This window comes from Mycolicibacterium komossense (genome assembly GCF_025822605.1).
Lineage (GTDB): Bacteria > Actinomycetota > Actinomycetes > Mycobacteriales > Mycobacteriaceae > Mycobacterium > Mycobacterium komossense.
Map to the genome: position 1 here is coordinate 1 of NZ_JACKTY010000051.1, position 191,363 is coordinate 191,363.

Genomic DNA, 191,363 nt, shown 5'->3' on the forward strand with positions numbered 1-191,363 from the left:
AGATGGTCGAAGTGCTTGGCTGCCAACGGGATTGTCTTCTTCTCGCCGCTGCCGCCGATCATCAGCGGGATGTGGTCGCGGAAGCGGGGCTCGGCCATGGCTTCCTGGGTGCGGTAGTACTTTCCGGAGAATGTGGGCCGCTCGCCTTCGAGCATCGGCAGGATGATCTGCAGGGCTTCGCCGAGCTTGTTGAATCGGTCGGTGAACGTGCCGAACTCGTAGCCGAGGGAATCGTGCTCGAGCTCGAACCAACCGGTGCCGATGCCGAGGATGGCGCGGCCTTGGCTGATCACGTCCAGGGTGGTGATCGCCTTCGCCAGCAGTGTCGGGTTTCGGTAGGTGTTGCCGGTGACCAGGGTGCCGAGTTGGACGTTCTCGGTGACTGCGGCCAGGGCGCCGAGCGCGGTGTACGCCTCGAGCATCGGCTGGTCGGGAGTGCCGAGACCGGGCAGCTGATAGAAGTGGTCCATCACGAACGTTCTCGGTGACTGCGGCCAGGGCGCCGAGCGCGGTGTACGCCTCGAGCATCGGCTGGTCGGGAGTGCCGAGACCGGGCAGCTGATAGAAGTGGTCCATCACGAACACTGCGTCGTATCCGGCGGCGTCGGCCTCGCGAGCCTGGGCGACGACGGTCGGGAAGAGCTGCTCGACGCCTGTGCCGTAGGAGAAGTTCGGAATCTGATAGCCCAGTTTGAGAGTCACCCCTTCGAGCCTAGCCAGCAGATGCGACCGCCACCCGCCTCTTCCGCCTTGTATACAACCTTGCATGCAAGGCGTGTAAGCTCTCTTGGGTGGCGATGGAACAGGTGCCGGCGGCCGAGCGGGCTTATCAAGCGACGAAGGCCCGGATTCTTGCCGGCAAGATGCCCGGCGGTCAGCTGCTGAGCGAGATCGATGTGGCAACCGAGCTCGGTATCAGCCGCACTCCAGTGCACGAGGCTTTCCTGCGGCTCGCGGCAGAGGACTTCCTTGATCTGGTCCCGCGGCGAGGAGCTGTGGTCGCGCCGGTGCCCCCGCACGAAGCCATCGATCTGCTTGAGATGCGCCTCGCCATCGAAGGCGCCGCGGTGCGGAGGTTGTGCCGATCGCCGCAGGAGCTCGGGCCGCTGTGTGACGAGCTGACCTCGCTGACCGACCGCCAGCGCCGCGACGCGGCCGAGGGGGACACCTGCCAGTTCGCCGCTGCTGACGACGCCTTCCACCGGCGGATCGTGGACGCGGCGGCCAACGCCATCGGCCAGCGTTTCTATGCGTCGCTCGGAGACCGGCAGCGCCGGATGATGGCCGATGTGGTTCGCGGCGCGGGTATGCGTGTGGCGACGATCATCGACGAACACACTCAGATCGTGGCGGCCATTCGCCAGGCTGACACATCGGCCTTCGAAACGTTGCTCATCGCCCATCTCGAGGCGGCGTATCGGGTGGTGCTGAGATGAGCGGTCCAGCTCACGTCTTTGCGCCCACCGGGTTCAAGCCCTGGCGAGCCGTCGCGCTGGCGATGTTCTGCATCGGTTGGGGTGGAAACCAGTTCACGCCGTTGCTGATCGAATATGTTCAGCGGTCCGGCTATTCGCAGACCAACGTCGATGTGCTGTTGGGTGCCTACGTCCTGGGTCTGATACCGGGACTGCTCGTGGCCGCGGCACTGTCGGATCGCTACGGGCGCACCCGCGTGATGATCGTCGGGGTGCTCAGTTCGGCACTGGGCAGTGTGGCGCTGGCGGCCGGCGACTCGTACGGATTCTCGGTGCTCTTCGGGGGCCGGTTGTTGAGTGGGCTGGCGGTCGGTATCGCGATGGCGGTCGGCTCGGCGTGGATCACCGAACTCTCGGCGCCGCCGTTCGGCGACGCGGTGCCGGGCGCGGGCGCGCGGCGCGCCTCGGTGGGGCTGTCGCTGGGGTTCGGCGTCGGACCGCTGTGCGCCGGCCTGCTTGCGGCCTTCGCGCCGCTGCCGCTGGTGCTGACCTATCTGGTGCACGTGTTGCTCTGTGCTCCGGTGTTGTGGATCGTGGCGCGCAAGGCAGTCGAGACGCGCTCCGGTGCGCCGACGCGCAGCCTCTGGCGGTCGCTGAAAGTGCCATCGGCAGGTCATCGGAGGTTTGTTCGCGTCGTTGTTCCGATGGCGCCCTGGGTATTTGGATCGGCTGGCATCGCCTATGCGATTGTGCCGACGTTGGTCGCCGGAAAACTCGGGTCATGGGCGCTGCTGTACACCTGTGGGCTGACGGTGCTGACCTTGGCATGCGGGGTGCTCATCCAGCCCGTCGCGCGGCTGCTCGACGACCGTTCGACCGCGCGCGCAATCGTGGTGTCGATGGCGCTGATGGCGGTCGGTGTTTTCGGCGCTGTGACGGCGGCGGTCACCGGTTCGGCGATTGTCGGCGTGCTGGTGGCCATCGTGCTTGGCAGTGCCTACGGCATTGCGATCGTGTCGGGCCTACTGGAGATACAGCGCATCGCCGAACCTGACGAGCTTGCAGGCATGTCCGGCGTGTACTACGCGATTGCCTACTGCGGTTTCCTGCTACCGGCGGTCCTCGCGTCGTTGGCCCGCTACTTCAGCTATCCCGCGATGCTGACGGTGGTCGGAGTGCTCGCCGCCGGGTGTACCGCGGGATGCGCATCCGGGTGGTCGAAGCACCTGCAGCCGACTGGCTAGGTCGTCGGGGCGTCAGCACTCTTCTCGGAACTCGACATGACGTCGGATGCGATCAGGATCGTTACGCCGGTTCTTGTGGGTGAGCTGGGTATGGCCGGCGCCGGCGGTGGAACGCGGTCTGACGACGAGGCGAATCTCGTTGCTGGCCATCAGATTTCCACGCCGTTTCGGCGAAGGCGCGCAACCACGGTATCGAAGCTGTCGCGGTTGATGACCTTGATGCGTTTGGCACTGACCCGGCAGTGGGCTGACATGGACAGCCACCTTCCTTAATGAAAATGATTTTCGACAAGATCGATGCGGGACGGTATCGTGAACTCAAGTTAATGATAATCGTTTCCATTAAGGAGGATGATGCGGACACCAGTGCTGTTGGTGACCGGGCAGGGAAACAGCGACGCTGTCGCGGGCACGTTGATGGAGAAGCCCGGAACCCTGCTTGTGGCGCATCGCTTCGACGGGCAGGTGGTGCGGCGCACTGTAGGCCACCTGCGCGATGGCGAGCTGCACACCTCGGAGTTCCCCTTGGAGTTGGCTCACGGCTGCGTGTCCTGCACCATTCGCAACGATCTACTGGTGCTGTTGCGGCGGTTGCACCGGCGCGACGACGTGGATCGGCTGGTGGTGCACCTCGGGCCGTGGCTGGAACCGGAACCGGTCTGCTGGGCCATCAACCACGTCGCGGTGCGGGTCGGCCCGGGATACCTCGACGGTCCCGCCGCCCGCGATGTCGCCATCGAGGCCGTCCTCAACTGCGTCGATGCGACTGGGTGGGCGGCTAATGCCGTCGGGGACGCCGAGTTGCGCGACGGGCGAACCGTCGCGCAGGTTCTGGTCGGGCAGGCCGAATTCGCCGATGTCCAGGTGTTGACGGCACCCGAACCGACCACGCTGGCGGTGCTGCGCCGGCTGGCGCCTCGCGCCCGGATCACCGTCGGGCCCGAGCGCGTGGAAATGGCGCTGCGACACGTCGAGCCCGAGTCCCGGCGTGGCCGCGACGGCAATCCGCACGAGCCGCTCCTGGCCGGTGAGCCACCGCTGAGCGCGGACGGCGAGGTCTCGCTGGTGGAGTTCGCCGCCGACCGGCCCTTCCATCCCGCCCGGCTGCACACCGCGCTCGACCTTCTCTTGGACGGCGTCGTCAGGACTCGGGGCCGGGCGTGGCTGGCAAACCGGCCGACCGACATCATGTGGATCGAGTCCGCGGGTGGTGGACTCCGGGTCGGCAACGCCGGAACCTGGCTGGCTGCAATGGAATCCAGTCAAGTCGTCGGTGTCGATCCGCAACGGCAGGCCCTGGCCGCGCTGCGCTGGGACGACGAGTTCGGCGACCGGCACACGTCCATGACCGTCCTGGCGTGTGGCGCTGTGCCCGCCGACATCGTGGAGGCTCTGCCGGGCGCATTGCTCACTGACAGCGAATTGGCCGACCGCGCAACGTGGTCGCGCTATGCCGATCCGTTCGGCGACTGGCATGAAGACCCCTGCGACGAACTCACTGATCGCGTCGCCGACACGGCTGCGCCCGGTTACGGCGAAGGAGATGAGCGATGAAACCCGGAATCCGCCCCGGCTACCACCCGCTGGTGGTCGTCGAGGTCAGCGCGGATTCGCACCCGTCCTGGACCGGGGCCCACCGGTACATGGACACCGCCGGCGGGGTGCAGAAGTTCCGCCGCGGCGACGGGCAGCGCGGCCTCCGCAGCGAGGACGGTCGGTGACCCGAGCGCGTCCCGCCACCAGAAGTCCGTTCACCGTCGTCGTCTGCGGAGGCTGTGCCGGTGATTGCACGGCGGGTGTCATGGAGGAGTTGCGCGCGTCGATCCGTCGCTGTCCGCACGGCATACTCGTCAGGGCTGCGTGCCTGCGCGGTCCGCTCAGCTGCGCTGCCCACCCGCACCGCGCCGGTGTGATGATCGTGCTGCAGCCGTGCTGGGTAGACCGGAGCCCGAGCGCCCCTGCTTGTTGGGTCGGTCCGATCTGTGACCAGCGAGACGTCGGCGTCGTACGGGACTGGCTCGAAAGCGGCCGATGGGCTCAGGCTGACCTGCCAGACCGGCTCCGGGTCGCGTCGTCCGTAGGGAACCCCCGGTCAGTGGTGAATTGACGGCCGCTGGGCGTGGACTTTGAGATTCACGATTGGCGCGGATGGTCCGTTCTCGATTTCGCGGTGTCGTCGGTCGAGAAGCCGATCGGGCGCGGTAGCAGGCGCAGGCACAGCACGAAATACAAGAATCCGAGCGCCCAGCCGGCGATGACGTCGGAGGGATTGTGCACGTTGAGTGCGACACGGGCGACTCCCACCACGAGGATCAGCGCTCCGGCGCCCACCGCCACGGCGGCCTTTCGGCCGTTCGGTATCGACGGCCAGAAGACAGTCAGCAGGGCCAGTACCCCAACGGTGACGGTAACAGCGTGTCCTGACGGGAACGATGTTGATTCGCCGTGGACCAGCGCGCTGGTCGGCCGGGGGCGGTTACCGAGTTCCTTCGCGACAAGAGCGACCAAAGCAGATAACTCGATGCTGACGAAGAGGAATATAGCGGTGGGTTTGTCGCGGCGGACGAGTGCAAAACCGATTACGGGGAGAGCGATCACGCGAAATCCGATGGGGCCGAAGATTACGCAGAAAACCACCCAGAACGACACCCATCCCGGATGGGAGAGCCCGAAACCATGGAAGACCTGCAGCCACCAGCCGTCAATGGCTGACAGCCAAGCCCATTTCGCGACGAAGCCGACCCACATCGTGGCGTAGACGACGGCGGCGATCGCCCCCGCGGCCGGCAAATACCGCACGGGTGAAGCGCTTTCAGCGCTTTGGCTACTGGTCATCGGGGCTGGAGGCGTAGCAGGTCTCCTCATCAGGAGCCCCCCGTTGCAGAGGCGACCGCTCTCACTGACCGCAACTCGGCCACGCGTCCCGCCGGCCGCCACGTTGTGAGTACGCGCAGCTGTTCCACCGCTCCTTCACAAACTTCGATCAGGCTTGGCTTTCCCTCGCGTGCCTCATGGGCATTGCCCGTTGTTCACGCACCCGGCTTCCGGAGATGCTTTGAAAGTGGGGGCGGCCACCGACGTGGCCAGGGCCGTCGCCGGCGCTGCGGCCGTGACGGTCGCACCGGTGCTGAGATCGGTGGGATCGATTTGCATCGCGGGAACAGTCGGATAGACATAAGACGTGCCGGTGGCGGAAGCTCCGGAACCCCCGGCGACGTCGTGGGAGTCGCCGGCGTTCAGGACTGTCGTCGCGGCGGCCGCGATAACGGAGATCGAACCAAGCATCGCTGCGATACGTCTCGTAGTTCTCTGGCTCATCTGTGTGTGTTCTCCGTCAATCGGCCTAGGCCCGTCCGTGCGCCATCGCTATGGCTACGGGCGGGTCAGTATCGGTGGGCGCCTGGGGGACTTCACGACCTGCGGTGTGCCACCAAGCTACCCCCATCGATCAAATACTTCTACAAGTATCCATCAAAGATACAGCTGATTGACAGTCGTTGTCGAGGCAGAGGTGTTCCATCACTCTCTCGAAGACCGCTGGAAGAAAACAAATTTCAGCATTCTCGTGCGAGATATCATGCAACATCACAGCTCAAGTTCATCCAATCAACACATATCGCGCGCGACGATTGTCTGATGCAACTACCTCGAATTCGACCCGTTCGTGTCAGCTTGTTGGGCATCGGAACGACCGCTCTGGCGTTGACTAGCTCGATAGTAGGAAGTGCTGTTGCGCAGGCGGTTCCGAGCCCGCAGGTAGTAGGCCAGAAATACAGTGACGCCAGTACCGCGCTCTCCGGCGCTGGGTTTTCGGTGGTTGTTTCGAGCACGGAGGGTGACCAGCTGGCGTGGCCGAACTGCATCGTCACTCGCCAACAAGTCAGAACTGTTCCCGCACAGGAAAACACAGGTGGTTCGCCAACGAATCAGATGCTGGTGTCACTGAACTGCGACGCGGCGGTTGCGTCGGCTGTCTCTCCGGGCAACTCGCTGGCAAGCCCTGAGGGGCGAGCCGCAGCTGCTGCAGCTGCCGCGGCCGCTGCTTCGGCGACGCCGACGGCCTCTGCCACGCCTTCGGGGACGAGCTAGCCGCTGATTACCTGACTCTGTTGGCTGGCCCAGCTTCCGGATCGAGTCAACATCTGCAGTGTCAGCAGAGAACAGCGCATGATGTGTAGATGTTCGAGAATCTCGGGTGGGGGCATCTCTTGGTGCTCGGACTGGTCGGCTTGATCGTGCTGGGCCCGGAGCGACTGCCCGGTGCGATCCGATGGGCGTTCACCGCGACACGCCAAACCCGCGACTACATCAGTGGCGTCACGGGCCAACTGCGCGAGGATTTAGGCCCCGAGTTCGAGGACCTGACGCGACCGATCGGCGAGCTGCAGAAGCTCCGCAGCATGACGCCGCGTGAGCTGGTGACCCGACATCTCCTGGATGGCGATGACTACTGGTCCAAGAGCATTGACACAGAGCAGGTTTCACGCCAAGTCCAAGCTGGTGAGGTGCCCGTGCAAGCGAACGGGATCAGTGGCGATCTCTCGCCTGCCAGGGCCCAGCCGCGCAGTGGAGCCGCGCCCTTCGACTGGGACGCCACCTAGGGCGGCCCCGCACTCTCAGCGGGGAATCTGCCTGTTGATCAGCACTCCGGCGAGGACCGCCAGCGCTAGTGCCAGTGCGCCCAGACGCATCCAGCCCTGGCTGCCGTCGCCGCGGGTCGTTTCGAAGCCGATCTCCTGCTGCAGGGTGGCGTAGACGCGTTGCAGCTGAGCGAGAGTGCCCGCATGAAAGGCGTCCCCGCCGGTCAGGTTGGTGATGGTCTGCAGTGTTTGATCGTCGACGGGGACCGGTACCGTCACACCGTTGAGGTCGATGGTGCCTTGCGGCGTCCCGAACGAGATCGTGGAGATCTCCACGCCTTGGTCTTTGGCGGCTTGTGCTGCGGTGAAGGCACCCCTGGGTTCAGAGGGATTTGTCGGCACTGTTTCGGCACCGTCGGATTCCAGCACGATTCGAGCCGGTGCGGTGGTATCGCCCCCGCCCATGACTGCCTGAAGTGTCGAGATCGCCTGCAGCGCCGTGAAGATTCCTTCGCCAGTTGCAGTGCGTTCCTGCGGGCGGAGCGCGTCGATGCCCGCCTTCATCGTGTTGCGATCGGTGGTAGGCGACACCAAAACAGTTGCGGTTCCGCCAAAGGAGACCAGCCCGAGATTGATGCCGGGCGTCAGTTCGTCGGTGAACTGGCGGCCGGCCTCCTGCGCGGCCGCCAGGCGGTTCGGGGCGACGTCGGTGGCGACCATGGATTCCGACACGTCGATAACGAGCATCACCACCGCTCGGCTGCGGGGGATTCGAACGGCTTCGGTGGGTGCGGCCATGGCGGTGGTGAGGATGACCAGCGCGGCGACCGCCAGGATCGCCGGCAGGTGACGCCAACGATATCGACTGCGCTTAGGCGCAACCGCCTCCAGCAACTCCATGTTGGTAAACCGCAACACCCGTTTGCGCCGACCTCGTGAGACCACGACATACAGCACCGCGACCGCGACGGTGACGAGCAGGTACAAGAAGAACCAGGCGTGAGCGAACCCTGAGAACGGCAACGGACCCAAAAAGGGGATGCTCACCTCAGCGCCCGGGCCCGCTACGTCGAGGCCCTATCGAAAAACGTTGCACCCGTTCAGGATGGGAACGGGTCCCCTTGACAGAAGGCGGGCCGGTCACTTCTCCAGTACACAGAATCCGTGAGCTATAGTCAAACAATTGTATGAGTGTTCGGATATCTGCGACACATCGTCGACAGGTATGTCGGTGGTGACACTGCGTGCGCACATCCGTGAACGTCGGCGAGAGGTGAGTTAAGTGGCTGCAGGCGAGCTTCTGCCGGACGCGACGACGGGCGGCCTGCGGTCCCGAATGGCGCTGTGACACTGCCGGGCATCGGCCCCGTCACGCTGTCGGGTCTCGAGCACCCACAGATGTTGTTTTTGGGGGTGGTGCCCGCAGCCTTGCTGGTGCTCTACGTGGTGGTGCAGGTGCGTAACCGCCGGCGTGTGCGGAGATACGTCAATTCGGAACTGATGGATTCCGTTGCTTCCCAAGGGGCGTCCCCGTGGCGTCACGTGCCGGTCGGCGCGGCGCTCGTGGCATTGCTGTTCTTGACGGTGGCGCTGGCCGTGCCCAGCCAGAATGTGCGTATCCCCAGGAACCGCGCCGTGATCATGCTGGTCGTCGATGTGTCGCAGTCGATGCGCGCAACCGATGTCACGCCAAGTCGGCTGGCGGCGGCACGGGAGTCGGCGAAGATATTTGCCGCCCAGCTCACGCCGGGAGTCAATCTTGGCCTTATTTCGTTCGCGGGCCACGCCAACGTCTTGGTATCGCCCACACCTGAGCACGGGGCCACCATCAGTGCGCTGGACAATTTGCATCCTGACAACAGCACCGCCACCGGTGATGCGATTCTGGCTGCCTTGCAGTCGATCGCGACCGTGGCGGCAGTGCTGGGCGGCGGGGATACGGCGCCTCCGCCGGCACGCATCGTCCTGCTGTCCGACGGTAAGGAAAACGAACCGGAGAATCCGGATAACCCACATGGGGCGTACACCGCGGCGAGGGCAGCGAAGGATCAGGGCGTGCCGGTTTCCACTATCTCGTTCGGCACCGCAGGCGGAGTCGTCAGTCTCGACAACCGAACCGTCCCGGTCCCAGTCGATGCCGACATGATGAAGCAGATCGCCCAGCTGTCGGGTGGTCAGTTCTACACCGCCTCGAATATCGACGAGCTCAACCGTAGCTACGACGCGATCGAACAGCAGGTCGGTTACCAGACGGTTCCTGGGCCGGCCAGCGCCGGTTGGTTGCGGCTTGCGGTTCTCGTCGCGACTCTGGGTGCGCTGCTGGCGTTGGTGATCAACCGCCGACTGCCGACGTGAGGTACCTCGCGTCGGGCTCGGCCGTGGAGTCGATCCTCACGGTATGTCATGGACGTGTCGGACGTAGCGGCGTTTGACGCTGTATGCGAGCACGGCGTAGCCGCTCAACACGCCGATCAACCACAGCGCATAGCTCATCGGAAGTGGTTGTAGTCGAAGAAGATTCGCCAAGGGACTGATGGGCAGTGCGATCCCGACCGCAGCGGCCAGGCAGGCGGCGAGCACCATCACGGTAGCGGGCCTTGGCGATTTCCAGGGTGTCGCCTTTCCGCGTAGCACCATGACGATCAGCAGCTGCGACAGCAGACCTTCGAGGAACCAGCCGGTCTGGAAGATGACCGGCGCATGCGTAGCGTCGAACCACCACCACAGGGCAGCGAAGGTCGCCACGTCGAACAGCGAGCTCAGCGCTCCGAACGTCATCATGAATCGGGTCAGGCCGTCGGGTTGCCAGCGTCGTGGTGTGCTCAGATACCCGGGATCAACCCGATCCCACGGTAATGCCAATTGAGCGGCGTCGTAGAGCAGATTCTGGACCAGCAATTGGATCGGCAGGATCGGCAGGATCGGCAGGAGCAGCCCGGCGCAAAGCACCGACAGGGCATTGCCGAAATTGGAGCTCGCCGTGATCCGCACGTACTTCATCGTGTTGCCCAACGTGCGCCGTCCTTCGATCACACCTTCGGCGATGACCCGCAGATCGGGGTTCAGCATGATCAGATCTGCCGCCTGTTGGGTGGCGTCGGTGGCCGTGTCGGCGGCAATGCCGACATCTGATGTCCGCAGAGCTGCAATGTCATTGACCCCGTCGCCGACGAAGCCGACTGCCGTTCCCCCCACTCGTAGTGCGGCCACGATCCGCTCTTTCTGCGCAGGTGTGACCTCGGCGAACATCGATGCGCTGCGAGCGGCGATCCGCAGGTCGTTGTCATCGAGGTGGTCAAGATCGTCGCCCACCAGAGCGCCATCGGTGGCGATACCGACCTGGGCGGCGACGTGCGTGGCCACGGTGCGAGCGTCGCCGGTGATCATTTTCAGTGATATTCCAAGGGCAGCCAGCTCACCGACGACCTGCGACGCGTCAGCGCGGACCGGATCGACGAACGCCACGAATCCGGCCAGCATCAGGTTTCGTTCGTCGCTGGCGCTGTAGGGACCTAGCCGAGCCGGAAGATCTCCGACGGCGACGCACAGCACCTGCATGCCAGCGCTGCGGTAGTCGTCGATGAGGGCGCCGACCGCGGTGCGGCCCGGTTGATCCATTTCGACGGCAACGCCATTGACCCACATCGTGGTGCAACACGGCACCACGGTGTCCCCGTCACCCTGACAGATGAGGCGATGCTCTCCGGACGGACGAGAGACCACGACGCTCGCGCGTCGTCGGCGGTGGTCGAAGGGAATCTCGTCGATCAGCCTACGATGCGAATCCGGGTCGACGGCGGTCCGCTGTGCGACGAAAGCGATTGCGTCGTCGAAGCGACCGCCGGTTGGATCAGTGCATGCCGAGGCCACGACGGCGAGTTCGGCCGCAAGGTCGTCGTGGCGTCCGGCGGCGTCGATGGCGTGCGCATAGACCACGCGATCCTCGGTCAATGTCCCAGTCTTGTCGAAGCACAGCACCTCCATGGCGCCCAGATCCTGAATCGCGTCGAGCCGCTTGACGAGGACGTCTCGCGCGGCCAGTCGGACCGCGCCGCGGGCGAGGGTCGTGGTGACCACGACGGGCAGCATCTCCGGTGTGAGGCCCACGGCGACCGCTACCGCCAGAATCGCCGCATGTGTCCACTGCCCGTCGCACATGCCGCGAACAACGAACACCACGGGAGCCATCACCAGCATCAATCGAACAAGGGTCCAGCTGACGGCCCGCACACCACGATCGACGCTCGATTGATGTCCACGTCGAGAGGCGTTGCCGCGCAACGATCCCGAGTACGTGCGCGATCCTGTCCCGACGACGACTCCCGTCGCGCTTCCGGCGACCACGTTGGTGCCGGCGAAACACAGCCGAGGGCAGGCGACCACTGCGGGTGGAACGTCGCCGTCGTCGAGTCGGGCGGCCTTACCAACTGGCAGTGTCTGACCGGTGAGCATCGACTCGTCGATCGCCAGGCCGACCGAGGTGATGATGCGGACGTCAGCGGGAACGACGTCGCCGGCGACGAGATGAACCAGGTCACCGACCACCACCTCGACGACAGGGACTTCACGGGTGACGGCCACCGCTTCGTCGTGGCTGCGGCGGCGCACCGTGGCGGTCGCCGGCTCTCCGGTGCGCAGCGAGGCGACTGCGCGGGCGGCCCGGCCGTGCTGCCAAGCCCGCAGGAATACCGCCGACAACACCATGATCGCCACCGTGGCGGCACTGTGCGCGTCGCCGAGGAAAGCGAACACCACCCCCAGGGACCCCAGCAAAGCGACGAATGGGCTCCGCGCCGCTGCCAGAACTCGATGGGAAACCGCCGGGAGGGGGTCCTGTCGACTGACATTCTCACCACCCTCGGCGAGTCGCTGAGCGGCGTCGTGCTCCGTCAGGCCACGGGGTGAGCTGCGGGTGGACTGGTACAGCGTGAACTCGGTTGCTGTCGCAGCCTCTCGCAGGACATCACCGTCGGGGCCGCTGCCGATCGCGGGCGGTGCATCGATCGTCACGATAAGCTGCCAGCGTAACGATCGCACACTTGCACAATTGTCGATGACCGAGCAGGCTGGGCGTAGCCACGAAAGGACCCACGGTGCCTCCAGCGCGACATCGCGACGAACCGGCGCAGCCGCTCGGATCGGAGTTGTTGCAAGACGCCGCGGGCATGTTCGCGATGCTTGCTACGCCGGTGCGCGTTCATATTCTGTGGTTGCTGGCCCACGGCGGACAAGATGTCGGGACACTGGCCGAGAACACCGGGCAGAGCTTGGCGACCGTCAGCCACCATCTGGGCAAGCTGAAACTCGCGGGCCTGGTACGTGACCAGCGCGATGGCAAACGCCGGATCTACGTGGCTGCCGACCCGCACGTGCTCGATCTCGTCCTGGGCGTAATCGAGCGCAGGTTGGCGAACGACGATGTGACTGGTCGCCGCCGGCGGGCATGACCTGAGGACTTTTGCCGCAGGCCTTGTCACCCGTCCTCTTCGGTCCCGGCCACGTTGCAGTCCTGCGCAGTTCTCGGCTCCGGCCGACGTTCCGTACCACCGGGGTACACAGGCCGTCACGGTCGAGGTCAGCAATCTCTCGGGGCCCAGCGGCATGCCTACCGGATCCATCTGAGCGAGTATCCATTCGCATTCTGCGAATCTCCTGCGCATAGACCAAGAGTTGGCTTGCGAGCGTCAGTCAAGAGGCTTCTGTGGGCGCCGGTGTTGGGACTCAATACTTCTCAGCTATCGCACAGTACCCGGCGGCACAATCGCGTTTGGCGGGACAGCTGCGAAAGATGGGACAGCTGCGAAAGGACGGAAGGGTTGGTGGAGTGTCCGATCGGTGGTCACGATCATCGGCTGCCGTGACGTCGAAGGTGACGATCACTGACCCGGACGCGATGCCGTGACGACGTGGTTGGGCTACGACCTGGTGCTGTTGCGGGCCATTGTCGAAACCCTGCGGCACCGGGTCGCGGGGGTGTCATTGATGCACGGCTGGCTTCCCCCAACGGTGCAAGCGGCGGCGGTGGTATCGCTTGGCTGTGCTGTCGCCGGGCGGTCCGGCCGGTGGTGGATCCGACGATTGCCGCTGACGCTCGGGTTCGGGGCGGCTCTGGCGATGGCACTGCACTGGTACCTCGGCTCAACGGGACTGTCCGGTGGACCGGCACCGAATGCCCTGTGGCTCTGGCTTATTCTTGCCGGCACGGCCGCCGGCGTCATCCTGGTGGGCTTTCGCGGCACGCAATGGTGGCGGCGAGCCTCGGCCCTGGCCGGCGTGCCGCTGTGTCTGCTGAGCGCCGCGCTGGTCCTGAATGCCTGGGTCGGATACACCCCGACGGTGTACTCCGCCTGGAATCAGCTGACGGCTGGACCTCTCCCGGATCAGACCGACGTGGCGACTGTCACCGCGATGCAGCGTGCCCACGTCATACCGGTCAACGGCACTGTGGTCCAGGTGACCATCAGCGGGGTGGCGTCGAAGTTCCCTCATCGTGGTGAGCTGGTGTATCTGCCGCCGGCATGGTTCGCCAGCACCCCGCCGCCCCCTCTGCCGGTGGTGATGATGATCGGAGCCGAGTTCAACACGCCCGCAGACTGGTTGCGGATCGGGGGCGCGACCAGTGCCGCGGACGCTTTCGCTGCGGCACATGGTGGTAACGCTCCCGTGCTGGTGTTCGTCGACTCCGGCGGTGCTTTCGGCGTGGACACCGAATGTGTGAACGGCGCACGTGGAAACGCAGCGGATCATCTGACCAAGGACGTGGTCCCCTTCATGATCTCGAACTTCGGAGCGAGTTCCGACCCCGCCCGCTGGGGGGTCGCGGGATTCTCCACAGGGGGTACCTGCGCGCTCGATCTCACGGTGATTCACCCCGACCTGTTCCGTTCGTTCGTGGACATCGCCGGCGACGCCGGTCCGAATGCCGGCACCAAGGAACAGACTGTCGCCCGGTTGTTCGGCGGCGACGCCGCAGCGTGGGCGGCGTTCGATCCGGCCACCGTCATCGCCAAGCACGGCCCATATCGTGGCGTGTCCGGCTGGTTCGCAATCGCGCCGTCCGCGAACCACGGCGCTAACGCCGGCGGTCAGGATGTCGCTGCTCGTACATTGTGCAATCTGGCTGCGGGACAAGGTATCGACTGCGGAATAGTGACGCAACGCGGTAACCACGACTGGGTTTTTGCCGCGGCCGCGTTCGCTGCGGCGTTGCCCTGGCTGGCCGGGCAGCTGGGTACCTCCGGCGCGCCCCACATTGCGTTTCCGGCGAGCCCGGCACAAGTCGGCTCGACATCGACGACGGAGGCGGCCGGCCGATAACCGCACTGCGCGTGGGGTTTTCGTGCTGACGGGGCGCACATCGGTCCGAGGTTTGGCACCCGCAGGCCGGCGAGGTGTCGCGCGTAAACGTCTCGCCGTCAGGCGAATACATCGTTGAGCGTGACGGTCTGCAGTCCACGGCCGGTGATGATGTCGGCCAACTGGGGCAGAATATGGCTGATGGGAGGCAGATTGGCGTGCATCAGCACGACCTGCTGGGCGTTGAACGAACCGTTGGCATTGGCGATCATCGCCGCCTCGTCGATCGGCCTGGAGTCGCCGATATCGCCGCTCCACAATGCGATGGTGTGGTAGCCGTGGTCGGCGGCCACACGATCCGAGCTGGCATTGTGGCTGCCGTAGGGCGGCCGGAAATAAGGAGTTCCGTCGACGCCATAAGTATCCCGCAGGAAGTCGGCATTGCGACCGATCTGGTCGGACAACGAGGCCGTGCTGATCTTGGTGATGTCGGGGTGTGACCAGGTGTGGTTGCCGAGCTGAATCTGACCCGATTCAACCATCGGCCGCAGCACTGGAGCGTTGACAGTCCACGAGTGGTTTACTCCGTTGACGAAGAACGTCAAGCGCATTCCCGTCTCGGCGCAGAATCGACCCAGTGCGGCGACGTCGGCTGTACTACACCCGTCGTCGACGGTGAGGGCGATGTGATTTCCCTCGCCGGGCAGACGGGTGAGCACACCGACGGGTGCCGGTTCGCGGGCATTCGGTGCCTGCCACGGTGTTGCCTGGGCCGTGAAGGAGCGTGCTGTCGCCGCGACCGCGCCGAGCGCGCAAGCTCCTAAGATCGTCCGCCTGGTGAAATCAGCCATTTTGCAACAGCATTCAATCTGAAGAAGGAATGACAGCAGCGAAAGTGAACGCCGGCCACGGTACGGGCGGTGGTGCGGTCATCGCGTCTGCGCGCCAAGCTGGACAGCGGTCCGGGCTCATCGCCAACGATGTCTGGGAGTTCTGCTGTTCCCCAGCGAAGGGCCTGTGAAGGCACTGGGACCTCGGTCAGGTACCCGGCCGGCCTCCCGAACCGGCCGTCCGCATATCTGGATATCTGGTGGAGGCAAACAATGCGGAGCCCCCGGTCAGGATTGAACTGACGACCTTCCGCTTACAAGGCGGGTGCTCTACCACTGAGCTACGGAGGCGTGCGCCGAGCCGTACCCGAGCCCGGCGCGCAGACAGCTTATCGGGTCACTCGTCGTGGTCGCCGAGCCGCTGCGACGGAACCGTCCGGGTGAGAGGGCGCCGCACGGTCCGGCGCGGTAACGGAATGCGGTCGGCGATATTGCTCAGCGGGTTGACCACCTGGCTCAGGGTGGTCACGGCGTCGCGCAGCAGGTCGATCGTCGGGGCCAGCGCCTCCAGCCCTGGCGCCAACCGATTCAACGTGTCAGCCACATCGGCGAGCTGCTCCAGCGGGCCGTTGCGGGCCGTCAACTTCTCGACCAGGCCGCCCTCGGCCAGCAGCCGGTCAGCCAATCCGTCTTCGGCGAGTAGACGTTCGACCAGGCCGTCCTCGTCGAGCAGCTGATCGACGAGGCCGCCGGGGGCCAGGGCGCGCTCCAGACCGCCGCCCTCGGCGGTCAACCGGTCCAGCACACCCCCGGGTGCAGTGGCGCGGTCGATCAGGCCACCGGGCCGCATCAGCCGGTCGATCGGACCGTCGGGAGCCAGCGCCTTGCCCAGTGGGGCGTCGTCGTCGATGAGGCGGGCAATCCGATTGGCCCGCGCCACCGTGTCGTTGATGCCGAACATCTGCGACATGTGGCTCATCGGGTTGGTCGCCGCCGACGAACCGTCATCGCCAAGAGACCGCTTGACCAGGTCCAACGCCCCCTCGGCGACGTCGAGTCCGGCTTCGGTGGCAGCGAGCCCGATCCGAACCGGCGCAGTTGCCAGGCCGACGAGGCTTTTGCCGAGGTTCATCCCGACGAGTCTAGGTGGACGAATTTGCCGGGATCGCCGGTATCAGCCGGGGCTCTGGCGAACCCTGCGCGGAAGTCACCGGGAGAACCTGGGAAGTCACTGAAACCAATTCACAGGAAGTGCACAGCTACCACTCAGCGCTATGGCAAGCAATTCGGAGGATATTCACTAGCTATGGCAGCCCCAGTTACCAGCGAGACCAAGCCGGAAGCTCGCGTGCTTGTCGTAGACGACGAGACGAACATCGTCGAACTACTGTCCGTGAGCCTCAAGTTCCAGGGCTTCGAGGTACACACCGCCGCAAACGGCCCGGCCGCGCTGGACCGGGCCCGCGAGATCAAACCCGACGCCGTCATCCTCGACGTGATGATGCCCGGGATGGACGGATTCGGGGTGCTGCGCAGGCTTCGCGCCGACGGAATCGACGCCCCGGCGCTGTTCCTGACCGCCCGCGACACCCTGCAGGACAAGATCGCCGGCCTCACACTCGGGGGCGACGACTATGTCACCAAGCCGTTCAGCCTCGAAGAGGTCGTGGCTCGCCTTCGGGTGATCCTGCGGCGCACCGGCCGGGGTGTCGAGGAGCCGCGCACCGCGCGTCTGACCTTCGCCGACATCGAACTCGACGAAGACACCCACGAGGTCTGGAAGGCCGGCGAGCCGGTATCGCTGTCGCCGACCGAGTTCACGCTGCTGCGGTACTTCGTGATCAACGCGGGCACCGTGCTGAGCAAGCCGAAGATCCTCGACCACGTCTGGCGCTACGACTTCGGCGGAGACGTCAACGTCGTCGAGTCGTACGTCTCCTATCTGCGGCGCAAGATCGACACCGGCGACAAGCGGTTACTGCACACCCTGCGCGGTGTGGGTTATGTACTCCGCGAACCGCGCTGACGGCCTCTGCGAACCGCGCTGACGGCCTTCACGAACCTCGTTAACAGCCCAACCGACCACCGACTGGCGGACAATAAGAGCATGCCCGACCATCGGCGACGAGGTGTCCCTCTACGGGTCGGCCTCGTCGCGGCCACCCTCGTGCTCGTCGCCTTCGGCTTGCTGGCGTCGGGTATTGCCGTCACCACGATCCTCGACCACAGCCTGGTCGGCCGTGTGGACCAGACCCTGATCGACGCGTCGCGGGGCTGGGCTCAGGCGCCGCGCCGCATGCCGCCGCCGCCGAACGAAGGTCCCAACCCCGGTCGGCCGCCGTCGAACTTCTATGTTCGCGGCGTCGGTGACGACGGTCGGGTTTGGATGGCGGTCAACGACCGCGACGCCGACCCGCAACTGCCCGACGACAACGACGTCGGGCCGGTGCCCACCACCGTCGGCTCGATCGACGGCTCGCACGTCGAATGGCGTGCGGTTTCGGTACGCGGGCCCCACGGCGAACTGACGACCGTCGCGATCGACCTGTCCGACGTGCAGTCCACGGTCCGCTCGCTGATCTACGCGCAGGTCGGGATTGGCGTCGCGGTGCTGCTGGTGCTCGGCGTCGCCGGTTACGCGGTGGTCCACCGCAGCCTGCGACCACTGGCCGAAGTGGAACAGACTGCCGCCGCGATCGCCGCCGGAGAGCTCGATAGCCGTGTGCCGCAACGTGATCCGCGCACCGAAGTGGGTCGGCTGTCGCTGGCACTGAATGGCATGCTCGCGCAGATTCAGCGGGCGATGGCGTCCTCGGAATCCTCGGCCGAGAAGGCCCGTACTTCGGAGGAGAGGATGCGTCGCTTCATCACCGACGCGAGCCACGAACTGCGTACTCCGCTGACCACCATCCGCGGATTCGCCGAGCTGTACCGCCAGGGCGCCGCCCGCGATGTCGAGATGCTGATGTCGCGGATCGAGAGCGAGTCCCGCCGGATGGGGCTGCTCGTCGAGGACTTGCTGCTGCTGGCCCGGCTCGATGCGCAGCGTCCGCTCGAACAACGTCGAGTGGACCTGCTGACGCTGGCCACCGACGCGGTGCACGATGCCCAGTCGATCGCGCCGGCCCGCGTCATCGCGATGGACGTCTTCGACGGCCCCGGCACCCCCGAGGTGATCGGAGACGAGGCCCGGTTGCGACAGGTGCTGGGCAACCTCGTCGCCAACGCGCTGCAGCACACGCCCGAAACCGCGGGGATCACCGTACGCATCGGCACTCGCGGTGACTGCGCGATCCTCGAGGTCGCCGACGAAGGCCCCGGGATGACCCAGGACGACGCGCACCGGGTGTTCGAGCGCTTTTTCCGGACTGACTCGTCGCGGGCACGCTCCAGCGGCGGCACCGGCCTCGGACTGTCGATCGTGGATTCGCTGGTGTTTGCCCACGGCGGCACGGTGACGGTGACGACGGCACCGGGGCGCGGCTGCTGCTTCCGCGTCAGCCTGCCGCGCTACGCCGAGGTGCCCGCGCAGCCGGCTGAGTTCGACCGCGAGGCTAGGGCCCGCTCAGCGCGGCTTTGATCTTCGCCTGAGCCTCGTCGAGGGACTCCGGCGATGGGTTCGGGTCGGCGCCGCTGATATCGAAATCACCCAGCGTGTACGCGGGAAAAACATGCACGTGTAGGTGCGGAACTTCCAGCCCGGCGATCAGCAGACCGGCGCGGTCAGCGTTGAAGGCAGTGGTCACAGCGCCGCCGATGCGTTGCGCCAGTGCCATGATCCGGCCGAATACCCCCGGGTCGACGTCCTGCCACTGATCGATTTCGGCGCGGGGGACCACCAGCGTGTGGCCTTGTGTGACGGGTGCGATCGTCAGGAACGCGACGAACTCGTCGTCCTCGTAGACGAAACGTCCCGGTATCTCCCGGTTGATGATTTTCGTGAAGAGGGTGGCCATGACGACCAAGCATATGGGGGGCCGCCGGTGGACCTTCTCGGCCCTCTTTCAGCAACCTCCCAGGCTCGACGCAGTGCCGTGGCAGCTTGCCACGGGACCGTAATGGGCATGACCGAACTGGCGTTGCCATCGTCCGGCACCGAATCCAGCTCGGAATCCGTCGCCCAGATCGACACCAGGGATTACGTTCTGGACATCGTCATCCCGGTCTACAACGAGGAAGCAGACCTACCCGGCGCCGTTCGCCGGCTGCACCGCTTCCTGTTCGACGAGGTTCCCTACCGGTCGCGGATCACCGTCGCGGACAACGCCAGTACCGACACCACGCTCGAGGTGGCCCGGCAGCTGGCTCGCGAACTGCCCGATGTCGACGTCATGCACCTCGATGCCAAGGGGCGCGGCGGTGCCCTGATGGCGGCGTGGCTGAGCTCACCTGCGGACGTCGTGGCCTACATGGACGTCGACCTGTCCACTGATCTGGCGGCGTTGATGCCCCTGGTCGCCCCGTTGGTATCCGGGCACTCCGACATCGCCATCGGTTCCCGACTGGTGCCGTCGTCGCGGGTGGTGCGCGGTCCGAAACGCGAATTCGTCTCCCGCAGCTACAACCTGATCCTCCGCGGGGCGCTCGGTGCCCGATTCTCCGACGCGCAGTGCGGTTTCAAGGCGCTGCGCGCCGACGTGGCGCGTGAGCTCCTGCCGCTGGTCGCAGACACCGGATGGTTCTTCGACACCGAGCTCCTGGTGATCGCCGAACGTGCCGGCTTGCGTATCCACGAGGTCCCCGTCGACTGGATCGACGACCCCGAATCGCATGTCGACATCGTCGCGACCGCCGTCGAAGACCTCCGTGGGTGCTGGCGGATCGGTCGGGCTCTGGCTACCGGAGCGCTGCCAGTGCGAGAACTGCAGGCCAGCCTCGGCCGGGAACCGCTCGTTCCGGGTGTGCCGCGCGGAATGGTCGGCCAGCTGGTGCGCTTCGGCCTGATCGGCATCGCCAGCACGCTCGCCTACGCGCTGCTGTACCTCGTGCTGCACCCCGCGGTCGGCGCACAGGCCGCCAACCTGACCGCACTGTTGCTGACTGCGATCGGCAACACTGCGGCCAACCGCGCCTTCACGTTCGGGATTCGCGGTCGGGCCGACGCTGCGCGTCATCACATGCACGGTCTGTTGGTCTTCGCGTTCGGGCTCGCGGTCACCAGTGGATCGCTATTCGTCCTACACCGCTTCGATCCGACCGTCGGCAAGGTCGCCGAGCTGTCTGTCCTCGTCGTGGCCAACCTGGTGGCCACACTCGCGCGGTTCGTCGCGCTGCGCCGGGTCTTCGGCGCCCACGCCCGACTGACCTGATGTCCACCGCCATGAGCTCGTCGGCGGTGGACGCTGCGCCTGAAGTCGTTGCGCCGCAGATCAAAGGGCGGCTCACTCACCCGTGGGCGCTGGCGGGCCTGCTCGTCGGGACCGCTCTGCTCTACCTGTGGGACCTGTCGGTATCGGGCTGGGCGAACGCCTTCTATTCGGCTGCGGCGCAAGCGGGTGCGCAGTCCTGGAAAGCCTTCCTGTTCGGTTCCTCGGATGCCGCGAACTCGATCACCGTCGACAAGCCGCCGCTGTCGTTGTGGCCGATGGCTCTGTCGGCCCGGGTGTTCGGTGTGAACTCCTGGAGCATCCTCGTGCCGCAGGCGGTCATCGGGGTGGGCGCGGTGGCCCTGCTGTGGGATACCGTCCGGCGATCGTTCACTGAAATCGCCGCACTGGCAGCTGGTTTGGTCTTCGCGCTGACTCCGATCGCGGTGGCGATCTTCCGGTACAACAACCCCGACGCCCTGTTGGTGCTGCTGATGATCGCCGCGGTATGGGCGATGCTGCGCGCTGTGGACGACGGCCGAACCCGCTGGCTGTTGCTCGCCGGGCTCTGCGTCGGGTTGGGCTATCTGACCAAGCAGCTGCAGGTCACGCTCATCCTGCCGGCACTAGGTGTGACCTATCTGATTGCGGGCCCCCGCGGGCTGTGGACCCGGCTGTGGCAGGCGGCGGTGAGCCTGGGTGCGGCCGTGGCCGGCGCCGGCTGGTGGGTACTGCTGGTGCAACTGTGGCCCGCCAAAGACCGACCCTGGATCGGCGGCACCACGCACAACTCGATCGTGGAGCTGACACTCGGTTACAACGGGCTGGGGCGGCTCTCCGGTGACGAACCCGGCAGCACAGCGGGTTTGGCGCTGGGCCCGGCCAACGGCCCCAATCAGACCGCCGCGTCGCTACACCTGTGGGGGGTGCCGGGTGCCGGTCGGCTCTTTCAGCTGGCCCAGGCCGGCCAGATCGCCTGGCTGCTACCGACCGCTCTGCTGTTCGGAGTGGTGTTGCTGGTGTGGCGTGGGCGAGCCGCCCGCACCGACGCGCGACGGGCCCAGCTACTGGTCTGGATGCTGTGGTTGATCTGTACCGCAACGGTGTTCAGCTATATGCAGGGCATCTTCCATCCCTATTACACCGTCGCGCTGGCACCGGCGATCGGCGCGCTGGTCGGGATCGGCGCCGTGGTGTGTTGGGAGCACCGGCACCAGGTCTGGGCGCGAAGCACCCTGGCAGTCGCCGTCGTCACCGTCGCGGCCACTGCCTACTTCGCACTGAACTACTATCCGCTCTACAGCCCGTGGCTCAAGTGGCTGGTGTTGGGGGCCGCGGCGGTGGCGCTGCTCGGTCTGGCGTTGACCAGGCTCACCTGCGCCGGCCGCGGCCCGCTGCGGACGGCCGTCGTCGTCGCGATGGTGATGACGGCACTGCTTGCGCCAGTGGCATATTCGGTGACTACCGTCGTCCAGGGCAACTCCGGTGGGCTTCCCTCGGCCGGCCCATCGCTGCGCTCGCGCATCCGGGTGAACTCGAGCTCCAACCAGCCCGGCGTCGTGACCGCCCAGATCACCGAGGCCTCCGGGCCGGGGTTCCTGCGGCCGATCGGCGCTCCGGGCCGGCCTTCGCACGTCCCCGGCTGCAGCCTGCTCGAGGCGGGTACTCCGGCAGCCGATGTCATCGCGAAGCTGACCGAGAATGCCGACCGCTATCGGTGGGTCGCGGCGACCGTCGGCTCCATGTGCGCCGCCGGATATCAGCTCGCCAGCGGCTATCCCGTGATGCCGGTCGGCGGGTACAACACCACCGACCCCGCGCCCAGGCCGGATCAATTCCTGCGGCTGGCGCTGGGCAAGCACATCCACTACTTCATCATCACCAATCCGATCCAGCAGGATAAATGGGGTCACCTCAACGACGCCGCCCTGATCCAGCAGTGGGTGCAGCGCAACTTCACCCCGATCAGGGTTGATCGCGTACTGATGTACGACCTGTCGCAGTAGCGCTCAGTCATGATCGGCGGGTGAAGGGTTGGCCGGCGTCGGCCAACAGAAAAACCCCGCAGGTGCGTGATGCTCCTGCGGGGTTCGTCTGTCTGCGAATTCAGCGGTCGGCGTCGGTGAACCGGATGACACCGCGAATGTTGCGGCCCTCCAGCATGTCCGTGTAGCCGTCGTTGATCTGTTCCAGCTTGTACTGGCGGGTGATCATGTCGTCGAGGTTGAGCTTGCCCGCCTTGTACATCGACAGCAGCTGCGGGATGTCGAAGTGCGGGTTGCCACCACCGAAGATGGTGCCCTGCAGGTTCTTCTGCATCAGCGTGAGCATCGCCAGGTTCAGCGTGACGTTCTCGTCCAGCAGGCTGCCGATGGCGGTCAGCACGGTGGTACCACCCTTGGACGTCAGGTTCACGTAGGTGCCGACGTCCTTGCCTTCCAGCTCGCCGACGGTGACGATGACCTGCTTGGCCATCAGGCCCCAGGTGACTTCGGCGATACCGCCGAACGCAGTCTCGATATCCGGATAGGCATGTGTGGCACCGAACTTCAGTGCGGCGTCCCGCTTCCAATCGACCGGCTCGATGACGAAGATGTTGCGTGCACCCGCGTTGGCGGCACCCTGCACCGCGGACATGCCCACGCCACCGACACCGATCACGGCGACGTCGTCACCGGGGCGGATATTTCCTGCGCGGACGGCAGAGCCGTAGCCGGTGGTGACACCGCAGCCGACCAGGCAGGCGACCTCGAACGGAATCGACTTGTCGATCTTCACCACGGAGCTCTTGTGTACCACCATGTAGGGGCTGAACGTGCCCAGCAGGGTCATCGGGTAGACAGCCTGACCGTTGGCGGCGTGGATACGGTTCGTGCCGTCGGAGACGGCGAGTCCGCCGAGCAGACCCGCACCCAGGTCGCAGAGGTTACGCAGCCCGGCCTGACAGGACGGACATGCCCCGCACGACGGGATGAACGACAGGACGACGTGGTCGCCTGGCTCGAGATCCTCGACTCCTGGTCCGACCTCGGTCACGATGCCGGCGCCCTCGTGGCCACCCAGTACCGGGAACCCGGCCATCGGAATGCCACCTGTTACAAGATGGTGGTCGGAGTGGCACATGCCCGACGCTTCCATCTGGATTTTGACCTCGTCTTTGACGGGATCGCCGATCTCGATCTCCTCGATCGACCACGGCTGGTTGAACTCCCAGATAAGAGCACCCTTTGTCTTCATACCTACGTGCCTTCCGCTAGAGCCAGTGATTCCAGACTAGAGCCATTAGTTATCTCCGTCACAACCACCCCCAAGCAACTGCTCGGTGGGGAGCTCACCAGATCGGAACCGGACTCTCGCCGAGCGGGTAATAACCGGGGAGTTTCTCGCCGGCGACGCTGCGTTCGATGCGCTTCTGCATGGTCGGGGTGAGGTCGCCACTCTCGATGAGCTTGATGAACGCCTTCTGCACATGACCGAAGTCGAAGAAGTCGCGCTGCCACTCGATCTTCAGGGTCCCGTCTTCTTCGGTAAGACGGAACCAACTGCCGCCGATGCCGTAGATCTCGTCGCGGGTGCCGTCTTCCTTGTTGGCGACCTGTTTCCAGAAGCCGACGATCTCGTTCTGCTTCTCGTCGATGAGCACCTTCTGGTACTCGTAGTTCCAGTTCTCCAGGCCTTCCATCTCCAAGCCGAGGGCGACATCGCGGATCTCGTCCTTACCGATGCACATCACGTCTTCTTTGGGGCCGATGTTCCACCCGTAGGTGGCGTCGTCGGTGTAGAAGTCCGCCAGCAGCTTCCAGTCGCCGGCCGCCTCGCCGTCCTTGTTGGCCTGGAGCCAACGATCGACCCAGTTTTCGAGCTCTGCGCGACTCGCCTTTGAATCCGTCACAGTCAGTCCTTCTCTCTGAGTGAAATTGCTTGGGTGGGGCACATTTCGATCGCCCGCTCGACGTCCTGGCGGATGTCGTCGGGTGGTTCTGAATCGAGAATCTCGACGACGCCGCGCTTGGGCACCGAGAAGACATCGGGGGCCTCCAGTTCACACATGGCGTGGCCCTGGCACAGGTCCTCGTCGAGTTCCACGCGGTAGCAGCCCATGGTTATTCCTCTTGTCGCTCTAGCCGCGCTTGGCTCGTCTGCGGTAGCGCACCTTGGCCGGCTGGGCCAGCTGCACGACCATCTTCGAGTGATCGTTCTGGTAGCTCTCCGACGGCTGTGACATCTCGAATTCGTACTCGCGCAACAGCACCGAGAAGATTGCTTTGATCTGCATCTGTGCGAATGCCGCGCCGACACAGCGGTGCTTGCCCGCGCCGAACGGTATCCACGTCCAGCGGTTGATCAGGTCTTCCTGCCGCGGCTTCTCGTAGCGGTCGGGCTCGAAATCGTCCGGGTTGGGGAAGTCCTCGGGAATGCGGTTCGAGATTGCCGGGGATGCGGCCACCATCTGACCTTTGTGGATCGGGAACCCCGCCACTTCGAACTCGTCCTGCGCGACACGCATCAGGATGATCAGCGGCGGATGCAGGCGCAGTGTTTCCTTGAGCGAGTTGTCGAGCTTCGGGATCTGCCGCAGCGCATGGAAACTCACCTCCTGGCCGTCGGCGTAGAGGTCGTCGAGCTCCTGCTGGACCTGGGCGTACACCTCGGGGTGGCGCAGAAGTTCGATGAGCGTCCAGGACGAGGTGCCTGAGCTGGTGTGGTGACCGGCGAACATCAGTGAGATGAACATGCCGGTGACCTCGTTGGCGGTGAAGCGGGGGTTGCCCTGGTCGTCCTTGATCGAGACCAGCACGTCGAGCAGGTCGCGGTCTTCCTTGCCCTCGGGCGGGTTGGCGATGCGCCCGTCCATGATCTCCTGCACCAGCGCAACGAGTTTGACGCGGGATTCGTCGCGGATGCGGAAGCTCTCGATGTCCAGGTAGGGGTCGACGTAGCACAGTGGGTCGGTGCCGCGTTCGAGTTGGTGGTAGTACTGGGCGAACCGACTGTCGAGCTGCTCGCGGAATTTCAGCCCGATCAGGCAGGCCGTGGAGGTGTAGATCGTCAGCTCGGAGAAGAAGTCGAGCAGCTCGATCTCGCCTTCGTCGCCCCAGTCGGCGATGATCTTCTTGACCTCGTTCTCGATGGTGGCCGCGTGGCCCTTCATCTGCTCACCCCGTAATGCGGTGTTGTGCAACATCTCGGCCCGGCGCTCTGGGTCGGCGTCGAACACCACGCCTTCGCCGAAGATCGGCGTCATGAACGGGTAGGCCTCGGCCTGGTTGAGGTCGCTGTCGCTGGAGCGGAAGAAGAATTCGTTGGCCTCCGCCCCGGACAGCATCACTACCTGCTTGCCGGCGAGCTGGAACCACCCGACGTCACCGCATTCATCGCGGATGCGCTGCATCAGGCCGATGGGGTCGGTGCGGAACTCTGCGAGGTGGCCGTGTTCCTCTTCTTCGCCACCGGAAACTCGGGTGACCACCTTGGTGGCAGACGAATGAGTCATGAGTTCAGGTTCTCCTCGTTCAGAGCGAGCTTCTGGCGGTCTGTGGTGGTGGCCAGCGGAGCTTCGGGCTGCAACTCCATGTTCGCGATGAACCCGCCGCGCGGCGTCTCGGCGACGAACGTGATGGCGCGCGCCAGATCCGATGCGCGCAGAAAGTAGTCATGACGAGCCTGACCCCACTTGGCCCAATCCTCAAGAGCAGGACCGATGGACTCGGCGGGCAGACTCCATCCCATCGACGTCTTCGTCGGGCCCGGATGCACGATTGACGCTCGCACCCCGGTGCCCTCGAGTTCCATCTGATAGTTGGTCACCATCGCGACCAACGCCGCCTTGGCCGCGCCGTAGGCACCCATGTGGGGACGCTGCCGCAGCGCGACATCGGATCCGACGAAGATCAGGTCGCCGCGCTGGCGCTCGATCATGCCGGGCAGCACCGCGCCGGCCAGGCGGTTGGCGCCGACCAGATGGATCTGCAGCTGTGAGTTGAAGTCCTCGGTGGTGATGTCGGCCAACTTGCCGAAGTAGGTGTCACCCGCGCCGGCCACCAGGATCTCGATGTCGCCGAGCGCATCGACGGATTGCGCCACAAAGGTTTTCACCGAGTTGGGGTCGGTGACATCGAGATGGAATCCGACCGCCTCGCCGCCGTCGGCGTTGATCTTGCCGACCAGGTCGTCGAGCTTCTCGACGCGGCGGGCACCGAGTGCGACGGGGAACCCTCGCTTGGCGAGTTCGATGGCGGTGGCCTCCCCGATACCGGCTGAGGCACCAGCGACGATCGCGGGCCGGCGGTCAGGAAGTGGGGCGAAACGGGGCATGGTATCGGGCCTTCAGCGAGACTGGACGGTGATGGGCAGGTGGGCGAAGCCGCGGACATTGCTGGAGTGCACGCGAACCGAATTGGCCTCGTCCACTTCGTATCCGTGGATCCGCTTGAAGAACTCTTCGAGAGCGACTCTGGCCTCCATCCGCGCGAGGTGGGCACCGAGGCAGAAGTGGGCTCCGCTACCGAAGCTCATCAGCTTCGAGCCGATCTCCCGGCCGATGAGGTAGTCGTCGGGCCGGTCGAACACCCGCTCGTCTCGGTGTGCCGAACCGGGCAGCAGCAACAGCACGTCACCGTCGGGGATGGTGGTGTCGTAGAGCGTGAGTTCGCCGGCCACCGTGCGGGCCAGGATCTGGCTCGAGGTGTCATAGCGCAGGGTCTCTTCGACCCACAACGGGATTCGGGTCAGATCGGCGTAGATGGGTGCCAGTTGGTCCGGGTTCTTGTGTCCCCAGAACGCGGCGTTGGCCAGCAGCTTCGTGGTGGTCTCGTTGCCCGCGATGACCATCAGGAACATGAATCCGATGATCTCGTCCTCGGTGAGGCGGTCGCCGTCGATCTCGGCCTCCAGTAGCGCCGACGTGAGATCGTCGGTGAGCTGGTGGCGGCGTTCGCGCACCATCTCCTGGTAGTAGACAATCAAATTCAGCGATGCTTCGACAGCGGCCGCGGGGACATCGGTAACCCCCTCGTCGCGGTGCATCACGCCGTCGGCCCAGGCCCGCACCTGATCCCGGTCCGGCTGCGGTACTCCCATCAACTCGGAGATCACATCCATCGGAAGCTTGCCCGCGAACTCGTTGACGTAGTCGACCGGTTCCGCGCCGCCGGCCGCCTTGTCCATCATCACGTCGAGGTGCTGGATCGCGATCTCGGTGACGCGGGGTTCGAGTTCGCGAATCCGCCTCGGGGTGAATCCTTTTGACACCAGGGTCCGCAGACGCAGATGCGACGGATCGTCCATCGCCAGGAAAGACATCGTCTTGGCGGCGTGCGGCCCGCGCGATGCGGGATCGAGCGAGACGCCGAACTTGTTCGACAACGTGCTGCTGTTGCGGAAGCCCTGCAGCACATCGTGATGCCGCGACAGAGCCCAGAAGCCCAGTTCCTCGTTGCGGTACAGCGGGGCTTCGTCGCGGAGCCGTTGGTAGTACGGGTACGGGTCTTCGTGGAAGTCATAGTTGTACGGGTCGAGGAGGATTTCAGAGGGCATCTGACCGACAGTGGACGTCATGGAGCTTCTCCCAAGATGAGGCCGACGACATAGCTGAGCCGATCGGCGATCTGGTGATAGGTGAAGGCGCCGCTGCCCGCGTTGACAAGGGCGCCGAAGAAGGTCATCTCGAGGGCCGAGACGACCCGGGGGTCGGCGTCCGGTCCGACGGCCGAGCGGATGCGACGGTGAATCTCGCCGCCGATTCGCTCCCGCACCAGGGTGACCGCGGGGTCGGCACCGGTCAGCAGGGCGGTAGTACAGGCCGCGGCCACTTCGGGTTCGTCGGCCACCGCCAGCACCATGCTGCGCAGCGCTCGCTGGACGCGGCTGGGCATGGGTTCGTTGACATCGGTGAAGTACGGCACCTGCTTGAGGAGGTCCAGGTAGACCTCGGCGATCAGATGGTTCTTCGACGAGAAGTAGGTGTAGGCCGTGGCAGGCGCGACTTTGGCGCGGGCGGCGACGGCGCGGACCGTCAGGTCGCTGTATGAGGATTCGCGCAACATCTCGATACCCGCGGAGAGCACCTTGCGGAAGGTCTCTTCCTGCCTGCGGTTTCGCGGCATCTCCCCTGTGACGGCTACCACCGCGTCGCTGGACACATGTCCAAGTTATCGGACGACGGTAGGGCTAGGCAAGTGCGGCAGAAAGGATCGAGTGTGAAGTGCAGGTATAGCGGAAATCGGGGCGAAGGGGCCGTCGGCCCTTGCGACCGGCGCAGCGTGAAGGCTATGGTTCGACTGAATTCAGCCGGACAGTTGTCCAGAAAATAAGGGGAGATCCGATGGCCTTACTGGGCGATGGCGAGAGTCGACTTTTCATCGACGGCAGGCTGGTGGCCGGTGGCGGTGGCACCTTCACCACGGTCAACCCCGCGACCGAAGAAGTACTCGGCGTCGCCGCGGATGCCACCGTCGACGACATGAGCAGCGCCATCGGCGCCGCGCGCGCCGCGTTCGACGAGACGGACTGGGCCACCAACGTCGAGTTGCGGGTGCGTGGCATCCGCCAGCTGCAGCAGGCGATGCGTGACCACGCCGAAGAACTGCGTGAACTGGCCATCGCCGAGGTGGGCGCGCCTCGGATGCTGACATCGATGGCGCAGCTGGATGGCCCGGTCGAGGATCTCAGCTTCTGCGCTGACACCGCCGAGAGCTACCAGTGGACCACCGATCTCGGCATTGCCGCGCCCATGGGTATCAAGACCCGCCGAACCATCGCCAGGGAGGCGATCGGCGTCGTCGGCGCCATTACACCGTGGAACTTCCCGAATCAGATCAATCTCGCGAAGCTCGGCCCTGCGCTGGCGGCGGGCAACACCGTTGTACTCAAGCCGGCGCCCGACACCCCTTGGAGCGCAGCGGTTCTCGGCCAGCTGATTCTCGAATTCACGGACATCCCCGCCGGTGTCGTGAACATTGTCACCTCCAGCGATCACGGGGTGGGAGCCCAGCTGTCACAAGATCCGCGGGTGGACATGGTGTCGTTCACCGGATCGACGAACACGGGTCGCGCCGTGATGGCAGACGGGGCGGCGACGCTGAAGAAGGTCTTCCTCGAACTCGGGGGCAAGTCGGCCTTCCTGGTTCTCGACGATGCGGATCTGGCCGGGGCGTGCTCGATGTCGGCCTTCACCGCGTCGATGCATGCCGGTCAGGGCTGCGCCATCACCACCCGCCTGGTGGTGCCGCGTGCACGTTACGACGAGGCTGTCGAGGCAGCGGCGGCGACGATGGCGGGTTTGAAGCCGGGCGATCCGAACGATGCGGGCACCATCTGCGGACCGGTCATCTCGGCGCTGCAGCGCGACCGGATCCAGGGTTATCTCGATTCGGCGATCGCCGAGGGCGGTCGATTCGCTTGTGGTGGTGGACGTCCCGCTGATCGCGACACGGGCTTCTTCATCGAACCGACGGTGATCGCCGACCTCGACAACAATGCGAAGGTCGCCCGGGAGGAGATCTTCGGCCCGGTGCTGACCGTTATCGCCCATGATGGCGACGACGACGCCGTGCGGATCGCCAACGACTCGCCTTATGGGTTGTCTGGGACCGTCTTCTCCCCCGATGAGGAGCGCGCTGCGGGCGTGGCGGCGCGGATGCGGGTCGGCACCGTGAATATCAACGGCGGCGTCTGGTACTCGGCGGACGTGCCGTTCGGCGGCTACAAGCAATCCGGTATCGGCCGGGAAATGGGACTGGCCGGCTTCGAGGAATACCTCGAGCTCAAAGCGATTGCCACGGCGTCGAATTAACTGCGCCGATGAACTAGAAAGCCAAGGAGGGCTTCACGTGGGATTTTACGGAGATCAGTTCAAAGACAAGGTGGTCATCGTCACCGGATCGGGCGGCGGCATCGGGCAGGCATACGCCGAGGCTCTCGCGCGTGAAGGCGCCGCTGTGGTCGTGGCCGACATCAATATCGAGGGCGCCAAGAAAGTCGCCGACGGCATCAAGGGTGAGGGCGGCACGGCGCTGGCGGTGCCGGTCGACGTCTCCGACCCGGAGTCCGCGAAAGAGATGGCCGCCCAGACATTGTCGGAGTTCGGCGGCATCGACTACCTGGTCAACAACGCCGCCATCTTCGGCGGGATGAAGCTGGATTTCCTGATTACGGTCGACTGGGAGTACTACAAGAAGTTCATGAGCGTGAACCTCGACGGTGCGCTGGTGTGCACCCGCGCGGTCTATCGCAAGATGGCCAAACGCGGCGGCGGGGCGATCGTCAATCAATCGTCCACGGCTGCCTGGCTGTACTCGAATTTCTACGGTCTGGCCAAGGTCGGGATCAACGGGCTCACCCAGCAGCTGGCGACCGAATTGGGTGGGCAGAATATCCGGATCAACGCCATCGCGCCCGGCCCGATCGACACCGAGGCCAACCGGACGACCACGCCGCAGGAGATGGTCGCCGATATCGTCAAGGGAATCCCGTTGTCGCGCATGGGACAACCGGAGGACCTTGTCGGCATGTGTCTGTTCCTGCTGTCGGATCAGGCCAAGTGGATCACCGGCCAGATCTTTAACGTCGACGGCGGACAGATCATCCGCTGATGAGTACCGCTACCGGAGACGTGAAAGTCGGCTACATCGGACTGGGTAACCAGGGATTACCGATGGCCAAGCGGCTCGTCGACTGGCCTGGTGGATTGGTTGTCTTCGACGTGCGGACCGAAGCCATGACGCCGCTGGCCGAACTCGGCGCCGGATTGGCCGACAGCGTGGCCGATGTCGCGCAGGCCGATGTGATCAGCGTGACCGTGCTCACCGACGCACAGGTCCGTGACGTGGTGGGTCAACTGGGTGCACACGCCAAACCCGGCACAGTGATCGCGATCCACTCCACGATCGAGCCCGACACGGCCGCCGAGCTGGCTGAGCAGTTGCGGGTAGGCGGCATTCACATCGTCGATGCCCCGGTCAGCGGCGGTGCCGGTGCCGCGGACAAGGGCGAACTGGCCGTCATGGTGGGCGCGAGCGACGAGGCGTACGAACTGGTCAAGCCGGTGTTCAAACAGTGGGCCTCGATGGTGGTCCGTGCCGGTGAGCCGGGAGCGGGGACCCGGATGAAGCTGGCCCGCAACATGTTGACCTACATCGGTTTCGCCGCCGCCTTCGAGGCGGCGGCGCTGGCGGAGGCTGCCGGTATCGACCTGCAGAAGCTGGGCCGGGTGGTGCGGCATAGCGACGCTCAAAGTGGTGGGCCCGGTGCGATTCTGGTCCGCGACGACACCAAACCGCTGGAGCCGGACAACTTCCTGTACAACATGTTCGTGCACACCCGTGGACTGGCCGAGAAGGATCTCGGACTGGCGCTGGGACTGGGTAAGGCCACCGGCGTCGATCTGCCGCTGGCCGAGATTGCGTTGCGTGATCTGGCCGCCGGCCTCGGTGTGGCGCAGAGAACTTCGACAGGTGAGGGATGAGCCCGATGAGCACAGACGAACTGCGCCAAAAAGGTCTGGCGAAGATGAACGAGGTTTACGGCTGGGAGATGCCGGACTCGCCCGGTGACTACTTCGCGCTGACAGCCGACCATCTTTTCGGCACGATCTGGAGCCGTCCGGGGCTGTCCATGCGGGACAAGCGCATCATGACGCTGACGGTCGTGACGGCGCTGGGCATCTCGGATCTGGCCGAGATCCAGGCAAACGCCGCGCTGCACAACGAGGAGATCACCGCCGACGAGCTCAAGGAGATGGCGATCTTCCTCACCCACTACCTGGGCTTCCCGCTGGGCTCGAAGCTGGATGGGGCTGTCACCAAGGTGATCGCCAAGCGGAAGAAGGCGGCGGAGCGGGGCGAGGGCGAGGACAAGAAGGCCAACGTCGACGACGCCCTGCGGATGCACTCCGGCAAGGGCCGCGACGTCTAGCACCTCTGCGCGCCGTCATCATGTGATGACGCTTGGGGGAGCTACCCCTAGTCCGAAACGAAGATCACCGCAGGCGGTGTGACCGCCGCCCCCACCCACCGACGCAGGTAGGCCCGCAGCCGCTCGCCGGTGCGCGGGGGTCGGCCCGGGTCGATGACGAACGACTGGATGATGCGCAGCAGGTGCTCGGCGAGTTCATCCAGGTCGTCTTCGGAGTAGCCCAGCGCCGTCCAGTCCACGTCGAAGCGGCGCAGCATGGACTTCGCGAACTGCACGGCGACATCCGATGTCACTGATTCGGTGTGGGTATTGGCCTTGCCCGGCTCGATCAGCAGCCCGATGTGTTTGTCGGCGGGCAGCCACTCCAGTGCGGTCGCGATTCCTTCGGTGACCGCGTCGACGGGATCGGTCACACCACGTAGGTGCGCCGAGAGGCGGTCAAGGAAATCGCCGGTGGAGTGCACGGCAGCCGCCACCAGTAAGGCATCCGTACTGGGGAAATAGCGGTACACCGTCTGCCGGGTGACGCCCAGGGTGCGGGCCACGTCGGCGATGCTGATATCGGCGCCGCGCTCGTCGATCGCTTTACCCGCCGCGGTCAGGATGCGCGCAATGGCCTCGTCGTCGCTGGCCGGTGCCGAACCGGACCAGCCGTGCGTGCGCATAGCGAAATGATAGCCAGCAGAGGGCTCAACCCGAGTAGCTGACCTGCAGATCCTTGACCCCGTTGATCCAACCGGATCGAAGGCGCTGTGGCTCAGCGACTTTCGTGATATCCGGAAGCTGGTCGGCGAGCTCGTTGAAGATCAGCTTGATCTCCATCCTGGCCAGGTTGGCGCCGATGCAGAAGTGTGCACCGTTTCCGCCGAAGGCCAGATGCGGGTTGGGGTCGCGCAGGATATTGAATTGGAACGGCTTGTCGAACACGGTCTCGTCGTAGTTGGCCGAACTGTAGAACAGGCCGACGCGCTGCCCTTCGCGAATGGCCACCCCGCCGAGTTCGGTGTCGGCCAGCGCCGTGCGCTGGAAGCAGTGCACCGGCGAAGCCCAACGGACGATCTCGTCCACGGTGGACGCCGGTCGCTCGCGCTTGAAAAGCTCCCACTGGTCCGGGTTTTCGAGGAAGGCGTTCATCCCGTGCGTCATCGCATTGCGGGTGGTCTCGTTGCCTGCCACGGCCAGGAGAATGACGAAGAAGGCGAACTCGATATCACCCAGGACAGCTCCGGTTTCTCCGTCGGCCTGGATCAACCGTGTGACGATATCGTCGGCCGGGCAGCGCCTGCGCTCCTCGGCCATGGTGTAGGCGTAGCCCATCAGCTCGGCGTTGGCGACCGTCGGATCCGAATCGAAGTCCGGATCATCGGTGTTCATGATGCAGTTGGTCCAGTGAAACAGTTTGGCGCGGTCGGCTTCCGGTACACCAAGCAGGTCGGCGATGGCCAGCAGCGGCAGGCCGGTCGCGATGTCATCGACGAAATTTCCGCTGCCCTTCGACGCGGCGGCTGCGACGATCTCGCGGGCAGCGACTGCCAGCTTCTCCTCGAGCGCGGCCACCGAGCGCGGGGTGAACAGCCGCGAGACGATCTTGCGCAGCCGGGTGTGCTCAGGTGCGTCGTGGTTGATCAGCAGCGCCTTGGTCAGCTCCAGCTGTTCGCTGGTGACGCCGTCCGGCAATCGCATCACCGCACCCTTGCGGTTGGTCGACCACAGGTCGCTGTTGCGTGAGATGGCTTTGATGTCCTCGTGGCGGCTGATCACCCAGTAGCCGCCGTCGTCGAAGATCGATTCTTCCTGGGCGTTCCACCACACCGGAGCGGTCTTACGCAGCCGGGCGAACTCGGTGACGGGGATTCCCTGGAGCAGGACATCGGGGTCGGTGAAGTCATAGCCCTGGCCGAATGGACAGGCGTTTTCGATGGTGGTCAAGACGGATCGCCTCCTGGTGTGATGCGAGACACGTGATGTCACGACCATACACTGAAGAATCATGTGTATGGCCAAAGATTCGGAGAGCAGGTGCTCGATCGGGTGCGGCTGACGGACCGATAGGGTGAGAACTCGTGCGCGTCCTCGTGATCGGATCCGGTGCCCGTGAACATGCGCTGCTGCTTGCCCTGCGGCGCGATCCGCAGATCGAGGCGCTGGCGGTAGCCCCGGGCAATGCCGGCACCGCGTCACTCGCTGAGCAGTACGACGTCGACGTCTCTTCTGGCGACGCCGTGGTCGCACTGGCCCGCAAGGTGGCTGCCGATCTGGTGATCATCGGTCCCGAGGTGCCGCTGGTACTCGGCGTGGCCGATGCCGTGCGGGCGGCGGGTATCGCCTGTTTCGGCCCGTCGAAGGACGCCGCCCGCATCGAGGGTTCCAAAGCGTTCGCCAAAGATGTGATGACCGCCGCCGGGGTTCGCACAGCCACCAGCGAGATCGTCGACAACCCGGCACACCTGGACGCGGCCCTGGACCGGTTCGGTCCCGCCGCCGGCGATCAGGCCTGGGTGGTCAAGGATGACGGACTGGCCGCGGGCAAGGGCGTCGTCGTGACACCCGATCGGGACGCTGCCCGTGCCCACGCCGCAGCCTTGCTCGATGGCGGTCATCCGGTTCTGCTCGAATCGTTTCTGGACGGTCCGGAGGTCTCGCTGTTCTGTGTGGTAGACGGCGAGACGGTGGTGCCGCTACTGCCGGCGCAGGATTTCAAGCGGGTCGGCGACGGCGATACCGGACCCAACACCGGCGGAATGGGTGCCTACGCGCCGCTGCCCTGGCTACCGGATGAGATCACCGCGCAGATCGTCAGCGAGATCGTCGAGCCCGTCGCGGCCGAATTGGTCCGGCGGGGCAGTTCGTTCTCGGGTCTGCTCTACGCCGGTCTGGCGATCACGTCCAAGGGTCCCTCGGTCGTGGAATTCAACTGCCGCTTCGGTGATCCGGAAACGCAATCGGTGCTAGCCCTGCTGGATTCCCCGCTGGGGCAGCTGCTCAATGCCGCCGCTACCGGCGAGCTCGCCGCCTTCGAAGAGCTGCGCTGGCGTAACGGGTCGGCCGTCACCGTTGTGGTCGCCGCCGAGAACTACCCCGGCCGTCCTCGGGTTGACGATGTGATCACCGGGTCCGAAGCCGACGGGATCCTGCACGCCGGTACGACCCGCCGCGAGGACGGTGCCATCGTGTCCGCCGGCGGTCGCGTACTGGCCGTCGTCGGGACCGGCGCCGACCTGGCTGCCGCGCGGGCCGACGTGTACTCCAAAGTCGCGTCGATTCGCCTGCCGGGCAGCCATTTCCGCACCGATATCGGCCTCGCTGCCGTAGAGGGTCGCATCCACCTCTGATCGCGGAACGAAACCTTCTGTTCCACAATCAGTTCCGGTATCTGGGTAGTCGATTGCGCACCTCGCGCCGGTATCTGTGCTCCAGAGCTAAAAGACCGTCGCGCCGAGATCGACGGCAATCCGGGAGGCGGTGACCAGTCTCGACTCGTCGCTGGCCAACCAGCTCACTGCGTCGGAGATGTCTTCCGGCTCGGCGATGAAGTCGGGCAGGAACGGCGTGACCATCGTCATCAGGTTGGGGTTTGCCTCACTGGCCCGGGTCAGCGCGCCCATCATGTCGCCGGTGCCCATCGGAGTATTCACGGCACCGGGATGCAGGCTGTTGCATCGGATCTTGTGCTGGCCGAGTTCGGCGGCGAAGCCGCGTGCCATGCCGGTGACGGCGTGCTTGCTGGCGGTGTAGTGAATCATGAACGGCTGCATTTTCAGTCCGGCCGCCGAACTGACCAGGATGATCGACCCGCCGCGGCCACCGTCGATGATCTTCTGTGCGCCGGCCATCACTGCGTTCCACGTGCCGGTGACGTTGATGTCCATCACGTCTTTGAAGGACTCCGGGGTGATGTGGTTCCAGGCTTGGGGGGCGGTGATCCCGGCATTGGCGACGATGACATCGAGGCGACCGAACTCGGCCACCCCTTTGTCGACGGCGGCGGTGAGGGCGTCGAGGTCCCTGGTGTCGGCGACGGTGGCGAGTATGCGGCGACCGGTGGCCTCCACCAGGCGCACGGTCTCGGCCAGGTCCTCGGGCGTAGCCGAGTCGTAGGGAACACTCGGCGGGAGCGGGCCCGCGATGTCGACGGCGATGATGTCGGCGCCGTCGTTGGCCAACCGAACGGCATGCGCGCGGCCCTGCCCCCGCGCCGCACCGGTGATGAAAACCACTCTGCCGGAAAGTCTTCCGCTCACATGCGCTCCTTCACGTTGGTCACCCCAGGTCGGTGGATAGGCTGGTGTGCACGGCGCTCGGCACTCGTCATATCGAAATGCTCACTGTAATACTGAGGACAACTACCGGTCGCCGGAGAAGCATCCAGTCCCGAACTGGTTAGATGGCCTAGATATCGTGACAGTCGACGCGCAATTTGTAAAGTGTCACGCGAAGCGGGCCCTGACGCGAGGAGCATGCCACCATGACCGCCCCCAATGCGGCTGCCGCCGAGGTCGGAGACGAGGACTTCCGGGAGATCCTCGCCCAGACCCGACATTTCGTCCGGACCGCGGTGGTACCGCGGGAATCCGAGATCCTCGCCGATGACCGTGTTCCCGACGACATCAGGGACGACGCCAAGAAGATGGGGCTGTTCGGCTACGCCATCCCGCAGGCGTGGGGTGGACTCGGGCTGAACCTCGTCCAAGATGTCGAGATGGCAATGGAGTTCGGCTACACCTCATTGGCGTTGAGGTCGATGTTCGGCACCAACAACGGCATCGCAGGTCAGGTGCTGGTCGGCTTCGGTACCGACGAACAGAAGTCCCGCTGGCTCGAAGGCATCGCCTCGGGTGATGTCGTCGCGTCCTTCGCCCTGACCGAGCCGGGAGCCGGTTCCAACCCGGCGGGCTTGCGGAGCACCGCGGTCCGCGACGGCGACAGCTGGGTGCTCAACGGTCAGAAGCAGTACATCACCAACGCGCCGACGGCAGATCTGTTCATCGTCTTCGCCCGGACGCGGCCCGCCGACTCCGACGGCGCCGGGATCGCGGTGTTCCTGGTCCCCGCCGATGCCGAAGGCGTCGTGGTGGGACCCAAGGACGCGAAGATGGGCCAGGAGGGCGCCTGGACGGCGGACGTCAGCCTCACCGACGTGCGGGTGCCGGATAGTGCCCTGATCGGCGGGAGCGAAGACATCGGCTATCGGGCCGCGATGACCTCGCTGGCCCGCGGACGGGTGCACATCGCCGCACTGGCGGTGGGATCGGCGCAGCGCGCGCTCGACGAATCGGTCGCGTACGCGGCGACCGCCACCCAGGGCGGGACACCGATCGGGAACTTCCAATTGGTGCAGGCGATGATCGCCGACCAACAGACTCAAGTGATGGCGGGGCAGGCCCTGGTGCGGGAAGCCGCCCGGAAGTGGGTGACCGAAGAAGACCGACGCATCGCCCCCTCCGCCGCGAAGCTCTTCTGCACCGAGATGGTCGGGCAGGTCGCCGACCTGGCCGTGCAGATCCACGGCGGCGCCGGCTACATGCGGGGCGTCACCGTCGAGCGGATCTATCGCGAAGTGCGGCTGCTACGACTGTACGAGGGCACCAGTGAGATTCAGCGATTGATCATCGGAGGCGGCCTCGTCAAGGCGGCCCAGCGGGGAGGTAAATGATGCTGCTGCAAGGACAGACTGCGGTCGTGACAGGCGGTGCGCAGGGCTTGGGTCTTGCTATCGCGCAGCGTTTCATCGTCGAGGGCGCACGGGTGGTGCTCGGTGACCTGGACCTGGCGGCGACCGAAGCTGCTGCCACATCGCTCGGTGGCGACGACGTCGCCATCGCGGTGCGCTGCGACGTGACGTCCGGCGATGACGTGGAAGCACTTGTCAACACGGCGGTGCACCGCTTCGGCGGTCTGGATGTGATGGTCAACAACGCCGGCATCACGCGCGACGCGACGATGCGCAAGATGACCGAGGAACAGTTCGACCAGGTGATCGCCGTGCATCTGAAGGGCACCTGGAACGGGCTGCGCAAAGCCGCGGTGATCATGCGGGAGGCCAAGAGCGGCAAGATCATCAACATGTCGTCGCTGTCGGGCAAGGTCGGGCTGGTCGGTCAGACCAACTACTCGGCGGCGAAGGCGGGCATCGTCGGGATGACCAAAGCGGCCGCCAAGGAACTGGCCCACCTCGGGGTGCGGGTGAATGCGATCCAGCCCGGCTTGATCCGCTCGGCGATGACCGAGGCCATGCCGCAACGGATCTGGGACGAGAAGGTGGCCGAGGTGCCGATGGCCCGTGCCGGTGAGCCGAGCGAGGTGGCCGGCGTCGCGCTGTTTCTGGCCTCGGACCTGTCGTCCTACATGACGGGGACGGTGATGGAAGTGACCGGCGGGAGATTCATGTGAGCAGATCGGGCCCGTGTGAGTCGAGTGAGCGGAACGAGCGCCAGCGAGAGACGGGAACGAGATGAGCAGATCAGGCCTGCGTGAGTCGAGTGAGCGGAACGAGCGCCAGCGAGAGACGGGAACGAGATGAGCAGATCAGGCCTGCGTGAGGCGGTGATCTGTGAGCCGGTACGGACGCCTATCGGGCGCTACGGCGGCATGTTCACGTCGCTGACGGCCGTGGAACTCGGGGTGACGGCACTGAAGGGTCTACTCGAGCGCACAGCGCTCGACCCCGACGCGATCGACGACGTGATCCTCGGGCACTGCTACCCCAACAGCGAAGCGCCCGCGATCGGCCGGGTGGTGGCGTTGGACGCGGGTCTGCCGATCACCGTGCCGGGCATGCAGGTCGACCGTCGCTGCGGCTCAGGTCTGCAGGCCGTGATCCAGGCGGCGCTTCAGGTGGCCAGTGGGAGCAATGACCTGGTGATCGCCGGCGGTGCTGAAAGCATGAGCAACGTCGCGTTCTATTCAACCGATATGCGCTGGGGTGGAGCACGTTCCGGTGTCGCGGTGCATGACGGGCTGGCCCGCGGCCGCATCACCTCCGGCGGCAAGGACTATCCGGTGCCCGGCGGCATGCTGGAGACCGCCGAGAATCTGCGCCGCGAGTATGGCATTTCGCGGGTCGAGCAGGACCAGCTGGCCGTCACCTCGCACCAGCGGGCGGTGGCGGCGCAGAAAGACGGGATCCTGGCGCAGGAGATCATCCCGGTGACGGTACGCAGCCGATCAGGCGACGACGTGATCTCCCTCGACGAGCATCCCCGTGCCGATACCACGGTGGAATCCCTCGGCAAGCTCAAGCCCGTTCTTGGCAAAGGTGATCCAGAGGCCACGGTGACGGCGGGCAACGCCAGCGGGCAGAACGACGCCGCGTCGATGTGCATCGTCACCACCGCGGAGAAGGCGGCCGAACTCGGCCTGACCCCATTGGTCAAGCTGGTGTCGTGGGGCGTGGCCGGAGTGGCACCCGACATCATGGGGATCGGGCCGGTACCCGCCACCGATCTCGCGCTGGCCAAAGCCGGCCTGGCGCTCAGCGATATTGACCTGATCGAGCTGAACGAAGCCTTCGCCGCCCAAGCGCTGGCGGTGATGCGTGAATGGAAATTCGGTGCGGGTGATCGGGACCGGACCAATGTGCACGGCTCGGGTATCTCGCTGGGGCATCCAGTCGGAGCTACCGGCGGCCGGATGCTCGCCACCTTGGCTCGGGAGTTGCACCGTCGCGGAGGCCGCTACGGGCTGGAGACCATGTGCATCGGCGGCGGCCAAGGTCTGGCTGCTGTGTTCGAGCGAGTGGGTGGAGAATGACCAGATTGGCGCAGACTCTGGGTCTATCTGAGATTCAGACCGAAATCCTCTCGGCAGTAAGGCAATTCGTCGACAAGGAGGTGATCCCGCACGCGCAGGAGTTGGAGCATTCCGACACCTACCCGCAGGCCATCGTCGACGCGATGAAGGAGATGGGCCTCTTCGGGTTGATGATCCCCGAACAGTACGGCGGCCTCGGTGAGTCGCTGCTGACGTACGCGTTGTGCGTCGAGGAACTGGCCCGCGGCTGGATGAGTGTGTCCGGGGTGATCAACACGCACTTCATCGTCGCCTACATGATCCGTCAGCACGGCACCGATGCCCAGAAGCAGTACTACCTGCCGAAGATGGCCATCGGTGAGACGCGCGGCGCGTTCTCGATGTCCGAACCAGAACTGGGCTCTGACGTCGCGGCGATCCGAACCCGTGGTGTCCTCGGCGAAGACGGCAGCTACACCATCACCGGACAAAAGATGTGGCTGACCAACGGCGGCAGCTCGACATTGGTCGCCGCCTTGGTGCGCACCGACGAAGGGGCCGACACGCCGCATCGCAACTTGACTGCGTTCCTGATCGAGAAGCCGGCCGGTTTCGGGGAAGTTCTTCCCGGACTGGTCATTCCGGGCAGGCTCGACAAGATGGGATACAAGGGGATCGACACCACCGAGTTGATCTTCGACGGCTACCGGGCCAGCGCTGATGACGTGCTCGGTGGCGCGCCGGGGCAGGGTTTCTTTCAGATGATGGACGGTGTCGAGGTCGGCCGCGTGAACGTCTCGGCCCGCGCCTGCGGTGTGGGTATCCGGGCTTTCGAACTGGCTGCCCGCTACGCGCAGCAGCGGCGCACGTTCGGCAAGCCGATCGCCGAACATCAGGCCATCGCGTTCCAGCTCGCCGAGATGGCAACCAAAGTTGAGGCGGCGCACCTGATGATGGTCAACGCCGCCCGCCTCAAGGATTCCGGTGAGCGCAACGACGTCGCCGCCGGCATGGCCAAATACCTGTGCAGTGAGTTCTGCGCCGAAGTCACCCAGCAGAGCTTCCGCATCCACGGCGGGTACGGCTACTCAAAGGAGTACGAGATCGAGCGGCTGATGCGCGACGCGCCCTTCCTGCTCATCGGCGAGGGCACCAGCGAAATCCAGAAGAACATCATCAGCAAGCGGCTGCTCGCCGAGTACCGCATCTGAACCAAGAGATAGGCAGTTTTCCCAAACTGTTCACAGCTGCGTCGAAATCCTCTAATTTGACGCTTGTCAACAAAATCGAACTTGGGGGACTGCGTGGCGCACTTGTCAATGTGGATGGGAGCGGGCGTGCTGGCAGCAGGAGTCTCTGCCGCACTGATCGTCGGAGCCGATGTTGCGAGCGCTGACACGGGGGCGGACAGCTCGACGTCCGGTACCGGCGCGAGCTCATCGGATAAGGGTGACCGGCCTGGCCCCAAGCGGTCCACGCGCCGCGCCAGTGATTCGTCCGGTCAGAACAAAACCGCTGCCAAGCAGGCGCGCGACGGGCAGGTGGTGGCCCAGCAGAACATCACTGCACCGGCTGCTGCGGAGCCCGAGGCCGCTGCTCCGGAGCCGTTGTCCAGCACCGTGGTAGGCGGGTCTGTGGTCAGTAAAGCGTCCGCGCCGCGGGTAATGTCAGCGACCCTCCAGTCGGCGGCCGTGCCGGCCGCCGCTGCCCCAACGGTAACGCTGCAGCTGCCGCCGTTGCCGGACTTCGTCCAGTCGGTGGTCTTCGACTTCATCGGCGTGGTCGTCACGATTGCGTCCGGGGCACCTGCGGTACCTCCGGGCAGCAATGTCACCGTGAAGAGCTCGACCTTGGAGCTCGCCCAAGGCCACACCGTGCCCGCCGACTGGTACTACCCGGACACCGATGAGCCGCCGCAGCGAATGATCCTGCTGCAACATGGGTTCCTCGGGGTGGGTGCGATGTACAGCTGGACCGCGGCGTACCTGGCGCAGAGCACCAACAGTGTGGTCGTCGTTCCCACCCTCTCGTCGAATCGGTATGTCCAAGGCGGGTTCTGGCTGGGCGACGACCAGGTGTACCGGGCGACCGCCAACTTGTTCCTGGGTGACCGCGACGCGCTGACAGCCAGCGCGCTGGCCGCGGGCTATGCCAAGAAGTACGGCGCCGGGGTACCACTGCCGGACCAATTCGTTCTGGTCGGCCATTCGCTCGGCGGCGGTGTGGTCTCCGGTGCCGCCGGCTACTACGCCGAAGCGGTCGCCGCGAGTGGGGCCGAAAACCAGCTGGCCGGAGTCATTCTGCTCGACGCGGCGCCGCCGGGGAACGTGCTGCCCGACGCGCTGGACAAGCTGGACGGACTCGGTATCTACGTTCCGGTGCTGGAACTGGGTGCACCCAAGGCCGCCATCAGCAAGGTGGATGTGGCGTTGAACCAACACCGGCCGGGCAGCTTCAACGGTGTTGTGCTGGCCAACGGTATGCACCTGGATGCCATGCAGGGTGGCACCTGGCTCATCCAGTGGGCCGCGCATGTGATGTACGGCGGGCCGTCTACACCGCAAAACCTTTCGGCTGCACAAACACTCATCGCGGGCTGGGCCAACGACATGTTCGCAGGTGGCATCGATCCGGCAACCGGACAATGCCAGGGGACCGGATGTGTAGGCATTTACGGAGGCTTGGGACAAACACTTGAGATTGCCACCCCTGATGGACCTGCCTCCGGGGCCGTGATCGGCGCCGCGGCATCGTCGACCGAGTTTCAACCGCTGCCGGCGACCTCCCTGATCGCCGCGCGGGCACCGGTGCCCTCGGGTTTGCTCCTTCGAGTCTGACCGGGGCTGGACCTCCGTATTGAGATCGGACAGTAACGCCAACGGTGGGTTCGTGACGGACGGCGGGGTTTAGCCGGCCGGCGGAGGCCGCACCGGGGTGCTAGTTGGTTGCCGCCGCTCTATTCCGCTGGCGTACCGACGATTTCGTCGTCTTCCCGGAACCTTTGGACTTCGGACCCGTTGCGATCAGTCGCTCGGCATGGTCGAGGATGCAGTTGAGCGCGTATTCGAAGTTCGCGTCATCGGTGGTGGCAATCCGGTGCAGGCCGTCGGCGGTCGCCTTCGCCAGCAAGGGGGTGCTCTCCGGGTCGATCGCCATCCGGTCGTCGAGTTGCGCGCCGGTGCCATCGGCCGAGGCCAGGTTCTTTTCGTAGAGCCGTTGCAGCACCACCGAACCGCGAACGTGTACGGAGACTGCCGAATACGTTTCGAAGGCGTCCTCGGCCGAGAGGCCGGCCTCGACCAGGCTGGCAATCGACTTCTCCACCTCGAGAACCCCCAGCTGGGCGGCCTTCGGGCTGAGGGCGGACCGGATCAAAATCAGATCGCACAGGATCGGGTTGCCCATGAACGTCTTTCGCATCGTCCAGGCGTGGTTGTGCAGCGTTTCGCGCCAGTCGTCGGCTGCGACGTACGGGGTGGCGAAGACGTAGGTGCGCAGCGCCTGATCGGTCATCGCACTGAGCAGGTCGTCCTTCTTGCGGAAGTACCAGTAGATGCTCGTGACGCCGACCCCGAGGTGGCGGCCGAGTAACGGCATGCTCAGGTTGTCGATGCCGACCTCTTCGGCAAGTTCGAACGCCCCTTTGATGATGTCATCGGGGTTGATGGAGCCGCGCTCGCGTCGTTGCCGCTTATCGGTGGTTGCCTGCTTTGCCACGAAGGCACCTCCATCGACGTTCATCCCGCGTATGCAGGGCCCCCGAGTTCCTGGGGTGATTGGTCAAATTTACCGGCTACCGTGGGGTGAATGTGTCTACGCGAGCATCTCCCCGTCCAGCAGCACCGTCAACCTTACCGGTAGCCATCCCGTCGACAGGTTCCACAACAGGCCCCTGAGACGAGTGGCACAATGCGGATTCGGCGTCTACCTGCATGCTTACTATTACTGTAGTAAGTACAGTACGAGTTCCGGTATACCAAGACGTTGGTGACGGAGCGGCCGTCGGGCGCGCTTTCGGGCAGGTGCATCGGCGCTGGGATGGCGAGCTCAACATCCTGGTCAACTCTGCCGGCCCGAACGTCAAGGGCAATCAGTCCGCCGGACCCAGTGGCTCAGAGCGCAACCCGCGAAGGTAAGCACAATCTGAACGAGTAGCTAACCCCTTGCGAACTCAAACTCGCGCTGTTCTCGCTTGTGTCGCAGTCGAGATGGCCTCGCTGGAGGCGTGACCGGGCTGCTATCGGGTGCGGGCTTGACGGCCTCACGCCGATGGGTGTTGAAGAGTTCCGCTACGCCAGTGCGGTTTCCGCTGATTCATCCGGAAGGGCCGCTGGTGGCTATCGGGTGGCGATGTGCGTCCTGGCCCTGGTCTGCCGCCCGCGCCGAGCTCTGGCGAATATTGACGATGCCGGAAACTTTTTCTTGACGGCTATATAGCAAAGCCATACATTAATCGTGCTCTTTCACAGCAAGCGCACAGCACGCTCACCTGGGCCGGGTGAGTGACACCCGCAGGAGGGGATTCATCGTGTCCACAGACCGCCCGACACAGCCAGGTGCACTGCGTCTTCCAGCGCGGCACTATCTCGCCACCGGAGTCGCGGGGGCCGCGATGGTCGGGGTCGGTGTCTTGTTCGCCTCCGCGCCCGATCAGCCGACGCCGGTGACGATGGGAATCCAACTCGCCTCGACGGAGTCGCCGCTGCCGCTGCCGCCCACGACCTGCTTGGTCGAGAGCCCCGGTTGTGGCAGCGCGCCCGCCGCGAACGCCCTTGTCGGGGCTGGAGCTACCGGAGCATCGCCGCTGGATCTGCAGCCGATAATCGGCCAAGGTGGCTGGCTGATCGGTGATGGCATCGACGCTGTCGAGGGTTGCGTCGGAACTGCCTGCAACGGCGGCAACGCCGGACTGCTCTGGGGTAGCGGCGGCGATGGCTTCGACGGCGGTAAGGGCGGCAACGCCGGACTGTTGTTCGGCGACGGTGGTGCTGGCGGTCGCGGTCTGGACGCTGTCTACAACGAGAACGGACAGCGGACCGCCCCGACCAAGGGTGGCGATGGCGGTCGCGGGGCAATCCTGTTCGGCAACGGCGGGGCCGGTGGCGACGGCGGCAAGGATGAGAACAGTTTGGATTCGACCGTCGCCGGTGCGAATAATGCCGTCGGCGCAAAGGGCGGAAGTGGCGGTGTCGCAGGTCTTTTCGGCGGCAACGGCGGTGACGGCGGATGGGGCGGCGACGCCTACTCGGCGAACGGGAACGCCACTTCCGGTGTGGGCGGCAAGGGCGGAGCTGCAGCGAGCGGGTCCGGCGGTTGGGGTGGTGACGGCGGCAACGCGCAGGCCAACGTGGGCAACGCGGTCGGCGGAGCCGGAGGTCTCGGCGGAGACTCGGTCAACGGCAATGGCGGTGAGGGCGGTTGGGGCGGTGACGCTGCTGCTTATGGAAAGGGCACGACGGCCACCGGCGGTGCCGGTGGGACAGGCGGCAGCACCGTGGTCGGTTCCGGAGGCTACGGCGGCAGAGGTGGCGAGGGCGATGCGTACACCGACGCCGACGGCGTCGGTGGTGACGGCGGCGCCGGCGGCAGCGCCGTGGTCGGCAATGGCGGCAAGGGCGGCAACGGCGGCTTGGCCAATCCGGTCAACGGAGATGCCACCGGCGGCCAGGGCGGAGCTGGTGGCAGTTCGGCGGTGGTCGGCGCGGGAGGCGCGGGCGGAGCTGGCGGCGACGCGGACATCGAGGGTGTCGAGCAGGAAGTGACGCTCCCGGGCGGCGGCACCGTCACTGTTATCGGGTCACTCGGCAACGGCCAGGGCGGTAACGGCGGAGTGGGCGGCCGCGGCGGCGTGCTCGCCGGAACCGGCGGTGCCGGCGGTGCCGGCGGTAGTTCGAGCGTTCCGGCGATCATGCCGGATGGTAAGGGCGGCAAGCCGACTGCAGGGACCGGTGGTACCGGTGGAGCCGGCGGAGTGGGCGGTGCACCTGGCAAGAAGGGCGCCAACGGCAGTGCGACGCATCGTTCGGACAATTCCGGCGCCGGCAACTGACATGCGGAGCGTGAAATCCATCGCGCGGACCAGCGCCTGCTCGTTCGCTCTCGGTGTCGGCCTGGCCATCGCTGCCGGTGGTGGCGCGGCGGTGGCCGATGCCTCTCCGATCGACAGCGGTTCAACCTCGTCCGCCAGTCCGGCGGCGTCCTCGGGGAACACCGGGGCGGGCGCACAGTCGTCCTCGGCGCAGGCCCGTCGCGGCCAGCCGTCGTCGACAGCTGGCCCGTCGCGGCTGTCACCCCAGTCCGGGCGAGTGAGTGCGCAGTCGACCAAGGCCGTGTCCGATGAGGTCTCGGCGGCCACGAGTGTCGTCAGGATCGCCAGATCGTCAGGGCCGGCCGTGGTCAGGGCGGCCGGCGTCATCGCACCGCCGGTGACACCGAACGTGCCGGTGTCGCCGACGGCACCGGTGACGCAGACGGTCGTCGGCGCGGTGACATCGGCCGCGCGTGACGTCGAGCAGGGCCGGATGTACGGCAATCCGGCATTGAACTCCAAGTACTGGGTCGCGCAGTCGTCGTCGAACTGCGTACTGATGGCGACGGCGATGGTCATCGGTCAGCTCACCGGTAAGACGCCGACCGAGGCGCAGATCGTGTTCGAAGCCTCGACCACGCCCAGCGTCGATCCGGACCGCGCGGGCCGGAACATGTACCTGGGCCTGAAGAGTAACGAGGGCGTCGACAGACAGGACGCGATGAAGCTGTTGGCCAACCACGGGATCAACAGCACACTGACCACCTACCCCGGTGACCCCGACGCGGCCCTCGAGGTGGTGAAGGCTGCGCTGGACCGCCCCGACCAGGCCGTCATGGTGTCGATTGATGCGGACTACATCTGGAGCCGTCTGGACCCGCGTCAGCGGCCAACCGCGGACGTGGCCAACACGACCAACCACATGGTGGCGCTGGTCGGAGTGGATACCAGCACCAACACCGTCTACCTCAACGACAGTGGCTGGGACACCGTCAATCCCGCGACCGGCAGGCCGTGGGGACAGAACGAGGCGGTTCCGCTGGATGTCTTCATCAAGGCCTGGAGTGCAGGTGACTACCGCACGATCGTCGCCACGGCAGACGGTGACCCCAAGCCTCAGACCGCATGGGTCAATATCGCACCGCGTCGCGACACGCTCCATTACACGGTGAACACGCCGAGCAGCCTCAGCGATCTGCGCACCGAGGATCCCGACGCGGCCGCACACTGGGTCCATTACCGCAATAACGCCTGACCGGTCGGTCCATCACCGAAAGCCCAAGGAGCAGAGATGAAGTCAGCGAGATCTGTGGCCCGGACCGGGGCATGTGCGTTCGCTCTGGGTGTGGGGCTTGCGCTTGCCGCCGGCGCGGGGGCGGCCGACGCGAACGCGGCTCCGGCCGGCGCGGGGTCATCGAGCGGTTCGTCATCGAATACCGGCGCGTCGGCCTCGGGTGACGGCTCATCGTCGGTGACGGGACATCGTCGTGCGCAGGGGGCGAAACCGTCCGTCGCGGCGCGAACGACGGTCGCATCTTCGTCGGCGCCGACCACCAAATCGGTCACCGTCAGAACGGCGGAGTCCGGCGAAAGTCGTTCGGCCGCAGTGTTCTCTGCCACCGCTCAGAGCGGTTCGGCAGCCGACATCCCGGCATCGCTGACGCGGCGCAGCGTCAGTCGTAGCAGCCTGTTGGCGCCCGCTATCGGCGGCACGACCACCGCGCCGGTGTCGCCCGCCGTGCCGGTACCGGCTACTCAGCCCCTGGTGGACGCCCTGGGGCTCGCCGCGCGCGAGGCCGAAGGCCGGATGTACGGGAACCCGACCCTCAATTCGAAGTACTGGGTGGCCCAGCACTCGATGAACTGCATGCTGATGGCGACTGCAGCCGTGATCGGTCAGCTCACCGGTAAAACGCCCACCGAACCCCAGATCGTCTTCGAGGCGTCCACCACACCCAGCGTCGTCGTCGAGGGCACGAACATGTACCTGGGACTGAAGAGCAACACGGGTGTCCGCACCCAGGATGCTCTGGCGCTGCTGCGAAATCACGGCATCAGCACCGATCTGACGGCATACACCAACAGCGACGCCGCGATGGAGGCCCTCAAGACCGCTATCGACGATCCGGACAAGGCTGTGATCGTCGCCGTCAACGGCGGTGTCATCTGGCACGCGACCTACGGCAGCGATCTGCCGCCTAACGCCAACGTCGCCAACCACGCCGTGGTCGTCATCGGGGTGGACACCGCCAACAACATCGTGCACCTGAACGACAGTGGGATGAGCGATCAGTTCAACCAGGCCACCGGCCGGCCGTGGGGTCAGGACCTGCAAGTCCCGCTGGATGACTTCATCCAGGCGTGGAAGACCAGCAACTACCTCCTGATGAGCGCCTCGGTCACCGCAAACCCGGAACCGCGCGCAGCGTGGGTCGACCTGGCTCCACGCCGCGATATCGCCAACTACCTGGTGAATACTCCGTTCGCCCTGGGTGACTTGCGCAACACGGATCCGGATGCGGCCGCCCACCTGGCGCACTACCGCAACTAGGCCGGAATTCGGCCGGTCAGGCGCTGACGAACGCCGGCGGTTCGACCGCGGTCGGGTCTGAATTGGCGATCGGTAAGCCCGTGAGCCGACGGCCGACGTCGGAGACGCCGCCTTCCACGAGGAGACCGCTCAGGTTGCTCCGTAATCTCGAACAGCCCGCGCGCGCGCACGTTCGAGCTCCCGGGCCAGATCGAACCGGTCTGGCATCACGATCCAGTGGAACGCAATGCCGAAACCCGCTGTGCTGATGTCGCTGACCGCCAGATCTACGTCGATATCGGGCCGAACGGAGCCGTCGACGATGCCGTTTCGCAGTCCGTCCTCGACAGCCGCTACGCCGCGCTCAAGCCAGGTCTGCAGCCGCATGCGTACCGGTGAGGTGGTCTTGACCGCCTCGAAGGTCATGACGAACATCGCCCGCAGAAAGTCTCGGTCTTCGGCATACAACTCCTGTATGCGGCCGAAATGTGCCACCGCGTTGTCCATCCCGGTAGCGGCGGGCTGAGGTCCTGGCAGCACGCGCTGCACGTAGCCGTGCTCAAAAAACGCGTCCAGGATGGCGTCTTTGCTGCCGTACCGCGCGTGCACCATGGCCCGGCTGTAGCCGGCGCGGCGGCCGATCTCCGCGGCTGTGGTTGCCTCCCAGCCTTTCTCGGTAATCAACTCGGCGGCCGCCTCGACGAGGCGACGGCTGGAGATCTCGACGCGCTGCGGTTGAGTGAGACCGCGGGCGGGAGAAGGCACCCTTGCATATTAGACATGCAGCAATTATGTTGCTTGTCTTGCGTCAAATATCCACAGAGGGAGTTCGGGATAGCGCACCGGCTCGGCGGCTGCGCCCCGAAGCCATCGACAAGATCGAGGCCCTGGAGGCATGCAGGTGAGCACGACGACCAGAACTGCACGTGAGGTGGTCGAGCTCTACAACTTTGTGGTCTGGAATCAGCGCAACTTCGCTCTTGCCGAGGAACTGCTGGGAGACAGCGTGATCCGGCATGACGTCGGCGAGTCACATCGTCTGACCCACGAGCAGGCCGTCGCCCGGATCGCCGACCGCTGGGAGATGTTCGAGAGCATCCGATTCGATCTCAATCTCGTCGTGGCCGGCGACGACGATGAACACGTCGCAATCGTGTACCAGTCGCCCATGACGTTGAAGGACGGCACCGTCGCGACTGTCGGGAGTATGGAGATCTTCCGCGTGGTCGACGGCAGAATCACCGAAGTCTGGAATTGTGGCTACAAACAAGGAGTTTGGCAGTGACGCAAGCGCGGGTGCTCGACGAACTGGGTTACTACCTGCTGGCAGGAGCTGGTGGGGAAGGCCCGGCCGCGCTCATGGACGAGGCTCGTCGCGGTGAGGAACTCGGCTTCGGTACGGCGTTCATCTCCGAACGGTGGAACGTCAAGGAGGCGTCGTCGCTCACCGGCGCGGCCTGCGCGGTGACGAGCAGGATGCAGATCGCCACCGCTGCAACCAATCACAACACGCGCCATCCCCTCATCACCGGCTCGTACGCCACCACCATGCACCGGCTGTCCAAGGGCCGGTTCACCCTCGGTATCGGACGTGGTATCGCTGCGATGTACAACGCCTTCGGGGTGCCCGCGGTGACCACGGCGCAGATGGAAGACTTCGCGCAGGTGATGCGCAGGCTCTGGCACGGGGAGATGATCTTCAACCACGACGGGCCCATCGGGAAGTACCAGATCCTGTTCCTCGACCCAGACTTCGATGAGGACATCCGGCTGGGCATCGTCGCCTTCGGTCCACAGACACTCGCCCTCGGCGGCCGGGCATTCGACGATGTCATCCTGCACACCTACTTCACGCCAGAGACGCTGCAGCGGTCGGTGAAGACGGTCAAGGACGCCGCAGAGCGGGCCGGGCGCGACCCGGACAGTGTGACGGTGTGGTCATGTTTCGCCACAGTTGGGGATCATCTGCCCGAGGAGCTGCGGCTGAAGAAGACGGTGGCACGGCTGGCGACCTATCTGCAGGGTTACGGCGATCTACTGGTCAGTACCAACGGGTGGGATCCGGCTGTCCTGCAACGCTTCCGGGAAGACTCGGTTGTTCAGTCCATACCGGGTGGAATCGACCACAAAGCCAGTGCCGATCAGATCGAACATATCGCCACGCTGATCCCCGACGAGTGGCTGGAGCCCTCGGCCACCGGGTCGGCCGAACAATGTGTGGCGCGGATCAGGCAGGAACTCTCGTACGGAGCCGACAGCGTCATCCTGCACGGTGCGACGCCCGATGAGCTCGAACCGATCGTCGCGCAGTACCGGATCACCGACACGGTTCGGTCGTGAACGTATAGGACCCGGCAGCGGCGTGCTACTCCTTCAGTACCGAAGGTCGCCGCCACGTCAGCGTGCTCACCGTGGTGCGATCGGCTTCGGTCGTGCTGGCCGACAAGATCAGCAGTCCCGCCTCCAGGTGTACCTGTCGAATCTGCGGTTGGTGCAACAACTCCGGCATCGTCGCCATCTGCATGTCGTGGCGCACGCTCGATGACTGCTCATCGAGATGAAACGGGCCGCTGTAGGCGATGTAGGCAGAGATCTCGGTGTCGGCATCGGCCTGCGGGGCCAACTGTGCCGACATAAAACCGTCCTCGGTGTAGAGGATGAGTCCCCGCGGGCGTTCGCCCAGCGGGTGGCGGAGGTCGCCGGTGGCCGCGTCGCGGGCAACGAAGGACTCCAGCTCCCAGGTCCCCAGAATCGCGTTGCGCAGCAAGGATATCGGTGTCTCCACCGATTCATCCTAGGGCTCGGCCCGCAGGTTCAGGCTCATATCGGCAAACGCGTCGGGATGCCGTGGCGCGCGCCGGCCCGATGTTCGTGGTTGCCGGGCGCGACGACCACGAAATGGCGTCGGCCGCTCGCGCTTTGCCTCAACAGATCGCGTTGTTCGTGCAGGGAGGGTGCATGAGACCGCGCTCGGTGCCGTCGGTGCCGTCGGTGCCGTCGGTGCGGAGTGCTGCGAGCAGCTCGCAAGCTCCGGAATTCAATACCGTAACTATTACGGGAGTTGCTACAGTTGCGCGATGTCCCATCCCGTCGCCGACGGTGCTGCAGCGGTGTTCGCTGATCCGAAGGCCTATACCGATGAGTCACGCCTGCACGCGACCCTGGCTCACCTACGTGTCACCGCCCCGGTATCCCTCGTCGATGTGCCCGATTTTCGGCCGTTCTGGGCAATCACCAAGCATGCCGACATCATGGCGATCGAGCGGGACGACGCACTGTTCACCAATTCCCCGCGACCCGTCCTGATGACGGCCGAGGCGGACGCGCAACAGGACGCGATGGGGATCAGCACTCTGATTCACATGGATGACCCACAGCACCGCGTGGCGCGGGCCGTCGGCGCCGACTGGTTCCGGCCGAGGGCCATGCGCGCGTTAAAGGTCCGAGTCGACGAGTTGGCGCACACGTTCGTCGACAGGATGGTCGAAGCGGGCGGAGAATGCGACTTCGTCCAAGAGGTGGCAGTGAATTTCCCGCTCTACGTGATCATGTCGTTGCTGGGGTTGCCGGAGTCGGACTTTCCGCGGATGCTCAAGTACACCCAGGAACTCTTCGGCAGCGATGACGAAGAACTCCAGCGCGGCACCACCAAGGAGGAGCAGGGAATGGCCCTGTTCGAGATGTTCACCTACTTCAACGAACTCACTGCGGCCCGGCGCGCGACGCCCACCGAGGACCTGGCGTCGGCGATCTCCAACGCACGCATCGACGGCGAGCCGCTCTCTGATATCGACACGGTGTCCTACTACGTCATCATTGCCACCGCCGGACACGACACCACCAGCGCCACGATTTCCGGCGGATTGCAGGCGCTCATCGAGAACCCCGATCAGCTACAGCGGCTGCGTGACGATCCGGCCCTGATGCCGCTGGCCACCGAAGAGATGATCCGCTGGGTCACCCCGGTCAAGGAGTTCATGCGGACTGCGCGTGCGGACACGGTGGTGCGTGGCGTACCGATCGCCGCGGGCGAGTCGGTGCTGCTGTCCTACGTGTCGGCCAATCGCGACGAGGACATCTTCGTCGATCCCTTCCGCTTCGATATCGGCCGGGATCCCAACAAGCACATCGCTTTTGGCCACGGCGTGCATTTCTGTCTCGGGGCGGCGCTGGCCCGGATGGAGGTCACCAGTTTCTTCTCCGCGCTGATCCCGCGACTACGGTCCATCGAGCTGGCCGGCAGGGCCGAACATGTCGCGACGATCTTCGTCGGCGGGCTCAAGCACTTGCCGATCCGCTACTCGCTGTCGTGAGCGTTGTTCGCGAACTAGGCCGTGAGAAGCGGTGCCATCCAGTTCAGTTCGGCGGGCAGTTGCTCGCTCCAGAACGCGCCGTCATGCCCACCGGGGGAGAAGCCGCCGGACGGTGGGGTGGGTAACTGCGCGATGAACTGCTTGGTCGCTGAATAGAACGGATCACTGTTGCCGCAGTCGATCCTGATCGGGATCGAAGCCAGCGCGGGCAGGCCGTACACCGTGTTGGCGGCGAAGTCATCGGACCCGTCGAAGGCCCCGGGTGCGGTGGCGCCGGAGGACATCCACAGGGCCGGGCTGACCGCGGTGATTGCCGCGGTGCGGGCGGGTCCGAGGCGAGCCCCCAGCAGCAGGGCTCCGTAGCCGCCCATCGACCAGCCGAGGAAGCCGACGCGAGAAATGTCCAGGCCCTGGCCCGCTAACATCGGGATGAGTTCGTCGAGCACCATCGACCCGGTGTCATCCCCGGAAGCCCGCTTGTGCCAATAACTTCCGGCTCCGTCCACACTGACGACCGCGAACGGCGGGAGCCCCGCGTCGACCAGCTGGGCCAGCCCCTGCTCGACGCCGCCCGCCATCACGCTGGCTGCACTGCCCCCAAGGCCGTGTAAGGCGATCACGGGGCGCAGCGCCGTGGTCTGGCCCGGTGGCCGCGCGATCGCCCAGTTGGTGTCGATGCCCCCGCGCGCCGCGGAGGCGAACGATCCGGTGACCATCGTCGGCGCCGCGGTGGCTACCGGCGCCGGCTCCAAGGGAACAGGCGCGACGGGCGGGGCGAGTGGAGCGCCGATACCCGTCATCGACACCGGCGGGCCGGCGACGGTGGGCCCGGGGCCGAGCAGACCGCCGAGCGCGTAGGCGCCGGCGGCCCCCGCTGCTGCCCCGGCGCCGAGGCGCAGAACAGTGCGACGGCTCACCTCTGGCATGCGGGCCATCATGCCATCGGGGCGGGGTTTGCCCGAAAGTGCCCGCGTGACCTGGGCTGCTGGCAGCATGGTTATCCGTGACAGCAGCAGTCACTCCCAAGGGAGAACGCCGACGGTGTGCACTGGTCAGTGCTGCCGCCGAGTTGCTGTGCGAAGGAGGTTTCGAGGCGGTGCGCCACCGTGCCGTTGCCAGCAGGGCCGGGTTGCCGCTGGCATCGACCACCTACTATTTCTCCTCGCTGGATGACCTGATCGCTGCAGCCGTCGAGCACGTCGGGATGCAGGAGGCCGCGCTGTTACGCAACCGAGTGTCGACCCTGTCGCGCCGCCGCCGGGGCGCCGAGTCGACGGCCGACGTTCTGGTCGATCTCCTGGTCGACGATTCCCCTGGCACCGATCCGAGTGAACAGCTGATCTCCCGGTACGAGCGCTACATCGCCTGCGCCCGCCAGCCGGCCCTGCGGGATGTCCAACGCCGGATCCTGCGACAACGCAGCGCCGCAGTCCGCGAAGCGGTCGAACGGTCCGGGCGATGTGTGCGGACCGAACTGTTGTCGGCCCTGATGTGCGCGGTCGACGGCGCGGTGGTTTCGGCGTTGGTCGGCGACGGCGAGACGCCGCGAGCGACCGCGCGGGCCACCCTGATCGACGTGATCGATGTGCTCGCGCCCTACGACGTGGGCGCCAAACGGGCCGCCCGGGTTTGAGTGCAGAGCCGCAGGGCAACCTCCTCGATCATGAATCTCGCTACCTCGCTGGTTGACGCTGCGCTGGACCGCTCAGTCGTCTTCGGATACACAAAAATTGGCTCTCAGCTGCGCAGGCGGTGGTGGGCGGATGATCCAGGCAGGCAGGCGCTGGCGGGTAAGCGAGTGGTGGTGACCGGGGCAACATCGGGTCTCGGAGAGGCGATGGCGCAGTCCTTCGCCGAGCTCGGTGCCACGGTTCATCTGGTCGGCCGGAACGCGGAGAAGGTGCGTCGGTCGGCCGCGACGATCCGCAGCAGCGTGCCGTCGGCGGTCATCGTCGAGGAGTTGTGCGATGTCTCCGACCTCGAAGCTGTCCGGGCCTGGACCGCCGACCTGGCCGCCCGGGCTCCCGCCGTGCACGGTTTGGTGCACAACGCCGGATTGATCCCGTCCGAGCGGGCAGAGTCGGCGCAGGGTCACGAGGTGCAGTTGGCCACGCACGTGCTCGGCCCCCATTTGATGACCGAAGGGCTGCTGCCGCTGCTGATGGCCGCCGGCGGAGCGTCGGTGGTCTGGATGTCCTCGGGCGGGATGTATACCTCGCCACTGATCGACGACGACCTGGAATACCGCACCGGTTACAGCGGCATCCGCGCTTACGCCCGCACCAAACGCATGCAGGTGGTGCTTGCCGATGCGTGGGCGCGTCGGCTGGCCGGATCCGATGTCCGGGTCGAAAGCATGCACCCGGGCTGGGCGGAGACGCCCGGTGTCGCCGAGAGTCTGCCTCTGTTCCGGGCGATCACCCGCCCGCTGTTGCGCGACGCCGTCGACGGCGCCGACACCGCGGTCTGGCTGGTGGCGACGCGCCCCCAGTCGACGCCGGGCCACTTCTGGCATGACCGCATCCAGCGGCCGACCACGGTGGGATGGCAGCGCGGTGAGGATCCTACGAAGGTGGGCAATTTTCTGCGGCAGGTTTCGCAACTGACCGACACCCCCGAGGACTGGCCCGGTTTGGGGCGCTGACCACGGTTCTTCGCGTCGAATTTCTTCAAGGGCTTTGGATTCGATTGGGGCACAGTCGGAATCGTCGCGGTCGCACTGTTCTTCATGGTGATCGTCGCAGCGGTGAACCTGCGCGGCGTGGGGGAGAGCGTCAAGCTCAACGTGGTGCTCACCATCGTCGAGGTCACCGGCCTGATGCTGGTCATCTTCGTCGGGCTGTGGGCGTTCACCCGAGGCGGGAATGTCGACTTCTCCCGCGTCGTCGCGTTCGATACCGCCGAGAACAAGAACGCCTTCCTGGCGGTCACCACGGCCACGTCGCTGGCATTCTTCGCGATGGTCGGCTTCGAGGATTCGGTCAACATGACCGAGGAGACCAAGGATCCGGTGCGGATCTTCCCGAAGATGTTGTTGAGCGGGCTCGGCATCGCCGGCGTGGTCTACATCGTCGTTGCGATCGTGGCCGTCGCCCTCGTCCCGATCGGCACGTTGGAGACCAGCGAGACGCCCTTGGTGGAGGTGGTGAAGGCGGGCGCGCCCGGCCTGCCGATCGAGCAGATCCTGCCGTTCATCTCCATGTTCGCGGTCGCCAACACCGCACTGATCAACATACTGATGGCGAGTCGGCTGATCTACGGGATGGCCAGGCAGCATGTGCTGCCACCGGTGCTCGGCACGGTGCATCCGTCGCGCCGCACGCCGTGGGTGGCGATCGCGTTCACCACCGCTATCGCGTTCGGCCTGATCTTCTACGGCAATGCCTTCGCCAATGAGAAGGCGATATCGGTGCTGGGTGGTACGACGTCACTTCTTCTGCTGGCGGTGTTCGCCGTGGTCAACGTCGCGGTGCTGGTGTTGCGGCGCGAAGTCCAGGGCGACGGCGCGCATTTCCGCACACCGACCTGGCTGCCGGTCGTCGGGTTCGTTGCCTCGTTGCCTCGTTGCCTCGTTGCCTCGTTGCCTCGTTGTATCTGGTGCTGCCGCTGTCCGGTCGTCCGGTACAGCAGTACGTCCTCACTGACGTCGAGAGCCTCGACTCAGGTCCTGGCTAGGTCGATCTAGCCAGGCAGACCCTGCTCCTCGAGCGGAAGCGGCGCGGGTCCCTTGATCGCGGGCGTGGCCACGGCGATTGCGGGTGCGGTGGGGGCCGGGGACTGGGTAATGGTCACGCCGGTCGACATCTCGGAACTCGTCACGGTGCCGGGGCCTGCTGCGGTCTGCATGATCGTGCCGCCGAGAACGCCCAGGACTACGACTGCACTACCGCCAATCAGGGCGGCCAACGTCTTCTCGCTGCTCTTCATCTTCAGATCTCCCAATTCATAGCGAACCTATGCACAGGGGTACAAGTTCTTAGAGTCCCTAGCTATTCCTCTCAGCAGAAACTTAAGGAAACTTTTTATTCGATGTGAGTAAGAGTCCTAATGGGTCCCCGGCCGCAGCTTCTCGAGTCGCGTCTGCAGCTGAGCTGCCCGATGGGCGTTCCCGGTGAGCGCCACGTACTGCTCACCGAACTGCGCCAGAAGTGCGTCATCGAGCCGGCGGACTGCGCCCGCCGGATAGCGATAACCCATTCTCGCGTCGACCCCGCCGCTGTCGAAGCTGTTGAGCAACGCCTCGAGCTCGTCGAGGGAATCGACACCCAGTTCGAGCAACAGCCCGGAGATCCAGGCGTAGTGCTCGGTGCGCGACCAGCCGGCATCGGGGAAGCGGTTCGCCAGGTAGGTGGCGAGCACCGGAGTGGCGATCCGCGGGTCCGCGAACGAAGCCTCACCGGGCTGTTCGGCAGGCGGCGAGGACTTCAGTCGCTCGCGGATCGCCGAGAACTCCCGATCGGCCAGCTCCAACAGGCCCGCGGCCAACGTGAAACGGCGGTCGAGATCGGGAGCGTCCTCCTCCGGAATCGACCCCTTGTAGCGGATGTCGTGCTCGAACTCGGCCCACGCATGCTGCAGGACGGTTCGGACCTGGATCGACGCCGGGTGCTGTTCGTCCTCGACGGCGACGAGAAGGTGCCGGCTGGCATAGCCCCAACGGCCTTCCCTGGCCGTCTCTTGGCCCATGTCACGGTCGTCGAGGAGCTGCATCTCCTCGCCGAGCAGGTTCGCCACAGTGGTGACGTCATCGCGCAGATAGGTGATGATCCGCAGACCGATCTGATCGGTGATCTCGGCCAACGGGTCGGTGTAAAGCCGCTGACCGTCCGAGCTGCGGTCCGCCTTCGCGGCGAACGAGGCCACGCTCTTGGTGCGTGCCGTCACGCTCAGATAGTTGATGCCGGCGTCGTCGAGCAGGGTGGTCACCAGGTCCAGATATCGCTCGGTGGCGTCGATGAGCGCCGGTCGGCGTTCGGCGAACATCGCGATGGCGTCGCGGACCGCGCCGGGCGTCGGCTCCGGCGGCGCAGGAAGCAGATCGGGCGGCAGGGTCGGGGTGATCGTCGCACCGGTCACGTCGTCGCCATAGACCGTGATGTCCTCAGGGCGGCGGGTCGCGAAGAGGGCGACGTAGGCGCAGACGACGGCATCAACCGGATCCTCAACCCGGCGCAGCTCGCTTTTGCGGGTGGCCAGCTGCACCTGTTGGCGCATATCGCGCCACGTGTCGCTCTCGGCAACCCGCAGTGGCGGGGAGGCCTGGGCCAGGCCTTCGATCAGATCCATCAGCCGCAGCAGCTCAGAACGCAGCTGGGCCAGATTGCGTCCGGGTTTCTGCTTGTACTTCAGGGTGCGGCCCAGCCGGAACAGCGCGACCGTCGCCGGATGCGGATAGACCTCGATCGCCCTTCTGCTCGACCGCGACTGGGTATCGATGTCCAGGTCGAGCGTGGTGGCCAGTCGCGCCGCCCGCGGAGTGCCCGCGAACTCCGGCTTACCGGTGTTCGTCGGATGCGCGCCCGCCTCGAACTTCGCGAAGTCGCGATTCAGTGCGGCCTCGCTGGGCCGCTGACCCGTCGCATTCGTCACCACCAGCGGGGCGTCGAAGGCGACCAGGCAGTCGCCCTGCACATACGGAGCCACCGCGGCCCGAATGCTCGCGTCATCCTGGGCGGCGGCGACGTGCACGAGCCGGCCGTCGTCGTCGACGACGGCGATGCCGCTGGGTTTGCGCTCGCCCCAGGCGAGATCGATGCCGACGAAGAACACAGCCCTACTCTGCCTTATCGGGTCTTGGCCCAGCCCCAGTAAGCTGGGCATTCGTGAGCATTCCCTCCGCCAGCATTCCGAATGTCCTGGCCGCCCGCTACGCCAGCGCCGACATGGTGTCGATCTGGTCACCCGAAGCCAAAATCGTCGAAGAACGCCGGTTGTGGCTGGCGGTACTGACCGCCCAATCCGAACTCGGGGTCGCTGTTTCTGAGACTGCGGTCGCGGACTACGAGCGGGTGTTGGAAGACGTCGACCTCGCGTCGATCGCCGCCCGGGAGCGGGTCACCCGCCACGACGTGAAGGCCCGGATCGAGGAGTTCAACGCACTCGCCGGTCACGAGCAGGTGCACAAGGGCATGACGAGCCGCGATCTGACCGAGAACGTCGAGCAGCTGCAGATCCGGCGCTCGCTGGAGCTGGTGTTCGCCCACGGCATCGCGGTCGCGGCCCGCCTCGCCGATCGTGCGGTGACTTACCGGGATCTGGTGATGGCTGGACGTTCGCACAACGTCGCAGCCCAGGCGACCACGCTGGGCAAGCGGTTCGCATCGGCGGCGCAGGAAACCCTCGTCGCGCTGGTTCGGCTGCGCGAGCTGATCGACCGCTATCCGCTTCGGGGCATCAAGGGCCCGATGGGCACCGCGCAGGACATGCTGGATCTGTTCGACGGCGACACCACACGGCTGGCGGCGCTGGAGTCACGGGTGGCCGGGTTCCTGGGCTTTGCCTCCGTGCTCGACAGCGTCGGGCAGGTGTACCCGCGCTCGCTCGACCATGACGTGCTCTCGGCCCTGGTCCAACTCGGTGCGGGCCCGTCGTCGTTCGCGCACACCATTCGGCTGATGGCCGGGCACGAACTGGTCACCGAAGGTTTCGCGGAAGGCCAGGTCGGCTCGTCGGCGATGCCACACAAGATGAACACCCGGTCCTGCGAACGGGTCAACGGCCTGCAGGTGGTGCTGCGCGGGTATGCGTCCATGGCCGCGGAACTTGCTGGGGCGCAATGGAATGAGGGCGACGTCTTCTGCTCGGTGGTCCGCCGGGTGGCGCTACCCGATGCGTTCTTCGCAATCGACGGCCAGATCGAGACCTTCCTGACGGTGCTCGACGAATTCGGTGCCTACCCCGCGGTGATCCAGCGTGAGCTCGACCGTTACCTGCCGTTTTTGGCGACCACCCGGATCCTGATCGCCGCGGTCCGCGCCGGGGTCGGGCGCGAGACGGCTCACGAGGTGATCAAGGAACACGCTGTCGCGGTCGCCCTGGCAATGCGCGAAAAAGGCTTGGAGCCAGATCTTTTGGATCGTCTGGCTGCCGACCCGCGGCTGCCGCTGGACCGGGCGGCACTCGATGCCGCGCTGGCCGATCGCGGAGCGTTCACGGGCGCCGCCGGTGATCAGGTCGACCGGGTGGTCAGTGCCGTCGCGGAGTTGGTCAGCAGGTACCCGGAGGCCGCGAAATACACCCCGGGCGCGATCCTGTAACACCATGGGGCTGCTCACCGGGGTGGATCTGACGGACCTGGACAACTTCGCGTTCGGCTTTCCGCATAAGCTGTTCGCCCGCCACCGCGCGGAAGCTCCCGTCTACTGGCATTCGGCCACTGAACACACCCCGGACGGTGAGGGTTTCTGGTCCGTCGCAACGTATGCGGAAAGCCTTGCGGTTTTGCGTGATCCGGAGACGTACTCGTCGGTCACCGGAGGTGCGCGGCCGTACGGCGGCACGCTGCTGCAGGACCTGTCGATCGCCGGGCAGGTCCTGAACATGATGGACGACCCGCGGCACGCACAGATCCGGCGCCTGGTGTCGTCGGGGCTGACGCCGCGGATGATCGGCCGAATCACCGACGACCTGCGGGCCCGCGCCCGGAGCCTGCTGGCGGATATCCCGGCGGATCGGCCGTTCGACTTCCTGGTCGACGTGGCTGCCGAGATACCGATGCAGATGATCTGCATCCTGCTCGGAGTGCCCGAGTCCGAACGGCACTGGTTGTTCGAGGCGATCGAACCGCAATTCGACTTCGGCGGTTCGCGGTCTGCTGAGGTGTCGCGAATCTCGGTCGAGGAGGCCGGATCGCGGATGTACAGCTACGGCCAAGAGCTGATCGCGTCGAAACGCGCCGGGCCGACCGACGACATGCTGTCGATCGTCGCCAATGCGGTGGCGTCGGACTCTGCGCCGCTGATGTCGGACCTGGAGCTGTACCTGTTCTTCAGCCTCTTGTTCAGTGCCGGCGCTGAGACCACGCGAAATGCTGTCGCCGGCGGGCTGCTGGCATTGGCCGAAAACCCTGCACAGTGGACCGCATTACGCGCCGATACCGAACTCTTGCCGTCGGCGATCGAGGAAATGGTGCGCTGGACCTCGCCATCGCCGTCGAAGCGCAGGACCGCCACCCGCGCGGTGGAGCTGGGCGGCTGCGCGATCGCTGCGGGGGACAAAGTGCAGATCTGGGAAGGTTCGGCCAATCGCGACGAACTGGTGTTCGCCGATCCCGATCTGTTCGACATCGCTCGAAAGCCCAACCCGCACCTGGGATTCGGGCAAGGAGTGCACTATTGCCTCGGCGCGAATCTGGCCAGGCTGGAGCTGCGGGTCCTGTTCGAGGAGATGCTGTCACGGTTCCACACGGTGCGGGTGGTCGAGCCGGTCGAATGGACCAGGAGTAACCGCCACACCGGCATTCGTCATCTGATGGTGGACGTTGCGTGATCTGAAACCGCCGCCGGACGTGTTCGCGGCGGTGATGGCGACGGGCATCGTGTCGATCGCGGCCGCCGATCACGGCTATCGCTGGATCAGCCTGGTACTGGCGGCGTTGGCGCTCGTCGCGCTGCCCGTCCTGACCTGGCTCTCGGCGCGGTCGATCGGCAACGTGTTCGCGATCGAGGATCCCGACGTCCTGGTGCGATTGTTCAGTTTCGTGGCGGCGTGCGCGGTGCTCGGCGCCCGGTTCGCGTCGAACCAGATCGCTCTGTGGGTGCTCGCCGCTATGGCATTGCTGAGTTGGCTGTTACTGGTGCCCGCGGTAGGCCGGCGGATATGGAAGCACCGGTGGCTCGGACTGCGCGACCGCGCTCACGGCGCCTGGGAGTTGGCAAGTGTCGCCACCTCCGGCATTGCGATCGTCGCGGCAGATCTGCGCATCGTCGTTGTGGCGCTGCTGTTCTGGGCGCTGGCCATCGCGGTGTACGGGCTGATGACCGGGTTCATCCTCTGGCGAGCTTTCCATGAGCGGCTCGACCCCGGCGGCTTCGAACCCGACGGGTGGATCCTGATGGGCGGGTTGGCCATCGCCACGCTGGCCGGCGATCACCTCCACCGGGTCTGGGCGTCCGGCGTCATCGAGATCATCACGCTGATCACCTGGGCGCTGGCGACGGCGTGGATTCCGGTGCTGGTGTACTTCGGCATTCGGCGCATCAACGAAGGCCCGGGCGCTCTGCAGTTCAGGGGTGTGTGGTGGGCCATGGTGTTCCCGCTGGGAATGTACTCGGCGGCGACTTTCGCGATGTCGGGCGAGACCCGAGTGGCGGCCCTTGCCACGGTGTCCCTGGTGTTCTTCTGGGTTGCGTTCGCGGTCTGGCTGATCGTCGCCTGCGCCGGGCTGTTGCGTCTCTTGCGATTTCGGCGTGTGTTCGACCGCTGAGCGCGAGTCGTCACGCCGAAATCGCACGTCTGACCTCGGCGATCACTCGCTCGGGATCTTCGATGAGGTCCTGCCAGGTGAAGCGCAGCACTGTCCACCCCAACAGCGAGATGCGGTTCTGACGTACTCGGTCGTTCTGAAATTCGTCGGGGCCAGTGTGGAAGGCAAGCCCGTCAATTTCGATGGCGACCTTCGACCCGGCGAACGCGAAATCGACGACATAGTCGCCGATAGGGTGGTTGGCTGTCCACCCTGTGATAGCTGCGCTTTTCATTAACCGGGCGAACAGCCGCTCGGCGGCCGAACGCGTGCCCTCGCCGGCGCCCTGCAGCAGCATTCGAGCGCGAGGTGAGCCGTATCGGCCTCTGTTCCGGAGGTGGGCTCGCCACAGCACAGGCAACTCCGGGTGACGTTGCAGCCCAGTATCCATGACTCTGGCGCCGCCCCCGCGTCGTACAGCCGCCTCGACGACCGTCAACGCCAGCGCTGTTACGCGAAGCCCGTTGTGCTCGACGATATCGACGGGTTGGAGGTCACGGCGGCGAACCGTCGATCGCGGATGCTTGCGGCCGTTCGAGTTCCGCGGCACCGTGACCTCTACGACATCGGGTTCGCGACCGAGGATGCCGTGCCACCACGCAGCGGCCAGACCGCTCGCGGCGGCGCGAGGACCGTAGGACCAGACTGCGGCCCGAATGAGTGCTGCGGTCGAGAACGGGCGGTCGTCAACGAAGTAGACGCCGTGGGCGTAGCGGCGCCAGTGCCCGGATTGCACTCGGCGGCTTATCGCACTGTGGCTGAGTCCGCACTCGAGCGCCTGAGCGAGGGTGATGACGCCGTCGTGTTGGCGCAACAGATCGTCGAGCATATGAACTTGGACCACGGAAGACGCCAAACGGTTCCGCCTGTTGCGACTTCGGCGTGCTCCCGAATGCTCAGCGGCGACGAGCACGCCGAAATCACAGTTTGCGGATACCGGCCGAGCGCAGTTCGAGGGCGGCCAGGCCACGGATTGCGATGACGTCCTCGCGGCGCCACGCGCCGACGGGGTCGAGGCTGACCGACGTGAGCTTGCGCAGCGGGCGATTCGCGAGCGCGCGCAGCGCCAGCAGCTGCTCGCCGCCCGGTGTCGAAGCGAGCGAGATCACCGTCAACTTGCGGCGCAGAAAGCGCACCCGCAGATACAACCAGGGCATGCCCACCGCCAGGATCGGCGTGGCGGCGACGGCCAGGGCCAGCACCCAGGCCAACCAGCTGGCGGTGGTATCCAGGTGGTGCCCGGCCCCGGCGAGATCGAGAGCTCCTTCACTCGCTGCAGTGAGCGGTTTGCGCAGCGTGTCGCCGATCAAGGGGATGTCGTCGGCGCTGTTACCCGCCGAGTCCAGGTTGTGGGCGATGCCATTGGCCCCGCTCTCCACCTGCCGGCCGACCTCGGCAATGGTTGCCACCGCGGAGTGCACGGCGAGCCCGACCGACACCCAGATGAACAACCACAGCGCGACGAACAGATCGCTGAGCAGCTGCATCAGCAATCGGCGGGGTGTGGTGGCATACGGCAGGAACCGCGATCTCATGGCAACGATCCCAGCACGTCGGCGGGCGTCGTGGGGCCGATAGGCTGACGCGGTGCGCCCTTCCCTGTCTGATTACCAGCACCTCACCAGTGGCAAGGTTCGCGAGCTGTATCGGATCGACGACGACACTCTGCTGTTCGTCGCATCCGACCGCATCTCGGCCTTCGACTACATCCTCGACACCGAGATACCCGACAAGGGTCGAATCCTGACGGCGATGAGTGTGTTCTTCTTCGACCTCGTCGAGGCGCCGAACCATCTCGCCGGGCCGCCGGATGACCCCCGCATCCCCGACGAGGTGCTGGGCCGGGCACTGGTGGTCCAACAGCTGAAGATGCTTCCGATCGAATGCGTGGCGCGCGGGTACCTCACCGGGTCAGGGCTGATCGACTACCAGAAGACCGGCAAGGTCTGCGGCATCTCACTGCCCCCGGACCTGGGGGAGGCCAGTAAGTTCGCCGAGCCGCTGTTCACCCCGGCCTCCAAAGCCGAGATCGGGCTGCACGACGAGAACATCACCTTCGCCGATGTCGTGGACCAGGTCGGCACCGTGCAGGCCAACCAGCTGCGGGACCGTACGCTGCAGATCTACGTGCAAGCCGCCGATCATGCGCTGACCAAGGGAATCATCATCGCCGACACCAAATTCGAGTTCGGCTCAGATGCGCACGGCAATCTGCGACTTGCCGACGAAGTCTTCACCCCCGACTCGTCGCGGTACTGGCCCGCCGACACCTATCGGCAAGGCGTGGTGCAACCCAGCTTCGACAAACAGTTCGTCCGTAACTGGCTGACCAGTCCCGAATCGGGCTGGGACCGCTACGGCACCCAGCCGCCGCCACCGCTGCCGCCGGACATCGCCGAAGCCACCCGGGACCGGTATATCGAAGCGTACGAACGAATTTCGGGACTGAGCTTCAGCGAGTGGATCGGACCGACACGATGACCGAGATTTCCCAGCCGCCCGTCGCCAAGCGAGTCGACAGTCGCCGCGAGTTCCACGGTGATGTCTTCAACGACCCGTACGAATGGTTCCGGGACAAGTCCGACCCCGAAGTGACGGCGTATCTGGAGGCCGAGAACGCCTACGCCGACGCCGTAACCGAGAATCTGGAGCCGTTGCGGCAGAAGATCTTCGACGAGATCAAGGCACGCACCAAAGAGACCGATCTCTCGGTGCCGGCCCGTCGCGGCGACTACTGGTACTACGCCCGCAGCTTCGAGGGTAAGCAGTACGGACTGCAATGCCGGACACCGGTGCAGGATCCCGACGACTGGAGCCCGCCGCTCTTCGACGAGAACACCGAGGTTCCCGGCGAACAGATCCTGCTCGACGAGAACCTCGAAGCGGAAGGTCACGAGTTCTTCGCGCTCGGTGCGGCCAGCGTCAGCCTGGACGGCAATGTGTTGGCGTACTCCGTCGACACCACCGGCGATGAGCGATACACATTGCGATTCAGGAACTTACGCACCGGAGAGAACCACGACGACGTGATCGCCGGGATCTCCGCCGGTGTCACCTGGGCGACCGACAACCAGACCGTCTACTACCTGACGGTCGACGACGCCTGGCGTCCCGACACCGTCTGGCGCCACCGGCTCGGCGCCGGGTTGCCGGCGCAGAAGGTGTACCACGAACCCGATGAGCGGTTCTGGCTCGGCGTGGGTCGCACCCGCAGTAACAAGTACCTGATGATCGCGGCGGGTTCGAGCATCACCTCCGAGGTGTTCTACGCCGACGCCGACGACCCCGACGCCGAATTCGTCAGCATCCTGCCGCGACGCGAGGGAGTCGAGTATTCCGTCGAGCATGCGGTGGTGGGCGGGGAAGACCGATTCCTGATCCTGCACAACGACGGTGCGGTGAACTTCACGCTGACCGAGGCGCCGGTCGCCGACCCAGCCGACCAGCACACCCTGATCGCCGGGCGAGATGACGTCCGGCTCGACGGCGTCGACGCATTCGTCGGTCATCTGGTGGTCAGCTATCGCAGCGAGGCACTGCCCCGGATCCAGCTCTGGCCGATCTACGCGACCGGTCAGTACGGCGCGATCGAAGAGCTGACGTTCGAATCCGAGCTTACGGCTTCAGGTTTGGGTGGAAACCCGAACTGGGATGCGCCGCGGCTGCGGATCGCCGCCACCTCGTTCATCACCCCGGTGCGGGTCTACGACATCGACCTGGCCACCGGGGAGCGGATTCTGCTGCGCGAGCAGCCTGTGCTCGGTGACTACCGACCGGCGGACTACGTCGAGCGCCGAGACTGGGCGGTCGCCGAAGATGGTGTCCGCGTGCCGATTTCGGTGATCCACCGGGCGGACGTCACATTGCCCGCGCCGACTCTGCTGTACGGCTATGGTGCCTACGAGTCCTGCGAAGATCCGCGGTTCTCGATCGCGCGGCTCTCTCTGCTGGACCGCGGGATGGTCTTCGCGATCGCCCATGTCCGCGGCGGCGGTGAGCTGGGCAGGTTGTGGTATGAACACGGCAAGCTGCTGCAGAAGCGCAATACGTTCACCGATTTCATCGCTGTCGGACGGCATCTCGTCGATGTCGGGATGACGCGTCCACAGAATTTGGTGGCGCTCGGCGGCAGCGCCGGCGGTCTGTTGATGGGTGCGGTGGCAAACCTGGCGCCGGAACTCTTCGCGGGCATTCTGGCGCAGGTCCCCTTCGTCGACCCGTTGACCACGATCCTCGATCCGTCGCTGCCGCTGACTGTCACGGAGTGGGACGAGTGGGGAAACCCCTTGGAGGACAGCGACGTCTACGCCTACATGAAGTCGTACTCGCCGTATGAGAACGTCGAAGCCAAAGATTATCCGGCGATCCTCGCGATGACCTCCCTCAACGACACCCGGGTGCTGTACGTCGAGCCGGCGAAATGGGTTGCCGCCCTGCGGCATACCAAGAGCGATACACATCCGGTGCTACTGAAGACCCAGATGAGCGCCGGTCACGGTGGCATCAGCGGTCGCTACGAGCGCTGGAAGGAAGTGGCGTTTCAGTATGCGTGGATTTTGGACGCCGCGTCGACGATGCCGCCGAGGGACGAGGCGGTTGAGGAGCAAGGCAATTGAACCGAGCCGCGTCGACGATGCCGCCGAACGGATCGCACTGATGTTGCCCGACGGCTAGTGCGCCAGCACAGGTGCAGGCGCCTGGCCCGGTAGCGTCTGCACGGGTTTCTTCGGCAGGAACGACGCCGGGATGAAGACCAGCGCCACCAGGCCCACCGCGACCGCGAACACCACGAAGTACGCCTGCGAGAGGTCGTGGGTGAGTGACTGCAGGAACCCGGGTGCCTGCACCTGCGGCGGCAGCGCCGCGGGATCGGGCGGACGACCTGTCCTGGCGGCCTGTTCCTGAAGGGCCGCAACCTTATTGGCGGCGACGATGTTCTCGCTGCGGTTGAACTGGTTGGTCAGGATTACCGACATCAGTGCAGTTCCTACCGAACCGGCTACCTGCTGGTTGACGTTGATCAGGGTTGAGCCGCGCGCCACCTGCGACGGGCCCAATGCCTGGATGGCTGAGCCCGACAGCGGCATCATGGTGGCGCCCATGCCCATTCCCTGAATTGCCAGCCCGATCAGGAGCAGTGGTAGATAGTCGGCCTGCTTCCACACACCGAAGGCGAAAACAGCCATACCCGTGGCGATCAGCGTGATCCCGACCAGAATCACCTTGCCGGGGCCGCGTTTGTCCATGAACCGGCCGGCAATCGGCATGGTGGACATCGCGCCGAGGCCCTGCGGGATCAGATGTAGGCCGGACTGTAGGGGGCTCTGGTGCAGCAACTGCTGGAAGTAGCTCGGCGCCAGCAAGCCGGCGCCGAAAAATGCTGCGGCGAAAAGGAACATCGACGTGTTCGCCAATGCCACGACCCGGTTCTTGAAGAGTCGGAGGTCGATCAGAGGGTGATCGGCCCGGTACAGCGCATGAAAGACGAAGCAGGCGATCAATAGCATCCCGATTGAGGCGGGTAGCCACACATGCTTGTCGGTCACCGTGCCGCGGCCCGGTATCGACGAAACTCCGTAGAGGAATGTGGCCAGGCCGGGTGACAGCAGCAGCACCCCGATGATGTCGAGCGACTCGGCCGGTGCCGGTTGGTCTTTGGGGAAGATGACCGCCGCCAGCACCAGTGCGATCACGGCGATCGGCAGGTTGATCAGGAAGATCCACTGCCAGCTATAGGAGCCGATCAGCCAGCCGCCGAGGATCGGTCCGCCGATCGGGCCGAGCAGCATCGGGATTCCCAGCACGGCCATCAACCGGCCCAGCCGTCTCGGGCCGGCTTCTCTGGTCAGGATCGTGAAGGTCAGGGGCATCAGCATGCCGCCACCGATGCCCTGGATGACGCGGAAGGCGATGAGCAGCGTGATGTTTGGCGCCATGGCGCACAACAGAGAACCGGCGGCGAAGAAGAAGATCGAACCCATGAAGAGCCGCTTGGTGCCGAATCGGTCGGCCGCCCAGCCGGTCAGCGGGATCACGGTGGCCAGGGCCAGCGTGTAGGCCGTCATCGTCCAGGCCACCACCGCCTGGGTCGACGCGAACTGTGCGATGAACGTGCGCTGCGCGACGCTGACGACGGTGGTATCGAGGATGGCCATCACCGCGGCCAGCACGCAGACCCCGGCGATCTTCAGCAGACCGACGTCGAGATTCTCGGGATAGTCGTGTTCGGGTGGCGAGTCCTGGACCGGCGGCGGGCCTGACGCGGTGCGAGCTCGTGGATTGTCTGACCGGTGCACCACGCAGCTAAGGATAACCGTTTGATTAGCCGGCCAACCTAACTGATCTTGAGGGCCAAGGGTGGTGTTAGCGTCAGCCGTATGAGCCTGACCGATATCGCGCTGACCACCCTCGACGGCAAGCCCACCTCGCTGGCGGAGTATGCCGACCGCGCCGTACTGATCGTCAACGTGGCCTCGAAGTGCGGTCTGACACCGCAGTACACCGCGCTGGAACAACTCGCCCGCGACTATGGCGACCGCGGACTGACGGTGATCGGCGTGCCCTGCAACCAGTTCATGGGGCAGGAACCCGGCGATGCTCAGGAGATCCAGACCTTCTGCTCGACCTCCTACGGTGTCACCTTCCCGTTGCTGGCCAAGGCCGAGGTCAACGGCGCCGACCGGCACCCGCTCTACGCCGAACTGACGAAGATCCCGGACGCCGGCGGCGAGGCCGGTGACATTCAGTGGAATTTCGAGAAGTTTCTCGTCGCGCCCGGCGGCACCGTGGTGAATCGCTTCCGGCCGACGACGGTTCCCGACGCACCCGAGGTCATCGGCGCCATCGAGGCTTTGCTGCCCAGCTAGACCCCTTAACCTGCGGTCCGGGTGTCCGCAACCGTCCCGACATCTGCAATTGCGACACTGGCGCTGTGATGGGGCAACTGATCGTCTCGGTCTCTGGCATCAGTGACCGGACGCTGTCCGACGTCGACGAGTTCTGCGCGCGGCTCGGCGAGCGGTCGGTGCCGGTATCGCTTTTGGCTGCGCCCCGGCTCAAGGGTGGATACCGACTCGACCGTGACGCACCGACCGTGCAGTGGCTGACCGATCGCCGCACCGGCGGTGACGCGATCGTGCTGCACGGTTACGACGAGGCCGCCACCAAGCGTCGGCGCGGCGAGTTCGCCACCCTCCAGGCTCACGAGGCCAATCTGCGTCTGATGGCCGCCGACCGCATTCTGGAACACCTTGGCCTGCGGACCCGGCTATTCGCCGCCCCGGGCTGGTCGGTGTCCCCGGGGGTGGTGACAGTGCTGCCGCGCAACGGTTTTCGGCTTCTCGCCGGATTGACCGGGGTCACGGATCTGGTCCGCGGCACCACGGTGCGCGGGCGGGTGCTCGGTATCGGCGAAGGGTTCCTCTCCGAGCCCTGGTGGTGCCGGACGCTGGTGATGTCTGCCGACCGCAGTGCCCGTCGGGGCGGAGTGGTACGGGTGGCGGTCGCCGCTCGCCAACTGCGCCATCCCGGGCCGCGGCAGGCGATGCTCGACGCGGTCGATCTGGCGTTGATGCACGGCTGCGAGCCGGTTGTGTACCGCTGGTTGCCGGACTCGGCGCTGCAAGACGCCGCGTGAAAAATGCAGCGTGAAAACACAGCGTGACAGACCCCGCATAACCGATCCCAGTCACAGGCAGGGTCGCTAGCGTGTAGCGCCATGGATGCTGACGTCATCGTGGTCGGAGCAGGGCTGGCAGGGCTCGTCGCTGCAGCTGAGCTCGTCGAACAGCCCAAGATGGCGGGAAAACGGGTGCTGGTCGTCGAGCAGGAGAACACCGCCAACCTGGGCGGACAGGCCTTCTGGTCGTTCGGCGGGCTGTTCTTCGTCGACAGCCCCGAACAGCGCAGGATGGGCATTCGTGACAGCCACGAGCTGGCGCTGCAGGACTGGCTGGGGACCGCCGCGTTCGACCGCGACGAGGACTTCTGGCCGCGGCAGTGGGCGCACGCCTACGTCGACTTCGCGGCCGGGGAAAAGCGCAGCTGGCTGCGTGATCGTGGGCTGAAGATCTTCCCGCTGGTCTCTTGGGCCGAGCGCGGCGGCTATGGCGCCCGCGGGCCCGGCAACTCGGTGCCACGGTTCCACATCACCTGGGGTACCGGCCCGGGATTGGTGGAGATCTTCGCGCGCCGCGTCCAGAACAGTCCGATGATCCGCTTTGCGCATCGCCACCAGGTCGACCAGCTGATCGTCGAAGGCGGTGCGGTGGTCGGGGTGCGCGGCACCGTGCTGGAACCGTCGACAGCCGCCAGGGGAGTGGCATCGTCGCGTAATGCTTTGTCGGAGTTCGAATTCCGGTCTTCGGCAGTAATCGTCACCAGTGGCGGGATCGGTGGCAATCCCGAGCTGGTCCGGAAGAACTGGCCGGCGAGCATGGGGCGCGTGCCCAATCAGCTGTTGGCCGGTGTGCCCGCCCATGTCGACGGCCGGATGATCGGCATCACCGAATCAGCTGGAGCGCGGGTGATCAACCGCGACCGGATGTGGCATTACACCGAGGGCATCACCAACTACGACCCGATCTGGCCCAATCATGGCATCCGGATTCTGCCCGCCCCGTCGTCGTTGTGGCTCGACGCGACCGGCAAGCGCCTGCCCGGACCGCTGTATCCCGGCTTCGACACGCTCGGCACGCTGGAATATATCGCGAAATCCGGTTACGACTACACCTGGTTCATCCTCAATAGCAGGATCATCGAGAAAGAGTTCGCCCTGTCCGGGCAGGAGCAGAACCCGGATCTGACCACCCGTAGCATCCGCAAGGTGCTCGCCAGGGTACGGCCGGGAGCGCCGCCGCCGATCCAGGCCTTCGTCGACCGCGGCGTCGACTTCGTCAGCGCAAACACGTTGCGCGAGTTGGTGTCCGCGATGAACGAGCTGCCGGACGTAGTGCCACTGGAGTACTCGTCAGTGGAAGCCGAGGTCACCGCTCGTGACCGCGAGGTGGCCAACGGTTTCAGTAAGGACGGCCAGATCACGGCGATTCACGGGGCCCGCGCCTACCTGCCCGACCGGGTGGCCAGAGTAGTGGCGCCACATCGGCTGACCGATCCGAAGGCCGGCCCGCTGATCGCCGTCAAGCTCCATATTCTGACCCGAAAGACGTTGGGCGGCTTAGAGACTGACCTCGACTCCCGGGTGCTTACCAGCGGCGGCGCAGCACTGCCCGGACTGTATGCAGCGGGCGAGGTCGCCGGTTTCGGTGGTGGCGGCGTGCACGGCTACCGGGCGCTGGAGGGCACCTTCCTGGGTGGGTGCCTCTTCTCCGGCCGCGCGGCCGGCCGTGGTGCGGCGGCGGATATCAGCTGAGACGGACAATCAAGGCAGGTCGATGGTCGTCGTGACCGACACCAGCTGGGGAACCGTCGGGGCCGAGGAGAATCCGAATCGCACCGGCGGGTTCAGATCAGCCAGCCCGTCCAGGCTCGCGCCACGAAACTCGCCGGTCAGCTCCGCGATGCGGTGCGTGCGTCGCACCCCGTAGAACTCGCGCCTGCCGTGGCCGGCCGATCCCGCGGTGTGCACACCGGGCATCAACCGCCCGGCAACCGGGTTGATCGCGCGCAGCCACAGCGGCGCGATGGCAATCGGGCCCGGGACCAACCTCAGCAGCCAGTCGAACGCCGCGGGGCCGCCGACGCGGCAGGTGGCGTCGAGCTCGGGTCCTGTGACGCTGAACGTCGTCGCAGTCTGCTCGACTGTCACCGGCCCCAGTACCACGCCGTCGAACGAGTAGGTGGCGGAAACGAATTCGGCGACCTCGGCACTGGGCGCCAACAGGATTCGCTCGCCGTCGGAGGTCTCAACCATCACGTCTGCGAAGCGGCCGAACGGCGACGTCGACCACGACCCGACGACCATCCGGACCCCGGCACCGGAACCGAATCCCGCGATATGGCCGGTGAACGTCACCCTCCCCGCTAGGCGAACGATGTCGAGCCTTCCTCTTGCAGCACCTGGAAGTCGGTGTCAGTCATCTCCGTCAGCCGTCCGTAGTAGATCCCCCTGGCCTCGGGCGCCACGACGCCCTGGTGGATGGGGACCGCGTGGGTGGGTGCGACGGCGCGCAGATAGTCGACGGCCTCGGAAATCTTCATCCACGGTGCGGCTGCCGGGGTGGCCAGCACCCGCACCGGCTCGTCGGGAACGAACAGCGCGTCGCCGGGATGCATCAACTGCGCCGGATGTGTCGAATCACCGATCAGATACGAAATGTTGTCGATCACAGGGATTTCCGGGTGGATGACGGCGTGGCGCCCGCCCACCCCGCGGATGGTCAGACCGTCCACGGCCAGCTGATCGCCGACGTGCACCGCAGTCCAGGCGTCCCCGAGCTGGGCCGCAGTCTGCGGATCGGCGTACAGCGCTGCCCCCGGGTTTGCCGCCACCAGGGCGGGCAGCCGGGCCGGGTCGGCGTGATCGGGATGCTGGTGCGTGATCAGGATCGCCGACAGCCCCGTGATGCCCTCGAAGCCGTGCGAGAAGTTGCCTGGGTCGAAGAGGATGGTGGTGGCGGGCCCGAGAGGCCGGCCGAAGCTCGCCATAAGGCACGAATGACCGAAATGCGTCAAGTCCATGCCTACGATTGTGCGCTCAGGGGGTGCGTCATGGTTCGGGACATCCTGCGGGCGATCGCGCGAGTGGGCGTAGCGGGGCTGGTGATCGGCGCCGGACTGGTCTTCGCGCCGTCCGCGACAGCCCTGCCGCAGACCTGTCCGCCGAACTGCGACCAGATCCCCGCGGGCGCCTGGCCCGCACCGTCGTCGATCCCGCTGAACGATGACGCCCACTGGCCTCTGCTGGCCGGCGTCGCCGTCTCCGCTCCCGCCCCCCACTTTCGCTTCGAAGAGTTCTGCGGCACCCCGCGGCTGCCCGACGACCCGCGGGCGTATGCCGTGGCCGAGAAGGCGGCGCCCGCCCGGCCCGCCGGGCTGTGGCAGCTGCAGGCCCAGATCATGCATTGGCGCGGTGACACGTCGGCCGGCGGGCAATCGGCGCAGTCGGTGTTCAACGCGGCCAACGTGGCACTGCGGCTCTGCCCGGTGACGGCGCCGCAGTTCACCGTGACGTTCACCACCGATGCCATCGACCGGATGGCCGCGGTGCTCACCGGCCCCGGGGGCTTGGTCGTCCACCAGTACGTGTTGTCTCACCCCCAGAGCAGCACGGTGAGCGAACTGGTGCTCTGGAATACCCCCGTTGCCGGGGTGTCTGCGCAGGTGCCGTGGCCGAGTGTGGTCGACGCCGGGGTGTTCGACGCGATGTCAACGCCTCTGTGCGAGGCCTACCTGGCCTCGTGTGGGTAGAGTGACCAGGTAATTCTTGCGCCCAAAAGACAAGGAGCCACGCGTGGCCCGGGTGGTTGTACACGTGATGCCGAAGGCCGAGATTCTCGACCCGCAGGGACAGGCCATCGTCGGCGCCCTGGGTCGGCTGGGGCACGGTGGTGTTTCAGATGTCCGACAGGGCAAGCGCTTTGAGCTCGAAGTCGACGACAGTGTCAGCGACGAAGCGCTGACCGAGATCGCCGAATCCCTGCTGGCCAACACCGTCATCGAGGACTTCACGGTGAGCAGGGAAGCAGGGGATCTGCAGTGACGGCCCGGGTAGGGGTGATCACCTTTCCCGGCACGCTCGACGACGTCGACGCCGCTCGCGCAGCCCGACTGGTCGGTGCCGAGTCGGTCAACCTCTGGCATGCCGATGCCGATCTCAAAGGCGTCGACGCGGTGATCGTTCCCGGCGGTTTCTCCTACGGCGACTACCTGCGCTGCGGGGCGATCGCCAAGTTTGCGCCGGTGATGGGCGAGGTCATCGCCGCTGCCGGCCGCGGCCTGCCCGTGCTGGGCATCTGCAACGGTTTCCAGGTGCTCTGCGAGGCGGGTCTGCTGCCCGGCGCGCTGACCCGCAACGCGGGGCTGCATTTCATCTGCCGCGATGTCTGGCTGCAGGTGGCCTCGAACTCGTCGGCGTGGACCAGCCGTTACGAGCAGGGCGCTGATCTGCTGGTGCCGCTGAAGTCCGGCGAGGGCCGTTTCGTGGCCTCCGATGCGGTCCTCGACGAGCTCGAAGGCGAGGGGCGGGTGGTTTTCCGCTACCGGGACAACCTCAACGGCTCGATGCGCGATATCGCCGGGATCAGCTCGGCGAACGGCCGCGTCGTCGGCTTGATGCCGCATCCCGAGCACGCCACCGAGGCACTGACCGGTCCTTCTGATGACGGGCTGGGAATCTTCTACTCCGCGCTGGACGCGGTACTCGCTGCCTGAGCGGATTTGGGCGTGCCTGGTTGCGATCACCGCGACGGGGCACGCCCAAATCACTGCTACGGGCTGAGCGCCACCGAGGCCTCGGCGGTGTAGCACAGGAATGTCAGGGTTTCCTCGAGGTACAGCTGCACGGTGTCGGCGTCGTGCGACAGGTAGCCGATCGAGACATCGGTACCCAGCTGCAGGTCGAAGTCCCCGCCGCGGGTGCTCAGCACGAAGGCGCCGTCGATGGCAGGAGCCCAGATGATGTCACCGTCGACGAGCCGGTTGAGGTGCTCGCGGATCGGATAACCGTGCGCGGTGGTCTCACTGACCTGCGTGTAGACATCGGCCGACAGCAGCACCGAGTACGGTCCGTCGACACCGGCCAGACGCAGCTCCGACAGCGCCTGGGAGATCACGTCGGGAATCTCCTTGGGGTCCGACGGCAGCGCAAGCGCCGGGTTGGAGCTGGACTTGCGGATACCGCCGATGGATGCGGCCTCGTAGCCCTCGAAGATCGCACGGTCTTCGGCGAAGGCCAGCTTCTTGGCGGCATCCTTGACCGGATCCCAGTCGGAGTCCTGCGAGCCGCGCTCGACGTCGTCGATATCGCTGCGGTTCACCGTGAACGGCACCCGCAACCGGACCAGCGGCTGCGCCTGCCTCAGGTTCGCCACCACACCTTCCCCAGGCGGGGCGACGTCGATCAGGTGGCCGGTACTGATAGCCGCTGTGGCCGGACCGCCGGGCTCGCTCACGTCGACGACGCGGCGACCGGCGATGTGCCGCTTGAACGTTCGAGTCGCCTCGGTTTCGATCTCGGACCAGGCGGCCTCGGTGATCGGGGCCAGATCGCGATAGAGGTTGTTCATTGCGGTTGTCCTTTCAGACTGCCGATCGCCAGTGCGCCCGCTGCGGGCGCGGCGACGGGGTCAACGGATGCGGGGGGTGCGAGGAGTTCGGCTGCGTCGGGCATGGGCGGTGGGTCGTCGAGAAAATCGATGGTCGGAGTGAAGAACAGGCCGCCGGTGACCGCGGTGGAGAAATCCAGGATGCGGTCGGTGTTGCCGGGCGGATCGCCGATGAACATGTTGCGCAGCATCCGCTCGGTGACGGCGGGGCTGCGGGAGTAGCCGATGTAGTAGGTGCCGAACTCCGCCTTGCCGAGTTCGCCGAAGGGCATGTTGTGCCGGACGATCTTCAGCTCGTTGCCGTCGGCATCCTCGATGACGTTGAGCGCCACGTGCGAGTTGGCAGGTTTCTCGTCATCGTCCATCTCGATGTCCTCGAGCTTGGTGCGGCCGATCACCTTCTCCTGGTCGTCGACCGTCAGCTCTTCCCAGGCCGTCATGTTGTGCAGGTACTTCTGCACGTGGACGTAAGAGCCGCCGGCGAAGTCCGGGTCCTCCGCGCCGATCGCGGTGGCGCTCGCCGCGACGACGCCGGTGGGATTCTCGGTGCCGTCGACAAACCCGAGCAGATCGCGGTTGTCGAAGAATTTGAAGCCCTGAACCTCGTCGACGACGGTAACCGCGCCGGACAGCGAATTCAGGATGCGGTGAGCCAGCTCGAAAGCGAAGTCCAGTGATCTCGACTTGATATGGAAGAGCAGATCGCCCGGTGTTGCCGGGGCCTGGTGGCGACCGCCGTCGAGTTCGACGAACGGATGTAGGTCAGCGGGCCGGGGTCCGGCGAACAACCGGTCCCAGGCGTCGGAGCCGATCGAGGTGACCAGCGACAGCAACTTGGCGGGGTCGCGGAAACCGGTCGCGCGTACCAGACCGGACAGGTCCGCGAGGGCGTCATGCACTGCTTGCTCGCCACCGTCGTTGATGGTGGCCACCATGAATATGGCTGCCGGCGTGAGCGGTGACGTCACCGCTTGAGGCTGTGGAGCAGGCACGATCAGACCCTAGCGCCAAAGCTGTCCGCGATCTGGATAAGGATGTCCATATGTCCGCTACAGCACAGGGTCTGTGTGAATTCATCGACGCATCCCCGTCGCCGTTCCACGTCTGCGAGACGGTGGCGCAGCGGTTGAGAGCCGTCGGCTATCGCGAACTGTCCGAGTCGGCAGTGTGGCCGGGGGCCGGCCGATATTTCGTGCTGCGCGCCGGATCGCTGATCGCGTGGGACAGCAGCGATGCCCCGGGCACATCGTTCCGGGTGGTCGGCGGCCACACCGACAGCCCCAATCTTCGCGTCAAACAACACCCGGACCGCTCGATCGCCGGCTGGAACGTGGTGGCACTGCAGCCGTACGGCGGGGCGTGGCTGAACTCCTGGCTCGACCGCGATCTGGGGCTGTCCGGGCGGCTTTCGGTGCGGCAGCCCGATCTCGACGGTGGGATCGCGCACCGGTTGGTGCGGATCGACGAGCCGATCCTGCGGGTGCCGCAGCTGGCCATCCACCTGTCCGACGACCGCAAAGGCGTCAGCCTGGACCCGCAACGGCACGTCAATGCGGTCTGGGGCTTGGGGGACACGCCGCGCTCGTTCCTGGGCCACGTCGCCGAACAGGCCGGGGTCGATGTCGCCGACGTGCTGGGCTTTGACCTGATGACCCACGACCTCAACCCGTCGGCGGTCACCGGCGCGCGGGGAGAGTTCGTCAGCGCACCGCGATTGGACAACCAGGGCACCTGCTACGCCGGGCTGGAAGCCTTCCTGGCCGCCGAACCACGCGGGTTCGTGCCGGTGCTGGCACTGTTCGACCACGAGGAGGTCGGCTCGACCTCCGATCACGGGGCGCAGTCGGATCTGCTGATCACCACCGTGGAGCGGATCGTGCTGGCTTCCGGCGGCACCCGCGAGGAATTCCTGCGCCGGCTGGCGGGCTCGGTCGTGGCGTCCGGCGATATGGCGCACGCCACCCACCCGAACTATCCGGAGCGCCACGAGCCCAACCATCTCATCAGGGTCAACGGCGGACCGGTGCTCAAGGTGCACCCGAATCTGCGCTACGCCACCGACGGCCGTACCGCCGCGGTATTCGAGTTGGCCTGCCGTCAGGCCGGGGTGCCGCTGCAACGCTACGAGCACCGCGCCGACCTGCCCTGCGGGTCCACCATCGGGCCGATGACGTCGGCGCGCACCGGAATCCCCACCGTCGACGTCGGCGCCGCCCAGCTGGCGATGCACGCCGCGCGCGAGCTGATGGGCGCCGCGGATGTCGCGGCCTACTCGGCGGCATTGCAGGCGTTTCTGTCGCCGGATCCCTCTACAGTCGCGCCATGAACCTCTCCGTCGAAATGATCACGTTCGACTGTTCGGACCCCGACGCCCTCGCCAGCTGGTGGTCTGATGCGGTCAGCGGAACGGTGAATGCCGTGGCACCCGGCGAATTCGTCGTCGTCTCACGGGACGCGGGCCCGCAGTTGGCCTTTCAGCGTGTCGATGACCCCACGCCGGGCAAGAACCGGGTGCACGTCGATTTCACGTCCACCGATGCGGAGGCCGACGTGGCCCGTCTGGTCGCGCTCGGCGCCACCGAAACGGGTCGCCATGACATGGGTGGCGGGATCCGCTGGGTGGTGCTCGCCGATCCGGCGGGCAATGCCTTCTGTGTGGCTGCCGGGCACTAGCCGGAAATCTGGGCCCCTCTGACAGCGTCAGCTGTCGCTGGCAAGATCACGCCCGTGCTGCTGTCACTGGTCTTGATCTCCCTCGTCGTGGCAGGGTGGGCCCTGTCAGCCCAGCGACTCGACCGGTGGCGCATCACCTCGCCGCTGTTCCTCGTTCTCACCGGCGCGATCGTCGAGTACAGCACCCACGGTTCGCTGGCCGACACGCTCAACTCGGACACCGCCCAGCACGTCGCCGAGATCATCCTCGCGGTCTTGCTTTTCGTCGACGCCAACGAGATCCGCACCGGCGTGCTGGGTGAGCGCCCCCACTCGGCTGTCCGGCTGCTGTTCATCGCACTGCCGCTGGCAGTGGGAATTGCGGTCGCCCTTGGTCTTTGGCTGTTACCGGGGATGTCACTGGCAACGGTGGTGGTGATCGCGTGCGTCGTGGTGCCGATCGACTTCGCTCCGGCGAGGTTCATCATGCGGGACAAGCGGGTGCCCAGCCGGGTCACTGACCTGCTCAACGTCGAGGCCGGATACAGCGACGGCATCGTGTCGCCGGTCTTCGTCTTTGCGCTGGCGGTGGCGGACCCGAATGAGGAGGCCGGCTCCGTGTGGCACCAACTCACGAGCGCGATTCCCCATGCCGTGATCGCCATCGTCATCGGGGTGGCCATCGGCGCAGGCCTCGGACTGGCGGCGAACTTTGCCGAGCGCAAGGGGCTGATGACCGCACAGTCCAAACGGATCATCGTGGTCGCCGCCCCTGCGCTGACCTACACGCTGAGCCTCTGGGCGGAGGGCAACGGATTCGTCGCGGTATTCGTCTGCGGTATCGCCTATCACTACTTCCGCCACTCCCAGGAGCACGAGCGCGAACTCGAGCTACTCGACGACATCAGCTTTCTGCTGATGGCCGCGATGTGGTTCGTCTTCGGCGGAGTCGCCCTGCTCGCCTACTGGCGTGGCGGACTGACCATCGGGCTGGTGGTGTTCTGCCTGCTGGCGTTGACGCTGGTGCGGATGCTGCCGATGCTGGTGGCGACGCTCGGGTCGCGGTTCTCCTGGCCGGAGCGGCTGCTGCTGGGCTGGCTCGGCCCGCGCGGTGCCGCGACCATTGTGTTCGGCCTGTTGGCGTTCAACGTGCTCGACGACCCCGCCGAGACCGTCATCCTGCAGACCATGGTCGTCGTGGTGCTGGGCAGCGTCTTGATGCACGGCATCGGCGCCCGGGCAGCTGCGCATGCGTTCGCCCGCTCACAAAGCGAATAAACTGTCTCCCGTGACATCCGCGCACTCGCACGAAGTCGATACCGTCGGGCGCGCCGCAGCGTCGCCCGAGCAGCCACAACCATTCCGTGAGCTCGGGCTCAAGGATGACGAATATGACCGGATCCGGGAGATCCTCGGTCGCCGTCCCACCGACGCCGAGCTCGCCATGTACTCGGTGATGTGGAGCGAACACTGCTCCTACAAATCCTCCAAGGTGCACCTGCGCTATTTCGGCGAGACCACCACCGACGAGATGCGGGCCGGCATGTTGGCCGGGATCGGCGAAAACGCCGGTGTCGTCGATATCGGCGACGGCTGGGCGGTGACGTTCAAGGTCGAGTCCCACAATCACCCGTCCTACGTCGAGCCATACCAGGGCGCGGCCACCGGCGTCGGCGGCATCGTCCGCGACATCATGGCCATGGGCGCGCGCCCGGTCGCGGTGATGGACCAGTTGCGCTTCGGTGCTGCCGATGCCCCCGACACCCGCCGCGTGCTCGACGGCGTGGTCCGCGGCGTCGGCGGTTACGGCAACTCGCTGGGCTTGCCCAACATCGGCGGCGAGACTGTGTTCGACGCCTCCTATGCGGGCAACCCGTTGGTCAACGCGCTGTGCGTGGGCGTGCTGCGCAAGGAGGACCTGCACCTGGCCTTCGCCTCCGGCGCGGGCAACAAGATCATCCTGTTCGGCGCCCGCACCGGGCTCGACGGCATCGGCGGGGTGTCGGTTTTGGCGTCGGAGACCTTCGGCGGTGACGAGGGCGAAGGCCCCGGCCGCAAGAAGCTGCCGTCGGTTCAGGTCGGCGATCCCTTCATGGAGAAGGTGCTGATCGAGTGTTGCCTCGAGCTGTACGCCGCTGGGCTGGTGATCGGCATCCAGGATCTTGGCGGTGCCGGATTATCCTGTGCCACATCGGAACTCGCGGCTGCGGGTGACGGCGGAATGTCGATCGAACTGGAAAAAGTCCCGCAACGCGCCAAGCACATGACCCCGGCGGAGATCCTCTCCAGCGAATCGCAGGAACGGATGTGCGCTGTCGTCGCGCCGGAGAACGTCGACGCCTTTATGGCGGTGTGCCGCAAGTGGGAGGTGCTGGCGACCGTCATCGGTGAGGTCACCGACGGCGACCGGCTGCACATCACCTGGAACGGTGAGACCGTCGTCGACGTGCCACCGCGGACGGTCGCGCTCGAAGGCCCGGTCTACCACCGCCCGGTGCAGCGTCCCGACACCCAGGACGCGCTGATCGCCGACACGTCGGCGAAGCTGCCGCGCCCCGGCACCCCCGACGAACTGCGCGCGACAGTGCTTGCGCTGCTGGGCAGCCCGCATCTGTGCAGCCGGGCGTTCATCACCGAGCAGTACGACCGCTACGTGCGCGGTAACACCGTGCTCGCCGAACACGCCGACGGCGGTGTGCTGCGCATCGACGAGGAGACCGGTCGTGGGATCACCCTGTCGACCGACGCCTCGGGCCGCTACACCCAACTCGACCCGTACACCGGCGCGCAGCTGGCACTGGCCGAGGCCTACCGCAATGTCGGTGTCACCGGCGCTGTTCCGGTGGCCGTGACCAACTGCCTCAACTTCGGCTCACCCGAGGATCCCGGGGTGATGTGGCAGTTCTCGCAGGCGGTCCGCGGGCTCGCCGATGGCTGTGCGGCACTGGGCATTCCGGTCACCGGCGGTAACGTCAGCTTCTACAACCAGACCGGCTCGACGCCGATTCTGCCGACTCCGGTGGTGGGTGTGCTCGGCGTGATCGACGATGTCGCCCGCCGCATCCCGACTGGGTTGGGCAACGAGCCGGGCGAGACGTTGATCCTGCTCGGTGAGACCCGCGACGAGTTCGACGGCTCGATCTGGGCGCAGGTCACCGCCGATCACCTAGGCGGTGTGCCCCCACGGGTCGACCTGGACCGCGAAAAGCTGTTGGCCGAGGTGCTCGCCTCGGCATCACGCGACGGTCTGGTCTCTGCCGCCCACGACCTGAGCGAAGGCGGCCTGATGCAGGCGGTGGTGGAGGCGGCCCTGGCGGGCGAAACCGGCTGCCGACTCCTGCTCCCCGACGGTTCGGACCCGTTCGTCGAACTGTTCTCCGAATCAGCGGGCCGCGTGCTGGTGGCGGTCCCGCGCACCGAGGAGAGCCGCTTCCGGGCGATGTGCGAAGCCCGGGGCCTGCCGGCCACCCGCATCGGTGTCGTGGACCAAGGGTCGACGGGCGTCGAGGTCCAGGGACAGTTCACGATTCCGTTGGCCGAGCTCCGCAGCACGTGGGAGGGCGTGCTCCCGAGCCTGTTCGGATAGCCAGGTGACGACGTCACAGGCCGCGCCGGTCCAGCGGCGCGATCGGCGGCCGCTGCTGGATTGGGCCTGGGGCCTGGTGCGGCTGGACTTCGTGGGTGTCGGTTTCGGGACGTTGTTCTTCTGCCTGTCGCTGACGCCCTCGCTGTTACCGCGGGACTGGCTGTACGCCGGTCTGATCGGCGGCATCAATGCGGCGATCGGCTACGGACTCGGGGTCGCGATCGGAAAACTATTCCGACACTTCGTGTTACGCGGACGGTCCTGGTGGCCGCCCGATAAGAAGGTGTTGTACCGGCTCAAGGCGGCCGTCGTGGTGTTGTCGATCGTGGCCAGCGTGCTGATCGTCATCCCGGCTGCTGCCTGGCAGCGGCAGGTGTCGGCGCTGCTGGGTATGGAGGGCCCGGCTACTACCGGCTACTACCGCACGCTGATCGTTGCTTTGCTCGCGGGCGGGGCATCGGTCGGGGTGGCGCGGGTGGTGCTCGATGCGATCAAACTCCTCGCCCGGGTGCTCATCCGGCGCTGGCACGTCAACGACGAAGTAGCGCTGTTCATCGGCACGGCGGTGGTTGCGGTGCTGATCATCACGCTGATCAACGGCGTGCTGGTGCGGGGCTTCCTGGCCGGCGCGAGTCGGGTCTTCCAGCCGCAGAATTCCACCACCCGCGACGGTATCGAACAGCCTGTCTATCCGCAAAGATCAGGCAGCCCAACATCTTTCGCACACTGGGACACGCTGGGCTATCAGGGGCGCAACTTTGTCGCCTCCGGTCCGGACGCAGCCGAGCTCACCGCGGTGAACGGGACACCCGCCAAGGAGCCCATCCGGATCTACGCCGGATTGCAGACCGCGGACACCGATGAGGCGCGGATGGCGGTCTTGGACAGCGAGTTGCAACGCACCGGCGCCTTCGACCGGAAGGTGCTGGTGATCATCCCGACGACCGGGACGGGCTGGGTGGATCCCATTGCGGCGCGGGCGATCGAGACGATGTACAACGGGGACACCGCGTTGGTCGGCGTGCAGTATTCGTATCTGCCGAGCTGGATTTCGTTCCTCGGCGATCAGCAGCGCTCGATGAACGTCGGACGCCTGCTGGTCGACACCGTGCACGACCGGTGGCAGCAACTGCCGCCGGAGCGGCGGCCGAAACTGGTGCTCTACGGCGAGAGCCTGGGGTCGATGGCCGGGCAGGGCGCATTCGGCTACCTGCCCGATATCACCAGGATGGGCTTCGACGCGGTGTTGTGGGTGGGCCCGCCGAATGCGAGTCCGCTGTGGAGCGCACTGGAGCAGCGACGGGATCCGGGCACCCCGCAGGTACGGCCACGCTATGACAACGGCCGCACCGTCCGGTTCGTCAACGGCCCCGATATCGCGCAGATTGCCGCGTCGCCGTGGGAGGGCACCCGGGTGCTGTTCGTCCAGCATCCGTCGGACCCGATCGTGTGGTGGTCACCGGATCTGCTGTTCAGTCGTCCCGACTGGCTGGTGCAGCCACCGGGCTTCGACCGGACCACGTCGATGCGCTGGTATCCGATAGTGACGTTCTGGCAGGTGGCTGCCGACATGACCAACGCCGCGGGAATGCCCGGCGGGCATGGTCACAACTACGGTTTGTCGGTGCTCGACGGCTGGGCGGCGGTCGCGCCACCGGATGGATGGACTGCAGGCGATACCGAACGGGTGCGCGCTGCGCTGGAGAAGTCGGCGGCCGACCACGGCCCGGAGTACTGAGGCCGGCGATGCGCTTCCGGCATCTGCGGGCGACAAAACCGCTAGCTCACCGGCGGCGTCGTCTGGGGGGTGTGGATCTGACCGGCGAGCCAGGGCAGTGCGTCGGAGAACGCCTGCGCAGCGAACTGCCACGTGTGGTAGCTGACCAAGGTGTGCACCGAACACGAGATACCCACGGCTGTGCCGACAGCGCAGAGGTCCTCTGCCGCGCCCGTCTCGTCGGTGTCCTTGAAATCGTCGTGACCGCCGAAACCGAGCGGCGAATTCGGCTGAGGTCTGTTACCGAACTGTGGCGAACCGGACTTGTCGGTCTGCGGCGTCGCGGTGTCCTCGAACCAGCCGGAGACCCCGACATAGGGGCCGTGGGCCTTCATCACCGTGGCCGGGTCGAAGGCCGCCCACAGCTGTGCGTTACCGCCGTAAAGCCGGTCGATGGTCTGGTCCTTGGTACCCGCGGTAGGGCCGTGATCACCGGCGATGTCGACGAACGCGCTGAAGAGGTCCGGATGCATGACCGTGAGATCGATGGCACACGTGCCGCCCATCGACCAGCCCATCACACCCCAGTTCGCGGCCTGTGAAGACGCACCGAATTGTGAGATCACGTAGGGCCGAACGTCTTTGGTGAGGTGGTCGGCGGAGTTCCCGCGGGGTCCGTCGACGCACTCGGTGTCGTTGTTGAACCGGCCGCCCGAGTCGACGAAGACGAAGATCGGTGCCACGCCGGCGTTGTTGTGCGCATAGCTGTCGATCACCGGCATGATGTTGCCGCTGCGCATCCAGTCCGCCGGGGTGTTGAACTCTCCGGCGACCATCATCACGACGGGCAGGGTCGGCGGTGTGGGCCCGGCGAACCAGGCCGGCGGTAGATACACGTACTCGTTGCGGTGTTTGAAACCGCTGGCGGTATCCGGAATGGTGACCTCGACCAGCTTGCCCGTCGACGGCGACGTATTGCGCAGTCCCGGTAGCGAAGCCAGATCGGTCTGGTTCGGTAGCGGACCAGCCGTCCATGCGCCCCAGGCGGACTGCACGCTCGGGTAGTAGCCGACCCAACGGTTGAGCTCCACCAGCGTGGCCACCAGAGCCAGCGGAATCAGCACCAGTGACAGCGCGCGCCGCCACCACCGTGACCCCCGCCAGCCGAAGATCGCGATCGCGATGGCGGCGGTGAAGACCGCCACCCAGATCCACAGCTCAAGTGGTGCCGGATCCGAGGCCAGGCCTTGGGCATTCATGTAGGCCCGTGCGGCCAGCGCGCCGACGACGCCCAGACCCACGCTGAGTGGGATCCACAGCGCCCGCCAGCGCCGGGTGCGCCAACCGATGACGGCCAGCAGGGCGATGACGGTGACGATCTCGATGGTGATCGGCAACCATCCGCCGAGCAAGGAGACCCCGTGATGAAAATTGGGCTTCGTCAGCAGCTGCGGTACTGGAGTCGGAAGCGGCGGCGGCATCGGCGTCGTTGTGTCTGGAGGCACAGCCGATATTTTCGTCGGCGTCCCTGTGAGTGCGATGTGTGCCGCTTATTGTTGCGGCATGGACGGCAGGCCGATTGCCCTTGCGGGCCTGCTCGTCGGATACAGCGCCACGGCGGGGTTGGCGATACCGGGGCGACGCCACCCAATTGTTCAGGCGGCGTTGGGGAGCGCGTTGGCTGCACTGGCCGGTGCGCAACCCGGGCTCGACGGTGACGAACTGCGGTCCGGTCTCGGATTCGGGATGGCCGCGGCGGCTGTGGTGGCCGCGGGAGTGGGCGTCGGTGCCGCGATCCCCGCCGTCCGTGCCGGTATGGCTGCCCGTGCGCTGCCACGGCCCGCCTGGAAGTGGCTGCTGGTCGACATCCCGATCGGCACGGTCTGGGCCGAGGAGGCGAGCTACCGCGGAGCTCTGGAAACAGTGGCTGCCGGCGCCTACGGGCCGGTTATGGGCCGGCTGGTGCAGGCGGTCGCGTTCGGGCTGTCGCATGTTCCCGACGCGCGAGGTGCGGGCGAGCCGGTGCTTGGCACAATCGTGGTCACCGGCACGGCCGGGTGGATATTTGGTTGGCTGGCAACATCTTCCGGCAGCCTCATCGCGCCTGTGCTGGCTCACCTTGCGATCAACGAGGTAGGTGCGGTGGTCGCGCTGCTGGTGCAGCGGCGCCGCCAACTGGCCGCCGCCGGCTGCTGACCGTCAGACGGTCCGACTGTCCGCCTTGAGTAGATGTGATTCGGTCTCGGTGTCGTCGATGCCGAAGCTGATGATGCGACGCGGCGTGATCCGGATGATCGCGGTGTCGAGCCGGTCGCCATTCGGTTCGACAGTCGCGTCGGCCACCTCAGCCTGTTCGGCGGTGCCGCGGATCTCCAGACACCGTACCCGCCACGGGTCCCGTGACGCGATATCGTCGACGACGAAGGCAACGACGTTGTGGGAGCTGAGGTTTCGGAACTTACGGCTCCGCGACATGTGGTAGCCGGCGATGTCGATGGTGCCGAGCTGTTCGTTGTAGCTGAAGCCGACCGGGCTGTTCTGCAATGTACCGTCGGGCGCCATCGTGGCCAGCCTTCCGATATCGGCGGTCTTCAGATACTCGATTTCGTGGGTTTTGAAAGACATCACCCCACGGTAGGACGTGAACTAAGGTTGAGGTCAATACTTCCCCGCCCGGCCGAACGCATCGGTACTCAACGATGGCGCGGCGGCCATCTCGTCAGCCGAAACATGCTGCGCGGCAGCATTGTTCGATGAGGCGACCGATATGTACCCGTTGCCGGCCCTACCTGGACCACGCCAGCGGGCCCATACGGCGCCGCCCCGGCGTCCGTTCTGGGAAACTAGGGCATGGCCGCTCGCAGCACCGCCGATCCGGCAAAGACCCGCGCCGCTGTCCTCGCCGTCGAAGGGTGGTTACGCGATGCAGACAGCGCGGCGCCCGCGCGCACCGAGATCGCGGAGGCCGTGCGGCTGACTGCACGGACCCTCGCCGCGGCGGCACCCGGAGCCTCGGTGGAGGTCCGGGTACCGCCATTCGTGGCGGTCCAGTGCATCGCCGGACCCCGGCACACCCGCGGCACCCCGCCCAACGTCGTCGAAACCGACCCGAGGACGTGGTTACAACTGGCGACCGGCCTGACCACGATCGACGATGCAGCCAGGTCGGGAACCCTGGCGTTGTCGGGGTCCCGGGCAGGTGAGATCGGAGCCTGGCTGCCGTTGGTTACGCTGCTCGATCGACCGATCAGCTGAGACCTGGCCCGGGTCGGTAATGCGCAGGTGAGGCGACACACCGCCGACACGCGGGAACAGAGACACCCGACACACCGTTGGATGACGTACATACCGGTGGGTAACCGTAGGATGAACACAGTCAGCGAACCGCGTCTAGGGAGCAGCCCCCAATCGTGACTGGCCAATCGATAGACCAGCAGGAAGAACCGCCCCGCGAAGAATGCGGCGTATTCGGAGTCTGGGCACCCGGCGAGGAAGTCGCCAAGCTCACGTACTACGGCCTCTACGCCCTGCAGCACCGCGGCCAGGAGGCCGCAGGTATCGCCGTCGCCGACGGATCACAAGTCCTGGTGTTCAAGGATCTGGGCCTGGTCAGTCAGGTATTCGACGAGCAGACGCTGGCCGCGATGGAAGGCCACGTTGCCATCGGGCACTGCCGCTACTCCACTACCGGCTCCACCACCTGGGAAAACGCGCAGCCGGTGTTCCGTAACACGGCCGCAGGCACCGGCGTCGCGCTGGGCCACAACGGCAATCTGGTCAACACCACCGAGCTGGCCGCCCGCGCGCGTGATGCCGGACTCGTCGGGATGCGGGGAGCCGCCGCCGCGACCACCGACTCCGACATCCTCGGTGCTCTGCTCGCGCACGGCGCTGCTGACTCCAGCCTGGAACAGGCTGCTCTGGAGCTCCTGCCAACCGTCCGCGGCGCGTTCTGCCTGACGTTCATGGACGAGAACACCCTGTACGCGGCACGTGACCCGCACGGTGTGCGGCCACTGTCGCTGGGGCGCCTGGACCGCGGTTGGGTTGTCGCCTCCGAGACCGCGGCGCTCGACATCGTCGGCGCCTCGTTCGTCCGCGATATCGAACCGGGTGAACTGCTGGCCATCGACGCCGACGGCGTCCGCTCGACGCGGTTCGCCAACCCAACGCCGAAGGGGTGCGTCTTCGAATACGTGTACCTCGCTCGGCCCGACAGCACGATCGGTGGCCGGTCGGTGCATTCGACCCGGGTGGAGATCGGCCGCCGGTTGGCCAAGGAACGGCCCGTGGACGGCGATATGGTGATCGGCGTTCCCGAATCCGGCACCCCCGCCGCGGTCGGCTATGCGCAGGAGTCCGGGATCCCGTTCGGGCAAGGTCTGATGAAGAACGCCTACGTCGGGCGCACCTTCATCCAGCCGTCGCAGACCATCCGGCAGAACGGTATCCGGCTCAAGCTCAACCCGCTCAAGGAGATGATCCGCGGTAAGCGGCTCATCATCGTCGACGATTCGATCGTCCGCGGTAACACCCAGCGTGCGCTGATCCGCATGCTGCGCGAGGCGGGCGCTCTGGAGGTGCATGTCCGCATCGCGTCGCCGCCGGTGAAATGGCCGTGCTTCTACGGCATCGACTTCGCGTCGCCCGCCGAGCTGATCGCCAATGCCGCCAACGCGGACGGCGACGGCGCGCAGAGCGAGATGATCGAGGCCGTCCGGCACGCGATCGGCGCCGACACGCTCGGGTACATCTCGCTGGAGAGCATGGTCGGTGCCACTGAACAGCCCCAATCCCGGTTGTGCTGTGCATGTTTCGACGGGAACTACCCCATCGAGCTGCCCAGCGAGACCGCCCTCGGCAAGAACGTCGTCGAGCACATGTTGTCCAACGCTGCCCGCGCCAACGCGGCACCGGTTGGCGTGCTCCAGCCCGACAACGACAACGCCTCCGCGCTGCGCCGCCCGTAACCGCTTGGGCTACACCAGGAGTCGATTCACCCGTCGGCGCAGCAGGTTCCGGCGGACCGGCCAGACCGTCACCGCGTAGATCCGCCCGGCCAAGCCGCGCGGACACAAGGTGGCTTGCTGATGCACGTCACTGCCGCCGTTCTCGCGTGCACTGACCCGGATATCGAGCCAGGCGTCGCCGGGTAACCGACCCCGATCCCGCAGGCGCACAGAGCAATTGGTATCAGTGGACTGGACGTGCCAACGCCCGTCGTCCGATCGGGCGGCGGCTGCGAAGACCTGCTCCGGACCGGTCGACGTGGTGGCCGACACCGTGTCGGTGAGCACGACTTCGCCGGACCAGGCCGGGTCGGTCGGCAGCGCTCCGGCCGGGGTGGGCGAATCCCAGGTCGGGCTGAACTGGCCGCGGTTGTGCTGATCCAGGGCCAGTTCGACCGACTCGCGGTAGGGCGTGAGACCGTCGGGCGGAGCCGCGATCACCGTGTCGATATCGTGCTCGTCGGCCACCGCATCGACGTGCAGAGACTCCACCAGCGGCCGGGCCAGACCTGCCGGGATCGGCGTCACCAGGCCCACCCACCAGCTCGCGATGGTCGGTGTCAGGAACGGCAGGACCAGAATGCGACGCCGGCGCAACCCCGCGACGTTGGCGTAGATCTGCATCATGTCGCCGTACTCCATCACGTCCGGTCCGCCGATATCCCAGGTCCGCGACTCGGGCACCGCGGCGGTCGCCGCCTCGGCCAGATAATGCAGCACATCACGGACCGCGATCGGCTGGATCTTGTTGTGCACCCACTTCGGTGTGGTCATCACGGGCAATCGATCGGTGAGATGGCGGATCATCTCGAACGACGCCGAGCCGGAGCCGATGACCACGCCGGCCTGCAGAACGATCGTCTCGATACCCGAGTCGATGAGGATGTCGCCCACCGCGGTACGCGACTGCAGATGCCGCGAGAGCTCGACCCCCGACGGATGCAGGCCGGACAGATAGACGATCCGGCCGACAGCGGCCCTCTTCGCAGCGATCACCACGTTGTTGGCGGCGTCCCGTTCTGCGGCGACGAAATCGTCCGAGGTACCCATCGCGTGCGCCAGGTAGAAGACCACATCGCAATCGTCGAACGCGGTGGTCAGGGAGTCAGGGTCGGTGAGGTCGCCCCGGGCCACCTCGACGTCGTCACGCCAGGGGACATCCGACAACTTGTCCGGGGTCCGTGCCATCGCCCGGACCTCGTGCCCGCGAGCAAGCAACTCCGGGATCAACCGGCTACCGATATACCCGGTTGAACCGGTGACAAGACAGCGCATGGTGCACGTGTTCACCGAAGGGGTCCGGCGCAAACCATCTGCGGTCCGGGGCCTGCCGTGCCCCGGAGACGGCCGTCATCTGGGGGTGTAATCCTCGGTCCGGTGGGGAACAGCACAGTGGGAAAATGTGGTGAGCAAAATCACAAGAAAGCGAGGGGCGGCCATGGTTGAGCAGGGTGACTCAGAACACATGACGATCGGCAGGAAACCTCCAGCGCGTCGGGGTCGCCCTGCGGATACCGGCGTGAAGCCTGGCCCGGTAGATTGAGGCCCGATGACCGATCGCGCTGAAGACCCACCCTTGTCCCACGCCATCTCCTATGCGTCAGCTGGGGTGGACATCGAAGCCGGCGATCGCGCCGTCGAACTTTTCAAACCGCTGGCAATGAAGGCAACCCGGCCTGAGGTGCGCGGCGGTCTCGGAGGGTTCGCCGGCCTGTTCGCCCTCAGAAGCGGCTATCGAGAGCCGCTGTTGGCTGCCTCGACTGACGGTGTCGGCACCAAACTGGCCGTTGCCCAAGCCATGGACAAGCACGACACCGTCGGGCTCGACCTGGTCGCGATGGTGGTCGACGACCTGGTGGTGTGCGGTGCCGAGCCGCTGTTCCTGCAGGACTACATCGCCGTGGGGCGTACGGTCCCCGAGCGGGTCCAGGCCATCGTGGCCGGCATCGCCGACGGATGCGTACAGGCCGGTTGCGCGCTTCTGGGCGGCGAGACCGCCGAGCATCCCGGACTGATGGAACCCGATCACTACGACCTCTCCGCAACCGGCATCGGCGTCGTCGAGGCCGATAACGTACTCGGGCCAGAACGCGTTCGCCCAGGTGACGTCATCATCGCGATGGGCTCATCCGGCCTGCATTCCAACGGCTACTCCCTGGCCCGCAAGGTGCTGCTCGAGATCGACCGGATGGACCTGGCAGGCCATGTCGAGGAATTCGGCCGCACGCTGGGGGAAGAGTTGTTGGAGCCCACCCGCATCTATGCCAAGGACTGTTTGGCGCTGGCCGCCGAAACACAGGTCCGGACGTTCTGCCACGTCACCGGCGGTGGTTTGGCGGGCAACCTGGAGCGCGTCATGCCGCCGGGGCTCACCGCCGAACTGGAACGCGGCACGTGGACACCGGCGCCGGTGTTCGGTCTGATCGCCCAACGCGGCCGTATCGAGCGTGCCGAAATGGAGAAGACGTTCAACATGGGCGTCGGAATGGTTGCCGTCGTCGCGCCGGAGGACACCGACCGCGCGCTGGCCATCCTGACCGCCCGTCACCTGAGTAGCTGGACCCTCGGCACCGTGAAGAAGGGCAGCAAGGACACGCCGCGCGCAACGTTGGTGGGGAGGCACCCGAGGTTCTAGTGACCTCGGGATCGTCTTAGCGTCGCCAGCTGTCCTGGTCTCGCCACGAATCGTCTACCTCTTCAAGGTCGTCAGGTTCGCTCGCAGGCGAACCCGCCAACTCCTCCTGGAGCCGACTGAAGTCGGTCTGCGGGGAGCTATATTTCAGCTCTCGAGCAACCTTGGTCTGCTTTGCCTTAGCCCGGCCGCGGCCCATGGGGGAACCCCCTCGCGCAATAACGGAGCGGCCCAACGAGCAGGCGGCTCCGATCTGTGTGTGTTTATTGTCCTGCGATTACTTTACCTGGCCCCGACGCCGAGCGCTGGCAGGCCCGGCGGCGGTGAACATCACAGGTCATCTCTCGAGCCCCCGCAGCCGATCGATGGCGACGCGTCCAGCGCCTGCGACATCCGTCGGCGGCAGTGATTCGACATCCATCACCGCTGCGACCTGCACGTTTCCGCCAGTCGTCAGTTCGGTGTCGGCAGGCAGTGTGCGTTTGACCAACGCCAGCGCCACGGGGCCGAGATCGACATGGTCCACGATGGTGCCGAGTCGGCCGACGGCACGCCCACCGGCGAGCAGCGGATCGCCGGTGGCCGGGCGGTCCTCCGAGCCGTCCAAATGGACCAGAACCAGCATCCGGGGCGGCTTGCCCAGATTGTGCACGCGCGCCACGGTTTCCTGGCCGCGGTAGCAACCCTTGTCGAGATGAACGGCCCGACCGATCCAGCCGACCTCGTGTGGAATGGTGCGATCGTCGGTGTCGACGCCCAGCCGGGGCCGTAACGCGGCCACCCGTTGCGCCTCGTAGGCCCAGACACCGGCCCGCCGGACTCCCGCTGCCTCCAGCCGGTCGAGCCAGGAACCTGTGGCGTCCCGCGGGACGACGAGGTCGAGCTCGATGACGCTGTTCTCGCCAGTGGGCATCCGGCGCAGGAACCCGCCCCCGGGCACCGCCACGGCGGTGGATTCGTCGGGCAACGCGGAGACGCCGAGCACCTGCAGCACCGCTGGATCGGCCAAGCGTGGGCCCAGCAGCGACAACACCGCGAGATCTGCGGCGGCCGGGGTCGCCTTCGCCCAGAACACCATCTTCTGCAGGTAGGCCAGCAGGGGCTCTCCGCGCCACGGCTCGGTGTCCAGGTAGGTGACGCCGGCCAACTCGGTCTGAATCCAGTGATCCTCCACCCGGCCCTGGCCGTCGAGGCTCAGGTTCTCGGTGGTGGCGCCGTCGGGAAGGGCAGCGACGTGCTGGCTGGAAATGCTGTGCAGCCAGCTCAGCCGCTCCGGCCCGGTGAGCTCGAGGACGGCGCGATGCGAGCGGTCGACCACGACGGCGTCGGTCAGCGCTGCCCGCTGCTCACCGAGGGGATCGCCGTAGTGCCAGATGGCACCGGCGTCGGGGCCGGTCGACGGGGCGGTAACTGCGACTGTCACAACGCAACACTACGGTCCAGCGACTCGCGTTATTCCCCGCGACTGCGCCGCCACTACGCTGTGTGCCCATGGCAGTGGTGGTCACGCTCGACGGCGGGTCCGTAGACGCCCACTCGCCGCTGCTCTACGCCGATGATCTGGCGGCCGTGCGCGGCGATGGCGTCTTCGAAACCCTCCTGGTCCGGGCCGGCGGGCCCTGTCTGGTCGAAGCGCACCTGGCCCGTCTGACGCACTCCGCGAAACTCCTGGAGCTGCCCGAACCCGATCTGGCCGCCTGGCGGAACGCGATCGACGTCGCCGCCCGGGAGTGGACCGCACAGACCGGAGCCGAGGGCGCGCTTCGGCTGGTCTATACCCGTGGCCGGGAGAGCGGCTCCCCGCCTACCTCCTACATCACCGTCAACCCGTTGGCAGAGCGGGTTGCGGTGGCCCGGCGCGAGGGCGTGTCGGCGATCTCGCTCGAGCGCGGGCTGCCCGCCGTGGGGTCGGACGCCATGCCGTGGCTGCTCGCCGGCGCCAAGACGTTGTCCTACGCGGTCAACATGGCCGCGCTGCGCCACGCCGCGCATCAGGGTGCCGACGATGTCCTGTTCGTCAGCTCGGACGGGTTCCTGTTGGAAGGCCCGCGCTCGACGGTGGTGATCGCCGTCAGCGGAGAGGCAGGTGAGTCCTCGGTCTGCCTGCGCACGCCGCCGCCGTGGTACCCGATCCTGCGTGGCACCACCCAGCAGGCGCTGTTCGAGGTGGCTCGCGACAAGGGCTACGACTGTGACTACCGGGCTCTGCGACCTGCGGATCTCCTTTCCGCGCAGGGTGTTTGGCTCATCTCGGCGATCACTCTCGGGGCCAGGGTGCACACTCTCGACGGCAGGCCGCTGCGGCCGGCACCGATTGCCGCCGAGTTCGCCGGCCTCGTCGACGCCGCGATTCTCAGTGATCGCTGACTGCGAAAAACAGTTGTCGAGCCGCGAGGACCCGAGTACGGTCGGCGGTACACAGGAGAGGAGGTGGTCCGCGAAATTGATAGCTTCATGGACATGTGAGGTGGCTGCCCGCTAGCAGCACCAGGCGAGGAAATCACCTGCGCGCGCTGGCGAATTTCCTGCAGCCACCCGACCCCCGAGCCCCCGGCCCGTCCAACCTGGGAACCAACGGCTCGGGGGTCGTCCCATGTCTGGGGTCTTGACTTTCAGTGGCCTGGGGGAGCGGGCGCCAACGACGCGCACGCCTCCATCGCCGATTGCCAGGTGCTCTCGTCGACCCCGGGCGGAGCCGGCGGCGTGCCGTGCTCACCGGCCGGTACATCAGAGGGCGGCGGACCGCCAGGACCGCCAGGACCACCGGGGCCGCCGGGCCCGCCGCCTGGACCACCGGGACCACCGTCGGGCGGAGCCGGAACCCCGTTGTCCGACATGCATTGGGTGAACGCCTCGTGGCCCGCCGGCGCCGATCCCGACGGGGTGGCTGATGCGGCGGGTGGATCGGATGAGCAGCCCACCACCCCGCCGATCAACGCTGCGGCGGCAGCTGCGGTCACGACGGCAAAGCGGAAATTGTGCGGCAATTCGAACTCCTCGGTGGGGCGGTTGATCGTCGGAGTCGACAGTAGAAACAGCTGATGAGCGCGGGTTATCGATCCGATATCAGCCCGCTGTGAGGTGTGCGCCCGCCTGCCCGACCATTAGCGCGCTGTGCGCCGATATCTGGCGTTGCCACCTCGGGTGCGCGATGATGCCGCGCATGCGTATCACCTCGATGTCGAGTCTTGTGGCTGCCGGTCTGATCGTTCTCGCGGGCTGTGCCCCGGCCGACGAGAAACCTGCGGCCACCGGCTCGTCGGGACCGCAGTGCGACAAGGCGTCTCTGTCCACGCTGTCTGCCGGTACCTTCACCTTCGGCACCGACCAGCCCGCGTACCCGCCCTGGTTCGTCGACGACGCCCCGGCCAACGGCAAGGGCTATGAGTCGGCAGTGGCGTACGCAGTCGCCGACAAACTCGGCTACAAGGGTGACGCGGTCACGTGGGTGCGAGTGCCCTTCAACGCGGCGATCGCGCCGGGACCCAAGACATTCGACGCCAACCTCAACGAGTTCTCCATCACCGACGAACGTAGACAGGCCGTCGACTTCTCCTCCCCGTACTACGACGTCACCCAGGCCTTGGTGACCGTGAAATCGTCGCCGGCGGCGGCGGTGAAGACGCTGGCCGGGCTGAAATCGCTGAAGCTGGGGGCGCAAGTCGGCACCACCAGCTACACCGCGGCGCAGGCCGTCGGCGCCAGTGCACCCATCGCCGTGTACAACAACAACGACGATGCCAAAGCGGCGCTGACCAACGGACAGATCGACGCGCTGGTGTTGGACCTGCCCACCGCGTTCGAGGTGGAGAGTGAACTCACCGACGGCCTCATCGTGGGTCAATTGCCAACGGGTACAGACAAACCCGAGCAATTCGGCATCGTGCTCGACAAGGGCAGCCCGCTGACCATCTGCGTGTCGAAAGCCGTCGACGAGTTGGCCGCCGACGGCACCCTGGCGAAACTGCAGCAGCAGTGGCTCGCCGAAGCCGGTGCCGCGCCGGTCCTTAAGTGACAGCACTCGCCGCCGAACGTCTGGCCTACCGGCGCTCCCGGGCCCGGCGCTCCACGTTGGTAGCGATGGCCTCCACTGTCGTCTTCGCGGCGGTGGTGGCCTTCGCGACGATGTCATCGCCGGGGTGGCCGCGCGTACGGGACTCGTTCTTCAACGTACGCATCGGGTGGGAGAGCCTGCCGGCCCTGCTGGACGGGCTGTGGCTCAACGTCCGGGTGTTGGTGGTGTGCCAGGTGCTGATCCTGATCGTCGGGCTGGCGCTGGCGGCGGCGCGGTCCCTGCGGGGGCCGGTCTGGTTCCCGGTGCGGGCGTTGGCCATCGGGTACGTCGATCTGTTTCGCGGCCTGCCGCTGCTGATCTGCCTCTATCTCGTCGGGTTCGGGTTGCCGGGGCTGCGCCTGTCCGGGGTGCCCAACAATCCGGTGCTGCTCGGCGGCCTGGCCTTGGTGCTCGTCTACTCGGCTTACGTCGCCGAGGTGTTTCGGGCAGGTATTGAATCCGTGCATCCGTCTCAGCTCGCGGCGGCGAAATCACTTGGCCTGAACTACCGGCGGACACTGCAACTCGTGGTGCTGCCACAGGCCGCCCGCCGGGTCACGCCGGCATTGCTGAACGATTTCGTCGCGCTGCAGAAGGACTGTGGGCTGATCTCGGTGCTGGGCGCCGTCGACGCCGTGCGCGCCGCACAGATCCAAGCCGCCAGCAGCTACAACTTCACCCCGTACGTCGTGGCCGGGTTGCTGTTCATCGCGCTGGCGGTGCCGTCGGCTCGGCTCGCCGACTGGGTGGCCCGCCGGTCGGCGACGCGGCAGGGCGCGCTGTGAGGGCGTCCGAAGCAGCGCCGGAAACAGCATCGGGAACGCCGGTGCTGTCCGTCCGCGGACTGGTCAAGGCCTACGGAGAGCGGCGGGTGCTCGACGGGATAGACCTCGATATCGCCGAGCATCAGGTTGTCGTGCTGATCGGTGCGTCCGGGTCGGGCAAGTCCACACTGCTGCGCTGCGCCGACCTGCTCGAGGAGATCGACGACGGCCAGATCTTTCTCGACGGGCGCGATATCAGCGATCCGCGCGTCGACGGCGATGTCGAACGCCAGGCAATGGGCATGGTGTTCCAGTCTTTCAACCTGTTCCCGCATATGACCGTGCTCGGCAATGTCACGTTGGCGCCGCGCGTCGTGCACGGGGTGAACCGGCGCGACGCGGCAGAGCGTGGCCGGGACCTGCTGGCCCGCGTCGGGTTATCCGACAAGGCCGACGCCTATCCGGACAAACTGTCGGGCGGCCAGCAGCAGCGGGTCGCCATCGCGCGTGCGCTGGCCTACGACCCCCGGTTGTTGCTCCTCGACGAGATCACCAGCGCGCTCGACCCCGAGCTGGTCGGTGAGGTGCTCGCCCTGGTCAGGGAACTCGCCGAGGCCGGCCGCACGATCGTCATGGCCACGCACGAGATGGGATTCGCCCGCCAGGTCGCCAGCACGGTCGCGTTCCTCGACGGTGGTCGCATCATCGAGTCCGGGCCGCCCGAGCAGGTCCTCGTCGCACCGACGCACGAGCGCACCCGACAGTTCCTGCGCCGCGTCACTGACGCGGGGCGCGCCTAGTCAGGGCGTCGCGGGTCCAGGGCCGGGACCCGGCGCGAGGGATGCGCAGGCCTGCCTGGCGGAATCCCAGGTGGCCTGGTCGACGCCGGATTCGCCCGCGGGTTCGGCGACGCCGTGTTCGGACAGGCAATGCGCGAAGGCGCCGTGTTCCGCAGTGGCTGGTGCGCTGCTGCTCGGATTGGGTTCAGGTGCGGGTGCCGGAGATCCGCAGCCGACCGCACCGCTGAGCAGCACGCCTCCGATGAGGACGCGTGCGGGCACGCGAAAAGTCACAGTTCTCCTGGGGAAGGGGTGGGCTAACCGACGAACCGGGTCAGTCTCGCGGACAGGTGAGGGACCAATCCGCCATCCGCGTCGACGCGCTCCTCGACATAGGCCAGATCACCGCCCTCGACAATGCCGTAGAGCCGCTTGGCGCCACCGACGAGTTGGCCGGACTTGCTGCGGGCCAGTGCATCCGTCACGAGCTCCCATGACGACTGGTTCAGTGGCCGGCCATAGAACAGCTCGACGTAGCCGGCCGAGTGGGCCAGCAGCAGCTCGATGGCTTGCGACTCACCCGGGTCGGTCGGATCGTCGACGAAGCGCCAGTACCCGGTCTCGCGAAGGTCGTGGACGTGGTATTCGCCGGCTTCGTCGAGCCGCCACGACCGGGCTTCCCAGTTGAGGTAGTCGCCGCCGTCGTGCGAGACGATGATCTGCTGGCCGAACCGGTAGTCGCCATCGGGGCCGAGCCCCTCGCCCTCACCACGCCATACTCCGACCAACGGCAGCAGCGCCAACAGGGCGTCGTGCAGATTGGCGCCCTCGCGGAGGTTCGCGGTATCCGGGGGCGCAGGCAGGTCGTCGAACACCGGGATATTGCGCGCGGCAGTGATGCGCCCGCGTTCGGCGGCTGCAGCTATCGCGGCGTCAGCCGAGCCTGGAGTCGGTTCGCTGTCCGTCACGACTCGTCGGTGATGAGCCGGTACAGCGCGTACAACGCGAACCAGGTGATCACGACCGTGCACAGGACGAGAGCGATTTCGTAGAAAAGAACCACGGCGTTGATCCTAGTTTGTGCGCGTCGTGTCGGCTGACCCGGTGCAGTTTCCCGTGAGCGCACATGCCTGTCCGCCCTGAGCGGCGTGCCGCCGGACAGACACGTGTGTGCCCATCGGAAAGCTGATATGTAGGCGTCGTTTGTCACTAGGCAGGTGAAAGCCGCCCCGGTTTTGGTGCCGGGGCGGCTTTCGTTTGATCGGGGTCAGTCGGTGCCGCGGCGGTCGTTGGTCAACGACGGTTGGTGTCAGACTGATATACGCGGGTTGGGTACCGCAAGACGATGGTTCGGCGCGAACGGTGGCTGCTCTCTAGGGACGGGCGTCACAACGGCAGTCGATCGAATGCTGTTGTTGTTCATAGCTTTCCCGCAGGTCCAGTTCGCCTACCTCGCCGTCGACCGACCGACTCGGCCTCGGGCACCGTGCCCGCTCGACCCGACCCGTTTCCTCATCGAATGCACGCGCAACCACCGAAAGCGCATGCACGTCCAACCCGACACTCGTACCGTTGAAACTCACCGGAGGCCTCCTGATCTGCAACTGTGGCTCTACCAGTGCGAGTGTTCACTCGTCACCGGCAACCCACGTCCGATTGCAGCCCGAGGCCTTCGGCCTCGAGTCGCCTCCATACCGGCTAGGCGACCTTGACGTCGACCTCGTGGATGCCGGCGCCGGCGGGGACAACCACGGCGTCGCCATTACCCGCGGACGACAGAGCGCGCACGCGCCAGGTGCCGGGGGCGGCGAAGAAGCGGAAGTCGCCGGTGGCCGACGCGACGACCTCGGCGGTGAACTCGTCGGAGCCGTCGAGCAGACGCACGAAGGCGCCGCCGACGCTCTGCCCGGAACCGTCGACCACGCGTCCGGTGATCACCGTTTCCTTCTCCAGGTCAACGCTCGCAGGCAGGGCCTGTCCTTGCTTGGGTGCAGAGCACATATCAACTTCCCAACTCAATCGGGGCACCCACCAGGGAGCCGTATTCGCACCAACTGCCGTCATAGTTCTTGACGTTCTGATGTCCGAGGAGCTCGCGCAGCACGAACCAGGTGTGCGACGAACGTTCGCCGATGCGGCAGTAGGCGATGATTTCCTTCTCGCCGTCGAGGCCAGCGTCGCCGTACAGCTTGGCCAGGTCCTCATCGGACTTGAAGGTGCCGTCCTCGTTGGCGGCCTTGCTCCACGGCACGTTGATGGCTCCCGGAATGTGGCCGGGACGCTGGCTCTGCTCCTGTGGCAGGTGGGCGGGCGCCAGAATCTTGCCGGAGAACTCGTCAGGGGAGCGCACGTCGACCAGGTTCTTCTCGCCGATCGAGGCGATCACCTCGTCGCGGAACGCACGGATGCTGGTGTCGGGGTCCTTGGCCGTGTAGCTGGTCTCTGGCCGGTGCACCGCGTCGGCGGACAGCGGGCGGCCGTCGAGTTCCCACTTCTTGCGGCCGCCGTCGAGCAGCTTGACGTTGTCGTGTCCGTAGAGCTTGAAATACCAGTAGGCGTAGGCGGCGAACCAGTTGTTGTTACCGCCGTAAAGGATCACGGTGTCGTCGTTGGCGATACCGCGGTCGGACAGCAGTTTGGAGAACTGCTGGGCGTCGACGAAATCCCGGCGGATCGGATCCTGCAGATCGGCCTTCCAGTCCAGCTTGACCGCACCGGCGATGTGACCGGTGTCGTAGGCGCTGGCGTCCTCGTCGACCTCGACGAACACGGTGTTCGGTGCGTCGAGATTGCTCTCAGCCCAGTCGGTGGAGACCAGGACGTCGGAGCGAGCCATGGAGTGGTCCTTTCAGGTTGCTTGTCGGGTGAGCAGTCAGGCTTGCAAGGGTGCCCGTCGCAGGCGCGCGACGAGCGGGTAGAGCTGGCAGCCCAGGCAGATGCCGAACGCTGCATTCAGGAAGGCCGCGAACAACGCGAACGCCGTGGCTACGAGTCCGAGCGCGCCGAATCCGAGAGCGAAGCCGACCGTGCCGACCAGCGCGAAGACGAAGCCGACCAGCTGGGCGAATTTCAGCGGGGGAACCGGTTCCCGGTCGGTGACCGGGCCCAGGCGAGGTGCGACGACGGCGCCGAAGATGCGGCCGTACGGGTGCCGGCGTGGTCCCAGCGAGGCGCCCACCGCGAAGACCAGGGTCTGCAGACCGAGGATCACGGCAGCTGCGACGGGGCTGAAGGCGGCGACGACCAGCGTGACGATCAGGACGGCCGTCGTGATCCAGGCGACGAAGCGGGGTCCCCGCACATCCACCTGCTCCGGAGATTTGGTAGTCGACATAAAAGTGCTCCTGTTGTGTGGTTTGGGCTGGATACGAGAGGCCCCAGGTGTGCTCCGAGAGCGACGCGAAAAGTGGGCGCGACTACTCAGCAGCTACAACAACAACAGCAACAGCCCGCGGTGCGGCACAGATCGACTGCGCGGCGCTTGGTGAGCATGAGCTCGTGGCGGGTTGACACGCCTCGTACCTTACCTAATGACACGGCGCTCAAGCCAATAACGGTTCCAGTGCCGACCGCAGGTCAGCGGCCTTCGGCACACCCGCGGTGCGGTATCGCAACTGCCCGTCCGCGTCGAAGATGAACGTGGTCGGCAGCGAGAGCACTGAAAGCCTGCGCGCGGCGGCCGGATTGGCGTCCATGTCGATCTCGACGTGCGCGACAGTGTCGAGATCGGCGCAAATCTGGTCGACCACCCGGCGTACCCCCGCGCACGGCCCACACCACACCGCGCTGAAATGCACGATCGTCGGCCCGGTCGATGAAAGCCCCAGTTCGGTGGTGTCGAGTTCGTCACCGTCGGTCTTGCCGGGCGCGGTGACCGTTTTCAGCACTCCTGACCGCCGGTTCATCAGCCAGCCGACGACCGATGCCAGTCCAAGAGCCAGCACGATCGCGACTGCGGTGAACAACGGAGTCATGACTGTCTAAACCCCGCGAGCGTGATGGTTACTCCCTTGGCGATGCCCTCGATGATGACGTCGGAGCCGCGGACCCCCTGACTGGTCGGTGCTACGCCGAACGGGAGTTTCTGATCGGGCAGGCTGGACGCGAATGCGGCGAGCACCGCAGTCTTCTTGTCCTCGGGGACCGGCTGATCGGCCGTGCCCGGGCCGGTCAGAATGCCGGTCGGGGTGAAGACCAGCGTGGTCTGGTCGGGTCCGGTCATGGACAGATCGACCGAGACGCTCACCCGCTCCTCGAAACCGGCCGCCTGCGGGGTGCCGGTGAACACCAGGCCGTCGCTGCCCGAGATGCCCGATTCGGTGGTGCCGCCGGTGGCGTCATTGGACTCTCGCGGCGGAGCCTCGACCATCAGGTCATGAATGCCGATGAACCGGCCCAGGTGAGCGGAGTCGATGATGATCCGGCTCTCCACCTCGCCGACCGGCAGTTTCGCGTCGGGCCTGATCAGCCATGATGCGTCGGTCAGGTCGATCGAGTGCAGGGTGCCCTCCAGTGACGCCTTGCCGACCCGGGGGTGTTCGACGTCATTGGCTTTGATCTCCACCTCTTTGTAGTGGTGATTCATCGCCTGCGGGATGAACGGGAAGCTGAGAATCGCGACCGACGGGTCCCATTTCAGCCCTGCGGCGCTGCGGACCGTTCTGGACAGGCGGTATTCGGCGAAGATCGTGGTTCCGAAGTCGACGCCGACGGCCCCGAGTACGACGACGAGCGCCGCCACGCCGAAGCTGATCAGCAATTTGCGCACGCCGACATTCTGGCCTAGATGTTCGCCAGAACCGCCACACTGTGCCGTTTGGCCGGCAGCTGCCCGCTGCAGAAGACACTTGGGGCGGCTTAATGCCAGGTTGCAAGCTATCGTTAGGTCACCTTGGCCGGTAACGGTGATGTGTCGGCCATGAATCGGGGAGATGATCTTCCGATCGCTGGAGGGCCTATTGGATCTACTGCTACTCACCGTCGACCCTCATCCTGAGGCGGTGCTGCCCTCACTTTCGCTGCTCGCGCATAACGTGCGATCGGCGCCGACTGAGGTTTCGTCTCTTTTGGAGGCGGGCACCGCGGATGTGGCGATCGTCGATGCGCGCACGGACCTGGCTGCTGCACGCGGCCTGTGTCGTCTGTTGGGCACCACCGGAACGTCGGTGCCGGTCGTGGCCGTCGTCAACGAGGGCGGTCTGGTTGCCGTCAACGTCGAATGGGGGCTGGACGAGATCCTCCTGCCCAGTACCGGGCCCGCCGAGATCGACGCCCGGCTGCGCCTGCTGGTCGGCCGCCGCGGCGGCATCGCCAGCCAAGAGAGTGTCGGCAAGGTCAGCCTCGGCGAGTTGGTGATCGACGAAGGCACCTACACCGCGCGGTTGCGCGGCCGTCCGCTCGACTTGACCTATAAGGAATTCGAACTTCTGAAGTATCTTGCGCAGCACGCCGGCCGGGTGTTCACCAGGGCTCAACTGCTGCAAGAGGTGTGGGGCTACGACTTCTTCGGCGGCACCCGCACCGTCGACGTCCACGTGCGACGGCTCCGGGCCAAGCTCGGTACCGAGTACGAATCGCTGATCGGAACCGTCCGCAACGTCGGTTACAAGGCGGTACGTCCGGCTCGAGGCAGGCCCACGCCTGCGGAGGCGGACCTTGCCGATGATCTGCCCGACGACGGCGACGACTTCGATTCGGCCCCCGACAGTGTGCCGGATTCGTTCGCAAACCCCCTCCGCAGTCAGTGACCCGGCTGCACTGGAGTTCGTCGCTAACGCCGGATGATCAACAGCAGATCCGCGAAATAGTAAATGCGGCAACAGAATTCGACGGAGTGGCGCCGGTCGGCGAGCAGGTGCTGCGCGAGTTGGGGCAGCAGCGTACCGAACACCTGACCGCCGCGGGCAATGACGGGAGCCTTCTCGGCTACCTCAACCTGACGCCAGAGATGGCCGAGCTGGTGGTGCGTCCCGACGCCCGTAAGCGCGGCGTCGGGACGGCCCTGATCGCCGGGGCACTCGAGCGCACCGAAGGGCGGACCCGGTTCTGGGCGCACGGCACGCTGCCCGCCGCGAAGGCGACGGCCGCGGCGCTGCACCTGACCCCGGTCCGCGAGCTGTTGCAGATGCGACGTTCACTGCGGGAGCTGACCGCGGCCGAGATCCCCGAGAACCTCGAGATCCGGACCTACGCGGGCCCGTCCGATGATGCCGAATTGCTGCGCGTCAACAACGCCGCCTTCGCCTGGCACCCCGAGCAGGGTGGCTGGACCGACGCCGAGATCGCCGAGCGCCGGGGGGAGGCATGGTTCGATCCGTCCGGTCTGTTCCTGGCCTTCGGGCGAGGCCAGGGCGACGTGCCCGAGCGGCTGCTGGGTTTCCACTGGACCAAGGTGCACGCCGAGGAGCCCGGGGTCGGGAGGGTCGGCGAGGTGTATATCGTCGGCGTCGATCCGCAGGCTCAGGGCAGGGGCCTGGGGCGCACGCTGACGCAGGTCGGTGTGGCCTGGTTGGCCCGGGAGTTGGCCGCAGAGGCCGACCCGACAGTCCTGCTGTACGTGGAGTCCGACAACGCCGCCGCGGTGCGCACATATGAGCGGCTGGGGTTCGTCGTTCACAGTGTCGACACTGCCTATGCGGCCGTTATTGACATTTAGGTAAGCAGCCGACGCTCCGTTTCACTCACAGCTGACGGATACCGTGCGTTGGCGCCGCTGTTCACCCTTCGTTCATCTGCCATCGGGGTTTAGTCCATTACCAGCGAATACGTTGCCGGGGGAATGGCACTGGCAGCCGGGCGACCGTCCCGGCAGGTCCTTGAGGAAAGCGGGATAGGTGAAGCGCAATACTTTTGGCAAGGCAGTTCTTGCGACCGTGTCAGCGACGGCGATCGCAGGCCTGACTCTGACTGCATGCGGTAGCGACAACAACTCGGGAAGCAGCGCCTCGACCGCGGCCTCCGGGGCGTCGGGCAGCTCGTCCGCCGCCGCCGACTGCGGTGGCAAGAACGCTCTGACTGCAGAGGGCTCGACCGCTCAGCAGAACGCCATCGCGGTCTTCAACCAGGTGTGGGGCCAGAAGTGCGCGGGCAAGAACCTGTCGTACAACCCGACGGGTTCAGGCGCGGGCGTCACCCAGTTCATCGCCAAGCAGGTCGACTTCGCCGGCTCCGACTCGCCGCTGTCGAAGGACCAGGTCGATCCCGCAGCCGCGCGCTGCGGTGGCAACCCGGCCTGGAACCTGCCGCTGGTGTTCGGCCCCGTCGCGCTGGGCTACAACCTCCCGGGCGTCGACAAGCTGGTCGTGAACGCCGATGTGCTGGCCAAGATCTTCACCGGTGCCATCACCACGTGGAATGACCCGGCGATCGCCGCGCTCAACAGCGGCGCGAACCTGCCCGGCACCAAGATCACCCCGATCTACCGCTCGGATTCGTCGGGCACCACCGACAACTTCCAGAAGTACCTCGGTGCCGCTGCTCCGCAGACCTGGACCAAGGGCGCGGGCAAGGAGTTCCAGGGCGGTGCCGGCGAAGGCGCGCAGAAGACCGCGGGCGTCGTGCAGGCGGTTCAGGCCACCGAAGGTTCGATCGGCTACGTCGAGAAGGGCTTCGCCGATCAGGCCAAGCTGACCGTCGCGGCGATCGACACCGGTAGCGGCGCGGTCGAGTTGACCGACGACACCGCCAAGACGGCCATCGACTCGGCCAAGTTCGCGGCCGAGGGCAATGACCTGGTGCTGGACCTGAACTCGCTGTACGCCACCAAGGAAGCGGGCGCCTACCCGCTGATGCTGGCCACCTACGAGATCGTCTGCTCGAAGGGCTACGACGCCGACACCGCGGCCGCTGTGAAATCCTTTCTGACGGTTTCGGCCAACGACGGCCAGGCCGGGCTCGCCGCAGCCGGTTACGTGCCGCTGCCGGACAAGTTCAAGGAGCGTCTGCTGACGTCGGTTTCGGCGATTCAGTAGCGATCAGCCAGCTATCCCTTAGTTGCCCTGCGAACCGGTCCGAAAACGGTGAGGATGTATGACCAGACCGATAAGTGATGGGGTCGATGTGACACTGCCGAATCCAGCCGATGCCGGGTCGGGAGAGGCGATGGCCCAACCGATCGGGGAGAAGCCGCCCATCTCCACCAATCCCAGCAAGAACTCCAAGGTTCGGCTGGGGGACCGGGTATTCCGCGGGCTGTCCGAGGGTTCGGGCATATTCATCATCGCTCTGATCGCGGCGATCGCCCTGTTTCTGCTCTGGCGCGCAGTTCCCGCGCTGGCCCGCAACGAGGAGAACTTCTTCCTCTTCGGCGGAAACTGGGTCACCACCGACACCTCGGCGATGCACTTCGGCATCTTCGAATTGCTTCAGGTCACGGTGTTCGTCTCGCTGTTCGCGTTGCTGCTCGCGATGCCGGTGGCGCTGGGCATCGCGATCTTCCTCACGCAGTACTCCCCGCGACGGCTGGCAAGTCCACTGAGCTACATGGTGGACTTGCTGGCCGCCGTGCCGTCGATCATCTACGGCGTGTGGGGCATCTACGTGCTGGCGCCGGTGATCAAACCCGTTGCGGTGTGGCTCAACGACACGTTTGGCTGGATTTTCCTGTTCTCCACGGGAAACGCGTCGGTGACCGGCGGCGGCACGATCTTCACCGCGGGCATCGTGCTCGCGGTGATGATCCTGCCGATCATCACCGCGGTCAGCCGCGAGGTGTTCATCCAAACGCCGCGGGGCCAGATCGAAGCGGCGCTCGCCCTGGGCGCCACCCGGTGGGAGGTGGTGCGGACGACCGTGCTGCCGTTCGGTCTGTCCGGCTATATCAGTGGGGCGATGCTCGGCCTCGGCCGTGCACTCGGTGAGACCATCGCGCTGCTGATCATCCTGCGCGGTACCCAGAAGGCCTTCGGGTGGACCTTGTTCGACGGCGGCTACACCTTCGCCAGCAAGATCGCCTCCGCCGCCTCGGAGTTCAACGACGAATACAAGGCGGGCGCCTACATCGCGGCCGGCCTGGTCCTGTTCATCCTCACATTCGTGGTGAACTCGCTGGCCCGTGCCGCAGTCAGCCGGAAAGGGTAGACGATGACCTCGACGCTCGACAAGCCGGTCAAAGCGCTCACCTTCCAGGGTGTCAGCACCCGGCGCAAAATGACGAACAACCTTGCCACCGTACTGGTTTCACTCTCGGTTCTGGTGGCGATCGTGCCGCTGATCTGGGTGCTTTACACCGTCATCTCCAAAGGCATCGGGGTGGTGCTCGATTCCACCTGGTGGATGAACTCGCAGTCAGGCATGACGGCGTTCGCACCTGGCGGCGGTGTCTACCACGCGCTGGTCGGCACCCTGTTGCAAGGCCTGGTGTGCGCGATCATCTCGATCCCGATCGGTGTCTTCGTCGGTATCTACCTGGTCGAATACGGCGGCGGTACCCGCCTGGGCAAGGTCACCACCTTCATGGTCGACATCCTCACCGGTGTGCCGTCGATCGTCGCGGCGTTGTTCATCTACGCACTGTGGGTGGCGACGCTCGGGTTCCAACGGTCCGGCTTCGCGGTATCGCTGGCCCTGGTGCTGCTGATGATCCCGGTGATCGTCCGCTCCACTGAGGAAATGCTGCGCATCGTCCCGATGGACCTGCGCGAGGCCAGCTACGCACTGGGCGTGCCCAAGTGGAAAACCATTGCCAAGATTGTGATTCCGACTGCGTTGTCGGGCATCGTCACCGGCATCATGCTGGCGCTGGCGCGGGTGATGGGCGAGACGGCTCCCCTGCTGATCTTGGTCGGGTACTCCCAGGCGATCAACTTCGATATGTTCGGCGGCTTCATGGGGTCGCTGCCCGGCATGATGTACGACCAGACCTCCGCGGGTGCCGGCGCCAACCCGGTCCCAACCGACCGCCTCTGGGGCGCCGCGCTGACCCTGGTGGTGCTGATCGCGGTCCTCAACATCGGGGCCCGGTTCGTCGCGAAATTCTTTGCCCCGAAAAAGATTTAGGCTAAGGAGCTCTCACCATGGCTAAGCGCCTGGACCTCAAAGACGTCAACATCTACTACGGCTCCTTCCATGCGGTGTCCGACGTGTCGTTGGCGGTGCCGCCGCGCAGCGTGACCGCCTTCATCGGCCCGTCCGGCTGCGGTAAGTCGACCGTGCTGCGCACGCTCAACCGGATGCACGAAGTCATCCCCGGTGCCAGGGTCGAGGGTTCGGTGCTGCTCGACGGCGACGACATCTACGGCTCCGGCGTCGACCCGGTGGGTGTCCGCAAGACCATCGGCATGGTGTTCCAGCGGCCGAACCCGTTTCCCACCATGTCAATTCGCGACAACGTGGTGGCCGGGCTGAAGCTGCAGGGGGTGCGTAACCGCAAGTCGCTCGACGAGACGGCAGAGCGCTCACTCAAGGGCGCCAACCTGTGGAACGAGGTCAAGGACCGCCTCGACAAGCCCGGCGGCGGGCTGTCCGGCGGTCAGCAGCAGCGGCTGTGCATCGCCCGCGCGATCGCGGTGCAGCCCGATGTGCTGCTGATGGACGAGCCCTGCTCGGCACTCGACCCCATTTCGACGTTGGCGATCGAGGATCTGATCTCGGAGCTCAAGCAGGATTTCACCATCGTCATCGTCACGCACAACATGCAACAGGCGGCCCGCGTCAGCGACCAGACCGCGTTCTTCAACCTCGAGGCCACCGGCAAACCCGGCAAGCTGATCGAGGTGGACAACACCGAGACGATCTTCTCCAACCCCAGCCAAAAGGCCACCGAGGACTACATTTCCGGCCGCTTCGGCTGAGCCGGCCACAGGCAAACAAAAAAGCCCCGCACGCGTGCGGGGCTTTTTTGGTAGCTGACGGGGGACTATCTGGCGCTGTAGATATCGTCTTCGCTCGTCGGCAGTTCGCCGGTGGTCTGGAAGATGACCCGGCGGGCGATCTCAACGGCGTGGTCGGCAAAGCGCTCGTAGAACCGGCCCAGCAATGTCACGTCGACGGCCGCAGCCACCCCGTGCTTCCATTCACGGTCCATCAGCACTGTGAACAGGTGCTGATGCAGGTCGTCCATCGCATCGTCTTCTTCGCGGATGCGGGCGGCCTTCTCCGGATCCCCGGACAGCAGCACCTCTTGCGCGCTGTTGCCCAATTCCACTGCGACACGGCCCATTTCGGCGAAGTAGCCGTTGACTTCTTCGGGCAGCGCGTGCTGCGGATGGCGACGGCGGGCGATCTTGGCCACATGCAGTGCCAAAGCCCCCATCCGGTCGATGTCGGCGACGATCTGGATGGAGCTGACGATCGAGCGCAGGTCACCGGCAACGGGTGCCTGCAGCGCGAGCAGAACGAACGCGTTCTCCTCGGCCTGGGTGCTCATCGCATTGATCTGCTCGTGGTCGGTGATGACCTGTTCGGCCAGCACCAGATCAGCTTGCAGCAGAGCCTGGGTGGCGCGTTCCATTGCCAACCCTGCCATGCCGCACATCTCGCCGAGCTTGGCGGATAACGCCGATAATTGCTCGTGGTAGGCGGTACGCATGGACCAAGACTACGTTGGCAACCCTGCGAACGTCACGGCGTGGCGGGTGAACGAACGATGAATGCCGCCCGGCTATTCGCAGGTGGTGTCAGCGGCGTTGGTGACCGTGAGGTCCTCCGGGAGCTCGGTGGGCTCGCTGGTGGCGCCGTGCGAAATACGCACGCTGACCGCGGATCCACTCGGTGGGGGCGCGTTGACCGTGTCGAAGTCGGGGCCGAGTACCACTTTCACGACATCGCCCATCCCACTGACCCGTTCGATCTGCGGACTGCCGAACGCGGCGGCGACGGTGGCGGCCGCCTGCTCGTTGCCGGCCGAGAACATCACCGTGGTCGCCGGGACTTCCTTCGGATAGTCGTCGGGGGCGTCGACGTTGAAGCCCTGCTCCTGCAGGCCGGTGCTGACGGTGGTGCCCAGCCCGGTCTGGCCGGTGGAATTGGATACGTGCACAGTCACATCCGCGGGCGCGGTCGTCACGGCGTTGACCAGTTCGGTGGCCGCGGTCCCCCGCGGGGGTGCTGCCGGCGACGGCGTCCCGGTCGAACCGCCCGAGGTGAGGCTGTTCTTGACCGGCGCGGTAGTGGCGTTCATATCGTTCTCGCCGGGCAGCGGATCATCGTTGATGATCGCGTCGAACAACGCGCGGATTCCGTCGGTGCGGGGTTCCTCGTTGCCGGAGCTGTCGGTGATCCCGGTCGTCGGCACAGTCACGAAGGTGATCCGGCCAGCGGACACTCCCTGTAGCGACTGACCCAGGTCGACGAGGTCCTTGGTCCCGATGTTGTCCACATAGGTGTCGTTGATGAACATGTTGACGACGTTGTTGAGCTTCGAGAGCGAGAAGAACGTCTCCTTGGAGATCAAGGACCGCAGCAGCGACGACAGGAACAGCTGCTGGCGTTTGATACGCCCGTAGTCGCCGTTGAACTCGGTGGTGACCTGGCGGGCCCGCACGTAGTTCAGCGCGGTGTGGCCGTCGATCGTCTGTCGTCCCGCGTTGGCCAGGACGGTGCCGAGTTCGTAGTCCTCCAACGGGGTGGTGCTGCACACCTCCACGCCGCCGAGGGCGTCGACCATCGTCGCAAAGCCGGCGAAGTCGACGGCCATGAACCGGTTGATGGACAGGCCGGATATCTTCTGAATGACCTTGACCAGGCACTTCGGGCCGCCGAACGCGTAGGCGGAGTTCAGCTTCGTCTCGGTGAACACTTCATCGGGGCCGTAGGACTGGGTGTCCTCGTCGTAGAGCGGTCCGTACTTCCCGGTGACCGGATCCCACGCCTCACACTTCATCGGCGTGATCGCAAGGTCGCGTGGGAACGAGACGGCAACCACCCGTTTGCGGTCGGCCGGGATGTTCACCAGCATCACGGTGTCCGAGCGGGCGCCGCCGGCGTCCTCGGTATCGCCCGCCCCCATGTCGCTGTTCGCGCCGATGCGGCTGTCGACACCGACGATCAGGAAGTTCTCGTCGCCGAACTGGGCGTTGGGGTCGACGATGTCTCGCGAGTTCAGATCCAGGGCGGCGACGTTCTTGAGGTTGTTGTTCTTCTGCGAGGTCCATTTCCAGGCGCCCCCGGTCAGGACGAGCGCGACGATCGCGATCAGTGCCACGACCGAGCGGCCCGCGAACATCAGCGCGCGACGGCGCTTCGGGTGCCCCGGCGGAGGAGTGTCCGACGCGTCGTCGGTGTCACCGATGCGTGCGGGCAGTGCCAGGTCGATGACCGCGGGCAACAGGGTGGTCTCTTCGACCCCGCGACGGCGGGCCAACTCGGCCAGGTCGGGGATCTCGGAGGCGTACGCCGACGGCGTCGGGATGGTCGGCGGATCGGCGGCGTCGCCGGCGAGTCCGGCGGCGTCGTCGGGCCAGTCCCGGGCCGGTGCCGCTTCGGACTCCTGTGTGGCGCGCTGCAGGCTCTCGGGAATGTCGCCGGTGATCTTCGCGATCAGGTCGGCGACGGTGATACCGCCGGTGTGCTGACCGGAAGGGGCAGCCGGGCGCTCAGGTGCGGATTCGGCAGCCGGAGAAAAACTCGGTGAGGTTTTTAGTCGCTCCCACGGCGCGGCGGCTGGTTCGGGCCGGCCGGGTTTGGTAAGCCACTGGTTGACACCGTCGGGTTGTGGCTCGCGGTGGTGGCCAGGAGTGGCGTTATCGCCGTCACTCATGTCCTGATCCAGCCTCCGACTCTGACGGGTTGTCGCGCGCTCTAACTGGGCCGACGCGCGTCATTGCGCGTGCACCGCACTGTGCTGCCTATGTCTTTAGCAGGACTGACCACTGCTGCGCCACCGGAGCGACGCCAAACAGATCAATATCGTACTGAGACAACCTGAGAAGCCTGGTGTCGAGACCATCTCGATTCAGCCGCCGGAATGCATAGCGTCCGCACCCGAGGGCACTGTGCAGTCGTCGGGATCGGCGAGCCAGCCCTCCGGCAGCGAGACCGAGGACGGTGACCCTTGGCGCCCGCGCGGGCCAGCGGCGGCCGGCGGGAAGGGGACGTCCGGGTCGAGGCCGTTCAGGAGCCGGTCGAGCTCGTCGAGTGTCTTGACCAGGGCCAGAGCCCGGCGCAGGTCCGATCCCACCGGGAAGCCGTGCAGGTACCACGCGACATGTTTGCGGATATCGCGCATGCCTTTGTCCTCGCCGAAGTGCGCGGCAAGCAGTACTCCGTGCCGACGGATGATGTCAGCGACTTCACCCAGGGTGGGCGGTACTGGTGAGGGGGTGCCGTTGAACGCGGCCGAGAGCTCGGCGAACAGCCACGGGCGGCCCAGGCAGCCGCGGCCGATGACCACCCCGTCGCAGCCGGTGGTGGCCATCATCGCCAGCGCGTCGCTGGCGTCGAAGATGTCCCCGTTGCCGAGTACCGGAATCGTTGTGACATGCGCTTTGAGCTGGGCGATCTGCTCCCAGTCGGCCGCGCCGGAATAGCGCTGGGCAGCTGTTCTGGCATGCAGCGCGACCGCCGCCGCACCCTCTTGCTCAGCGATCCGGCCCGCGTCGAGGTGAGTGTGGTGGGCATCGTCGATACCGACCCGGAACTTCACGGTGACCGGAATATCGGTGCCCTCGGTCGCGCGGACGGCGGCAGCGACGATCTGCCCGAACAGTCGACGCTTGTAGGGCAGTGCCGCGCCGCCGCCGCGCCGGGTTACCTTCGGCACCGGGCAGCCGAAGTTCATGTCGATGTGATCGGCGAGGTCGTCGTCGACGATCATCTTCGCCGCCGCGTAGGTGGTGTCGGGGTCGACGGTGTACAGCTGCAGCGAACGTGGTGACTCCTGCGGCGCGAACGTCGTCATGTGCATCGTGGATTCATGACGCTCGACGAGAGCGCGGGCGGTCACCATCTCGCAGACATAGAGGCCGCTGACGGTTCCGACGCGTTCCTGCTCGAGTTCCCGGCACAGAATCCGGAATGCGACATTTGTCACACCGGCCATCGGGGCCAGGACGACGGGGCTGGGCAGCGCGAACGGCCCGATCTGTAGTGCTGCAGCAGATCGGGCCGGCGACAACTCGGTTGCGTGAATCAGGAAGCCGCCGATGTCGCGAGGAGGTTCTTCATCGCCTTCTTCTCCGCCATCTTCTTCTCCCGCTCCAGGCGCCGTTCCTTGGCGACCTCGAACTTGACGCAGGTTTCCTCAAGCTCCTCGACCAGCTTGCCGAGGTCGTCGCGCAGCTCGGCGGCCTCGCCGGTGAAGTCTTCGCGCTCGAAGATGCGCCATTTCTTGAGGATCGGCATCACCACGTCGTCGAGGTGGATGCGCGGATCGTAGACGCCGCCGACGGCGATGATCACTGCCTTGCGGCGGAAATCGGGGACCGTGTACCCGGGCATCTTGAAGTTGCGCAGCACCCGGTGCAGCGACTTCATTGCCTGGTTGGGTGCGATATCCAGGCCGGCGCCCGATACGTCCCGATAGAAGATCATGTGCAGGTTCTCGTCGGCGGACACTCGTGCCAGCAGCTGGTCGGCGATCGGCTCGTTGCACGCCTTGCCGGTGTTGCGGTGCGAGACGCGGGTGGCGAGTTCCTGGAACGACACGTACATGACGGAGTCGAAGAGGCTTTCCGCGAACATGTCGCCCTGCTGGTTCTGGCCGGGGCTGAAACCGCGGGTGACCTGCTCGAGCCGTAGCACCTCCAGCTCGACGGGATCGATGGCCCGGGTGACGACGAGGTAGTCGCGCAGCGCGATTCCGTGCCGATTCTCTTCGGCGGTCCACCGGTTCACCCAGAAGCCCCACGGGTCGTCCATGGAGAAGTTCATCGCGATCTCGCGGTGATACGAGGGCAGGTTGTCCTCGGTCAGGAGGTTCTGCACCATTGCCGTCTGCGCGACCTCGGATAGCTTGGACTGTTCGGGATCCCAGTCCTGGCCGCCGAGAGCGTAGAAGTTCTTGCCGTCTGACCATGGGATGTAGTCATGCGGGTTCCAGTCCTTACGCATCTGCATATGACGGTTGATGTTTTGCTCGACAACCGGCGATAGTTCGCGCAAAAGCTGCAGATCGGTCAGGTCTTTCGACATGGCCCCTCCAGATATCTGTGTCCGTTGGTTGCAGTCAATATATCTGTGTACCCCGGTACCATTCAAGTTGCCCCACTCGGCATGTCGGTGAGTGGTGCGGACCGGTGATATGGCAGGTAATATCCGTCCGTCGGGTCGTCCTCTTATACCTGATAATCATGGATATTCTCTGAACTTTTACTGGGAGGTCGGTCAGACGTGAAGAAACTCGTCGTGCTCGGCGCTAGCGCGGTTGGTGCCGCCGGCGCGTCGATTGCTCTGTTCGGCACCGGTATCGCATCTGCTGACAGTTATGCGGGGCAGAGCTACTCCGACGCGTCCTCGGCCGCCGGCAATGCCGGGCAGACCGTGGAGATCGCTTCCCGCGTCGGCACGCTGCCCGATGACCAGTGCACGGTGAGCCGGTCGCAGACTGCGCCGTTCCTGCAGTCGGATTTCGTCACCCACACCTCCGGGACCGTCCAGTTCTACCTGAACTGCACCGGCGCCTACGCGACGGCGACGCAGGCGGGGGCTTCCCTGGCCAGCCCAGAGGGTCGCGCCGCGAAGTCCGCCGCCGACGAGGCTGCCGCTGAGGCCGCCGCGCAGCAGAATGAATCCGATGAGCTGCTGGTCGCCGGCGATGCGCCCGGCGCCACCACACCCGACGTCGCGACGGGTTAGTCCGAAACTCTGCACTGTTGAGCCGGGTCGTCAGGGAATGGCGGCCCGGCTCAACAGCATGTCTACGCAGTAGTCGATGAACTGGTCGCGCGTCGCGGCGAGCCGTCCGCCGAGGTAGGCGGTGAACAGGGCGGTCAACGCCCCGAGCAGGCTGGTCGCCGCCATGTGCTGGGTGACCGGATCGGTGATCTCGGTGATGGTCGGCAGCGTGCGCTGCAGCAGGTCGATGAAGTTCGGCATCCATTCCGCGCCCGAGCGGGTCAGGACGGGCTCCACTTCGGGGGCCAGCAGCAGGACCCGGCCGCGGACCGGATCGTCGACCATGAGTGCGACGAACCCTTCCACCGCCTCGCGCGCGGTCGTCGCCGACATCAGCGTGGCCATCGCCCGCTGGCAGACGTCGTCGTAGGCTGCGCGAACGAATTCGTCTCTGTCGGTGAAACTTTCGTAGAAATAACGTTCGGTCAGGTTGGCTTGCCTGCAGACCGCGCGGACGGTGAGGGCAGGACCACCGGCGCTGCCGAGAAGCTGGACGCCGGCATCGATGAGATCGCCCCGACGACGTGCCTGGCGATCCTCGAGCGGAACACCCGACCAGCGGCCTCGGCGTTGACCGGACGTCACATCACTCCTAGACTCAATTGTTGACAACGTATGTAGTCATTCGTAGTTTACCGATAGGACAGTGCACCGGTGATTCAAGATACGTCTGGCGCATCGCCGCTGGCCAGCGGGGACCCAGCGCTACCGGGTGAGATGCCCGCGCAGGGCTGTCCGATGTCGGCGGCCGGCTACGTCGCGCCACCGCAGCCGCTGGGCCCCGATTCGTTGACCTGGAAGTACTTCGGCGACTGGCGGGGCATGCTGCAGGGCCCGTGGGCCGGGTCGATGCAGAACATGCATCCCCAGCTCGGCGCGGCCGTCGAGGAGCATTCGATCTTCTTCTCCGAGCGCTGGCCGCGGCTGCTGCGGTCGCTGTATCCGATCGGTGGGGTGGTGTTCGACGGTGACCGTGCGCCCGCGACCGGCGCGGAGGTGCGCGACTACCACATCGACATCAAAGGTGTTGACTCCCAAGGCCGCCGGTATCACGCGCTGAATCCTGAGGTGTTCTATTGGGCGCACTCGACGTTCTTCATAGGCACCATGATCGTGGCGGACCGGCTGTGCCTCGGCGGGATCAGCGAGGCGCAGAAACGCCAGCTGTTCGACGAGCACATCGCGTGGTACCGGATGTACGGCATGAGCATGCGATCGGTGCCGGAGACCTGGGAGGACTTCCAGGAGTACTGGCAGCACATGTGCAACGACGTACTGGAGAACAACAAGGCCGCCCGTGATGTGCTCGATCTGGCCGAACTGCCCAAACCCCCGTTCGCCGAGAAGATGCCGGACTGGATGTGGCGGGCACAGCGCACGTTGGTGTCGCGGTTCTTCGTCTGGTTCACCGTCGGCCTCTACGACCCGGCGGTTCGCCGGTTAATGGGCTACTCGTGGTCGGCGCGCGACGAATGGCTCCATCGTCGCTTCGGCACTGTGGTGGGCCTGATTTTCAGCGTGCTGCCCAAGCGGCGCAGAATGCACCCTCGCGCCCGGGCCGGCTGGGATCGCGCCACTGGGCGCTGCCCGGCGGATGCGCCGTTGGTGCACACGCCTGCCCGTAACCTGCCACCGGTCGAACACCGTGACAACGGGATGCACTACAGCCCGTCGGTCTGAAGGTCTCGCGGCGCGTTGACCGAGCACGGTCCGCGCTGCGTGTTCTGATGGGATGACCGTCGGACTGCGGGGTGAGGCAATGGAAGTTGCATGGCTGATCGGACCTCCACTGGCTGTGGCCTACGGGCTGCTCATGCTGCGCGGCGCGACGTTGCTGGCCCGGGCCTGGGAACGTCGACATCCCCACCGCGACGGCAATTGATGCTCGGCGCCTAATGTTTCGCCGCACCGTCCGGCTACGGTAGACCTCATGTTCGTCACCGAACTGCTCGGCGGTCGCTACGAGTTGCGGGGCATCATCGGCCGCGGCGGCATGGCCGAAGTTCACGAGGGCTGGGATACCCACACCGGCCAGATCGTGGCCATCAAGCTTCTCTATCCCGGTTTCGACACCCATCCCGACTACCTACGCCGCTTCTGGGCTGAGGCGCAGTCGGCGTCGGTGCTGCATCATCCGAACATCGTCACCGTCTACGGCAGCGGCGAGCATCGGGGTGCGCCGTTCATCGTCATGGAACGGTTGCCGGGCCGCAGCCTGGCCGAGATGATCGCCCACGGGCCCGTCGCGCCGGATTACGTCCGCAAGATGCTGTCCGATGTCCTGGCCGCGCTCTCCACTGCGCACGCCGCGGGGATCCTGCACCGAGATATCAAGCCGGCCAACATCTTGTTTACCGCCGACGGGACCGCGCAGGTCGCCGATTTCGGCTTGGCGAAGGGGCCGGACACCCACCGCACCGACACCGGTCAGATCATGGGGACGATGGCCTATATGAGCCCGGAGCGTCTCGCCGGCAGGGTCGCGACCGTCGCCGACGATCTCTACGCGGTCGGTGTCGTCGGCTACGAAGCGCTGACGGGTCGGCGCGCCTTCCCCGAGGAGAATCTCGTCGCGTTGGCCAACGCCATCACCTCGAACCCACCCATCCCGGTGTCGATCCTGCGACCCGATATCGATCCGCAGCTGTCGGCGATCGTGGACCGCGCGATGACCCGCGAGGAGCCGGCTCGGTTCGCCAGCGCTGCAGTGATGTGGGCCGAGCTCGCCGATGTCGGCGGTGACCCCGTGACCGGCCCGATACCAGTGTTCCGGCCGCCGCCGGTGGCGCCGGTAGCCGAGCGGCCGGTGCTGCTGATGCCGCCGCCGGAGTTTCGGCAGCGCCGCACCGGACGATTGCTGTTGGTGGTCGGACTTCTGGTGGCGTTGGTGGTCGGGGCGATCGCCTTCGTGCTCGGCGCGGCCAGTCAGCGGACCCCCAGCGAACCCACTCGGGTGATCACGAACGTCGCGCCGGCTTCGGTGGGTGGCGGTACCTAACCGGCGACGCCGAGCAGGATGTCGGCGAGGTCGGTGGGCCGGGACAGTGCCGGCGAATGGTCGCCGGGCAACTCCACGAGCCGGGCGTCCAGGCGCTCGCGGGCTACCTGCCGGGACCAGGCCGGGTTGACCATCTGATCGCCGGTACACACCACGTAAGTCCGGTCAGTCAGCGGGAACTGTGCCAAGGGGAACGGGCTCGCATAGGGGTTGAGCGCCTGCGGGCGGAGCCGGGCGAAGGCCGCGTGAGCCGCTTCGGCCTCGGCATCACCGAAGATCAGCGCACAGGTCAACTCTTCGTCGATCCAGGTGTTGCGGCGCTGTTCGTCGGGCCGGCTCAAGGCCTGCAGGGACATCCGGTTGAGCATCTCGGGATCGGCGCGCATCTGGTCGCGCAGGCTGCGCCCGATCTCCGGGACCAGCGCGGCCAGATACACCAGGTGGCGCACCGGCCGACGGGCGGCGACGAGCGGGATCGTGTGCCCGCCCAGGGAGTGCCCGACGAGGACGACGTCATCGCCGGCGGATCCATCGTCCAGAGCGGCGCAGACCACGTCGGCATAGTCCTCGAAACTTGCCGCCGGGTCGTCAGAGGGCAGCTCGGGTGCGATCACCTGATGACCGCGCTGCTCGAGCAGCGGGATCAGCCGCTCCCAACACCAGGCTCCGTGCCAGGCGCCGTGTACTAACGCGAATGTGGTCACGCGATGAGCCTGGCACGGCGCATCAGCCGCGGTTCCACTGGTGGCGGTGATGCTCGGGGGTGCCGGGCTGCGGCATGTTGGTCTGGTGGGGGAAGGCGGGGTGCTGGACGGGGTGGCTGATCGAGCTGCTGGGGCCGTAGTTGGTGATGACGGTATCGGCGTGGCTCACCGTGGCGGTGCCGATGGCGACCAGGATGGGGGCGGCGACCAGGGTGGTGCCGGCGAGTGCGCGGCGGATGATGGCGTTCATGATGAATCTCCTTGTGCGAGTTGGCTTTTAAGTCCTTCGGCCGGAGTGTTCCGGCGATGACTCAACTATGTCGCACTCGGGTGCATCGGCCTGTCAGTCAGGTGGCCCCTGCGGCAGATGAACCGGCTGTCCACCGATCGGGGGACAGGGCTTGGGGGTGGGCAGCAGCAGGGTCCCGGGAATGCCCGTTGCGCCCGCCTCGAAGCGACAGGCGTGCGCCTGCGTGGTGCCCCCACTAGGACTCGAACCTAGGACCTGCGGATTAAAAGCCGATAGGCGGGTCCCTATCCCAGACTCTGTGACCCATTCGCGCGATCCAGCAGAGCCCATAAAGTCCCAGATAGCGCTACATTCCAGGCTGAAAGCAGGGCATTTCAGCGGCCGTAATCTCGTCGCCGCTGACAGCTGGATCGCCGCCGCGCTGCTGTCACGCTGCTGTCACGGGGTGCGCGAAAAACGCCTATTTCGGAGTCTTTGGCGGCTTCGGGGCCTTGTATGGACGCGGCTTGGGTGGCAGGCCCGTCTTCGACGCCGTCTTAGGGTTCGAGTAGTACGGGTCTTGCTTTCTCGTGGCCATGAAAGGTCCCTCCCTTGTTGAACACCAGTCGAGCTACGACTGGCATCCGATCCCACTGCCTCCACGGTCCAGGTCGTAGATGTCTGTGCCGATGACGGTAACCGGACCCTGCACATAAGCGGGGCCGTTGCCACTACCGCCGAGGCAATCGACATCACTTGCGATCGGAACGCAGGCCCCCGAGTAGTTCGGATCGCACGAACCCGGCGCTGCGCTGGATACCGGCGCGAAAGCCAATGCAGCAGTGATAAATCCAATTGCCAGAAGCGTTAATTTCCCCACGGTCGCAAAGGGTAGCTACGTCGCTGGCGTCTCGTCTTGGTTTTGGTCTTTGTCTTGTCGCCCCCACCCACCAAACCGCCGGACAACCGGCAAGGCCAGGAGCGCGGGAATCACGACTCCAAACAGGCTTACCCGTACTGTGCCACGGCGTTGACGGCGAGGTCATACCGTGGACACCAGAGCTGGACGGAGTCCCAAACAATGCCTGCCGCGTCGTGGTCGGAAAATCCCTGGTTGTTCAAATAGCGTCCGATCGCTCTCAGAGACTCCACCGTCACGCCCGCCCTGTCCAACCTGTCACACACCACGGACGGACCTTGCTCGTACACATAATCGTCCACCTCGTCAGCGTGAGCTGGGACAGCCAGCCCGACGGAAATAGAGCTGATTAAGGCCACCACAGGTGCCCAAATCGTGCGTCGCATAACACTCCCTCCCCGCCAGCAATGCACTTGCTGTGAGCAAACTGTAAGCGACCCCATATTGGAAAGCCGACAGTCTGGCAAAGGGCGGCCCCGTGCGACTAGATCCGTCGGTCTCTGCTTAACTGCACGATTCGGTCCGGCCGGTCATCTAATGTGGCTTCGCGGCCCTTGTACCGCCCGCCAAAACTTGGAGGCGCATTTTCGAGGCCTTTGGGTGTTAGCCCGTATCCCCAAGACAGCTCACTGGCTTCGCCGTCCAGCTCATCCATATCAAGAGGCCGTGGCAGATCGGGCTCACTCCGGCCAGAGATATTCGCACCAGAACGTCTGCTACCCATTGGCAGCCACCGCCTCAGCGTTCGGTACGGCATTGGAAGGCGAGCCGGCAAGGGCTGCCTGCGCTTTCGCAATCGCCACCAACACTTCAGACAGGTTCTCCGCTAGCCACCGGGAAGGGTCCATCGTCGCGGCCCTAGACGCCGAGAATCGTAGGCGCGGTATAGGTCCCGGAATCGGTAATCTGAGTGACCACAGCGGCACCGCGATGACGCGTACCGACACCGAAGCTACGACTGAAAAACGACTCCGTCAGAGGATAAGTCGCTGTGCTGCCGGGGATTTGACGTAGCCCCTGGTAAACCCTGTTCGAATGCTGGCGCACTCCAACAACATTCGAGGCCGCGCCCGGGCCGGCAGTAGCTACCACGGCAAACCAGTGCTCGGGCATGAAATTCGACTCGACAATGTTCAAGGGGCCGTACTTGCCCACTGACGGTAGGCCGAACACAGTTCCGGGCGGTTGAGCGCCCACCAGTTGGCCACCGTCGGCGATAATGAACGCAGGTTGATTGACCGCCCTGATGAAGTCCCATTTTGCCACCTGGCTGTTTTCATTAGCAACGTTAGCGCGGAAGCTCTGGATGATCTCCGACTCGGTCGGATGCACAAGGCACACAAGCTCTTCGGGACTGTCCACTAGTGCGTAACCGTGTTCGCGAATCTTGGTGACCGTAGTCTCGAGGTCGGCGCTGTCGATGGTGTCGTTGCCGCTGGCCAAGTAGTGCGTGTGCGTGCGGTCGAACGTTTTTCCGAGAACCGGAGGCGGTGTCATACCGTCCGTACCGTTCCAGAGCCCGTAACAAGTGTGACCAGAGTCGTTGATCTCAGGAGCGGGTGAAAGCAGGCGGTTTAGGACCCGCCGGGTCACGGTGGTGTTGTCACCGCGCATCGCTTCATCAAGAACAGCACGCACCTGACGAGCATCGGCATCCCTGAGGAAGCGCCAGCTGAAGCGGGCCGCACGATCGTAATCGTCGAAAGTGTAACCAAGCAAAAGGTATTCGCTCGGCGGACCCATGCTCTCCGGGAGCCCGTGCTCGGATGCGCGCTCATACTCACTCTCGACCAACGCCTGTGGAATGGCGTCTGCCGCTGAGGTGTGCCAGTAGGAAAGCAAGTCGACAATGGCGCTCCGGTGCTTGTTCCACTCGCCGAGCGCGGTCTGCATTTCAAGCCAAATTGAATTCAAATCAACTTGGTCTGCAGTCTGGGTCACGCGTGGTACGAGATCGCCCTCGCTGAAAATGCCACCCTGAATCTGCTCGGCACCGAAAGGCGGATTGTCCCAAAGAGCCTGCAGAGCATCATATTCGGGCCGGGTCTTGGTGTAGATGTTCGTCATGTCGTCTCCGCAATAGGTTCCTGTTGGGACCGTCGAACCCTGCGGGTTGCTGAGATGAAAGGATGACCAACCCGCAGGGCAACGGCGGTGCTGGCTGCGCCCGTCTCGCTATTGAGACATCGGCCAGGTGACCTCAGGACGTCTTACACGCCGAAGCGATGCCCGTGAGCTTCAATCATACCCCGCGCGGCGATGCCCCGAGTTGCGCTGTGTGGCAGGGATTTTCGCTGCCCGGAGCGGCGACAAGCGGCGCGGCGCGGCGTATCATGAAGTGGGCCAACGAGAGAAGGTCCGACATGACACGCACAGCACTGTCTTTGGCTGACCGTGAATACTTTGGCTACGAAGACGCGGCCGCATATCTGCGCAGCAAGGGACTCGACGACGTCAGCAAGCACACGATCGACACCCATTACCGACGCACCAAGAAGCTTCCTGGCGAGCCGAAGCGAGTCGGACGGAAAGTGTTCTGGCACAGGAGTCAGCTCGACGCGTTGATCGAGGCCTTGTGACATGAGAATTGTGAGTGTCACGTATCACGAGGATGGCCGTCGATTCGTCGGTGTGGTCTGCAGCCAATGCCCATTCACCCACCAAATGATTTGGCCTGCCGGAGCGACGACTCTGAGCGATGAAGTCGAATGCGGAACCTTTGCAGTGGTGCACATCCCGGTGTGGGCTCGCAATCCGCGCCGTGATAGACGGAGGCACAGGTTCGACCCTGCACAGTCCGATCAGATTTCAGCCGGCCAGGGCCGTGACGACAACGCATCCGATACCCCGTACGAACGCAACTGGATCGAATAACAGAGGAGAAGATTGTGATTGAACTGGACGACACCTGGCGCAGGATCTACGACGCCAACACCGCTGCCGGTATCGCCACCGACTGGACTCTGGCGGAACGGGACCAGATGGAAGCCTTAGCGGCCGATATGGATAGGGAACTGCAGCGTTACCCCGTGATTCATGCTTGGCCGACCGCCAACGGATCGCAGCTGCAGTTTTGGTGCACGTTCTGCAAGGACCACCACAGCCATGGGCGCCATGGTGTCCCGCCAGAAGACAGGCTCGGTAGCCCCGGCAGCCTACTGAGTGAGCGCAAATGGTCCGAGTACCTGCAGATGATCGACTCCTGCACCTTCAACGGACGCGGCATCTGTTCCTGTCCGCCTGGCAACGGAGACGGCCATCGGGGAACGCACTGCGGGAATCGAAGCGGTGCCTACTACCAGCACGGCTACATCCTGCATGAGGTCCGACCTGATGACTCCCGGGCAATTCGCAAACCCACGCGCGCTGGCGGCAGCACGCGATAGGCGGACTTTCAGCGAGTTGGAAAACCATTCACGGGTTGGCTCACTTAGCCCGCCAGCTACCGCACCCGTTTGTCATGAAGACGAGCCGGTGGTCGTCGTCGATCTCCCCGGTGAAGGAATTGACATCGCCATCGGGTTGGATACTTACCGACACGTTCTCGCCAGGGGCTCCTGCGCCGCTGTCGAGAATCAAGCCCTCACGGTAGCGGGCCACTGACCGGATTGACCACTGACAGTTGCCCGTTGCGGTCGCCTCATAGACACCCCAATTCTTGCCGTCGACGCCGCCGAGGTTGAAGGTGCCGTTGCCCGCCATGTCGGACGGGCCGTCGGGATCTGACGGTGGTGCCGCGCTGACCGACCCGGCTGAACCGGAGCTGTTCGTGGGCTTCTCATCGGTGGTCACGATCAAGACGGTGACGCAGGCCCCCACCACGAAGAATGCGCCGATCAGTACAACCAGACAACCGATACCCCGTTTCACCATTCCCGTGGTCCAAATTGAGCCGTCACATGGCCCTCCAATTTCTGATCCGACGTTCGATGAAGCCCCGTCCCCGTCGCACGCGCTGAAAGGTCGGCGGGAGTTTCAGAGGCCAGACGAATTATCCTAAATTGGGATATATCTGTTGGCAAGGTGCGCTGGTCCGGTGGAGAAGTCCCTCTACTCGGAGCAGTACCAACAGCTTTGTGCACTTCTGCGGGATTTTCGCCGCGAAGCGAAGCTGACCCAGGTGGAAGTCGCCCACCGACTTGACGTCCCACAGTCGTTCGTCAGTAAGTACGAGTCGGGTGAACGCAGACTGGACGTGATTGAGCTTCGTCACGTGGCGGAGGCAATTGGCACCACCTTGGAGAATGTGGTCTCCCGCCTGATTTGAGCGCTGTCCTAGATTTGCGACAGGCCATACGTATTGGTTTCCCGCGCCGGGTTGGCGCTTTCGCCCTTTGGGCTCCGCCGTTGCGTTGGAGCGGTGCATAAGACGAAAGATGCTCTACGGCCCCGGAACTGGGCGGGCATTGGTGGAGGAATCTCCCAAAAACGTCGCCCCGGCAAGCGCTGAATCAACCCCATCTGTCACTGCATCTGCTGTATTGCATTGAGGGGCAATACGTTACGGGCTCACAGTGCAGACAGGCACCGCCTGATCCGGCAAAATCAGGATATGCGCCGGACAACCGGCGGTGCTCTCCAAAGCAGAAGGGGCAGTTGCGAGATGCCTGTTTTGATTTCCGACAAGCAATTCTACGATTCGGCCGAAGCGGTCCTTGTTGCCCGCGAGCTGGGCCATGTCGACGTGTGCTCAAGCACTGTCAAGAAGGCGGCCTACTACGGCGACAAGCCGTTGAAGCGCACCAAGATTGGCGGACGCGTGTTCTTCACCCGCGAAGACATCGAGACGTGGTTGGGCGGGAGAATCCAGCGACTCGCATAGCGAACACACGCGAACATTGAAGACTCAGGAGCTGCAGTGAACTAGCCGTTCGCGAGCAGTGAGTGCAGGGCGATGAGAGCCCGACCAGATACACAACGTGACCCGCCCAATTTGTGAGGGAGAACGGGTCACATCGCGAGAACGAAAGTGACTGCAATGTTAGCAGATTCGACCCCAGTGCGCTGGGTGAAGCCGTGAAAAGCACTGGGAAGTACCGGGATTGGTGGGATGACGACGATCTCGTCGCTCTCCACAGCGACGACACAGACCCCTACGCCGCCTTCGAGATTGACTCGGTTGGTGACGGCGATTCGCAAGAAGACGAAACCGATCCGTACGCCCAATTCTTCATCGAAGAAACCCAATTTGCTTCGGAGCCAGCGAACTCAGCCAATCCAGACACCGGAACGACATCCGCTCAAGCCTCAGCAACGCCGGTAAGCGGACCCACCGGCCAGCTTTGGCCAGAGCCGGCAAACCCCCGACAGGTCGCGCTTCGAGTGCTCGCCACCACCGAGGACGAAGGTGCACCCCTGCGGTACTGGAAGACATTATGGTTTCGCTGGCTCGGCACCCACTACCAACGGCTGTCAACTGAAGACGTCCGCGACCATTTGTACGACACGCTCGCCGATGCCCTGTACACAGATTCGCGCGGAGCACCGCAACCGTGGAAGCCGACAGAACCAAAACTGAACCTGGTCATCGATGCAATGCGGGGACTGGCGAAAGTTCCAGAAGCTACTCAGCCCCCGTGCTGGATCAACGGTAGGCAGGACGACCTCGGCGCGGTGATCCCATGCGCTAACGGCTTGCTGCGTATCTGCGACCGGAAGCTGATGGCTTTCACTGACACCTATTTCAACCTGTTCGCAGTGCCGTACAGATTCGATGCAGACGCCGAATGCCCACGTTGGCGGCGTTTCCTGACAGAGGTGTTCGACGAAGACATCGAATCGATACAGCTACTCCAAGACTGGTTCTACTACGTCCTGACGGGCCGCACCGACCTTCACAAAATGCTGCTTTGGATCGGACCGAAGCGCGGCGGCAAAGGCACGGTCGCCCGAATCCTCAAAGCACTGATCGGACCCGACGCCTACGCCGGACTGTCAGCCGAATCAGTGGGACGGCAGTTCGGACTCCAAGGTGTCATCCACAAATCGCTGGGCGTGTTTCCTGACGAGGACCAGGTCGACCGCACCAGCGGGAAGCGCCTGGTGTCCTTCATCAAGACCGTCACGGGTGAAGACGACGTGGTTGTAGACATCAAACTGAAGGAACCGTGGAACGGTCGCTTGCCAATCCGGTTCATGTACCAGAGCAACCAGATGCCGGTGTTGCCCGACCCCAGCGGTGCGGTGCTCTCACGGCTCCTGGTGATGCAGACGAGAAGTTCGTTTCTCGGAAAGGAGGACTCGGGACTGGAACAGGCTCTCACCAAAGAACTCCCAGGCATTCTCAACTGGGCGCTGGATGCGCAGTTGGCGCACCATGGTCGGTTTGTTCAACCGTCCAGCAGCGCCGATCTGCTCGTGGAGGTCGACACCAACTCCAACCCCGTGCGTGAGTTCCTTTTGGAACGAACGAAATTTGGACCAGATGAAATGGTGCCGACAAAACGGCTGTTCGACGAGTTCGACTTCTGGCGGCAAGCTAACCGGTTGACCAGCCACGGCGACAGTCGGTGGTTCGGTCGTTCTCTGCGCCCCGCCATGCTGGATCTTGCGCCACAGTTCTTCGGTCGCAAGCAGCACGACAGCGAACCGGGACGGCCTTGGTACTACCACGGCGTCGGTCTGCTTCCTGCGATCGACAGCACCCAGAAAAGACGTGCGCTCCATTCTGTGCACCCGCTGCCACCAAACACGGACAAGGCGGAAGAAAGTGGAAGTTGAGACAACTCATCGGCACCGGCATCCCGGAGCGGCTGCGCCCTCCATCAACGCCCTTCATCGCCACCTGCGGAAATGCCATTCACGAAGGGGACCCCAACGCCCTGACCAGGGCAAACCTCCATACCTTCATGACCTCCATGAAGATCCAACTTTCCGCCCATATGCGCAACTTGGACACCGCCAGCGGATGTGCTCTGCCCGCGCGAACAGACAGACCCACCAAAACATCGACTTCATAGAGGTCATAGAGGGAAGGCCCCAAAAAGGCACCCTGACCTCGAAAAACGTGCCCTCCATGAAGCCGACACTTCACAGAGGATTCACGGAGGGTCATGAAGGCCCCCGCCCATCACCGACACCCACTGCACAGCACTGGTCCACATCGACTACAGCGCAGCAACTTTCGAGGAGTGCAAGCACATGAGCAACGACGACAACGTGATTGACGCAGAGGTAATCGAGATCGTCGACAACCTGCCAGCAGTGGCGCAGACCTATCAACATTCCGAACCGATCAGCAAGTGGAGCGAACAGTGGTGGAGTCTGGCCTCTCCCGAAGTGCAAGCCAACAGATGCCGAGCACACAAGAAAACCGGCGAACGGTGTAGGAACGCAGCCATTTCCGGCGCGACAGTGTGCAGATTCCATGGCGGGGCTGCCAAGCATGTCCGAGCAGCTGCCCGAGCACGTCTGGACAACGCTGCCGATCTGATGGCCAAGCAACTGCTGAACGTGGCGCTGTCTGCGGACTCAGAATCGGTGAAGCTGGCTGCAATCCGTGACGCCCTGGACCGCACAATCGGCAAGGCTCCCACTGTGGTCGAGGTCGGCCCGGCAAAGCCCTTTGAGGAAGTGTTCGACATCATCGGAGGTTCAGCCGGCGACTATCTAGACGAGTCCTCTAGCGCGTTTTTCTCTTCCGCGCAAAGCGCGCCACCCAACCCAACCACCGACCAACGGGAGGAATGGGATCAGGCCAGAGCGCGGGAATACTCCGATAAAGGGGATTTGAGGGATTCTCCGAATATCGATGGTAGATATGGCGATTCGGCGTACTCGTCAGCGGGCTCCGCCTCCAGCGAGGATGACCGGGCCTCATCGGCTCGACGGCGTGATCCCGACCGCGACAGCGTGCATGGGGCAGGCGGGCGGCACATCACAGGCGAGGCCGCGATGAGGGCGGCGAACATGGTCAACCAGATGAACCAGGACCAGCCGCCACCGATGCGCCAGCTGGAGAGCCCACACAAGCGCTACCCCCGGCGATAGAGCAGAGAAACCCCAGCTAGACGGTTTGTAGCTACCGTTGTATCAGGTCGGCTATAAGTAGTCGGTGAGGTCGATGTCGCCCGACACGACCCACTCAGAACACCAGAGGAACAGCGCAGTGAACACAGCAACAAGGCCGAAAGCCGTAGGCTACATACGAGTTTCGACCAACAGGCAAGCGGAGAACGGATACGGCCTAGAGGCGCAGTCGGAACAGATTCGGGGATATTGCCGAGCTCAAGGTCTTGAGCTCGTCGCGCTGATTCCCGACGTGATGAGCGGCAAGCGCACCGATAAGTTGTACGGACGCATCGCCGCAATCACTGCGATCCGCACGGGCATGGCGAATGTGTTGGTAGTCAACACTCTTGACCGCTCCAGTCGCAGCATGGCCGACGGGGCGAAGCTGGTTGCCGACGCGAAGGTCGAAGGATGGCGCATCGTCGGCCTTGACGGAACCGATAGCGAGACAGTGTCGCAACTGACCGCACACGCCAGACTCCTTGTCGCCGAGGAAGAGCGAGAGCTCATCTCCAAGCGCACCAAGCAAGGGCTGATCAGGGCGCGGCAGGCCGGAAAGCAGCTCGGCAAGCCCTCGACCATCGACCGCGACACGGTGCGGCGAATCTTGAAGCAACGCAACGCTGGCTGCGGAACCAAGGCTATTGCGAAGTCTCTCACCGAGTCTGGAGTACCGGCCCCCAAGGGTGGAGCGTGGAGCTACAGCACCGTGCGTCGTGTCCTGGACCGCGAGGGGATGGCCTAAATGGCATACATCCGTGTTCGCGACACCAAAGCTAGAGCCAAAGGTCGGCCGGTGCGCAGCTACGTGGTGTGCTGGCGGGAGCCGGTGCGAGACGAATTCGGTGCCGTGGTGTCAGGCAAGACCATCCAACGGACCGAGACCTTCGACACCGAGAAGGCAGCCAAGGCCCGTCTGTTGGAGGTGGAGACCGGTCTTGCTGGTGCAAAGGGCATCGACCCCTCTTCGGCCAAGGCGAAGGCCAATCGGCCACTAGGGGAGTACGCCCGGCAATATCTGGACTCGCTGGTCGGACAGATGGAGCCAAACACAATCGAAGGCTACGAGAAGCTGTACCGGACCCACATCGCGCCCGAGTTTGGTAGCAAGCCAGTCGCGGCGATCACGGCGGCGGACGTGGACAGGTTCCGAGCAAGCCTGTTCGCCCCACACCAGCGCCGCAGCTTTGTCACCCGTGGCACTGCCAACACAACCCCCGGCCCCTGCGCGGTCACCCGGTCCCCGAAGACCGTCAAGCACATCGTCGGAACACTCAAACGCATCCTGGACGTGGCTGTGCGAGACGGTGCGGTGTCGTCCAACCCCGTGCTTCCTGGCCCCCGACGGACCACGAAACGACGGTCCACGGCGGCAGGGTCCACCCCGTTTGCGCACCATCCGCTCACCGCCAACCAAATAGCGTCGGTAGTCGACTGGATCGCCCGCGAGAAGGGCAACCAGGTCTACGCCCTGGCGGTGCTGTTCTCCGCCCACACGGGTGTTCGTGCAGCCGAGCTCCAGGGCCTCCAAGTTCAGGACGTCACGCTGTCGGACATACCGGGAACCGTCGGCAGCATCCGTGTACAGAGGACCATGAAGCGCTCGCGTACCGAAGGTGCACCCGATGACGCACCCCTGCAATGGATCGAAGGAACGCCGAAATCCGACGCCAGCACCAACCGCGTAGTGCCTCTAGCGTCCTGGCTTGCCGACGAGTTGCGCGACTACCTGACAACGGTTCACCCGTTCGCCCGCAAGTTTCCGCACGCACCGCTGTTTCCTGGTCGACGCAGTCGCAACGCGTTCGATTGGGCCAAGCCCGTGGTGGCCGACAACGTCTACGACAACTACCTTCGCCCCGCCTGCAAGGCATTGGGCCTGGGGTCGGTCCGCTGGCACGATTTGCGTCATTCGATGGCCACCATGAACCTGAGCGCGGGGGAGCACTACATGCAGGTCAGCAAGTGGCTAGGGCACTCCAGCTTCGTCCTGACGTTATCCACGTACGCCGATTACATCCGAGAGGACGAACAGGTGGCGCCGAAGGTCGGACGGGGTGTGCCGCAAGCAGCCAAAGCCAGGGCCATTCCGCTCCGGACGCTGACCGGATGACTCAATCGCCGATTCGCTCGTTGATTGCCTCGGCAGTGAGCGGCTCGAATTCAATGTCGACCTTTGATCGGTATTCGCCAATGAGGTCTCGGCCGTCGGCGGCGGTGATGTACTCGGCCGCCTTTGCCGAGTTGAGCGGTTTCTTGTCCGGATTTTGCTTCTTGATGGCTTCCTTCGATGGCTTGACTCGACGACCCTTTTCGTTGAATGTCGTTTGCTCGTCTTGGATCGCCTGGGTCGAGTAGAGGTTGTAAAACTGGTCGGGGTACATCAACGTCCATTTCGAGACCCAGGGCTGCGGAACAAGAAGCAGCTGCTTGTTAGTCGCAAACGGAAGTGTGATGGTGCGACCTTGCCATTGGCCTTCGTCAGGCACCCAAACGTCGCTCTCTGCCGTTTGAGCGCCTGCTTTGAGCGCGGGGTAGGCCGTCATCATGTCCGTCGTGAATTTCGCCAGAACGTCGAAAATGATGCGGGTGGTCATGTCTGAGATGCGGTCATTGCCGACGAACTTTAGGCACAACCGAGTGTCTTCCAAACGGCGGATAGCGGCGTCCTGGCATGCCGGGTTGACTCGCAACTCTTGCCAAAACTCTTCGGCCAGTTTGTCGCCAAACGCACGCCCACGCGGCTCGCCCACTGACATGCCCAGGCGCGTCTCGTTCGGTTCATGTAGGTGGCGAAGCAGTTCGCGTCCGATGGCGTGCTCTTGGGGGGTGTTGCTGCGCGCCGCTGCAACTACGCGCTCAAACAGAGTCGTCAAGCGGTTGTTCGCAGCCGCCCCTAGCGGCGATTGGTCGTTTCGAATGGCGCTCGGGTCTAAGTAGATGTCGTTGTCCCGGTCAACATGCACGTCCACGAATGGGACATCGCTGTTGATCCCGAAGTACTCGGTTACCCGTGCCATGTTTGCCCCCTCAGGCGTTGGGAGCCATTATGCCACGTCCGAATGACATATTTGTAAGTTTTCCTTTGCACCAAATTCGCGGGCTTATCTGTCCTCCGGCTTCGGCGGTTTGGTTGGCAGCTCCACGATGTGATCCGCGCTGCGGCCGAGCACGTTCTTCAGCGGCTTGTTGTCCGGCCCGTAGATCGTGACGTGCTGCGCGCTGGCCTTCTCGTTTTTCGTGAAACGCTTCACCAACCACCTCTTGGTGCCCTCGTAAATGTCTGTGGCCATAGCGAGAGCACGGGCGTCGTGACGCCACCGAGAACGTAGATGCCTACGGTCTCTAGCGAGTTCTGTACCGAGAACTGGCCGGGGTCTGGCAGCTGCAGGGTGACCACGTGACCGTCGTCGGTGAGCTCTTGCACCAAGTCGTTGATGTCCTGCAGTGTGCGTGGATCGACCAGTACCCGCAGAGAGGGCCGGATCACCACGGTCGTCGCGTCGATAGCAGGCTCCATACGCGGACATTAGCGCGTGGGTGGGACGGCGCGTCCATACCGCGTGACCAGTGGGGATGTGCCGCGCTGCTGCCGCGCTGCTGTCACGGGTGCGGCGAACGGGCCGCGGCACTGGGCCGCAGTAGTGGACGAAAGTGCGTTGAACTGGACGTCTGCGTGGTGCCCCCACTAGGACTCGAACCTAGGACCTGCGGATTAGCAGACCGTCAGAATCGCCTTTCTCGTCCGTAGGATGCGACGAGGCGGCGGCATGATCACCCCCACCCGGTACGAGATCTGCTGCGACGCCTGGGACTGCAAGCCTGATCTGTGGTCCCCATGGTCGCGGCCCCTCGTGGTCGAGGCGCGCTCGCTGCGCGAGGCGGCGACGAAGGCGCGAAAGGCAGGCTGGCGGACCTGCTCGCCGACCAAAACCCGCTATTGGTGGTGCCCGCGCCACGCGGCAGCGGCGGAGTCCGCGAAGCAACGGGTGAGTATCGGGAGTGTCACGGTTGCGCCATCCGCTGGTGAGACTGCTGTGGGTCGGCTGTGATTCGCAACATGACAACTGAGACCTTGGCGGTCGCGGACTGGGAAGTTTGGCAAACAGCGCAGCGGCTATCACGTAAAACGATTGATGAGCGTCTGCGCGTGATCCGCCAGCTTCACGCTGAAACCGAGCAGCAACCGATCCGTATCGACGCGGCCGGAATCGTCCGGTGGGTCGCCGACCATGACGACGACTGGTCAGACTCGACAGCCTGCACGTATACCAGCTACCTCTCAGCATGGTTCAAATGGCTGCAGCTGACTGACCGACGAATCGACAATCCGATGGTGAAGGTCGGCACCCCACGCGCCCCCGACCGTGAACCACGGCCGACGTCCGATGCCGATGTGGCGAAGCTGCTGAAAACCCGCATGTGGACCTCGACCCGCCGGATGATCCTGATCGCCCTGTTGGCCGGACTCCGGGTCCATGAGATCGCCAAGATCCGCGGTGAAGACGTCGATCTGGGGTCGCGGCTGCTGTGGGTGAGAGGCAAAGGTAAGCGCCTTAAATCAGTGCCGCTCCACCCGCTGCTGGTCGAGCTGGCTTCCGAGATGCCCGCCGCCGGCTGGTGGTTCCCGATGCGCGGACACGAGGGGGAGCACGTCCTGGCGAAATCGGTCTCCGACATCATCGGCCGCACGATGCGCCGGGCCGGGGTCCGTGGAACTCCGCACTGCCTGCGCCACTGGTACGCGAGCACCATGCTCGCCAACGGGGTTGATATCCGCGTGGTGCAGGAGCTGCTGCGGCACAAGTCGCTGGCCACCACGCAGATTTACACCAAGGTCCCCGATGGCCACCGGCACGAGGCGATTGCGACACTGGATGTGTGGCGCGCTCTTCGGTCTCCGTCGCAGGCCGTCGCGCTTCAGCCTGCCGCGTAGCAGGCAAACTCAGCGCCAGTCCGCGCCTGGCGGCATGTTCGGCCCGGATGATCGGCGTTCCATCCATCTGTCGATGGTTTCTGGCAACCAGCCTTTGACGCGGCCGATCATGGCGTCAGGCTGCGGCATTCGGCCTGGAATGCCGGAGTAGGACTTGACCGTATTGGGGGATAGGCCGGTGCGCGCGGCGACTTCGTTGACGCCTAAGTACCGGACCACCACCATTTCGCTGACCGTAGGAATACCAAGGGATGTATCCCTTCGGGGACACCCGAGACGGTGGTCTTGCTCATGAATGCACGATTGGCGATTGTGCCCGGCGTCGGCAGTGCGTTGGCGCGGCAACACGGGGCGTTGCACACTGGCAATATGCCGCGACCTGAGCGCAATGGAACCTGCGAGATCTGCGATGGCAAGGTGCGGTATTACCCTCCCGTGGAGCAGATCGTCACCGCCGATCCCAACGCCGTCGACAGCTTCCCGCCCAACGTGCCCGCCGGGAAGTGGGCCCACCTGGACCGGGCCGACTGGATCGACAACCCGCACGAGCCGGCGCCGACAAAGGAATCGATCGCGGCCGCGCAAGCCGTAGACGCATAGCTCCGCGCTCGTTTACTCTCTCCCCGCATGGGGAGGATCGTCGCGGTGCTGGTCGTCGCCGTCATGCTGGCAGGGTGTGGATCGACGCAACGGAGCGAGATGCCGACGAGTCTCGCACCGCATTCAGAACCGCCGGAGACGTCGATCGCGGCAGCACCACCGCCGCCCGCCGCGGCGCCATGCTCGCAAGCGCCGGCCGGGTTCGTCGACCTGATCAACAAATCATTCACCGGCGGCGAAACGCTCGGTAACGCGCAATCCGTCACCGGCCCGAAAGACATGGTTTACGTCGGCGGCAACATCCTGCACGGCAGTGAGCTCATCTCATCCGGCGATGTCTGGCTCGCTCAGCACGGCGCCCTGTACGCCTTATCGTCGGATGCGCGAAAGCGGACCCTGCTGCCGGATGGCCGTGATCTCGCATCAGCTGGCGACCAGTACGGATCAGCGCTGGTTGACTGCGTCGCCCGCTGACTTCTCAGCCGAAGGTGGTGAGCTGGGCGTAACCGTCACCGCCTGCGTCGCCCGCGCCGGAGGGGTTTCCGTTCAGCGACGCGCCGCCGCCACCGCCGCCGCCGCCCGGGGTTGCGCCCTTGCCGCCTTTACCGCCCGCTCCGGTGATCGAGCTACCACCGCCGGCACCGCCGGCACCGAAGAATCCGAGGGATGACGCCCCGGCAGCACCGGTGCCGCCGCCCGCGGTTCCCGCATTGGCAGCGCCGGTAGCGGTCGATCCGCCCGCGCCGCCAGCTGTCGCGGCAGGCGTGGCAGCGATACCGCCGCCGGAACCACCACCGGAGTTCGCGCCACTGCCGCCGCTACTGCCCGCCGCGCCTGTCGCCGAACTCGCAGCGCCGGAGCCGACCGCCGTGGTGCCGCCCGCCCCGGCAGACCCAGCGGTGCCGGCAACACCGGCGCCGCCACCGGTCCCGCCCGTGCCGCGGTTGGCCTGAAACAGGATGGGAGACCCAACAGACGTCCCGCCCGAGCCCGGTGATCCGGCCGCGCCAGCGGTGCTGTCCACGGTCTGCGCGGCACCTCCGGCTCCGCCGGTGCCGACTGTGACCGGCATAGAGCTCGGTAGGGATAGCGTGGGAACCAGGATGCGCGTGATGCCACCCGCCCCGCCGCTGCCGCCGCCGCACGCCACAGTCCCCGAAGGCTCACGCGCGCCGGCGCCGCCGCCGCCGGCCGGGCCGTACAGCAGAATCTCAGTCATCGTCGTCGCGGTAGCCCAAGTTGGGCGCAGCCACGTACCGGACGCCGTAAACGCTTGCACGTCAGCCTTATGGGCGTGGGTTGCCGCCTCTTGGCCGAGGTCATACACACCGTCGTCGAGGTGCTGCAACCGGGCGGCGGAGACCGGCGTCCCGCCCACCTGATCATTGGCCCAGGTCTGTTTCGTGTACGGCGTGTATGCCATTTCGGGGCTGCCCTTCGCTTAGATGTGCGGGTAAATGTCGAGAGACGGGTAAACGACCGCGCCGGGGAACATGTCGGCGACCGGGTGCTCGGACGCGGGGAACCGGCCGTGGGACGGGTAGACGGTCGCGCCCGGGTAGACCACGGGATCCGGCGTGCGCGGCCAGCCGATGATGGGCCGCGGCGGGATCGGCAGCGGGTACTCAATCCGCGACGACAAGTCCGCCAGCCCAAATTCGAGGTTGGCGTGGTAGAGCGCGTCGACGGTGTGTGTGTTGTCCATATAGATGCCGGATTTCACGTAAGCAAGGTAGGGCAACCCCTCGTTGTAGTAGCCCACGGCGGTGTCGACGTTGACGACCTGCTCGCCGTTGATCCACATGTTGATGTGCCCGAACTGTCCGAGCGTGACCTGCGTGACGAACCGCGTGACTGCCCAACTGGCCGGCGCGGGCACCGAGTAATGGCCGATGCCGCCGGACGGGCTTCGCGTTCCGACGTTGAGGGTGCCGCCGTCGAGGAACACTGCGAACGGTGGCGGGGCGATCGCCGAGCCGGGGTGTTGGTGCCACTGGTGAATGATGCTGGTACCGGGAGCGTCGAACCCGGCGCGCTTGTCGGTGATGATCGTTGCCCAGGATGCCCAGACTGTGTTTCCTGCAACGTAATAGACGTCGCTATCGCGTATTTGGCCGAACTCGATGCGGCGGCGGCCATTCTTGCGGTCGGACGCGGGCCGATCCCGGTTGTGGTGACACTCGAAATAGAACAGGCCCGGCGCGGGAATGTCGAACAGCGTCGGCATCGGGAACTCGTACGTTTCCGGCCGGGGGGCCGGGGAATCGAGCGCCATCTGCTCGCCGCTGACGACTATGCGGAAATCATTCGCCGTGGCCCAGTCCACGGTGAGCCGCGATGCGTCGATGATCTGGCCGCGCGCCAGCAGCCGTCGCCAGCGGGCGTGCGCGGGATCGGTCAACACCGACTCTGGAAATGCGTACCGGTTGTCGGAGAGCCGCATTCCGCGCAGCACGGCGTAGTCGACTTGGTCTTTCCAGACCATGCGGGCGTATTGCTCCGCGGTCAGAACGATCATGTGTCATGCCACCCCGAGCGCCGTCATGTAATCGAACTCGGCGCGATAAAACAGTGCTGTTTCAGCGGCGCTCATGCCGGCACCGTAGGCGCACAGGGCGATCGTCGCGTTGCTGAATCCGGTAGTGCCGCTGGACGTTAACAGCTTCAACGGAAGCGCATTGTTAGGTGCGCCCGTGTCGGGAACGGCCGTGGTGTCGGAGCCGATCTGGCCGCCTTCCTTGTACAGGAACGACTGGTCGGCAGCGACCTGTGTCATCGTGTAGAGGCCGGGCCGCGACGTTGCTCCGATCGGGGTGTTCACGATGCCCGGCTTCGCTGTATGCCAGTCCACGCTGCTTGCGCGGATGCCGAACGCAGCACTCCATCCCGCTGTCCACCACAGATCCCAGCCGCCGGCCGTTCCGGGGGTCACCAGCCGCATGGACACGGCTTGGTTGGCGATCTGAGTGTGGACGGTCTCCGCCGACGAGTTGGTCAGGTGTGCTCCGACGCCATCGCCTGTAAACCCGATGTCGGGGGTGAAGATGGGGCTGTTGATGGCGAGCATGTTCGCGGTGTCGCGACGCCAGTTCAGCAGCCCTGCCTGCATGGTGTGGGCCGCAAGCACATTGAGCGCGTCGAGCCGGTCCCACAGGTCGTAATCCTTCAGCGTTTTGATGAACGAGTCGATCGCCTTGCGGCGGTCGAAGTCCGGCCGCACCGTCATCCGATCGAACACATAGACGGTCTCATCGGCGTAGTTGCCGACGATCAGTGTCACCGCGTCACCGACGATGTCCGCGAAGGGGATCGCCTTGCCGGTCCCGACTGGCACGCCGCCGGCAGTGAAGTGGAGCAGGCCGTTGTCGTCGAAATTCCAGTCATCCGGAATGAGTCGCACCACCAGGTCGTCGCTGACTGTGGGCGGTGTGTCGATCCGTTCGACGGTCGACAGGTCGACGGTGAACGGAGCGTACTGATCGGTGACCTTGACGCCGGGGAGAGTTCCGCCCGAGACGTTGACCTGCGTGGGAGTTAAAGGTGAAGGGTTGCCCGCGGCCAGGGGACCGGTGAAGGTGACCATGTAGGTCTGGTTTCCAGCACCGTCAGATACCGGGTTTGAGACGGTTACGTTGTTGCCGATCGCGGCGATTCCGCGCAGCGCAGTTTGCACCGAGGCGCCATTCGCGTTGTAGGCCAGGTTTGTTCCGATCGGAACACTGTCGTAGGCAACTCGCCATACGCCGGCGCTGCCGCGGATGGTGATGAACTGGACGCGGCCGGCTGCGTAGTCGGCCGGCTCGATCGTCGGCAGGGCGAAGCTGACGGTGTCGAACTGAAATCGGGTTCCGTTGATCGTTGTTGGCGCGAATTTCACGGTGCACACCAGTGGTGTATCGCCGAGCCCCATGACCGACGATTTCGCGATGACCTCGACGCCGTCGACCGAGCTGACTTGGCCCGGCAGGCGCAGCACACCGGATTCGACGTTGACATCGGTCGGCGCCAAGAGGATCGTGCGCGGCGGGTTCACTCCCGGCAGGCGCAGCTGCGGCGACACCGTCTTCCCGATGCTGATCCCGACGACGCCCTGCATGTTGACGTTGTAGAGGTCGGGTCGGGTGTCGTCGTCGCCGAATAACCCTGTTGTGTCGCCAACGATCCCGTTGAAGAGGCCGATGAGCTTGCAGTAAGTCAGCGCATCGTAATCGGCCACTGGTTAAACCCCTCTCGACCTGCTCGCATTTCGCTACGAGTCTCGCGAATTGGGCTTTCGTCTGCCCGCGAGCAGTTACAGCGGTGGGACGCCGGGCGGCAGTGAGAACTCTTCGCGGGCGCGGTCACGGTCGAGCTGCTGTTCTCGCCACAACGCGACGGTCATCGACACATACGCCAAGGCGCCGACTGTGTAGATGGCGAACCGGATCTGATGGCGGAACGGATAATCGGTGCCGGGCCACCAGGACGACACCGCTGCTTGAATCAGCACCGCGGCCAGTGCGACACATTTGACCATGAAGATCCGGCCGATGCGGTTAGCCCGCCAGTTCGACCGGACGAAGTACAGGCCCGTGAATATCGACTCCACTGCGGCGGCAGCGAGCAGCGCGATGTTGGCAACGAACTGGTAGTCGACGTCCAGCCAGATATCAGAGACCAGCGTTCCCACGACGACGAGAACGGCCAGTAAGTACAGGTTTCGCATGGGCGATCTATCCCCTTCCCATCGCATGCTGGAGCATGTCGCTGAAACCGTTGCGGCGCACTTCCCTGTGCATGTCCGAAGACACCTGGCGGGACTCCTCAACGAGCAGGTCGACGGTGCGTTTGCGGTCTTGCGCCTCGGCGAGCTGCTGCTTGGCCTCAGCGACACCGCGCCACGGCCACCGCATCAGCGATCACCTGACGCTGCCATCGATTCCCTCAAGCTCGTAAGGAGTTGCGTTGCCAGGACATCGGCGCCATTCTTCTTGGCCAACTCCAGTGAGAGATCGCGGACGAGTTCGGCGTCGATCTGCGCCCGGGCGACGACCACATCGTGCTGTTTGCCGATGACCAGCCATCCGCGGATCAACGCGACCACCAACAGGACTGCGGACAGGATCGCGATGCCGGGGCCGGTGAGCCCGCTGAGTCCGCTCAAGAACGCCCACAAACCGGTCACGCGTCGAGATTCACAAGCGACGCGGAGTGGTCATCGCCCACCCTCGCCGCGGCGAGCGACTTGACGAACGTCAGCAGTGCCATCCCGCCAGCGCCCCCAGCCGCGGCCAGCCAGGGGAATCCGATCAACGTCACCTGACCGGTGGCTGCTGCCGCGCCCGCCAAGCCGCCGCCGACGATGAATCCCTGTGCAGCCGAACTCACTGTCCGTTCGGCCGCGTCTTTCCAGAACTTCTGAGTGAACAAGTCGCCCATGAGATCTCCTTCCGAGAGTTGTGGTTTGCAGACCCCGATGGTTACTTCGCGACTACGGGAGCTTCCAGGCCGTCCACGCCGGCGGTCCGTCATTCCAGTTCGCGACGGTGCCGGGCACGGTGTAGACGACAGCGGTCGTAACCTTCTCGGTGATGATCTGCGCGGCGCAATCGACCGCGGTCAGGCCGCGCCAGAACGTCTCCGGCTGGTCGTGGTAGCGGAAGTGCGCGTTCGTCTGCACGAACTTGAGCAGCGTCAGCAGCGCTTGGATGATCGCCGGAATGTTGGTGATCATCGCGAGAAGGTTCGGGGTTCCGTTGTCGGTGACCTCGGTCGGATTGCCGCCGGTGATCAGCGGCAGCAGCGCCGCGAGGGCTCCAGCGCCGGGGACGACGGAGCTCACCAGGCCGAGCATGATCGGCCCGAACGACGACGACAGCACCTGAAACAGGTAGAGCGCGAAGTCGACCGAAGCTTCCATGCGGACCAGGATTTGATAGAACTGCGGCAACAAGCCGGTGGCGTTCGGGTACATGTCGCCCTCATGGGTGAAGTCGTACAACCGATCCCACGTCCACTCGGGGTAAGTGACACCCGATATGCCGGACCCACCGGGATCGTTGCCGAGTAGCGTCGGGCCGCCCCGGCGGGACGGGTTACCGAAGACGGTGAACAGCTTCCACTCGTCGCGGCGGTCGGCCGGCCACTGTTCGAGCGCCGCGCGAAGGACGTCGCCGCCCATCGAGTAGGCGTCGCCGATCTTCGGCCGCGGATCAGGCAGCGCCAGGCGCAGCAGCTCCGCGGAGCCCTCGGCGACTGCGTCGATGTAGGAGTGGTTCGGGTTGCCTATCAGGAACGCATCTGTCGAGAAGCCGACGCCTTGCTGGATGAACCGCTTCGTGGGCGCGGTCGGCGCCGGGACGATCACACCGAGGCGGAGCTTCGTTTCGTAGGTGAGGACGCCGCGATCCTTGCCCGCCGCGATGCCGAGGTAGTCCTGAATGTTGCGCAGCGCTTTGTCGGTGGCCGCATCGAATACATCGTGCAGGGTGACGCCGACCTCGACTGCTTTCGAGTTCTTCGCATAGGCCAGCAGCAGGCGGCGGTTCAGCTTCCCGATCTCTGCCGACTGCATCGGTGGGTCGGTGAGCTGGGGCTGCTGCCAGGCCATCAGACACCGACCTTCGTCGCGACGTCCCACAGCTTGTCGCGTAGCGTCCGATCCTTCGACGTCCACAGAGGGTCACCCGGCCCGAGTTGAGCGGCGATGTACTCCAGCAGCTCCCGGTCACCGGCCCCCTTCGGCCAGATCGGCGCCGGCAATGGTGTGGTGTCGGCCGGCTGGGTGATGACCGGCGCGTTGGATGTGTAGTAGTTGACCCGCGCGATGAAGTAGTCCCACGGGAAGTTGTCGCCGACATCGGTGTGGGTTCCGTATCCGAGAACCTTTGTCACATAACGGTGATCAGAAATCCCGGCGCGGGCGGCGCCTGCATAGGGCGGCGGGATCACCTCGATGGAGAAGCCGTACTTGTAGGCGTCCTGCACCGCCAGATACGCGGCGACGTCGATCGCCTTCGACTGCGTCATCCACTGCTGGCGCGTCCACTCCACCTTCGATCCGGCGAAGCAGAGGTTGATGCTGAACACGTTGGCGTTCAGCACCGCCCAGCAGTAGTAGTCGGTGTCTACGACGTCGACGACGGTGACTCCACCATCGGTGGCCTGCCGCACGCAGTAGTGGTACGACACCGCCGAGGATCCGCTGGAGCCACGAAGGTAGGCGGCTAGGTCGGTGGCGGCTGAGTCATAGGTGGGGCCCAGGCCGGTACCGGGCGGCTGTTCGGTGTGGAGGAAGAAGTTGATCGGCACCCGGGAACGCGCCGAGGCGTGCTGGAAGCTGCCGTTGACCAGGTCCATGAAGATCTGATCGATCTCGTTGAAATCCGGTCTGGGCACGGTGATTATCTTGCTGGGCACGGTGATTCCTCCAGTGGGCCAATACTTGTCGAGGTAGGGGGTGACGGTCGCGATGCGCGACTTGATCTCGGTGAGGTATGCCTGACGGCCGTGGTCCCACCAGTACTGGGTGCTCGGCCAGTTGGGGGCTTGCTGCAGCCAGCAGATGTTGAGCCAGATGTCGCCATGGCCGGGCGAGGTGCGTTTGACGTCAAGCTTGTCGAAGAACGCCTTGACCTGAGCGGCAGCACCCTGGAAGCGGTTGGGGTAACTGCTGTCCTGCTGCGCGACGCCGTAGGTGATCTTCTTGCCCTGCGGGCCCCACACGGTCTCGTCCCACTGCGATTCCTGGTAGAGGGCCGACATCTCGGCCAGGCATTCGTCCCGGGTGTGGTTGCGCGCCTTCGCCTCACTAACGATGAGTTGCGCTACCTGATCCTTCGATGTCACGGGTGAAGCACAGCACCGGAGCGTTTTCTGAGCGAACCAATCAGGGCTGGGCCGCTTGGTATTCGGCGTCGGTGAACTTCAGAAGCCGACCGAGCAGCAACACCAGGTGGTCACCGACACGCGCTGTCAACGCCGGCGCGTCCGGCTGTCGATCGCTACTGATCTCCAGGCTCGATACCACCGCTCCGGCTTCCTGCCACAGAGACACCTGCCCGCGAAAATGGGAGCCGTCGACACCGGCGAGCTCGCTGTGAACGGCGTACATGGTTGCGAGGCTGTCCAACTGGACGTGGCCATCGATGAACACGCTCATGGAATATCTCCTAGTTTCCTTGGTCTGCGACGGTGATTGATCCGAGGCGGGCAGGCGCGGCCTGGCCGGCGATACCGCCAAGCCCCTTGGCGAATCCACCTACACCCCACTCGCGGTTACCTGAGCCGATCGTGTGCGTGGTCTCCGAGAACGCTGGAATGATCGGACTTCCGTTGCGCACCAACCACAACAGTGTCGGATCGGTCTGCTTGCCGTACCAGAATTCGAACACGTCACCGTCGCCGGAAGTGATGGCCACGCTCGCGGCCGTGGTGAAGGTGTTGCCGCTACTGACCACCTGGATCGCCGCGACATCATCGCCAACTGCGGCGCGGATGTGCCCGGCGCCGGCGCGCCCGATCAGATAGGTGTATCCGCCATGTGCCGCCTTCTTCACAAACGGTGCAGACACCACGCCGTTGTTCGTTGACAGGGGATGTGACTGGTCGACGTAGAGCTCTGTGCGGTCCGCCGAGCCTGATCCCTTCCATACCAGGACGGACTGATCGGCGGAGCCGCTGGATCCGCTGGTGATCTTCGCTGGACCGTAAGTCCCTGCACCTGGCCCATATCCAGCTAGTGAGTAGGGCGGGTTCGGTAGGTGCGCAGCGGTCCCGTACGCGAACGGGTCAGTGAAGTAGACGCCGCCACCGCCGGGGATTTCACCGGCCTCGATGCGTGCCTGCAAACGTTGGGCGATGGTGTTCGCGGTCGCAGCGGCCGTGCCGGCGGACTGTCCAATTCCGAGCAGTCCGGAGATGGCGTTCCACACATCGAACTTGGTTGCGCTGGCGCCGAGGTCGAGAGGGGTACCGGCGAACGCTTTGCCGATCGCGTCGGCGATGCCACTTAGAGGGTCGAGGAACGCGGAAACCACCGCCGACCACAGGTCTTCCGGGGTGGGCAGATTACCGAAATTCAGGTTGTTGAAGATGCCGCTGAGCCAGTCGAAAAACTCGGTCAGATCAACACCGGTGAAGAACTTGATGACATCGAGGATTCCTTCGCGGATCTGTTCGCCCGCGTTGCCGGCGTCTTCGCCGATCGCCGAATACGGATCCGCATACGACGCGATCCCGGACCGATTCGGGTTCCACAGCGAGTTCCCGACGCCGCGGGACTGCGGATGCTTGTCGACCGCTTTGGGCATGTCAGCTCACTGGTATCAGTTCGAGTGACAGATGCGATTCGAGCGTCGCGTAGGTGTAGCCGCCGGAGCCGCCCTGTCGGTACAGGATCACGTAGACGTCGATGCCTTGGCCCTTCGAGATGCGGCCCACCGAGGACTCCGGGCCCACCGCCCGCGACGGGTTCGACGTGTCCGACCAGTGGTCCCGGATGTGGGCGATCGTCTCCGCGTCCAGCGTCGACGGATCGTAGAGAGCTTTCCCGCACAGCTGGCCCGACTCCGGGGCGTCCGCGCTGCCCTGCGGCAGATACCGCACTTCCACGCACACCTGCGCCGAGTTGAACAGGCCCGAGCGCTTCCACCGCAGATGCCCGCCCACCTTCAGGTTGTAGGCGGAATCCTGGCCGACGATCGTCGGCGCGGCAACAACCGTGCGGGCCTGGCTGAACGTGCCCGCCGGTCCGAACGACCCCTCCGGGATCGTGATGTATTTGACCGCCTGCTGACTCGCGTCGCCCGGCTCCCACCGCTCGTTGGCGGCGTTCCACAGGATGGTCTGCCCGTCGAGTGGTTCCCCGTGGAAGTCCAGAGATTCCGAGATCCGCGAGTTGTCGCCTTTGGGGCCGATCAGTCCGGGGATCAGTAGGTGGAAGGTCGGGTTCTCGTCGGTGCCGCCGTCCTGCACGACGATCTCGCCGTAGGGCGTCGAGCTGGCGGCGACGAGCTCGGCTGTTATCGACAGGTTCGGTGTCAGCCCGGGCGGGCCCGGGATAGCGCCGAGGATCACCTGCCAGTTGTCGCCGTCCCAGATATGCCAGAACCCGGCGATGTACCAGGCGCGGCCCGCGTCGGCGTCACCGAGGCCGTCTGGCAGGTCGGCGGGGTTGGTGATCGTTGACGCAAACTCTGGGCGCCAGAACGGCGACGGCAGACCGCGCGGGCCAGTCGGTCCGATCAGCGCGTCGAGTGTCAGCGCCGCCTCGTCGGGCATCAGCGTCAGCGTGCCGGCGATCATCTGCGGATCCCCGGGGTTGCGGGGCATCGCATAGAACTTGATGTTGACGAATCGCGACCCGATGTAGATCGGTTCGACTGGGATCGTCATAGCTTGCCTTCCTGTCGGAGCCGTTCTGCTTGGCGGCGAAGCGCTTTCGCTTCCTCTGTCTGATCGCTGTCGGCTTCGAACCGGCGGGCGGCGTGCGTCGTGCCGGCGCTGAACGCCCGCTCCGCGGCGGGCCGGAACATCCGGTCGAATGCCTTCTTCGCGTCCGGCGACATCTGCGCGTGCTGGACATCCATCGCGGCCTTGCGGCGGCGGGCTTCTTCCTCGGCGTCGGCGAGTAGCGCTTCGGGAGTGTCGAAGCTCTTGGGGATCCACTCGACGGCATCGACCAGGCGGCCGGTCTCGTCGGGAAGCACCTTGCGGCGGATGAGCGCGAGGTCGTCGTCCTGGGTGACTCCAGCGAGCGCAGCGTGTAGCAGCAGCAATTGCAGTGTGGCGTCGTCAATTCCGATGATGACACCGTTGAGGGCGTTGACGGCGTCGCGGAAGTACAGCAGCAGTTTGTCGGCGCGCGCGCGGGCTTCTTCCCATTCCTCGGTGGTGAACGCGTCGATGTAGGGCGACTCTGCGATGCCCGGGATCCGGGGCCGCTGGGAGTGCTTGCCGCGCTTGAGGCGTGATGCCTTGCCCATTAGAAGAGATCTCCACTTCCGGCGAGTAGTGCGGCGAAGTTGCCGACGTTGGCGATCGTGCGGAAGCCCCGCGCGATCGGGTTTTCTTCGCGGGAGTCGTCGCCGAAGCTGACTTGCACGTCGCCGGCGAGTTCGCGGGTTCCTTCGGCGCGGGCCGCGAGGATCTGGTCGGTGTAGATGACGTTGCGGATGTCGGTTGAGACACGGTCGCCGAGGGTGTAGTCCTGGCCCCAGATGTAGGGGCCTTCGCCGACGTCGAATTTCATCGACGAATAGGCGCGCATTTCTTCGTCGCCCTGCGCTAATCCGGCTATCGCATTCAGCACATACGCAGTTCCGGTGTTTTGGGCAAAGTGTTCACGGAATGCGTAGCTACCGGCTTGTGCGGATCTGATCGGGTTTACGAACCGCTGGAAAGCCAGAAAAACGTCGTCTAGCTGGCCCTGGTAGAGGTTGTCTAGCCCTTCGACGCCGTACTGCTCATAGGCGCCGATCCCGTAATTGATCACCTGGGCTAATTGACTTAGTCCATATCTAATAGCCCAGGTGATCGCCATATTCACCCAGCCGGGAGATTTTCCACCGACGATTATGTCGGTGGCCTGCGATTTGTGGATTACGCGTTTCTTCTTTTTGACGTTTCCGTATCCGACGTCACGGAACACGATCGGCGGCTGCTGCGGCGCGACCATCAACAGCTTCCGGAAGAACGGGTCCGTCTCGCCGTCGCCGTCTGTGTCGAGCGGGATGATCGTCTCGGTGATCAGGTCGTCGAGCGTTGCGGCCATCAGGTTCAGGCCGCCGTCGAGCAGGGTGCCCGTGGGGCCCGTGACCCCGGACTTGTCCTCGAACGACAGGATGATGCAGGCCCGGGTCGGCTTCAGTACCTCGGCCAGCGCGTCGCCGAACATGGTGTACGGCGGCGGATCTCCCGGGAGCCAGGTGTAGGCGCGACAGATGACGCCGGCATCCTTCATGACCGGCGATAGGACGGTCTGCGCGTCCTTCCAGCGGGAACCGATGGTGCACCAACGCGACTGGTCGATGATGGGGTTGATCGGCATCACCTGGACGGGCCAGTTCAGCGGCGAGATGTTCTGAAGCCACGTCTCCGGGGCGAACACGTTCCGCGGGATCGGATACCAGCCGTTGAGCGTGTAGAGCCGGAACAGGTTGATGAACACTGCACTGGCACAAGTGAATGCAGTCGGGCCGCCCCAGAGGAACATCTTCGGGATCTGGATCTCCATCGGGAAGATCGGGTTCGCCGCCAGGTAGATGCCGCGCATGTGGCGTCGGTTCGAGATGCACTTGAGCGTCGTCGTCGGTGGCCGCCCGGCTTCCTCGACGTCTTCGATCGTGAGAACCTTGCCGCCCCAACGGTTTTTGAAGTCGGTCGGATTGTCCGGATCGGGGTCGATCGTGACATGCAGGTCTTCCTCGACGCGGGTGTCGATGCAGATGATTTCCCGAAGCCAGTCCTGGTGGCTGCCCGAGAACGTGACCTCCGCGGTGCCGTCGTCGGTGGCGAGCTCTTCCCACATCCACCGGTCGACATCCTCGATACGAGTGATGAAGTTGAACTCTTTGTCCCACAACCGGATTAGAGGCTTCTTCACCTTCCGGTTCATGTAGGCGTGGCGGCGTTCGAGCAGCTGCATGTAGACCTGCTCGGTCAGCTCGCCATCTTGGGTCTTCGCGTCGATCCCGCGATCGAGAGTGGCGGTCGACATCACGCGACCGCCATCTCGAAGCGCTGCGGCACCTGGACATACACCTTGCCGCCGGGGATCGAATGCCGAACCGGCAGCGTGGCCACCGACCGCGGCGGGATCGGGATCGAGAATCCCTTGCCTTTAAACCGTTGCAACAGAGGGATGCCGGTGTCGCCGTATTCGCCGAGGATCCAGTTCAACAACTCGCTGTTGCGGATGAACTTCTTCAGCAGATCATCTACCGGATCCTTCGCGGTGATCGCGATTCGATGCGAGGGATCGGTGTCGATGATCGCGTGCTCGCCCGGCTGCAACTCCGGGACGTCGATCATGTTGGTATCAGTGCGTTTCCGCGTCAGCGTCTCCAGAATGTCGTCGATGAATGGGATCCCGAACATCCGGCCGAGCTGCGGCCAATCGGACAGCACACCCGAATCCGACGTCGGCGTGGTGAACGCGTTCGGCCCGTCCGGCAGCGACACCTTCCCCGGCGCGCTGATCACGTAGATCGGCCAGGCGGGCTCGGTACCGCGGTTCACCGCACGCAGCACACCGTCTGACTTCGGACCGGACTTACGGATGAACGGCGCCGGACGCACATCGGGGCGCCTCCAGCGCGGCTCACCATCGACCGCTAGGACGATGTCGTGGAGCGAGAACCGTTGCCGCGCCGGATCGTCGGCGAGCGTGCACTTCGCGTTGAGCAGCTGCATCGGCACGTACAGCTCACCGAACCGGCGGGTCGTGACGGTGAAGAACCCAGTGTCGTCACGCTTACAGCCCCGCCAGAACCGAGACCCGGTGTCATACCAGCCCAGCGACGTATCGGACATCAGGCCCAGAGGGAACGAGATCTCTTTGCGGCCGTCGATCGCCCGCTGAAAACGCGGCGGGCCGTATGCGGGTTTGGTCCAGATCGAATCGAACGGGATGTGGACCAGACCTTCGATGTCTCCGGCGATGAACGCGCCTTCGACGCCGCCTTCGAGACCAGCGAGCGGCCACACCTTGCCGTCGCTGCCAATCCACTTCAGCGTCACCGCTTCGTCGCGGATCTCCTCGGGGAGGCTCGACCAGGGGTGTTCAGTGGTGCCGGGGTATCCGGGCACTTCGAGCACGGTCACGTCAGGCGCCCTTCGGTAGATGCGTGCCGAGCCGGTCCACACTTGCCACTTCGCGGCGGACGACGTTGGCGATCTCGCCGCTTGTCGGGCCGGAGTCGACGGAGATCGAGACGTTGCGGGACATGTCGACGGGCCCGGGCGCCGGGCCGAGCCCGTTGCCAGATGCCGGGGATCCCGGCGGCACCATTCCGGGGGCCGCTTGGCCGGCGAATCCGAACGGCAGACCGGACGGTGCCGCCTGTCCGTTGACGGGCATTCCGGGCTGCCATCCGGGCTGCTGGATACCGAGCTGTCCGTCGATCGCGCCCTGTAGCGGGCCCTTGAATGCCGACGCCAGGGCGCCGAAAGACTGGACGGCACCGAGATTCGAGATGTCGGGGAAGATCGAGCCGTCGAGGCCGAGTGATTCCTTCAGGAACGAGCCGAAGATGCCGCCGAGCCCGTCGAAGTCGCCGCTTCCGCGGCCGCTCGACTTGCCGGGCTTGCCTGGGGTGAATTTGCCCTTCATCGTCTCGGCGAGATCGGCGCGCGCGTCATCGGCTTCGCGCTTGGCCTTATCGACGGCGGCCTGCGCCGAGATCTTCTGCGATTCCTTGGCGTCGGCTTCGAGCTCACGTTGCCGCGCTTCGGCTTCTTTCACGCGGGTGTCGGCGTCAGCGACTTTCTGATTCGCCTCGCGGACTGTCTTCGCGTCCGGCGCGGTGTAGGTGCCGGGCTGCCCACCCGGCCCGACACCCGCTGTCCCGCCGCCGGAGACCGAGTAGCCTCCGCCGATACCGCCATCGCCGCCGGCGCCTTCGCCGTACATCGCGTTGAGCGGCAAGAACATGTGCTGGTCGAACTCCGGGTTGCTCGCGTTGGCCGCGTTCCCTCCAACGGTGAAGACGCCGTTCTTTCCGCCGGCCTCGGCGCCCATTCCGTTCGACAAGGTCAGTGCCATGTGTCCGTCGTTCGGGTTCGGGCCGTGGTCGTACCAGCCGACCGTGACGGTGCCCGGTCCGCCGATACCGGGCCGGAAGCCGCGCTCTGCCAACCACTTCGCGGCGTTCTTCGTCGACATCAGACCTGTGTCCGGATAGCCCAGCGCGCGGTTGATCACGCGGGCCGCCATCCCCGAGCAGTCCGTTCGGTTGCCCTGGCTGTAGTCGGTCCCCGCGAGATCGGATGCGGCCAGAACGTCCGGGCTGAAACCACCCTGGTCGAACTTCCACACGCCGAGCTGGCGGCCGGTCTCCTGCCAGATATCGACGGAGCGCTTCCCTCCCTTGAGGGGGATGTACGCTTCGCCGCCCGTGCCCGGCTCGGCCCACTGAACGAGATAGCGCTGCTCCGGCTGGATCTTCGCCGAGCCGGGCAGGCGGTCGATGCCACCGGCGGCTCGTGGATACGGGGCGAGTAGCGGGTTCAGGGCGGGGGTGTTCGCCGGGCCCGGGGCGGCCGGCGTGAGCAGCTTGCTCTGCCACTGGTTATAAAACGCCTGCATGTCCGCGTTGGCCTGCGTGAGATCAGGTTTCACCGGCGGCTCGACAGGCTGAGCACCCTGCGTCTTCCGGAACGCGTTCAGGATCTCTTCGGCTTCGCCGGTGGTCGCTGTGAGTGCGAGCCCGGTCGGCGTCTGCTCGACCTGCACACCGATCGCCTTCAAACGCTCGATCGTCTCCGGTGAATTGTCAGTGAGGACAATGTCTTTCCCGTTAGGGATTGATGCCACCGCATCCCCGAGCGCGTGATTGAGCGTGGCCGCTTTCTGCGCGGCGGCGCCCTGCTCGGCGATCGAATCGCGGCTGTGGTCGAGCTTCTTAACGAGATCGTCGCCAGCGTCTGCCATCCGGTACAGGCCATCGGCGAGCCCGAACCCGGCCTCGGCTTCCTTGCGCCATTGCTCGGCGGTGTCGTGATCGCCGAGCAAGTCGTACACGGAAGCGCCGAATTTCGTGATCCCGCCGTACGCGTCGCCGATCGCGTTGGTGAGCAGCGCTACGCCACGGATCGTTCCCGATATCGCGCCGGTCACGACCTGCACGAACAACACCGACGCTTCGCCAACCGTCGTGAAGAACCCAATGACGTCGGCCTCGTTCTCAGTGAACGACTTCGCCAGGTCGCCGACCGCCGGCCCCAAAACTCCGGCGAGCTGCTGCTGCATCCCGTCGACCGCTGTCTCGACGGTCCGTTCCATCGACTCCCACGACGACGACGCAGTACCTCCGGCCACATCCGCAGCCTTTTGCGTGGCGCCCGCGACATCGCCGAGCTGGCCCACCGCCGTTGAGAGATCGAACTTGCTCAGTGCGGCCCCGAGATCTTCGGACTGCGTACCGAAAAGTTCGACCGCGATCCGGCTCTGCTCGGCGGGATCCTTGATATTGCGAAGCCCATCGAGCACCTGGCCGAGCGCGTCATGCGCAGCCGGCCCGCCAGCGGCGATCTTCTCCCGCATCTGGTCCGCGGCTAGGCCCAGCGATTCAAATCCATCGACCGTCGTCTTCGACCCGTCGATCGCACGAATGCTGAACTCTTTCAGCGCATCCGCGGCGACATCGCTGTCCCTGGCGCCGGCCTTCATCGCCTGCGAGATCAGCCCGATAGCCTCCGGACCGGACAAGCCGAGCTTCCGGAACTGAGTGCCGTATTCGTTGATGGTGTCGAGCCAGTCTTCGGACTCGTTGAGCCCGGCCTGCTGTCCCTTCGTGATCAGGTCGAACGCCGCTGTCGCGTTCGGCGCCAGACCTGTGGCAATGGCCTGATTCGCCGCCCGGGCCACCGCAGGGATGTCCTCGCCGAGTAGGCTCGACACCGTCTCAAGCTGCGAGATCATCTGCGACTGAGCGCCACTCGATGCCTCTGGATTGAGCAGACCTGACTGGATCGCCGCCCGCGCGGCTTCCATGTTCCCTTCGATGGACTCGCCGAAGTTCTTCGTGTACGACTGCGCGGCCGCCCCCGCGATCCGCTTCATCGTCGCGTCGTCGACACCTAGCTTCGCCTGAACGTTGGCCTGTGCCTGTTGCTGATCCATCCCGGCGAAGACCTGTTTCGCGATCAGCACGCCGCCAGCGAGGGCGATCGTCGCAGCAGCAGCGATACCCATGCCGATCGGTCCGGCCTTCGTGCCGAGTGCCTCCAGCGGTCCGCCGAAGCCCTCCATGAACGATGCGCCAGCTTCACCGCCAGCCGAGCCGATCCGTCCGGCAACACCGGACGCCTTCGAGCTCAGACCTTCGAGCGCGTCACCAGCGTCACCGGCTTTGCCGCGGACCTTGTCGAGCCACGACAACCCGCCGTCTTTCCCTGCGGACTCCGCCTTTTTCTGCGCGTCGGCTAGCGAGTTCTGCGCTCGCTCAAGAGATCGCGTCTCTGCTTCGACGTTCCGCAGCGCCGCCGCCTGCCCGCGTAGCGCCTTCTCCCGTGCTTCCTCGGCCCTAGCCAGCGTGGAGCCCGTAGCGCCCTTGTCGCGGACCTCGTTTAGGCGCTCCTCGGCGACACGCACTTTGCCGGCGGCATCTGCTTCTTTCTCCTTGAGCGCGACGATCTTGTCGGTGCTGGCCTTTACAGCGCGCTCGGCGTCAGCTACGCCGTCCTTCACACCGCCCGCGATGGCTTTCGACGCAGACTTCGACACACCGTCGAACGCCTTGTCGAGATCACGCCCGATCTTCCCGATACCCCCCTCGAAAGAGGGGATGATCGGCAAAGCGTAGTAGCCTACGTCCCTTCCGCCGCTAGCCATTGCTCACCAAAGTCAGCGAGCGAAGAGTCCTGCTGACCTGCGTTAGGACGTCGCCTGAGGGCATGAGTTATCCGCCTGCCTGGATATCGGGCGGGGTATAGCGCGATTCGGTCGCAGCGAGCCGGGAGGGGTCGGCGCTGCGGAAGTTCGTCTGTCCGCCGGACTCCGTCGCATTTGACTCCGGTTGCGACGCTGGTGATATCGCCGACGAGGAACGTGACGGTGCGTCCTGCCGGACAAGTCCGGCCGCCTCGGTGAAGATCGGGAAGAACTCCCAGAAGTCGCCGATCTTCGGTGCGATGTCAAGGAATCGGTCCCACTGGTCGGTTCCGATCATCAACTCGACACCGTCAGGGAAAGTGCCGGCGCGTCCGCGCTGGAAGATCTGCATCGCCCGGGTGGGCCACTCAGACCGTGATGTCGGGAACGTGAAGGTGTTGTCCCGGAACGTGATCGTTGTCAGTCCGGTCTCGTCGTCGCGTGAGATTTGGTCGGAGAATGGTCGCCTCGACACCGTGTCGTTCTGGTCCTCTTTTTCGGCCGCTGGTGGTGGCGTCGTGGTCGTCTTGCGTGCGGTCATCAGCCCGCCTTCCTGTCGGATGTCATTTCGCGGCGGCGGGATGCCATCGCCTTGTCCAGCGCCGACACAGCGGCCGGCGGAGGTTCAGTAGCGGTCTGCGCGCCGGCGGCCACGACAGCGGCCGCGGTCCGCGCCTTCTTCGCCTTCGCTGCGTCGATGCGCGCCCGGGAGGCAGCGGGCGAGTAGTAGTCCTCTTTGTCCGCGAGATCAGCCATCGTTTGGGCGTTCTCGCGGCGCATCTCCTCAACCTGCGCGATCTCTTCGGACGTCATCGGGCGGCCGACATACACCTGGCGGGCCAGCTGCTCCCAAACCTGAGCGGTGAGAATGCTCTGCCGCGTCCACATTTCGTGGCCACCGTTTCGCGCGACAGACAGAGCTGACGACGGCGGCAGGCGCCGGATGTACACCCAGATTTGGCGCAGCGTCAGGTCACCGCGCCATCGATCGAGGTAGTCGACGTTCCGGAAGGCCCGCAGGTCAGAGGCGATGTCGTCCTCGAACGCGTCGAGCCAAGCGATCAGCCGGGGGACGGCGCCGAACAGTTGCAGCCCGAACAGGCTGTCGGGCAACGGAGTCTCTTCAGGAAGCCTGGATACGCCGGCCGCGGCTGCCATAGCATCCGACAGCGAGACGATATCGCCGTACATCGGAATCGGCGCGGTCTGGCCGCCTAGCAGTTCGACGACCGCGTCGACGTAGAGCCCGCGCCGAATCAAGCCGAGCGGCCACTCTTCGAGTGCCCGTGGGATGGTGAGATCGTGCTTGCGCCAGACGAACTGGACTAGCGGTTCGCCGAGCGCTTCGAGTCGCGCTGCATCACTGCTCACCTGTCAGCATTGCTCCGCCATTTCGCTTCGGGCCGTGTCCCCGCTCCGGCCGCCAGCGAAGCGACCGTGCCGATCTACGTCAGTGCGAAAGGTAGAGCAACGCTGTTTACTGCGCTTGCGAGCTCTTCTGAGCCTCGGTGATCTTCGCGACGAGCTGCGGCTTCGTAAGCAGGTCACCGGCTTCCGCCGACACTGGCTCCGGGGTATTCGCGGTCACGGCGACCAGCTGCGCGACGAGTAAGTCTTTCGAGTCGCCCATCGACGGGACCCGCTTCTCCGGAGAGTGATCGGTATTGGTCGGCGGATCGCTGGCGTCAGTATCGGCCTCGGTGGTGTCTGCCTCATCCTCGGTCCGCGGGGTCGGGGCCGGGTGGATGTCTTCGTCGGCGACCTGGACGGCGGTGATCTGGCCGCGCTGCGGTGCCGTGCGTGCGACGATCGGATCCTTCTCCGCGTCGTGCTTCTCGGGGTCGAAATACTTGCCGACCTTTCGCTTCTCAACCAGGTTGGCTGCGGACGCGTCGTCGACTTTCAGCACTTCGCCGGCCTTGCGCACTCCGGCGTCCTTCGTCAGTCTGACCAGCTTCATGTCGAGATCTCCCGTTCAGTCAGGTAATTCGATTACGCGGCGTCGCCGTGCTGCCAGATGAACAGTTCGCGCGCGCTGTTCGGGAAGATCCGCGCCGTCAGATCGGACGGTGTGTTGTCGCCCTCGACGTCCTTCTCGTTCGGAATCCACAGCCGCGCCGGGCGCTTCGTGATCTTGCGGTCGATGTAGCCGTCCGCGGTGCGCTTCTCGAACCCGAAGTACAGATGCGCCGGATCTGGAATGACGAGCGTGGTGTCACTCGACCCCGGCCATTTGATCGACTGGACGACCGGATTATCCTCGCGGGCCTTCAGCGCCACAGTCGCCTTGAAGTCCTTCGACGCGACCAAGATTGTGCCGTAACCCCAACCAGTGATGTCGGTTTCGCTGAACTCACGCTGCGTGTCGATACCGTCAGCGCCGACTAAGATCCCGAGGTAACCCCACTTCACCGTCGACTGGGCGGTGGCGTCCCACGCCACAGTGGTGTCGAATGGGTCGGTTATATCGTCGGGGATGTCCGCCGGGGCGAGCACAGGCTGCTTGTAGACGAACACATCGGCCTCCGTGAAAAGCCGCACATTGCTCGGGTTGCCAGCCATGTTCGTATCTCCCTGTCGTTCAGGCGATGGTCTCGGTTCGGATCACCACGGGCACAGTCCCGGTTGCGAGGTCCGCGCCGGTCTCCGAATGCTGTGCATCTGTGAGCGACGTCGGACCGTTATTCCGGATTGCTGCAAGTCCTTCGGGAAGGTTAGCGAGGATGTGACCTAAGCACTTGCGAGCTATTCGGCGGCTCGTTGGGATGTCGTCCGAGCCCACCGTGATCCGAATCGTGTGCTCGGACTTCACCGGCCAATCGACCGGCCCCCCGTCGTCGGCGACCAGGACCAGCGGGCGCTTATCGGCCAGCGACCAGTCCTTCGGCCACTTGTGAGTCGCGATGCGGGGCACAGGATCTTCGTCACCGAGCAGCGCCACCAGCGCCGGCCTGATCGCGTCGACCGGCTCGCCTTGAACCCGAGTTGTCATTTCTGCTTCCGCTCCGGCAGACCTGAATAGCCACCCGAGGTGGCCTTCGCCCGCTCTTCCGCATCCGATAGACCTGTCGCGAATGCCCGCCGCCACTGACTGCGTGACACGAAGCCGCCGTTCTGGTTTCGCCCGGAACGCTGCCCGGCCGTCTCTCCCATCGCCTTCGTCGCTGTCCCATCGATCGCCTGCGCTTCTGCGTCCACGACGACCGAACGCGCCTGCCGGTCGGTGACGTACTTGACCACCTGGCCGCCGGCTTTCGCCGCCGCGTCCTCGGCGATATCGTCGAGCGCCGCCGCGATCCCGCTGTCTTCCTTCAGGATCAGGCCGATGTTCTTCCGATTCGGAACGAAACCCTGCTTGCGTGCCATCAGCTGCCACCTCCGCGGTACCGGGCCAAGATCACATCCTGATTCCGCTCGGCGTGCTGCGAGAACTCTCGCTGGACCCGCGCGAGGCAGTCACGGCCGCGGACCCGGATCCAATCGTCGTCACCGACACCACTGCCGGCGTCCAGCACGACCGTGAAGTCGGCTTGCTCTGTGGTGCCCCCGGCGCCGTACCGGGCCACGGTGTTCCCGGCGTCCACGGCGAGCGCGACGAGCTCGGTCGGTGCACCGTCCGGCAGCCGCTTGCCGTCGTCGTCCTGGCCGCCGCGCGGCGTCCACAGCACCGTCTCGGCCACGCTGCGTGCCTGTTCCTCCCGCGAGCAGAACACCCGAACATGGTGCGGCGTCTGATCGATCAGCGTCTTCTTCACGCGGGCGTCGCCGGACAGCTCGTAGACCTTGCCGTCGTGTTCGATCGCATCCTTCGTGGTGAGAGCCATCGCATCCGTGTCGACGTCGAGCGCGCACTTCGCCGAATAGACCGCCACCGGCGGGACGCCCGACGTCTCCGAGACACCGGTGATCGTGAACTTCACGCCGTCCTTTGTCACCAGGCGATCGGTGTAGACCGGGCGGCCGTCTACGTCGAACTCGCCGTCGACCGGATCGCGGAAGATCAACTGGACAGTGTCGGGGCCGAGGCAGAGCGCGGGCATCAGTAGTCGTTCACCGGGAAGCAACCGGACGCCGCCGCGCCGAGGTCCAGGCCGAGCCGGACCCATTGCGCGTCAGTGATATCGATCGCAGCGTTCGGGTTCGCGAAGACGCGGGCCTCCGTCGAATCATCGGTCGTGATCGTCACCGACGAGTACCCGGCGAAGTCGCCGCGGCGCAATACGGCCGTGACGACTTCGTAGATGACCAGCTCGACTTCGGGGTCCGTGTCGTCGAGCGTGACACCGGCCTGCGTGAACTTGCGGCGAATCTGCTGCGACGCCGACAGCAGCAACAGGTCAGCGAGTTCGTCTTCGGCGCCGACGAGCGGCCGGAAGAGCTGAATCAGCCGGGTCTTCGTGATGATCGGCGTGATCACCGCCATCGGGAACTAACCTTCCGGCGGTGCGGCCGCCTGAAGCTGATCCTTCGTCATCGCCTTGGCCTGCTCCGCCGTCACCGGGGCATCCGTTCCGGCAGTGGAGGCCACGATGTACGCCTGCCAAACCTCCACCGCCGCAGCTTTCGCCGGACGCTTCGGGGCATCGGCAGGCGTTTCCGGGGGCGCGGGGGTCTCGGCCGCAGGCGGAGTGCCGTCGTCCCCGGCAGGCGTCTCGGGAACTGGATCAGCTACGGGCGGATCGGTGGCATCCAGTGCCGGTCCGTTTGGATCCCCCCCTGCGAGAACAACTTCAAGCGGGTCGGGAGTCCGCGTAGTCGGTGTCGGCGCGGTGAACACGCCCAGCTTGTCGCCGCGTTCGATCTCATCGTCGGGCAGGTCCACTTCGTTGCCGAAGTAGCCGATCCGGAACTTGCCGTTCGTGTCCTTGTACCGCCAGATCGCGTTCCGGATTACCCGCTTCGCCATCGTTTCTCCCGTTCGTGGATCAGGAAGAAGAAATCAGCCGGCCAGGCCGGTGATCTTCTTCACGGCAAACACGTTGGTTACGCCCATGATTGGCATGACGAACGACTGGACCCAGCTCGTCCGCTTGCCCGGCTCGCGCCAGGTCTCGGTCTGAAGCTGCTTCTCGTAGTCGAGGAAGCCGACCTGGCCGCGCTGCGCCGCGTAGGCAGTGCCCGCGGTGACCCGGTTCGACACGAAGGTCGAAACATTGGCCTTGTCGAGGATCGTCGCGGCGTTGCCGTCGTACGCGGTCTGAAGGTTGAACCATTCCTGCGGGTTCATGATCCAGACGTTGTACTCGATGCCGAGCTCTTCGACGTCGGCGGCCAGCTGTGCGCCGAGCAGATCGGCCAGTGGCCGTTCCTGCATCGGGGTTGGGGACGTGCCGCCGGTCTGGATGTCCGACCAGTCGTGGCCCGGGATCGTCGCAGCACCGCCAGCGTTGGCGATGACATCTTCGAGGACCGCCACGGCGCGCTGATTGACCTTGCGGACAATCGTATTCGCGAGCTGCGTGGTCTGGTTGTTCAGGTGAACGATGTCGTTGCGGGTCACCGCTTCATCGGAGACCGGGAACTTACCGCCCCAGTCTTCCGAGCGTGCAACCTTGGGTGCCAGCCGCTCCGAGCTGACCAGCGGGTACTCGTCGGTCGGCCCGCGCTCCTCGACGTCGTTCTTCAAGTACAGCTCGTTCGCTGTGACTGCGTCGTAGATGATCGCGCCGGAGGCGGTCGACGCGCCGGACTGCGAGAACAGTTCGGTCGTGATGAACCGCTGAAGGGTCAGGTCCGAGATCCGCTTCGTGATACGGCCGGGCTGCTTCAGAGCACCGTCGACGGTGAGCGTCGTGCCACTGACGGTCGGTGGTCCCAGCGGGTAGGTGACAGGCGATGCGTAGGCCATGATCAGTCAGTCCCTTTCAGTAAAGCGAGATCTCGGCGAGAGTCGCATCAGCGGCGCCGGTGAGGGCGTAACCGACAGCGACACCAGCGTTTTTGGTGACAGCGACACCCGCAGCCCCGACTTCGACCTCGGCGAACGCGGCGATTGCGCCGGACGCCAGGACGTGAACGACGCGGTCCTTGCCGCGGGCAACGCCGACTTTGTCACCGGCTGCGGCGTCGTACTTCGACACGCCGCAGGCCCGGCCGGCGGCGGTCGCGTGGGCAACCGCGATGTTGCCGTTCGTCCGGTTTCCGGTGATCTTCAGGAACCGGCAACCGGTGACGGCAGAACTTGCTCGGCCGGTGAGGTCTCGGCCTGGCGAGTAGACGTCGAGCATTTCGTTAGCCATTGGCTTGTGTCCCTTCGGGTCCGGATGCCTGAGTTACTTGGTCGACGGTTCGAGCGGTGCCGAATCAAACCAGCCGAGGCCGTCTGGCGCGCTCATCTCGGCGCCGGGATCCGGGTTCTGGCCGTGGCCCTGTTCCTGGACGGGGAACACCGCTTCGGCGTTCTTCAGCGCCTCGATGTACTCCGCGCGGGCGGCGCCGGTCAGGTTCTTTTCCCACTTCGCGCGGGATGCCGGGGCGATCTTGCCGGTCCGGATCGCGTCGTCGAGCATCTGTGCATCCGCCTGCGCCTGGATCGCCGCGAATGCTTCGGATCCCCGCTGCGACTGCGCCTTCACCGCTTCCAGGGTCTCGGTGTCGACGACCGCGAAGCCGAACTTCTTCAGCGTCGCCGACGCTGCGGCCAGCTCGCCAGCCTCGACCGGGTCGGGTTCACCCGCCGGATCCGCCGGAGACTCTTCCTCGGTGGCGAGCGCCGCTTCCAGCGCGGCCGCGAACGCGTCGTCGTCGAGTTCCACGTCCAGGCCGTGCTTCTCGGCGAGCTGTTCCTTCAGAGTTGCCACGGGGGCTCCCTTCGTAGAGCGGTCAGCCGGTACGGCTTGGTTCCGGATCCGGATCGCCGGTGGTGGTGCTTCGCTCCGCCCGGCATAGTTGAAGACGGTGAGATCGAAACGATTCTTGAGCGATTCCGTTTCGTCCGCTTCGGAACTGTCGTCGGCCGGCTCGATGATGGTGTCGGCGAGACCGTTGGTAATCATTTCCTCGGCCGTAAACCAGGTCTCGTTCTTCATCAGCTTGAGCCAGTCTTTGACCGATCCGCCGGCCCGGTCGGCGTACACCGAGGCGATCGATTCGTTGTGCCGGATCAGCAGGTCGTGCATTTCCTGCATGTCCGAGGCGTTGCCCGAAACGTAGCCCCACGCTTCGTGGATCATCATCTCGGCGTACTTCGATGTCTGGATCTCGTCACCGGCCATCGCGATAAAACTCGCTGCGCTGGCGGCCATTCCGTCGATGCGGGTGATGATGTTGGCGGGGTGCCGCTTCAACGCGTTCATGATCGCGATGCCGTCGAAGACGATGCCGCCCGGGCTGTTGATGCCGACGACGATCTCGTCGACTTCCAGTTCGTTCAGTGCGTTCGCGAAGTCACCGGCGCTGACACCCCACGGATCGATGATGTCGTAGATCAGGATCTCGGCCGACGTCTTCGTCTTGCCCGCGGCATTGACGGTGGTCGGTTTCTGGATCCGGAACCACTCGATAGGATCGGCGTCTGCTGCGATGCCGAGTGCTGCGCGGGCCGATCGACGCTGAGACTCGTTGAGCCGCATGACCGGAGGCGCAGCGTTGAACGTCGGTAGTTGCAGGAAATGCGTCAGCCCGGACAGTGCGATCTGCCGGTCGCGATCAAGATTCATCAGAACAACACTCCCTGTCCGGTCAGCGTCATCTTCCCGAGATCAGCTTTCGTCTGCTTGCGAGCACTGTTCGAGGACTCGGCCGCGGGATCATTCGCGGGTTCATCCGCCGGGGCCGGGGCGGGCGGCTTGTAGTTCGGATCGAGGGCCGGGGCGCCGAGCTGCTGGCGGATGAACGCCTTCAGCGCCGCGTCCGGATCGAGCAGTCCGGCCTGGACGAGCAGTGCCAGCGCGGAAGCTGTTGCGTCTTGCCGGGAACCGATCTCGTCGCACACGATCAGCGGGGCGCCGGCGTCGATCCCGTAGTTTGAATCGATCAGATCCTCGATAACGTGCTGATTCGTGATGTCGGCGATGTCGTCGGCGATCGACTGCACCGACTGGACGAACACGTCGGCCTGGACGCTGGCGAGCGCATACGATCCACCCCGATCGAGGTTCAGGAAGTGCGCCAGTCCGGCGAGCGCGATCTGTTTGTCGTGATACTCGATCGCCTGCTGCATGTCCGGCAAATTGCCCTGCACGCCGAGGATTTCGAGCTTCGCCCCGGCTGGGAACGCGGCGCCGGCCGACATGCCGCCCCGGAACCGAGTCGCGATCTGCTCGTATTCCTTAATCCGGGTCACGGCCTGCGACCCGTTGGTGTCCTTCTCGTTCAGGTAGGCGACCGGGACACCGATACCGTTCCGGCGAGCCGCAGCCGCCTGGATCCGCATCAGCTCGTCCTTCAGCAGCCAGTGCTTGTAGCTCGGCCGCAGCAGCGAAGTCCCAATCCACACACCAGGTTCCGGCTCGTTGCGGTAGACCACCAGCCGCGACACATCGATGAGCGTCGGAGACAGACGCAGCGGGCCACTCATCGGCTCGTCCTGCACGATCGACAACAGCCCACCATCGCGCGCCACGTTGAACCCGCTGATCGTGAACTGCGGACGCGGAGCGAGCTTCCGGAGGTGAAACAGCCCGTTGAACGGGCCGCCGGTGTCGTCGTAGCGGTAGACCTGCTCGAAGACAGCGTGCCCGTAACGCAAGCACGACAGCGTGTCTCGCAGGTGCGACTTCCAACTGAACCGATCGCGCTGCCTCGGGACCGGCTTATCGCCGCCGCCGTCGCCGCGGATCGGCAGGCCGAGATCGTTCGCAATGTGCGCGACGACGCGGTCCTCGGCGCCGTTCGGGTCTATCCGCCACTGCGTTCGCCGGATTGGCAGGCCGATCGCCGACAGCAGCGACCAGCAGCGGGCGTCCTCGCGTGGCATCCGCGAGTAGGTGATCAGCGACAGCGGCCACTTCAGATCCGGTACCTGCTCGGTGAGTTCCCACCACCACATGTCCGGAACCGAGCCCGGCATCCACGAAGCGGGGTCGGTGGCGGACGGGTTGATGTACCCGATCTCAGTCGTCAGTGCAGCCGGCCGCGCCATGCCCGCCAGTTTCGCGGAGATGGCTTTTCAACACCGGCGAGCTATGTCAACGAACCATTGACATAGCGTCACTGTCAACGTATCATTGACACTATGCAGATCACGGCCAGCGCCCGCAAGCACGGCGTCGAAGACGCCGACATGCTGCACGCGGTCGAGTTCGCGATCCGCATCATCGAACAGGAATACGACGGCGACATCCGCCAGCTCATCATCGGCGCGGACACCACCGGCCGCCTGCTCGAAATCGTTGTGGTGAGCGACGAACCCGCCCGCCTCATCCATGCCGATGTCCTCCGCCCGAAGTTCTACGACTACCTGTGAAGGGGTGATGACCATGAGCAAAGACCAGACCACCGAACAGACCGACACTGAAGCGTGGCTCGACAATCTCGACGTCGACCCGGCCAAGGCGCGCGACGCCCGGCACATGCGCCGGATCGCCGCGGCCGCGAAGGCACTCGCCGGCGCCGACGCCGAACTCGATGCCGCCGTCGCCGCCGCGCGGGAGGCCGGCGACAGCTGGGCCATGATCGGCACGGCGCTCGGCGTCAGCCGCCAGGCCGCCGCACAACGCTTCGGCAAAGTCGCACCGTGACGCTGGCCTGGACACAGGGCGGCGGGGGTGAATGGCTAGCTCGGTCAGGCGCGACCACCTATGCGGTCATCAGTTCGTGGCGACTGCCCGACGTGCGCAAGTGGGACGTGTGGATCTCTCACGCCGAGATGCGCGGCGCGGACGGCGACGAAATCCTGAAGTACCAGGGATGGGGGCATGACGTCGACGACGCGAAGGCACTGGCCCAGCTCATTGCCGACGCGCCAATTGGCGGCGCAAACGAACTGGTCCTCGAATGGATGCGGCGACATCAGCGCGAGCTGGCCGAGGAAGTCAGACTGTGAGCCGAGTAGTCACGCGGGTTGCGCTAGACCGGTACATCACGCCGCCGCTGCACGAACTGCGCGACGATCAGAACATCACAGCCCGGCCAGGCCGAGAGCAATGGCGAGTCTCGTGGACGCTAAACGGCGACAAAGACTATCGCCAGTCGCACGACACAGAGGCCGCAGCCTGGAGGCACGCACGTAATCTGCTGGACCTTCGGCCGCCAGGAACCGCAGTCGGTGACGTGTTAGAAGGCGGCTTCGAGTAGGTCGACCTCGTCGAGGTTCTGCACGTCGCGCGAGATGGCCGGCGCCGGGGACTCGCCGACTTCCTCGGAGAACATCTGCGTTCCCCAGTGCGCCAGCGTGACGGCCGTCCACTGCGGCACGCCGAGCTCCGCGTCGTTCCACACGAAGTCGCCCATCGGGAGTTCGCGTTTCTGAACGACTTTGATCGCGTCTTCGAGGATCGGCTGCCCGACGTGCGACAACTCGCCGGCCAGCGCCGCGTCTACGAAGCCACCACACGCCTTCGCCATCTGCGGCGTGTTCGCTTCCAGCACCTCGAAGCCGAGATCCTTCATCTTCGCGACCAGGACGTTCGCCGGGCCGCGGCCGTCGACGATGATCGCCGCCGGATCCCACATCTCGATCAGGATCGCCAAAAACAGCGCGACCTGCGGCAACTTCACACGCCGCAGATAGCCCACCTCGAGATGCACCTTCCCGCCAGCAGTGCGGCAGCCCGCCGCGATCGCCCACCACTCGCGGTCGAGCGAACGGTGCACGGCGATCACCCGATCGCCCACCAGAACCGGAGCTGTCTCCGTCATGTCGCGCCACGCTTCCAGCGGGAACGGCAACGGCCGATCCTGCTCATCTGGCGGATATTCTCCCCAACCGAGATAGTCGGCGCAGTAGAGCGCCACTTCGTCCGGCGACGACGCCTGCCGCTTCTCGCGATCCATGTCGCGCTGCCGATGGATCACACCGTGCGACGGGTTCGCCTGCCGCGCGGCATCCGGATTGTCCCGAGCGGCCTTCAGTAGCCGCGCATATTCCTCCGGGTTCCGCTCATCCGGCTCCGGCCGTTCCGCCATCCACTCCGCGAAGAACAGCTCCGACGACCGCGCCAGGCCGAGGCGCCGCAGCCCGGCCAGTACATGACAGTCGCGGTACTTCGGGAGCCAATGCACCGGCGGCGTCGATAGATAGATCGTCTGCGGGTTCTCGGCCGCCAGCTGCGCGCCGGTGAGCGCGATCTTCTGCGCCGGCGTCAGCTTGTACGCCTCGTCGAAGATGACCCGATCGAGCTTCGTCAGACCGTTGCCCAGATCCGCTGTCCGCAGACCGATCCGGACCTCCGCGATCTCATCGCCGATCCGAACCTCGATGACGCCGCGGTCCTTCTCCTTCGAGTAACCGTCCTTCAGCCCGACCCGCTTATTCAGCCGATCCGACAGCCACGGATGCGCCTCGATGATCTCGATCAGCCGGTCATAGACCTCTTCGGCCGTCGCCCACCGCTGCGCCGAGTAGATGATCTTCTCGCCGAACACGAACAGCCCGAGCAGGATCAGCAGGATCGCGATCTCTGTCTTCCCGTTCTGCCGCGGGATGATCAGCAGGCAGTCCGGGTGCGTCCACAGCCGGAAGCCGTCTTCGTCGGCCGGGAGGCGCGACAGGATCTTCCGCAGCGACCACCACTGCCACGGCATACACCGGTGACCAACCTCGAAGCCGATATTCGCCGCGACATCGCCGTCCGTCTCGTCGCCCTCGAAGCCCGACCAGAACGCCGGCTCCTGGCGGCCGGTCAGCCGCGGCCAGTCGCCGACATACTTCGGCCACGGCTTCGGCAGGAAGTCATCACCGAGATCAGCGCGGCCGCGCACCGGCGACCGGACATCGAGATCAGCCATCAGTCGGCCGATGATCGGGGTGTGTCGGCGGCGTCAGCTCCAGAACGCAATTACATCCGTCCCGCTCCGCACCCACTCGCCAGCAATGCCGGCATTCGTCAGCCATCGTGTGCCGCCATCCACCGAGCCCGCCGCGCGATGCCGTCGTGAATCAACGTGGACACGAACGGCGACTGATCCGTGACGAAGTCCTTCTGCGTCAGCACATCTCCGGCCATCACGCGGCAGAGGAAGTCGGCGGGCCCGATGTAGCGCCGCATCACCGCCCCGTCGTCGAGCAGTTGAAGCCACGCCGGCCGTCCGTCGTCGATATCCACGTCAGGCTCGCTGCTTCGGGTAGTGGGCCGTGACGATCTGGACAAGCGGATCGGCCGCCCGCTTCGGATCGCCACTGTCGCCGCCCTTCGCGCCGTCGTCCTTCGCCCGCATCGCCTGAATGTCCATGATGAGCTTTCGCAGCACTTCGGACTGCTGACGTTCTTCCTGCACGATCCCCACCAGCCGCACCTCGGCGACCTGGCCGTCGACTTTCACCGCCAACCACGTTGCCGCATCACCGGAAAGCAGTCGGGCGATCACTTCCAGCCGATCCGCGATCCGCGCCGCCTGCGTTATCAGCGTCTTCGCCGCGAACGGAGCCGTCGACCACGACAATTCGCGCGACAACTGCGCACCAGCGGCCGGCTTCCGCCCTTTACGGACGAGTTTCACCGGCTTTGACGCCGATTCCGTGCGTTTACGGGGGGGTTGTTTGGTGCTTTGAGCAGCCTTTTTGGCCGGTGTGTCCACTTTTGCCACCGGATTCGAGGCGGCCTTCCGAGGCGTCATCGGTGGCCGGCTGCGAACTTCGGGCGACGCAAGAAAAAAAAAGTCCCACTCACCGCTTGGGAGTGGCCCCCCGGGGGGTAGCTGATAATTTTCGGGGGGGCATCGTCGCAGGTCAGCGCACTATCGCCCGGATTGGCGGTTTGCTGGCTCATTGTCGCAGGTCAGAGCCTCGATGGAACAGGGCCATCTCGACCCGCTGGCGGCCGAGGACTCCGAGGTCGAGCGTGAAGCTATAGCTGGTGAGGCCATCGACCGCGGACACGTTCACAGGGATGTCGCGGTGCTGACCACCGATCGATAGTTCGATGCGATCTGTCTTAGGCGAGCCTGGTGATTGGGGTGGTTGCCATCTCAGCGACAGCACGACTGACTGGATGATGTTGTCGAGCAGCGCGGGACTCGGTTGCTCTCTGTTCAGTGCGACGGATCCGATGATGCCGGCTATCGCTCCGCGTGCTGCCATCATCTCGCGATCGTTGGGGATGAACAGCGGATCTGGCTCGGGAAGCGGCCCGCCACTGAGTGTCCATGCTCGGCCGTCGCTGCCTGTCCAGGTGAAGGTGCCGTCGCCGTTGTTGTGCAGTGTCTCTCGCATCAGAGTTCGACCGCCTTGTCTGGTTCGTCTTCGTTGTGTCCCCATCGTGTGATGACGATGACGCGTTCGTTGAGGTCGGTGCGGTATGTCTTGCTTGGGCTGTCGATGAAGGGGTGATCGTAGGGGGCGGATCGGTCGACGTATGCGGTCTGCTCGATGACTGAGATGTCGGCGCTGAGTCCTGATTCGCCGTCGATGTCGCAGACGAGCAGTGTCGGGTCGACCTTGGACAGCTTCTCGATGAGCTCGGCGACGATCATCGGACGCTTCCGCCCTGTGCTCGGATCTCGGCGATCTTCGATTGGATGTCGACGGGCCGTGTTCGTGGCGATGATCCGGTGATCACCCATTGCAGATAGTCACGCACGCAGCGTGTTCGGATGGCGTAGATCAGTCCGCGGTATCTCATCGTGCATCTCGGATGGCGTGTAGGCAGGCGATGAGTGCGTCGAGTTCGTCTCGGTCGATGGCGCCTTGCTCGCAATCAGTTGGCAGCGAGATCCGCTCGCCGTTCTCGGTGGTGGATACCCAGACACCGTTGCAGCCGTAGTCGATGCCGGGCCATCCATGGGCGGGTTGGATGGTCACTTCGAGGGTGGGTTGGGCATCGGTCTTCGGTACCCACAGGATCAACGCAGGAAGAAACGGCAAGCGTCCGGGGATATGCGGGCCGTTGTCCAGCCGGACCCATGTGTCGACGTGCCAGCGTTCCCAGACGGCGCCGTTCTCGGCTGAGGCTGGGAACGCTGCGGGATCGAACATTTCCTTGATGACTGTGCGCACGGGCATTGCCCACAGCTGCTCTAGGGTTTCGATCATCGCGCCCGCAGGCAGCGCCGGATCATCAGTGCTGTCAGGCTGGTCGCTCATTGGTCCTCCGTCGTCAGGTGGAGTGTGCAGCGGCTGTTCTGTCGCCAGGTGCCGGCGCCGGGTGCTCCGCCGTCCCAGTATCCGTGGCTGCTGGTGGCTTGGTTGTTGCATTGGGTGTCGCCGTCGATGTGGTTGCAGCGGCCGGGGAATGGGCGTCCGTCCCATTTGGCGGGTCCGACGTCGATGAATGATCGGTGAGCCGTGGGGTTTGTCGTCGTCGTCTCCGGGGTGCCAGGGCTCTACGTGGAGGCTGCTTGCTTCGGTGTCGAATGTCCACTGGCTCGGGTCGAAGTCGGGGAGTGTCCAGCGTGGCGGTTTGGCTGCGGCTCGGCGTATGTAGTCGATGCAGGCGACGAGATTAGTTCGGGTTTCTGCGTTCTCGGGTCGGTTGAGCCAGTCGGCGTGGTCGGCGATGGCTGCTTCGGTGTCGAATTCCTGTCCGGTTACGAGGGTGATCCAGGCGAGGCGGCAGAGCCAGGCGTTGGGGCCGACGATGGGTTCGGAGAATTTGCAGAGCATCATGACGATGAGCCATTCGGCGTCGGTCATCGGCTCTGTGGTTGGCTCGGCTGTTGGCTCGGTCATGGTGTCCTGGTTTCGAGTTGTGTGTGTCTGCCTGCGGTGCAGTCGGTTCGGTGGTGTCCGTTGACGACGTTGTAGTAGCCGCAGCCGGGGCAGAAGGTGTCGGGTCGGTCGCGGACGGCTTCGATGGATTGTCGGTGGCGGTCGCGCGGTTTCGATTCCTTACTCACCTTCGAACACCGTTCCGCAGTTCGGGCACGGGCCGTATTGGGCTGGTGCGCCGCAGCTGCTGCACACGACGCGTTCGACCATCGGTCCAGACGTTCTGCTTTTTGCGGCGTTCTGCTCTGTTCATGCTGTGGGCCATCCCATTACGAGGTCTCCGAGGTTGGAGGTTCGGATGATGCGGAGTGCGGGGCGTTCGTGGTCGCGGGATCCGTCGCCGCGTTGTTTGTTGCAGAGGCCGTGGAGGAGTTTGTCGGCCATTGCGCCGTTTTCTTTGCCTGCGCTGTGTTCGCCATGTAGGACACCGGAAGTCAGATCTGGCTTGCCGTCGCGGCGGGTAGCGCTGGGGTCGTAGTCGGGGTTTTTGGTGCGGTCGAGGAACATGGGGAGGCCGCACCACCAGCAGGGGGTGCCGTCGACGTGGGCGGCTTTGAGGCGTTCGACGCGGGTTCGGTGGGAGTCGTCGTAGCCGCGTTCGGCTGGCGATGGGCGTTTACGTGTGGCTGCCATTGGCGGCGACCTTTTTCCCTTCGTGTCCGCTGACGGCGCCGTGAATGTTGCGCCGTTGTCCTCCCCAGATGCCGTAGGCGATTTCGTGGTCTTCGGCGTACTGGTGGCAGCGTTTCCATGCTTGGTTATCCGGCATCGGTGGCGGGGGCGTGCTCGTCGGCGATGTGGCGGGTGTAGGTGCTCATCAGTCCTGTGATGTCGGGGCCGGTGAATCTGGCATCGCAGAACGGGCAGCCGATCTTCTGCACGGCCGGTTCTTCTTCGCGATAGCGCTCCCATCGGATGTCGAGCGGACCGTCTTCGACGGCGATCCAGCGGGCGTCGCACACGCGGCAGATGTGAATATCGCCGGGCGCGCCTTGCCAGTAGTCGTCATTCGCGCCGCAGTCGTGTCCGCGGCCCGGCTGCGGCCGGAACGGTGTGACATTCGGCTGAAACTCTTTCGGCGGATTGTCAGTTTCGATCTGTTCGGCCTGGTCGGCGATGGCCTGGCCTGCTTTTTCGGTGAATCCGTCGAGAACGCGTTGGTTGTGGATTTCGCCGCCGCGTTCGTAGGCGTCGCGGAGTCGTTGGTTTGCGGTTTCGAGGTCGTCTGCTTTTCGATTGACTTCGTCTTGTGCTGCGGCGATTTCGAGTGCGGCGAGTTGTGCGGCGCCTTCGTTGTTGTCGACGACGCCGGAGGCTACGAGGCGGTCGAAGGTGGTGTCGGGTTCGTCGGCGCGGTGGCGGCCGCCTGCGGGTCGTTTCTTCCCGGCGGGGTGGCGGGCCATCGAGGCGTCTACCTCGGCGGTGTCCAGTTTTGAGCGCGAGTTTGAGGCGTCTCGGCGGGCATTCGTCAGGTGCTCTTCGGCGGCTTCCTGCCGGGCGCGGGCTTCGCGGATCCGCCGGGTCGATTCGGCCGAGGATTGGGCAACTTCTTCGACGTCGGCGACGTGCGCTTCGACTGGTGTCATGCCTTGCACTTCGCAGAATCCGAGGACTGCGTTCAGCTGGGAGCATATGGTGGCGAAGATCGGGTATTCGGCTTCGGTGACCTTGACGATGAACGATTTTTCGTCGGGCAGTTTGACGGCGTAGATCTTCCCCGGTTGTTTGAGGAATGCGGCGAACTGTTTGGCCGGGGTATCGGTGGGTGAAGGCCGGCGGGCGGTGATCTTCTTCGCGCGACGCTGCTTGCGGTTCAGCATGATCAGTTCCCCTCGAAGATGGCGTCGTGGACCAGGTCGGACAGGTTGACGGGCACGTTGCGCAGTGACGCTTCAGCGCGAAATACCTTCTCTTCGATGAGATCTGGCAGCACAGTGCCAGTGAGTCCAGGGATCGCGTCGTTCGGTGGCATCGGGATCGTGGGTAACCACCGCTCGGCGCTGAAGGTGACGCCGTGACGGTCCTCGGTGCCTGCAAAGCTGGCGGCCAGGATCGTGCTCACGGTCTTGCCGTTCACGCGGATCTCGACCTGAATTGGGGGGGAGACGCTATCGGCCATTGGGGGTTCCTCTCAGTTCGGGTTCGTTGCGGAGCTTCAGGCGCAGCCAGTCGGCGAAGGGGACGCATTCGAGGTGCCAGTGGTTGAAGGTGTCGCGGTGCGCGGCGATCGGCATCCAGATCAGTTCGTCGGTCGACAGGATCGTGAATTTGATCTGCGACGGGATCGCGCTCACGCACACGTCGATGGCGTTCTGGCTGCGCGGCCCGGCCGATTCGGCGATGACGGCCAGGCCGGGCATGGTGATCTGCTCGACGTCGAAATCGCCTGTCCTAGCTTGGAATGTGATGTCGCGGCGGACCAGAGTGGCCTTGAGTCGGGCGCCTTCGTCGATCAGGTTCGGTTCCCACGCCCGGACCAGCACTTCGCCGCTCATGACGGGACGCCGACCGGTACTGATGCCCATGCGATCGTGGTGTTGATGATGCGACTCCAGCCGCACTCACATGGGCGGTCTTCGAGGTCGATCTTCGTTACCTTGCCGCCGCGCCGGCGCCGCACGTAGTGCATGTTCGTCCATTCCGCGACGCTGAGATCGATGGTGATCCATAGGTCGCCTTCACCGTGGCGCATGTGCGTCTTGACGATCTCGGCGATGATGCTGTGCCCGGGGATCGTGATGAATTCTGCGCCGGGCTTCGGTGCCGGGCCGCTCTGTGCGGCAAGGAATTCGAAGCTCTCGTTCCATAGTCGGATGGTGCTCATAGGTGTGTGCTGCCTTCCTGTGATGAGTGGAGTCGGGGCCGGCCGGCGGGCTCGCGGGAGCGGGTCGGGGCGCGGTCGAATTCGTCGTAACCGCCCCAGATGCCGTTCGGGTCGGAGAGGGCTCGGCGGTAGCCTTCGCATTGCGGCCGGACGGGGCAGTTCGCACAGATCGATTTCCCGCGCTGCATCTGTCTCTCGTAGCGGGCCTTCGCGTCGTGGCTGCGGCCGGACACGGGGAAGAAGATTTCGTCGATCAGGGCGCCGATGCGGCGGCGTTGTTCGAGTGGCATGTCGAGGGACAGCAGCCGGGCGCATTCGGCCTGGCTCATCCAGTCGCGGTCGAGGTCGCCGAGGATCGTACGGAGGAACCCCGGGCGGCCACGCCGCGGGATCCGCGCCCTGTCATACACACCAGCCGGCATCTAGACACCGCCCTGAACGTCGTCGTTGGTGACCAGAGGCACCCCAGCCGCCCGGAACGCGAGGCTCCGAATGACATGCTGCGGCAATGGCTCCGGGAAACGCTGGATCACAGCTTTCTTCCGCACTTCGACGCGGCCGCAGGGGTAATAGGGCGGATCCGGGTCGTGCACCCACCACAGGCCGCACCCGTAGATCGGTGGGCGTTCGATGAGTCCTGCGGGTACGGCATAGATGAAGCGGTGCACGACGCGGCGCCAGGGCTGGACCTTGTTCCACGTCTCGCGCTGGACATCTGATCGAGAGACCTTGATTTCGATCGCTGTGCGCTGGTTTGACCCAGCATCGAACATCAGCGCGTCGATTCGTCGCGTGTAGGGCTTGCCGTGGCCGTTTTCGAGTTCAGCCCACACTGGATAGTCGTCTTGGATCACGACTTCCGGGATCAGGGCAGAGGTGTTGTGGTGACTCCGCAGCGCGGCTAAGACTTCAGCTGCGTTCATCAGATGCCTCGGTATCGGGTTGAGGCGAGTTGGTCGATGTGCGGCGCGACCAGTGCTTCGGGCCAGTGCACGGTGGTCATTCCGGCGAAGTGGCGGCGCCGAGTCGGGAATGGCAGTTTCCAGCCCATCCGCATTGCGCACATCGCCGCGCAGACCGCGGAGTCGGCGATGTCGTGGTTCGCGATCGGGATCGTCGGCCACCAGCCCTGCACGGCGGCGAGGATGTCTTCCTTTTCGGCCCGGCCATTCCCGGTGGCCCACAGTTTCAGCGTCGGCGGCTGGATCACAGCGCGCGGAAGGCCGCGAGCCTTAATCCCCGACCAGATGCCGTACCAGAGGGCGGCGCGCTCGTTGTGGGAGAAGTTGCCGTCCTTCGGGGGCAGCATGTTCTCGATCAGCACCAGTTCGGGCTTCACTGGGAGCTTGTCGAGGATCTGGTAGACGGTGCGGGAGTTGACGGCGATGCGGTCTGAGTGGTCGTCGTAGCCCGCCGATTCGGGCAGCGAGTATCCGGTGTCGCGCAGCACTTTCGGCCGTGCAACACCGGTGTCGTCGAGGCGTAGGACGGTGATGCCGGCCCTCTTCAGGCTCGGATCGATCCCGACGACGTAGCGCCTCACCGGCGGACACCGCGGCGGATGGCGCGTTTCACTCGGATGTAGCCGGTCGTGGTGTCGCATCCGAGACACACGGTGTGGGTGACGCAGTGCTCGAAACGGCTGTCGGGGTCGGGTTCGGTCCACTCGTCGATGCGTTCGAGGCGGCGCGGGTGCCGGCAACCGTTGTCGTGCCGCATCTCCGGCTTGGTCGACGTGACCGTGCGGTTCAGCTTCGAATAGATCGCCGTCAGATCGCTCATACGTGCGCGACCTCCTTGCATTGGAAGCAGAGTTCGGCGCCGGGGAACACGTTGTGCCCGCACAGTCGGCAGGTGAACAGGCCGGATTTCATGCAGCCGAGCAGTCCTGAAAAGTCAAGATCGGCAAGGGGTTTACTTTTCTTGCTCATAGGGTCCGCCTCACAGGGATGTAGTCGTCGAGCGTGGTCATGGGCCGGCCGCATCCGTAGGCCGATGGCAGTGGTGGGCAGCAGGCGTTGTCGGGAAGCCGTGACATCTGGGCTTGGGCTAGGGCGATTCCGCTGTCGAAGCAGTCGCTGCACAGGTAGGCGCACAAGTCGCCCTCGCTGGTGACGTTCGGATCCGCGATCACTGTGGGGTGCTGACAGCTCGCGAATCGGTGAACCTCGACGTAATGCGTTGCGCGCTGGCCGCATCGGGCCGGTCCGTGCCGGTCGGGAAACGCCGAACAGGTGCATTCGCAGATGATCGTGTCGTCGAGTTCGGCGTCGAGCTCGACGAGCGGATCGGTCTCCGGCGGCTTGGATTTGTGAACGGGTTGCGTCATGCGTTGCTCGCCTCCTTCCGCTGTTGGTCGGCCAGTTTCTTCGCGAGCGCAGTTCGGGCGGAGTGCGCTGGGAACCGGGTCAGCAGCTTCGGCGGCTCACCGGGGGTGCGGGTGACGCATGCTGCGCCGGCGGGCATTCCGCAGCCGAGTGGCGGGATCGGGCAGGGCACGGTGACCGCCTGGTCGCGCATCCGCTGCCACTCTGAGCGGGCGTGGGCCTGGCGGGCGTGCCACTGCTGGCCGCGGGCGTAGTCGAGGTCTTGCGGGTCGTCACGCATTGGCGTCGGCCATTTCGCGGAGCTTGGGGTGCCAGCACTTCACGCCGGGGTCGAGCGCTGTGCCGTCAGAGCCGATGACCCAGCCGTCTCCCCGGCAGTCGGGGCAGGACGGGATCAGGGACCGGAGGCGTTCGGCGGCGGCGCCCGCGGCGGCGGCTTGGGCTGCGTCCCAGTCGCGGCGCGTAGCGCCTGCGATGCCGCAGGCGCGGCACGCTCGGGTCGTTCCGTTTGGATGGTCGGGGCAGAAAGGGCTTGGGGGGGCGTTCGAGTCGGGCTGGACGCTCTGGTGACGTTCCCCAACTTGGTTACCCCCCTTGGAGAATGGAGCCGGAGGTGTAGCAGGAGCAGGAGTAGGGCCGGGGTTGGCGGTGGGGTTAACCCCTACGGTGGGGTTAAGGGTTGGCGGTGGGGTTAAGTCGGGGGTTAACGGTGGGGTTGAGGCCGGGGTTACGGTCAGGGTTACGGCGGGGGTAAACGACGCCAGTTCAGCAGGGTCGACCGCCGCCTGAGACAGCATTTTGACCACGGCTTCACGCGTCCAAGACGTCGACTCCGGGTTCCGTTTCTTCAGCTTCAGTACCTCGAACACGAACACTCCGCGCAGCGTCCGCGACGCCAGATCGGCCCGGGCGTTCGCCATCGAGACAGCCATATTCGGCGTCCGCCACAAGCCGTCGTGCTTCGCCCAGGACCGCAGCAGGAACTCTTCGGTGTCGGTGTCGATGATCAGGAACAGCCGCCGTGACAGCTCGGCCGCGGCGGCTTCGACCTGCGCGGGAGTCCACCCTTTGGCCTTGGCTGCGATCTTCGCGGGCCGCCAGTCGCCCGTGCCGCAGTAGGACAGCTGCGGGCTTGTCCAGAGCACGAAGTACAGGTGTTGCGCGGCCGGTGTGAGGTCGAGCCAGTCGTCATCGCCCCAGATGTCCAGGTTGATCCGTGCGTGGTCCTTACCGGTCGCCCTAGCCATCGCTGCGGCCCTCTCTCAGTAGTTGAACTGTCAGTGCCTTCATTCGTCACCGTCCTGTAGGTCGCGGTTGACGATCGTCAGCACGTTGTAGAGGCGTTTGATCGCGGCTTCGTCGCTGCCTATGCCGGGGTATGCGGCCGGCCCGTAGCGGTTGGCATACTCGCTGCGGGCCAGCTCTGCGCCCTGTAGTCGCCCGTGGACGCTGAGCACCATCGCGTCGGCGGTGACCTCGGTGGCATCCATCAGCACGTAGACGTCCATCAGCCCACCCCAAGGGATTCGACACCGACGCCAACGAGGTCACGCGCGTTCGGTGGGCAGACGGCGTTGCCTGCGAGACGGGACTGCTCGCGCCGGTTGCCGAGCATCACGTAGGCGGCGGGGAAGTCCATCGCACGCTTCGTCTCTCGCGGCTCCAACATGCGGAACAGAACATCGTCGATGTCGAGCGTCGCTCCGGTCAGCAGTGACTGGTGTCCGCTCGTCGTGAGCGTCCGCATGTACTCATCGGCTGGCGTAACGAGTTGAGCCGGGTTCCCGCGCGGGGTGTTGTTCCGCATCAGCAGCGCGTGCCGCTCGGTGGCCGTGACCGTGGCGAGCGCATCGCCCGCGGGCTGGACGCCGCCCTTGCCGTAGTACGTGGTGACCAGGCCGTGGTGGTTGCCCGATGCGGTGACGGTGGCGAGCGGATCGGACACGGGGCGGTGTTTCGATCCGCCGCCGCGAAGCTCGGCCATGAACGCGAGCGCTGTTTCGGCGCGGGCGGTCATCGTCCGGGCTGCCTGGTTGACCGGGGCGGCCTGCTTGCCGTCGCGGCCTTCGACGGGCACCAGCAGCGGCGCCCAGTACCGGTTGATCCCGGCCTGGATTCGCGCCATCGTCTTGTCCGCGAGCGGTTTCGCGCGGTCCCCGATGCGCTGGCCGAGCAGGTCCCACTCGATGATCTCGGCGGCCGGGCGGAACGCTGGCTCGACGATCTGGTTGCGGCACGCGGTGGCCGGGCAGCGGTAGACGTACTGCGCTCGGTATCGGCCCCAACGGGTCCGGTCGGGCCGCTTCCATGACTGCATCGCGCGGATCGGGCCGCACGTCGGGCACACCGCGGCGGGCCGGACCAGGCGGTCGAAGTCTGGTCGGCGGTTCCCGATCTGCCAGAACACGACGTACATGCGGTCGCGGGACTGTGGCGCGCCCGGTCCGAAGACCTGAGCGTGCATCGAGTTGACGAACACGATGTGGTGCTCGTAGCCGAGGCTTTCCATCGCCATCAGCCACGCCCGGAACGGATGCCAGCGCATCGCTTCGACGACGTTCTCGACGAAGACGAGCTCGTAGCGATGGTGCTCGGTGAACCGAACGACGTCCCACATGGTTGCGCGTGATCGCTCGGCGGCTTCGTCGGGCAGGACATCGCCGAACAGGTCGGGTTGCGCGTCGGCCTGTTTCCGGCCCTTCGCAATGGTGTGGTTCGTGCACTCGGGCGAAAACCAGCCCATCGTCGTGCGCGGGAACAGTCGGGGGCTGATCTGCGACAGGTCAGCACAGATGTGGTCGGCGTCGGGATGGTTGGTGTTGTGGGTCTCGATGGCGAGCGGCCAGTGATTCGAGGCGACGCGCACCTTGACGCCGGGGATCAGAATGGCGCCGGTCGAGCTGCCACCGGCGCCACAGAACAGGTCAGTCAGGGTCAGCGTCACTGGTCACCGCCGACGAATCTCAGTCGTGAGTCGGCGATTTCGAGTTTCCGGGTGCTGATCTTGGTCCGGTTGGTGGTCGGGTTGTAGGTGGCGTCGGTGACTTCGTGGACGATGCCGTCGAAGTCGGGGCCGAGGCGGGTGCCCGGCGCCAACTGTTCGCGCTTGTCTCCGATGTAGCTCATAACCAGCCCTCTCGGCGGAGCTGGCCCGCGGCGCGCTCGACGATGTCCCACAACGACTGATCGCCGTCGTTCCGGTCAGGGTGTGACTTGCGGCGGGCTGTCTTGTACGCGAGCGCGATTCCGTCCGCGCTGGACGGTGGCGGCATATCCGCGACTCCAGCGAGGAACTCGATTAGCTGCTTGGGCGACTGCTTCGGCGCTTCGATGGCCTGCCAGCCGCGGTACTGCTCGTTGCCGGGTGTGGTGCCGTAGCGGTCGACGCGGCGGAGCGCTTCAAGTGAGAGGGAGATCGCGCGGAGGTTGTCTTTCCAGCGGTCGAATTTGTCGCACGGCATCGACAGTGGACCCTTGTTCGATTCGACGTTGAGGATCACGCCGGGGTGCGCTGGGACGGAGTTCGCACGGGGTAGGCCGTTGAGCCGAAAGTCCCGCTCTCGCATCGCGATTTGCAGGATGGACGGTGCGCGCCGGCCGCCGTCGCCGAGGCAGACCAGTTCGCGGTCGAGCAGGTCCAGCGTCGACGACCAGGACGCCGAGAACGGCGCGCGCACGCGTGTCCGGGTCTCGGAGCGCGGCCACACCTCGATCGGCCGCAACGTCATCCCGGCCGGGTAGTCGCTCATCGGGTGCCTTTGGTGTCGATGAAGTACGGGGCGCTGGACGGGTGGGGCAGGAACGGTGCACCGGCCCGCCAGTAGTCGAGTTCCTTGCCCTCGGCGTCCTGGCGGACGTAGGTCCCGCGGGACGGGTCGCTCTGGTCGGGGTGGTAGACGACGCAGCCGATGTAGATCGGCGTCACCGGCTCCGGCGGATCCGGCTGCATCGCTTCGGCGTCCTGCTGCGGGTTGCCGTCGATGGTGTCGACTTCGCGTTCGATGAACGTCGTGATCTTGGCCGCGGTGTCGAGCACCCCGTCACCGGCGGCGTGCTTCGCGTCCTGGTGGATCCGAAGCGCAGTTTCGACGGCGTTCAGTCGGATCCGCCGGCGCTCGCTCTCTTGAATGTTGTTCATGGGTCAGGCTTTCGGTAGTGGTGTGAGGGTGACGGTCAGGCCGTAGCGGGTTTCTTGGTCGGCGATCCATGTCAAGATCCCGGTGTCGCTGGTCGCCCGTGTCTTCGTGATCGCCGCGAGTTCGGGGTGTTGGCGCAGGATTTCGGGCTTGCACACCGCGATCGCGTCGTCGATCAGCTCGGCCCGGGGTATGCCGTGCGCGTCCGGATCCGCCGGGTCGACGCTGCGGTTTTGCAGCATGAAGCCGAGGATCCGATACAGGTTGCCGAGCGTGCAGAACGGGCGATCGTTGGAACCGACGAGCACAGTCAGCACAGCAGCCAGCGGGAACACGTCGGCGTTCAGCCCGGTCACCGGATTGTCACGGGCGGTATCTGGTGTCGTCATGACTTGATTTCCTCTGGTGTCACGTATTCCCATGCGCCATAAGTCACTTGGCGCTTGACGATGCGGGCGCCTTGGCAGAAGTCCGTCAGAGACTCGACCGCGTTGTAGAGGTCGTCGGTGATATATGCGGCGGAACTGCCACGCATCGGCTCTGTGGCGTACTCGATCTCCACGCGGGTCTCGTCGGGTGCCGTGCCGCCGATCGCGCAATCGAAGTCGGGACGATCAACGTCGGCGATCGCCTGCATCTGCACGGCGATCGCATATGCGTCCTGGTCCTCGAAGTGATCAGGGTCGAGGTCGTTTGGGATCTCTGGTTCCGGCTTCTTCGGCAGGGCAAGGCCAGAGCAGTTCGGATCGCCGCAGTCATGTTCGGCCGCCGCCCTCGATCCTGTGCCGCCGCAGTCCGGGCAGTCGATCGGCCGGACTATCCCGAGGCGTACCGCGAAATCGCTACCGGGCGGCAATTCCTCCCATGCACCCCACGGACTGCCGTCGTCGTCGGTGGCGATCTTGCCGTCCCCGTAGCACCGCGGGCAGTCGTTGGCTTGGTCGAAGGACGCGTAGCTCATCGGATCCGTTCCTTCCTGGTGGTGCCGTTGCGGTAGGTGACGGTCAGCCACACCGGTTCCGGGTTCGAGCCCGGGCCGAACGGTGCGAGTCCGAACAGGCGGCGCGCCAGCCGGATCGGCAGATCGGGATGCAAGTACGACTGGCTGGTCGAGGACAGCAAAACGTTGTCGTTCTCGCGGGTGACGACGCGAAACACGTAGCCGGTCCGTTTATCAGCCTCGATCTCACACAGCAGATCGACCCCGTCATCGACGAGCTGCTTGCCGCGGACAAGTCCGGTCGTCTTCTGACCGTTGCGGTAGGTGACCAGCAGGCCGACCGGCTCCGGCTCGGTGAAGGGTGGGTCGACGCCGACTACCTGCGACCACACTTCGAGGGACGCGAACAGCCGCTTCGCCAGCCGCTCCGCGTCCTGCTCGTTCGCGTAGGACTGCGACGTCGACGACAGCAGAATGTTGTGGTTGTCGCCGTCACGGACCCGCAGCACGTAGCCTGCGGCGGTGTCCGGTTCGATCTCGATGCGGATCATCGGGCACCGCCCATCACTGCGTCGTATTGCGCGCGGACCCACAGCACGTCGCCCATTGCGGTATGCCGCTCGAACTCAGCCGGGTCGACGCCGATCGCGCGTGAGAGCTCTTCGGACCTCCACGGCGGCGGCGGGAGTTCTTTGCGTGCCGCGAGGAACCCCTTCACGATCGACGTGATGTCGTCGGGGTGGTAATGCCATCGCGGTTCGACTCCGTTGGCGCGCAGCAGTTGCGCGAGGCGGGGGTCGTCGAAGACCGGGTTGCAGGCGATGACGTGCGCATCGCCGATGAACGTTGCGATCGAGCGTGCTGCCGACTTCCCGCAAAACGCTTCGGTCTCGTCGTAGCGAGCCATGTAGTCGGCGACGAAGCGTGCTGGCAGGCTTTCGAGCCACACGCTGGGGTCGTTCTGAATGAAGATGCGCATCTCAGATTCGAGGACGGCGCCGCTGTCGGGATCGACGTCCTCATCCGGTTGCCGCAGGATGGCGGCGAATTCCCAGATCGGCGCGTTGATGTCGAGGCCGAGGGTTTCCGTATCGAGGAACACGATGTCGGCCATCAGGTGAGCTCCGTCGCCAGGAATGTGGGGCAGTAGGCGGCCTCGGCGGCACCGACGAAATAGGCGGCGTTGTGCTGGTCGAGGATGCTGTTCCGGCGGATCATCGCGATCGTCTCGTTCAGCGTGTGGCCCGACCGGTACTCGCACACCGCGTGCCCGGCGTCGATGATGTTCGTCGCGTTGCTGTAGGTGATGCCCTGATCGTCGAGCACCTGAAGGAACGCGATATCGGGGCCGGCGTCAGCGTGGACGGGTGCTGCGGCCAGGCCGGGGAACAGGATGCCGGCGCCGATGAGGATCGGCGCCCAGAGCCATTCGCGCAACATCAGGGCGCGTCCGAGAAGTTCGCGGCGACGACGGTGTCGTCCTGGCCGGTGTCGACCGAATCATCGTCGTCGCCGGTGTCGTCGTCGCCGGTGTTGGCCGGTGCACCGTTCACCGGGTCGATCTCGTACAGGCCGGGCTGAGAGTCCTCCGACAGCGGCTTCTTCCCCGGCTGCCACCCTCCGAGAATCGTCAGATCGCGACGCGGGTAGAGCTCGCCCTTGGCGTTCTCCTTATTGCCGTCGCCGTTGACCTTGACTTTCAGCATGATCAGGAACGTGTCGCCCATCTCGGGCACCTTGTCGACGCGGATATTCCGCGAGCCGAAGCTGAATTTGACCTCCGTGCCGCCGGTGTCGACGTCATCGCCGACCCGCACACCGTTCGCATCGGTCTTGGCGAGCGTGTCCGTTGTCGGATGGTCGCTCGCCTTCGTCATGTCTTTGCCCACTTGTTCTGTTTCCCTTCGGGTTTCAGCGACGAATCGCCGTGGTGTTTCCGGCGTACTGGTTGCCGCCGGTGTCTGGTGTGCCGTCGTGTTCGGGGTCGAACGGCGGCTCGGTGATGTCCTCCGCGACGGCAGCCGTGTAATCGATCACGGAGATCTGCGCGGCCCGCCGGTCACCGGAGATCGGCGTCCGGATCTCGACATCAGCGGTGTCGGGCAGATTCAGCTCGTTCATGCGTTTGACGAGCATCCGCAGATCACCTGCGATCAACGGGCCAGTGGGGCGCAACCGGCAGCCGCGCGACGCGCTCAAAACAGCACATCCTGGATAAAGGACCGCGCGGATTCCGTGGACTTCTCAGCCACGCCGGCAATGTGGTCATCCTTGGCATCAGGAAAAGCCTCGCCGATAATGTCGGTCAGCTTCGCTTCAAGTTCCGGCCAGATGTCCCGCATTACTGGCCGCCCTCGCGAGTCTCGCCGGACGTGTCGCCCGGGCTGGCGGCCTCGGTCTCGGCCTGCTTCATTTCGTCGTTGAGCTGGCGAAGCGATTCCTCGTTCAGCCACTCCGTGACGTCGGCGTCGAGGGTGCCCGCCTGCTTCCGTGAGATCAGACCGTTCCGCAGCGCTTGCAGTTCGTCGTCGGTGAGATCTTTCGATGATTCGACGTCGCGGCCGACGATCGCCCGGATGATGACCAGTCGATCTCCGCGCTGATCTTTCCCATTCAGATCGAGCTCGCCGAACGTCGCGAAGATCGCCCCGTTCAGCTTGTCGCGGGCCGCTTTCCGCAGATCGGAATCCTGTGCGCCCAGGCCGGCGTCCGCCGTCGTGCCCTCCGGCTCGCCCTGCGTTTCGACCACATCGGTATCTGCGGCGCCGGCCCGGGTTTCCTGCGGTTGCGGTGTTTCTTCGGTGGCTTCAGGCTCGACGACCTCGGCGTCGACAATGTCCTTCTCGGCGCGTTCACGTTCGCGTTGCTCGCGTGCGGCCCGCAGCCCGCCGACGCCGGATCCGCCAGGCCGACGTCGCGAAGCCGGTTCCTGCTCGACGTTGCCTTCCTGGTCGATGACTGTCGACTGCGCAGCGTCTTCGAGGATCAGGCCGGAGAAGTCGTCCGGGTAGGTTCGGCGCCACGCCAGGGCCTCCGCGCACTTCGCGATCTGATTCCGGGGCATCTTCCCCCACATCGCGTTTGGCTGATCCTGATAGCCGGTCTGCATGAACTCGTCGTAGTGGGCGATGCCCTCGAACTCTTCGCCGTCGCGAAAGATGACGAACCGGGCGGCGAACGGCGGCTTGCCTTTTGGCCAGACCTTCCGCCAATGCTGGATTACCTCGCCGTCATCGGTGATGTGGAAGTCGTCCTCGCCGGTGAACCACGGGCCTTCGAAGCGAAGAGTGTCGCCGTAATACTTCGCGGCTTCGCGACCGTTCTTCCGGTAGCCGTCGATGCCCGTCTGGATCGTGTACTTCGTAACCCAGCTATCGACCCTGCGACGGCCGTTCTGCGCGCTGTCGTCCTCGACCCACTCCGTGATCTTTGTGTTCCGGCCGATCATGTAGATCTGGCGTCGGAACGGGTCCAAACCTGTTGTGCGGCAGACGTGGAAAAACAGGTCGAGGTCGCCCTGCGTCGCGGCTTCGAGTCCGATCTGACGGAGGATCGCGGTCTGATTCTCGTCCCAGCGCTGCTGCTCCGGCCGGATGGTGGCGATCGACTTCGCCGCGTTTTCCTGCTCCGCCCGCGCTGCGGCGTCGACCAGGTTTTCTTCGTCGACGCGGTCCTTCGTGGTGGTCTCAGTCATCAGTGTTTCCTCCGGTCAGTGCCCGAACTTTGTCCGGGGTAATGGATTTCGACGGGTAGAACGAGACGCCGCCCTTCGAGCCGGGCTGGCGCCGGGCGACCTGAATTCCGCCATGCTTCGGGTCGCCGAGGTTCGCGTATTGCGCCTGTTCCATCCGCTTCAGCAGACGGTTGCGTTGCAGGTTCAGTTCGTCGTCGGCGGCCGCGAACGCGACACGCGCCTCGGCGTAGTCGAGCGCTTCGTCCGGATCGATATCGACTGTCGTGCCGTCAATGTCGGGATGCAGTGCCTTGATGCAGTCGTAGGTCGCCGGAGACTTATCGAGCGGCGGGGGATCGTCGTTCGACAGCGACTCGTGGAACCGGCGGCACTCGTTGATCAGGAACGATGCCTCGGCGCGGGCGTCGGCGTCGTACTCGACCTGGTAGAGTCGTTCGTCGCCGATCCGCGGGCCAACGCACAGCAGGTGTCCGGCCTTGTCGGTCCAGCCAGTGAACAGCATCGCGGTCAGCACCTGCGCGAAGTAGTCCGGCGGCAGGTTGCCTGATCCGTCGTCGCCCCACTTGTCGGCGTCGTTCTGGTCGCGCGCCATCTTGAATTCGACGACGCGGCGGGACTGGCCGCGGACAGCGCGCCGGTCGAGCGTCACCATTGCGGGGAAGCCGAAGTGTTCCGGGTCGACGATGAATTGCACTTCACCTGGCGACAGCAGCCAGCGTTCGGTCTGTCTGCGCCGCCAGCGTTTCGCGGCGAAGTCCTCGACGTCGTGTCCAAGGTCGAACGCGTCCTTCGGTTCCTCCGGCGGGACAAGCCCTTTCATCCGATTCCACAGGGAGAACGGCGACTCCCAGCGAGACAGGCCGAGGATCGCGCCGACCTTAGAGGGGGAGATCATCGCGCGGTGCTGCTCAGAGCCGGGCTGGATCCACTCTGGGTCGCGTGGCGTGTAGACGCCGATGTGTCGAATGCTCATGGCCGGGTCGCTCTCCGTCTGGTCCTCGATGGTGTGGGTATGTGCTCGACGGTCGGGCGGCACTTCGGGCAATGCCGCTCGGCCCGGGCCGGCTCACCGGATACCAGGTGTAGTTCGCACCGTGGATCCGACGCGTCATGAAACGCCCTATTGGTCAACGCTTTACGACTCATCGGCTCGCCTCCGCTCTCACTGCGAGTTCGGCCGACTCGCCGGACATGTCGCAGAACGTGTACCTGTCTTTGTCGGGAACGCGATGGATGGGGAACGTGCCCTCCGGCGTGAGGTCGCATTTCAAGTGGCAGATCGTGCACTTCACGAGGCCCGCCGCTCCGCCGCAGTTGCCGCGTTCTGCGTCGCAATACCCAACCGCGACAACCGCTTCAGTATCAGGTCCATCGTGATCCCGAGCCGGTCAGCGATCAACTCATCCGACATCCGCAGGTGATCTCGCAGATCCAGGTATTCGTCACGGAACTCGTCGAGCACACCGTTCCACGGGGTATCCCGGCGAATCGCTTCGACGATCGGCTCGGCGGCCGGATCATCGATCGTCTCGATGTCCCACGCCAGCGGAGGAAGCCAGCTACGCTCTGCCGCGCGGCGACGAGCCCGATCAGCAGCCGGGCCGACCGGGGCCGCCTGGCCTTCGAGCACGCGGAACACCGCGGCGATCCGGTTGAACGTCTCCGGCCGAACCCAACTCGCCCGACCGAACGTGTACGGCCACAGGTTGCTCTGCCGAATCGAAATGTGCTCTGCGATCTGGACTTCCGTATAGCCGAGGGCGACCAGCGCGCGGACCCGGCGAACCACGCCGATCGGATCCATCCTGGCGGGCTGCGCATCGAACGGGACCGCGAAGATCGCCGCCGCAGTCGGCGCCTCGATGTACTTCTTCTTACCCTTCGCGATCTCGAAAATCGTCGTCATGCCAGCGCCCGACAGGTCGGCAATCCGCCGGTATCCGTGGCCGCGCTCACGCAGCGCTTCGATGTGCGCCGCGACGATCGCCGGGTCGACAGGCGGGTTCGCTTTCAGCCAGGCCCGATAGTGCTTTTTACACAGGCCGCGGCACGCGACGACGGCCATGTTCTGGCACCTCCCGGACGGGGCCGCGCATATCGGCCGGCTCATTGGGTGAGTCCCGCTCCGAGCGCGATGATCCGCAGATAGGCGGACATCAGTTCCGGGAGTGGCAGGGGCGGGTCGAGCTTGGCCGGTTCGTTGACCGGCTCGGTACGATCTGTAGCTGACATCGGTGATCCGTTCCGTTGTCGTGGGATGCCGATTCCGTTGCAGCGGGATCGGTATCCGCTGTTTCGGGGGGTCAGGAAGTTTGGTGCTCGCCAGCGGCAGCAGCAGGGGGCTGCGTTACCGCCGCCAGGCCACGCCCGGCGATCAAGTCGTGGATCTGAGATGCGACGCCGTGATGAACCTTCAGCTCACCGCTGGCCGCGTCGTATTCGTAGAAGGGAGCACTGTTCTCGGCGATCGTCTTCAGCGAGTCGCTGATCTCGCCGAGAGTGTCGAGCAGCTTCTTCTCGAAGATCGACATCCGTGCTCGCTGTTGCGCTTCGAGCGCGGCGTTCCGCTCGGCGTCGAGCTCGTCCGGCGACTTGTAGCCGCTGTCCCACCCCATTACGAGGCCCGCGCGATCTGCTGGTCAGCGGCGGAGCGGCGCAGGTTGAACATGTCGGCGAGGTCCGGTTCGCGGATCATGATCAGCCGCGCGTAGTAGGCGGTGAAGTTGTTGTTCAGCGTGAAATCGGGGTCGGTGGTGACCATCGCGATTTCCCAGCGGGTCCGCTCGAACAGCGTCTTGATGCCGAGCTTCCGGCGGCCCGTCTTGGCGACCCACTCACGGGCGAGCCGCACCAGCGCGGCATAGACCGCCGGGTTCTCCTCATGGAAGGTCGCGAACCGCTGCGCCGTCGACGAGTCCAGGCTGAACAGCCCGATCTGCTCGCTCACGGGCCATCACCACAATCGGCGTGCACCGATTCCCAGTCGCGGAGTGCGTCGTAGTGCTCGATCGCGCGTTCGTGGTTGATCTTGTCGATGACGCGGGCGACGACTCTAAGATCGACGTCGAGCAAGGCGCGGCCGAAGAGGTCCGCGACAGCCTCGGCGGCCTCTAGCTGCTCATCGTCGGTGGCCTCGATCTGGCCGCCGTGACCACGAACCTCGAACGTCGCGCCACACACGCATTTCGCGAACGACGTGATCGGCGGCGCGAAACTCGCAGTCCACTGAAGCTGTTCGAACTGCGCAATCTTCTGGTCGGCCTGGTCGAGCGCTGCGAAGAATTTCGACGGCCGGGCCGGCGCCGCGAGTCCGATCGGGACGTCGAGGACGTTCCGCGCTACGGCGCTCATCGGGTCAGCTCCGCGGGTGCTGGGTCCTCATCGAGCGCGAGTTCGGCTTCGCCGTCGATGAGCTGGTCACGCTCAACCTCGGCGATCTCGTTCTCGATGGTCCGAAAACGCAGAGTCCCGCGGACGCCGAGGCACCAACCGACGATGAGCGCCACGGCGAGCGCGGCCGCCATCTGAACGACGTTGGTCACAGCGGCGGTCACGCGTGATCACCACCCTCGGCGGGGGCCGCTTCCTCAACAGCCTCCGCCGGGCCGTCTCCTACGCTCGGGGTGCTGACCACCGACGAAGGAGAAGAACTGTGGCTTTGAATCGTTCGCACGTCGGAGGCGGTCAGCGCGGTCACGCGGGCTGCTCGGCAGTCAGAAGGGCTTCGACGTCTGCACGGTTATATCGGCGATGACCGACCGGAGTCCGCAGGGATGTGATGCGGCCCGCCTTTTCCCACCGCCGAAGGGTGTCGGCCGATACGCCCAGGAGTGATGCTGCCTCACCTACGCTAAGCCGGTCACCGCCAGACGAAGCATGCTTAGTTTGCATACCGCATACCTAAGCACACTTAGTTTCTAAGCGTCAATCGTTTTGCGGCCTGGGAAATTCGTTTCTTCTACCAATTGCAAAGGTTTGCATGGGTATGCCACACTTTGCATATGACTGTTGACACTGCCTACGTGATCCCAGAGTGGTCGTTTGGCGACCGTCTTCGGAAAATCCGAGCCGATGCCGAGATGGGGCAGAAGGAATTCGCCTTCTCAATCGGCGTCACGGCGAGCGCACTTGCTCAATGGGAGACCGACCGCACCAAGCCGCGCGACCAGGTCGAAATCGCTCGACGCATCCAAGCCGTGCACCGGGTGCCAGCGGCTTGGACTCTAGGGGTTACCCCCCCGTCCGGCGGACCGGACGGGGGAGCTAGTGGTGCCCCCACCAGGGCTCGAACCTGGGACCTGCGGATTAAAAGTCCGTAGCTCTACCAACTGAGCTATAGGGGCAGGGTGAAACAGGATCCGGACGAGGATACCGTGCCGCCTTGGAGACGCCGGAATGGTGCTCGTTTGAGGATTCGGCATGCTGTGCCCTAAGCTATCCAAGCTCCCGACGTGAAGCGTTGTGAGTACCCCGGAGTGATTCGGATTAGGCCCCCATCGTCTAGTGGCCTAGGACGCCGCCCTTTCACGGCGGTAGCACGGGTTCGAATCCCGTTGGGGGTACGCAACGCGGAAACGTGGAGCAGCGGTAAAGGTAGGCAAGTAGTACACGCAGGAAAGCAAGGCCCTGTGGCGCAGTTGGTTAGCGCGCCGCCCTGTCACGGCGGAGGTCGCGGGTTCGAGTCCCGTCAGGGTCGCAGTATGCGGCGTAAGGTTTGTCCGGTCGAAAGACCGGCGCCTTCCGGCCAGGTAGCTCAGTTGGTACGAGCGTCCGCCTGAAAAGCGGAAGGTCGCCGGTTCGATCCCGGCCCTGGCCACCATTCTTTACCTGCATCGACACGGGTCTTGCACTCGGTTGTCAGTTTGATTCGTCCGGTTCTTGTCCGGTCTTCGGTGTGTGAATCTCGGTCGCGTGAAGCTGATCGAGGTTCGTCGCGACTTGGTCTAACTCGTCGGAGTAGAGGTCGCTGTAGATGTTCGCGGTCACGGTCGGCGTTGAGTGGCCCATGGTCTTCTGGACATATCTGAGGTCGGCGCCGGATTTGCGGGCCAGGCTGGCGTAAGTGTGGCGGAGATCATGGATGGTCAATGGCGCCAGGTCGGTCTTTTTGAGGGCTTTGTTCCAGTGGGTGTGTCGACGCCAGTTGTTGGACCGCAACATCGCGCCATTGGGCGAGGTGACGGCGGACTCGTCCGGATCTCGGCCGGTGATGCGCCCCTTGAAGATGTCGACGACGACTTGGGGGAGCGGGACGGTTCGGATGCCGGCGCGGGTTTTCGGAGGCCCGATGACGATATGACCCTCCACTTCTGGTGCCGCCCTTCTGACGTAGAGGCGACGGGCTACGAGGTCCACGTCTTTGACGCGGAGGCCGACGAGTTCGGACCAGCGCAGGCCGGTGTAGGCGAGGATCGTCACGACGTCGCCTTGGTCGCCGCACGCGGTGGCGAGCGTTTGGACCTCCGGCGCGCTGAGGTAGCGGTGACGCTCCCGCTCGGGAATTCGGCCCGCGGAGACACCGAGGGCGGGATTGCGGTGGATCCGGCCGTCCTGGTGGGCGACATCGAGAATCGACCGCAGAAGCCGCAGCGTCGACACCTTCGCCCACGGACCGACCGTCAGGCCGTCAACGAACGCTTGGACATCGGCGCGGGTGATCTCGTCGACAGGTATGTGGCCGAACCGGGGTGCGATGCGAAGTTCCCAGTGCTGCGTGTAGCCGCTCCAGGTCTTCGGCGACACCGCCGGTTTCTTGGAATCGGAGAACTGCGTCCAGACCCTATTCAGAGGTGTCCGGCCAAGACGCGGGTCGAACCGACGTGCACCGAGCGCGGCCTCGTTGTCGCGCTCGGACTTGAAGGCCTTCGCCTCGCGCAGGGTCGGGAACGTCGCTGATGTTTCGACCCAACCCGACGGAGCGTCTGGATCGCGGATCAGATAGCGGACTTGGTAGCGGGGCTCTCCGGCCGTGTTGAGCCGCTTTCGGATGCCGCGTGGGGTGTTTCCGGCCATTAGCGACGCACCTGCTTGAGCCAGGACCGGACTTCGGCGCAGTCCCAGCGGCGCACCCGCTCTGACAACGTGTAGCAGGGCGGGCCGATCTGTTCGCCGGTCGTTTCGCGGAGCGCGGCCCAGCGGTTGAGCGTTGCGGCGGAGACGCCGAGTAGCGCCGACACCTGGTCAGCGGTCAGCAGTTCAGGGAAGTTGCCAGCGGCGACGAGAGCCTCCCGGAGGCCGTGAGTGATCATCGCTTCACCTCGCCGCGCGGATCGAGTCGAACCAGGCGCGCGTGCGCGGCAATCCGCCATCGGTGTCGGCTTGCCCGGCGGTGATTCCCCAAAGATCGAAAGCCCACCGCTCCAGCGCGGAGATCGTTGTCTCGCCGTAGCGCTGGAGTTCGGCGTCGTCGCGGAGGACCAGGGCGGTGCCGACGACTTCGCCGCACGACCAGACGTGCCGGTACCGGTCCCATCCGTCTCTGCAAACAAGGTTGGCGCGCAGCATCAGATCATCGGCATGCTGGATCACTTGATCCTGGTCTGGTCGCTCGAAGATGAAGTGGGTGTCATTCATCGCGCTGCCCTCCAACGGTGCGGAACCGTCTGTATTGCTTTGCAGTGGAACGAATTTGATCATCGGACCAGAAGTCGGATCGCACCTTGGCCACTTGGCCGTCCTCGGCGATGACGTAGCCGGTGCCCGGCTTCTCGGGGCTGATCCGGTGCGCAGGTGCGGTTGCGGCCATGCCATCGCCGAGAATCATCGTCACCTCGTCGCGGGAACGAAGCCGGAGCGCGATCGTCTGGGTGAACAGCCCTCGCATCGGAAGAACTTCCTTGCGGGGGTCTTGGAGGAAGGCGGCGACCACGATTCCCAGGGCGCGGCCTTTGGTAAGGATCCGCGACAGCGAGGCGGCAGCTTCTTTGCGCAGCGCAGCGTCACTCATGTAGGCGGTCAATCCGGCCAGCTCGTCGATCAGCAGCACTACGAGAGGGGTGGACGTAGTCGGACTGTGCTCGCGAGTGTGGCCTGCCATCGCAGAGCCGCGCTTGTCCATCAACTTCTCCAGCGCGGCAAGGGTTTCCACGGCATCGGCCTCCGTGGTGGCGATCCTGGTGAACAGGCCAGAGCCGACCGACAGTTCGATGCCGTACTTCAGGTCGATTCCCACCAGGTGAACCACGCCTGCGGCCACAGCGGGACCGAGTCCACCAGCGATGCCCCAGAAGACGGAGCCTTTGCCTGCACCTGAGCAGCCCACAGTGAGTGTGTGCCGGCCGCTCAAGGGCAGGGTCCAGGCTAACCCGTTTTCGCATCGGCCGAGGGTGACTTGCTTCGTCGCAACAGCTGTCGGGGGAGTGGCGTTACCTTCCGTGGACAACTGTTCTCGCATGACCAGTTCGATCCGAAGCGTCCCGGGGGAGACGACAACCGATCGCGCTGAGTATGCGCGCGCAGCGTCGCGGATCGCTGGAACCGCGCGCTCCAAGTCGTCAACGGTCTGTCCCATCCTTGCCCGCACCGTCAGGCGCAGGGTGGTGTGAGACACGTCTGTTCCCAACAGCTTTGGATGAAACCACCGCGTTGACGAGACTTGCCGTCCTTCTTTGTCGCGGCGGTTGACCTGCTCGGAGGCTGACAAGCCGCAGCGCTTACACAGCCACTGCCATGAAATGTGTGCCCAGAGCCGCCAGCGCAAGAGCCGGGCAGGAGTGGCGAACCGTTCCGTGTAGGTGTCCGGTGAGTGCAGCCGCCAGTAGGTCAGAGCTGCCCCGGTGATGATGACGACGACCGCCGTGCAGAGGGCGAAGCTGGTCAGTAAGTGCAGCAGGTGGACGAACCGCAGCGGCGTGTCGGGATCGATAGGTGTGTATGGGTCGGGGTTCATGCGGACTCCCGACCTGAGTTGGGTGCCGTGGACGCCGCAGACGGCTTGCCCGGCGCCTTCATGTCCGTGGCTCGAAACGACCATGCGATCCGCGAGAAGTCGCCCGACTTTTCGATGTATGGCAGGGCGGTCAGTCCTTCGAAAACCACAGGGGTGAAGGGTGTTCCGCTCGAATTGGTGGGTGCAATGGGTTGCACCGGTGCGGCGAACTTCACCGTCACCGTGCGACTGCGCTTTGGTGCTGTCGGATCCCCGTCGAGCACTTCGACCTGCCACATCGGTATACCCGTGTCGCGGTCCCTCGCCTGTACGCGGTTCTCGCCCGAGGACTTTTCGAAGTCGATCATCGGGGTCACCTCGGACACGACGAACGCACCGCATGAGAACACCTGGTCGTGCCCGATCTGGAGCCATCTTGGGATGGACATAAGAAGCCTTTCGAATGGATTGGTCTAGATGACTAACTAACATAGTCGTCTAGAGGAGTAAGTCAACCATTCGGCTCGGTTTGTTCGTTTGGCGAAGTCTCAGCGCGCCGAGAAGTCGTATTCGAGCAGGTAGGCGGACGCGACCTTCACGGTGTCGCACACTTCGACGGCCACGTCGTTGGTGTCGTATGCCGTCCGGACCACTGTCAGGACGGGGGCGCCTGCCGGGAGTTGCAGTGCACGGCGTTCTTCAGGCGTAGGCATTCGCGCGCCGACTTCCTCGGTGAATCGGGCGAGTTTATGGCCGGCCTCTTCGAGTCGTGCGTAGATGCCGCCAGGGCCGGTGTCGACTTGTTCGATCTTGGTGCCCTGCGCGAGCTCGGCAGGAATGTACGAAATCGCAGTCTCGACCGGCCGGCCATCAGCGAGGTAGCGCCGTGACCGCACGACGACATCGTCGGCTGTTTTCAAGCGCAGGCGTTCGGCAACAACGGAATTCGGCTTCTCACGGGTCACGGCTATGTTGTCGACCTTCGGCGTGTAGCCCGATTTCTCTGCTTCGACCGTGAACGCTGCCTTGCCGCTCGCGCGATGTCGCCGTGCGAACCGATCGGACGCGAGTCGCCGAATTGGAGGGGAGGGGCGGACGAATACCCCGCGACCGTGCTCGGAGATCACCAGGCCTTCCGAACGCAGTTCCTGCACGGCCTGGCGGACTGTCATGCGGGCGACCCCGAAATGGGCAATCAATGCCGCTTCCGACGGCAGACGTTCCTCCGCGGCTAACTGGCCCGCATTGATCGCCTCGCGCAACATGCCGGCGATCTGCCGATATGGCGGTTTGTCGTCCGCCCGGTCGATCTGGCCAAGTTGCAGCACTGTGAGCCTTCCATTGCTTGTCTAGGCGACTAGTCTAGGGAATCGACACGTCCCCTGTCACTACTGGGAACCCCTCAAGCATGGAGTTTCGCATGGGCACCACGCCGAAACACTCGGTCAGCGTCGCCGGCATCGTGGTCCGCGACGACGGGCGCGTGTTGGTCATCAAGCGCGATGACAACGGCCACTGGGAAGCGCCGGGCGGCGTCCTGGAGCTAGATGAATCCTTCGAAGCGGGCGTTCGGCGCGAGGTGCTGGAAGAGACCGGCCTTGAGGTCACCGTCGAGCGGCTGACTGGTGTCTACAAGAATCTGACACACGGAATCGTCGCGTTGGTGTATCGCTGTCGACCGGCAGGGGGCGAAACGCATATGACTGAGGAAGCTCGTGAAATCCGTTGGATGACAACGGAAGAAGTGCAGTCTGCGATGCTTCCGGCGTTCGGAGTGCGTGTCATGGACGCATTTGAAGAGGTCCCGCAGTCGCGGGTCCACGACGGGGTCAATCTCATAATGGCTTAGGCGATTTTATTGCTGTTTGGGGTCAGGGGTGTGGTCATCGGCCTTCAGGAAAGCATGTGACAGTCGGTCACGCGCACTCGCGAGATTAACTAGTGCGGTGTTCAACTGTTCGATGACGTCTGACGCAATTAGCTGGTCGTATCCGTCGGGGAGTCCGTACCTGTACAAGTCCCATCGCGATCGGTGGTCTTCCAAACGTGGCCACAAGTCATCTGCCACGGGTACAAAATCATCGACGAACTTGGCTAGTTCTGCTCGCAGACCGTCGAAGTCTTCGGGCCGATCTGGTCTGTTTAGTCCGGAATGCGAGTCGCCCACGATTTTCGCCTCCACTCTGAGTGTCAATGTTCAGGTCCCGGAAGAAATCCTATGCCGACTGGACTGCGGGGCCTGCGGGTGTCGCCGCCTCCGTAGGTAAGAACTGCGAATACTTCTCCCGTAGGTACGCCAACCCCGAGTCATGGGACGTCTCGTAATCCAGCGAGTTCTGCACGAACTTGAGTCGGTGCTCGGCATCGGAGATCAGCTCACTCCACTGCTTGACGACGATCCGGTACGGGCTCTCCTGCACGACACCGAACGGTAGGTGCGGTTGCCGCCGCTGCTCGTCGACGGTGCGGGTCGTCTCGTTGCCGACCAGCCAGAAATCCCACTTCACGTTCGGCTGTGCGAACGCCTCGTCGTTCACGATGGCGCTGGCGTATGAACGCAACTGGCTTACGTCGTCGTCATCGAGCTTGTGCTTGGGCCGTTTCAGTTCAACAACCAGATGTTCAAACGAGTCGGCGTTGGTCTGTAACCGACGCCCGAGCACCAGGTCCGGTATCGCGTCGGAGCCGTCCTCTAACCGCACCTCCTTGAGGTCAGCCAGTTCGACGTCCGTTCCCAGCTTCTTGAGGAACTTCTGTAGCACCTTGGTGAGGCGTTCGTCGTCTCCGGTCAGGCTCCATTCTTCGCCAAAGATCCAGGTCTCATGCGTCAGGATGCGGTGGAGCTGCCGCCGCTCCAGCAGCCGCCGCTTGATCTGCCGATCGAACAGGATGGTGCTTAGTCCGCTGAGGAAGTCCATGCGGGTACCGATCGCGCGGCCGGTCTGGATCAGCTGCGTAAGAGTGGTGTGCTTCAACAGCCGGGCAAGTTCGTCGACACGCGACTTCGGCAGCCGAGCCAGATCAGACAGGATCGGCAGCAATGCCTCGGGATCGGTTTCGAAAGTCTCCTTGAGGAGCCTCAGCGCCATGGCTTTCGGTCCTCCACTCTTGCTCTCGTCTAGAGTCCGGGACGCAGCGAGGGCGACGACTTTGAACGTGTCCCGCGTAGCCTCTTCGACGGGTGTCTTCGGCTCCTCCTTGTACGGCCATACGCCCTCTTCCCGCCACCGCTGGATCGTGGCCGTCTCGCGGAGTCGCTGTCTCTCCGCGAGGTGATCGCGCAGCGCTTCGCGGGCGGCTGCGATCAGACGACCGCGGGGCGTATCGGTGTCGTCCTCCAAGCCCACGGGATCGCCACTCACGAAACCGCCCCACGTCAGGTACGCGGTGAACTCGGAGCCCGGTGCCTGGATCCTGGCCTCTACCTCGTCTAGGACGCGGGCGTCTGCATCGCAGAGGAAGATCGACCGCCGCACGTTCTGCAGGTTCCACTCGATAACAGTGAGGGTGGCCTCGCCGTCCCAGTGTTCCGGGTCGCTCAGCGGGATCGACTCACGGTGTAGTTCAACCGAAGCCGCGTCGATATCCTCGCCGAGGAAACGAATCTGGAAGTCCTTGTAGCGCTCAAGGTGAAGTGCAAACTCGGTCAGCACTGCCTGTCGCAGCTCGTCAGGGGTATCGAAGCTAGACACCGCCGCCGGCCCAAGTTGGTGGACCGTGACGACGGTCCCAGATTTGGTAATACCGGGGTCCACGTCGATCGCTTCGATGTTGAAGGTATCGAGCGACGACCTATTGCCGGTCACCTGCACAACTCCGAGGCCGCCCTCTACGCGTTCCGAGGTGGAGACCCAGCGCACAAGGCTCCCCAGCGCGTACGCGGCGTAGCGACCCCGCCCATGCCGACCGTGCACGACCCGCTGGCCGCTGTAGCTTCGAGTGCCTGGCATGAGCTTCCAGCTGTCGCCGACGCGGGAAAACGCGTGCTCCGCCCGCTCGCGGTTCATGCCGTTGCCGTCGTCGGTAACGACTATCTGCTCGATCCCGCCCAGGTCGTTGTACTCGCAGGTTACCGCGACGTGGTGTGCGTCTTCGTCAAAGGCGTTCCATATGAGCTCGGTCAGCCCAGTGGAGGGCTTCTTGACGTAGCCCTCCAGGATGGACTGGCCTGCCTGGACTTTGACCGTGGTCATGGCTACATCGTTCCACGCGGATCCGACGGTGACGTGCTAGTTGCAGCAAAGCCCAACGTCGTCAGGCCCGCGTCGCCCGTCAGTAGTCCACCCGGCGTCGGACTCGTACGGCACCTTGGCGTCCGTCAACGTTCAGCTCTCCAACTCTTCAATCATCCGGCCGTAACGGGACAAGAGCCGCACCTCGCACTGCTCGATGTCACGGATGTCGACGTCGAGGTGGTTGTCGATGATCGCGTCTAGGTCGCGATGCGCGTAAAGCAACTCGCTGGGCATGGTGGCGGCGTCGTAGAGAACCTCAAGCGTCTTACCTGGGAACTTCTTTCGCACCTCCAGGATGTTTGCACCAGCCGCGATCGCAGCGGATCGGAAGTCGTCGTCGGATTCAGGGATCGGGAATGTGTTCCAGACCAGCGTGTTCGAGAAGTTGCTGTCCGCTCGGGTGTGGCCGCCCGCGAGGCGCTGCCAAATCGCGAAGATGCGGGAGCTGACGATGGCGAAGATGAATCCGTCTGCATCCGGGGCTGTGAACAGCGTGTTGTTCACGATCACGTCGGGTGTGGAGTACGCGGCAGGTAAGTAGAGGCGGCTATGCCCAGTGACTTTCGGGATAGCCAGGTACGGTTCTGACGGCTGGCGGTAGTTGGTGAACAGATGTGGGGTCGACGCCTTGCGGTTCCCCTGCGTGTCAGGGTGAGTTGAGTCCACTGGTTCAGAGCAAATCGGCCTGACGCGGGGCGAGATTCGGATCGGTAGGCGATGACCAGCTCGATTGT

Annotated in this window: 216 protein-coding genes, 5 tRNA genes and 4 pseudogenes; 84 read left to right on the forward strand and 141 right to left on the reverse strand. The window is 65.1% G+C overall.

The window, feature by feature from the left end; genetic code table 11:
• A pseudogene (locus H7J73_RS31685) lies at positions 1–476 on the reverse strand (TIGR03560 family F420-dependent LLM class oxidoreductase); the annotation flags it as partial.
• A 55-nt stretch (positions 477–531) separates the two neighbouring features.
• Positions 532–702: pseudogene (locus tag H7J73_RS34055) on the reverse strand (LLM class F420-dependent oxidoreductase); the annotation flags it as partial.
• Positions 703–797: 95 nt separating this feature from the next.
• On the opposite strand from H7J73_RS34055, the gene H7J73_RS31690 reads away from it, so the two are divergent.
• Both H7J73_RS31690 and H7J73_RS31695 read left to right on the forward strand, forming a co-directional pair.
• Entirely contained in the window at positions 798–1,436 is a 639-nt protein-coding gene (locus H7J73_RS31690; protein ID WP_264072019.1) for a GntR family transcriptional regulator, read from the forward strand.
• Positions 1,433–2,659, forward strand: coding sequence for an MFS transporter (locus H7J73_RS31695; protein WP_264071810.1), 1,227 nt, complete (start codon positions 1,433–1,435; stop codon positions 2,657–2,659). Before H7J73_RS31690 ends, H7J73_RS31695 begins: the two co-directional genes overlap by 4 nt.
• Before the next feature lie 12 nt (positions 2,660–2,671).
• Here H7J73_RS31695 and rpmG read toward each other — a convergent pair whose 3' ends face one another.
• Positions 2,672–2,809 (reverse strand): 50S ribosomal protein L33, encoded by a 138-nt coding sequence (rpmG, locus tag H7J73_RS31700; RefSeq protein WP_264071811.1) that lies wholly within the window; start codon positions 2,807–2,809, stop codon positions 2,672–2,674.
• A 204-nt stretch (positions 2,810–3,013) separates the two neighbouring features.
• Between rpmG and mrf the strand changes: the two genes are divergently transcribed.
• Both mrf and H7J73_RS31710 read left to right on the forward strand, forming a co-directional pair.
• Positions 3,014–4,213, forward strand: a complete 1,200-nt coding sequence (gene mrf / locus H7J73_RS31705; RefSeq protein WP_264071812.1) for a ribosome hibernation factor-recruiting GTPase MRF — start codon at positions 3,014–3,016, stop codon at positions 4,211–4,213.
• The gene (locus H7J73_RS31710) at positions 4,210–4,380 is read left to right on the forward strand and encodes a 50S ribosomal protein L31 (RefSeq protein ID WP_264071814.1); all 171 of its coding nucleotides are present in this window, start codon (positions 4,210–4,212) and stop codon (positions 4,378–4,380) included. Before mrf ends, H7J73_RS31710 begins: the two co-directional genes overlap by 4 nt.
• Before the next feature lie 412 nt (positions 4,381–4,792).
• Here the strand turns inward: H7J73_RS31710 and H7J73_RS31715 are convergent, their stop codons facing one another.
• Together H7J73_RS31715 and H7J73_RS31720 are read right to left on the reverse strand one after the other, a co-directional pair.
• Positions 4,793–5,458 (reverse strand): phosphatase PAP2 family protein, encoded by a 666-nt coding sequence (locus H7J73_RS31715; protein ID WP_264071815.1) that lies wholly within the window; start codon positions 5,456–5,458, stop codon positions 4,793–4,795.
• Between the two features lie 210 nt (positions 5,459–5,668).
• Positions 5,669–5,977, reverse strand: coding sequence for a hypothetical protein (locus tag H7J73_RS31720; protein WP_264071816.1), 309 nt, complete (start codon positions 5,975–5,977; stop codon positions 5,669–5,671).
• An 860-nt stretch (positions 5,978–6,837) separates the two neighbouring features.
• Between H7J73_RS31720 and tatB the strand changes: the two genes are divergently transcribed.
• Positions 6,838–7,260 (forward strand): Sec-independent protein translocase protein TatB, encoded by a 423-nt coding sequence (tatB, locus tag H7J73_RS31725; protein ID WP_264071817.1) that lies wholly within the window; start codon positions 6,838–6,840, stop codon positions 7,258–7,260.
• 15 nt (positions 7,261–7,275) lie between these two features.
• On the opposite strand, the gene H7J73_RS31730 is transcribed toward tatB, so the two are convergent.
• Positions 7,276–8,286 carry a VWA domain-containing protein gene (locus H7J73_RS31730; protein ID WP_264071818.1) on the reverse strand — a complete coding sequence of 337 codons (1,011 nt, stop codon included), beginning with the start codon at positions 8,284–8,286 and terminating at the stop codon, positions 7,276–7,278.
• 297 nt (positions 8,287–8,583) lie between these two features.
• Here H7J73_RS31730 and H7J73_RS31735 point away from each other — a divergent pair, with 297 nt between their 5' ends.
• Entirely contained in the window at positions 8,584–9,594 is a 1,011-nt protein-coding gene (locus tag H7J73_RS31735) for a VWA domain-containing protein (RefSeq protein ID WP_264071819.1), read from the forward strand.
• 36 nt (positions 9,595–9,630) lie between these two features.
• On the opposite strand, the gene mgtA is transcribed toward H7J73_RS31735, so the two are convergent.
• Positions 9,631–12,249, reverse strand: a complete 2,619-nt coding sequence (gene mgtA / locus H7J73_RS31740) for a magnesium-translocating P-type ATPase (RefSeq protein WP_264071820.1) — start codon at positions 12,247–12,249, stop codon at positions 9,631–9,633.
• Between the two features lie 83 nt (positions 12,250–12,332).
• Here mgtA and H7J73_RS31745 point away from each other — a divergent pair, with 83 nt between their 5' ends.
• Both H7J73_RS31745 and H7J73_RS31750 read left to right on the forward strand, forming a co-directional pair.
• Positions 12,333–12,686 (forward strand): ArsR/SmtB family transcription factor, encoded by a 354-nt coding sequence (locus H7J73_RS31745; RefSeq protein WP_264071821.1) that lies wholly within the window; start codon positions 12,333–12,335, stop codon positions 12,684–12,686.
• A 505-nt stretch (positions 12,687–13,191) separates the two neighbouring features.
• Complete coding sequence (locus tag H7J73_RS31750; RefSeq protein ID WP_435405621.1) at positions 13,192–14,556, forward strand: alpha/beta hydrolase-fold protein; 1,365 nt, start codon at positions 13,192–13,194, stop codon at positions 14,554–14,556.
• 98 nt (positions 14,557–14,654) lie between these two features.
• On the opposite strand, the gene H7J73_RS31755 is transcribed toward H7J73_RS31750, so the two are convergent.
• The 3 genes from H7J73_RS31755 to H7J73_RS31765 all read right to left on the reverse strand — a co-directional run bounded on the left by H7J73_RS31755 (position 14,655) and on the right by H7J73_RS31765 (position 16,497).
• Complete coding sequence (locus H7J73_RS31755) at positions 14,655–15,386, reverse strand: polysaccharide deacetylase family protein (RefSeq protein WP_264071822.1); 732 nt, start codon at positions 15,384–15,386, stop codon at positions 14,655–14,657.
• Positions 15,387–15,644: 258 nt separating this feature from the next.
• A tRNA-Thr gene (locus H7J73_RS31760) sits at positions 15,645–15,716 on the reverse strand.
• Between the two features lie 46 nt (positions 15,717–15,762).
• On the reverse strand, positions 15,763–16,497 hold the full coding sequence (locus H7J73_RS31765) for a hypothetical protein (protein ID WP_264071823.1): 735 nt from the start codon (positions 16,495–16,497) through the stop codon (positions 15,763–15,765).
• A gap of 174 nt (positions 16,498–16,671) precedes the next feature.
• Between H7J73_RS31765 and H7J73_RS31770 the strand changes: the two genes are divergently transcribed.
• Together H7J73_RS31770 and H7J73_RS31775 are read left to right on the forward strand one after the other, a co-directional pair.
• The gene (locus tag H7J73_RS31770; protein ID WP_264071824.1) at positions 16,672–17,391 is read left to right on the forward strand and encodes a response regulator transcription factor; all 720 of its coding nucleotides are present in this window, start codon (positions 16,672–16,674) and stop codon (positions 17,389–17,391) included.
• A gap of 81 nt (positions 17,392–17,472) precedes the next feature.
• Positions 17,473–18,945 (forward strand): sensor histidine kinase, encoded by a 1,473-nt coding sequence (locus tag H7J73_RS31775; RefSeq protein WP_264071825.1) that lies wholly within the window; start codon positions 17,473–17,475, stop codon positions 18,943–18,945.
• Here H7J73_RS31775 and H7J73_RS31780 read toward each other — a convergent pair.
• Positions 18,920–19,321 carry an HIT family protein gene (locus H7J73_RS31780; RefSeq protein ID WP_264071826.1) on the reverse strand — a complete coding sequence of 134 codons (402 nt, stop codon included), beginning with the start codon at positions 19,319–19,321 and terminating at the stop codon, positions 18,920–18,922. The genes H7J73_RS31775 and H7J73_RS31780 overlap by 26 nt on opposite strands.
• Before the next feature lie 108 nt (positions 19,322–19,429).
• On the opposite strand from H7J73_RS31780, the gene H7J73_RS31785 reads away from it, so the two are divergent.
• Together H7J73_RS31785 and H7J73_RS31790 are read left to right on the forward strand one after the other, a co-directional pair.
• On the forward strand, positions 19,430–20,674 hold the full coding sequence (locus tag H7J73_RS31785; protein WP_264071827.1) for a bifunctional glycosyltransferase family 2/GtrA family protein: 1,245 nt from the start codon (positions 19,430–19,432) through the stop codon (positions 20,672–20,674).
• Positions 20,674–22,677 (forward strand): ArnT family glycosyltransferase, encoded by a 2,004-nt coding sequence (locus tag H7J73_RS31790; protein ID WP_264071828.1) that lies wholly within the window; start codon positions 20,674–20,676, stop codon positions 22,675–22,677. Before H7J73_RS31785 ends, H7J73_RS31790 begins: the two co-directional genes overlap by 1 nt.
• 100 nt (positions 22,678–22,777) lie before the next feature.
• Here the strand turns inward: H7J73_RS31790 and H7J73_RS31795 are convergent, their stop codons facing one another.
• The 7 genes from H7J73_RS31795 to H7J73_RS31825 all read right to left on the reverse strand — a co-directional run bounded on the left by H7J73_RS31795 (position 22,778) and on the right by H7J73_RS31825 (position 28,812).
• Positions 22,778–23,908, reverse strand: coding sequence for an NDMA-dependent alcohol dehydrogenase (locus H7J73_RS31795; RefSeq protein ID WP_264071829.1), 1,131 nt, complete (start codon positions 23,906–23,908; stop codon positions 22,778–22,780).
• A gap of 94 nt (positions 23,909–24,002) precedes the next feature.
• Positions 24,003–24,563, reverse strand: a complete 561-nt coding sequence (locus tag H7J73_RS31800) for a nuclear transport factor 2-like protein (RefSeq protein ID WP_264071830.1) — start codon at positions 24,561–24,563, stop codon at positions 24,003–24,005.
• Positions 24,564–24,565: 2 nt separating this feature from the next.
• Complete coding sequence (locus H7J73_RS31805; RefSeq protein ID WP_264071831.1) at positions 24,566–24,772, reverse strand: ferredoxin; 207 nt, start codon at positions 24,770–24,772, stop codon at positions 24,566–24,568.
• Between the two features lie 19 nt (positions 24,773–24,791).
• Complete coding sequence (locus tag H7J73_RS31810; RefSeq protein WP_264071832.1) at positions 24,792–26,165, reverse strand: lanosterol 14-alpha demethylase; 1,374 nt, start codon at positions 26,163–26,165, stop codon at positions 24,792–24,794.
• On the reverse strand, positions 26,162–26,986 hold the full coding sequence (locus tag H7J73_RS31815) for an SDR family oxidoreductase (RefSeq protein WP_264071833.1): 825 nt from the start codon (positions 26,984–26,986) through the stop codon (positions 26,162–26,164). The genes H7J73_RS31810 and H7J73_RS31815 overlap by 4 nt, the downstream gene beginning before the upstream one ends.
• 12 nt (positions 26,987–26,998) lie before the next feature.
• Complete coding sequence (locus H7J73_RS31820; RefSeq protein ID WP_264071834.1) at positions 26,999–28,228, reverse strand: cytochrome P450; 1,230 nt, start codon at positions 28,226–28,228, stop codon at positions 26,999–27,001.
• Complete coding sequence (locus tag H7J73_RS31825) at positions 28,225–28,812, reverse strand: TetR family transcriptional regulator (RefSeq protein WP_264071835.1); 588 nt, start codon at positions 28,810–28,812, stop codon at positions 28,225–28,227. The genes H7J73_RS31820 and H7J73_RS31825 overlap by 4 nt, the downstream gene beginning before the upstream one ends.
• Positions 28,813–28,994: 182 nt before the next feature.
• Between H7J73_RS31825 and H7J73_RS31830 the strand changes: the two genes are divergently transcribed.
• The 4 genes from H7J73_RS31830 to H7J73_RS31845 are packed head-to-tail and all read left to right on the forward strand — an operon-like array spanning position 28,995 to position 32,584.
• On the forward strand, positions 28,995–30,464 hold the full coding sequence (locus tag H7J73_RS31830) for an aldehyde dehydrogenase (RefSeq protein ID WP_264071836.1): 1,470 nt from the start codon (positions 28,995–28,997) through the stop codon (positions 30,462–30,464).
• 37 nt (positions 30,465–30,501) lie between these two features.
• Entirely contained in the window at positions 30,502–31,263 is a 762-nt protein-coding gene (locus H7J73_RS31835; RefSeq protein WP_264071837.1) for an SDR family oxidoreductase, read from the forward strand.
• Positions 31,263–32,135, forward strand: a complete 873-nt coding sequence (locus H7J73_RS31840) for an NAD(P)-dependent oxidoreductase (RefSeq protein WP_264071838.1) — start codon at positions 31,263–31,265, stop codon at positions 32,133–32,135. The genes H7J73_RS31835 and H7J73_RS31840 overlap by 1 nt, the downstream gene beginning before the upstream one ends.
• A gap of 5 nt (positions 32,136–32,140) precedes the next feature.
• Complete coding sequence (locus H7J73_RS31845) at positions 32,141–32,584, forward strand: carboxymuconolactone decarboxylase family protein (protein WP_264071839.1); 444 nt, start codon at positions 32,141–32,143, stop codon at positions 32,582–32,584.
• Between the two features lie 47 nt (positions 32,585–32,631).
• Here the strand turns inward: H7J73_RS31845 and H7J73_RS31850 are convergent, their stop codons facing one another.
• Both H7J73_RS31850 and H7J73_RS31855 read right to left on the reverse strand, forming a co-directional pair.
• Entirely contained in the window at positions 32,632–33,249 is a 618-nt protein-coding gene (locus H7J73_RS31850) for a TetR/AcrR family transcriptional regulator (protein WP_264071840.1), read from the reverse strand.
• 25 nt (positions 33,250–33,274) lie between these two features.
• Positions 33,275–34,513, reverse strand: a complete 1,239-nt coding sequence (locus tag H7J73_RS31855; protein WP_264071841.1) for a cytochrome P450 — start codon at positions 34,511–34,513, stop codon at positions 33,275–33,277.
• 134 nt (positions 34,514–34,647) lie between these two features.
• Here H7J73_RS31855 and purD point away from each other — a divergent pair, with 134 nt between their 5' ends.
• Complete coding sequence (gene purD, locus H7J73_RS31860; RefSeq protein WP_264071842.1) at positions 34,648–35,916, forward strand: phosphoribosylamine--glycine ligase; 1,269 nt, start codon at positions 34,648–34,650, stop codon at positions 35,914–35,916.
• An 87-nt stretch (positions 35,917–36,003) separates the two neighbouring features.
• Here purD and H7J73_RS31865 read toward each other — a convergent pair whose 3' ends face one another.
• On the reverse strand, positions 36,004–36,825 hold the full coding sequence (locus H7J73_RS31865; protein ID WP_264071843.1) for a mycofactocin-coupled SDR family oxidoreductase: 822 nt from the start codon (positions 36,823–36,825) through the stop codon (positions 36,004–36,006).
• A gap of 224 nt (positions 36,826–37,049) precedes the next feature.
• On the opposite strand from H7J73_RS31865, the gene H7J73_RS31870 reads away from it, so the two are divergent.
• From H7J73_RS31870 to H7J73_RS31890, 5 genes are all read left to right on the forward strand, one after another.
• The gene (locus H7J73_RS31870) at positions 37,050–38,237 is read left to right on the forward strand and encodes an acyl-CoA dehydrogenase family protein (protein WP_264071844.1); all 1,188 of its coding nucleotides are present in this window, start codon (positions 37,050–37,052) and stop codon (positions 38,235–38,237) included.
• Positions 38,234–38,974, forward strand: a complete 741-nt coding sequence (gene fabG, locus H7J73_RS31875; RefSeq protein WP_264071845.1) for a 3-oxoacyl-ACP reductase FabG — start codon at positions 38,234–38,236, stop codon at positions 38,972–38,974. The genes H7J73_RS31870 and fabG overlap by 4 nt, the downstream gene beginning before the upstream one ends.
• 126 nt (positions 38,975–39,100) lie before the next feature.
• Positions 39,101–40,333, forward strand: coding sequence for an acetyl-CoA C-acetyltransferase (locus H7J73_RS31880; protein WP_264071846.1), 1,233 nt, complete (start codon positions 39,101–39,103; stop codon positions 40,331–40,333).
• Entirely contained in the window at positions 40,330–41,523 is a 1,194-nt protein-coding gene (locus H7J73_RS31885) for an acyl-CoA dehydrogenase family protein (RefSeq protein ID WP_264071847.1), read from the forward strand. Before H7J73_RS31880 ends, H7J73_RS31885 begins: the two co-directional genes overlap by 4 nt.
• 93 nt (positions 41,524–41,616) lie before the next feature.
• Positions 41,617–43,149, forward strand: coding sequence for an alpha/beta hydrolase family protein (locus tag H7J73_RS31890; protein WP_264071848.1), 1,533 nt, complete (start codon positions 41,617–41,619; stop codon positions 43,147–43,149).
• Between the two features lie 100 nt (positions 43,150–43,249).
• On the opposite strand, the gene H7J73_RS31895 is transcribed toward H7J73_RS31890, so the two are convergent.
• The gene (locus H7J73_RS31895) at positions 43,250–44,029 is read right to left on the reverse strand and encodes a TetR/AcrR family transcriptional regulator (protein ID WP_435405618.1); all 780 of its coding nucleotides are present in this window, start codon (positions 44,027–44,029) and stop codon (positions 43,250–43,252) included.
• 811 nt (positions 44,030–44,840) lie between these two features.
• On the opposite strand from H7J73_RS31895, the gene H7J73_RS31900 reads away from it, so the two are divergent.
• The 3 genes from H7J73_RS31900 to H7J73_RS31910 are packed head-to-tail and all read left to right on the forward strand — an operon-like array spanning position 44,841 to position 48,891.
• On the forward strand, positions 44,841–46,361 hold the full coding sequence (locus H7J73_RS31900; protein WP_264071850.1) for a hypothetical protein: 1,521 nt from the start codon (positions 44,841–44,843) through the stop codon (positions 46,359–46,361).
• A gap of 10 nt (positions 46,362–46,371) precedes the next feature.
• A complete protein-coding gene (locus tag H7J73_RS33785) occupies positions 46,372–47,595 on the forward strand; it encodes a cysteine peptidase family C39 domain-containing protein (protein WP_264071851.1) in 1,224 nt (407 codons plus the stop codon).
• 36 nt (positions 47,596–47,631) lie between these two features.
• Positions 47,632–48,891 (forward strand): cysteine peptidase family C39 domain-containing protein, encoded by a 1,260-nt coding sequence (locus tag H7J73_RS31910; protein ID WP_264071852.1) that lies wholly within the window; start codon positions 47,632–47,634, stop codon positions 48,889–48,891.
• Between the two features lie 129 nt (positions 48,892–49,020).
• Here the strand turns inward: H7J73_RS31910 and H7J73_RS31915 are convergent, their stop codons facing one another.
• Positions 49,021–49,635 carry a TetR/AcrR family transcriptional regulator gene (locus H7J73_RS31915; protein WP_264071853.1) on the reverse strand — a complete coding sequence of 205 codons (615 nt, stop codon included), beginning with the start codon at positions 49,633–49,635 and terminating at the stop codon, positions 49,021–49,023.
• A gap of 136 nt (positions 49,636–49,771) precedes the next feature.
• On the opposite strand from H7J73_RS31915, the gene H7J73_RS31920 reads away from it, so the two are divergent.
• Positions 49,772–50,155, forward strand: coding sequence for a nuclear transport factor 2 family protein (locus tag H7J73_RS31920; RefSeq protein ID WP_264071854.1), 384 nt, complete (start codon positions 49,772–49,774; stop codon positions 50,153–50,155).
• Entirely contained in the window at positions 50,119–51,210 is a 1,092-nt protein-coding gene (locus tag H7J73_RS31925; protein WP_435405622.1) for a TIGR03857 family LLM class F420-dependent oxidoreductase, read from the forward strand. The genes H7J73_RS31920 and H7J73_RS31925 overlap by 37 nt, the downstream gene beginning before the upstream one ends.
• Positions 51,211–51,235: 25 nt before the next feature.
• Here H7J73_RS31925 and H7J73_RS31930 read toward each other — a convergent pair whose 3' ends face one another.
• On the reverse strand, positions 51,236–51,655 hold the full coding sequence (locus H7J73_RS31930) for a lipocalin-like domain-containing protein (RefSeq protein ID WP_264071856.1): 420 nt from the start codon (positions 51,653–51,655) through the stop codon (positions 51,236–51,238).
• Positions 51,656–51,947: 292 nt separating this feature from the next.
• On the opposite strand from H7J73_RS31930, the gene H7J73_RS31935 reads away from it, so the two are divergent.
• Positions 51,948–53,183: a cytochrome P450 gene (locus tag H7J73_RS31935; RefSeq protein ID WP_264071857.1), complete on the forward strand. Its 1,236-nt coding sequence runs from the start codon at positions 51,948–51,950 to the stop codon at positions 53,181–53,183.
• Between the two features lie 14 nt (positions 53,184–53,197).
• Here H7J73_RS31935 and H7J73_RS31940 read toward each other — a convergent pair whose 3' ends face one another.
• Positions 53,198–54,121: an alpha/beta hydrolase gene (locus H7J73_RS31940; RefSeq protein WP_264072021.1), complete on the reverse strand. Its 924-nt coding sequence runs from the start codon at positions 54,119–54,121 to the stop codon at positions 53,198–53,200.
• Positions 54,122–54,186: 65 nt separating this feature from the next.
• On the opposite strand from H7J73_RS31940, the gene H7J73_RS31945 reads away from it, so the two are divergent.
• From H7J73_RS31945 to H7J73_RS31955, 3 genes and pseudogenes are all read left to right on the forward strand, one after another.
• Positions 54,187–54,816 carry a TetR/AcrR family transcriptional regulator gene (locus tag H7J73_RS31945; protein WP_264071858.1) on the forward strand — a complete coding sequence of 210 codons (630 nt, stop codon included), beginning with the start codon at positions 54,187–54,189 and terminating at the stop codon, positions 54,814–54,816.
• Positions 54,817–54,846: 30 nt separating this feature from the next.
• Positions 54,847–55,827, forward strand: a complete 981-nt coding sequence (locus tag H7J73_RS31950) for an SDR family NAD(P)-dependent oxidoreductase (protein WP_264071859.1) — start codon at positions 54,847–54,849, stop codon at positions 55,825–55,827.
• A gap of 3 nt (positions 55,828–55,830) precedes the next feature.
• Positions 55,831–56,822: pseudogene (locus tag H7J73_RS31955) on the forward strand (APC family permease); the annotation flags it as partial.
• A gap of 42 nt (positions 56,823–56,864) precedes the next feature.
• Here the strand turns inward: H7J73_RS31955 and H7J73_RS31960 are convergent.
• Together H7J73_RS31960 and relZ are read right to left on the reverse strand one after the other, a co-directional pair.
• The gene (locus H7J73_RS31960; protein WP_264071860.1) at positions 56,865–57,110 is read right to left on the reverse strand and encodes a hypothetical protein; all 246 of its coding nucleotides are present in this window, start codon (positions 57,108–57,110) and stop codon (positions 56,865–56,867) included.
• A 117-nt stretch (positions 57,111–57,227) separates the two neighbouring features.
• Positions 57,228–58,952: a bifunctional ribonuclease/(p)ppGpp synthase gene (relZ, locus tag H7J73_RS31965; protein ID WP_264071861.1), complete on the reverse strand. Its 1,725-nt coding sequence runs from the start codon at positions 58,950–58,952 to the stop codon at positions 57,228–57,230.
• A 59-nt stretch (positions 58,953–59,011) separates the two neighbouring features.
• On the opposite strand from relZ, the gene purB reads away from it, so the two are divergent.
• From purB to H7J73_RS31980, 3 genes are read left to right on the forward strand one after another with little or no spacing between them, the layout of a single operon-like run.
• Positions 59,012–60,439, forward strand: coding sequence for an adenylosuccinate lyase (purB, locus tag H7J73_RS31970; protein ID WP_264072022.1), 1,428 nt, complete (start codon positions 59,012–59,014; stop codon positions 60,437–60,439).
• Between the two features lie 4 nt (positions 60,440–60,443).
• Positions 60,444–61,670 (forward strand): cytochrome P450, encoded by a 1,227-nt coding sequence (locus tag H7J73_RS31975; protein ID WP_264071862.1) that lies wholly within the window; start codon positions 60,444–60,446, stop codon positions 61,668–61,670.
• Between the two features lies 1 nt (position 61,671).
• Positions 61,672–62,607: a tellurite resistance/C4-dicarboxylate transporter family protein gene (locus H7J73_RS31980; protein ID WP_264072023.1), complete on the forward strand. Its 936-nt coding sequence runs from the start codon at positions 61,672–61,674 to the stop codon at positions 62,605–62,607.
• Between the two features lie 10 nt (positions 62,608–62,617).
• Here H7J73_RS31980 and H7J73_RS31985 read toward each other — a convergent pair whose 3' ends face one another.
• Together H7J73_RS31985 and H7J73_RS31990 are read right to left on the reverse strand one after the other, a co-directional pair.
• On the reverse strand, positions 62,618–63,475 hold the full coding sequence (locus H7J73_RS31985; protein ID WP_264072024.1) for a type IV toxin-antitoxin system AbiEi family antitoxin domain-containing protein: 858 nt from the start codon (positions 63,473–63,475) through the stop codon (positions 62,618–62,620).
• Positions 63,476–63,566: 91 nt separating this feature from the next.
• The gene (locus H7J73_RS31990; protein WP_264071863.1) at positions 63,567–64,181 is read right to left on the reverse strand and encodes a hypothetical protein; all 615 of its coding nucleotides are present in this window, start codon (positions 64,179–64,181) and stop codon (positions 63,567–63,569) included.
• Positions 64,182–64,233: 52 nt separating this feature from the next.
• Between H7J73_RS31990 and H7J73_RS31995 the strand changes: the two genes are divergently transcribed.
• On the forward strand, positions 64,234–65,127 hold the full coding sequence (locus tag H7J73_RS31995; protein ID WP_264071864.1) for a phosphoribosylaminoimidazolesuccinocarboxamide synthase: 894 nt from the start codon (positions 64,234–64,236) through the stop codon (positions 65,125–65,127).
• Positions 65,124–67,262: a S9 family peptidase gene (locus H7J73_RS32000; RefSeq protein ID WP_264071865.1), complete on the forward strand. Its 2,139-nt coding sequence runs from the start codon at positions 65,124–65,126 to the stop codon at positions 67,260–67,262. The genes H7J73_RS31995 and H7J73_RS32000 overlap by 4 nt, the downstream gene beginning before the upstream one ends.
• 54 nt (positions 67,263–67,316) lie before the next feature.
• Here the strand turns inward: H7J73_RS32000 and H7J73_RS32005 are convergent, their stop codons facing one another.
• Complete coding sequence (locus H7J73_RS32005; RefSeq protein WP_435405623.1) at positions 67,317–68,942, reverse strand: DHA2 family efflux MFS transporter permease subunit; 1,626 nt, start codon at positions 68,940–68,942, stop codon at positions 67,317–67,319.
• An 81-nt stretch (positions 68,943–69,023) separates the two neighbouring features.
• On the opposite strand from H7J73_RS32005, the gene H7J73_RS32010 reads away from it, so the two are divergent.
• The 3 genes from H7J73_RS32010 (at position 69,024) to H7J73_RS32020 (ending at position 72,016) form a co-directional block, all read left to right on the forward strand.
• Positions 69,024–69,512 carry a glutathione peroxidase gene (locus tag H7J73_RS32010; RefSeq protein WP_264071866.1) on the forward strand — a complete coding sequence of 163 codons (489 nt, stop codon included), beginning with the start codon at positions 69,024–69,026 and terminating at the stop codon, positions 69,510–69,512.
• Positions 69,513–69,577: 65 nt separating this feature from the next.
• Entirely contained in the window at positions 69,578–70,282 is a 705-nt protein-coding gene (locus H7J73_RS32015) for a DUF2334 domain-containing protein (RefSeq protein WP_264071867.1), read from the forward strand.
• Positions 70,283–70,363: 81 nt separating this feature from the next.
• Positions 70,364–72,016, forward strand: coding sequence for an FAD-binding dehydrogenase (locus H7J73_RS32020; RefSeq protein ID WP_264071868.1), 1,653 nt, complete (start codon positions 70,364–70,366; stop codon positions 72,014–72,016).
• A 9-nt stretch (positions 72,017–72,025) separates the two neighbouring features.
• On the opposite strand, the gene H7J73_RS32025 is transcribed toward H7J73_RS32020, so the two are convergent.
• Both H7J73_RS32025 and H7J73_RS32030 read right to left on the reverse strand, forming a co-directional pair.
• Positions 72,026–72,619 (reverse strand): hypothetical protein, encoded by a 594-nt coding sequence (locus H7J73_RS32025; protein ID WP_264071869.1) that lies wholly within the window; start codon positions 72,617–72,619, stop codon positions 72,026–72,028.
• Positions 72,620–72,627: 8 nt separating this feature from the next.
• Positions 72,628–73,284 (reverse strand): MBL fold metallo-hydrolase, encoded by a 657-nt coding sequence (locus H7J73_RS32030; protein WP_264071870.1) that lies wholly within the window; start codon positions 73,282–73,284, stop codon positions 72,628–72,630.
• A gap of 30 nt (positions 73,285–73,314) precedes the next feature.
• Between H7J73_RS32030 and H7J73_RS32035 the strand changes: the two genes are divergently transcribed.
• The 3 genes from H7J73_RS32035 to purQ are packed head-to-tail and all read left to right on the forward strand — an operon-like array spanning position 73,315 to position 74,976.
• The gene (locus H7J73_RS32035; RefSeq protein WP_264071871.1) at positions 73,315–74,013 is read left to right on the forward strand and encodes an ATPase; all 699 of its coding nucleotides are present in this window, start codon (positions 73,315–73,317) and stop codon (positions 74,011–74,013) included.
• A gap of 43 nt (positions 74,014–74,056) precedes the next feature.
• Positions 74,057–74,305: a phosphoribosylformylglycinamidine synthase subunit PurS gene (gene purS / locus H7J73_RS32040; RefSeq protein ID WP_264071872.1), complete on the forward strand. Its 249-nt coding sequence runs from the start codon at positions 74,057–74,059 to the stop codon at positions 74,303–74,305.
• Positions 74,302–74,976, forward strand: a complete 675-nt coding sequence (gene purQ, locus H7J73_RS32045; RefSeq protein ID WP_264071873.1) for a phosphoribosylformylglycinamidine synthase subunit PurQ — start codon at positions 74,302–74,304, stop codon at positions 74,974–74,976. The genes purS and purQ overlap by 4 nt, the downstream gene beginning before the upstream one ends.
• A 56-nt stretch (positions 74,977–75,032) precedes the next feature.
• Here purQ and H7J73_RS32050 read toward each other — a convergent pair whose 3' ends face one another.
• Together H7J73_RS32050 and H7J73_RS32055 are read right to left on the reverse strand one after the other, a co-directional pair.
• A complete protein-coding gene (locus tag H7J73_RS32050) occupies positions 75,033–75,830 on the reverse strand; it encodes a family 1 encapsulin nanocompartment shell protein (RefSeq protein ID WP_264071875.1) in 798 nt (265 codons plus the stop codon).
• Positions 75,827–76,861 (reverse strand): Dyp-type peroxidase, encoded by a 1,035-nt coding sequence (locus H7J73_RS32055; RefSeq protein WP_264071876.1) that lies wholly within the window; start codon positions 76,859–76,861, stop codon positions 75,827–75,829. Before H7J73_RS32055 ends, H7J73_RS32050 begins: the two co-directional genes overlap by 4 nt.
• Positions 76,862–76,911: 50 nt before the next feature.
• Here H7J73_RS32055 and H7J73_RS32060 point away from each other — a divergent pair, with 50 nt between their 5' ends.
• The 5 genes from H7J73_RS32060 to H7J73_RS32080 are packed head-to-tail and all read left to right on the forward strand — an operon-like array spanning position 76,912 to position 83,845.
• Positions 76,912–78,195, forward strand: a complete 1,284-nt coding sequence (locus H7J73_RS32060; RefSeq protein WP_264071877.1) for a M18 family aminopeptidase — start codon at positions 76,912–76,914, stop codon at positions 78,193–78,195.
• Positions 78,192–78,542, forward strand: a complete 351-nt coding sequence (locus tag H7J73_RS32065) for a VOC family protein (protein ID WP_264071878.1) — start codon at positions 78,192–78,194, stop codon at positions 78,540–78,542. Before H7J73_RS32060 ends, H7J73_RS32065 begins: the two co-directional genes overlap by 4 nt.
• Before the next feature lie 54 nt (positions 78,543–78,596).
• Positions 78,597–79,799, forward strand: coding sequence for a cation:proton antiporter (locus tag H7J73_RS32070; protein ID WP_264071879.1), 1,203 nt, complete (start codon positions 78,597–78,599; stop codon positions 79,797–79,799).
• Positions 79,800–79,809: 10 nt separating this feature from the next.
• Positions 79,810–82,107, forward strand: coding sequence for a phosphoribosylformylglycinamidine synthase subunit PurL (gene purL / locus H7J73_RS32075; protein WP_264071880.1), 2,298 nt, complete (start codon positions 79,810–79,812; stop codon positions 82,105–82,107).
• 4 nt (positions 82,108–82,111) lie between these two features.
• On the forward strand, positions 82,112–83,845 hold the full coding sequence (locus tag H7J73_RS32080) for an alpha/beta hydrolase (protein ID WP_264071881.1): 1,734 nt from the start codon (positions 82,112–82,114) through the stop codon (positions 83,843–83,845).
• Positions 83,846–83,886: 41 nt separating this feature from the next.
• Here H7J73_RS32080 and H7J73_RS32085 read toward each other — a convergent pair whose 3' ends face one another.
• Positions 83,887–85,329: an alpha/beta hydrolase-fold protein gene (locus H7J73_RS32085; RefSeq protein ID WP_264071882.1), complete on the reverse strand. Its 1,443-nt coding sequence runs from the start codon at positions 85,327–85,329 to the stop codon at positions 83,887–83,889.
• Between the two features lie 58 nt (positions 85,330–85,387).
• Here H7J73_RS32085 and H7J73_RS32090 point away from each other — a divergent pair, with 58 nt between their 5' ends.
• A complete protein-coding gene (locus H7J73_RS32090; RefSeq protein WP_264071883.1) occupies positions 85,388–86,020 on the forward strand; it encodes an Rv0804 family intramembrane glutamic endopeptidase in 633 nt (210 codons plus the stop codon).
• A gap of 3 nt (positions 86,021–86,023) precedes the next feature.
• On the opposite strand, the gene H7J73_RS32095 is transcribed toward H7J73_RS32090, so the two are convergent.
• On the reverse strand, positions 86,024–86,449 hold the full coding sequence (locus H7J73_RS32095; RefSeq protein WP_264071884.1) for a PPOX class F420-dependent oxidoreductase: 426 nt from the start codon (positions 86,447–86,449) through the stop codon (positions 86,024–86,026).
• A 225-nt stretch (positions 86,450–86,674) separates the two neighbouring features.
• Here H7J73_RS32095 and H7J73_RS32100 point away from each other — a divergent pair, with 225 nt between their 5' ends.
• Together H7J73_RS32100 and purF are read left to right on the forward strand one after the other, a co-directional pair.
• The gene (locus tag H7J73_RS32100; protein ID WP_264071885.1) at positions 86,675–87,079 is read left to right on the forward strand and encodes a sterol carrier family protein; all 405 of its coding nucleotides are present in this window, start codon (positions 86,675–86,677) and stop codon (positions 87,077–87,079) included.
• Positions 87,080–87,234: 155 nt separating this feature from the next.
• Positions 87,235–88,794 (forward strand): amidophosphoribosyltransferase, encoded by a 1,560-nt coding sequence (gene purF, locus H7J73_RS32105; protein WP_264071886.1) that lies wholly within the window; start codon positions 87,235–87,237, stop codon positions 88,792–88,794.
• A 9-nt stretch (positions 88,795–88,803) separates the two neighbouring features.
• Here purF and H7J73_RS32110 read toward each other — a convergent pair whose 3' ends face one another.
• Positions 88,804–90,108 carry a DUF2867 domain-containing protein gene (locus H7J73_RS32110; RefSeq protein WP_264072026.1) on the reverse strand — a complete coding sequence of 435 codons (1,305 nt, stop codon included), beginning with the start codon at positions 90,106–90,108 and terminating at the stop codon, positions 88,804–88,806.
• Positions 90,109–90,382: 274 nt separating this feature from the next.
• On the opposite strand from H7J73_RS32110, the gene purM reads away from it, so the two are divergent.
• Positions 90,383–91,468 (forward strand): phosphoribosylformylglycinamidine cyclo-ligase, encoded by a 1,086-nt coding sequence (purM, locus tag H7J73_RS32115; RefSeq protein ID WP_264071887.1) that lies wholly within the window; start codon positions 90,383–90,385, stop codon positions 91,466–91,468.
• A 16-nt stretch (positions 91,469–91,484) separates the two neighbouring features.
• On the opposite strand, the gene H7J73_RS32120 is transcribed toward purM, so the two are convergent.
• Positions 91,485–91,664 carry a DUF3073 domain-containing protein gene (locus H7J73_RS32120; protein ID WP_264071888.1) on the reverse strand — a complete coding sequence of 60 codons (180 nt, stop codon included), beginning with the start codon at positions 91,662–91,664 and terminating at the stop codon, positions 91,485–91,487.
• 138 nt (positions 91,665–91,802) lie between these two features.
• A complete protein-coding gene (gene ygfZ / locus H7J73_RS32125) occupies positions 91,803–92,888 on the reverse strand; it encodes a CAF17-like 4Fe-4S cluster assembly/insertion protein YgfZ (RefSeq protein WP_264071889.1) in 1,086 nt (361 codons plus the stop codon).
• A gap of 68 nt (positions 92,889–92,956) precedes the next feature.
• Here ygfZ and H7J73_RS32130 point away from each other — a divergent pair, with 68 nt between their 5' ends.
• Positions 92,957–93,832, forward strand: coding sequence for an aminodeoxychorismate lyase (locus H7J73_RS32130; protein WP_264071890.1), 876 nt, complete (start codon positions 92,957–92,959; stop codon positions 93,830–93,832).
• A gap of 245 nt (positions 93,833–94,077) precedes the next feature.
• On the opposite strand, the gene H7J73_RS32135 is transcribed toward H7J73_RS32130, so the two are convergent.
• Positions 94,078–94,452, reverse strand: a complete 375-nt coding sequence (locus tag H7J73_RS32135; RefSeq protein WP_264071891.1) for a hypothetical protein — start codon at positions 94,450–94,452, stop codon at positions 94,078–94,080.
• 176 nt (positions 94,453–94,628) lie between these two features.
• Here H7J73_RS32135 and H7J73_RS32140 point away from each other — a divergent pair, with 176 nt between their 5' ends.
• From H7J73_RS32140 to H7J73_RS32150, 3 genes are read left to right on the forward strand one after another with little or no spacing between them, the layout of a single operon-like run.
• Positions 94,629–95,480: an ABC transporter substrate-binding protein gene (locus H7J73_RS32140; protein WP_264071892.1), complete on the forward strand. Its 852-nt coding sequence runs from the start codon at positions 94,629–94,631 to the stop codon at positions 95,478–95,480.
• Positions 95,477–96,304, forward strand: a complete 828-nt coding sequence (locus H7J73_RS32145) for an amino acid ABC transporter permease (protein WP_264071893.1) — start codon at positions 95,477–95,479, stop codon at positions 96,302–96,304. The genes H7J73_RS32140 and H7J73_RS32145 overlap by 4 nt, the downstream gene beginning before the upstream one ends.
• Positions 96,301–97,083 (forward strand): amino acid ABC transporter ATP-binding protein, encoded by a 783-nt coding sequence (locus tag H7J73_RS32150; RefSeq protein ID WP_308207457.1) that lies wholly within the window; start codon positions 96,301–96,303, stop codon positions 97,081–97,083. The genes H7J73_RS32145 and H7J73_RS32150 overlap by 4 nt, the downstream gene beginning before the upstream one ends.
• Here H7J73_RS32150 and H7J73_RS32155 read toward each other — a convergent pair whose 3' ends face one another.
• From H7J73_RS32155 to lmeA, 8 genes are all read right to left on the reverse strand, one after another.
• Positions 97,084–97,356: a hypothetical protein gene (locus H7J73_RS32155; protein ID WP_264071894.1), complete on the reverse strand. Its 273-nt coding sequence runs from the start codon at positions 97,354–97,356 to the stop codon at positions 97,084–97,086.
• Positions 97,357–97,379: 23 nt separating this feature from the next.
• Entirely contained in the window at positions 97,380–98,030 is a 651-nt protein-coding gene (locus H7J73_RS32160) for a heme-binding beta-barrel domain-containing protein (RefSeq protein WP_264071895.1), read from the reverse strand.
• Positions 98,031–98,760: 730 nt separating this feature from the next.
• A complete protein-coding gene (locus tag H7J73_RS32165; protein WP_264071896.1) occupies positions 98,761–99,063 on the reverse strand; it encodes a DUF1416 domain-containing protein in 303 nt (100 codons plus the stop codon).
• Between the two features lies 1 nt (position 99,064).
• Entirely contained in the window at positions 99,065–99,898 is an 834-nt protein-coding gene (locus H7J73_RS32170; protein ID WP_264071897.1) for a sulfurtransferase, read from the reverse strand.
• Positions 99,899–99,934: 36 nt separating this feature from the next.
• Entirely contained in the window at positions 99,935–100,396 is a 462-nt protein-coding gene (locus H7J73_RS32175) for a DUF4395 domain-containing protein (protein ID WP_264071898.1), read from the reverse strand.
• An 86-nt stretch (positions 100,397–100,482) separates the two neighbouring features.
• The gene (locus H7J73_RS33910) at positions 100,483–100,599 is read right to left on the reverse strand and encodes an Ms5788A family Cys-rich leader peptide (protein WP_353962016.1); all 117 of its coding nucleotides are present in this window, start codon (positions 100,597–100,599) and stop codon (positions 100,483–100,485) included.
• Between the two features lie 5 nt (positions 100,600–100,604).
• A complete protein-coding gene (locus tag H7J73_RS32180; protein WP_264071899.1) occupies positions 100,605–101,036 on the reverse strand; it encodes a thioredoxin family protein in 432 nt (143 codons plus the stop codon).
• Positions 101,033–101,830, reverse strand: a complete 798-nt coding sequence (lmeA, locus tag H7J73_RS32185; RefSeq protein ID WP_264071900.1) for a mannan chain length control protein LmeA — start codon at positions 101,828–101,830, stop codon at positions 101,033–101,035. Before lmeA ends, H7J73_RS32180 begins: the two co-directional genes overlap by 4 nt.
• 190 nt (positions 101,831–102,020) lie before the next feature.
• Between lmeA and H7J73_RS32190 the strand changes: the two genes are divergently transcribed.
• The 6 genes from H7J73_RS32190 to pstB all read left to right on the forward strand — a co-directional run bounded on the left by H7J73_RS32190 (position 102,021) and on the right by pstB (position 107,852).
• Complete coding sequence (locus H7J73_RS32190; protein ID WP_264072028.1) at positions 102,021–102,809, forward strand: winged helix-turn-helix transcriptional regulator; 789 nt, start codon at positions 102,021–102,023, stop codon at positions 102,807–102,809.
• On the forward strand, positions 102,806–103,717 hold the full coding sequence (mshD, locus tag H7J73_RS32195) for a mycothiol synthase (protein WP_264071901.1): 912 nt from the start codon (positions 102,806–102,808) through the stop codon (positions 103,715–103,717). Before H7J73_RS32190 ends, mshD begins: the two co-directional genes overlap by 4 nt.
• Positions 103,718–103,895: 178 nt before the next feature.
• Positions 103,896–105,032: a phosphate ABC transporter substrate-binding protein PstS gene (gene pstS / locus H7J73_RS32200; protein ID WP_264071902.1), complete on the forward strand. Its 1,137-nt coding sequence runs from the start codon at positions 103,896–103,898 to the stop codon at positions 105,030–105,032.
• A gap of 58 nt (positions 105,033–105,090) precedes the next feature.
• Positions 105,091–106,140, forward strand: a complete 1,050-nt coding sequence (pstC, locus tag H7J73_RS32205; protein ID WP_264071903.1) for a phosphate ABC transporter permease subunit PstC — start codon at positions 105,091–105,093, stop codon at positions 106,138–106,140.
• 3 nt (positions 106,141–106,143) lie between these two features.
• Positions 106,144–107,058, forward strand: coding sequence for a phosphate ABC transporter permease PstA (gene pstA / locus H7J73_RS32210; RefSeq protein ID WP_264071904.1), 915 nt, complete (start codon positions 106,144–106,146; stop codon positions 107,056–107,058).
• Positions 107,059–107,075: 17 nt separating this feature from the next.
• Positions 107,076–107,852, forward strand: a complete 777-nt coding sequence (pstB, locus tag H7J73_RS32215) for a phosphate ABC transporter ATP-binding protein PstB (RefSeq protein WP_264071905.1) — start codon at positions 107,076–107,078, stop codon at positions 107,850–107,852.
• A 65-nt stretch (positions 107,853–107,917) separates the two neighbouring features.
• On the opposite strand, the gene phoU is transcribed toward pstB, so the two are convergent.
• The 4 genes from phoU to H7J73_RS32235 form a co-directional block, all read right to left on the reverse strand.
• On the reverse strand, positions 107,918–108,589 hold the full coding sequence (gene phoU / locus H7J73_RS32220; protein WP_264071906.1) for a phosphate signaling complex protein PhoU: 672 nt from the start codon (positions 108,587–108,589) through the stop codon (positions 107,918–107,920).
• Positions 108,590–108,661: 72 nt separating this feature from the next.
• Positions 108,662–110,758 (reverse strand): LCP family protein, encoded by a 2,097-nt coding sequence (locus H7J73_RS32225; RefSeq protein ID WP_264071907.1) that lies wholly within the window; start codon positions 110,756–110,758, stop codon positions 108,662–108,664.
• A 195-nt stretch (positions 110,759–110,953) separates the two neighbouring features.
• Entirely contained in the window at positions 110,954–112,114 is a 1,161-nt protein-coding gene (gene dusB, locus H7J73_RS32230) for a tRNA dihydrouridine synthase DusB (RefSeq protein WP_264071908.1), read from the reverse strand.
• Between the two features lie 14 nt (positions 112,115–112,128).
• Positions 112,129–113,130 (reverse strand): acyl-ACP desaturase, encoded by a 1,002-nt coding sequence (locus tag H7J73_RS32235; RefSeq protein WP_264071909.1) that lies wholly within the window; start codon positions 113,128–113,130, stop codon positions 112,129–112,131.
• A 198-nt stretch (positions 113,131–113,328) separates the two neighbouring features.
• On the opposite strand from H7J73_RS32235, the gene H7J73_RS32240 reads away from it, so the two are divergent.
• Positions 113,329–113,793: a hypothetical protein gene (locus tag H7J73_RS32240; protein ID WP_264071910.1), complete on the forward strand. Its 465-nt coding sequence runs from the start codon at positions 113,329–113,331 to the stop codon at positions 113,791–113,793.
• 30 nt (positions 113,794–113,823) lie between these two features.
• On the opposite strand, the gene H7J73_RS32245 is transcribed toward H7J73_RS32240, so the two are convergent.
• Positions 113,824–114,417 (reverse strand): TetR/AcrR family transcriptional regulator, encoded by a 594-nt coding sequence (locus H7J73_RS32245; RefSeq protein WP_264071911.1) that lies wholly within the window; start codon positions 114,415–114,417, stop codon positions 113,824–113,826.
• 69 nt (positions 114,418–114,486) lie between these two features.
• On the opposite strand from H7J73_RS32245, the gene H7J73_RS32250 reads away from it, so the two are divergent.
• From H7J73_RS32250 to H7J73_RS32260, 3 genes are all read left to right on the forward strand, one after another.
• Positions 114,487–115,512, forward strand: a complete 1,026-nt coding sequence (locus H7J73_RS32250; protein WP_435405619.1) for an oxygenase MpaB family protein — start codon at positions 114,487–114,489, stop codon at positions 115,510–115,512.
• Positions 115,513–115,591: 79 nt separating this feature from the next.
• Positions 115,592–115,714, forward strand: coding sequence for a hypothetical protein (locus tag H7J73_RS32255; RefSeq protein ID WP_264071912.1), 123 nt, complete (start codon positions 115,592–115,594; stop codon positions 115,712–115,714).
• Positions 115,715–115,762: 48 nt separating this feature from the next.
• Positions 115,763–116,830: a serine/threonine-protein kinase gene (locus tag H7J73_RS32260; protein ID WP_264071913.1), complete on the forward strand. Its 1,068-nt coding sequence runs from the start codon at positions 115,763–115,765 to the stop codon at positions 116,828–116,830.
• Here the strand turns inward: H7J73_RS32260 and H7J73_RS32265 are convergent.
• The 3 genes from H7J73_RS32265 to H7J73_RS32275 form a co-directional block, all read right to left on the reverse strand.
• The gene (locus tag H7J73_RS32265; RefSeq protein ID WP_264071914.1) at positions 116,827–117,534 is read right to left on the reverse strand and encodes an alpha/beta fold hydrolase; all 708 of its coding nucleotides are present in this window, start codon (positions 117,532–117,534) and stop codon (positions 116,827–116,829) included. The genes H7J73_RS32260 and H7J73_RS32265 overlap by 4 nt on opposite strands.
• Before the next feature lie 22 nt (positions 117,535–117,556).
• A complete protein-coding gene (locus tag H7J73_RS32270) occupies positions 117,557–117,784 on the reverse strand; it encodes a hypothetical protein (protein ID WP_264071915.1) in 228 nt (75 codons plus the stop codon).
• Positions 117,785–119,540: 1,756 nt separating this feature from the next.
• A complete protein-coding gene (locus H7J73_RS32275; RefSeq protein ID WP_264071916.1) occupies positions 119,541–120,749 on the reverse strand; it encodes a hypothetical protein in 1,209 nt (402 codons plus the stop codon).
• Positions 120,750–121,045: 296 nt separating this feature from the next.
• Here H7J73_RS32275 and H7J73_RS32280 point away from each other — a divergent pair, with 296 nt between their 5' ends.
• Both H7J73_RS32280 and H7J73_RS32285 read left to right on the forward strand, forming a co-directional pair.
• Positions 121,046–121,261 (forward strand): DNA-binding protein, encoded by a 216-nt coding sequence (locus H7J73_RS32280; RefSeq protein ID WP_264071917.1) that lies wholly within the window; start codon positions 121,046–121,048, stop codon positions 121,259–121,261.
• Between the two features lie 309 nt (positions 121,262–121,570).
• On the forward strand, positions 121,571–122,068 hold the full coding sequence (locus H7J73_RS32285; protein ID WP_264071918.1) for a hypothetical protein: 498 nt from the start codon (positions 121,571–121,573) through the stop codon (positions 122,066–122,068).
• 40 nt (positions 122,069–122,108) lie between these two features.
• Here the strand turns inward: H7J73_RS32285 and H7J73_RS32290 are convergent, their stop codons facing one another.
• A complete protein-coding gene (locus tag H7J73_RS32290) occupies positions 122,109–122,474 on the reverse strand; it encodes a hypothetical protein (protein WP_264071919.1) in 366 nt (121 codons plus the stop codon).
• A gap of 244 nt (positions 122,475–122,718) precedes the next feature.
• On the opposite strand from H7J73_RS32290, the gene H7J73_RS32295 reads away from it, so the two are divergent.
• From H7J73_RS32295 to H7J73_RS32320, 6 genes are all read left to right on the forward strand, one after another.
• Positions 122,719–122,949 (forward strand): type II toxin-antitoxin system RelB family anti-toxin, encoded by a 231-nt coding sequence (locus H7J73_RS32295; protein ID WP_264071920.1) that lies wholly within the window; start codon positions 122,719–122,721, stop codon positions 122,947–122,949.
• A gap of 285 nt (positions 122,950–123,234) precedes the next feature.
• Entirely contained in the window at positions 123,235–123,504 is a 270-nt protein-coding gene (locus H7J73_RS32300; RefSeq protein WP_264071921.1) for a DNA-binding protein, read from the forward strand.
• 194 nt (positions 123,505–123,698) lie between these two features.
• The gene (locus H7J73_RS32305) at positions 123,699–125,402 is read left to right on the forward strand and encodes a DNA primase family protein (RefSeq protein ID WP_264071922.1); all 1,704 of its coding nucleotides are present in this window, start codon (positions 123,699–123,701) and stop codon (positions 125,400–125,402) included.
• Between the two features lie 420 nt (positions 125,403–125,822).
• Positions 125,823–126,671, forward strand: a complete 849-nt coding sequence (locus H7J73_RS32310) for a putative phage terminase small subunit (RefSeq protein WP_264071923.1) — start codon at positions 125,823–125,825, stop codon at positions 126,669–126,671.
• 73 nt (positions 126,672–126,744) lie between these two features.
• Entirely contained in the window at positions 126,745–127,437 is a 693-nt protein-coding gene (locus H7J73_RS32315) for a recombinase family protein (protein ID WP_264071924.1), read from the forward strand.
• Positions 127,438–128,805 carry a tyrosine-type recombinase/integrase gene (locus tag H7J73_RS32320; protein ID WP_264071925.1) on the forward strand — a complete coding sequence of 456 codons (1,368 nt, stop codon included), beginning with the start codon at positions 127,438–127,440 and terminating at the stop codon, positions 128,803–128,805.
• Position 128,806: 1 nt separating this feature from the next.
• Here the strand turns inward: H7J73_RS32320 and H7J73_RS32325 are convergent, their stop codons facing one another.
• From H7J73_RS32325 to H7J73_RS32335, 3 genes are all read right to left on the reverse strand, one after another.
• A complete protein-coding gene (locus H7J73_RS32325) occupies positions 128,807–129,712 on the reverse strand; it encodes a DUF8370 family protein (protein ID WP_264071926.1) in 906 nt (301 codons plus the stop codon).
• An 84-nt stretch (positions 129,713–129,796) separates the two neighbouring features.
• Entirely contained in the window at positions 129,797–129,946 is a 150-nt protein-coding gene (locus H7J73_RS32330; protein ID WP_264071927.1) for a hypothetical protein, read from the reverse strand.
• The gene (locus tag H7J73_RS32335) at positions 129,943–130,212 is read right to left on the reverse strand and encodes a hypothetical protein (protein WP_264071928.1); all 270 of its coding nucleotides are present in this window, start codon (positions 130,210–130,212) and stop codon (positions 129,943–129,945) included. Before H7J73_RS32335 ends, H7J73_RS32330 begins: the two co-directional genes overlap by 4 nt.
• Before the next feature lie 555 nt (positions 130,213–130,767).
• On the opposite strand from H7J73_RS32335, the gene H7J73_RS32340 reads away from it, so the two are divergent.
• The gene (locus tag H7J73_RS32340) at positions 130,768–131,628 is read left to right on the forward strand and encodes a tyrosine-type recombinase/integrase (protein WP_264071929.1); all 861 of its coding nucleotides are present in this window, start codon (positions 130,768–130,770) and stop codon (positions 131,626–131,628) included.
• A 9-nt stretch (positions 131,629–131,637) separates the two neighbouring features.
• On the opposite strand, the gene H7J73_RS32345 is transcribed toward H7J73_RS32340, so the two are convergent.
• A complete protein-coding gene (locus tag H7J73_RS32345; RefSeq protein ID WP_264071930.1) occupies positions 131,638–131,853 on the reverse strand; it encodes a helix-turn-helix transcriptional regulator in 216 nt (71 codons plus the stop codon).
• A gap of 144 nt (positions 131,854–131,997) precedes the next feature.
• On the opposite strand from H7J73_RS32345, the gene H7J73_RS32350 reads away from it, so the two are divergent.
• Positions 131,998–132,228, forward strand: a complete 231-nt coding sequence (locus H7J73_RS32350) for a hypothetical protein (RefSeq protein ID WP_264071931.1) — start codon at positions 131,998–132,000, stop codon at positions 132,226–132,228.
• 27 nt (positions 132,229–132,255) lie between these two features.
• The gene (locus tag H7J73_RS32355) at positions 132,256–132,702 is read left to right on the forward strand and encodes a hypothetical protein (protein ID WP_264071933.1); all 447 of its coding nucleotides are present in this window, start codon (positions 132,256–132,258) and stop codon (positions 132,700–132,702) included.
• Between the two features lie 4 nt (positions 132,703–132,706).
• On the opposite strand, the gene H7J73_RS32360 is transcribed toward H7J73_RS32355, so the two are convergent.
• From H7J73_RS32360 to H7J73_RS32500, 29 genes are all read right to left on the reverse strand, one after another.
• Positions 132,707–133,651, reverse strand: a complete 945-nt coding sequence (locus tag H7J73_RS32360) for a hypothetical protein (RefSeq protein WP_264071934.1) — start codon at positions 133,649–133,651, stop codon at positions 132,707–132,709.
• Positions 133,652–133,669: 18 nt separating this feature from the next.
• Entirely contained in the window at positions 133,670–134,746 is a 1,077-nt protein-coding gene (locus H7J73_RS32365; RefSeq protein ID WP_264071935.1) for a heparin lyase I family protein, read from the reverse strand.
• A 3-nt stretch (positions 134,747–134,749) separates the two neighbouring features.
• The gene (locus H7J73_RS32370; protein ID WP_264071936.1) at positions 134,750–136,444 is read right to left on the reverse strand and encodes a hypothetical protein; all 1,695 of its coding nucleotides are present in this window, start codon (positions 136,442–136,444) and stop codon (positions 134,750–134,752) included.
• A 75-nt stretch (positions 136,445–136,519) separates the two neighbouring features.
• On the reverse strand, positions 136,520–136,933 hold the full coding sequence (locus H7J73_RS32375) for a putative phage holin (RefSeq protein WP_264071937.1): 414 nt from the start codon (positions 136,931–136,933) through the stop codon (positions 136,520–136,522).
• A gap of 7 nt (positions 136,934–136,940) precedes the next feature.
• On the reverse strand, positions 136,941–137,120 hold the full coding sequence (locus H7J73_RS32380; RefSeq protein WP_264071938.1) for a DUF7620 family protein: 180 nt from the start codon (positions 137,118–137,120) through the stop codon (positions 136,941–136,943).
• The gene (locus H7J73_RS32385) at positions 137,120–137,392 is read right to left on the reverse strand and encodes a hypothetical protein (RefSeq protein ID WP_264071939.1); all 273 of its coding nucleotides are present in this window, start codon (positions 137,390–137,392) and stop codon (positions 137,120–137,122) included. The genes H7J73_RS32380 and H7J73_RS32385 overlap by 1 nt, the downstream gene beginning before the upstream one ends.
• Entirely contained in the window at positions 137,389–137,646 is a 258-nt protein-coding gene (locus H7J73_RS32390) for a holin (RefSeq protein WP_264071940.1), read from the reverse strand. The genes H7J73_RS32385 and H7J73_RS32390 overlap by 4 nt, the downstream gene beginning before the upstream one ends.
• Before the next feature lie 52 nt (positions 137,647–137,698).
• The gene (locus tag H7J73_RS32395; RefSeq protein ID WP_264071942.1) at positions 137,699–138,817 is read right to left on the reverse strand and encodes a peptidoglycan-binding protein; all 1,119 of its coding nucleotides are present in this window, start codon (positions 138,815–138,817) and stop codon (positions 137,699–137,701) included.
• Positions 138,817–140,055 (reverse strand): N-acetylmuramoyl-L-alanine amidase, encoded by a 1,239-nt coding sequence (locus H7J73_RS32400; RefSeq protein ID WP_264071943.1) that lies wholly within the window; start codon positions 140,053–140,055, stop codon positions 138,817–138,819. The genes H7J73_RS32395 and H7J73_RS32400 overlap by 1 nt, the downstream gene beginning before the upstream one ends.
• Positions 140,056–140,095: 40 nt before the next feature.
• Entirely contained in the window at positions 140,096–140,368 is a 273-nt protein-coding gene (locus tag H7J73_RS32405) for a hypothetical protein (RefSeq protein ID WP_264071944.1), read from the reverse strand.
• Between the two features lie 10 nt (positions 140,369–140,378).
• Positions 140,379–141,518, reverse strand: coding sequence for a DUF7257 domain-containing protein (locus H7J73_RS32410; RefSeq protein ID WP_264071945.1), 1,140 nt, complete (start codon positions 141,516–141,518; stop codon positions 140,379–140,381).
• 1 nt (position 141,519) lies between these two features.
• Positions 141,520–142,602, reverse strand: a complete 1,083-nt coding sequence (locus tag H7J73_RS32415) for a hypothetical protein (protein WP_264071946.1) — start codon at positions 142,600–142,602, stop codon at positions 141,520–141,522.
• Positions 142,599–143,192, reverse strand: a complete 594-nt coding sequence (locus H7J73_RS32420; RefSeq protein WP_264071947.1) for a phage gene 29 protein family protein — start codon at positions 143,190–143,192, stop codon at positions 142,599–142,601. The genes H7J73_RS32415 and H7J73_RS32420 overlap by 4 nt, the downstream gene beginning before the upstream one ends.
• Positions 143,192–144,925 (reverse strand): Gp37-like protein, encoded by a 1,734-nt coding sequence (locus H7J73_RS32425; protein ID WP_264071948.1) that lies wholly within the window; start codon positions 144,923–144,925, stop codon positions 143,192–143,194. The genes H7J73_RS32420 and H7J73_RS32425 overlap by 1 nt, the downstream gene beginning before the upstream one ends.
• The gene (locus tag H7J73_RS32430; RefSeq protein ID WP_264071949.1) at positions 144,925–146,031 is read right to left on the reverse strand and encodes a hypothetical protein; all 1,107 of its coding nucleotides are present in this window, start codon (positions 146,029–146,031) and stop codon (positions 144,925–144,927) included. Before H7J73_RS32430 ends, H7J73_RS32425 begins: the two co-directional genes overlap by 1 nt.
• 1 nt (position 146,032) lies before the next feature.
• Positions 146,033–149,725, reverse strand: coding sequence for a phage tail tape measure protein (locus H7J73_RS32435; protein WP_264071950.1), 3,693 nt, complete (start codon positions 149,723–149,725; stop codon positions 146,033–146,035).
• Between the two features lie 103 nt (positions 149,726–149,828).
• Positions 149,829–150,341 (reverse strand): hypothetical protein, encoded by a 513-nt coding sequence (locus H7J73_RS32440; protein ID WP_264071951.1) that lies wholly within the window; start codon positions 150,339–150,341, stop codon positions 149,829–149,831.
• Positions 150,341–151,171 (reverse strand): hypothetical protein, encoded by an 831-nt coding sequence (locus H7J73_RS32445; protein WP_264071952.1) that lies wholly within the window; start codon positions 151,169–151,171, stop codon positions 150,341–150,343. Before H7J73_RS32445 ends, H7J73_RS32440 begins: the two co-directional genes overlap by 1 nt.
• A gap of 106 nt (positions 151,172–151,277) precedes the next feature.
• The gene (locus tag H7J73_RS32450) at positions 151,278–151,760 is read right to left on the reverse strand and encodes a hypothetical protein (protein WP_264071953.1); all 483 of its coding nucleotides are present in this window, start codon (positions 151,758–151,760) and stop codon (positions 151,278–151,280) included.
• Between the two features lie 32 nt (positions 151,761–151,792).
• On the reverse strand, positions 151,793–152,362 hold the full coding sequence (locus H7J73_RS32455; protein WP_264071954.1) for a hypothetical protein: 570 nt from the start codon (positions 152,360–152,362) through the stop codon (positions 151,793–151,795).
• 19 nt (positions 152,363–152,381) lie between these two features.
• Positions 152,382–152,792 (reverse strand): hypothetical protein, encoded by a 411-nt coding sequence (locus H7J73_RS32460; protein ID WP_264071955.1) that lies wholly within the window; start codon positions 152,790–152,792, stop codon positions 152,382–152,384.
• Positions 152,789–153,166, reverse strand: coding sequence for a hypothetical protein (locus H7J73_RS32465; RefSeq protein WP_264071956.1), 378 nt, complete (start codon positions 153,164–153,166; stop codon positions 152,789–152,791). The genes H7J73_RS32460 and H7J73_RS32465 overlap by 4 nt, the downstream gene beginning before the upstream one ends.
• On the reverse strand, positions 153,166–153,840 hold the full coding sequence (locus H7J73_RS32470; RefSeq protein ID WP_264071957.1) for a hypothetical protein: 675 nt from the start codon (positions 153,838–153,840) through the stop codon (positions 153,166–153,168). The genes H7J73_RS32465 and H7J73_RS32470 overlap by 1 nt, the downstream gene beginning before the upstream one ends.
• Complete coding sequence (locus tag H7J73_RS32475; RefSeq protein WP_264071958.1) at positions 153,840–154,223, reverse strand: hypothetical protein; 384 nt, start codon at positions 154,221–154,223, stop codon at positions 153,840–153,842. The genes H7J73_RS32470 and H7J73_RS32475 overlap by 1 nt, the downstream gene beginning before the upstream one ends.
• A 6-nt stretch (positions 154,224–154,229) precedes the next feature.
• Entirely contained in the window at positions 154,230–154,706 is a 477-nt protein-coding gene (locus tag H7J73_RS32480; RefSeq protein WP_264071959.1) for a hypothetical protein, read from the reverse strand.
• A gap of 33 nt (positions 154,707–154,739) precedes the next feature.
• The gene (locus tag H7J73_RS32485) at positions 154,740–155,648 is read right to left on the reverse strand and encodes a major capsid protein (protein WP_264071960.1); all 909 of its coding nucleotides are present in this window, start codon (positions 155,646–155,648) and stop codon (positions 154,740–154,742) included.
• 16 nt (positions 155,649–155,664) lie between these two features.
• Positions 155,665–156,039 (reverse strand): capsid cement protein, encoded by a 375-nt coding sequence (locus tag H7J73_RS32490; RefSeq protein ID WP_264071961.1) that lies wholly within the window; start codon positions 156,037–156,039, stop codon positions 155,665–155,667.
• Positions 156,040–156,072: 33 nt separating this feature from the next.
• Entirely contained in the window at positions 156,073–157,458 is a 1,386-nt protein-coding gene (locus H7J73_RS32495; protein ID WP_264071962.1) for a head maturation protease, ClpP-related, read from the reverse strand.
• The gene (locus tag H7J73_RS32500; protein ID WP_264071963.1) at positions 157,458–158,882 is read right to left on the reverse strand and encodes a phage portal protein family protein; all 1,425 of its coding nucleotides are present in this window, start codon (positions 158,880–158,882) and stop codon (positions 157,458–157,460) included. The genes H7J73_RS32495 and H7J73_RS32500 overlap by 1 nt, the downstream gene beginning before the upstream one ends.
• A gap of 93 nt (positions 158,883–158,975) precedes the next feature.
• Here H7J73_RS32500 and H7J73_RS32505 point away from each other — a divergent pair, with 93 nt between their 5' ends.
• From H7J73_RS32505 to H7J73_RS32515, 3 genes are read left to right on the forward strand one after another with little or no spacing between them, the layout of a single operon-like run.
• Entirely contained in the window at positions 158,976–159,206 is a 231-nt protein-coding gene (locus tag H7J73_RS32505; RefSeq protein ID WP_264071964.1) for a hypothetical protein, read from the forward strand.
• Between the two features lie 13 nt (positions 159,207–159,219).
• Complete coding sequence (locus H7J73_RS32510; RefSeq protein ID WP_264071965.1) at positions 159,220–159,480, forward strand: hypothetical protein; 261 nt, start codon at positions 159,220–159,222, stop codon at positions 159,478–159,480.
• On the forward strand, positions 159,477–159,785 hold the full coding sequence (locus H7J73_RS32515) for a hypothetical protein (protein WP_264071966.1): 309 nt from the start codon (positions 159,477–159,479) through the stop codon (positions 159,783–159,785). Before H7J73_RS32510 ends, H7J73_RS32515 begins: the two co-directional genes overlap by 4 nt.
• A 230-nt stretch (positions 159,786–160,015) precedes the next feature.
• Here H7J73_RS32515 and H7J73_RS32520 read toward each other — a convergent pair whose 3' ends face one another.
• From H7J73_RS32520 to H7J73_RS32725, 42 genes are all read right to left on the reverse strand, one after another.
• Positions 160,016–161,689 (reverse strand): terminase large subunit domain-containing protein, encoded by a 1,674-nt coding sequence (locus H7J73_RS32520; protein ID WP_264071967.1) that lies wholly within the window; start codon positions 161,687–161,689, stop codon positions 160,016–160,018.
• A 98-nt stretch (positions 161,690–161,787) separates the two neighbouring features.
• Entirely contained in the window at positions 161,788–162,006 is a 219-nt protein-coding gene (locus H7J73_RS32525) for a hypothetical protein (RefSeq protein WP_264071968.1), read from the reverse strand.
• 1 nt (position 162,007) lies between these two features.
• A complete protein-coding gene (locus tag H7J73_RS32530; protein ID WP_264071969.1) occupies positions 162,008–162,478 on the reverse strand; it encodes a hypothetical protein in 471 nt (156 codons plus the stop codon).
• Between the two features lie 187 nt (positions 162,479–162,665).
• The gene (locus tag H7J73_RS32535) at positions 162,666–163,112 is read right to left on the reverse strand and encodes a hypothetical protein (RefSeq protein WP_264071970.1); all 447 of its coding nucleotides are present in this window, start codon (positions 163,110–163,112) and stop codon (positions 162,666–162,668) included.
• Complete coding sequence (locus tag H7J73_RS32540) at positions 163,112–163,372, reverse strand: hypothetical protein (protein WP_264071971.1); 261 nt, start codon at positions 163,370–163,372, stop codon at positions 163,112–163,114. The genes H7J73_RS32535 and H7J73_RS32540 overlap by 1 nt, the downstream gene beginning before the upstream one ends.
• Before the next feature lie 145 nt (positions 163,373–163,517).
• Complete coding sequence (locus tag H7J73_RS32545; RefSeq protein WP_264071972.1) at positions 163,518–163,982, reverse strand: hypothetical protein; 465 nt, start codon at positions 163,980–163,982, stop codon at positions 163,518–163,520.
• A gap of 581 nt (positions 163,983–164,563) precedes the next feature.
• Complete coding sequence (locus H7J73_RS32550; RefSeq protein ID WP_264071973.1) at positions 164,564–164,734, reverse strand: hypothetical protein; 171 nt, start codon at positions 164,732–164,734, stop codon at positions 164,564–164,566.
• Between the two features lie 121 nt (positions 164,735–164,855).
• Positions 164,856–165,239 (reverse strand): hypothetical protein, encoded by a 384-nt coding sequence (locus H7J73_RS32555; protein ID WP_264071974.1) that lies wholly within the window; start codon positions 165,237–165,239, stop codon positions 164,856–164,858.
• 125 nt (positions 165,240–165,364) lie between these two features.
• Positions 165,365–166,426 carry a hypothetical protein gene (locus H7J73_RS32560; RefSeq protein WP_264071975.1) on the reverse strand — a complete coding sequence of 354 codons (1,062 nt, stop codon included), beginning with the start codon at positions 166,424–166,426 and terminating at the stop codon, positions 165,365–165,367.
• 2 nt (positions 166,427–166,428) lie between these two features.
• On the reverse strand, positions 166,429–166,725 hold the full coding sequence (locus tag H7J73_RS32565; protein WP_264071976.1) for a hypothetical protein: 297 nt from the start codon (positions 166,723–166,725) through the stop codon (positions 166,429–166,431).
• Entirely contained in the window at positions 166,715–167,101 is a 387-nt protein-coding gene (locus H7J73_RS32570; protein WP_264071977.1) for a hypothetical protein, read from the reverse strand. The genes H7J73_RS32565 and H7J73_RS32570 overlap by 11 nt, the downstream gene beginning before the upstream one ends.
• Positions 167,098–167,430: a hypothetical protein gene (locus H7J73_RS32575; protein ID WP_264071978.1), complete on the reverse strand. Its 333-nt coding sequence runs from the start codon at positions 167,428–167,430 to the stop codon at positions 167,098–167,100. The genes H7J73_RS32570 and H7J73_RS32575 overlap by 4 nt, the downstream gene beginning before the upstream one ends.
• Positions 167,427–167,852: a WhiB family transcriptional regulator gene (locus tag H7J73_RS32580; RefSeq protein WP_264071979.1), complete on the reverse strand. Its 426-nt coding sequence runs from the start codon at positions 167,850–167,852 to the stop codon at positions 167,427–167,429. Before H7J73_RS32580 ends, H7J73_RS32575 begins: the two co-directional genes overlap by 4 nt.
• Positions 167,853–168,353 carry a hypothetical protein gene (locus tag H7J73_RS32585; protein ID WP_264071980.1) on the reverse strand — a complete coding sequence of 167 codons (501 nt, stop codon included), beginning with the start codon at positions 168,351–168,353 and terminating at the stop codon, positions 167,853–167,855.
• The gene (locus H7J73_RS32590) at positions 168,353–168,973 is read right to left on the reverse strand and encodes a RuvC family protein (RefSeq protein ID WP_264071981.1); all 621 of its coding nucleotides are present in this window, start codon (positions 168,971–168,973) and stop codon (positions 168,353–168,355) included. The genes H7J73_RS32585 and H7J73_RS32590 overlap by 1 nt, the downstream gene beginning before the upstream one ends.
• Complete coding sequence (locus H7J73_RS32595; protein ID WP_264071982.1) at positions 168,970–169,212, reverse strand: hypothetical protein; 243 nt, start codon at positions 169,210–169,212, stop codon at positions 168,970–168,972. Before H7J73_RS32595 ends, H7J73_RS32590 begins: the two co-directional genes overlap by 4 nt.
• Positions 169,209–169,361, reverse strand: coding sequence for a hypothetical protein (locus H7J73_RS32600; protein ID WP_264071983.1), 153 nt, complete (start codon positions 169,359–169,361; stop codon positions 169,209–169,211). Before H7J73_RS32600 ends, H7J73_RS32595 begins: the two co-directional genes overlap by 4 nt.
• Positions 169,358–169,759, reverse strand: coding sequence for a hypothetical protein (locus tag H7J73_RS32605; RefSeq protein WP_264071984.1), 402 nt, complete (start codon positions 169,757–169,759; stop codon positions 169,358–169,360). Before H7J73_RS32605 ends, H7J73_RS32600 begins: the two co-directional genes overlap by 4 nt.
• Positions 169,756–170,037, reverse strand: coding sequence for a zinc finger domain-containing protein (locus H7J73_RS32610; RefSeq protein WP_264071985.1), 282 nt, complete (start codon positions 170,035–170,037; stop codon positions 169,756–169,758). Before H7J73_RS32610 ends, H7J73_RS32605 begins: the two co-directional genes overlap by 4 nt.
• The gene (locus H7J73_RS32615; RefSeq protein ID WP_264071986.1) at positions 170,030–171,004 is read right to left on the reverse strand and encodes a hypothetical protein; all 975 of its coding nucleotides are present in this window, start codon (positions 171,002–171,004) and stop codon (positions 170,030–170,032) included. Before H7J73_RS32615 ends, H7J73_RS32610 begins: the two co-directional genes overlap by 8 nt.
• A 39-nt stretch (positions 171,005–171,043) precedes the next feature.
• Entirely contained in the window at positions 171,044–171,265 is a 222-nt protein-coding gene (locus H7J73_RS32620; RefSeq protein WP_264071987.1) for a hypothetical protein, read from the reverse strand.
• Positions 171,265–172,701, reverse strand: coding sequence for a DNA cytosine methyltransferase (locus H7J73_RS32625; protein ID WP_264071988.1), 1,437 nt, complete (start codon positions 172,699–172,701; stop codon positions 171,265–171,267). The genes H7J73_RS32620 and H7J73_RS32625 overlap by 1 nt, the downstream gene beginning before the upstream one ends.
• Positions 172,698–172,883, reverse strand: coding sequence for a hypothetical protein (locus H7J73_RS32630; protein WP_264071989.1), 186 nt, complete (start codon positions 172,881–172,883; stop codon positions 172,698–172,700). Before H7J73_RS32630 ends, H7J73_RS32625 begins: the two co-directional genes overlap by 4 nt.
• Positions 172,880–173,506 carry a molecular chaperone DnaJ gene (locus H7J73_RS32635; RefSeq protein WP_264071990.1) on the reverse strand — a complete coding sequence of 209 codons (627 nt, stop codon included), beginning with the start codon at positions 173,504–173,506 and terminating at the stop codon, positions 172,880–172,882. Before H7J73_RS32635 ends, H7J73_RS32630 begins: the two co-directional genes overlap by 4 nt.
• Positions 173,503–173,895, reverse strand: coding sequence for a hypothetical protein (locus H7J73_RS32640; RefSeq protein WP_264071991.1), 393 nt, complete (start codon positions 173,893–173,895; stop codon positions 173,503–173,505). Before H7J73_RS32640 ends, H7J73_RS32635 begins: the two co-directional genes overlap by 4 nt.
• A 3-nt stretch (positions 173,896–173,898) precedes the next feature.
• Positions 173,899–174,282: a hypothetical protein gene (locus tag H7J73_RS32645; RefSeq protein ID WP_264071993.1), complete on the reverse strand. Its 384-nt coding sequence runs from the start codon at positions 174,280–174,282 to the stop codon at positions 173,899–173,901.
• Positions 174,279–174,854, reverse strand: coding sequence for a hypothetical protein (locus tag H7J73_RS32650; protein WP_264071994.1), 576 nt, complete (start codon positions 174,852–174,854; stop codon positions 174,279–174,281). The genes H7J73_RS32645 and H7J73_RS32650 overlap by 4 nt, the downstream gene beginning before the upstream one ends.
• Entirely contained in the window at positions 174,851–175,384 is a 534-nt protein-coding gene (locus H7J73_RS32655) for a hypothetical protein (RefSeq protein WP_264071995.1), read from the reverse strand. The genes H7J73_RS32650 and H7J73_RS32655 overlap by 4 nt, the downstream gene beginning before the upstream one ends.
• Entirely contained in the window at positions 175,381–175,947 is a 567-nt protein-coding gene (locus H7J73_RS32660) for a 3'-5' exonuclease family protein (RefSeq protein ID WP_264071996.1), read from the reverse strand. Before H7J73_RS32660 ends, H7J73_RS32655 begins: the two co-directional genes overlap by 4 nt.
• Positions 175,947–176,273: a DUF732 domain-containing protein gene (locus H7J73_RS32665; protein ID WP_264071997.1), complete on the reverse strand. Its 327-nt coding sequence runs from the start codon at positions 176,271–176,273 to the stop codon at positions 175,947–175,949. The genes H7J73_RS32660 and H7J73_RS32665 overlap by 1 nt, the downstream gene beginning before the upstream one ends.
• Entirely contained in the window at positions 176,273–176,710 is a 438-nt protein-coding gene (locus tag H7J73_RS32670) for a hypothetical protein (RefSeq protein ID WP_264071999.1), read from the reverse strand. The genes H7J73_RS32665 and H7J73_RS32670 overlap by 1 nt, the downstream gene beginning before the upstream one ends.
• Before the next feature lie 34 nt (positions 176,711–176,744).
• Complete coding sequence (locus tag H7J73_RS32675; RefSeq protein WP_264072000.1) at positions 176,745–177,032, reverse strand: hypothetical protein; 288 nt, start codon at positions 177,030–177,032, stop codon at positions 176,745–176,747.
• The gene (locus H7J73_RS32680) at positions 177,029–177,175 is read right to left on the reverse strand and encodes a hypothetical protein (RefSeq protein ID WP_264072001.1); all 147 of its coding nucleotides are present in this window, start codon (positions 177,173–177,175) and stop codon (positions 177,029–177,031) included. The genes H7J73_RS32675 and H7J73_RS32680 overlap by 4 nt, the downstream gene beginning before the upstream one ends.
• Positions 177,175–178,527 carry a recombinase RecT gene (locus H7J73_RS32685; RefSeq protein WP_264072002.1) on the reverse strand — a complete coding sequence of 451 codons (1,353 nt, stop codon included), beginning with the start codon at positions 178,525–178,527 and terminating at the stop codon, positions 177,175–177,177. The genes H7J73_RS32680 and H7J73_RS32685 overlap by 1 nt, the downstream gene beginning before the upstream one ends.
• Positions 178,520–179,500 (reverse strand): YqaJ viral recombinase family protein, encoded by a 981-nt coding sequence (locus H7J73_RS32690; protein ID WP_264072003.1) that lies wholly within the window; start codon positions 179,498–179,500, stop codon positions 178,520–178,522. The genes H7J73_RS32685 and H7J73_RS32690 overlap by 8 nt, the downstream gene beginning before the upstream one ends.
• Before the next feature lie 315 nt (positions 179,501–179,815).
• A complete protein-coding gene (locus tag H7J73_RS32695; RefSeq protein ID WP_264072004.1) occupies positions 179,816–180,592 on the reverse strand; it encodes a hypothetical protein in 777 nt (258 codons plus the stop codon).
• A gap of 41 nt (positions 180,593–180,633) precedes the next feature.
• Positions 180,634–180,759, reverse strand: a complete 126-nt coding sequence (locus H7J73_RS32700) for a hypothetical protein (protein ID WP_264072005.1) — start codon at positions 180,757–180,759, stop codon at positions 180,634–180,636.
• 71 nt (positions 180,760–180,830) lie between these two features.
• The gene (locus tag H7J73_RS32705; protein WP_264072006.1) at positions 180,831–181,142 is read right to left on the reverse strand and encodes a hypothetical protein; all 312 of its coding nucleotides are present in this window, start codon (positions 181,140–181,142) and stop codon (positions 180,831–180,833) included.
• Positions 181,142–181,474: a hypothetical protein gene (locus H7J73_RS32710; protein WP_264072007.1), complete on the reverse strand. Its 333-nt coding sequence runs from the start codon at positions 181,472–181,474 to the stop codon at positions 181,142–181,144. Before H7J73_RS32710 ends, H7J73_RS32705 begins: the two co-directional genes overlap by 1 nt.
• Positions 181,471–181,878 carry a hypothetical protein gene (locus H7J73_RS32715; protein ID WP_264072008.1) on the reverse strand — a complete coding sequence of 136 codons (408 nt, stop codon included), beginning with the start codon at positions 181,876–181,878 and terminating at the stop codon, positions 181,471–181,473. Before H7J73_RS32715 ends, H7J73_RS32710 begins: the two co-directional genes overlap by 4 nt.
• Positions 181,875–182,081 (reverse strand): hypothetical protein, encoded by a 207-nt coding sequence (locus H7J73_RS32720; RefSeq protein ID WP_264072009.1) that lies wholly within the window; start codon positions 182,079–182,081, stop codon positions 181,875–181,877. Before H7J73_RS32720 ends, H7J73_RS32715 begins: the two co-directional genes overlap by 4 nt.
• A 139-nt stretch (positions 182,082–182,220) precedes the next feature.
• Entirely contained in the window at positions 182,221–182,418 is a 198-nt protein-coding gene (locus H7J73_RS32725; protein ID WP_435405620.1) for a MerR family DNA-binding transcriptional regulator, read from the reverse strand.
• Between the two features lie 110 nt (positions 182,419–182,528).
• On the opposite strand from H7J73_RS32725, the pseudogene H7J73_RS33915 reads away from it, so the two are divergent.
• Positions 182,529–182,681, forward strand: a pseudogene (locus tag H7J73_RS33915) (helix-turn-helix domain-containing protein); the annotation flags it as partial.
• Between the two features lie 113 nt (positions 182,682–182,794).
• Here the strand turns inward: H7J73_RS33915 and H7J73_RS32730 are convergent.
• Positions 182,795–182,870 (reverse strand) — tRNA-Lys (locus tag H7J73_RS32730).
• Positions 182,871–183,016: 146 nt separating this feature from the next.
• On the opposite strand from H7J73_RS32730, the gene H7J73_RS32735 reads away from it, so the two are divergent.
• The 3 genes from H7J73_RS32735 to H7J73_RS32745 all read left to right on the forward strand — a co-directional run bounded on the left by H7J73_RS32735 (position 183,017) and on the right by H7J73_RS32745 (position 183,346).
• Positions 183,017–183,089: transfer RNA gene (locus H7J73_RS32735), tRNA-Glu, on the forward strand.
• Positions 183,090–183,149: 60 nt separating this feature from the next.
• Positions 183,150–183,223, forward strand: a tRNA-Asp gene (locus tag H7J73_RS32740).
• Positions 183,224–183,269: 46 nt separating this feature from the next.
• Positions 183,270–183,346 (forward strand) — tRNA-Phe (locus H7J73_RS32745).
• 38 nt (positions 183,347–183,384) lie between these two features.
• Here the strand turns inward: H7J73_RS32745 and H7J73_RS32750 are convergent.
• From H7J73_RS32750 to H7J73_RS32775, 6 genes are all read right to left on the reverse strand, one after another.
• On the reverse strand, positions 183,385–184,539 hold the full coding sequence (locus H7J73_RS32750) for a tyrosine-type recombinase/integrase (protein ID WP_264072010.1): 1,155 nt from the start codon (positions 184,537–184,539) through the stop codon (positions 183,385–183,387).
• Complete coding sequence (locus tag H7J73_RS32755; protein WP_264072011.1) at positions 184,539–184,775, reverse strand: helix-turn-helix transcriptional regulator; 237 nt, start codon at positions 184,773–184,775, stop codon at positions 184,539–184,541. Before H7J73_RS32755 ends, H7J73_RS32750 begins: the two co-directional genes overlap by 1 nt.
• A gap of 4 nt (positions 184,776–184,779) precedes the next feature.
• On the reverse strand, positions 184,780–185,115 hold the full coding sequence (locus tag H7J73_RS32760; protein WP_264072012.1) for a hypothetical protein: 336 nt from the start codon (positions 185,113–185,115) through the stop codon (positions 184,780–184,782).
• Positions 185,093–186,415, reverse strand: coding sequence for an FtsK/SpoIIIE domain-containing protein (locus H7J73_RS32765; RefSeq protein WP_264072013.1), 1,323 nt, complete (start codon positions 186,413–186,415; stop codon positions 185,093–185,095). The genes H7J73_RS32760 and H7J73_RS32765 overlap by 23 nt, the downstream gene beginning before the upstream one ends.
• Positions 186,412–186,843: a plasmid replication, integration and excision activator gene (locus H7J73_RS32770; RefSeq protein WP_264072014.1), complete on the reverse strand. Its 432-nt coding sequence runs from the start codon at positions 186,841–186,843 to the stop codon at positions 186,412–186,414. The genes H7J73_RS32765 and H7J73_RS32770 overlap by 4 nt, the downstream gene beginning before the upstream one ends.
• A 99-nt stretch (positions 186,844–186,942) precedes the next feature.
• Positions 186,943–187,722 (reverse strand): GntR family transcriptional regulator, encoded by a 780-nt coding sequence (locus tag H7J73_RS32775; RefSeq protein ID WP_264072015.1) that lies wholly within the window; start codon positions 187,720–187,722, stop codon positions 186,943–186,945.
• Positions 187,723–187,814: 92 nt separating this feature from the next.
• Between H7J73_RS32775 and H7J73_RS32780 the strand changes: the two genes are divergently transcribed.
• Positions 187,815–188,243, forward strand: a complete 429-nt coding sequence (locus tag H7J73_RS32780; protein WP_264072016.1) for an NUDIX hydrolase — start codon at positions 187,815–187,817, stop codon at positions 188,241–188,243.
• 367 nt (positions 188,244–188,610) lie between these two features.
• On the opposite strand, the gene H7J73_RS32785 is transcribed toward H7J73_RS32780, so the two are convergent.
• The gene (locus H7J73_RS32785) at positions 188,611–190,587 is read right to left on the reverse strand and encodes an ATP-binding protein (RefSeq protein WP_264072017.1); all 1,977 of its coding nucleotides are present in this window, start codon (positions 190,585–190,587) and stop codon (positions 188,611–188,613) included.
• Positions 190,588–190,719: 132 nt separating this feature from the next.
• A complete protein-coding gene (locus tag H7J73_RS32790; RefSeq protein WP_264072018.1) occupies positions 190,720–191,295 on the reverse strand; it encodes a type IIL restriction-modification enzyme MmeI in 576 nt (191 codons plus the stop codon).
• Between the last annotated feature and the right edge of the window lie 68 nt (positions 191,296–191,363).

Coding starts and splice junctions, on each gene's coding strand:
- H7J73_RS31690 (WP_264072019.1), top strand. CDS start 798: ATGGAACAGGTGCCGGCGGCCGAGCGGGCTTATCAAGCGACGAAGGCC.
- H7J73_RS31695 (WP_264071810.1), top strand. CDS start 1,433: ATGAGCGGTCCAGCTCACGTCTTTGCGCCCACCGGGTTCAAGCCCTGG.
- rpmG (WP_264071811.1), bottom strand. CDS start 2,809: ATGGCCAGCAACGAGATTCGCCTCGTCGTCAGACCGCGTTCCACCGCC.
- mrf (WP_264071812.1), top strand. CDS start 3,014: ATGCGGACACCAGTGCTGTTGGTGACCGGGCAGGGAAACAGCGACGCT.
- H7J73_RS31710 (WP_264071814.1), top strand. CDS start 4,210: ATGAAACCCGGAATCCGCCCCGGCTACCACCCGCTGGTGGTCGTCGAG.
- H7J73_RS31720 (WP_264071816.1), bottom strand. CDS start 5,977: ATGAGCCAGAGAACTACGAGACGTATCGCAGCGATGCTTGGTTCGATC.
- tatB (WP_264071817.1), top strand. CDS start 6,838: ATGTTCGAGAATCTCGGGTGGGGGCATCTCTTGGTGCTCGGACTGGTC.
- H7J73_RS31755 (WP_264071822.1), bottom strand. CDS start 15,386: ATGGCTGATTTCACCAGGCGGACGATCTTAGGAGCTTGCGCGCTCGGC.
- H7J73_RS31765 (WP_264071823.1), bottom strand. CDS start 16,497: ATGAACCTCGGCAAAAGCCTCGTCGGCCTGGCAACTGCGCCGGTTCGG.
- H7J73_RS31770 (WP_264071824.1), top strand. CDS start 16,672: ATGGCAGCCCCAGTTACCAGCGAGACCAAGCCGGAAGCTCGCGTGCTT.
- H7J73_RS31775 (WP_264071825.1), top strand. CDS start 17,473: ATGCCCGACCATCGGCGACGAGGTGTCCCTCTACGGGTCGGCCTCGTC.
- H7J73_RS31780 (WP_264071826.1), bottom strand. CDS start 19,321: ATGGCCACCCTCTTCACGAAAATCATCAACCGGGAGATACCGGGACGT.
- H7J73_RS31785 (WP_264071827.1), top strand. CDS start 19,430: ATGACCGAACTGGCGTTGCCATCGTCCGGCACCGAATCCAGCTCGGAA.
- H7J73_RS31790 (WP_264071828.1), top strand. CDS start 20,674: ATGTCCACCGCCATGAGCTCGTCGGCGGTGGACGCTGCGCCTGAAGTC.
- H7J73_RS31795 (WP_264071829.1), bottom strand. CDS start 23,908: ATGAAGACAAAGGGTGCTCTTATCTGGGAGTTCAACCAGCCGTGGTCG.
- H7J73_RS31805 (WP_264071831.1), bottom strand. CDS start 24,772: ATGGGCTGCTACCGCGTGGAACTCGACGAGGACCTGTGCCAGGGCCAC.
- H7J73_RS31810 (WP_264071832.1), bottom strand. CDS start 26,165: ATGACTCATTCGTCTGCCACCAAGGTGGTCACCCGAGTTTCCGGTGGC.
- H7J73_RS31815 (WP_264071833.1), bottom strand. CDS start 26,986: ATGCCCCGTTTCGCCCCACTTCCTGACCGCCGGCCCGCGATCGTCGCT.
- H7J73_RS31820 (WP_264071834.1), bottom strand. CDS start 28,228: ATGACGTCCACTGTCGGTCAGATGCCCTCTGAAATCCTCCTCGACCCG.
- H7J73_RS31830 (WP_264071836.1), top strand. CDS start 28,995: ATGGCCTTACTGGGCGATGGCGAGAGTCGACTTTTCATCGACGGCAGG.
- H7J73_RS31840 (WP_264071838.1), top strand. CDS start 31,263: ATGAGTACCGCTACCGGAGACGTGAAAGTCGGCTACATCGGACTGGGT.
- H7J73_RS31845 (WP_264071839.1), top strand. CDS start 32,141: ATGAGCACAGACGAACTGCGCCAAAAAGGTCTGGCGAAGATGAACGAG.
- H7J73_RS31850 (WP_264071840.1), bottom strand. CDS start 33,249: ATGCGCACGCACGGCTGGTCCGGTTCGGCACCGGCCAGCGACGACGAG.
- H7J73_RS31870 (WP_264071844.1), top strand. CDS start 37,050: ATGACCGCCCCCAATGCGGCTGCCGCCGAGGTCGGAGACGAGGACTTC.
- fabG (WP_264071845.1), top strand. CDS start 38,234: ATGATGCTGCTGCAAGGACAGACTGCGGTCGTGACAGGCGGTGCGCAG.
- H7J73_RS31880 (WP_264071846.1), top strand. CDS start 39,101: ATGAGCAGATCAGGCCTGCGTGAGGCGGTGATCTGTGAGCCGGTACGG.
- H7J73_RS31885 (WP_264071847.1), top strand. CDS start 40,330: ATGACCAGATTGGCGCAGACTCTGGGTCTATCTGAGATTCAGACCGAA.
- H7J73_RS31910 (WP_264071852.1), top strand. CDS start 47,632: ATGAAGTCAGCGAGATCTGTGGCCCGGACCGGGGCATGTGCGTTCGCT.
- H7J73_RS31935 (WP_264071857.1), top strand. CDS start 51,948: ATGTCCCATCCCGTCGCCGACGGTGCTGCAGCGGTGTTCGCTGATCCG.
- H7J73_RS31940 (WP_264072021.1), bottom strand. CDS start 54,121: ATGATGGCCCGCATGCCAGAGGTGAGCCGTCGCACTGTTCTGCGCCTC.
- H7J73_RS31950 (WP_264071859.1), top strand. CDS start 54,847: ATGAATCTCGCTACCTCGCTGGTTGACGCTGCGCTGGACCGCTCAGTC.
- H7J73_RS31960 (WP_264071860.1), bottom strand. CDS start 57,110: ATGAAGAGCAGCGAGAAGACGTTGGCCGCCCTGATTGGCGGTAGTGCA.
- H7J73_RS31975 (WP_264071862.1), top strand. CDS start 60,444: ATGGGGCTGCTCACCGGGGTGGATCTGACGGACCTGGACAACTTCGCG.
- H7J73_RS31985 (WP_264072024.1), bottom strand. CDS start 63,475: ATGCTCGACGATCTGTTGCGCCAACACGACGGCGTCATCACCCTCGCT.
- H7J73_RS31990 (WP_264071863.1), bottom strand. CDS start 64,181: ATGAGATCGCGGTTCCTGCCGTATGCCACCACACCCCGCCGATTGCTG.
- H7J73_RS32000 (WP_264071865.1), top strand. CDS start 65,124: ATGACCGAGATTTCCCAGCCGCCCGTCGCCAAGCGAGTCGACAGTCGC.
- H7J73_RS32010 (WP_264071866.1), top strand. CDS start 69,024: ATGAGCCTGACCGATATCGCGCTGACCACCCTCGACGGCAAGCCCACC.
- H7J73_RS32020 (WP_264071868.1), top strand. CDS start 70,364: ATGGATGCTGACGTCATCGTGGTCGGAGCAGGGCTGGCAGGGCTCGTC.
- H7J73_RS32030 (WP_264071870.1), bottom strand. CDS start 73,284: ATGGACTTGACGCATTTCGGTCATTCGTGCCTTATGGCGAGCTTCGGC.
- H7J73_RS32035 (WP_264071871.1), top strand. CDS start 73,315: ATGGTTCGGGACATCCTGCGGGCGATCGCGCGAGTGGGCGTAGCGGGG.
- H7J73_RS32050 (WP_264071875.1), bottom strand. CDS start 75,830: ATGAACAACCTCTATCGCGATCTGGCCCCGATCACCGAGGCCGCCTGG.
- H7J73_RS32060 (WP_264071877.1), top strand. CDS start 76,912: ATGTCCGCTACAGCACAGGGTCTGTGTGAATTCATCGACGCATCCCCG.
- H7J73_RS32065 (WP_264071878.1), top strand. CDS start 78,192: ATGAACCTCTCCGTCGAAATGATCACGTTCGACTGTTCGGACCCCGAC.
- H7J73_RS32090 (WP_264071883.1), top strand. CDS start 85,388: ATGGACGGCAGGCCGATTGCCCTTGCGGGCCTGCTCGTCGGATACAGC.
- H7J73_RS32095 (WP_264071884.1), bottom strand. CDS start 86,449: ATGTCTTTCAAAACCCACGAAATCGAGTATCTGAAGACCGCCGATATC.
- H7J73_RS32100 (WP_264071885.1), top strand. CDS start 86,675: ATGGCCGCTCGCAGCACCGCCGATCCGGCAAAGACCCGCGCCGCTGTC.
- H7J73_RS32110 (WP_264072026.1), bottom strand. CDS start 90,108: ATGCGCTGTCTTGTCACCGGTTCAACCGGGTATATCGGTAGCCGGTTG.
- purM (WP_264071887.1), top strand. CDS start 90,383: ATGACCGATCGCGCTGAAGACCCACCCTTGTCCCACGCCATCTCCTAT.
- H7J73_RS32120 (WP_264071888.1), bottom strand. CDS start 91,664: ATGGGCCGCGGCCGGGCTAAGGCAAAGCAGACCAAGGTTGCTCGAGAG.
- H7J73_RS32130 (WP_264071890.1), top strand. CDS start 92,957: ATGGCAGTGGTGGTCACGCTCGACGGCGGGTCCGTAGACGCCCACTCG.
- H7J73_RS32140 (WP_264071892.1), top strand. CDS start 94,629: ATGCGTATCACCTCGATGTCGAGTCTTGTGGCTGCCGGTCTGATCGTT.
- H7J73_RS32165 (WP_264071896.1), bottom strand. CDS start 99,063: ATGTGCTCTGCACCCAAGCAAGGACAGGCCCTGCCTGCGAGCGTTGAC.
- H7J73_RS32170 (WP_264071897.1), bottom strand. CDS start 99,898: ATGGCTCGCTCCGACGTCCTGGTCTCCACCGACTGGGCTGAGAGCAAT.
- H7J73_RS32175 (WP_264071898.1), bottom strand. CDS start 100,396: ATGTCGACTACCAAATCTCCGGAGCAGGTGGATGTGCGGGGACCCCGC.
- H7J73_RS32180 (WP_264071899.1), bottom strand. CDS start 101,036: ATGACTCCGTTGTTCACCGCAGTCGCGATCGTGCTGGCTCTTGGACTG.
- pstC (WP_264071903.1), top strand. CDS start 105,091: ATGACCAGACCGATAAGTGATGGGGTCGATGTGACACTGCCGAATCCA.
- pstA (WP_264071904.1), top strand. CDS start 106,144: ATGACCTCGACGCTCGACAAGCCGGTCAAAGCGCTCACCTTCCAGGGT.
- pstB (WP_264071905.1), top strand. CDS start 107,076: ATGGCTAAGCGCCTGGACCTCAAAGACGTCAACATCTACTACGGCTCC.
- phoU (WP_264071906.1), bottom strand. CDS start 108,589: ATGCGTACCGCCTACCACGAGCAATTATCGGCGTTATCCGCCAAGCTC.
- H7J73_RS32225 (WP_264071907.1), bottom strand. CDS start 110,758: ATGAGTGACGGCGATAACGCCACTCCTGGCCACCACCGCGAGCCACAA.
- H7J73_RS32235 (WP_264071909.1), bottom strand. CDS start 113,130: ATGTCGAAAGACCTGACCGATCTGCAGCTTTTGCGCGAACTATCGCCG.
- H7J73_RS32255 (WP_264071912.1), top strand. CDS start 115,592: ATGGAAGTTGCATGGCTGATCGGACCTCCACTGGCTGTGGCCTACGGG.
- H7J73_RS32260 (WP_264071913.1), top strand. CDS start 115,763: ATGTTCGTCACCGAACTGCTCGGCGGTCGCTACGAGTTGCGGGGCATC.
- H7J73_RS32270 (WP_264071915.1), bottom strand. CDS start 117,784: ATGAACGCCATCATCCGCCGCGCACTCGCCGGCACCACCCTGGTCGCC.
- H7J73_RS32275 (WP_264071916.1), bottom strand. CDS start 120,749: ATGACGAACATCTACACCAAGACCCGGCCCGAATATGATGCTCTGCAG.
- H7J73_RS32280 (WP_264071917.1), top strand. CDS start 121,046: ATGACACGCACAGCACTGTCTTTGGCTGACCGTGAATACTTTGGCTAC.
- H7J73_RS32300 (WP_264071921.1), top strand. CDS start 123,235: ATGCGCCGGACAACCGGCGGTGCTCTCCAAAGCAGAAGGGGCAGTTGC.
- H7J73_RS32310 (WP_264071923.1), top strand. CDS start 125,823: ATGAGCAACGACGACAACGTGATTGACGCAGAGGTAATCGAGATCGTC.
- H7J73_RS32315 (WP_264071924.1), top strand. CDS start 126,745: ATGTCGCCCGACACGACCCACTCAGAACACCAGAGGAACAGCGCAGTG.
- H7J73_RS32320 (WP_264071925.1), top strand. CDS start 127,438: ATGGCATACATCCGTGTTCGCGACACCAAAGCTAGAGCCAAAGGTCGG.
- H7J73_RS32325 (WP_264071926.1), bottom strand. CDS start 129,712: ATGGCACGGGTAACCGAGTACTTCGGGATCAACAGCGATGTCCCATTC.
- H7J73_RS32335 (WP_264071928.1), bottom strand. CDS start 130,212: ATGGAGCCTGCTATCGACGCGACGACCGTGGTGATCCGGCCCTCTCTG.
- H7J73_RS32345 (WP_264071930.1), bottom strand. CDS start 131,853: ATGGTGGTGGTCCGGTACTTAGGCGTCAACGAAGTCGCCGCGCGCACC.
- H7J73_RS32350 (WP_264071931.1), top strand. CDS start 131,998: ATGCCGCGACCTGAGCGCAATGGAACCTGCGAGATCTGCGATGGCAAG.
- H7J73_RS32355 (WP_264071933.1), top strand. CDS start 132,256: ATGGGGAGGATCGTCGCGGTGCTGGTCGTCGCCGTCATGCTGGCAGGG.
- H7J73_RS32360 (WP_264071934.1), bottom strand. CDS start 133,651: ATGGCATACACGCCGTACACGAAACAGACCTGGGCCAATGATCAGGTG.
- H7J73_RS32365 (WP_264071935.1), bottom strand. CDS start 134,746: ATGATCGTTCTGACCGCGGAGCAATACGCCCGCATGGTCTGGAAAGAC.
- H7J73_RS32375 (WP_264071937.1), bottom strand. CDS start 136,933: ATGCGAAACCTGTACTTACTGGCCGTTCTCGTCGTCGTGGGAACGCTG.
- H7J73_RS32380 (WP_264071938.1), bottom strand. CDS start 137,120: ATGCGGTGGCCGTGGCGCGGTGTCGCTGAGGCCAAGCAGCAGCTCGCC.
- H7J73_RS32390 (WP_264071940.1), bottom strand. CDS start 137,646: ATGGGCGACTTGTTCACTCAGAAGTTCTGGAAAGACGCGGCCGAACGG.
- H7J73_RS32395 (WP_264071942.1), bottom strand. CDS start 138,817: ATGGCCTGGCAGCAGCCCCAGCTCACCGACCCACCGATGCAGTCGGCA.
- H7J73_RS32405 (WP_264071944.1), bottom strand. CDS start 140,368: ATGAGCGTGTTCATCGATGGCCACGTCCAGTTGGACAGCCTCGCAACC.
- H7J73_RS32410 (WP_264071945.1), bottom strand. CDS start 141,518: ATGCCCAAAGCGGTCGACAAGCATCCGCAGTCCCGCGGCGTCGGGAAC.
- H7J73_RS32415 (WP_264071946.1), bottom strand. CDS start 142,602: ATGACGATCCCAGTCGAACCGATCTACATCGGGTCGCGATTCGTCAAC.
- H7J73_RS32420 (WP_264071947.1), bottom strand. CDS start 143,192: ATGGGCAAGGCATCACGCCTCAAGCGCGGCAAGCACTCCCAGCGGCCC.
- H7J73_RS32425 (WP_264071948.1), bottom strand. CDS start 144,925: ATGTCGACCGCCACTCTCGATCGCGGGATCGACGCGAAGACCCAAGAT.
- H7J73_RS32440 (WP_264071951.1), bottom strand. CDS start 150,341: ATGACCGCACGCAAGACGACCACGACGCCACCACCAGCGGCCGAAAAA.
- H7J73_RS32450 (WP_264071953.1), bottom strand. CDS start 151,760: ATGAAGCTGGTCAGACTGACGAAGGACGCCGGAGTGCGCAAGGCCGGC.
- H7J73_RS32455 (WP_264071954.1), bottom strand. CDS start 152,362: ATGGCTGGCAACCCGAGCAATGTGCGGCTTTTCACGGAGGCCGATGTG.
- H7J73_RS32460 (WP_264071955.1), bottom strand. CDS start 152,792: ATGACAACTCGGGTTCAAGGCGAGCCGGTCGACGCGATCAGGCCGGCG.
- H7J73_RS32465 (WP_264071956.1), bottom strand. CDS start 153,166: ATGGCACGCAAGCAGGGTTTCGTTCCGAATCGGAAGAACATCGGCCTG.
- H7J73_RS32470 (WP_264071957.1), bottom strand. CDS start 153,840: ATGCCCGCGCTCTGCCTCGGCCCCGACACTGTCCAGTTGATCTTCCGC.
- H7J73_RS32475 (WP_264071958.1), bottom strand. CDS start 154,223: ATGGCGGTGATCACGCCGATCATCACGAAGACCCGGCTGATTCAGCTC.
- H7J73_RS32480 (WP_264071959.1), bottom strand. CDS start 154,706: ATGGCGAAGCGGGTAATCCGGAACGCGATCTGGCGGTACAAGGACACG.
- H7J73_RS32485 (WP_264071960.1), bottom strand. CDS start 155,648: ATGGCCTACGCATCGCCTGTCACCTACCCGCTGGGACCACCGACCGTC.
- H7J73_RS32490 (WP_264071961.1), bottom strand. CDS start 156,039: ATGGCTAACGAAATGCTCGACGTCTACTCGCCAGGCCGAGACCTCACC.
- H7J73_RS32495 (WP_264071962.1), bottom strand. CDS start 157,458: ATGAATCTTGATCGCGACCGGCAGATCGCACTGTCCGGGCTGACGCAT.
- H7J73_RS32500 (WP_264071963.1), bottom strand. CDS start 158,882: ATGGCGCGGCCGGCTGCACTGACGACTGAGATCGGGTACATCAACCCG.
- H7J73_RS32505 (WP_264071964.1), top strand. CDS start 158,976: ATGCAGATCACGGCCAGCGCCCGCAAGCACGGCGTCGAAGACGCCGAC.
- H7J73_RS32510 (WP_264071965.1), top strand. CDS start 159,220: ATGAGCAAAGACCAGACCACCGAACAGACCGACACTGAAGCGTGGCTC.
- H7J73_RS32520 (WP_264071967.1), bottom strand. CDS start 161,689: ATGGCTGATCTCGATGTCCGGTCGCCGGTGCGCGGCCGCGCTGATCTC.
- H7J73_RS32535 (WP_264071970.1), bottom strand. CDS start 163,112: ATGCGAGAGACACTGCACAACAACGGCGACGGCACCTTCACCTGGACA.
- H7J73_RS32540 (WP_264071971.1), bottom strand. CDS start 163,372: ATGATCGTCGCCGAGCTCATCGAGAAGCTGTCCAAGGTCGACCCGACA.
- H7J73_RS32545 (WP_264071972.1), bottom strand. CDS start 163,982: ATGAGCGACCAGCCTGACAGCACTGATGATCCGGCGCTGCCTGCGGGC.
- H7J73_RS32555 (WP_264071974.1), bottom strand. CDS start 165,239: ATGGCAGCCACACGTAAACGCCCATCGCCAGCCGAACGCGGCTACGAC.
- H7J73_RS32560 (WP_264071975.1), bottom strand. CDS start 166,426: ATGCTGAACCGCAAGCAGCGTCGCGCGAAGAAGATCACCGCCCGCCGG.
- H7J73_RS32565 (WP_264071976.1), bottom strand. CDS start 166,725: ATGGCCGATAGCGTCTCCCCCCCAATTCAGGTCGAGATCCGCGTGAAC.
- H7J73_RS32570 (WP_264071977.1), bottom strand. CDS start 167,101: ATGAGCGGCGAAGTGCTGGTCCGGGCGTGGGAACCGAACCTGATCGAC.
- H7J73_RS32575 (WP_264071978.1), bottom strand. CDS start 167,430: ATGAGCACCATCCGACTATGGAACGAGAGCTTCGAATTCCTTGCCGCA.
- H7J73_RS32580 (WP_264071979.1), bottom strand. CDS start 167,852: ATGCCGGCTGGTGTGTATGACAGGGCGCGGATCCCGCGGCGTGGCCGC.
- H7J73_RS32585 (WP_264071980.1), bottom strand. CDS start 168,353: ATGAACGCAGCTGAAGTCTTAGCCGCGCTGCGGAGTCACCACAACACC.
- H7J73_RS32595 (WP_264071982.1), bottom strand. CDS start 169,212: ATGAGCGATCTGACGGCGATCTATTCGAAGCTGAACCGCACGGTCACG.
- H7J73_RS32600 (WP_264071983.1), bottom strand. CDS start 169,361: ATGAGCAAGAAAAGTAAACCCCTTGCCGATCTTGACTTTTCAGGACTG.
- H7J73_RS32605 (WP_264071984.1), bottom strand. CDS start 169,759: ATGACGCAACCCGTTCACAAATCCAAGCCGCCGGAGACCGATCCGCTC.
- H7J73_RS32610 (WP_264071985.1), bottom strand. CDS start 170,037: ATGCGTGACGACCCGCAAGACCTCGACTACGCCCGCGGCCAGCAGTGG.
- H7J73_RS32615 (WP_264071986.1), bottom strand. CDS start 171,004: ATGGCTAGGGCGACCGGTAAGGACCACGCACGGATCAACCTGGACATC.
- H7J73_RS32620 (WP_264071987.1), bottom strand. CDS start 171,265: ATGGACGTCTACGTGCTGATGGATGCCACCGAGGTCACCGCCGACGCG.
- H7J73_RS32630 (WP_264071989.1), bottom strand. CDS start 172,883: ATGAGCTACATCGGAGACAAGCGCGAACAGTTGGCGCCGGGCACCCGC.
- H7J73_RS32635 (WP_264071990.1), bottom strand. CDS start 173,506: ATGAGCGACTACCCGGCCGGGATGACGTTGCGGCCGATCGAGGTGTGG.
- H7J73_RS32640 (WP_264071991.1), bottom strand. CDS start 173,895: ATGAACAACATTCAAGAGAGCGAGCGCCGGCGGATCCGACTGAACGCC.
- H7J73_RS32645 (WP_264071993.1), bottom strand. CDS start 174,282: ATGACGACACCAGATACCGCCCGTGACAATCCGGTGACCGGGCTGAAC.
- H7J73_RS32650 (WP_264071994.1), bottom strand. CDS start 174,854: ATGAGCTACGCGTCCTTCGACCAAGCCAACGACTGCCCGCGGTGCTAC.
- H7J73_RS32655 (WP_264071995.1), bottom strand. CDS start 175,384: ATGATCCGCATCGAGATCGAACCGGACACCGCCGCAGGCTACGTGCTG.
- H7J73_RS32660 (WP_264071996.1), bottom strand. CDS start 175,947: ATGGCCGACATCGTGTTCCTCGATACGGAAACCCTCGGCCTCGACATC.
- H7J73_RS32665 (WP_264071997.1), bottom strand. CDS start 176,273: ATGTTGCGCGAATGGCTCTGGGCGCCGATCCTCATCGGCGCCGGCATC.
- H7J73_RS32670 (WP_264071999.1), bottom strand. CDS start 176,710: ATGACGAAGGCGAGCGACCATCCGACAACGGACACGCTCGCCAAGACC.
- H7J73_RS32680 (WP_264072001.1), bottom strand. CDS start 177,175: ATGCGGGACATCTGGCCGGAACTTGAAGCGAAGCTGACCGACATTATC.
- H7J73_RS32685 (WP_264072002.1), bottom strand. CDS start 178,527: ATGACTGAGACCACCACGAAGGACCGCGTCGACGAAGAAAACCTGGTC.
- H7J73_RS32690 (WP_264072003.1), bottom strand. CDS start 179,500: ATGAGCATTCGACACATCGGCGTCTACACGCCACGCGACCCAGAGTGG.
- H7J73_RS32695 (WP_264072004.1), bottom strand. CDS start 180,592: ATGGCCGTCGTCGCGTGCCGCGGCCTGTGTAAAAAGCACTATCGGGCC.
- H7J73_RS32700 (WP_264072005.1), bottom strand. CDS start 180,759: ATGTCAGCTACAGATCGTACCGAGCCGGTCAACGAACCGGCCAAGCTC.
- H7J73_RS32705 (WP_264072006.1), bottom strand. CDS start 181,142: ATGGGGTGGGACAGCGGCTACAAGTCGCCGGACGAGCTCGACGCCGAG.
- H7J73_RS32715 (WP_264072008.1), bottom strand. CDS start 181,878: ATGAGCGCCGTAGCGCGGAACGTCCTCGACGTCCCGATCGGACTCGCG.
- H7J73_RS32725 (WP_435405620.1), bottom strand. CDS start 182,418: ATGCAAACTAAGCATGCTTCGTCTGGCGGTGACCGGCTTAGCGTAGGT.
- H7J73_RS32750 (WP_264072010.1), bottom strand. CDS start 184,539: ATGGCCGGAAACACCCCACGCGGCATCCGAAAGCGGCTCAACACGGCC.
- H7J73_RS32755 (WP_264072011.1), bottom strand. CDS start 184,775: ATGATCACTCACGGCCTCCGGGAGGCTCTCGTCGCCGCTGGCAACTTC.
- H7J73_RS32765 (WP_264072013.1), bottom strand. CDS start 186,415: ATGAACCCCGACCCATACACACCTATCGATCCCGACACGCCGCTGCGG.
- H7J73_RS32770 (WP_264072014.1), bottom strand. CDS start 186,843: ATGTCCATCCCAAGATGGCTCCAGATCGGGCACGACCAGGTGTTCTCA.
- H7J73_RS32780 (WP_264072016.1), top strand. CDS start 187,815: ATGGGCACCACGCCGAAACACTCGGTCAGCGTCGCCGGCATCGTGGTC.
- H7J73_RS32785 (WP_264072017.1), bottom strand. CDS start 190,587: ATGACCACGGTCAAAGTCCAGGCAGGCCAGTCCATCCTGGAGGGCTAC.